This window comes from Saccharopolyspora indica, from assembly GCF_027853965.1.
Taxonomy (GTDB): Bacteria; Actinomycetota; Actinomycetes; order Mycobacteriales; family Pseudonocardiaceae; genus Saccharopolyspora; species Saccharopolyspora indica.
This window is the reverse complement of record NZ_JAQGLB010000009.1, coordinates 1-230,167: the sequence shown is the minus strand read 5'-3', so window position 1 is coordinate 230,167 and position 230,167 is coordinate 1. Positions and strand designations below refer to the sequence as shown.

The following is a 230,167-nucleotide window of genomic DNA, read 5'->3' as shown; positions in this document are numbered from 1 at the left end:
AGGCGCTGCACGGCTACGCCAACGGCAAGCCGCAGGGCTCGTTCAGCAACCGGCTCAACGACTCCAAGGGCTGCGGCGGCGTGATGCGGGCGGCCCCGGCCGCGCTGTGGTCGTCCGACCCCACCGAGGTGTTCCAGGTCGGGGCGATGACCGCGGTGCTCACGCACGGCAACCCGAGCGGCTACCTGCCCGCCGGTGCGCTGGCGGTGATCGTCCAGCAGCTGCTGGCCGGCCGCTCGCTGCCCGAAGCGGTCGACGGCGCGCTCACCCAGCTGTCCACTTGGGACGGTCACGAGGAGACCTCGGCGGCGCTGCGCGCGGCCGTCGAGCTCGCCGCAGGCGACCCGAGCCCGGAGCAGCTCCAGGAGGCCCTCGGCGACGGCTGGTTCGGAGAGCAGGCGCTGGCGATCGCGGTGTGCGCGGCGCTGGCCCACCCGAAGTCGTTCGCCGACGCGGTCGTGCTGGCCGCCAACCACTCCGGCGACAGCGACTCCACCGCCGCGATCTGCGGCAACATCATGGGCGCCGCGCTGACCGCGGAGGCGATCCCGCAGACCTGGCGGGACAAGCTGGAGCTGCGCGAGGTCATCGAGCAGCTGGCCACCGACGCGATCCGCGAGTTCGGCCCGAACCCGCCGAGCGACGCCGACTGGCTGGACCGCTACCCGATCGGGATCGCCGAACCGGCCGTCGCCGAGCCGGAGGTGGCCGAGCCGGTCGTCGCGGAGCAGGCCGTCGCCGAGCCGGTCGTCGCGGAGCAGGCCGTCGCCGACCCGGTCGTCGCGGAGCAGGCCGTCGCCGACCCGGAACCCGCCGAAGAACCGGCACCCGAACCCGTCGAGGAGCCCGTCGTCGCCGAATCCGAGCCCGAGGCCGTCGCCGAGCAGCCCGCGCCCGCCGAGCCCGCGCCCGAACCGGCTCCGGAACCGCCCGCGGCGGAACCGGTCGACGACGCCGACGACGGGCTCTCCGACGAGGAGCTGCGGCTGCTCATGGCCTGGCGGAAGTTCCGCGACAACGAGGACGGCACCTCCGCGGACCTCACCCAGGACCTGCACAAGCTGCTCGTCGAGGCCTTCGGCCCGGAACGCGCGGCGCAGCTGATCGGCGAGGCCACCGAGATCGGCGAGGAGCCCGAGCTGGTCGCCGAGACACAGGTCCAGCTCGGCCGGGACGAGCGGCTGGCCGGCTGCGTGCTGGGCACGGCGGTCGGCGACGCCCTCGGCGCACCGTGGATGTTCGCGGACCTGAGCACGATCCTGCGCGAGAACCCCGAAGGCGTCCGGGCCATGGCCGAAGCCTTCGGCACCCGGGCGGCGGCCACCGCGCACGGCCAGCAGACCGCGTTCGTCCTGGAAGGCCTCATCCGCAGCCGCATCCGCTCGGTGCAGCGCGGGGTCAGCGCGCACTGGCCGTCGATGGTGCGCGGAACCCTGCTGCACTGGATGCACACGCAGGGCGTGAAGCTGCGCAGCGGCGTCTTCCAGCTCGGCGTGCTCGCCGAGACCGAGGTCCTGCACGCGCAGCGCTTCCCGGACGAGGCGACGCTGACCGCGCTGGCCCGCTCCTCCGACCGCCGCGAGGTCCCGACGCCGAGCAACCCGCCGAACTCGGCGCGCACCGCCGCGGCCGCGGTGCGCGGCGCCGCGGTCGGCTTCGAGTTCACCTCGCCGCAGGACGCGATCATCCACGGCGCGGAGATCGCCGCGGTCACCCACGGCCACCCGGACGGCTACCTGTCCGCCGGTGCGCTGGCCGGGCTGGTGTGCTCGCTCAACAACGGGCAGACCCTGATCGACGCGGTGCACTCGGTGCTGGCCGAGCTGGACCAGATGGAGGTCGCGGAGGGCATCACGCAGGGGCTGCGCTCGGCGATCGAGATCGTCGGCAGCGGGCCGGTCTCGCCGACCCGCTTCGAGGAGCTGGGGCTGGGCTGGCACGCACCGGAGGCGCTGGCCATCGCCGTCGCCTCGGCGCTGGCGCACCCGAACTCCTTCGCCGACGCGGTCTCGCTGGCGGCCACCCACTCCGGCAACACCGCGGCCAGCGCGGCCATCTGCGGCAGCCTGCTCGGCGCCGCCCGCGGCACCGAGCAGATCCCCGCCGACTGGTTCGAGGAGCTCGAACTGCGGGAGGTCCTCACCCAGCTGATCACCGACGAGCAGCGGGCCCGCACCGAGATCTTCACCGACCAGCCGGTGCCCGACTGGGCGCAGCGGTACCTCGGATAGCCCGCGTGGACGAATCCCGGTTGGACGACTCGGAACGAGCACTGCTGGCCGCCTGGCGCGCGGCGCGCGCCGGTGAGCGGCACCGCGACCCGGTGGAGCAGCGGCTGCTGGAGACCTGGCGGCAGTGGCGGGAGCGGCCCGCCACCCGGCCGCTGTGGGCGGCCGCGCTGCAGCACCGGCTCGGCGACGGGTCACCACCGGTTCCGGCCACCGGGCTGGCCGACCGCGACGGCCCGCTGCCCGAAGCCCCCAGCCGCGTGCTCGGCATGCTGCTGGGCGGCGCGGTGGGCGAGTTCGCCGCCCTCGGCGAGGTCGGCCACCGCACGGGTGCGCTGCTCTTCGCGCTGGAAGGCCTGATCCGCGCGCACACGCAGGCGCGCGCGTCCGGCGACGGCGAACCGCTCGGCTTCGCGCTCAGCGGTCTGCGCCGCTGGATGCACACCCGCGGTGTCCCGTGGCAGGACTGCGGGACCGACATCGCGCACCCGAACGGCTGGCTGGTCCGGGAACGGCTGCTGCACTCCACGCGCACCGACGAGCCGACGATGCTCACCGCGCTGGCGCGCGTCGCCGCCGGGCACGCCCCCGGATCGCGGAAGCAGCCCATCAACAGCTCCGATTCGGCCACCGCCGTACCGCTGGGCGCGCTGGCGGCGCTGTGGTCGGGCGACCCGGGCACCGTGTTCGCCCTGGGCGGTGACCTCGCCGCGCTCACCCACGGACACGTCAGGGGGCACAGCCCGGCCAGCGTCCTCGCCACCGCGATGCTGTGGCTGCTGCGCGGCAATTCACTGGAAACCTCGCTGCGGCAAGGCATTTCGGGATGGCAGTCGGCCCGCACCGCGCTCTCGCACGCGCTTCGCCTCGGGCTCGTGAGCCCGGCGGGCTCCCACCCGAGCCCGGCGAACCTGGACGCCATGCAGCCCGGCCGCAGCGGCCTGGACGCCCTGGCGGTCGCGATGCGCGTGGCCCTGGCCTGCGAGGAGGACTTCGCCGCGGCCGTCCGCTCGGCCAGCGATCACAGCGGCGACACCGCCAGCTCGGCGATGCTGTGCGGGCAGCTGCTCGGCGCGCTGCGCGGCCCGACCGCGATCCCCGCCGAGCTGCTCGACGCGCTGCCGATCACCTCGCTGGTCGAGCGGATCGCCGGGGACGCGGCGGCGGAGTTCGGCCCCTACCCGGACGAGTCGGACGGCTGGGAGCTGCGCTACCCGACCACCGACACCGCCGAGCCCGCACCGTCCACAACGGACTACCGCACCGGGCTGACCGCGGTCCCCCGGCTGGCCGCGTCCCGCGACCGGTTCCTGGGCGCGGTGCTGGGCTGCGCGGTCGGCGAAGCCCTCGGCATCCCGGTCGCCGCGGACAACTGGGACGAGATCCGGTCCCGGCACGGCGCCGATGGCCTGACCGCCTACGTCCCCGCCGGACATCCCTCCGGCCGCCTCGGCAGCGACACCCAGCTGCTGCTGTTCTCGCTGGAAGGCACGATCCGCGCCAACATCAGCCGCCGCGCCACCGGCACCGCCGACCCGACCCGGCACATCCAGCACGCCTACCAGCGCTGGCTGCACACCCAGCACCTGAGCTGGCCGCGCGCGGCGGGCGAATTCCTGCGCGGCACGCCCGAACCGGACGGCTGGCTGGTCGAGCAGCGGGCGCTGTTCCAGACCCGCAACCCGGGCCGGACGATGATGCGCACGCTGATCGCCTTCGCCAAGGGCCAGCAGCCGATGGGCACCCCGGAGCAGCCGGCCAGCGACTCCTCGGGCAGCAGCGCGATCATGCGCGCGGTGCCCGCTGCGCTGTGGAGCAGCGATCCGGCCGAGGTGTTCGACGTCGGCATGCGCACCGCCGCGCTGACCCACGGCCACCCGACGGCCCGCCTCAGCGCGGGCGCGCTGGCCTTCCTGGTGTCGCGGCTGCTCGCGGGCGAACCGCTGGCGGCCGCCGTGGACGACGTGCTGGGCCAGCTCGCCCCGCACTCCGGGCACGACGAGGTGACCCGCCGGATCGGCACCGCGGTCCGCCTGGCGCGCGAGGGCCGGGTGCCGCCGGAGGACCTGGAGCGCAGCCTCGGAACCGGCTCCACTGCGGCGGAATCGCTGGCCATCGGCCTGTACGCGGCGCTGAGCAGCGACGGCGACTTCGACGCGGCGCTGCCGGTGGCGGTGAACCACTCCGGCAACAGCGCGACCACCGGAGCGGTCTGCGGGAGCCTGGTGGGCGCGGTGGCCGGAGCGCGGCGCATCCCGGAGCGCTGGACGGCGGAGCTGGAACTGCACGAGGTGATCGAACGCCTCGCGCACGACGCGGTCCTGGAGTTCGGCCCTCGCCCTCCGGCGTGGGCCGACCGCTACCCGCCGACCTGACCGGTGGGACGTGGATCACTGGCCCGATGGTGGTTAGCGCGGTTAACGTGCCTGTCATGGATGAACTCGTGCACCTGGCGGTGGCCGACGGCGTCGCCACGATCACCCTGGACTCGCCGCACAACCGCAACGCCCTCTCCGCCCAGCTGCGGCGGGAGCTGCGGGAGCACCTGACGACCGCGATCGCCGACGACGCGGTGCGCGTGATCGTCCTGGACCACACCGGGCCGGTGTTCTGCGCCGGGATGGACCTCAAGGAATCGCGCTCGGCCGACGCCGAGAACCAGGGCGTGCAGGAGTTCCCGGCGATCCTGCAGCAGATCTGGACCAGCCCGAAGCCGGTCGTGGCCAAGCTGGCCGGCCCGGCCCGCGCCGGTGGGGTGGGCATCATCGCGGCCTGCGACATCGCGGTCTCGGTGGACACCGCGACCTTCGCGTTCTCCGAGGTGCGCATCGGCGTGGTGCCCGCAGTGATCTCGGTGACCGTGCTGCCGCGGTTGACCACCCGCCAGGCGCACGAGCTGTTCCTCACCGGCGAGACCTTCGACGCCCGCCGCGCCGCCGACATCGGCCTGATCAACTCCGCGGTGCCCGCCGACGGCCTCGACGCGGAGGTCAAGCGCTACGCGGACATGCTCGCCCTCGGCGCCCCGAAGGCCCTGGCCGCGACCAAGGAGATGCTGATCGCCCAGCGCCCGGCGGCGATGAGCGAGGCGTTCGAGCAGATGCTGGAACTCTCGGCCGAGTACTTCGCGGGCGAAGAAGGACAGGAAGGCATGCGTGCCTTCGCCGAGAAGCGCAAGCCCTCCTGGGTCCCAGAAGCCCTGAGGTGACCTGAAGCCACCGACCGGTTCACGCCATCGGGCCGTCCTCGAACAAGCGGTTCGGAACGACCGCGACCGGGAACGGGAAGTCGGTGGCGAAGAGGTTCTCGCGGAGCGCCTGCCGTACGTGCTGGTACTTGCCGCTCTTCAGTCGAAGCTCGTCGACGACCAACCCCGGGTTGACCAACCAGTACGCTGGAATACCGAACTTCTCGTACTCCAGCACCTTCGTGTGGTAGTCGCGGGAGACGGTCTCGTCGCCCGCCACTTCGACCACGAGCAGCGGCGGACAGGTCAGCCACGGATCGCTCGACGTCGCCGAGTCGACCACCACGAGATCCGGTCGGCGGCAGTGGGTTCCCGCATCGTCGAGGATGATGACAGGGGCCAAGAGCACCTCGAAGCCTTCAGGGGCGTTCGCACTCAGCGACGCGGCAAGCCTCGTGGTTGCGCACGCATGCCGAGCCTCCTGCGGATAGGACACTTCCACGCGCCCACCGACGAGCTCGTACCTCTCGTCCTCGGACGAGAAGCTCTCAAGATCCGCAACGGTCATCGATTTCTCCTGCTTCACAGCAGGAAGTATTGCGACCGGTGCGTTTTCCCGATCGAGCGATCAGCGCTCGGTGAGCACCGAGGTGAAGGTGCGGCCGCAGATCGGGTGGTCCGCCGCGTCGCGCAGGACCGCCTTGATCCGGCCGAAGGCCTTCGGGTCGTGCGCGGCCAGGGTCTGGGCGCCCGACCAGATCAGCACGTGCTCGCCCTCGGACAGCCAGGACAGGTCGGTCAGGCAGTCGTAGAGGGCGTCGAGGTTGCGGCCGGTCCACTCCGGGAAGTTCAGCACCGCCGCGATGCCTTCCAGCGTGGTGCGCTTGCTGGTCAGGTCCGAACCGTCGAGAACGTGCGCGGTCGCCCCGCGCTCCTCGGCCTCTCGCGCGGCCTCGTGCGCCGTGATGTCGGCGGAGGGCATTTCCACCTCGCTCACCGGCTGCTCCTTCCGCACCCTGCTGGCCCATTTGGTCGCAAACATCGCACTCAACCCGTGACATCGACAACTACGAAAGACTCGTAGTGATCGCTGGTGTAGTAAAGCTCAGAACGGTCGCCGGTGACCAGCCGTCGGGCTCCGCGATCTCGGGAACCCGGCGTCGGCACGGTGTACTCGTGGTAGTAGCCCGCCTTCTCGTCGGGCAGGACGCCCTCCCGGTTGCCGAACACCGTGCCGTCCTTGTGCGGGTACGGGAACGGCCCGCCGCTCTGGATCAGCTTCCAGGTCTGGCCGGCTTCCGCCGGGAGCGTGGACAGCTCCTGGACCGGCAGGCCGGATTCGGCGCCGGGAACGGCCACCGCGGGCTGGCTGCCCGCGGGCGGGGCATCGGTGACGGCGTAGTCGCGGACGAACCACCCGATGACGACCAGGGCGATGAGCCCGATCAGCGCGGTCGAGATCCGCTTGCGCGAGCTCACGCCGTCTCCTTCCGGCCCCGGGCGGATTCGCCGTCGCGGCGGCCGACCGGGGGCTCGGCGTCGCGAACGCGGGTGAGCTTCGCGCCCAGACCGTCGATGCCGCGGTCGATCACGCGGGCGAGGCCCCAGCACAGCGGCAGCAGCACCGCGAAGACCAGCGTCACCTGCAGCGGGTAGGGCAACTGCACGAGCCACAGCTCGACGCCGTCGTACCACTCGACAAGCCACTCCAACACAAGGCGCCAGGGTACGCCCGGCCCGGCGGGTCGCTGCGGCACCCCGCCCGATCGGGACGAGCGGCACCCCGCACGAAATGTCCGACCCGAGCCATCTCGCGCCATCATGGCTTGATCTGGCATCAAAGTGGTGCCATCCTTATGCCATGCGGAGCCGGAGAGGGGTCCGGCCCCGCCCCGAACTTCCACCCAGCAGAGGGGAAATCCCATGACGACGACGCTCGCCGAACGGTGGGGCATCGACCAGAAGCACTTCTGGATGCACGGGGAGCAGCCGGCGCATCCGGTGCGGTTCGACGAGGCGAGGAAGCTGTGGACCGTCTCCGGCTACCAGGAGGCGGTGCAGGTCATCGGCGACCCGCAGCGGTTCTCCTCGAACCTGCTGCCGCTGATGCCGATCGACGTCGACCCGGCGCTCACCGACGGCAACCTGATCCAGATGGACCCGCCGGGCCACCGCGAGCTGCGCACCCTGGTCAGCCACGCCTTCACCAGGAAGGTGGTCGCCGACCTCGAACCGCGGATCGCGGCCGTCACCGGCGAACTGCTCGACGAAGTCGCCGGACAGGACCGGTTCGACCTGGTCACCGCGCTCGCCTACCCGCTGCCGGTGATCGTCATAGCCGAGCTGCTGGGTGTTCCCGCGAGCGACCAGCAGCTGTTCAAGCAGTGGGCGGACGCGCTGTTCGCCAGCCAGTCCGAGCTCTCGATGAACGAGGACGACCTGGCCGCGCAGGAAGCCGACATGACCGAGCAGAACCAGCCCGCGGCCGAGATGGGCGAATACCTGCTGGCGCACGCCGCCGAGCGGCGCCGCAAGCCCCGGGCGGACCTGCTCACCAAACTGGTCGAGGCGGAGGTCGACGGCAAGCAGCTCACCGACGCCCAGCTGACGAACTTCGCGAGCCTGCTGCTGCTCGCCGGGCACGTCACCACCACGATGGTGCTGGGCAACACCGTGCTCTGCCTGGACGCGCACCCGGACCAGCTGGCGCGGCTGCGAGCCGACCGCGCGCTGCTGCCCGCGGCGATCGAGGAATCGGTGCGCTTCATGACCCCGTTCACCGCGCTCTACCGGGCGACCACCACCGAGGCGGAGATCGCCGGGCGCCGGATCCCGGAGAAGCAGATCGTCACGGTGCAGCTCGCGGCGGCGAACCGGGACCCGCGCCAGTGGGCCGACCCGATGGCCTTCGACATCACCCGCGACCCGAACCCGCACCTGGGATTCGGCCGCGGCATCCACTTCTGCCTCGGCGCGCCGCTGGCCAGGCTGGAGGGCCGCGTCGCCCTGAACCTGCTGCTGGACCGCTTCCCCGCGCTGCGCACGGACCCGACGGCACCGCTGAAGTTCATGCCGTCCCCGGACGCGATGGGAGTCAGCGAGCTGACGCTGCTGACGTCGTGAGCCCCTCGGGCGGGTAGGTCCCGTTGGGCAGGTGGGTCCGTGAGCGGTTCGGGGCGCTATAGCACCCCGAACCGCTCACGGGCTCTAACTCAGCTGTCGGAGTGCTCCCGGACCGACTTGATGATCGCGGCGAAGTCCTGGTCGCCGCCGCCCTCCTCGTTGAACCGGCGGTAGAGCTCGGTGGCCAGCCGGCCGATCGCGATGTCGGTGCCGCTCTGCTCGGCCGCCGAGGTGGCCAGCCGGAGGTCCTTGAGCATCAGCGCGGCGGCGAAGCCGGGCTCGTAGTCGTGGTTGGCGCGGCTGGTCTCCACCAGGTCCGGCACCGGGCAGTTCGTGGTCAGCGCCCAGCACTGCCCGGTGGAGATCGAGGCCACGTCGTAGAGCGCCTGGTGCGACAGCCCGAGCCGCTCGCCGAGCACGAACGCTTCGCTCACCGCGACCATCGAGGCCCCGAGGATGAGGTTGTTGCACATCTTGGTGACCTGGCCGTTGCCCGGCCCACCGCAGTGGATCACCTTGCGCGCCATGGGCTCCAGCAGCGGTTCGGCGCGGTGGAAGTCGTCCTCGGAGCCGCCGACCATGAACGTCAGCGTGCCCGCCTCGGCCCCGGCGGTGCCGCCGGAGACCGGGGCATCGACGGAGCCGAAACCGGCCTCCACCGCCCGCTCGTGCGCCGCGCGCGCGTCCGCCACATCCACAGTGGACGAATCGATCAGCAGCGCGCCGGGCTTGGCCGCGGCCAGCACCTCGTCGTAGCACTCCAGCACGTGCTTGCCGCTGGGCAGCATGGTGATCACCGCATCGGCGCCGGCCACCGCGTCGGCCACCGACGCCACGGTGGTCACGCCGTGGCGGGTGGCGACCTCCAGCGCAGCCGGGATCAGGTCGTAGCCCTGCACGGTGTGCCCGGCCTCGACCAGGTTCGCCGACATCGGACCGCCCATGTGGCCCAGCCCGATGAAACCGATGACAGCCATTGTCACAACCTTTCTGCGCTGGAAATTCGGGTCAGCCGAACAGCTTCGGCTCGTCGGTGGCCGGGGCGAAGAACTCCGCCACCCGCGTGTCGTCCACTTCGGACAGGGTGGCGGGCGACCACCGCGGGTTGCGGTCCTTGTCGACCAGGGTCGCTCGCACGCCCTCGACGAAGTCGCCGATCCGCACGCAGGCCATGGCCAGCCGGTACTCCTGCGTGAGCGCGTCCTCCAGCGAGGCGTAACCGCTGCGCAGCGCCTTGAGCGTGACCTTGAGCGAGGTCGGCGACTTCTGCTCGATCACCTCGGCGGCTTCCCGGGCCGAGGCTTCCGGCCGCGCCCGCAGCCGCTCCAGGACCTCCTCGACGCTGTCGGCCGAGTAGGCCGCGTCGATCCACTCCCGCTGCTCGGCCAGCGGCGCGTCCGGGGTGGGCTCGGCGAACTTGCGCAGCACCTCGTCGACCTGGCCGCCGGCCAGCGCGTCGATGAGCTCGGGCAGGGTGCCGCTGTTCACGAAGTAGTCGGCGATGCCGCAGTGCACCGCGTCCGCGCCGCCGATCGGCGTGCCGGTCAGCGCCAGGTGCGTGCCGAGCTCGCCGGGCGCGCGGGAGAGCAGGTAGGTGCCGCCGACGTCCGGGATGAAGCCGATGCCGACCTCCGGCATGCCGACCTTGGAGCGCTCGGTGACCACCCGGTGCGAGCCGTGCGCGGAGATGCCGACGCCACCGCCCATGCAGATGCCGTCCATGATCCCCACGACCGGCTTCGGGTAGCCCGCCAGCGCCGAGTTGAGCCGGTACTCCTCGGTCCAGAACGCGGTGGGCAGCGACTCGTCACCGGCCTTGGCCGCGTCGTGCAGCGCCCGCACGTCACCGCCCGCGCACAGCCCGCGCTCGCCCGCCCCGTCGATCAGCACCGCCGCGATGTGCTCGGCGCTGCGCCACTGCTCGATGGCCTCGGTCATCGCCCGCACCATGCCCAAGGTCAACGAGTTGAGCGCCTTGGGCCGGTTGAGCGTGATCCGTCCGAGCGAACCCTGTTCGCGAACCAGGACCTCGGGCTCCGTCATGTTGCGACTCCTGTGTCTCCTCGTGCGCGCGGACCTGCTCGACGCGCCGCGACTTCCGCTGAAAGCAGACGTCCGGCTCCAGCGGAGATCGCGGATGACCTGACTCGCGTCGAGCACTGCGGGGACCTCCCGGCCCGCGCCGGTGCGCCGGTCGTTCCCGGGCTGCGGCGTCACTCCGCCAGCAGGCTCCGGGAGACGATCAGGCGCATGATCTCGTTGGTGCCTTCCAGGATCTGATGCACCCGCAGGTCGCGGACGATCTTCTCCAGGCCGTACTCGGCAAGGTAGCCGTAACCACCGTGGATCTGAAGTGCCTCGTTGGCCACCGCGAACCCGGTGTCGGTGGCCAGCCGCTTGGCCATCGCGCACAGCCGGGTCGCCGCCGGTTCCCTGGCGTCCAGCGCCGACGCCGCCCGCCACAGCAGCAGCCGGGCCGCTTCCAGCTCGGTGGCCATGTCGGCCAACTTGAACTGCAGCGCCTCGAACTCGCTGAGCTTGACGCCGAACGCGGTGCGCTCCCGCACGTAACCGAGGCTCTTGTCCAGCGCGGACTGCGCCCCGCCCAGCGAGCACGCGCCGATGCTGAGCCGGCCGCCGTCCAGCCCGGTCATCGCGATCCGGAAACCGATGCCCTCCTCGCCGAGCCGCTGGTCGGCGGGCACCCGGACGCCGTCGAAGATCACCTGCCTGGTGGGCTGGGCGTTCCAGCCCATCTTCTTCTCGTTCGCCCCGAACGACAGCCCCGGCGAACCGGCTTCGACGACGAAGGTCGAGATGCCCTTAGCGCCCTGCTCACCGGTGCGGGCCATCACCACGTAGACGTCCGAGCTGCCACCCCCGGAGATGAACTGCTTGACGCCGGTGAGCAGGTAGTCCTCGCCGTCGCGGACCGCGCGGGTCTGCAGCGCGGCGGCGTCCGAACCGGCTCCCGGCTCGGTGAGGCAGTAGCTGGCCAAGCGCTCCATCGAGCACAGCTGCGGCAACCAGCGGGCCCGCTGCGCGTCGGTGCCGAAGCGGTCGATCATGCCCGCGCACATGTTGTGGATGGAGATGTAGGCGGCGATCGACGGATCACCGGCGGCCAGCGCCTCGAAGATCAGCGCCGAGTCGAACCGGCTGAGACCGCTGCCGCCGACCGACTCGTCGACGTAGATCCCGCCCATGCCGAGCTGCCCGGCCAGCCGCAGCGTCTCGACCGGGAAGTGCTTGGCCTGATCCCACTCCACCGCGTGCGGGGCGAGCTGCTCGGCGGCGAACTCCCGCGCGGCATCGCGGATCGCGCGCTGGTCGTCGGTGAGCTCGAACGCCGACGCCGGGCCGGCTACCGCTGCAACGGACACGTCCACTCCTTCGCATTCGGCGGTCTCGGCGCGAAACCACCGGTTCCTGCGCGGCGGCACCGGCCGTCCGGTGCCGCCGCCCGGGTTCAGTGCATGGTCGGGATGGTGAAGCTGGCGCCTTCCTTCAGTCCGGAGGGCCAGCGCGAGGTGACCGTCTTGGTCTTGGTGTAGAAGCGGATCGAGTCCGGGCCGTGCTGGTTCAGGTCGCCGAATCCGGAGCGCTTCCAGCCGCCGAAGGTGTGGTAGGCGATGGGCACCGGGATGGGCACGTTCACCCCGACCATGCCGGTGTTGACCCGGGAGACGAACTCGCGGGCCGCGTCCCCGTCGCGGGTGAAGATGGCCACGCCGTTGCCGTACTCGTGCTCGCTGGGCAGCCGGAGCGCCTCGTCGTAGTCGGCGGCGCGGACCACCGACAGCACCGGGCCGAAGATCTCCTCGCGGTAGATCCGCATGTCCGGGGTGACGTGGTCGAACAGCGAGGCGCCGAGGAAGAACCCGTCCTCGTGCCCGGCGAGCGCGAAGTCGCGACCGTCGACCAGCAGCTGCGCGCCCTCCTCGACGCCCGCCCCGATCAGGTCCAGCACCCGCTGCCGGGCCTGCCCGGTGACCAGCGGGCCGAAGTCGGCGTCGTCGTCGAAGCTGGTGCCGATCTTGAGCTCGCCCACCCGCTCGACGAGCTTCTCCACCAGCGCGTTCGCGGTCGCCTCGCCGACCGGCACGGCCACCGAGATGGCCATGCAGCGCTCCCCCGCCGAGCCGTAGCCGGCGCCGATCAGCGCGTCGACGGCCTGGTCGAGATCCGCATCGGGCATCACGATCAGGTGGTTCTTGGCACCGCCGAAGCACTGCGCGCGCTTCCCGTGGGCCGCGGCGGTGGTGTAGATGTACTCGGCGATCGCCGACGAGCCGACGAACCCGACGGCCTGCACGCGCGGCTCGGTCAGGATCGCGTCGACCGCGGTCTTGTCACCGTTGACCACGTTGAAGATCCCCGGCGGCAGCCCGGCCTCGACGAACAGCTCGGCCAGCCGCAGCGGCACCGAGGGGTCCCGCTCGGAGGGCTTGAGCACGAAGGCGTTGCCGCAGGCGATGGCGGGCGCGGCCTTCCACAGCGGGATCATCGCCGGGAAGTTGAACGGCGTGATGCCCGCGACCACGCCCAGCGGCTGCCGCATCGAGTACACGTCGATGCCGGTGCCCGCGCTCTCGCTGTACTCGCCCTTGAGCAGGTGCGGGATGCCGACGGCGAACTCGACGACCTCCAGCCCGCGCTGGATGTCGCCCTTGGCGTCGGCGACGGTCTTGCCGTGCTCGGCGGCCAGCAGCCGGGCCAGCGAGTCCATCTCCTCGTTGACCAGCTGCAGGAAGCGCATCAGCACCCGCGCCCGCTTCTGCGGGTTCAGCGCGGCCCAGGCCGGCTGCGCCTCGGCGGCGTTGTCGACCGCCGCCACGACCTCCGCCTCCGACGCCAGCGGCACCCGGGCCTGCACGCGCCCGGTGTTGGGGTCGAACACGTCGCCGAAGGAACCCGAGGTCCCCGGGACGCGCTTGCCGCCGATGAAGTGCTCCAGCTCGTTGGTCATCTCGCAACGCACCTTCCGCCGTACCGGCCGGTAATTACTCGGAAGTCAAACTTTTGGTACCCCAATCATTCCCAGAAATCAGCCACCCGCAACAGGGTGTGCCGCATCACACCTTCGGCTCAACCCGACCTGACCAGCAGAGGGACTCCCACCAGACCAACGCCCGCCACCGCTCGGCGAACGCGGCTCGACACCCGCCCGGAGCGGCACCCCACCGGAAGCCGTAGCGCAGGATCGGCGCGGCGCGCGGATCAGAGTTCGGAGCCGAGGTGCTTCTCGAGGATTTCGGCGAGTTCGGGGCTGAGCGGGATCTCGTCGGGTTTGGCCACCCAGGCGTGGGCGTCGTGCTCGGTCAGGCGCACTTCGACCACCGGTTCGACCAGGACCGACCAGGTGTGCTGGCGGTTGAAGCGGCCCTTCTCGGTCGTGTAGTCGAAGGCTCCGAGGTATCCGGTGATCTCCTCGACCCGGAGGCCGGTTTCCTCGCGGACCTCGCGGTGCAGCGCGGTGGCCAGGTCCTCGCCGGGATCGACCTTGCCGCCGGGGAACTCCCACTCCCCGCCGCGGGAATCCTCCGCGCACCGGCGCACCAGCAGGACCTGTCCGTCGACGTCGATGAGCGCCGCGACGATCTGCTGCTCGACACCGTCAACGGCGTCCTGGCGAGTCAGGTCGGCCATGTCGGCCAAGTGCATGCGGGCCGTCCTCCCGGGCTTTCGGCCACGGTACCGCAGGGCGGATCCGGCTATTCGGCCGTGCAGAGCACGTCAGACATCCGGCGGACCACTTCCAACCCGTCCGGGGCCAACGAGTAGCAGATCTGGGTGCCATCGCGGCGGGTCCGCACGAGACCGGCGTCCCGGAGCGTGCGCAGGTGCCCGGAGATGGTCGGCTGGCTGACGCCGAAGTGATCGGTGAAGTCGCAGGCGCAGATCTCGCCCTCCCGGCGCAGGCGCTCGAGCATGCCGAGGCGGATGGGGTGGCCCATCGCCCGGAACAGCGCGGCGGCGTGCGTCAGATCGTCGTTGCCCACCCCCGCATTGTATCGGCATCTTCCTATACATTGAACATAGGAGAACACCTATATAGGAGAAGGACGATGACTACGGGCGTGAACGAGCTGGTCCTGGAGGTGGCAGACCTGGCTGCCGCCGAGCACTTCTACACCGAGGTGCTCGGTTTTCCCGTCATCGAGCGCTGGGAGGGCGATCACTGGCGGCACCGGGAGGCGGTCTGGGTGCTGGCCGGGGGAACCCGGATAGGACTGTGGAAGCCCGCCCTCGGCATCGCGCGCGCCCGCGGCGGCGTGCACGTGCACTACGCGCTGTCCGTGGACGACCGGGAGTACGACGCGGTGGTCGAGCGGATTCGCGGCCTCGGCGTGCAGGTGGACGAGGTCGAGTTCGGCCAGGGCAACGCGCGCTCGGCGTACGTGGCCGACCCCGACCACAACGTCGTCGAGTTCTGGACCTGGGACGTGGCGGCCGGAAGCCCCGGCGCTCCGCGAGCGATCAGCGAAGCCGTCCCGGGGCTCTGACCGGCTGGCCCGCTGTCAGCAGCCCTCGTACTCGGTGAGGACGGCGACCTTGGCGGCGGAAGCCGAGTCCGGGTCGAACCGGTACCCCAGCCACTCCCGGGCCAAGCGGCGGGCCAGCTCCAGACCGATCACGCGCTGCCCCACGCACAGCACCTGAGCGTTGTTGCTCAACACCGACCGCTCCACGGAGAAGCTGTCGTGCGCGGTGACCGCGCGGATGCCCGGCACCTTGTTCGCGCTGATCGCGACGCCCAGCCCGGTGCCGCACACCAGCAGCGCGCGATCGGCTTCGCCGCGCGCGACCTTCTCCGCGGCGGCGATGGCGATGCTCGGGTAGGCCGTCCGGTCGTCGTCGACCCCGACGTCCACAACCGACTCGACTCGCGGATCGGCGAGCAGGTCCGCCTTCAGGGCGTGCTTGTACTGCGAGCCGGCGTCGTCGGAACCGACCACGATGCGCAACAGCTCGTCCATCAGTCCACCTCCAGAACGTTGGCGATCGTCTCGGTGATCAGCGCGAACGAGATGGCACCCGCGTCGGGGGTGCCGATGCTGCGCTCGGCCAGCGGGCGAGCGCGGCCGACCTTCGGCGCCAGCTCAGCGGTGCCGGCGGCGGCCTTCCGGGCAACCGCAGCGGCTTCGCGCCAGGAACCGGTGAAGGACTCGGCGAAGGGAACGATCGCGTCGACCATCGTCTTGTCGCCGACCTCCGCCCCGCCGGTGCGCTGGATGGCTTCGGCGAAAGCCGCGACGCCTGCGGCGACGTCCGCGCTCGACGATCCGCGGTCGTCGCCGAGGCGTTCCGCGAAAGCGCGCAGCCCCGAACCCCACAGCACACCGGAGGTGCCACCGGCCTTCGCCGCCCAGGCATCACCGGCGGCGGCCAGCACCGACTGCGCCCCGGCTCCGGCGGCGAACGCGGACGCTGCCGCTTCAGCGGCGGCAGTCGCGCCCTTGACCATGCCCCGGCCGTGATCACCGTCGGCGGCCACCGCGTCGATGCGGCCGAGCTCCTGCTCGGCATCGAGCATCGCCCGCCGGACAGCGGCGAGCACTTCCACGATCGTTCCGGCGCACGCGATCGATTCCGGCACCGCCTGCGGGTATTCGGCGGCGGCTTCGACGACGTCGGGCTCGACCTCCTCGGCTGCCGCCGCCGCGGGTCGCGGGCGCTTCCGGTAAGCGGGGCTGTCGGCCGAGGCGCGCCAGCGGCGTTCGAGCTGCTCGTCCAACCACACCAGGGTCAGCGAGATCCCGGCCATGTCCAGGCTGGTGACCAGCTCCCCGACCTCCGGTTCCACGGCCTCCAGCCCGGCCGCGCGCAACCGCTCGGCCACCCGCGCCCACACCACGAACAGTTCCTCGTACTTGCTGGCGCCGAGGCCGTTGAGGATCACCCCGACCCGCTCGCCCGCGCCGTCCGGCACCTCGCCCAGCACTCCGTCGACCAAGGTGTCGGCCACCTCCGCCGCACTAGGCATGTCCACATCGGACACCCCGGGCTCGCCGTGGATGCCCAGGCCCAGCCCCATCTTCCCGGCTGGCACGGTGAACAGCTCGTGGTCCTGACCGGGCAGGGTGCAGCCGTCGAAGGCGATGCCGAGCGTCCGGGTGCGGTCGTTGGCGAGGCGGGCGACCCGCTCGACCTCGTCCAGCGAACAGCCCTCCTCGGCCGCGGCGGAAGCGATCTTGAAGACTGCGAAGTCACCGGCGATGCCGCGCCTCCGGTGCTCCTCGCCCTTCGGGGCTGAGGCCACGTCGTCGGTGACGACCACCGTGCGGCAGTCCACGCCCTCAGCGCGCAGCCGCTCCTGCGCGACGCCGAAGTTCATGTTGTCCCCGGCGTAGTTGCCGAAGCTGAACAGCACACCGCCGCCGCGGTTCGCCGCCTTCGCGACGGTGTAGGCCCGCTGCGCGGACGGCGAGGTGAAGATGTTGCCGACCACCGCACCGTCGCAGAAGCCCGGCCCGACCACACCGCAGAACGCCGGGTAGTGCCCGGATCCACCGCCGACGACCACGGCGACCTTGCCCGACGGGCCCGGTGCGGAGCGCACCACGCCACCGTCCACCGGCCGGACGTAGTGCGGGTAGAGGTCGCAGAACCCCTCCATCGCGTCCTCGGTGAAGCTGGCCGGGTCGTTGTACAGACGCGTCATGTTTCCTCGATGAGCCCTCAGGTCGGGGAAGCTCGCGACCCCGCTCAGACGACCACGCTCGCGCCGAGGACCAGCACCAGCGCGACGATCGACATGATCGACTGAGCGACGGTGTAGACCTGGAAGGCGCCGCGCGTGGACAGGCCGAGCAGGCCGCGGAACATCCAGAAGGTGTTGTCGTGCACGTGCCCGCCAAAGCTGGCACCGGCAGCGGCGGCGAGCACCACCAGCACCGGGTTCAGGCCCAGCGACCCGACCACCGGGAGCAGCAGGGTCGCGCTGGTGATGGCGGCCACCGATCCGGAGCCCTGCGCGAGCCGCAGCAGCGCTGCGACCACCCAGGCCAGGATCAGCGGGGAGAAGCTGCTGGCCTGGAACATCCCGGCCACGATGTCGCCGACGCCGTTGCGGCTGATGACCTCGCCCAGCGACCCGGCCACGCCGTTGAACAGCAGGATCGTGCCGCTGGTCGCCGCACCCCGGGCGAGCGCCTGCTCCACCGACTTCATCGACAGCGAGACGGCGCACACCACGCAGCCCAGCAGCAGCCCGATCAGCAGCGAGACCACCGGGTCGGACACCAGGTCGACCCAGCCGATCCGCACGCCCGCGATCTCGGTGACGGTGCCGGAGACGATCAGCAGCAGCGGCACGATCACCGGCACCAGCAGCACGATCAGCGGCAGGCGGCGCTTGGGCTCCTCCACCTCCTCGACCGCGAAGCCGACCGAGCTGTCCTCGACCGCCACCTCGTCCTTGGCCGGGTTCCAGGTGCGTCGCATCAGCACGCTGTGCAGGAAGATGCTGATGACGATCGCCAGGACGCCGACGACCCCGCCGACCAGCAGCATCGTGCCCAGCGACGCACCGAGCGCGCCGGAGACGGCCAGGGCCGCCGATCCCGGCAGGATCATCAGCAGCCCGACTTCCAGGCCGATGGCCAGCGCGCCGCCGACCGCCGCGACGCCGATCCCGGTGCGCTTGGCCACCGAGCGGGCGATCGGTGCCAGCATCACCAGCGCGACGTCGAAGTAGATCGCCGGGAAAACCACGCCGGAGGCCAGACCGAGCGCGTACGGCGATTTATTCCGGCCGAATGCCCGCAGGAACAGTTCCACAATTCTGTGCAGCGTTCCGGTGGCGGACAGCAATGATCCCAACAGCACGCCGAATCCGATGATCAGACCGACTTCGGCCATCAGGTCGCCGAATCCCTCGGCGACCGCCTCGGTGGTCTGCTCGATGCCGAGGCCGGTGGCCAGGCCCAGGTAGAGAGCCCCCAGGACCAGGACGATCACCGGGTTCAGCCGTGCCACCACGATCAGCGCGATAATTCCCACCAGCGCGATCGAGGTATGCAGAAGAATGATCGAATGGGACATTCCACTTGTCTTTCCGTGATCCTCATCGTTGAGGCCTGGCCGGGCAGGTGGCGCTGCTTCCTCGCCGACATCGGCACAGCTTCCCCGATGGATTTCGGGCGTGTTCGGGCGGGGCCGGAATCATCCGGCCCGGGATCTTTCGCGGAATTCCGGCAGCCGGTAGGGGCACGCCTACCGGGCCGCGGTCACTGGATGTGCGAGCCGCCGTTGATGTCGAAGGTGGCGCCGGTGATGTAGCCGACCTGCTCGCCGGCCAGGAAGGTGATGGTGGCTGCGACGTCGTCGGTGCGGCCGTTGCGGCCGACCGGGATGTCGGCGATCAGCGCCTGCTTGCGCTCACCGGTCAGCGCGCCGCCCGTGATGTCGGTGTCGATCAGGCCCGGTGCGACCGCGTTGACGACCACGCCGTGCTGGCCGACCTCGCGGGCCAGCGCACGGGTGAGCCCCAGCACCGCGGCCTTGGCCGCCGAGTAGTGCGAACCTCCGAACACCCCGCCGCCGCGCTCGGCGCTGACCGACGAGAGGTTCACGATCCGGCCGTAGCCGCGCTCGACCATGCCGGGCAGCACGCGGCGGGTGACCAGGTAGGTCCCGGTCACGTTGACCTTGAAGACGAGGTCCCACTCCTCCTGCTCGATGTCCAGGAACCGGGTGGGGCGGGTGATGCCGGCGTTGTTCACCAGCGCGCCGACCGCGGGCAGGTCGGAGGCCTCCAGCCGGCTGATGGCCCGGTCGACCGACTCGGCGTCGGTGACGTCCGCGGCCAGGCCCAGCGCCGGGCCGCCGTGGCGCTCGGCGACCACCGCGGCGGTGCTCTCGGCTGCGGCGCCGTCGATGTCCAGCACGGCGACGGCGAAACCGGCCGCGGCCAGGTGCAGCGCGGTTTCCCTGCCGATGCCGCGCTCGGAACCGGCTCCGGTGATCACGGCGGTGCGGGTGGCGGACATGGATCTCTCCTCGTTCTCCGGGGTTGCGGCTCAGGCGGCCAGGTGCGGGGTGATGAGGTCGACGGCCTGCGCGGCGACCGCCTCGCGGTCGGCTTCGGCCACGTCGTGGGTTTCCAGCTCGAGCACGTAGCGCCCGGAGTAGCCGTGCTCGCGGAGGGCGCGGATCACGCCGGCGAAGTCGGCCCGGCCGCGACCGAGGCTCAGGTTGATGTTGCCGGGCACGGCGTCGCGCAGGTGGACGTGCTCGATGCGGTCGGCGAAGTCGTGCGCGAAGGCGACCTCGTCGATCTCGCCCGCGACGATGTGGCTGACGTCGAAGACGAACCCCGCGGACTCGGCGGGCACCCGTTCCAGCAGCGCTTCGAGGCGTTCCCGGTCGTGGCAGAACCGGTAGTGGTGCAGGCCCTCCACCAGCAGCCGCACGCCTCTCGCCGACGCCAGATCCCCGAGCCTCCGCAGGCCGCGCCCCAACCGATCGAGATCGGTGCTCTCGTCGACGAACGGCTCCCGGGACTGGGCCCCGCAGGGCACGATGATCGCCGCGTCCAGGCGCGCGGCCAGCGCGATCAGCTCGCGGCCCGCGGCGTCGAGGGCGTCGTCGTCGAGCGCCGGGTCGTTCATCGCCCCGGCGTCCACGTTGATCGCCCAGGTGCGCAGGTCGTGCTGGTCGAGTTCGCGGACGACCTCGTCGGCACGGCCGCCGAGCGGATGCGGGATGTGGTCGCAGACGCCCGGCAGGCCGCCGAGGTCGATACCGGGCAGCCCGAGTCCGGCGATCGCCCGCAGCGCTTCCGACCGCGTTCGATGGCGGAACGTGATCGTTGAACAGCCGATCTCCGCGACTTGCCCCTTCAAGGTGACACCTCATCTCGCTCCTGGTTGGCGGACAGTTAACGCGGCCGCAATGCCGACTGTCAACAGTCGACCGTCGGTCGTCGTTCGTGAATGCACTAGAGTGAGGGCTCCGACGAAGCAGAAAGGCGTGACCCGGTGTCCCTCGACGTCCCAGCGCTGGCCGGAGTCGACCGGCAGACGCTCCGCGAGCAGAGCCTGCACAAGCTCCGCGAAGCCATCAGCAGCGGCCAGCTCGCGCCGGGCACTCGGCTGATCGAGACCGAACTCAGCGACGCCCTCTCGGTATCCCGGGGCACGCTGCGAGAAGCCCTGCGCCACCTGGTCCAGGAAGGCCTGGTGGTCGCCGATGAACGCGGTCGGCTGCTGGTCCGCGCGCTCAGCCCGGCCGAGATACGCGACATCTTCGCCGTCCGCGGCGCGCTGGAATCGCTGGCGGCGGAAACGCTGTGCGCGGCGCCGGATCGCTCTGGCGCCGTCGAGCAGCTCCGGACCGCCGTCGACCGGCTGCGCCTCCCCGATCAGCCCTTCTCAGATCTCGTCGAGGCCGACCTGGCGTTCCACCGGCGGCTCTGCGAGCTCACCGGCAACGAAACGCTGGTGCAGTCCTGGCAGCACCTGTCCGGGCTGACCCGGGCGACCATCGTGCGCTCCGGGACCGAACAGGCTCTGCGCAACATGGACTGGCAGCGGCACGCCCCGATCGTCGACGCGATCGAGGCCGGTGACGTCGACCGGGCGCGCGAGGTCATGCGCAGCCACATGCAGGAGAGCGCCGAGCGGATCATCGCGATCCTCGCCGACTGACCACCGGTGCCCACACCGGACCGCGGTGGCCGAGCGCCGGAGTCCACAAAGCACAGCCACGTCGCAGCGCGCTGATCGGCGGCCGCGGGCTTACCCTGCAACGCATGTCCTCCGAATCACCGGACATCTGGGCGATGGCCGACCTGGCCACGCCGTTCGCGGTTCGGACCGCGGCCACCCTGCGCGTGCCCGACGTGGTCAAGGACGGCCCGCTGCCGCTCGCCGAGATCGCACAGCGGTGCCGGGCCGTGGCCGACCCGCTGGGCCGGGTGCTGCGATTCCTGGTGCACCACGGCATGTTCACCGAACCGGAACCCGACGTCTTCGGCCCCAACGACGCCTCCAACGCGCTGCGCAGCGATCTGGTCGACGGGCCGCGCTCCTGGCTCGACCTCGACGGTGCGGTCGGCCGCGCCGATCTCGCGTTCGTCGAACTCATCGAGCAGGTGCGCGGGCACCACCCCGCGTACGCGGCCGCGTTCGGCAGGTCCTTCTGGGAGGACCTGGCGCACAACCCGCAGCTGTCGGAGTCCTTCGACACGTTGATGGAGACCAAGACCCACGGGATCGCGCCGCTGGTCACCACCGCGCACGACTGGACCCGCTACGCCCGGATCGCCGACGTCGGCGGCGGCAAGGGCGTGCTGCTCGCCGAAATCCTCCGCCGGCACCCGCAGCTGCGCGGCGTCCTGGTCGATCTGCCCGGCCCCGCCCACCACGCCACCACCTACCTGCGGGAACAGGAAGTCCTGGACCGAGCCGAGGTGGTGGCGGCGAGCTTCTTCGAACCACTGCCCGCCCGCGCCGACGCGGTGATCATCTGCGACGTCCTGGGCGACTGGGACGACGCGGACGCCGCCCAGATCCTGCGGCACTGCGGCCAGGCCCTGGAACCCGGCGGCCGGGTGCTGATCGTCGAACTGCTGCCCGACTCCGACCGGATGGCCACGTTCACCGAGATGGACTTGCGGATGATGGTCTACGTCGGCGGCCGGATGCGCGACCTCGACCGCACCCAGCAGGTCGCGGCCGCGGCCGGGCTGTCCGTCGAGGACTTCACCCCGCTGGACAACGGCTACGCCATCATCGAGTGCCGCTGCGCGCCCTAGCCACCTTGGCGGCGAGCGGCTCGCGCCACTCCTCCGGCAGGTCGGCCAGCCCGCGCGCGACGTGATCGACCAGCTCCGCGCCCCGGTTCATCGACACCGCGAACACCTCGGCCACCTGCACGCCGTGTTCCGGACGCGAGAGCACCTCGACGGTGTCGCCGGCGGTGATCTCGCCCGGTTGCTCCACCGCGAGGTAGGCACCGGTCCTGCCGTGCTCGGTGAACTGCTTCACCAGCGACCGGACGTCCCAGAACCCGGCGAAGACCCGGCACGGGGTGCGCGGCCCGGTCACCCGGAGCACCGCCCCGCCGATCCGCCACCGCTCACCGATCACCGCCGAGCTGCTGTCGACTCCGGCCAGCGTGAGGTTCTCCCCCGCGTTGCCCGGCACCAGCTCGCGCTCCAGCACCTGCGACCAGTGCGCGAGTTCCTCCCGGTCGAAGGCGTAGGCCGCCTGGTACCAGGCGCCGTGGTGCTTGCGGTCGCACACCGTGTCCCCGCGCACCCCGGTCGGCTCGAACAGAACCGGACGCTCCGCCGGCTGCTTGTCGATACCGCTGCGCCCGACGCGCCCGGTCCACTCCCCGGTCCGCACCACCGCGACGTTCACCGACTCGACGATCCCCATACCCAGAACCTACGTCGCGGCCCCTCGGCACCACCAACCGATACCCGCACGCGCCGGACACCTGCTCCGCGGTGCTCACGAGCCGGAACCGGCATCAGCGGGTGATCCGGCACTCTTTCAACGGCATTCCTCCTCCCTGTTCGGCATAACGGAATTGAGGCGCTGATCCGAAGGGCGACAACCATGCAGACCACCACGCGCGACGACCTCCTGCTCCGCACCGCCAGCGGTGAAGACACCGCGAGCCTCGTGGAGCTGCTCGGCACCGCTTACCTCGACGAGCCCCGCATGGCTGCGTTGCTGCCCGATCGGACGCACCGGGAATCCCGGCTGCGCAAGCTGTTTCCCCTCCTGCTCAACCACGACCACAGCACCGAGATCGCGGTGGCCGGTGGCCGACCGCAGGCCGCGGCGGTGTGGGAGCGACCCGGCGACCAGGTACCCGCGCTCGGCCGCCGCCTCGCCCACCTCCCCGCGCTGCTCTCCGTCTTCCGGTGGCACCTCCGGGACACCGCGCGGGCGATCCAGACCTTCAGCGCGACCGACAGCCACCGCCCGGACGAGCCGCACTGGCACCTGTTCGCCCTCGCGACCGCGCCGCAGGCGCGCGGCGGCGGAATCGCCCGCGCGCTGCTGGAATCCGGGCTCGCCCGCGCCGACGCCCACGACACGCCCGTGTACCTGGAAGCCACCGCGCACGCCGGGGTCGCCCACTTCGAGCGGCTCGGCTTCCGGGTGATCCACGAGTTCCCGATCGCCGGCGGTCTGACCGCGTACGGGATGTGGCGCCCGGCCCGGCCCTGACCCGATCGTGTCAGGGCCGCAGCCCGGCCACCAGGTCGGCGGGCGCGAACCGGACCGGGAATGGTCGCTCCGGCTCGAACAGCTCCTCGCCGACCACCCGCGCCACCCGCTGGTAGTCGCTGCCGCCGACCAGTTCCCACGCCGTCACCGACGGCACCTCCAGATCCGGGTCCACGAGCCAGAAGTGCTGACTCCCCAACCTGGCGTGGGCCGCCTTCCGCAGGCTGATGTCGTTCAGCCTGCTGCTCGGCGATGCGACCTCGACCGCCAGCACCGGCGCGGCCTGCAGGTTCTTCAACGTCAGCTCGGCGTAGCGCGCGACCACGAGGTCCGGCCGCAGCTCCGTGTAGAGGTCCTGCCGCACCGCGAACGGCGCGGCTAGGACCCGGTATTCGGGTGGACTCGCCCGGTGCAGGCGGACGAACAGCGCACCGAGCGCCTCCTGGTGCGGCCACCCGGCTGCCGCGCCCACCAGCAGCTCACCATCGACGAGCTCGTACCGGCGCCCGTCCTCCGGGAACGCCTCCAGGTCCTGGACCGTGAACCGACGGCCACCAAGATCGATCGACATCGCGTGCTCCCTCCACTCGTGCGGCCCCGGGTTTTCGAGGTCCCGCATATAAAGAGGAGCGAAGGTGCCGTACAGATACAGCCGACGCCGACGATCACCTGAACGGGGTCGAAAATCCGCACCACCAAAGAGAAGTGGGCGGGAACCCGACGCCTGGGTTCCCGCCCACTCGCACCATCGCGATATTTCCGACACCCCGCCACAGGGCCGCTGGTGCGTCTCGGGTGGCCGGCCGCGGGCCGACCACGGTTTCAACCGGTCAGTGGAACTGCGCGGCCTCGGTCGAACCGGCCAGCGCCGTGGTCGAGGAGTCCGGGCTCACCGCGGTGCTGATCAGGTCGAAGTAGCCGGTGCCCGCCTCGCGCTGGTGGCGGGTCGCGGTGTAGCCGTCGGCCTCGGCGGCGAACTCGCGCTCCTGCAGCTCCACGTAGGAGGTCATGCCGTCCGCCGCGTAGCCCTTGGCCAGGTCGTACATGCCGTAGTTCAGCGAGTGGAAGCCGGCCAGCGTGATGAACTGGAACTTGTAGCCCATGTGGCCCAGCTCCCGCTGGAACTTGGCGATCGTCGCGTCGTCCAGGTTCTTCTTCCAGTTGAACGACGGCGAGCAGTTGTAGGCCAGCATCTGGTCCGGGAACTTCGCCTTGACCGCCTCGGCGAACTTGCGCGCCACCTCCAGGTCCGGGGTGGAGGTCTCCATCCAGATCAGGTCCGAGTGCGGCGCGTAGGCCAGCGCGCGGGTGATGCACGGCTCGATGCCGTTGCGCACCTTGTAGAAGCCCTCCGGAGTGCGCTCACCGGTGGTGTACTGCTGGTCGCGCTCGTCGACGTCGCTGGTCAGCAGCGTCGCGGCCTGCGCGTCGGTGCGGGCGATGACCAGGCTGGGCACGCCGGCGACGTCCGCGGCCAGCCGCGCCGCGTTGAGCGTCTTGACGTGCTGGCTGGTGGGGATGAGCACCTTGCCGCCCAGGTGGCCGCACTTCTTCTCGGAGGCCAGCTGGTCCTCCCAGTGCACGCCCGCCGCACCAGCGGTGATCATGCCCTTCATCAGCTCGTAGGCGTTGAGCACGCCACCGAAGCCGGCCTCGGCGTCGGCGACGATCGGCGCCAGCCAGTGGATGTCCTCGCGCTCGCCGCCCGGCGTCTCCGGGTCCAGCGCCTCGGACCAGTTGATCTGGTCGGCGCGCTTGAGCGCGTTGTTGATCCGGCGGACCACCGAGGGGACCGAGTTCGCCGGGTAGAGGCTCTGGTCCGGGTAGGTCTCACCGGCCAGGTTGGCGTCCGCGGCGACCTGCCAGCCGGACAGGTAGATGGCCTGCAGACCGGCGCGGACCTGCTGGACCGCCTGGTTGCCGGTCAGCGCGCCGAGCGAGTTGACGTAGTCGGTCTCGTTCAGCAGCTTCCACAGCCGCTCAGCACCCTGCCGGGCGAGGGTGTGCTCCTCGCGCAGCGAGCCGCGGAGGCGGATCACGGTCTCGGCGGAGTGGGTGCGCTCGATGCCCTTCCACCGCGGGTTCGTGTCCCAGTCGCGCTGCAGCTCCTCAGCGGCCTGCTTCGCCTGCTCGCGGATGCTCATCTTGTTCCCCTTCCGGGCTCTCCTGCGGCCTGTTGGATCCCAGTTTTGCCCCCGGTCCAGCCAAACACGACCATATTTCCGCGATAATTTTTGAGATTTTTCTGCTAGCATCAACGCCATGACGGAGTTCGCCAGCGAAGAAGACCGCAATTTTTCGACGGAACACGACCTTCTGGTGTTCGGTCAGCGCCTGCGGCACTTGCGCCGCGCCGCCGGACTCACCCTCGTCGAGCTGGGTGAACGGGTCGGGCGCGCGCCGTCGCAGCTGTCGCTGCTGGAGAACGGCCACCGCGAGCCGAAGCTGTCGCTGCTGCGCGGGCTGGCCGATGCGCTGGGCACCTCCGTCGACGAACTGCTGTCCAAGAAGCCGCCGAACCGGCGCGCCGAGCTGGAGATCGCCGTGGAGAAGGCGCAGCTCGACCCGATCTACCAGCGACTCGGCGTGCCGCCGCTGAAGGTCGGCAAGCGCGTGCCCACCGAGGCGCTGGAGCACGTGCTCGCGCTCTACGAGGAGCTCAGGCGCCGGGAGACCAAGCAGGTCGCCACCCCGGAGGAAGCCCGCAAGGCCAACGCCGAGCTGCGCCAGATGATGCGCAAGCACGGCAACTACTTCCCGGAGATCGAGAAGGCGGCCGCGGGCATCCTGGACAAGGTCGGCTACCACGGCGGACCGCTGTCGGAGGGGCAGATCCAGGCGATCGCCACCCACCTCGGCTTCGGGCTGCGGTTCGTCACCGACCTGCCGCGCTCCGTCCGCTCGGTCACCGATCTGAAGAACCGCCGGATCTTCCTGCGCCGCGAATCGCTGGGCATGCACAGCCCCCGGACGATCCTGCTGCAGACGCTCGGCCACCTGACCCTCGGCCACAGCCAGCCCCGCGACTTCGCGGACTTCCTGCGGCAGCGCGTCGAGGCGAACTACTTCGCCGCCGCCGTCCTGGTGCCCGAGCAGACCGCGGTGCCGTTCCTGCAGGACGCGAAGGCCGAGCGCGACCTCGCGGTGGAGGACATGCGGGACGTCTTCTCGGTGTCCTACGAGATGGCGGCGCACCGCTTCACCAACCTGGCCACCCAGTACCTGGACCTGGTCTGCCACTTCGTGCGCAACGACGAGACCGGCATCATCTACAAGGCCTACGAGAACGACGGCCTGGTCTTCCCCAGCGACGCGACCGGCGCGATCGAGGGGCAGCGGATGTGCCGGTACTGGTCCGGCCGCCAGGTGTTCGCCTCCCAGGACCGCTACTCGACCTACTACCAGTACACCGACAAGCCGGGTGCGACCCACTGGTGCGTCGCGCACGTCGACCCGAGCCGCGGCCGCGACTTCGCGATCACCCTCGGCGTGCCCTACGCCGAGTCGCGCTGGTTCCGCGGGCGCGACACCAACAACCACTCCAAGTCCAAGTGCCCGAACGGCGAGTGCTGCCAGCGCCCGCCCGCGGACCTGGCCAGCCGCTGGGAGGGCATGGTGTGGCCCTCGGCGCGGGCGCACTCGCACGTGCTCGCCGCGCTCCCCGCGGACACCTTCCCCGGTGTGGACGAAGCCGACGTCTACGCCTTCGTGGAGGCCCACCAGAGCTGATCAGGACGCGGTTCGGCGATGACCTCGGCCATTCACCGAGCCCCGGCGCTGTCGCGACAGCGGCCCGGCCGCTGAAACGATCTTCGCGAAGCACCGCCGGAACAATGCCCGGACCTGCGAGAATCCCGCCATGCTCAACAAAGGTCCTCGGTCGTTCCGAGCTCTGGTGGACAGGCTGGTGGAGCTCGGTGCCGTGACCGACGCGCGAGCCGCAGCCGCGCTGGCAGAGCTCGACGCTCCGGCAGATCACGACGCGGAACGCAGCACGTCCGAACTGGTCCAGGTTCTCGGCGGTCTCGGCTTGGGCGTGCTGGTCCCGACCGACAAGGTCGACGATCCCGAGGACGAGTACGCGGAGCTCCTGCGAGCGGCGGCTGCCTGTTCCGGCGGTTCGGTGCTGATCGACGACATCGAGCTCGTTGAGGACGAGGACGGCGAAGAGAGCCTGCACTTCCGGCGCAACGGACGGTCGTTCTGGTGGGCGCTGGACCACGAGTCCACCGCGGGCTTGGACCTGACCACGGTCCTGGACTCCTTCGGCGACCTCGCGCCCGGGGAAAACGACCCCCGCGAGTTCTTCCCGGTGGCCGAGCAGGGCGACTTCGCAGGCATCTGGCACATCCTGGTCACGCCCGATCAAGCGCATGCGCTTCGCGAGGAGTTCGACCTCCCCGTGGACAGCTGGGGCAGGTCTGGCCCACTGGACGGTGAGCTCCCGGAAGCACCGGACACCCTCGCCTGGTACTTGGCCGACGATCTCCGGTACATGGACGAGGAGTCCCGGAGTTTCCTCGACCGGTGGCTGACCGGAATGGACACCGCGTTGGCGCGCTGGCGAGCTGAACACCTGCCCGCCGACTTCCCGTTCGACTTCTCCCTCGATTCGCTGTCCGCACTCGAGGACCTGATCCTGGACCGCTACGACAGCAGCGATGCCGTGAAGGCCGCTGCGGCGGACGGTTTCGTCGATGGCGCGGTCAGGTACCTGGGCGAAACCGCGATTCGCGCATGGCCCGCCCGCTGGAGCTACCAGCACTCGGACGTTCCCTCCCTCTACGCGAACGTCCCGCTGATCCGCTCCAACACCCCGCAGGGATTCGAGGAGGTCAACGCACCCCTCTGGGTCTTCCAGCTCCTCGCCGAAGAGCGCGAACCCGGCAGCACGGCCTTCAACATGGGCGTGGTGGAGGACGCCGCCGACCGCTACCGCAAGGCGCTCGAAGCACGCACCTGATCACAGCACCGTCGACCGCGAAGGACATCCGGCGGACATGCGGGGCATTTGCCACCAGACCTGCTTCGCAGAACAACGCGAACCTCGCACCTCGACACCGGGTTTGACGACACCGGTCCAACCTGCGCCGCGCGCGGCATGACCGGGGAGAACTGACCGCGGCCGAGCGTCCTCCTCGGCCCGTCATCCACTTCCCGCCGCAGGCCGTTCACCTGGCCGCACCCCGCAGGAATGCCTCAACCGCCCGCGAAAGCTGCTCCCGGCTGGCTTTACTGCCCGGCTCGGGCGCATCCAGTGATCGGCTGCCGATCACCCGGTCGAAGACCAATCCCTCGCACAGGCTGACCAGATCAGCGCCAGCTGCGGCCGGATCGGGCGCCTGCAGGGACTCCATCAGGCCCACCGCCAGCTGTTCGGAGAAGGCCGCCCGCGCCAACGGCTCGTGCAGTTCGGCCGTCGCAGTCACTTCCGCGACCAGCGCATACCTCGCGATGGTGTCGTTGCGCCGCTCCCCCAGCATGCGGTCCAGGTGCACCGCGATCCGGTCGGCCGCAGCACGAACGTCCGGGGATGGCGCGAAGTCCGAACCGGCGAAGGCGTCGAAGTCCTCCCGCGCCCGCACCGACAGCCGCTTCACCGCAGCTTCCAGCAGCGCCCGACGAGTGCGCACGTAGTACGACGTCGAGCCGCGCGGCAGCCCCAACCTCGTGTCGACGGCCAGGTGCGTCAGCGCCCGAGCGCCCTGCTCCGCGACGAGTTCGATCGCGGCGTCGGCGATGCGTGTGCGGCGGTCTTGCTCACACATGACTCGACCTCCCCCATCCCACCGATACTCTACATCGATAGAGGCTCTATGAACGTAGAGGTGAGCGATGCACAACCCCGATCTGCGCGAACGCTTCGACCTGGCCGCCGCGCGCGAGGGCTTCGAACTCGACGCCGCGCAGCAGCTGGTGGCCGACGAACTCGCCGGGTTGGGCACCGCCCTGCGGAAGCGCTTCCGCCGCCCGCGCGGCCTGTACCTGCACGGCCCGGTCGGGCGCGGCAAGAGCTTCCTGGTAAACACGTTCTTCGCCGAAGTGCCCGTCCCGGCCAAGCTGCGAGTGCACTTCCACGACTTCTTCGACCAGCTGCACCGGGTAATCGCGCGAACCCGGTCATCGCACCGGACGAACGCCGTGAACAGCGCGATCGCCGAACTCGTCGGCGGCACTGACCTGCTGTGCTTCGACGAGTTCCACGTGCACGATCCCGGTGATGCCGTGCTGGCCACCAAGCTGCTGCGCACCCTGCTCGCACGCCGCGTCACGCTCGTGACCACCTCGAACTACCGCCCCGCCGATCTGCTGCCCAACCCGCTGTTCCACCACCTGTTCCAGCCCGCGATCGAACTCCTCGAAGGGCATCTGAACGTGGTCGAGCTCGGCGGCGGCCCGGACTACCGGCGAGCAGGCGGACGCGGGAACCCGGGCTTCGCGAGCGGAACCTGGTCGACGTCGCCGCCCGAGCACCTCCGGATCCCCACAGCAGCCGGAGGAACGCTGCTCGACGTCGACGGACGCCCCCTGCGCGCTTCGGCTGTGCGCGACGGCGTGGTGTGGTTCGACTTCGACGACCTGTGCGCGACCGCCACCTCGACGAAGGACTACCTCGTGCTCGCCGCGCGGTTCAGCACGTGGGTGATCACCGGCGTCCCGAGGTTGACGCACCGCGATGCCGAGGCACAGCAGCGTTTCGCCAACCTCGTGGACGTGCTGTCCGAAAAGGACGCGACCCTGCACGTGGTGGCCCAGCAGGACATCGCGAGCACCCTGGCCCGCGGCCGCGACACCGACCGGACCGCCAGCCGCCTCGCGCTCCTCGGGTCCAGCAGCTGAGGCCCCGCACCTGCGATGCGGGGCCTCGCTGCTGATCGGCGCCGTCAACCGAGCACGGTGACTTCCAGCTTCCGAACCGGGTCGATGACCTTGTCAGCCGTGGCCACAGTGCCATCGATGGCATCGTGGACGCCGCCGGCGAAGGCCGGGCCGCCGCCCAGCAGGCCGAGTCCCGTTGCCGCCAGCATCACGAGCACGAACGAACGCAAACGCATTGCTCAGTCTCCATTCGGGGGTTGAGGTGTGCGCTTCGAAGTCTGGTTCGCGGTGTCACCGCGCGCCCGTGCACGCACCCTTCTGCCCCGAGGCCTCACTCGATCAGCGTGGTCGCCTCGCACGATCGGCGACCGCGGGCGGCGGAACGCCTTCCGCGAAAATCCCGCCAGAACGCCAAGTGCCGTCCTCCCCAGGCGGGAAGGACGGCACCGGTGGGAGATCGCGCTACTTCTTGCCCTTGGCCTTGTCGTCCTTGGACTCGTCGGTGGACAGCGCGGCGACGAAGGCCTCCTGCGGGACCTCGACCCGACCGATGGTCTTCATCCGCTTCTTGCCCTCCTTCTGCTTCTCCAGCAGCTTGCGCTTGCGGCTGATGTCACCGCCGTAGCACTTGGCGAGCACGTCCTTGCGGATCGCGCGGATCGTCTCGCGGGCGATGATCCGCGAGCCGATCGCCGCCTGGATCGGCACCTCGAACTGCTGGCGCGGGATCAGCTCGCGCAGCTTGGAGGCCATCTTCGTGCCGTAGGCGTAGGCCGCGTCGCGGTGCACGATCGCGCTGAAGGCGTCCACCGGCTCGCCCTGCAGCAGGATGTCGACCTTGACCAGGTTCGACGACTGCATCCCCGACTCCTCGTAGTCCATCGAGGCGTAGCCGCGGGTGCGGGACTTGAGCTGGTCGAAGAAGTCGAAGACGATCTCCGCCAGCGGCAGCGTGTAGCGCAGCTCGACGCGGGTCTCCGACAGGTAGTCCATCCCGGAGAGCTGGCCGCGGCGGCTCTGGCACAGCTCCATGATCGTGCCGACGAACTCCGACGGCGCGATGATGGTGCACTTCGCGACCGGCTCGAAGACGTCCTTGATCTTGCCCTCCGGCCAGTCCGACGGGTTGGTGACGACCAGCTCGGTGCCGTCCTCCATGCCCACCTCGTAGACCACGTTCGGCGCGGTGGAGATCAGGTTCAGCTTGAACTCGCGCTCCAGCCGGTCGCGGGTGATCTCCAGGTGCAGCAGCCCGAGGAACCCGCAGCGGAAGCCGAAGCCCAGCGCGCCGGAGGTCTCCGGCTCGTAGGTCAGCGCGGCGTCGTTGAGCTGCAGCTTGTCCAGCGCCTCGCGCAGCAGCGGGTAGTCGGTGCCGTCCACCGGGTAGAGCCCGGAGTACACCATCGGCTTGGGCTCGCGGTAGCCGCTCAGCGCTTCCTCGGCGCCCTTGCGCTCGGAGGTGATCGTGTCGCCGACCTTGGACTGGCGGACGTCCTTCACCCCGGTGATCAGGTAGCCGACCTCACCGACGCCGAGGCCCGCCGATGGCTTGGGTTCCGGCGAGATGATGCCGACTTCCAGCAGCTCGTGGGTGGCGTCGGTGGACATCATCCGGATCCGCTGCCGCGGGGTGATCTTGCCGTCCACCACCCGGATGTAGGTGACCACACCGCGGTAGGTGTCGTAGACCGAGTCGAAGATCATCGCGCGCGGCGGGGCCTCGGGATCGCCCTGCGGCGCCGGGATCTGCCGCACGACCTCGTCGAGCACCGCGTCGACGCCCTCACCGGTCTTGGCCGACACGCGCAGCACGTCCTCCGGCTCGCAGCCGATGATGTGCGCCAGCTCGGCGGCGTACTTGTCCGGCTCCGCGGCGGGCAGGTCGATCTTGTTGAGCACCGGGATGATCTGCAGCTCGTGCTCCATCGCCAGGTACAGGTTGGCGAGCGTCTGCGCCTCGATGCCCTGCGCGGCGTCGACCAGCAGGATCGCGCCCTCGCACGCGGCCAGCGACCGGCTGACCTCGTAGGTGAAGTCGACGTGACCGGGCGTGTCGATCATGTGCAGCACGTGGTCGACACCTTCGGAGGTCCACGGCAGGCGCACGTTCTGCGCCTTGATCGTGATGCCGCGCTCCCGCTCGATGTCCATCCGGTCGAGGTACTGGGCCCGGTACGCGCGTTCCTCCAGCACACCGGTCAGCTGCAGCATGCGGTCGGCCAGCGTCGACTTGCCGTGGTCGATGTGCGCGATGATGCAGAAGTTCCGGATCCGCTCCGGGGGCGTGAACGTGGTGTCGGCGAAACTGCTCACTCAGTGTTCCTCGCGGATGTCGGCTGGTGCGGGGGTTCACCCCATGGTCCCACGACACGCCAAGTGCCCGATGTCCAACTCCGGGTCATCCCCGATGCCACCGCCGCTCGCACGGTGCTGAGCTGGTCGTATGAGTGGTTTTCCGGAGTTCGCCCTGGACCGTGCTTTCGGTCACCCGCGCGGTTTGCTGGGCACCGTGGGCGGCTGGCTGATGGCCCACCACAACGCGGCCACCGAGCACCAGGTCGTCCGGCTGGCCCGGCTCTCCGGCGCCGAGCGGGTGCTGGTCATCGGGCCCGGCCCCGGTGTGGGACTGCGGGAGGCCGCCGGGCAGGCGGCCCAGGTGGTGGGCGTCGAGCCTTCCGAGCAGATGCGGCATGCCGCCGCGCACCGCTGCACCGGCCTGGCGAACGTGGCGCTGCAGGACGGCGACGCCGAGTCGACCGGCCAGCCGGACGCCGCGTTCGACGTGGCGCTGAGCGTCAACAACGTGCAGCTGTGGCCGGACCGGATCGCGGCGCTCGCCGAGCTGCGCCGAGTGCTGCGCCCCGGTGGCGCTCTGCTGCTGTCCACCCACGCCCAGTGGTTGCCCGGCGGTCGCGCCGGGCTCGACTCGGACGTGCGGGCGGCCGGGTTCACCGACGTGCAGGTGTGGGCCTGGCAACCGCCCGGCAGGGCGGGCGCGCAGGTGCAGGCCCGCGCCGTTCGCCCGGAGTGACCGGTCGTTACCGTTGACCGCCGGTAACCCGACCGAGCGAGCTTTTTGGAGGACCGCCAGATGTCGTTGGGCTTGACGCTGCCCAAGGCCGAGCTGCACCTGCACATCGAAGGAACCATCGAACCGGAGCTGGTGTTCGGCCTCGCCCGGCGCAACGGCGTGGAGCTGCCCTTCGCGACCGTGGACGACCTGCGCCGCCGGTACGTCTTCGACGACCTGCAGTCCTTCCTCGACCTCTACTACCTGTCGATGGCCGTGCTGCGCACCGCGCAGGACTTCACCGATCTCACCGACGCGTACCTGGCCAGGGCCCGCGAGCAGGGCGTCCGCCACGCCGAGATCTTCTTCGACCCGCAGGCCCACGTCTCCCGCGGCGTCCCGCTGGCGGAGGTGGTGACCGGGCTGACCGAGTCGCTGCGGACCAGCCGGGAGCGCTTCGGCATCTCCACCCGGCTGATCGCGTGCTTCCTGCGCGATCTCGGGCCCCAGGAGGCGCTGGCGACCTGGGAGACGTTGCAGCCGCACCTGGAGCAGATCGACGGCATCGGCCTGGATTCCGCCGAGGTGGGCCACCCGCCGCAGCTGTTCGAGCCGGTCTTCACCCGGGCCCGCGACGCGGGCCTGCACGTGGTCGCGCACGCGGGCGAGGAGGGGCCGCCGGAGTACGTCTGGCAGGCCATCGACGTGCTCGGCGTGGAGCGCGTGGACCACGGCATCCGGTCGGTGGAGGACGCCGCGCTGCTCAAGCGCCTCGCCGATGATCGCACTCCGCTGACGGTGTGCCCGCTGTCCAACGTCCGCCTGCGCTGCGTGCCGGAGCTGTCCCAGCACCCGCTGCCGCGACTGCTGGACGCCGGTGTGCTGGTGACGATCAACTCCGACGACCCGTCCTACTTCGGCGGCTACGTCGGTGAGAACTTCACCGCGCTGCAAGAAGCTCTGAAGCTCGACGACTCGGTGCTGCGGCAGTTCGCCGCCGACTCGTTCCGCGCCTCGTTCCTCCCCGAAGCGGAGCGCGACGCGCTGATCGCCGAGATCGAGTAGCGATCGTCAGGTCCGGGCGAGCGCGACCAGGTGATCGGCGAGCTTGCCCGGCCTGGTCAACGGCACCAGGTGGCTGGTGTCGAGATCGCGCACCGCGAACGGGTTCTCCGGGGTCGCGGCGTCCGCTTCGGCGATCATGCGGTCTTGCACGTCGAGCGGGATCACCTCGTCCCGCCGGGTCCGCAGGTACGCGCGCGGGACCGTGCCCCAGGTCGCCGGATTCGCCTGCGCCGCCCCGGCGAGCGCTTGGACCGATTCGTCCGGTTGCAGGGCGTAGGCGAGTGCGGCTGGGACCTTCTCCCGGTCGAGGTCGGCCATCAGCAGGGCGTGCTGCGCGTCGATGACCTCGCGATCGGCTGTGCGGGGGTTGGTGCGGGAAGCACCGGTCGACGCGGGATCGCCGATCCAGGCCAGCCGGCGGGCACGGGCCAGCGGGCTGTCGGGGTCGGGATCTCGCGGGGCGTAGGACAGCACGGTCGGAGCGTCGACGCAGCAGTAGGCGCAGACGTAGACCAGCATCGCCAGCTCGCCCGGCACCGCGTTGGCGACCCGGGTGACCACGTTTCCGCCGAGGCTGTGGCCGACCAGCACGACCGGGCCGTGCGCGGCGACCTTCTCGACGATGGCGCGGACGTGGTCGGTGTAGTCGTCGAGCGTGCGATCGGCGATCGGCGAAGGCGCACCGGCCAGCAGGTCCTGATCTTGCGATCCGGCGAAGCCGTCGGGGAAGCGCGTGTCGAACCCGTGCCCCGGCAGCTCGACCGGGCAAGCGCGGGCTCCGCGCTCGGCCAGCGCACCGACCACGGGTGACCAGACCGCGGCGGTGGAGGCCATCCCCGGCACCAGGACGAACGTCGGTTCAGCGAGCACTGCCATCACCCTCCGGAAATCCGAGTCGTCCGCCGCGCCGCCCAGACCAGCAGACAGATCACTGCCAGCAGGAACACGGCGTTGGACGCGTACTTGTCGACATCGCTGCCCGGCACCAGGGCGGGAACGGCGAACGCCATCCCGGCCGTGCACAGCAGCGGAGCGGCGGCGACGGCCAGCTCGTGTCGCGGTGTCCAGCCCTTCTGCCTCGACCAGTGCACGAGCAGGACACCAGCGACCGCCAGCACGACCACCGACACGGCGATGCTCGGCCACGCCCACGGGCCCGGTTCCGGGCCACGTGCGACGACGTGCACGGTGAACAGGAGCAGAGCGCCCGCCCCGAGCAGCCAAACCGGTGGCACCCGACCCGTTCCGGTGCGGCGCTCGGGAACTCGCGGCAGGCGCAGCGCGACGACCACCAGCACTACGACGATCGCCGCGACGGTGGCGAGCACTCCAGCAGGAGCGGGACCGGCGGTGAGGACGTCCGACAGGATCACCGCGGCACCACCGAGATAGGCCAGCACGATCACGACCATGCCGCCGGGACCGAGCCAGGGTTCACGCGCCCGCCTCCCGGAGCACGCCTCCACCACCGCGATCGGTGCGCCGAAGCTGAGCATCGCGTGGCCGCCGACGAACACCAGCAGCTGGCTGACGTCGATCCCGGCCCACGGCAGGTACGCGGGCAGCTCCTGCCAGTAGACCGAGCCGCTGAACGAGTCCCGGTCGACCAGGGCCTGGTCGATGAGGCCCGCTTGGACCAGCCCGAACGCCGCCGCCAGCAGCAAGATCGTCGGCCAGCCCCGCCCGGTCCGCCTGGCGACCTCGCGCAGCAAGACGGCGATGCCGCCGTAGAGCGGGCCGACGATGCCGATGGACAGCAGCAGCCCGGGCAGGTCCGACAGCCGCTGACCGTGGTAACCGCTCAGGTATTCGGCGGCGATCGGAGACAGGACGACGAGCCCCAGCACCGGTGCCCAGTGCGTGCGGCGCCGGGAGGCGTTGCGGGTGGGCGGTGGTGAGGTGGCGGTCACGATCACCTACATTAGCAGAATGCGCGTTCTACTAATGACCGGACGACCGACGGGAGCACGCCGGGCATGAGAACAGTCGATCCCGACCGGTACGCGGAGCGACGGCGACGAATCCTCGCCGGAGCGGCCGACGCGTTCGCCGCCTCCGGATACGCCAAGACGACCGTCGGCGACCTGCGGAAGGCCACCGGCGTCAGCTCGGGCGCGCTGTTCCACTACTTCGCCGACAAAGCGGCGATCTTCCGCGCGATCGTCGCGGACGACTGCGCCCGGGTCCGGGCCGAACTCGGGCGGATCGACAGCGCCGATCCGCGCCGCGCGTTCTTCACCGCCGTGCAGGTGATGGCGGGCGACCTCGTCCAGCCGAACGCCGCCGGGATGGCCGCCGCGGTGCTGGAACGCGCCTCCGCCGACCCGGAACTGGCCGCGATCCTCGCCGAGCTCGAACAGGTCGAGCGGGACGCGTTGACCGGACTCGCCGAACTGATGCGGCGGGACGGCCTCATGGATCCGGCGGTTTCGCCGAGCCAAGCGGCCCGGTGGACGATCACCGTTCTCGACGGCCTGTACCTGCACTGCGATGACGAGGACTTCGACGCGCAGGACGAGATCCGGTTCCTCGTCGAGTCGCTCGCGCGCACCTTCCGGATCACGCCGAGCGCCTCCGCGTAGGCGCGCCGGGCCACAGGAGATCGCTCAGCTCTCGCCGTCCGGCCAGACCACACCGGAGAGCGCCCGCAATCCCCGCGCCACTTCCGCCGCGCTCGGGGCGTCGTCGGGCGAGACCATCCACTGCAACATCACCCCGGACAGCAGCGCCATGTGCACCGAGCCCAGGCTGCGCACCTGCTCGTCCGGGAGGGAATCCTCGCTGGCGACCAGCAACGCCGCCGCCTGCCCCGCTCTGCCCTGCCGCATGCCGTCGGCCAGCCGGTCGCGCAGCTCCGGCGAGCGCGCAGCCTGCATGAACGCCTCGACGCTGGCCAACCACAGCGGGCGGTGGCTGGTGAACGAGTCGATCATCCGCGCCCACATCGCCTCGAACCGCTCCGCGGCCCCGCCCTCGCCTTCGGCGCCGAGGGTGCGCGCGACTTCGGCGCCCCACTCGTCCAACGCCTCGAAGAGCGCGGCGTTGAGCAGGTTCTCGCGCGATCCGAAGTGGTAGCCGATCGCGGCCATGCTGACCCCCGCCTCGGTCGCGATGTCGCGCACCGTCGAGCGCTCGTAGCCCTTGTCGAGCAAGCAGCGCTTCGCCCCGGCCAGCAGGTCCTCGCGATTTCCCATGGCCAGACCCTAGCAGCCGATGGCGCGAACGCCTCAGGCGATCGCCTTGCGCAAATGCCTTGCGCGTTTGCCCAAATACTGGATAGCGTTCCTCCGCACCGGCCGCCGACCCGGCGGTCCACGTACGGAGAGGAGCGGCCCATGCCCGGCCGCACGCGACATTCGAAGACGTTCGCCGTTCTGATCGCGGCCGGACTGACCGCGGGACTCGCCGCTTGCGGACCTCAGCAGCCGGACGACCCGGTGGTGCTGACCGATTCCGGCCCCGTGCGCGGCGCCGCGACCGAGCAGATCCGGTCCTTCAGCGGGATCCCGTACGCGGCACCGCCCACCGGTTCCCTCCGCTGGGCCCCGCCGCAGCCGGTGCAGCCGTGGGAAGCGCCCCGCGATGCGACGCGCAGGGGCAACGCGTGCCCGCAGGTCGGCGTGGAGATCGGCGAACCGAGCACGACGGAGGACTGCTTGTACCTCAACGTCACCGCACCGCGGCAGACCGCGGACCGGCCGCTACCGGTGATGGTCTACCTCCACGGCGGCAGCTTCGTCGACGGCGTCGCGCACCGCTACGACCCGACACCCCTGGTGACCAGGGGCGATGTCATCGTGGTGACCGTCAACTACCGGCTCGGCATCTTCGGCTTCCTCAGCCACCCCGCCCTCGACGCCGCCGGCCCGTCCGGCGACTACGGGCTCCAGGACCAGCAGGCCGCGCTGCGCTGGGTCCAGCGCAACGCGCGGGCATTCGGCGGGGACCCGGGCAACGTGACGCTGTTCGGCGAGTCCGGGGGCGGGTTCTCGGTGTGCGACAACCTGGTCTCCCCCGGCTCGGCCGGGCTCTTCCACCGAGCGATCGTCCAGAGCGCCCCGTGCGCTGCTCAGTGGTCGCCCGAAACCACCTCCGCGCCGCGCCCGAGGGCCATCGCCGCGCAGCAGGGCATCGGACTGGCAACTCGCGCGGGATGCGCCGACGAGGCGACGGCTGCGGACTGCCTGCGGCGCAAACCCGTGCCAGAGCTGCTGGAAGCCGCCTCGGGCGAGAACTTCAGCCCCGCGCTCGGCGGCACCGCGCTGCCGACGGATCCGGCGACGGCACTGGAAAGCGGCCGGTTCGCACGGGTTCCCGTGCTGCACGGCATCAACCGCGACGAAGAGCGCTTCATGACCATGGGTGCGGAGCTGATGAACGGCAGGCCGCTGAGCTTCGAGCAGTACCGCGCGGAAGTGGCGCAGCTGTTCCCGGACCACGCCGAGGCCGTGATCGGCGAATACGGTTGCTACGACGACAGTTGTGCGAGCCTGGCGAGATCGGCCGCGATCACCGACCACCGCTGGGCGAAGGCCTCGCTGGACACCGGCACCGCACTGGCCAGGTGGACACCCACCTACAGCTACGAATTCGCAGCGCAGGACGCACCGTGGCACGAAGGCGTGCCCAAGCCGCCGTACCCGGTGGGCGCCTACCACACCGCCGAGCTGCCGTACCTGTTCAACGCGGACTGGGCCGAGCCGCTGGACCAGGCGCAGCAGGAGCTCGCCGACCAGATGATCGGCTACTGGACGCGGTTCGCGGCCACCGGAGACCCCAACGGCGACGGCGCCGCGCGCTGGGACCGGAATGCGGTCTTAGCGCTGGAATCCGGGCGGCCGGGTGGCATCGCGGCTCGGGACTTCGCCGCCGAGCACCACTACGAGTTCTGGACCGCGATCAGCTGAACCGGGTGCGGCGGTTCCACCGGGGGCCGCCGCACCTTCGTCAGAGGTGGCGGACGTCGACGCGCAGCGGGTGGTCCGACGGGATCTCCACCAGCACGATCCGCATGCCGTCGGGGTCGGCGACCCAGGCCTCGTCCAGGCCCCACGGCTTGCGCTCGGGCTCGGCCAGCACGGTGACGCCGCGCTCGCGGAGCTGCTCGAACTCCGCCCGCACATCGCGCACCTGCACCCAGAGCACCTGGTCCGGGCTCGGCCCGGGGCCGCCGCTGCCGGAGATCTCCAGAAGTCCCTGCCCGAGGAAGAAGACCGCGCCACCGGGGAACTCCCGGGCGATCGCCAACCCGAGCACGTCCCGGTAGAAGCGCACCGACCGGTCCCACTCGCGCGGCCGGAGGATCAACCGGCTGGCCAAGACGTCCATGCGCCCATTCCTACCCGGCCGAACCCCGCAACGCCGGATCAGCTCGCCCGGCGAAGCGCCGGAACCGCCAAACGCTCCGCGCTAGCTGATCAGGCGATGCCGAGGAGGACCACTCCGGTGAGGACGACCAGGGCTCCCGCCATGCGGCGGCCGGGTTGGGACTCGCCGAGGAAGCGCCAGGCCAGCAGGCCCGCGATGACGATGCTCAGCTCGCGGGCCGGGGCCACCAGGCTCACCGGGGCCAGCTGCATCGCGAACAGGACGAGGATGTAGGCCAGCGGCGACAGCAGCGCCACCGCCAGCACCGCCGCGCGGTGCTCGGACCAGACCGCGGCGATCTGGGTTCGGCGGCGGGCCGCGTACGGGGCGAGCAGGCCCGCGCGGGCGAAGTTGTTCGCCCAGTCGTACAGCAGCGGGGACAGCGCCAGGCCGGTCACCGCGTAGGCGTCCCACACCGTGTAGATCGCGATCAGCGAGCCGGTCAGGACGCCGAACCCGACTCCGGCCAGGCTCGCGCCCGAGCGGGGCAAGCCGTCGGACAGCCCGATCACCAGCACTCCCGCGATCACCAGCAGCCCGCCGGCCACCCCGAGCCAGCCCGGCCGCTCGCCCAGCGCCAGCACCGCGATCAGCATCGCCAGCATCGGGCCGGTGCCCCTGGCCAGCGGGTAGACCACCGACATGTCACCGACCGCGTAACCGCGCTGCAGCAGCAGGAAGTAGGCCAGGTGCACGACCGCGCTGACGAGCACGCCCAGCACCCAGTCGCCCAGCGGCGGAACGCCGAACAGCAGCAGCGCCCCGAGGGCCACCGGCAGGTACAGCACGGCGGAGCAGGTCGCGGTCAGCCACACGAAACCGGCGCCCGCCGATCCGGCTCGCTTGGCGAAGAAGTTCCAGCCCGCGTGGGCGAACGCAGCTGCGACGACGAGGACGACGGCGACCAATCCCATGGAACCCTCTCCGCACCGCGCGGGCGCGCGGCATCCGGGTTCCTCCAGGCTTTTGTCCCGTCAGATGTACGACCGCGTCCGTTCGGCGGTCGCCGGTGCCGCTCGGACCGGTCCTCCGCGCTCCTGGTTGTGGCGATCTGCATCGGAGCGGGAGCGGAACCCTAGGCACAGCCAGCGGCGATGCTACGCCGCGCGGGCGCCCGGGCTGAAGGACGTTGTGAGCCGCGTCGCTACGCGCCGGCGGCCATCTTCCAGCCGAGGCTGACGACGAGGCCGACGACCACGGTCAGGAAGACCCGGCGCACGAAACCCGATCCGCGCCGGGCTGCCAGCATCGCGCCGAGCACGCTGCCCGCGATGTTGCTCAGCGCCATCAGGATGCCCAGGCCCCAGAGGACCTTGCCCGCCGGGATGAAGAAGATCAGCGCGCCGAGGTTGGTCGCGACGTTGACCACCTTCGCCGTGGCAGAGGCCGTGAGGAACGCGAAACCGACCAGGCCCACCAGCAGGAACACCAGGAACGATCCGGTTCCGGGACCGGCGATGCCGTCCCAGAAGCCGATCACCGCACCGCCCGCGAGCATCACGAGCAGCTGGACGCGGCGCTGGAAGCGCGGCGCGTCGACCGACCCGAGGTCGGGCTTGCGCCAGGTGTAGAGGCCCACGGCCACCAGCGCCACGAGCACGATGATGTTGAGCACGTGCGAGGGCAGCGCGTTGGCGAGCATCGCTCCGCCCAGCGATCCCAGCAGTGCGACCAGCGCCATCGACAGCGCGGCGCTCCAGTCGATCGGAGTGCGCTTGGCGTAGGTGCGGGCGGCCGCGGCGGTGCCCGCGATCGCCGCGACCTTGTTGGTGGCCAGCGAGTAGATCACCTCGCCGCCCGGCAGGAGCAGCAGCATGGCGGGCAGCTGGACCAGACCGCCGCCACCGACGATGGCGTCGACCGCCCCGGCGAGGAACGCCGCCGCGCAGAGGAAGAGCAGTCCGGCGAGCGAGAGGTCGGCGAAACCCGGCCAGTTCAGGGCGTCCAGCACGAGGATCGACCCTATGTTCTGCGCGGGCCGGTTCCGAGCCGATGTGATCGCTCTCGCGCCCGCTCGCCCGGCCGACATCCGCCCAGGTCGCGGCTGTTAACATGGTCGACCGTGCCGTGCGGCGTTCCGCCGTGGAGGAAACCTGCCCCCGGGCAGGGCCGAGTCAAGCGCGGCACGACCGATTCGACAGACGCGAAAGAGGCGAACCAGTGGCCAACATCAAGTCCCAGATGAAGCGGATCAAGACCAACGAGGCGGCCCGGCAGCGCAACAAGGCCGTGAAGTCCTCGCTGAAGACCGCGATCCGCAAGTTCCGCGAGGCCGCTGCCGCCGGTGAGAAGGACAAGGCCATCGAGCTGCAGCGCGCCGCCAGCCGCGAGCTGGACAAGGCCGCCAGCAAGGGCGTCATCCACCGCAACCAGGCCGCCAACAAGAAGTCGGCCCTGGCGCAGCGCGTCAACGAGCTCTGATCTCGGCCTGCCTTCGGCCCCTTCCCGGCGGGAAGGGGCCGTTTGCTTTTCAGGAGCGCTGGTTGCGGAGCTCGACCAGGCGCAGGACGGTGCGCTCCAGGGCGTAGGTGGCGTCCGCGGCCATGCCCTTGACCCCGGCGTTGACCTCGGCGACCGCCTGGAGCGCGGCCGCGAGGGTCTTGGGCGTCCAGCCCCTGGACTGCGCCAGCGCCTTCTTCACCTTCCACGCGGGCATGCCGAGCTCACCGGCCAGGCGGAACGGGTCGTTGCGGCCGCCCGCGGCGGCGACCCGGCCGATGGTCCGGACCGAATCCGCCAGCGCATCGGCGATCAGCACGTGCGGGACGCCGAGCTGCACCGCCCAGCGCAGCGCCTCCAGCGCGGCGGCCCGGTCGCCGGTCACGGCCTTCTCCGCGACCGCGAACCCGGTGACCTCGGCGCGTCCCCGGTGGTAGCGGCGCACCGCGGTCTCGTCGACCTTCCCGCCGGTGTCGGCGACCAGCTGGGTCGCCGCCGCGGAGAGCTCGCGCAGGTCCGAACCGACGGTCTCGATCAGCGCGGCCACCGCGGCCGCGTCCGCCTTGCCGCCCGCACGGCGGATCTCGTCGCGGACGAACGCCTCCCGCTCGGCGGCCTTGGTGATCTTGTTGCACTCCGTGACGCGCGCGCCGAGCTTGCGCAGCGCGTTGGGCAGTTCCTTCGCGTACTTCGACCGCCCGCCGCCGGTGTGCACGACGACGAGGGTGACGCCGTCGACCGGCTGCTTGGCCTGGGACAGCAGGGCCTCGGCGATCTCCTTGCCCGCGTCCTGCGCGGATTCCACCGCCAGCACCCGCCCCTCCGCGAACAGCGAAGGGCTGAGCATCTCGGCCAGCTCCGGTGGGGTGAGTTCGCTCACCTTCACCCGGCGCAGCTCGGCGTCCGGGTCCGCCGCGCGGGCCGCTCCGACCGCCGCCCACAGCGCGCGTTCCACCAGCAGTTCCTCGTCGCCGAGCACCAGGTGCAGCGGATCGGTGACCACGGACGGTGAGCTCATGCAGGCATCGTCCCACGCACCCGCGACGTTCCCGGCATCTGGATCGGCCTGGCCAGAACCGCGCGCGATCCATTAGCGTTGCGGGCACAACCGAATAGCTCATCCAGAGGGGCAGAGGGAACGGCCCGATGAAGCCCCGGCAACCGTTCGTCCGGCGAATCGTGTCTTCTTCCGCGAGGTCTCCGGCGAAAGCGGTGCCAATTCCGACCCGTCCGCGGGACAGATGAGGAGAGGACCTCGCGATGACCGCTGCTGCCCCTGCCCAGAAGACCTACGACCTGGGCAACGCCGTCGAACTGGTGTCCAAGGAAGAGGGGCACCGGCAGCCGCTGGCCCCCGAGTTCGTCTCCCTCGAAGACTTCTCCCCGCTGGAAGTGGCCTACGACTTCCCGCGGATCCGCCGCGAGGACATCGAAGCCGGCCCCCGGTCGATCTGGCGCTACAAGCAGCTGCTCCCGGTGCCCTCCAACGTCGAGGAGCACCCGAACACCGACCCCGGCTGTACGCGCTTGATCCGCGCCGACAACCTCGCGAAGGCGTTGGGGGTCAAGCGGATCTGGATCAAGGACGACACCGGCAACCCGACGCACTCGTTCAAGGACCGGGTGGTCGCCGTCGCGCTGGCCGCCGCCCGCGAGTTCGGCTTCAAGGTGCTGGCCTGCCCGTCGACCGGGAACCTGGCCAACGCGGTGGCCGCGGCCGCCGCCCGCGCCGGCTGGGATTCCGTGGTGCTGGTGCCGAAGACCCTGGAACGCGCCAAGATCCTGATGAGCGCGGTCTACGACGGCTCGCTGCTCGCCGTCGACGGCAACTACGACGACGTCAACCGCCTGGCCACCGAGCTGGCCGGCGAGCACGAGGACTGGGCGTTCGTCAACGTCAACGTCCGCCCCTACTACTCCGAGGGCTCCAAGACGCTGGCCTTCGAGGTCGCCGAGCAGCTCGGCTGGCGCATCCCCGAGCAGATCGTGGTGCCGATCGCCTCCGGCTCGCAGCTGACCAAGGTCTACAAGGGATTCAACGAGCTCGGCCAGGTCGGCCTGGTGGAGCCGAGCCCGGTGCGGATCTTCGGCGCGCAGGCCACCGGCTGCTCCCCGGTGTCCACCGCGTACAAGGGCGGGCACGACGTGGTGCAGCCGGTGCGTCCGGACACCATCGCACGCTCGCTGGCCATCGGCGCGCCCGCCGACGGCCCGTACGTCCTGGACATCGTGCGCAAGACGAACGGCGCCATCGAGGACGTCACCGACGACGAGGTGCGCGCCGGTATCCGGTTGCTGGCCCGCACCGAGGGCATCTTCGCCGAGACCGCCGGTGGGGTCACCGTGGCCACCGCGAAGAAGCTCATCGAGGCCGGCCAGATCGACCCGGATGCCGAGACCGTCCTGCTGATCACCGGTGACGGGCTGAAGACCCTGGACGCGGTCCAGGACCAGATCGGCCCGAAGGCCACCGTGGCGCCGACGACCGAGGCCGTCAACCAGGCCCTCGGCCTGTAACTCCGGCTGGACGGTGCGCGGCGCCACCGAGACGGCGCCGCGCACCGTCCACAACGGACATGGCTCAGCGGTCCACCGCGCGCAGCGGATCTCCTCGTGAGACGTGCCGGGGACCGTTCGGGCCCGGCAGGATCGCGATATCTCCTTCCTGATCGGTGCGCAGCACTTCCGCGCCCGCGCGGGTGAGCACGTCCACCACGAACGGGCTCGGGTGTCCGTAGCTGTTCCCGTCGCCGACGCTGATCAACGCCGTCCTCGGGCGGACCGCGTTCAGGAATCTCGGTGTGGTGTACCGAGATCCGTGGTGCGGGACCTTGAGCACATCGGCTCGCAGGTCCAGCCCGGAGGCCACGAGCCCGCCCTGGGCGGGCAGCTCGATGTCGCCGGTGAGCAGCAATCGCCCGGCCGGTGTGGTGGCCAGCAGCACGATCGATGCGTCGTTGGCGTCCTCCGCCGTTTGCGCCCGGGCCAGCTCCGGGTCCGGGGCGAGCACGTCGAGCACCAGGCCCGGCCAGCTCGCCCGCTGCCCGGCCTGCATCGGCACGACCGGAACCCGGTGCGTCCGGGCGTCTCGCACCACCTCCCGCATCGCCCACGCCGGTTCTCGCAGCGGCCCCACCGCCACCGCGCCGACCGAGAACCTGCCCAGCAGGCCGGTGAGCCCGCTGACGTGATCGGCGTGCAGGTGCGTCAGCACCGCCAGCGGGATCCGGCGCACTCCCAACCGCTCCAGGCACGCCGCGGACCGTTCGAGGTCCGGGCCGGTGTCGACCACCACGGCTTCTTCCGGCCGCCCGGTGGAGAGCACCAGCCCGTCGCCCTGGCCGACGTCGCAGGCGACCATGCTCCAGCCGGGCGCCGGCCAGCCGGACACGGCGCTGCGCACCGGCACCAGCACGAGCACCACCACCAGCACGGCCACCGCGGCCAGGACACGGAACCGCTTGCGCCGCAACACGATCAGGCCGACGACGACCGGGAGCGCCAGCAGCAGCCCACCGGCGGTGCCGGGCAACCACTCGAACGAGCCGCCGGGGACGGCAGCCGCGCAGTCGGCCACCAGCGCCAGCCACTCCAGCTCTGGCGCGGCCAGCCAGCAGAACGCCCCTGCCAGCCACCCGGAGAGCGGCGCGACCACCGTCGCGAGCACTCCGAACACGGTCGCCGGTGCGACGACCGGACCGGCCAGCAGGTTCGCCGGTACCGCGACCAGGCTGACCGTCCCGGACAGCGCCGCGACCAGCGGAGCCGTGACGACGTGCGCGGCCAGCGGAACCGCGATGGCCTCGGCAACGCCGATCGGAACACCGCGGTCCCGCAGCGCGGCCGTCCACGCCGGCGCCAGCACGACCAGCCCGGCCGTGGCCGCAACGGACAGGGCGAACCCGGCGCTCGTGGCCAGCTCCGGCAACAGCAGCAGCAAACCGATCACGCTCGCCGACAGGACGGGCAGCGCCGAGCGCCGCCTGCCCAGCACCAGCGCCAGCAGGGTGACCGCACCCATCGCCGCCGCGCGCAGCACGCTGGGCTCCGGACCGGCCAGGACCACGAAGCCGATCAGCGCCGCACCCGAGCCCAGCACCGACAGCACCGGTCCGGCGCCGATCAGGTGCAGCACCAGGAGCACGGTGCCGCACACGATCGCCAGGTTGGCTCCCGAAACAGCCATGAGATGCGTGAGGCCTGCGGTTTCGAAGTCCTGCGCCACTTCCGGCGGCAGTGCGCTGGTGTCCCCGACGACCAGGCCGGGCAGCAGCCCGGCGGCGGCCGGGCTCAGCTCGTCCGCCGTCGTTCGGCGCAGCCCCTCCCGCAGGTCCGCCGCAGCCCGCTGCCAACCCGGTGGCGCAGCGACGTCGGTGGGCGCCCCGAACACCTGCAGCGCGGCGATCGTGAGCTCACCCGACCGCGGTGGTGCGGCCTTGCCGCGGACCGTCACGCGCTGCCCGGCGATGAGGTCGCGCCACTGCTCGGTCGGCACCAGCAGCACCACTGCGCCACCGCTCCGCACGTGCCTGCCCGCTACCTCGGCCGTCTCCAGCACCGCCCGGACCAGAGCGCGGTCCTGCGCTCGCTGCGCTCCGAATGACGGGCCGCGCAACGGGATCGGCGCACTGGTCAAGGTCACCCGTGCCGTCACCCGCTCGCCGTGGTGGGCGGCCTGGCGCACCGGGTGGTGCTCGGCGTGCTGGCCGCGGACGGCCATGCCTGCTGCGGCGACGCCCGCCAGCAGCACGACCACCAGCGTCGCCCTGGCCCAGGCCCGACTCCGCGAAGCCCGCCACACCAGGGGCACCACCAGCAGCGCGAAGGCCGCCGCCACCACCGCCGCGAGCCACCCGGCCAGCAGACCGACCAGCGTCGCCGCCCAGACCGCGGCCGCGGTCGGCGCGAGCCGGAGGTCGAATCCGGTGCTCACACCCGCACCAACTCCCGCAGCCGGGCGAAGCGGGAACTGCCGATCCCGCCCACCTCCCGCAGCTGCTCCACCGACTCGAACCGGCCGTGCTCGGACCGCCACTGCACGATCCGCTTGGCGGTGACCTCGCCGACGCCTGGCAGTTCATCGAGTTCCTCCTCCGTCGCGGTGTTCAGATCGACCTTCCCGTCACCGGCCTGCCCCGCCTGGGCCTGCGGCGGGACCGGCACGGCGACGTAGAGCTGCTCGCCGTCGGTCAGGCGGCGGGCGAGGTTGAGCCCGGTCAGATCGGTGTCCGGCAGCGCACCGCCGGCGGCGGCGACCGCGTCGGCGACCCGGCTGCCGGGTTCGACCGTGACCAGACCCGGGCGGTCGACCTGGCCGACGACGCTGATCACGAGATCCGGTTCGGCCGCGGTGGTCACCGGCAGCGGCGGTGGCAGGACCGGCGGCGGTGCCGGTTCGGCGGCCGATCGCGATGTCCACGCCATCGCGGCCACCCCGAGCAGCACGACGACGGCCACCAGGGCGATCGCGAGCACACCAGCCCGGCCGGGGTCCACTCTGGACCGCAGCAGGGACTCGGGCAGCCATCGCTCGGCGAGCCTGCGCACGCGGGTGCGCGGCACCGGTTCCGGTGGTCCCACCGAATAATCGGGCCCGGCCCGGTCCGCCGCGTCGTCGCGGGCAGCGGACCGGCGCAGGGTCTGCAACCTGCTTCGCGGATCGAGGACTTCGTCGGGCTCACCAGCTGCGCGGAATGCTTGTACGTCGAACATGGCGACGAAGGTAGAGCAGACGAAAGACGTTGTGCAGCTCAATTTTTCATCAAACTGACCACTGTGGACATGAATTCAGCCCGATGGTGTGGAATCCGCCCACCGAAAGATTTTCAAGCGCCCGAACGCCACCCGTTCGGGAGATGCACGACGCCCACCACCTCGATCACGCAGCTTCGGCTCACCCCCGCGTACACGGCGGCCCTGCCTGCTCGCCACAACAGCGGAGAACTCGCCACTCCGCCCTTCCGCGCCGCCGATGATCACGCACAGACATTGCGATAGGCAGGCCCCGGTGGCACGTGCCGTTCCCAGAACTCAGACGTCAGGAATCCACCTACCTCGTCGCACACCACCCGCTGGAAATCGACCAGGTAGTCCACGTTCCACAACTGCGCGCCCACGTAGGGGTCGGCGGTGGCCAGGGTTCTGCCATCCGGGCTGAACGCCACCGAAACGAGAACGCTGTTGCCGACGGTAGGACCGATCTGACGACCGGTCGCAACATCCCACAACTGCACGCCGCCACCGTTGGTGGCGTCGGCGGTAGCGGCGAGAGTCTCGCCATCCGGGCTGAACGCCACCGAAACAAGACCACCACTTCCGAGGGTGGGGCCGATCCGTTGACCCGTCGCGACATCCCACAACTGCGCACCCCCGAGGAGGAGGCCGGTGGCAAGAGTCTCGCCGTCCGGACTGAACTGCACCGAGTTCACCGTTGCACTGCCGAGAGCAGCGCCGACCGGGCGACCGGTCGCAACATCCCACAGCTGCACACCCATGGCCGAGCCCATGGCAGCGGCGAGGGTCTTGCCATCGGGACTGAGGGCCACCGCGTCCACATCCATCGAGCCCGATTCGCCGAAGGTGGGACCGATCTGGCGACCTGTCGCAACATCCCACAGCCGCACACCTTCGTCGCCGAGACTGGTGGCGAGGGTGTCGCCGTCCTTGCTGAACGCCACCGAACTGACGGTGTTGGGACCGCCGAGGACGGGACCGATCTGCTGGCCGGTAGCGAGGTTCCACAACCGCGCGCCGCCGCCGGTTTCGGAATCAGCGCCGGTGACGAGCGTGTTGCCGTCCGGGCTGAAAGCCACCGAGAGGACGGTGCTGTCGCCGAGTACAGAGCGAACCTGGCTGCCGGTCGCAACATTCCACGACCGGGCACCACCGCGGAACATGCCGGCGGCGAGAGCCGTGCCGTCCCGGTTGAACGCCACCGAGCGGGCATAACTGCTGCCGTCGAGGGTGGGGCCGATCTGCCGGCTGGCGGCGAGGTTCCACAACCGCACACCGCCACCGGTTTCGGAACCAACGCCGGTGACGAGCGTGCTGCCGTCCGGGCTGAAAGCCGCCGAATAGACGGTGGTGGTGTCGTCCAAGGTCGGGCCGATCTGGCGTCCGGTCGCAACATCCCACAGCTGCGCACCTCCCCCGCTGGGGGGAGCGTTGAAGCTCGTCCTGACGGCGGTAGCAGTGGCGGTGACGACGGTTGTGCCATCGGGGCTGAACGCCACCTCTTCAACGTTGCCTGCGCTGCTGAGGGTGGGGCCGATCTGCTGGCCAGTGGCGCGGTCCCACAGCTGCGCGCCATCGCCGGTGGCCGTGACGAGGGTTTCGCCCCCACGGCTGAACGCCACCGACTCGACGGTGGTGTCGCCGAGCTGGGGGCCGATCTGCTGACCGGTCCCGACATCCCACAACCGGGCACCCGCACCTTGGGTGCCGGTCGCGAGGGTCTTGCCGTCCGGGCTGAACACCGCCGAATACACCTGGCTGTCGCTGTCGAAGGTGGGGCCGATCTGCCGACCGGTCCCGACATCCCACAATCGCGCCCCGGAAGAGTTGTTGGCGGCACCGGTGGCAAGAAGCTTGCCGTCCCGGCTGAAGGCCACCGAATACACCTGGCTGTCGCTGTCCAAGACGGGACCGATCTGGTGGCCGGTCGTAACATCCCACAACTGCGCGCCCCGGCCAGCGGAGCCGGTGGCGAGAATCGTCCCGTCCAGGTTGAAGGCCACCGAACCGACGGAGGTGCCCAAGGCGGGACCGACCTGGCGGCCGGTGGCGACATCCCACAGATACGCACTCCCGTCGACGACGGCGGCAATGGTCATTCCGTCCGGGCTGTACGCCACCGAACCGACCTGGCCGGCGAGGTCACTCAGAGCTGGTAGCGAGTACTCGGGATTGGCAGCGGCGACCTTGATGGCGTAGCGGACTTCATCGGACGACGGGTTGATTTCCCACGCCGCGAGGCTCTCCAGCTTCGAGAGCATCGGCTCCGTGGACGGGTTCAGGCTTTCGCTGACCAGCTGCCCGGCCGCGGCGACGTCACGTTCGCTGGCGGCCCTCTGGCCGAGGACGGCGACGACGGAGGCGATCAGCGCGAGCACGGTCAGCACGGACACCGCCGTCAGCTGCCGCCGGCGGCGTCGGCCGCCACGGCGTTCGTGCCGAATGGACGCGTCGAGGAATTCGCGGGCTCCTGGGCTGAGGTCATCGTGTCCCCGCCCGGTCCGGGACTGCTCCCGGGCCGTCTTCAGGCGGGTTCCGCGGTACAGCGCATCGGCGTCGCGGTCTTCGTTGCGCCATGCCGTGGCGGCTTCGTCGAGCTGCTGGCGGACCAGGTTGCCCGCACGGTCCTCGTCGATCCAGTCCCGCAGGCGCGGCCACGCCCGCAGCAGGACTTCGTGGGTGATCTCGACAGTGTTCCGCCCCTGGGTGAGCAGCCGGTCACGGGTGAACACGTCCAGCACGGTCTGCACCGTCTCGGGATCGGTGCCGCCGCTGCGCAGGTCCGCATGGGGTATGCGCCGTCGGGTGTCTTCGGTGCCGTCGCCGATCTTGACCAACCGGAGGAACAACATCCGGGTGGCGCGCTGCTGCGCGGGGTTCAACCCCGCGAAAGCACGTTCGGCGGTGGTGGACACGGCATCCCGGATACCGCCGGTCTGCCGGTAGCCGTCCACGGTCAACGCGGTGCCGTGCCGCGCCAGCCAGGTGGCTCGCAACGCGTGCGCCAGCAGCGGAAGGCGGCCGATCTCATAGCCTTCACCCGCGGTCGCGCCGAGATCGCGCAGCAGCACGTCGACCAGCCCCGCGTCGACTCGCAACCCGGCCCGCTCGGCCGGGTTCAGGATCGCCGCGCGAAGTTCCTCCGGCGACATCGGGCCGAGCACCAGCTGGCCGTCCTGCAGGGCTGCGCGGAGGTCGGGGAAGTCCGTGCAGTGCGTGTAGAAGTCCGAGCGCAGGCCGTACACGGCCACGGCCACCGGTTCTTCGCCGTTCGCACCGTTGCGCGTCAGGTGTGCGATCAGGTCCAGGAAGTCGTGCCGCTGCCGCTGTTCGCCGCACATCGTGAACAGTTCTTCGAGCTGGTCCACGATGACCACCAGGCGCAGTTTCCCGGTGCCGTTCTGCTTCGTCCGGGCTCGAAGCAGCGCACGCACGCTTTCGGCGCACTGTTCCGGGGCTTGCTCGATCTGCTCGGCCACCTCGTCGGGATCAGCGTCCGTCAAGGCCGCAATCTGGCTGGCCAGCGCCGTCACCGGTCGGGCGGTCGGGGTCAGCAGCAGCCCCGGCCAGTGCTGCGAGCCCGGCAGAGCGCCCTGGATCAGCTTGGGAATCAGACCGGCCTGCAGCAGTGAGGACTTCCCGGCACCCGAGGGCGCGACCACGATCAGCGGGCCGCCACCGGCGCGCACCCGGTGGTCCACACGTTCCACGAGTTGTGCGGTCAGCCGGTCCCGCCCGAAGAACCACTCGGCGTCCTCAGCGCGAAACGCCGCCATGTCCGTGGGATAGGGACACGTTTCCGCCGCCGTTGCCGGTTCCGCGCGGCGGACACCGTGCTCGTAGTGCTCGTGGTGCTCGAAGTACTGACTTCCGGCCGCTTGGTAGATCCGGGCCTCACCGGAGGCCGTCGCTTCCTGGTGAACCTGATTCCGGTCGGACTGCATTCCGGTCACCGCTCGGTGATGTGCTGGTCTCGCATCGCCTGGTACACCCTGCCTTGATCGGAGGCCTTCGCGCGCATGACCGCGTTCTCCCGCCGACGGTCGATGTGCTGGGTGCTGCCGTCGCCGATCTGAACTCCTTCGGCGTCCACGTCGAACCGGTGTCGCTCGCTCTGGTCGATGTTCCCGTGGACCGTGCCGGCCTGAACTGCGGAGTTGCTCCCGCCGATGTAGTTGCCGACGTTGAGGCCGGTTCCGGCGACCGGTCCGCTGCTGACCGAGCGCTCGCCGGAAGCGCTGTCCGGCGTGCGGGAGGACTCGCCCAGGGGCACCACGTCCGGTTCGCCGGTGAGCGGGATACCGCTGAGCTGACTCGGGTGGACTCCGGTGACCCGGACCCACGAATGCTCGGTGAACTCCTTGTTCGCGATCAGCAGCGGTGCGAACTGGTTTCGGGCGACCACGCGAAGCGCGCTGCGCTCCGGCATCAAGGCCAGGTCGGGCGTTCCGGACAAGGGTCGACTCCGTTCATGCCGTAGAGATGAGCGGATTTTCGGCGAACACGCGAGGCCGAGTCTCCCTCATCCAAGGGAATCAGGAATGTGACCGCGATCATAAAAGGCCTCGCCGGATCGCTACCCCCGAGGTGATCGAGCGCGACGCTCCGGGTTCGGCGGCAGCGCGGAACGCCCGCGCTCGAAAGATACCGACGAAGGTGGATCAGCCGACGAGCACGGCGCGACCCATCACCACTCAACAGTCTACTGTGGACATGAATTCAGCACGACGGTGTGGAATCCGCCCACCGAAAGATTTTCAAGCTCCCGAACGCCACCCGTTCGGGAGAACCACGACGCCCACCGCACCGGGCCCGATGTGCGCCCCGATCACCGCGCCCACCTCCGACACCACGCAGTCGGCGGCGGCGCCGAGATCGGCGCGGATCCGGCTCGCGAGCTGCTCGGCCCGATCCGGGGCCGCCAGGTGGTGGACCGCGATGGCCGCCGGCCCGGAACCCGCCGCGGACGAGGAGATCTCCAGCAGCCGGGACATCGCCCGCGTGGTGGTCCGCACCTTCTCCAGCGCGTCGATCCGCCCGTCGTGGACGTGCAGCAGCGGCTTGATCGCCAACGCGGTGCCCAGCACCGCGGCGGCGGTGCCGATCCGGCCACCGCGCCGCAGGTACTCCAGCGTCTGCACGGAGAACAGGGTCGTGGTGCGCTCCGCGGTGGCCGTCGCGGTGCGCACCACCTCGTCCAGGTCAGCGCCCGAATTCGCCGCCTCGGCAGCGGCCAGCACCGAGAACCCCAGCCCCATCGCCGCGGACCGCGAGTCGACGACCCGCACCCGGTGCGGGTCGACCTCGCGGGCGGCCAGCCGGGCCGCGTCCCACGTGCCCGACAGCTGCCGGGACAGGTGCACCGCCACCACCCCGTCGGCGCCGCCGTCGAGCGCCGCCCGGAAGGCGCGCGCCAGCTCCTGCGGTGTCGCGCCCGCGGTGGTCACGCGGTGCTTGCGGGCGAAGGCCCGCGCCAGGTCGTCCGGACCGAAGTCCGGCTCACCGACCGCCACCGCCCCGTCCACGCTGACGTGCAGGGGAACGGTCCGCACCGCGTACCGCTCGGCGTATCCCGCCGGCAAGTACGCCGTCGAATCGGTGACGACTGCAATGGGCACCCCGCAACCCTACGACGTCGTGCACGGGGTCCGATCAGCGCTCGCCCAGCGTGCTCAGCCCTCGCTCCGGCTGACGTTCGCGGCCCGCCCAGCCGCGTTGGCCTTGCCGGTTCCGATCAGCAGGAGGACGACCAGGGCGGCCAGGGCAACACCCGGCACCAGCAGCAGGAACGGCGTTCCGGTGCCCGCCACCAGCTGCCCGGTCGCGATGACGGCGGTCACCGCTGCGCCGGCGTAGCCGACCCGCGCTCCGGCCCGCGTCCAGGGCAACGCCGCCAGGTGCCCGGCCAGCCACGCCTCCTCGGAGGACATCGTGACCTTCGTCCTGATGCCGAGCATGCCGTTGCGGTGCAGCTGCCCGCTCGCGACGGACCGCTGGATCGACTGCACGACACCGGACACGAAGAGCAGGCTCAGCGCGAAGACGAGCGAACTTCCCGCAGCCTCCACCGACGACAACCCCCTCCGCTCCGAACCGCGATCACATGAAACCAGGCGGAACGGGCGCTCGTCGAGGATGGTCACCAGTCAGTTCTCGGCAGGAACCCCGGCGTTGTAGGCCATCAAGCGCCAGTGGGTGTCGCTGCGCCGCTTGAGCAGCACCCAGTGGCAGTTGCCGATGCCGCCCAGACCGGGCCACAGCTCCAGCGGGAGCCCGACCAGCTTCGCGGTCAGCGCGGTGATCAGTCCGCCGTGCGCGCACAGCAGCGCGGTGCCCCGGTGCTGGTGGTCGAGCTCCTCGACCACCTCCGCGGCGCGCTCGGCCACCTCGACGCGGGTCTCCCCGCCCGGTGGCGCCCAGGTCGGGCTCGACCGCCAGGTCTCCAGCGCTCCGGGCCAGCCGTGCTCGACCTCAGCTCCGCTGAGGCCCTGCCACTCGCCCAGGTGCGTCTCGCGCAGGCGCTTGTCCAACCGCACCGACGCCCCGCTGACCTCGACGAACGCTTCAGCGGTGGTGCGCGCCCGGTTCAGGTCCGAGCTGACCGCGGTGTCCGGCGCGAAGCGGGCGATCAGCGGCGCCGCGCGGCGGGCCTGCTGCCGACCGGTCTCGGTGAGCGCGCTGTCCAGGTGCCCTTGCAGGCGTCCGGACGCGTTGTAGTCGGTCTCCCCGTGCCGCCACAGCACTAACCGGTCGAGGCTCACGCCTCGTCCTCCGGCGCGTCGGGCGCGTTCTTGTCCTCGAACTCGATCCGCGGGCAGTCCTTCCACAGCTTCTCCAGCTGGTAGAAGGCGCGCTCGTCGGCGTGCTGGACGTGCACCACCAGGTCGACGAAGTCCAGCAGGACCCAGCGCCCCTCGCGCGCGCCCTCCCGGCGCACCGGCTTGGTGCCCGCCTCGCGGACCTTCTCCTCGATCTCGTCGACGATCGCCGAGACGAGTCGTTCGTTGGACGCCGAAGCGATCAGGAAGCAGTCGGTGATGACCAGCTGCTCGGAGACATCCAGCAGGACCACGTCGGTGGCCTTCTTGTCCGCCGCGGCCTGCGCCGCGATCAGAGCCAGTCGGCGAGCGTTCTCGGTGGCTGCCACGTCACTCCTCTCGAGGTGGGCCCGGTGTGCGACCCACACCGGTTAGAGGATAGGCCAGCCCGCAGCGCGCCAGGACGGACCACCTGGCGCGACCACCGGCCGCATCGTCCGTTGTGCCCGGTACTCGCGATCGTCTCCGACCTGCGGTCCCGAGCACCGGCCGCGAACCCGTCCGAACTGAGGCGAACGCCACGGGAGTTCGCCGCGGCCGGAGATCAGTCCTGTTCGGCGGGCAGGATCACGGCCTGCCCAGCGATCACGCCGTCGCCGTCGCACGTCAGCGTCGGCGGGCCGTGGAGCACGTAGCCCTCCTCGAGCAGCGCGCTGATCCGGCGGCAGAACTCGGCGTTGTCAGGGCCGGTGATGAGGCGGTAGCGCAGTCTTTCCACGACGACGAGGGTAAGGCCCGCCACCGACGAACCGGAGTCGTCCGACGTGCCGGGTCACCGCCGCTCGGCGACGAGCCGACTCGTGTAGCCCGCCTCGACCAGGCGGTGGAAGGCCGCGTCGACCTCGGCCGGGACCTCCTGCGGGATGGCGAAACCGCGCTCTGCGTAGGCGGTGATCCGCTGGGTGTCGCCGACGAGCATGGTGATGACGCGGTCGACGTCGCCGATCGACCGGACGTAGTCCTCCAGCGGCAACCGCTGCGCGCTGCAGACGATCTCGATCTCCGGCCAGATCTTCCTGGCCGTGGCGAAGGCGCGGCGCTGCTGGTAGGGCCGCGACACCAGCAGCGCGGAGCCGGCCCGGACACCGGACTCGGCGAGCAGCGCGCGGCTGAACCGGATGTTCTCCGCCGTGTTGGTCGCGCGGGGCTCCACCAGGATCGCCGAGTCCGGCATCCCGCGGTCGAGCGCGTGCTCGCGGTAGTGCACGGCCTCGCCGCGCGGGAACCGCTCGACGGTCGTCGCGGCGTTCGCCCCGGTGAACACCGCCAGCGGGAAGAACCCGGCCCGGTGCAGGTCGACGACGTGGTCGGCCACGCCGAGATCGTGCCCGCCCAGCCCGATCGCCACGTCGCAGGCGCGGAGCTCGTGCGGCATGAAGTGGTAGTCCCACAGCAGCTCCACGTCCGCGCGGAGCTGCGGCGGCACTTCGTCCATCACGACCTCCCGAAAGGCACTGCGGGAACCGGCTTCGAGATGAAGTGGACCACGACGGTCGGGTGATCAGCTGAGGTCGTCCCGCCACGCCGCGCCCCACTCCCACATGCTGCGCACCACCGACTCCAGCGCCCGGCCTTGGCCGGTGAGCACGTAGCGGACCCGGGGAGGCCAGCCGGGAGTGCGGTGGCGCGAGATGACGCCCGCGCTGGTCAGCTGGGTCAACCGCTCCGAGAGGACCTTGTCCGAGAGGGTGGGCAGGGCAGCGGACAGCTCGGAGTACGTGGCCTGACCACGGCGCAGGAACTCGCGGATCACCAGCGGCGTCCACCGGCCGCCCAGCGCGGCGAGGGTGATGTCGACCGGACACCGCGGCCCGTCGCCCGGCGGAACGAGGGCGCTCTCCGGGCAGTCCGCCAACGGGCCGTCCCGATCCGCCGTCCGCACGTGTCCAACCGTTTGGTGAGTCACGAAAGCCCCTCCTAACGTCCGTCCGGAACAGCCCACCCACGAGCCTCCAGGGGACATCGTGCGCATCCACCACCTCAACTGCGGTTCGCTCCGGAAGATTCCGCCGCTCGGCGAAGAGCTCGCGGAAGGCGTTGTGCACCGCGAACTGGCCGCTGTGTGCCACTGCCTGCTCATCGAGACCGACGCGGACGGGCTGGTGCTGGTCGATTCCGGCCTCGGCACCGCCGATCTCCAGCACCCCGACCGGTCGCTGGGGGCGGACTGGGTGGCCTACGCCCGGCCCGCGCTGGATCCCGAGGAGACCGCGCTGCGCCAGGTCGTCCGCCTCGGGTACGCGCCGCAGGACGTGCGGCACATCGTGCTCACCCACCTGCATCGCGACCACACCGGAGGACTGCCGGACTTCCCGCACGCAACTGTGCACCTGCACCCCGACGAATACCGGGCCGTCACGGATTCCGCGGCAGCGCACCACCAGACCAGCCTCGACCGCTTCATGCCCGCCCACCGGGCACACGCCCCGCTGCTCACCCCCGCTTCCGCGGACCAGCCTGCGGAATGGTTCGGCTTCCCCGGTGCGGCGCGCCCGCAGGGGCTCTCGTGCGAGCTGCTGGTGGTGCCGCTGCCCGGGCACTCGGCGGGACACGCGGGCGTCGCCGTCCGAGCCGACGACGGGCGGTGGCTGCTGCACGCGGGCGACGCGTACATGCATCACGGCGAGATCGAGCGCACTCCGCCTCTCGCCCATCCCGTCCTCGACCCGATCCAGCAGGGAGCGCAGACCGAAGCTTCGGCGCGCATCGCCACTCTCGACCGGCTGCGCGCCCTCCACCGCGACCACGCGGACGAGGTCACCGCCTTCAGCGCGCACGATCCGTGGGAGTTCGCCCGCCTCACCGCCTCGGAGACCGGTGCTACGGACCCCACTCCGGGGTGAGTTCGCGGTAGAGGCCGCGCTTGGAGATGTACTGGACGATCCCGTCCGGGACCAGGTACCAGACCGGCAGCCCGGCGCGGACGCGGTCGCGGCAGCCCGTCGAGGAGATCGCCATCGCCGGGATCTCCACCAGGGACACCGCTCCGGCGGGCAGGTGCGCTCCGTTGAGCGAGTAGCCCGGCCGCGTCACACCGATGAAGTGCGCGAGCTGGAACATCTCCTCCACCCGGTGCCAGGACAGGATCTGCTCCAGCGCGTCGGCGCCGGTGATGAAGTACAGATCGGCGTCCGGGTACTCGGCGTGCAGATCGGTGAGGGTGTCCGCGGTGTAGGTCGGGCCCGCGCGGTCGACGTCGACCCGGCTGACCAGGAAGCGCGGGTTGGACGCGGTGGCGATGACCGTCATCAGGTAGCGGTCCTCGGCCGGGCTGACCGCCTCGTGGCTCTTCTGCCACGGCTGGCCGGTCGGCACGAAGATCACCTGTTCCAGGCCGAACTGGGCCTGCACCTCGCTGGCGGCCACCAGGTGACCGTGATGAATGGGATCGAAGGTGCCACCCATGACCCCGATCCGGCGACGAGACATAGCTGCCAAGCCTAGGAAAGGATCCCCGCGGAGCGCTCGGTGGGGCATCGCGAAGTGTTGCGGATCGCACCGCGCGGCCCGGCTCAGCCCCCCGCCGAGCCGGGCCGCACGCCCCTCATCAACCGTGTGGTCCGGGTTGGGACTCCCCTCCCAACCCGGGCCGCACGGCCCCCGCCGACCGCGGAACCCGGCCCAAGCTCCCCCCTGGACCGGGCCCCGCGGCCCTGCGCGACCCTCGGCGGCTGGGGGCCCACCTCGAGTCGCGGGCGCTGCCGTTTCTCAGGCGCGCACGGGTGTGACCGCGCAGCTGAGGGGCTATGACGCGACCTCGAACGTGTCCTGCGTCACTCCTCCGGGGCGATCACCCGGCCCGACCCGACCTCCTTGACCAGGATCGCCTCGACCGGGCACGACTCGGCCGCGTCGACCACCTCGTCGGCCGGCTCCACCTGCGACCGCTTCGCGCTGGCGTACCCCTCGACCAGCTCGAACTGGTCCGGCGCCACTCCGGCGCACATGCCGCTGCCGATGCAGGTGTTCGCGTCGATCTCGATCGACCAGCTCATCTGCCACCTCTTCCAGTACTCGTCCTGACCGTTGATCGGTGCAGCTCGTGCCCCCGCAGAACGACAGCGCGGGCATGAGTTGGATCACTCGCCACCTTGCCACGCCAGCAGCATCTTCTGGGGTCCGCGGACCAGCATTCCGCGCTTCCACTCGACGTCCTCGGCGGACGTCGCGAAGCGCAGGCCCGGCAGCCGCGCCAGCAGCGCGCTCAGGGCGACCTGCAGCTCCATCCGCGCGAGCTGGGCACCGAGGCAGTGGTGCGGGCCGTGGCCGAAACCGATGTGCGAGGCCTCCTGGCGGGTCAGGTCGAGCAGCTCCGGGTCGCTGAACACCGACTCGTCGCGGTTGGCGGCGGCGGTGCTGACCATGACCGGTTCGCCCGCGCGCACCAGCACTCCGCCCAGTTCCACGTCCTCGGTGGCGTACCTGGGGAATCCCGCTCCGGTGCCGAGCGGCACGAAGCGCATCAGCTCCTCGACCGCGCTCGGCACCAGGCCGGGGTTCGCGCGGAGCTCGGCCAGCTGCTCGGGATGCGTGAGCAGCACGTAGAGGAAGTTCGGGATCTGGCTGGCGGTCGTCTCGTGCCCGGCCACCAGGATCCCGGCCGCCAGCCGGACCAGTTCCGCCTCGGACAGCCTGTCCTGCTCGTCGCGGGCCGCGATCAGCGCGCTGAGCAGGTCGTCGGCCGGTTCCGCGCGACGCTCGGCGACCAGCCCGGCCATGTAGTCGAGCATCCGGTCGATGTAGTCGGTGACCTGCTCGGCGGTGAGCTTCGTGGTGGACAGGAACGCGTCCGACCAGACCCGGAAGTCCGCGCGGTCGGCGTAGGGCACGCCGAGCATCTCGCAGATGACGGTGATCGGGAGCGGCAGCGCGAAGTCCTCGACGAGATCGGCCGGGGCACCGCGCTCCAGCATCCCGTCGATCAAGCCGTCGGCGATCTCCTCGACGTGCGTGCGCATCCGCTCCACCCGGCGCGCGGTGAAGGCCTTCGCGGCGAGCTTGCGCAGGCGCGTGTGCTCGGGCGGATCCATGGTCAGCAGTCCGCCGCTGGAGGTGTTGGGCCGCATCCTCGGTTCGTCGCGGTGCAGCACCGCAGCTCTGCTGAACCGCGGATCGCCCAGGACGATCTTGGCGTCCTCGTAGCGGGTCGCCAGCCACGCGGTCTCCCCGTAGGGGAGCTGGATGCGGCTCAGCGGTTCCTGCTTGCGCAGTTCGGCGTAGATGGGATCCAGGTTCAGTTCTTCGGCCTGGCTGAACGGATAGGTCCGCGGACCCGTGGTGGTCATGCACAGCTCCCGGTGGACTCGTTGTAAGCGATTGCTTACATCTTCACCGTACGGAGCCACCTGGTTACCCGCATCCGCCGCTCACCTTTCGTCCGGAAGATCCGTTCGTTCCAGCAGAACGGAAATCCCGTGTGTGACGTAGCGCGCCACCACGTCCGGATCCGCTTGCGCCAGCGGGTTCTTGCCCAGCACCGAGCGCACCATGCCGAGCCCGAACAACCACGCCAGGACGAGATCCGCGCGCAGCTCGGCGTCCTCGGCATCGGTCAGCTCCGCCAGCCCCGCGGTGTACCGGGCGCCCAGCTCCTCGCGCAGCACCTGCGCGGCGCGCTCATCGCTGTAGGAGCGCAGCATCGCGGCGATCGGATGCTCGTCACCGCTGAGCCCGTCGGCGGCCAGCAGGCTGTCGAGCATCCGCCGCGGCAACCCCTCGGGCGGCTGCGCGTCGAGCAACTGCGCGCTCTTGTGGCCGAGCACCGCCGCGAACAGCTCCTGCTTGGAGCCGAAGTACCGGAACAGCAGCGCCTGGTTGACCTCCGCCCGCGCCGCCACGTCGCGCACCGTGGTCGCGTTGAAGCCGCGCTCGGCGAACAGCTCCGACGCGGCTTGCAACAGCGCTTGCTTGGTGGCCGCCGAATCCCGCTTGCGGCGCGGCGGCTGAGTCACCTCAGCTCCCCGGGCAGGAACTCAGGTTCGCCGGGGCGCTGCCCGGCCGCACGTGCCCGTCGCCGAAGGCCAGCCACTTGGTCGAGGTCAGCTCCGGCAGCCCCATCGGGCCCCTGGCGTGCAGCTTCTGCGTCGAGATGCCGATCTCGGCGCCCATCCCGAACTCCCCGCCGTCGGTGAACGCGGTGGAGGCGTTGACCATCACCGCGGCGGCGTCGACCTGCGCGGTGAACTGCCGCGCGGCGCGGACGTCGCTGGTCACGATGGCCTCGGTGTGCCCGGAGCCGTGCTCGCGGATGTGCTCGACCGCGGCGGGCAGCGAATCGACCACGGCCGCGGCGATGTCCAGGGACAGGAACTCGGCGTCCCAGTCCTCGTCGGTCGCGGCCACCACGTTCGAGCCGCCGACGGCGACCACCCGCTCGTCGCCGTGCACCGTGACCCCCGCGCTGCTGAGCTCGGCGAGCGCGCGCGGCAGGAACTCCGGCGCGATGGCCTCGTGCACCAGGAAGGTCTCCGCGGCGTTGCACACGCTGGGGCGCCGCGCCTTGGCGTTGAGCAGGATGCGCAGCGCGGTGTCGATGTCCGCGCTCTCGTCGACGTAGACGTGGCAGTTGCCCACCCCGGTCTCGATCGCCGGAACCGTCGCGTTCTCCACCACCGCCGAGATCAGCCCGGCACCGCCTCGCGGGATCACCACGTCCACCAGGCCGCGCGCGGTGATCAGGTGCTGCACCGAGGCCCGGTCGTGGCACGGCAGCAGCTGCACGGAATCGGCGGGCAGGCCGTGCTCGACGACCACGTCGGTGAGGATCCCCACCAGCGCGGTGTTGGAGTTCTCCGCCGACGACGACCCGCGCAGCAGCACGGCGTTGCCGGCCTTGAGGGTGAGCCCGGCGGCGTCCACCGTGACGTTCGGGCGGCCTTCGTAGACGATCCCGACCACGCCCAGCGGCACCCTGACCTGCTGCAACTGCAAGCCGTTGGCCAGCACGCCGCCGCGCAGCACCTCGCCCACCGGATCCGGCAGCCCGGCGACCGTGCGCAGCCCGTCGGCCATCGCCTCGATGCGCTCGGTGCTCAAGCTCAACCGGTCGATCAAGCCCTCCGCCATGCCGGACTCGCGGCCGCCCGCGACGTCGAGCTCGTTGGCGGCGAGGATCTCCGGCGCGCGCCGCACCAGCGCATCGGCCATCGCGTGCAGCAGCGCGTCCTTGTCGCCCCGGGTGGCCTGCGCGAGTTCGGCGGCGGCCCGCTTCGCCCGCCGCGCCGCGTCGCGGACCTCGTCCCGCAACTGCTCGCCGGACGCCTTACCTGTGGTCGTGGTGGTGGTCACGGGCCCAGACTAGTCCGTTCGCCCACCGGTCCAGCACCCGATTTTCCGCGCGTCCCAGCCCCCGGACGACGCACGTCGGAGGCGTCCGGTAGGAATCGGGGCGTGGACGAACAGGCGCTTCGCGAACTCGCCGACGAACGACTCCGCGCGCTGGCCGGGCCCGAGGCCTCGTTGCGCGAGGACCAGTGGAGCGCGATCCGCGCCCTGGTGCTGGAGCGCCGCCGCGCGCTGGTCGTGCAGCGGACCGGCTGGGGCAAGTCGGCCGTGTACTTCATCGCCACCGCGCTGCTGCGCGAGCTCGGCGAGGGCCCGACCGTCATCGTCTCCCCGCTGCTCGCGCTGATGCGCAACCAGGTCGAGGCCGCCGCTGCGGCCGACGTGCACGCCGCGACGATCAACTCGGCCAACCCCGAGGAGTGGGCCGACATCGAGGAGCGGGTCGCCGCGGGCGAGGTCGACGTGCTGCTGGTCAGCCCGGAGCGGCTGAACAACCCCGACTTCCGGGACACGATCCTGCCCCAGCTCACCCAGGACGCCGGGCTGCTGGTGGTCGACGAAGCGCACTGCATCTCCGACTGGGGCCACGACTTCCGCCCGGACTACCGGCGGCTGCGCACCCTGCTGACCGAACTGCCGGAGGGCGTGCCGGTGCTGGCCACCACGGCCACCGCCAACGACCGCGTCGTGCAGGACGTCGCCGACCAGCTCGGAGTCGGCGGCGAGCACACCGACCCGCAGGAAACGCTGGTGCTGCGCGGCACCCTGGACCGCGAGAGCCTGCGGCTGGGCGTCGTGCGGCTGCCGTCCGCGGAGGCCCGGCTGGGCTGGCTGGCCAGCCACCTCGAGGAGCTGCCGGGCTCCGGCATCATCTACACGCTGACGGTGGCCGCCACCGAGGAGATCTCCGCCTACCTGCGCGACCAGGGCTACGAGGTCGCCTCCTACTCGGGCCGCACCGATCCGGCCGAGCGGCAGCAGGCGGAAGCGGACCTGCTGGCGAACAAGGTCAAGGCGCTGGTGGCGACCTCCGCGCTGGGCATGGGCTTCGACAAGCCCGACCTCGGGTTCGTCGTGCACCTCGGTGCGCCGTCCTCGCCGATCGCCTACTACCAGCAGATCGGTCGCGCCGGTCGCGGCGTGCAGCGCGCCGAGGTCCTGCTGCTTCCCGGACCGGAGGACCGCGACATCTGGAGCTACTTCGCGTCGCTGGCGTTCCCGCCGGAGCCCACCGTGCGCGCGGTGCTCGACGCGTTGGCGCAGCACGGGAAGATGTCGACGGCCGCGCTGGAACCGCACGTGGAGCTGGGCCGCAGCCGGCTGGAGATGGTGCTCAAGGTCCTCGACGTCGACGGCGCGGTGCAGCGGGTCAAGGGCGGCTGGGAGGCCACCGGCGAGCCGTGGAACTACGACGCCGAGCGCTACCGGCGCATCGCGGCCGAGCGCAAGGCCGAGCAGCAGGCGATGCTCGACTACCTCAGCACGTCCACGTGCCGCATGGAGTTCCTGCGCCGCCAGCTCGACGACGCGCAGGCCGCGCCGTGCGGGCGATGCGACAACTGCACCGGCTCCGGCTACTCCGGTGAGGTCGACGACCAGGCGGTGCAGCAGGCGGAGGAGCGGCTGCGCAGGCCCGGTGTCGAGGTGTCGCCGCGCAAGATGTGGCCCAGCGGCATGAGCGCGCTGGACGTTCCGCTGTCCGGCAAGCTGCCCGCCGACGAGCAGGGCGGGACCGGCCGGGCGGTCGGGCGGCTCACCGACATCGGGTGGGGCAACCGGCTCCGCGACCTGCTCGCCACCGGCGCCCCCGACCAGCAGCTGCCGGACGACCTGTTCCAGGCGGCGATCAAGGTGCTGGCCGCGTGGGACTGGAAGCAGCGCCCGGTCGGCGTGGTCGCGCTCGGCTCGCGGACGCGTCCGGTCCTGGTGCGGAGCCTGGCCGAGCGGATCGCGGGCATCGGACGGCTGCCGCTGCTGGGCGAGGTGCTGACCAACCCGAACACCACGCCGCGCAGCGGCACCAACAGCGCGCAGCGCGTCGCTTCGCTGTGGTCGCAGTTCAAGGTGCCGGAGGAGCTCGCCGCGAAGCTGTCCGCGCTGGACGGGCCGGTGCTGCTGATGGACGACTACGCCGACACCGGCTGGACCATCACGGTGGTCAGCCGCCTGCTCCGGCAGGCGGGCGCGCCCGCGGTGCTGCCGTTCACCCTCGCCACCACGAGCTAGCCGGTCCAGTCCGCGACGACGAGGTCCAGGACCGGCATCGGCAGCGGGCCGCTGCCCAGCACCAGGTCGTGGAACGCGCGCAGGTCGAAGGCCGCGCCCAGGGCTGTCCGGGCGCGGTCGCGCAGCCGCTCGATCTCCAGCCTGCCGACCATGTAGGACAGCGCCTGCCCCGGCTGCTCCAGGTAGCGGTCGGTCTCGGACTGGACCTCGACCTCGGGCATCAGCGTGTTCTCGCGCAGGTAGTCCACCGCCCGCTGCCTGCTCCAGCCGAAGGCGTGCAAACCGGTGTCCACCACCAACCGCGCCGCGCGGTTCGAGTCCATGGCGAGCATGCCCAGCCGGGCCACGTCGTCGGTGTACCAACCGGCCTCGTCGGCGAAGCGCTCCGAGTACAGGCCCCAGCCCTCCATGTAGGCGTTGACCCAGGCGAACTGCCGGATCTTCGGCACACCGGTCAGCTCCTGGGCAAGGGTGATCTGGAAGTGGTGCCCGGGCACGGCCTCGTGGAAGGCGGTCGCCTCGGCGAGGAAGCGCGGGCGCTGCTCGGCGAGGTGGGTGTTGGCGTAGTAGGCGCCGGGCCGGGAGCCGTCGACCGGACCGGGCATGTAGTACGCCGCGGAGGTGTTCGGCGCCCGGTCGGCCGGAACCGGTTCCACCTGGCAGCGCTGGGCGGGCAGCCGACCGAACCACTCCGGCGCGCCGCGCTCCGCCCGCTCGATCGCCGTCTTGGCCGCGGCGAGCAGTTCGCGCCCGTCCGACCAGCGCAGGTCGGGATCGGTGCGCATCCGCTGCTGCACCTCCGCGGCCGTGCGCAGCCCGAAGACCCGCGAACCGATCTCCGCGTACTCCTCGGCCAGTCCCGCGAGCAGCTCAGCACCGGTCCGGTGCAGCTCTTCCGGCGTGCGGCCGGTCGTCGTGTGCATCCGGACCAGCGCCGCGTAGGTCGCCTCGCCGTCGGGCAGCCAGCACAGCCCCGCGCGGTCGTCCGGCCGTCCGCGTTCCAGAGCTTCCGCGTGCAAGACCTCGCGGTAGGCGGCGAAGGCCGGGCGGACCTCCGCTGCGAGCAGCTCGTCGCGTTCGGCCGCGGCGTTCAGCGGCACCAGGTGCAGCGGGTCCGCGTCCGGTGCGGCCAGGTGCGCATCGAGGTAGTCGACGGCGGCCCGCACGCGGCCGGCGATCGGCAGCCGCCCGGTGGACAGGCCGTGCCGGAGGCGATCAGCGCCTTGGGCCAGGAACTCCGGTACCGCCGCGAGCCTGGTCAGGAAGTCCTGCTCCTGCTGCGCTCCGCTCGGGCGCGAGCTGGCGAGCAGGTCCAGCAGCTTGCCCAGCGGAGCGGTCTGGCCGTCGTGCACGGTGTGCTCGACGAGCCTGGCGTCGATCCGGGTGATGAGGGACTCGGTCTGCTCCACCAGCACGCCGAGCGTGATCCGGTCCTCCCCGGTCGCCTCGACCCGGTTCGCGGCGTCGAGGATACGGACCGCGCGGTCGCGAATCGATTGTTCGGCCGCTTCGGACAGATCGTTGAGGCGGTCTCCGGTGCCCGGAAATCCGACGAGCAGTTCGTTCAGCGGATCAGCGGCGGCGAGGAGTTCGAGGGCTTCATCGGCGAGTTCGCGCACTGTCGTCACGACAGCAGTCTCCCGTTGCGCGCAACGCCTTTTCACCCGATCGATCCGGAAACCGCACATTCCTTCACACATTCGCCTGCGCGCGGCCGGGTCGGCGGTGCCCCCTCCCCTCGGGGCACCGCGGGTCGTCAGCCGTCGAACCGGCCTGCTCGGATCCCGGCGACGAAGGATCGCCACTGCGCACCGGAAACGGCGAAGTACCCGCCCGCCCGGTGCTTGGAATCGCGAACCGCCGCACCATCACCGCAGCGACCGACCTCCACGCAGTCGGTCTCCTGCGCCGACCTGCTCGACTTACGCCAACCGACCGGCTGTGCCGTAATCACGCAATAGCCTCCATCTCGTTCGCACACTTCGTGATGAACGCGATCGACTCGACGTCGTCCATCGCGAACGAGAGCAGGGTAGTGATCGCTTCGAGGTATTCCTGCGCTAGTCCGGGGTTGTAGAGGAAGGCGGAGGAGCGGTAGTGCTCCAAATGCACGATCGGCTGCGCTTTGGGGAATTCGAACAGCACGAACGGGCCGACGTGACCGGGGTGCCAGGTGGTGCTGCCGCTGGGCAGCACCCGGACGTCGATGCTGGGCCACGACGCCAGTTCCGCCACCTTGTGCAGCTGCTCGGCCATCACCGCGTGCCCGCCGATCGGCTCGCGCAGCGCGTTCTCGCTGATGATCGCCGTCAACCGCGGCGCATCGCGGGCGGCCAGCACCTCCCGGCGGCCGAGGCGCATGAGCACCAGCTTCTCCACCTCGCCGACCGGTTTTCCGTGCATCACCGCCCGCGCGTAGTCGGAGGTCTGCAGCAGGCCGGGGATCAGCCCGGTGGCGACGTTGGTGATGCGGGTCGCGGTGCGCTCGAACTCGATCAGCGCGGTCAGCTCCTGCCGCACGCCCGCCCGGTCCGCGGTGAGCCAGTTCGGCGCGTCGGCGTCGCGCGCCATCTCGACGAGTCGATCACGTTCAGTAGCCGAAACGCCCAATGCCGTCACGAAAGCGGCAACCACTTCCGGCGGAGGCACGGACCGCCCGGTCTCGTACCGCATCAGCTTGACGTGGTTGGTGTCGAGCTCGTGTGCCAGCGCACGCAGGCTCCGACCGACCGCTTCCCTGGCTTCGCGCAGCTCAGCGCCGAGCGCGCGGGCCTTCGGCGTACCGCCAGTGGTACGGGTCATGAAACACAGCGAAACAGAATTCCGCGCCGGTAACTACTACCTGTTCAGGTAATTGGCCCCGCGTTTCAGTACCAGCAGAATGGTACGCGCGACGACGACCGGTCAGGAGCACCGGATGCGGACACCAGCGACCAGCTCCGTCGGCGTCTCGCCACCGAACCCGGCTGCCAGGACGCGCCCCGCTCCCGGTGGTCGTCTCCGGTCGATTTGGAACAGGCGGTGATCGCGCATGCCACACCCGTTTCGCTGGCAACCCGGTGAGGGTCAGCGGCACGCCACGCTGAAACCGCGCCCGAAGGGCGGCTTCCCGGACGACGCGCAGATCGAGGCGTTGTGCGGCTCGCGGATCACTGTGGACAACTCCGACGTGGCGTGGCTGTGGACGACCTGCCCCGAGTGCAACAAGGGCGCGCACGAGCTGGCCGGAACGCCGATAGTCCCCCGTTGAGCACCGCGGGCCGGGCGCAAGTCCTTCCCACTGGCTGAATTCGCACCTTCCGAACGGACGGTCCAGAACGTACTGTGTCGTCACCCGTTCGGGGGCCGGAGTGCGTCGACGCACCTCCAGGACCCGGGCGGGCTGCCACGACACGGAGGATGCGATGTCCCAAGGCACGGCGGCGACCGGCGAATCCCGGCTGCCCTTGCGCACCCTGATCGCTGCGAGCATCGGCAACGCCGTCGAGTGGTACGACTGGACGATCTACACCGCGTTCAGCGTCTACTTCGCGCACGCGTTCTTCCCCGGTGAGCTCGCGCTGATCAACACCCTGGCCACGTTCGCGCTGGCGTTCTTCTTCCGGCCGCTGGGCGGCTGGCTGCTCGGCAGGTTCGCCGACCTGCGCGGCCGCAAGACCGCGATGCTGGTGACCATCTCGCTGATGGCGGGCGGCTCGCTGGTCATCGGGTTGCTGCCGACGTACGAGACGATCGGCTGGGCCGCGGCGATCCTGCTCATCCTGGCCCGGGTCAGCCAGGGCCTCTCGCTGGGCGGCGAGGTCTCCAACGCCTCGGCGTACCTCGCGGAGATCGCGCCGTCCGCCAAGCGCGGCCGGTACTCGGCGTTCTTCTACATCTCCACCGGCACCGCGCTGCTCATCGCCTCGCTGCTGGGCTACCTGCTGACCGCGCTGCTGACCGAGGAGCAGCTCACCGACTTCGGCTGGCGGATCCCGTTCCTGATCGGCGGCGTGCTCGGCCTGCTGGGCATCTGGTTGCGCCGGACGCTGGAGGAGACCGAGCAGTTCGAGGAGAACCAGGAGAAGGCCAAGGCACTCCGGAATCCACTGTGGACAACGCTGACCCACCACCCGAAGGCGGTCGGGCAGCTGGTGGGCTTCAGCATGCTCTCGACGCTGTGCTACTACACGTTCTTCAGCGCGCTGACGCCGTTCGCGGTGAAGAACCGCGACGCCGACGCCACCGACGTGTTCCTGGCGCTGTCGATCGCCACCGCGCTGTTCATCGCGCTGCAGTACCCGATGGGCGCGCTGTCGGACCGCTTCGGCCGCAAGCCGCAGCTGCTGGTCTGGTCGGCGGCCACCGCGATCCTCATCGTTCCGCTGTCGACCCTGGTCCGGCCCGGTTTCGGCAACCTGCTGGTGGTCTTCTGCGTCGGGATCGCGCTCTACACCGCGATGACCTCGATCGCCCCGGCGATCATGTCCGAGCTGTTCCCCACCGAGCTGCGCGGCCTGGGCATCGGCGCCTGGTACAACCTCACCGTCGCGATCTTCGGCGGTACCGCACCCCTGGTCATCCAGGCGCTGGCGCAGTACGAGCTGTCGTCGCTGTTCTTCTGGTACATCGCGGTCGGCGCGGCGATCGCGTTCTTCGTGATCCGCACCCTCCCGGAAACCCGGGGCACCGAACTCCGCTGAGACGAACGAGCGAGGAGCGAAGGGCACCTTTCACCAACTAACTTGGCGAGAGGTGCCCTTCACCTCGTTGCTGAGGGTTCAGCGGAGGGGGACGAGGTCGTCGGCGTGGACCACTTCCCGGCGTTGTTCCGGGGGCAGCTGGTGGCTGGAGCGGCCGATGAGGTCCGGGAGCTCCGCCGCGTCGTAGGCGACCGCTCCCCTGGCCACCACCGCACCTGCGGGATCGACCAGTTCCACCACGTCACCGCCGTCGAAGGCGCCCTCCACCGCGGTGATGCCCGCGGCCAGCAGCGACCGGCGACGCTGGACCACCGCTGCCACGGCACCGTCGTCCAGCCACAGGCGGCCGCTGGCGTCAGCCGCGTGCGCCAGCCAGAAGCGGCGGGCCGACAACCGGCTCCCCGTCGCGGCGAAGGCCGTGCCCACGTCCGCCGGGCCCAGCGCGCGATCGGCCTGCGCGGCCGAGGTCAGCAGGACCGGGATGCCCGAGGAGCAGGCGACCCGGGCCGCGCCCACCTTCGACGCCATGCCGCCGGTGCCGAGCCCGGACGCGCCGGTGCTGCCCGCCTGCACGCCGACCATGTCCGCGTCGCCGTTGACCTCGCGGATCACCGAAGCTCCGCCGTGCCGCGGATCCCCGTCGTACAAGGCGTCCACATCGGACAGCAGGATCAGCGCGTCGGCGCCGACCAGGTGCGAGACGAGCGCGGCGAGCCGGTCGTTGTCGCCGAAGCGGATCTCGGTGGTGGCCACCGTGTCGTTCTCGTTGACCACCGGCACCGCGCCGAGCCCCAGCAACCGGTTCAGCGTGCGCTGGGCGTTGCGGTAGTGGCCGCGGCGCACCACGTCGTCCGCGGTCAGCAGGACCTGGCCGACGATCAGCTGGTAGCGCGAGAACGATTCGGCGTAAGCGTGCGCCAGGGCTTCCTGCCCGACGCTCGCCGCCGCCTGCTGGGTCGCCAGGTCGCGCGGCCTGCGGCTCAACCCCAGCGGGGCGAGACCAGCGGCGATCGCGCCCGAGGACACCATCACCACCTGGCAGCCGGACGCCACCCGCCGGGCCACCGAATCGACCAGCGCGGACAGCCGTGCGGTGTCCAGACCGCCTTCGGTGGTGGTCAGCGACGAAGAGCCGACCTTCACCACGACCCGCTGCGCGGTCGCGACCGCCTGCCGGGTCGCCGAGAGCTCAACGCTCACCGGACTTCCTCCTTCAGGTGAGCGCGAAGGGCGCAGCGCTCACTCGTCACCCTCGCGGAACTGGCCGAACTCGTCCAGCGAGCTGCGCCTGGCCTTCTTCGCCGCCTTGCGCTCGTGGGCGGAGACGCGGTCGTCCTGGTCCACGCGCAGATCGGTGCCGCGGCGGCCGAGCACACCGGCCACCCCGGCCGGGGTCGACGGCTCCCAGTCGAAGGTCATCGAACCGATGGTCACCTGGCTGCCGGGCTCCGCGCCCTGCTTCGCCAGCGCGTCCTCCACGCCCAGCTTGGCCAGCCGGTCCGCCAGGAAGCCGATCGCCTCGTTGTTGCCGAAGTCGGTCTGCCGCACCCAGCGCTCCGGCTTCTCGCCGCGCACCACGTAGGCGTCCTCGACCTCGGGGTCCGGCTCGACGGTGAAGCCGCCGTCGTCGACCGCGGTCGGGCGGACCACCACGCGCGCGGCCTCCGGTTCCGGCAGCTGCTCCCGGTAGCGCTCCACCTCGGCGGCCATCGCGAAGCTCAGCTCGCGCAGGCCCTCGCGGGAGGCGGTCGACACCTCGAACACCGGCCAGCCGCGCTCCTCGACGTCGGCGCGCACCAGGTCCGCCAGTTCGCGGGCTTCCGGCACGTCCATCTTGTTGAGCACCACCATGCGCGGGCGCTCGGCGAGGTCGACCCCGCCGTGCTCGGCCTTCAGCGCCGGCGTGTACTGCGCGAGCTCGTTCTCCAGCGCGTCCACATCGGACATCGGATCGCGGCCGGGCTCCAGCGTGGCGCAGTCCACGACGTGCACCAGCACCGCGCAGCGCTCGATGTGCCGCAGGAAGTCCAGGCCGAGGCCGCGGCCCTCGCTGGCACCCGGGATCAGCCCCGGCACGTCGGCCACGGTGAACACGGTGTCGCCCGCGGTGACCACGCCGAGGTTGGGCACCAGCGTGGTGAACGGGTAGTCGGCGATCTTCGGGCGCGCGGCGGAGAGCACCGAGATCAGCGACGACTTGCCCGCGGACGGGAAGCCGACCAGGCCCACGTCGGCGACCGACTTGAGCTCCAGGACGAGTTCGCCCTGGTCACCGGGCTCACCGAGCAGGGCGAAGCCCGGGGCCTTGCGCGCCTTGGACGCCAGCGCCGCGTTGCCCAGACCACCGCGGCCACCGGCGGCGGCGACGAACGTGCTGCCGATGCCCACCAGGTCGGCCAGCACCTCGCCGTCCGGGGTCATGACCACGGTGCCGTCCGGGACGGCCAGGACCAGGTCCTCGCCCTGGGCGCCGTTGCGCATGCCGCCCTGGCCCGGCTTGCCGTTGGAGGCGCGGGCGTTGGGCCGGTAGTGGAAGTCCAGCAGGGTGTGCGCGTTGGGGTCGACGACGAGCTGCACGTCGCCGCCCTTGCCGCCGTTGCCGCCGTCCGGCCCGCCCAGCGGCTTGAACTTCTCCCGGTGCACCGAGGCGCAGCCATTCCCGCCGTCGCCAGCAGCGACGTGGATGGTCACGCGGTCAACGAACCGCGACACGAATGCCTCCAGGAAGATCGAGCCGGGTGGGCCCGGCGGTAGAACACGGGCGGATCCGGTTCAACAACGGCGGGAGCGATTCGCATCCCGGCACCGGAACGGATCCGCGAACAGCAACGAGGGGCGGGCCGGACTAGCCGGACCCGCCCCTCGTCGGGAAGTACTCGCAGTCGAGAGCCGGATCAGGCCTCGACCGGCTTCACGCTGACGGCCTTGCGGCCCCGGTAACGTCCGAACTCGACGGTACCGGCCTCCAGCGCGAACAGGGTGTCGTCGTTGCCGCGACCCACGTTCAGACCCGGGTGGAACTTGGTCCCACGCTGACGGATCAGGATCTCACCGGCCTTGACGACCTGGCCGCCGTAGCGCTTCACCCCGAGGTACTTGGGGTTCGAGTCGCGGCCGTTCCGAGAGCTGGATGCGCCCTTCTTGTGTGCCATGACTACTCAGGTCCTCACTTGTTGATGCCGGTGACCTCGACGCGGGTCAGCTTCTGGCGGTGACCCTGTCGCTTGTGGTAGCCGGTCTTGTTCTTGAACTTGTGGATGCGGATCTTGGGGCCCTTGGTCTGCTCGACCAGCTTGCCGGTCACCGACACCTTGGCCAGCGCGTCGGCGTCGGTCGTGACATCGGTGCCATCGACGACCAGAAGTGCCGGGAGACTGACCTCGGAGCCCAGCTCGCCTTCGAGCTTCTCGACCTCGACGACGTCTCCGACAGCCACCTTGTACTGCTTGCCGCCGGTCTTGACGATCGCGTACATGAGTCGGAAGTCTCCTGCTGCTCGGTTTCGCTACTTTCACCAGGTCTGCGGCGGACGTCCACCTCGACCCGAAGAGGATCGAGGATTCCTACCACGCCGCTGGTGCAGCGCCTCGGTGGGGTTCCCGTCCCGGCAGCGCGGAGCACCACTCGAAACAGGCGTTTTCTCTCTCCGCCCGTCCGGCGGCGAGAAGTTCTCACCCATCATACAGACCGCGTTCCGGACCCCGATCGGGCGGGGCCGCTCCACGCGGGGCGCACGGCTGCGGGAGCCGGGCGACAGGTGAGCCGCGTCAGCGTAAGTCGGCCCGTTGGACGCGGTCAAATCGACCCCTGCCGAAAGAAGGTGCCAGGCCTGCCCGAGCCCTTGCTACGGTAGGTCGCCGTTCTACTTGATCTGGGGAAACAGCTCGTGACTGACATCGCACCGGAGGCCGAGCGGGACGAGCGCGCCGGCACCGGCACCGCTCCGCGCCCGAACCCGCTGCACCGGTTCGGCCCGCTGCTGCTCGGCCTGTCGGCGATCGTTCCGCCGCTGCTGATGCTGCGGGAAGTGCTGCGCTACTCGCAGATGCACTTCTACGACTACTGGTGGGTCCTGCTCGACCTCACCAACGACGACGGGACGCTGCGCCCGGAGGCCCTCCTGGGCTTCCGCAACGAGCACCCGTTCGTGCTGCCCAGCCTGCTGTTCTGGCTCAGCGCCCGGTACGGCAACGGGCTCAACCAGCCGCTGGGCCTGGCGATCCTCGCCTTCGGCGTGATCAGCGTGCTGCTGGTGTGGGCGATGCTGCCGAAGGAGCTGAACGGCTGGCAGCGGGCCGGGCTGGTGGCGGCCACCTCGACGCTGGTGTTCAACCCGCACGGCATCCACAACTACGTGCGCTCGATGAGCGGCGCGTCCTGGATCCTCGCGCTGATGCTGGTGCTCGCGGCGCTGCTGGCGATGCAGCGCGAGCACCGGCTCTGGGCGATCGTCTTCGGCCTGCTGGCGTCGATCAGCTACGGCACGTCGTTCGCGGTGTGGCCGGCGCTGGCCCTGATCGCGTGGCTGCGCGGCGACCGGCGCCGGTGGGTGGCGGCTCCGATGGTGGTCGGGGTGGTCGTGGTGCTCTCCTGGCTGGTGCTGCGCGGCCCGCAGGGCGGCGGGGGCGCTTCGCCCACCGACGATCCGGCGCAGGCGCTGCTGGCCGGGCTGAGCATGCTCGGCATGGTGTGGACCGGCACCGAACCGGCGATCGCGCTGATCGCCGGTGTGGCCGGGCTCGCGGCGCTGGTGGTACACGCCCAGCAGACGCCGGAGCAGCGGCGCAGCGCCGCACCCTGGTGGGGTCTGGCGGTCTACGCCGTCGGCTGCGCGGTGATGATCTCCGGCTCGCGGGCCGCGTTCGGCGAATCGGCCGGGCTGCAGAGCCGGTACAACAGCATGACCGCCGCGCTGTGGATCGCGCTGCTGGTGATCGTGGTGGCCTGGCCCAAGCTGCCGAAGCTGCGCACCGTCACCGTCGCGGGCACCGTGCTGGCCACCGTGGCGCTGGGCGCGCCGATGGCGCAGAGCGTCCGGGCCGACTCGGCGAACCAGGACCTGCTGGCCATCTCCGCGCGCATCGGGCACCCGGAGCACTTCGCCGACCGGTTCCCGGAACCGGACCGGCTGCTGCCGCGGCTGCAGGCGCTGGGCCACTACCCGTTCTCCCCGGAGTTCACCCTGAACTGCCCCGACGGCCTGGAGATCGGCGACCGGGTCAGCACCGCGAACTGGCGCACGCCCAGCGAGGGCGCGTTCCGGGAGCCCCGCCCGGACGGCAGGGACGTGGTCCTCAACGTCGAGACCGACCAGGTCGAGGGCGGCGCGCGGATGCTCAAGGGCTGGGCGATCTCCGGCATCGAGCGGGCCGGCTGCGTCGCGGTGCTCGACCAGAGCGGCACCGTGGTCGGCGGCGGCGTCGTGGACATCCCGCGCTCCGACGCCGAAGCGCAGACGCCGGGCATCGAGATCGGGCTCGGGTTCGAAGCGGCCGCGCCCGCCCAGCCGGGCCTGCTGCGCGTCGCCTTCCACTTCCCCGACGGCTGGTGGATCCGGCCCCTCACCGAAAGCCCGCAGGTCGCGTCATGACGCAAACCCCGTTACCGCAGGTGTCGCTGCTCGCTCCGGCGAAGAACGAGCAGGAGAACCTGCCCGCGCTGTTCGCCGAGATCAGCGAGGCGATGCAGCAGCAGGACCGCAGCTGGGAGCTGGTGGTCGTCGACGACGGCAGCACCGACGGCAGCTGGCAGGTGATCAGCGAGCACGCGGCGCGGGATCCGCGGATCCGCGGCATCCGGCTGCGCCGCAACTTCGGCAAGGCGGCCGCGCTGGCCGCCGGTGTCGCCGAGGTGCGCGGTGAGCTGCTGGTCACGCTCGACGCCGACCTGCAGGACGACCCGGCCGAGATCCCCCGGCTGCTGGCCGAGCTCGACGCGGGCGCCGACCTGGTCAGCGGGCACAAGGCGAACCGGCAGGACCCGCTGGGCAAGCGGCTGCCGTCGAAGGTGTTCAACTGGTTCACCGGGCTGATCACCGGCCTGAAGCTGTCCGACCACAACTGCGGGCTCAAGGCCGCCCGCACCGAGGTCTACCGGCGGGTGCCGCTGTACGGGGAGCTGCACCGCTACATCCCGGCGCTGGCGCACCAGCTCGGCTACCGGGTCGCCGAACTGCCGGTGCACCACCGGCCGCGGCTGCACGGCAAGTCCAAGTACGGCCTGGAGCGCTACCTGCGCGGCGCGCTGGACCTGCTCACGGTGGTCGCCCTGACCCGCTACGGGCGGCGGCCCGCGCACCTGTTCGGCGGGCTGGGGATGCTGGCGGGCACGATCGGCACGCTGATCCTGCTGTACCTGACGGGCGTGTGGCTGTTCACCGACGACCCGATCGGCACCCGGCCGCTGCTGACGCTGGGCATCCTGCTGGAGATCTTCGCGGTGCAGATGATCTCGGTGGGGCTGCTCGCAGAGCTCGTCCTGCACCACCGCACCGGCCGCGACCGCGACGTCGACGTCCTGGTCGCCGATCAGACACCGGCCACCTCGCCCGCCGCCTGATCGGTGGTGCGGAACACGTTCGGCGGAAGATCAACTACCGCGCGGTAACGACGTGAGGACCAGGCGGTAACGGCGCGCTCACCGCTGGGGGTGCACTCGTACCCGCTCCGTCACAGCCCCGTAAGGTGCTGCGCGTGCACTCGGCGAAGCGACTTCGGCTGTCTGCCGCAATCCTCGGAATCTTCGGGACGGTGCTCGCGCTCCTGATCCCGTTCCTCCCGGTCAAACACGACGTCACCACGCTCAAGTGGCCGACGGCGGAGGGCACCAGATCGGTGTCCGCCCCGCTGGTCGCCTACTCACCGCTGTGGTTGGACGCGGAGGTGCCCTGCGCCGCCGTGCGGAGCCTCGACGAGCGCACCGCCGGGCCCGGCATGTTGTTGAGCACGAACCCGCCGTCCTCGGACTTCGGCAAGCTGACCGGTCTGGTGCTGCAGGTCGACGACGGCCAGGTGGCGCTGTTCTCCAAGGGACGGCAGGTCAGCACGACCCAGCTGCCGCCCGGTGACTGCACCATCGCGTTGCGCGCGGACGCCTCGGGCACCACCGCCACCGTCGGCGGCAAGCAGTGGGCGCACGTGCTCGGCGACCAGCGACCCCAGCTGACCGGCGTCTACTCCGCGCTCGACAACGCGGTCGACGACGTCCGGGGCCTGTCGTTCGAGGCCCGCGTGGACAACCGGTTCAGCACCGAACCAACGGTGCTGAAGGTGGTCATGATGGCGCTGACCGTCGCGGCGTTCATCGGCTCCGTGCTGTGCCTGCGGCGGCTGGACGTGCGGGCCGGGCGGCGCGCACCGCGGCTGGCCCCGACCGGCTGGTGGAAGCCGACGCTGCGCGACGCGGCGGTGTTCGTCGCACTGGGCGTGTGGTGGCTGATCGGGGCGATGACCTCCGACGACGGCTACGTGCTCAGCATGGTGCGCTCGGAGGAGAGCGCCGGGTACGTCAGCAACTACTACCGCTGGTTCGCCAACCCCGAATCGCCGTTCGGCTGGTTCTACGAGGTCTACGCGCTGTGGGTGCAGGTGTCCACGGCGACGCCGTGGGTGCGGCTGCCCGCGCTGCTGATGGGCATCGTGTCCTGGCTGCTGATCAGCCGCGAGGTGCTCCCGAGGCTCGGCCAGCAGGTGCGGCGCTCCAACGCCGCGGGCTGGGCCGCCGCCGCGGTGTTCCTGGCGTTCTGGCTGCCCTACAACAACGGCCTCCGCGCCGAGCCGGTCGTGGTGCTGTTCTCGCTGCTGGCGCTGTGCGCCGTCGAGCGCGCGGTGGCCACCGGGCGGCTGGTGCCCGCGGCCCTGGGCCTGGTGGCCGCGGCCCTGTCGGTGGGCGTCAACCCGCACGGCTTGGTCGCCGTGCTGCCCTACGTCGCCGCGATCAAGCCGCTGTACCGGCTGGTGCGCAAGCGGGCGCAGGAGTTCGGCTGGCTGCCGGTGCTGGCGCCGATCGCCGCCTCCGGCTTCGTGATCCTGACGCTGGTCTTCTACGACCAGACCTTCCGCTCCGTGCTGGACTCGATGGAGCTCAAGACCACCTTCGGGCCCAACGGCCGGTGGTACGAGGAGCTCAGCCGCTACAGCCTGCTGTTCAGCCAGAGCCCGGACGGTTCGCTGACGCGCCGCTTCCCGGTGCTGCTGGTGATCCTGTGCCTGGTGACCTGCGCCGTGGTGCTGCTGCGCCGCAACCGGGTCCGGGGCGCTGCGCTGGGCCCGAGCCGGCGGCTGCTGGCGATCGTCGCGATGTGCTTCGTCGTGCTGGCCCTGACCCCGACCAAGCACACCCACCACTTCGGCATCTTCGCCGCCTTCGGCGGCGCGCTGGCCGCGCTCACCGCGCTGGCCACCAGCACCACGGTGCTGCGCTCGCGGCGCAACCGGGCGGCGTTCGTGGCCGGGCTGATGGTGATCCTGGCGTTCGCGGCCACCGGGCCGAACGCCTGGTGGTACGTCTCCGGCTGGGGCATCCCGTGGTTCGACAAGCCGCCGTCGATCGGCGGCTACAACTTCAGCACGCTGTTCCTGGTCTTCGCCGCGGTCGCGGGCGTCATCGCGCTGATCGAGCACCTGCGCATCGACGAGAACAACCCGAAGGTCGTCGACGAGAGCTGGGACAGCCCGGAGAAGCGCAGCCGGGCGCTGCGGCTGGGCACCGCGCCGCTGTCGGTGCTGTGCGCTCTGCTGGTGCTCGGCGAGCTGGCGGCCTTCGGCAAGGCCATCCAGAAGCAGGACGACACCTACAACCTGGGTGTGGACAACATCAAGCAGCTCACCGGCTCCAGCTGCGGGTTGTCCGACTACATCGACGTGGAGACCGATCCGCGGGCCGGTGTGCTGCCGGTGTCGCCCGAGCAGCCCGCGGTGGCCGCCAAGGCCACCGACAAGGCCGTGCCGGTTCCGCCGCGGCGGCTGGTCGGCCACGAGACCGCTGCGGAGTACCTGCGGTCGAAGGAGACCGGCTTCGCCCGGCCCGGCGTGCCGGTCAGCAGCGGCGGCGACGCGGAGGAGCCGAGCTGGCGGCCGCCGCACCAGTTCGGCGACGACGCCGCCCCGGCCTGGGGCAGCTACGACGAGGCCGGGCTCGGCACCGGTGAGCTGCGCACGCCCTGGTACGACCTGCCGGAGGAGGCGCTCAGCGGCAAGACCCCGGTGGTGCTCAGCCTGGCGGGCTCGGAGACCGGCGCGAACTCGCTGATGCTGGAGTTCGGCCGGGACACCGAGCGCGGCTTCGAGATCACCGGGCGCTACGAGGTGGAGCAGGGCCCGCCGCCGGGCTGGCGCGACCACCGCTACACGCTGGGCGCCGAGGCCGAGGGCGCCACGAAGATGCGGGTCGTCGCGGTCGACCAGGCGCTCGGCGCGGAGGGCTGGCTGGCGGTGACCGCCCCGCGCGTGCCGAAGCTGACCAGCATGACCGAGCTCGTCGGCGACTCCCCGACGTTCGTGGAGTGGCCCGCCGCGCTGGTGCACCCGTGCCTGCGGATCTCCGGTCTGTACAACGGTGTCGCCGAGATGCCGCACTTCCGGGTGTCGGCCGGTGAGCTGGTGCGCGACGTCGGCGAGGGCTGGTCGTCGCCGGACGCCGGCGGGCCGTTCGGCTGGCTCAACGTGGCGTCGAGCGTGCGGGAGCTGCCGACCTACCTGCGCGGCGACCCGCAGCAGGACTGGGGCTCCCTCTACGTCGTGCACCCCTACGACGCGGACGCGCTGCCCGCGCAGGCGGCGTTGGACATCCGGCCGGAAACCCACTGGGGCACCTGGTCGCCGGGACCGCTGACGGAGGCGGTGGAGCTGCCGGGCGACGTGCCCAGCTCCGACGACCGGACCGACATCCCGACCTTCGACACGCCTGAGCAGAACTGATCTCCCGGTGAAGGGCACCTTCAGGCAACTTACTTGCTAAAAGGTGCCCTTCACCGCACACCGGATCAGGTGAGGCGGGTCCAGAAGTCCAGGCGGTGGTCGGCGGCGAAGTCGGCGGGACCGATGCGCTCCGGGTGCAGCGACTGGACGTGCTGGTCGGGCGTGAAGCGCGGCCAGGTGACCAGGCCTGGCCCGTTGGGGTCGCCGCTGCGCGCGAAGTTGGCCCAGTAGCGGTGCATCGTCGCGGCCAGCCGCCACTGCTGCGCCGACAGCGGTGCGATCCCGCCCACGTCGAACTGGTACGGGAGTTCGGCCGCGTGGTAGGCGCCGGGCGGGAAGCCCTCCGGGAACGGCACCACCGGCGGCGCGTCCCGGTCCGCGAACTCGTAGACGTAGGTGGGGGTGTGCTCGTGCAGGGCCTGCGCGAGGTCCCAGAGCGAGCGCGCCCACGCGGCGTCGTTGATCACCGTCGACCAGGCGAGGCTGGGTGTCGCGTAGGCCTCGAGCGGGTACTCGCGCGCGATGTCGTCGGCCGCGGCGTCGAAGCCCTCCGCCAGCAGCTTGCCGTAGCCGTCCGGGGTGACCGGCTGACCGGTGCCGTCGAAGAACATCGCGACGAACAACCTGGCTTCGTCCCGGGTGTTGCCCGCGAGCACCGGCACCCGGTGGAAGCGGCCTTCCGCCAGCGCCCGCGCCGGTGACTCCGGCAGCACCTCGTTGCCGAATCCGGTCCGGGTGAACACCGGGCTCAGCTGGAGCAGCTGCTCGACGGGCAGCGCGCGCAGCTGGTCGATCGCGCTCCCCCGGCCCGGCCGCACCCATCCGGCCTCGCCGATCACGTGCTCGGCCAGCCCTTCGAGCTCGGCCGCCGACAGCCACAGCGACGGCATCTCCGGCGAGCCGGGCACGTAGGTGTTCGCCGGAGCGCGCATCAGCGGGAAGCCGCTCTGCACGATCGCCCGGTGGAACAGGCCCGCCGAGCCCGGGGCCACCAGGTGCGCGCCGATCGAGAGCCCGCCGTAGGACTCGCCGAACAGCGTCACGTTGTCCGGGTCACCGCCGAAGGCCCCGATGTTGCGCTGCACCCAGCGGAGCACCTCCTGCTGGTCGGCGAGGCCGAACGCGCCGCCGGGCAGTCCGGGGTAGCCGAAGTTGCCGAAGATGCCCAGCCGGTAGTTCGCGGTCACCACCACGACGTCCTCGGCGACCGACAGCCGCCGCGCGTCGAAGACCGACCCCTCGCCGTTGGTCCCGCCGCCACCGTGCAGCCACACCATGACCGGCTTGCGGCCACCGGTGCGCGGGGCGGTCACGTTCAGGAACAGGCAGTCCTCGTCCACGCTGCCCACGTCGGCGAAGGACTGCGGGAGCTGCGGGCACGGGCTGCCCGGCTCGGTCGCGTCCCGCACCCCGGCCCACGGCTCGACCGGCCGAGGCAGGCTCCAGCGCAGCTCGCCGACGGGCGGCGCGGCGTAGGGGATTCCCTGGAAGAGCAGGTGCTCGTCGAAGCTCAGCCCTCTCACGCGGCCCGAGTCCAGCTCTACCGCAGTCCCGCCTCCCCGCGATTCACAGCGGTGGTCGCGTTCAGGGTTGATCTCGCGTTTCGAGATTTCTTGTGACTGGGTTGCGTCACGGTCCCCTGAGGTGCGGTTGGGCTCGCCCCTCCTCGGCACGGAGTTGGTCATGAGTTCTCCTGGTCGGCTCGGGTCGCGAGGTCGAAGGTGGTGGCGAGTTCGCGGGCGTAGAGCTGCGCGTCGGTGTCGGCTTCCGTGCCGAGGCGCAGCGCGACGCCGTCCAGCGCGTGGCGCACCGTCACCGCCATGACGTGCGGGTCGAAGTCCCGGAACTCGCCGGCCCGCTGACCGGCGCGGAAGAGCTCGGCGAGGCCCTCGATCTCGCGGCGGTGCGGCAGCACCGGATCGCCGCCGCGCTCGTTGATGAGGATCTCCGTGAGCGCGCGGAGCTGGCGGTGGTGCGTGCGGTAGAAGTCCGCGCTCGACTCGATGAACGCGCGGAGCTGCGCCCGCGCCGTGTCGGCTGCGTCGACGCGGGCTCCCACCAGCTCCTCGGCCGTCCGGTAGACGTCGGCGACGACCTGCCGCATCAGCTCGGCCTTGTTCTTGAAGTGGTAGGAGATCATCCCGGTGCTGCTCAGCCCGGCGCGCTGGGCGATCTGGCCGAAGGAAGCGCGCGGATAGCCGAGATCGACGATCGCATCGATGGCCGCCGCGACGATCTGCGCCCGCCTGCCCTGCTCGGTGAACGACCTTCCTTGCTCATCCGAGCTGAAATTTGCTCGCATGAGCAAAAAATAGCACAGCCGAGCAAAACAGCGAGCGGATTCGTCCCAGCCACGGAGTCCGCGCAGATCAGCGCGTCCTTACCCGGAGAAGCGAAATGGCCGACCCGTTCGAGAACGGATCGGCCATCCCAGCGCGTTGACTCAGCCCTCGACGGGCGGACCAGCGGGCCGCGACGCGGACCGGCGGCGAGCCCGGCGGACCGGCGCGGCCGGAGCCACCTCGGCCAGGCCGTTGTCAGCAGGCCCCACCGGCTCCGCCGGCTTGCTGACCACCAGCGGCGCCACCGCCGCGCCGGCGCTGCCGGCCGCTCGCGTCGCCTTCCGCCGTCGGCCGTTGGCCTCCGGCGCGGCCGTCGGCTTCGCCTCCGCGACGGCCGGCTCCGCGGCCTTGACGGCTGCCGCCGGCTGCTCGACCGGCTTCGCGGCCTCAGCGGGCTTCGCCGCTTCGACCGGCTTCGCCTCGACGGCCTCCGCCTTCGGCTCGACCTCCGCTGCCGCGGGCTCGACCTCCGCTGCCGCTTCGGCCTGCACCTCCGCAGGCTTCGCCTGCTCGACCTTCGCAGCCTCGGGCTTCGCGGTCTCGACCTTCGGGGCCTCGGCCTTCGCAACCTCGGCCTTCGCAACCTCGGGCTTCGCGGCCTCGGCCTTCTCCGGCTCGGCCGCCTTCACGGGCTCCGGCTGCTTCGGCTCCGGCTGCTCGGCCTCGTGCTGCTTGCCGCGGTTGCGGTTGCGGCGCGAGCCGTTGTTGCCGCTGCTGTTCCCGCCGCCGCCGTGGCCGTGGCCGTTCGGGTGGTTGGCGGGCTCGGTGGAGACCAGCAGGCCGCGGCCGCGGCAGTGCTCGCAGGTGCTGCTGTAGGCCTCCAGCAGGCCGGTGCCGACCCGCTTGCGGGTCATCTGCACCAGGCCCAGCGAGGTCACCTCGGCGACCTGGTGGCGGGTGCGGTCCCGGCCCAGGCACTCGGTGAGGCGGCGCAGCACCAGGTCGCGGTTGGACTCCAGCACCATGTCGATGAAGTCGATGACGATGATGCCGCCGATGTCGCGCAACCGGAGCTGGCGGACGATCTCCTCGGCCGCTTCCAGGTTGTTGCGGGTGACGGTCTCCTCGAGGTTGCCGCCGGAACCGGTGAACTTGCCGGTGTTGACGTCGATCACCGTCATGGCCTCGGTGCGGTCGATCACCAGGTAACCGCCGGAGGGCAGCCAGACCTTGCGGTCCAGGGCCTTGGCGATCTGCTCGGTGATCCGCTGCTCGGTGAACACGTCGTTCTTGCCGACGTGCTTGACCAGCCGCTGCGCCAGGTCGGGCGCGACGTGCTGGACGTAGGCCTCGATGGTGTCCCAGGCGTCGGAGCCCTGGACGGTCATCTGCGAGAAGTCCTCGGTGAACAGGTCGCGGACGACCTTGATCAGCAGGTCCGGCTCCTCGTAGAGCAGCTGCGGGGCCTGGGCGCCGGGGATCTCGGCCTTCTCCTTGATGACCTCCCACTGCGCCTGCAGGCGCCGCACGTCGCGGTCCAGCGCCTCTTCGCTGGTGCCCTCCGACGCGGTGCGGATGATCACCCCGGCGTTGTCCGGGACGATCCGCTTCAGGATCTCCTTGAGCCGCTTGCGCTCGGTGTCCGGCAGCTTGCGGCTGATGCCGGTGGCGCCACCGCCCGGCACGTACACCAGGAACCGGCCCGGCAGGCTGATCTGGGTGGTCAGCCGGGCGCCCTTGTGGCCGACCGGGTCCTTGGTGACCTGCACCAGGACGCTGTCACCGGTGGACAGCGCCTGCTCGATGCGGCGCGCCTTGCCCGCCAACCCGGCTGCGTCCCAGTCGACCTCACCGGCGTAGAGCACCGCGTTGCGGCCGCGGCCGATGTCGACGAAGGCGGCTTCCATGCTGGGCAGCACGTTCTGCACGCGGCCCAGGTAGACGTTGCCGACCAGCGAGCCGGTGCCCGAGGAGGTCACGAAGTTCTCGACGAGGACGTTGTCCTCCAGCACCGCGATCTGCGTCTGGTCGCCGTTCTGCCGGACGACCATCTTGCGGTCCACCGACTCGCGACGGGCCAGGAACTCGGCCTCGGAGAGCACCGGCGCACGGCGGCGACCGGCCTCGCGGCCGTCCCGGCGGCGCTGCCGCTTGGCCTCCAGGCGGGTCGAGCCCTTGACCGCGCGGACCTCGTCGTCGCTGCTGTCCTGGCGGGGCTCGGCGGACGGCTCGCGGACGTGCACGACGGTGTTCGGCGGGTCGTCCTCGCGGGCACCGGTCTCGTCGTCGGACGAACCCTTGCGGCGACGACGGCGACGGCGGCGGCGGTTCGACTCCCCCGCGCCCTCGGACTCGGCGGCGGGCTGCTCCTCGGCGGGTTCTTCCGCCGCGGGCTGCTCAGCGGTCTCGGCCTCCTCGGAGGCCTCCGAGTCGCCTTCGCCACCGGTCTCGGAGTCGGCACCGCGGCCACGACCGCGACCGCGGCGGCCACGGCGGCGGCGCCGCCGACCGGTGCCCTCGCCGTCCTCGTCGCCGTCGGCGGAGTCCTCCGGGGCTTCGGCCTTGGCCTCGGCGGGCTCCTCGACCTCGGCAGCGGGGGCGGGCTCCGGCTCGGCCTTCGGCTCGGGCCGCGACTCCTGCGGCGCCGCGGACGGCGCCAGGAACATGGCCTCCGGCGCCGCGAAGACCGGCGTCAGCCCGGCCAGCGCGTTGCTCTCCGGAGCGGGCTCGTTCGCGGCCGCCGCGAAGTGCGCGGCCGGGATCGCGGGCTCGACGGCCGCCGGTTCCTCGGCAGCCGGCTGCTCGGGCTGAGCGGCCTCGGCCTGCTCCGGCTGGGCGGGCGACTCCGGCTCGGCCGGGGTCTCCGACTCGGCCACCAGCTCCGGGTTCAGCGCCTCGACGACCTGCAGCGCCACCTCGCGGGTGATGTTCGACTGCGCGCTGCGGACCGATTCGCCGATCGACTCCAGCGTGTTGATGATCTCCCGGCTGCTGGAACCCAGCAGCTTGGCCAGTGCGTGCACGCGGAGCTTGGCGGGCAGCTCGATCGTGCCCTGCTCCGCTCCGGTGGGTGTGGGCGATTGCCCGCTGGCGCTTCCAGCGGGGTTGTCCGTGTTCAACATCCAGCTCCTCCGCCCCCGGGCGCGTCCGGGTGGACGCGGCCGCACAGAGGCATGTGCGTTCTTCGGTCTCCGCCGCCCGCGGGCGACGGCAATTCTGGTGTTCCCTCCGCCCCGGGCCTTCAGGCCGGGAAGTCACACGGCGGGTCGGCGACGTCCACGCCGTCCGTCATCCGGCCGTGGGCTCCCCTGCCGGAATCCGCTCGGCGCCTGAGTCCTGGGCCAACGGGTCGGCGATGCCGCCTCCGTCGTCGAGCCGACCCTGTTCCAGCCGGGTCGCGCTCGCGGCGGCCGACGGTTCCAGACCGGCGACGACACGCAGGGCGCTCAGTACGTCGTCGGGTCGTACGACGGGTGTTGTCTGCCGAACGACCGTTACAAGTATCCCATACGGTTCCGATGCCTTCGGCCAATCGTCCACCTGGGCGGTCGCGGCGGAAATTTGATCACTCTGCGCGACTGCCGAGTGGGTGGTCTGGACCTCCGCGCTGAGCAGCGCCGCACGAGCGTCGATGGTGCGGCGACCGTCCTTGGTCATCCGCTCCACCAGCGCCGTGTCGGCGGCCATCAGCGCGGTGACGGCGTCGCGCAGCTCGGCGACGTCCGTGCCGGGCAGGTCGATCCGCCACCGGCTCACCTCCAGCCGGTCCGCCAGCGCGCCCGGCCGGGCCTCCGCGGCTTCGAGCACGTCGATGCCGTCGGGCAGCGCGGCGTTGAGCTCGGCGCGCAGGGCCGCGGGCTCCACCCGCTCCACGAGCTGAAGCTCCACGTACTCGGCCACGCTGGACACGCCGGTGGGCACCGCGCCCGCCCACGACACCTTCGGGTGCGGGCTGAAGCCCTGGGAATACGCCATCGGTACCCCGGCCCGTCGCAGCGCGCGCTCGAAGGTGCGCGCCACGTCCCGGTGCGAGGTGAACCGCAGCCGCCCCCGTTTGGCGTAGCGGAGCCGCAGCTTCTGCACCGGTGGAGCCGAGGGATTCGGATGATCTCGCCGACTCAGGATGCCCTCCCGACCATGATCGTCATCGGGCGGTCCTGCCGACCGCCTTCGATGCCGATGCTTGCTTGCTCAACCGCAGTGTGACAACACCTGCGGGCCAGTTTTCGAAGGAACGTACAACGCCGGACGCCTCCGCACCGAGCTCCGGCCCGGCGGGCGGGACCGGCGAGCGACCTGGCCAGAAGACTCTGACCAGGGCTCGCCGACCGCTTTCAGCCCTGGGTGAAGGCCGGGTTGCGGACCGGGGAGCCCTGCCCGACCGGCGAGATCGGCAGCAGCTTCCGCCCCGTCGGCCCGACCTCGATGTCGGTGCCCATGGTCGGGCACACCCCGCAGTCGAAGCACGGCGTCCACCGGCAGTCGTCCTGCTCGCGGGCCTCCAGCGCGTCCTGCCAGTCGGCCCACAGCCATTCCTTGTCCAGGCCGGAGTCGAGGTGGTCCCACGGCAGGACCTCGCCCTCGGTCCGCTCCCGGGTGGTGAACCAGTCCAGGTCCACGCCCAGCGGCTCGAGCTCGGCTGCGGCGCAGTCGACCCAGCGCTCGTAGGAGAAGTGCTCGTTCCAGCCGTCGAACCGGCCGCCCTCGCGCCACACCCGTTCGATGACCCGCCCGAGCCGCCGGTCCCCGCGGGAGAGCAGGCCTTCGATCATCGACGGCTTGCCGTCGTGGTAGCGCATGCCGATGTTGCGGCCGATCCGGCGATCGGAGTTGATCGCCTCGCGGAGCTTGCGCAACCGCGCGTCGACGGTGTCCGGGTCGGTCTGCGCGGCCCACTGGAACGGGGTGTGCGGCTTGGGCACGAACCCGCCGATGGAGATCGTGCAGCGGATGTCCTTGCGCCCGGAAGCCTCCCGGCCCGCGCGGATGACCTCCTTGGCCATCTCGGCGATCTGCAGCACGTCCTCGTCGGTCTCGGTGGGCAGACCGCACATGAAGTACAGCTTGACCTGCCGCCAGCCGTTGGCGAAGGCCGCCGAGACGGTGCGGATCAGGTCCTCCTCCGACACCATCTTGTTGATCACGCGGCGGATCCGCTCGCTGCCGCCCTCCGGGGCGAAGGTCAGCCCGGAGCGGCGGCCGTTGCGGGAGAGTTCGTTGGCCAGGTCGATGTTGAACGCGTCCACCCGGGTGGACGGCAGCGACAGGCCGGTGTTGGTGCCCTCGTAGCGGTCGGCCAGGCCCTTGGTGATGTCGGCGATCTCGGAGTGGTCGGCCGAGCTCAGCGACAGCAGCCCGACCTCCTCGAACCCGGTGGCCGCCAGGCCGCGCTGCACCATCTCGCCGATGCCCTCGATGGAGCGCTCCCGCACCGGCCGGGTGATCATCCCGGCCTGGCAGAACCGGCAGCCGCGGGTGCAGCCGCGGAAGATCTCCACGCTCATCCGCTCGTGCACGCTCTCGGCCAGCGGCACCAGCGGTTGCTTCGGGTAGGGCCAGTCGTCGAGCTCCATGGTGGTGCGCTTGAAGACCCGGTACGGAGCGCGCTCGTCGTTCGGCACGACCTGGTCGATCGCACCGTCGGCGCGGTAGGAGACGTCGTAGAACTTCGGCACGTACACGCCGCCGGACTCCGCCAGCCGCAGCAGCAGCTCGTCGCGGCCGCCCGGCTGCCCCTCCGCCTTCCAGCGGCGGATCGCCTCGGTGATCTCCAGAACGGCTTCCTCGCCGTCGCCCAGCACCGCCGCGTCCAGGAAGTCCGCGATCGGCTCCGGGTTGAACGCCGCGTGCCCACCGGCCAGCACGATGGGGTGATCATCGGTGCGGTCGGCGGCGTGCAGCGGGATCCCCGCCAGGTCCAGCGCACCGAGCAGGTTCGTGTAGCCCAGCTCGGTGGCGAAGCTGACGCCGAGCACGTCGAAGGCGCCGACCGGCCGGTGCGCGTCCACGGTGAACTGCGGGATGCCGTGCTCGCGCATCAGCGCTTCGAGGTCCGGCCACACCGCGTAGGTGCGCTCGGCCAGCACGTCCGGCTGCTCGTTGAGGATCTCGTAGAGGATCTGGACGCCTTGGTTGGGCAGGCCGACTTCGTAGGCGTCGGGGTACATCAGGCACCACCGGATGGCGGTGTCGTCCCACGCCTTCAGCGTCGCGTTGAGCTCCCCACCCACGTACTGCACGGGTTTGGAGACGCGCGGCAGCAGCGGTTCCAACCTGTCGAAAACGGACTCCACACGCACCCAACCAGGGTAAAGGCCCCGGCCCCGCCAAGGGGCCCGGGGCGAATTCCGATGAGGTCTTTCTTCTTGCGCTGGCGGCCGCGCGCCGGGCTCACCGCGCGCGGGATCCGACTTCCCGGGTGAACCAGATCTCGTCCCGGTCGTCACCAGGGGCGACGCGGACCGCACCTGGCCAGCGGCCCCGCTCGACCCAGCCGAGGCGCGCGTAGTAGCGCTCCAGGCCGTGCCCGCTGCGGGTGACCAGGTCCAGCATCTCCAGGCCGATCGCCTGCGCGTGCACCAGCGCCGCGTCGTGCAGCTGCCCGCCCCAGCCCCTGCCCTGCAGCGCCGGGTCGACCGCCAGCCAGACGAGCTCGCCGGTGTGCGTCCGGACCGGCAGCTGCCGCGGCCGCAGCACCGCGATTCCGACCAGCACGTGCTGCTGGCCGATGGTGATCAGGTGCGCCTTCTTGGTCCGCACTTCGTCGACCAGCTTGGTCGCTGCGGCGCGCAGCTCGTCCAGCGGGTCCGTCGGGCTGAACCCGGCCGCGCCGCCGGCCGCGGTGACCCGCGCCCACAACCCGGCCAGCGCCTCCACCAGGTCCGGGTGGACGGCATCCACCCGGTGCGGCCCGGTGACGAAGCCGTCCGGGTCGATGCCGGTCACGGGTCTCAGACCTCCGGGAACCAGAGCTTGAGCTCGCGCGCGGCGGACTCGGGCGAGTCCGAACCGTGCACGAGGTTGAACTGGACCTCCAGGCCGAAGTCGCCGCGGATGCTGCCCGGCGCCGCCTTCTCCACCGGGTCGGTGCCACCGGCCAGCTGGCGGAACGCGGCGATGGCGCGCGGGCCCTCGACGCACGCGGCCACGACCGGCCCGGAGGTGATGAACTCGATCAGCGAGCCGAAGAACGGCTTGCCGTCGTGCTCGGCGTAGTGCTGCTCGGCGAGCTCGCGGTCGACGTTCTTCAGCTCCAGCGCGACCAGCTTCAGGCCCTTGCGCTCGATCCGGCTGATCACCTCGCCGACCAGGCCGCGCTCGACTCCGTCCGGCTTGACCAGGACCAGGGTGCGCTCGCTCACGGTTGTCCTCCTTCGTCGCCTTGGGCGCCAGGTGCCGTCACGCACCGCGCCCGTTTTGCCCGCCAGCGTATCGATGCAGGTGACACGCCCGACGGCGGGGCGGCATCACTCGCCGCGCGTCAGCTCCATGATCTCGTCGGTCGTCATCTCGCCGCGTCCGCTGCCCCGCAGCAGCTCGACGATGCGCTTCCCGCGGGCCGATGCCGGGCGAGCATGCGTGAGGATCAGCGCGTCGCCCGCCAACGTGATCTCGATCCGGCTCCCTGGCCGCAGTCCCAGTTCCTGGCGCTGATCGGCCGGGATGGTGACCTGCTCTTCTTCGTTCATCTCCACGAGGGTGGGAAGTACCGCACTTCCCACCCAACCTCCACCGAATAACTCGATCGTGGCTGGTCAGCGCTGCGGGTCGAGGGTCTTGGCCCACAGCGAGCGGCCGCCCTGGTCGCGGAGGTCGACGCGCAGCTGGCCGGTGCGGGCGTCGATGTTGACCTCGCCGAAGTGCTGGAAGCCCTCCAGCGGCGAGGCGCCCTGCCTGCTCGGCGCGCTGACGAACACCTGCTCAGGACCGAAGGTCGGGTCCAGCTTGTTCGGGCCGAACGCGCCTGCGTGCAGCGGGCCGGAGACGAATTCCCAGAACGGGTCGAAGCCCTCGAAGGCGGCGCGCTCCGGGGAGTACTCGATCGCCGCCGAGTAGTGCACGTCCGCGGTCAGCCAGATCGTGTTGCGCACCCGCCGGCGGCTGATCTCCTGCAGCACCCATGCCAGCTCGGCCTCGCGACCGTTGGGCGCACCGGGCAGGCCGTTGGCGACGCCTTCGATCGCGTCGCCGTCGGGCACCACGATGCCGATCGGCATGTCGGAAGCGATCACCTTCCAGGTCGCCCGCGACCGGCTGAGCTCCTCGACCAGCCACCGCGCCTGGCGCGCGCCGAGGATCCGCTCCGGGCTGGTGCCCGCCGAGTTCGGGTCCCGGTAGCTGCGCATGTCGAGCACGAACACGTCGAGCAGCGGGCCGTGCGAGACCTTGCGGTACACCCGGCCGTCCACCGCGTCCTGGCGGCGGGCGGGCTGCCACTCGTGGAACGCCTGGAAAGCCCGCTGGGCGAGCACGTCGACGCGCTTCTCGGTGTACTTGTCGGAGTCCAGGACCTCGCCCGGGTACCAGTTGTTGGTGACCTCGTGGTCGTCCCACTGCACCAGCTGCGGCACCTGCGCGGCGAAGCGGCGGAAGTTCTCGTCGAGCAGGTTGTAGGCGAACTGCCCGCGGTACTCGGCCAGCGTTTCGGCCACCTTGGACTTCTCCGGGGTGACGATGTTGCGCCACACCCGCCCGTCCGGGAGCACCACCGACTCCTGCAGCGGGCCGTCGGCGTACACGGTGTCGCCGCTGTGCAGGAAGAAGTCCGGGTTGCGGGCGGCCATCGCGTTGTAGATCGTCATGCCGCCGACGTCCGGGTTGATGCCCCAGCCCTGCCCGACGACGTCGCCCGACCACAGGAACCGCACGTCGCGGCGAGCGCGCGGCACGGTGCGGAAGGTGCCGGTCAGCGGCTCGCTGTCGACCCGGCCGTCCAGGTCCTGGGCGACGACGCGGTAGTGCAGCTGCTGCCCGGGCGGCAGGTGCGGCAGCAGGAGTTCGCCGGTGCCGTCGGTCTCCGGGGTCAGCAGCGGGCCGGGGATCCGCCGCGAACCGCGGAAGTCGGCGTGGCGGGAGATCTCGACGAACATCCGCGACGGCCGGTCGGCGCGGGTCCACACCACGGCGCCGTCCGGACGCGGGTCGCCGAGCTGCACGCCGTGGGTCAGCACGGGGCGTCCGGAGCGGGCGAAGGCCGGGGCACCGGCCAGCAGGCCGGAGGCGGCGAGTCCGGTGGCGGCACCCCGCAGCAGGGTGCGCCGGTTCAGCGCGGGATCGGTGCTCATGCGCCCGGTTCTATCCGCACCAGGCGGCTGGTGGCTCACCTCGGATCGACGCCCAGGTGAAGAGTTCGTGCCGATCGCGGGCCTGGTGCGCGGCGGTGCGGCGCGATAGCTTCACCGGCGAACCGACTGGCCGGTCTGTCTGACGAGGAGACCTGGATGCGCGCTGCTGTGCACACCGCCGCCAACCAGCCGATGCGGATCGAGGAGCTCGCCGATCCGGTGCCGAGGGCGGGCGAGGTCGCCATCGACGTGCGGTCCTGCGGCGCCTGCCACTCCGATCTGCACGTGCTCAAGGGCGAGCTGCCGTTCCCGGTCCCGGCGGTGCTGGGGCACGAGGTCGCGGGCGTGATCTCCGAGGTCGGCCCCGGCGTCACCGGGCTCGCGGTGGGCGACCCGGTGGTCACCAGCTTCATCATGCCGTGCGGCCAGTGCGCGCAGTGCGCGCGCGGCAACGAGGAGATCTGCCTGCGGTTCTTCGAGTTCAACCGGGGCAAGGGGCGGCTCTACGACGACGAGACCCGGCTGTTCCGGCCGGACGGCGACGCGGTGTGGATGTACTCCCAGGGCGGGCTGGCAGAGCGGTGCGTCACCCCGGCGACCTCGGTGTACCGGGTGCCCGACGGCGTGGAGCTGACCGACGTGGCCTCGGTGGGCTGCTCGACCATGACCGCCTACGGCGCGCTGCGGCACGCGGCCGACCTGCGCGTCGGCGACACCGTCGCGGTGGTCGCGGCGGGCGGCGTCGGGTCGGCGCTGATCCAGCTCGCGGCGGTGTTCGGCGCGTCGATGATCATCGCGGTGGACATCAGCGAGGAGAAGCTGGCAGGCGCACGCGAGCTGGGTGCCACGCACGTGGTCAACTCGGCGGAGGTGGACGCCCCGGCCGCCATCCGCGAGCTCACCGGTGGCCGCGGGGTCGACGTCGCCTTCGAGGCGCTCGGCGCGGTGCCGACGTTCAACGTGGCGCGCGACTCGGTGGTCGAGGGCGGGCAGGTCGTGGTGGTCGGCATCGCCGCCCGCGGCACCACGGGCGAGTTCGACCTGGCGACCATGGCGCGGCGGAAGCTGCAGATCAAGGGCTCCTACGGCGCCAAGCCACGCCGCGACATGCCGGTCCTGCTCGACCTGGTCGCCAGGAGCCTCCTGCGCCCGCAGGACGCGATCAGCCGCCGCTACCCCTTCGACCAGGCCCAAGAGGCCTACGACGCGCTCAACCGCGGCGAGATCATCGGCCGAGCCGTCATCGACATCGGCTGACCGTCAGTCGTCAGCACGAACCTGCAGGCGATCACTCGTCGTGCTCCATGAATTCGAGCAGTGCGGCGTTGTCATTGAGGTCAACACCAGGTTGGGGCACCACGAGGTCGAATGTCGGTAGGTGAAACCGCCCCGTTCTCGACGTCGCCCGTTGTGTCCTCCGCAGTTCACCCATGCGGAGCGCATCCTCGATCAGCGCACTAATCGTCGTGCGTTCGCGCGCCGCACGTAGCTCCAACTGGTCAAGTATCTGGTCGTCGATCGTGATAGTGATCCGCATGCATCTGAGCATGCGGATCACGCATCATGATGCACCAGCCTCGACCAGGTGAAACTCAGTCGGCCTTGTCCTCCGGCGGGTAGCCGGGCGGGTGGCCGAGCTGGTCGTAGAGCTGGCCCTCGCGCATCCGGCGGGCGACGTCGTTGCGCAGGTAGAGGATGTAGCCCCAGATAGCGGCGAAGATCGCGCCCATGATGCCGACCGACGGGTGCACGAAGAAGCACAGCACCATCGCGCCCTGCAGCGCGAGCGCCACGGCGAGTCCCCACGGGCGGCGCTGCACGAACGCCGCCGCCAGCATCAGCACCGACAGCACCGCGACGATGACGAACCCGGCGCTGGACACCCCGCCGCCGAACCGCCAGACCACCGGCAGCGCCAGCATGAAGGTGATGAACTCCAGCACCAGCGTGCCCGCCATGATCCCGCGCAGACCCTTCCACGGGTCGCGCACACCGGGCGGCGCCTCGGGCAGGCCGTGGCCCGGCTCGGGCTTCTGCTCGTCGGTCAAAGTCTCTCCACCACTCATGCCGGTTCCTTGCCGAAGAGGGCTCGGGCCTCGCCCGCGGTCACCACCGAGCCGGTGATCACCACGCCGCCGCCGGACACCGATTCGCCCGGGTCGTCGGTCTCCTCGGCGAGCTGGATCGCGGTTTCGACCGCGTCGTCCAGCCGCGGTTCGACGACGATGCGGTCCGGGCCGAAGATGTCCTTGGCCACGCCCGCCAGCTCGTCGGGATCCATCGCCCGCGGCGAGGAGTTGCGGGTCAGCACGATCTCCTCGACCACCGGCTCCAGCTCGGTCAGGATGCCGCGCGCGTCCTTGTCGCCGAGCACGCCGACCACCGCGACCAGGCGGCGGAAGGAGAACTCCGAGCTGAGCGCGTCGGCCAGCGCCCGAGCGCCGTGCGGGTTGTGCGCGGCGTCGACCAGCACGGTCGGCGCGGAGCGCACCCGCTCCAGGCGGCCCGGGGTCACGACGCTCGCGAAGCCCTCGCGGACCCGCTCCACGTCGAGCTGGCGATCGGCGCCTGCTCCGAAGAACGCTTCCGTCGCGGCGAGCGCGAGCGCCGCGTTGCGGGCCTGGTGCTCGCCGTGCAGCGGCAGGAACACCTCGTCGTAGACGCCGCCCAGCCCCTGCAGGCTCAGCATCTGGCCGCCGACCGCGACGGTCCGCGACAGCACGCCGAACTCCTGGCCCTCGCGGGCGACCGTGGCGTCGACCTCCGCGACGCGATCCATGATCACCTGCTGGGCCGCCGCGGGCTGCGCCGCGACCACCGCGATCGAACCGGGTTTGATGATCCCGGCCTTCTCGGCGGCGATCCCGGCGATGTCGTCGCCCAGGTACTCGGCGTGATCCAGCGCGACCGGGCAGACCACCGCGATCTTGGCGTCGGCGACGTTGGTGGCGTCCCAGCTGCCGCCCAGCCCGACCTCGACCACCGCCGCCTCGACCGGCGCGTCGGCGAAGGCCGCGAAGGCCATGCCGGTGAGCACCTCGAACTTACTCATCCGCACATCGCTGCGGGAGTCCACGATGGACACGTACGGCGCGACGTCGCGGTAGGCCTCGACGTAGGCCTCCGGGCTGATCGGCTTGCCGTCGATGCTGATCCGCTCGGTGGCGACCTGCAGGTGCGGGCTGGTGTAGCGGCCGGTGCGCAGGCCGAGCCCGGACAGCAGGGCGTCGGTCAGCCGGGAGGTCGACGACTTCCCGTTGGTCCCGGCGATGTGCACCACCGGGTAGCTGCGCTGCGGCTCGGCGAGCAGATCGGTGAGCGCCCGGATCCGGTCCAGCGACGGTTCGATCTTGGTCTCCGGCCAGCGTTCGTTGAGCTCGGCCTCCACGGCGCGCAGCTCCTGCAGCGCGGCGGGATCGGTGCCGGACAAGTGCCCACTCCCCTGCGAACGACGAAATGTCGAGGTCAGTCTACGTCTCCACCCCCGGCCGCGGCGGCGGCCCCGATCCGGCGGGCCGGACAAAGCGCCCGGCGACCGATTCGTCGAGCACCCGCTGGAAGTGCGGGCAGGTGGCGATGTCGGCGTGGTCGCAGTCCAGCGCGCACTCGATGAGGTCCAGCGAGGACTGGAGCTCGTCGATGCGCCGCCGGAGCTCGTCGCGGTGCCGCTGCATGATCCGCCGGCGCGCGCCGGGCTCCGCGGTCGCCAGCACCTCGCGGATCGCCTCGAGGCCGAGGCCCGCCTGCTTGGCTCGGAGGATGATCGCCACCCGGTAGAGGTCGTCCTGGCCGTACCGGCGGCGCCCCGAGACCCGGCGGGGCGCCAGCAGCCCCATCGACTCCCAGTGCCGCAGTACGTGCGCGGCGAGCCCGAAGTGCGCGGCGAGGTCGCCGATGGCGAACTCGGGTGTTGACTTCACGTCGACATGAAGTCGCAGGCTCGGCGACATGTCAACCGAGAACCTGATCGAGATCCTCGACCGCTTCGACTCGCTGCCCGAAGCGGTGCGCCTCCGCGAGCGGTCCTACCAGCTGCTGCCCACCGCCGGAGTGGTCGCCGACATCGGCTGCGGAGCCGGCCGGGCCGTTGGTGAGCTGCGCGAACGCGGTGTGGCGGCGATCGGGCTGGACGTCGACCGGGACATGGTCGCGACAGCGCGCGAGCGGCTGCCCGGCGTCGACGTCCGGCTGGCCGACGCCGGTGCCCTGCCCTTCGCCGACGGCGAGCTCGCGGGCTACCGAGCGGAGAAGGTCTTCCACGCGATCGCCGATCCGGCGGCGGCGCTGGCCGAGGCCAGGCGGGTGCTGGCGCCGGGTGGCCGCATCGTGCTGCTCGGCCAGGACTGGGAAGGAATTCTGATCGACTCCGACGACGCGACGACCACTCGCGCGGCGGTGCTTGCCCGGCTCGGCACGGTCCCCCGGCCGCACGCCGCGCGCCAGTACCGGAACCTGCTGCTGGACAACGACTTTCGCGACGTCACCGTCGAGATCCACACCGGGTTCTTCACCGGCACCATCGTCCTGCCGGTCCTGCTGGGCCTCGCCGAAGCCGCCCGCGCAGCCGGAGCCCTCACCAACGCGCAGGCGGATTCCTGGATCGCCGACCAACAGCGCCGAGCCGAGACCGACCGCCTCAGCTGCGCCATCCCGATCTTCCTCGCCGCCGCCACCAACCCATGACCGAGGTGAAGGGCACCTTTCGCCAACTTAGTTGGTGAAAGGTGCCCTTCACCCAGCCTCGCTCAGGGGGAGGCGAAGGGCGCCCGCGGAGTTCGGGGTGCCCTTCGGGATGGGGGTCGATCAGCCCTGCGGGAGACCGTCGAGGCGGGCCTTGATGCGGTCGATCTCGATCTGCGCCGCTTCGCGGCGGGCCTTGATCTTGTCCACCACCTCGGCCGGGGCCTTGTCCAGGAACGCCGGGTTGGTCAGCTTCTTGTCCGTGCCGGTCAGCTCCTTCTCGGCCGCCGCCAGGTCCTTCTCCAGGCGCTTGCGCTCGGCGGCGATGTCCACCGCCCCGGAGAGGTCCAGCTCCACCGCCACGTTGCCGCCGGTCAGGCCGACCTCGATGGAGGCCGAGGAGGTGAAGCCGTCGGCGGGCTCGGTGATCCGGGCCAGCGACCGCACCGCGGGCACGTGCTCGGCCAGGCCGAGCTCGACGGCGCCACCGAGCTTGGCCGCCACCCGCTGCCCCGGCTTGAGGCCCTGGTCGGACCGGAACCGGCGGATCTCGGTGATCAGCTTCTGCACCGCGGCGATCCGCTGCGCGGCGGCCTCGTCGGCCACCGCACCGGACGGCTTCGGCCATTCCGCGACGACCACCGACTCGCGACCGGTCAGCGCGGTCCACAGCGTCTCGGTGATGAACGGGATCGTCGGGTGCAGCAGGCGCAGCAGCACGTCCAGGACGTGCCCGAGGACCTCGCGGGTCCGCTCCGCCCGGTCACCGCCCGCGTCCAGCTGGACCTTGGTCAGCTCCAGGTACCAGTCGCAGAACTCGTCCCACGTGAAGTGGTAGAGCGCCTCGGTGGCCTTGGCGAACTGGAAGTCCTCCAGCAGGGCGTCCACATCGGACACCAGCTGGTCGGCGCGGTCCAGGATCCACCGGTCGGCGTCGGTGAGCTCGGCGCGGTCGGCCAGCCGCTCCGGCACCTTCGCGCCGTTCATCATGGCGAACTTGGTGGCGTTGAACAGCTTCGTGCAGAAGCTGCGGGAGGCCGCCACCCACTCCTCGCTGATCGGCGAGTCGGTGCCCGGGTTGGCGCCGCGGGCCAGCGTGAAGCGCAGCGCGTCGGTGCCGTAGGTGTCCATCCACTCCAGCGGATCCACGGTGTTGCCCGCGGACTTGGACATCTTCTTGCCGTGCGCGTCGCGGACCATGCCGTGCAGCACGATCTCCTTGAACGGCTCGACGCCGTCCATCGCGTACAGGCCCATCATCATCATCCGGGCGACCCAGAAGAAGAGGATGTCGTAGCCGGTGACCAGCACGCTGGTCGGGTAGAACTTGCGCAGGTCCGGGGTGTCCTCCGGCCAGCCGAGCGTGGAGAACGGCCACAGGCCCGAGGAGAACCAGGTGTCGAGCACGTCCTCGTCCTGGTGCCAGCCCTCGCCCGACGGCGGCTCCTCGTCCGGTCCGACGCAGACGACCTCGCCGCCGGGGCCGTACCAGATCGGGATCCGGTGGCCCCACCACAGCTGGCGCGAGATGGCCCAGTCGTGCAGGTTGTCGACCCAGTCGAAGTAGCGCTTGGACATCTCCGGCGGGTGGATCGCGACCCGGCCGTCGCGCACCGCGTCACCCGCAGCCTTGGCCAGCGGACCAACCTTGACGAACCACTGCAGCGACAGCCGCGGCTCGATCGGCTCCTTGGACCGCGAGCTGTGCCCGACGCTGTGCCGGTACGGCCGCTTCTCCTCGACGATGCGGCCCTGCTCGCGCAGCGCCTCGCGGACGGCGACCCGCGCTTCGAAGCGGTCCATGCCGTCGAACCGCGTGCCGGTGTGGGCGATGCGGCCCTGCTCGTCCATGATCGTCAGCATCGGCAGGTCGTGCCGCTTGCCGATCTCGAAGTCGTTCGGGTCGTGCGCCGGGGTGACCTTGACGGCGCCGGTGCCGAACTCCGGGTCGACGTGCTCGTCGTTGACGACCGGGATCTTGCGGCCGGTCAGCGGCAGCTCGACCTCGGTGCCGACCAGGTGCCGGTAGCGCTCGTCGTCGGGGTGCACCGCGATGGCGGTGTCGCCGAGCATGGTCTCGATCCGGGTGGTGGCCACCACGATCGAGTTCTCCCCGTCGCCGTAGCGCATGGAGACCAGCTCGCCGTCGACCTCCTTGTGCTCCACCTCGATGTCGCTGATCGTCGAGCGCAGCGTGGGCGACCAGTTCACCAGCCGCTCGGCCCGGTAGATCAGGCCGTCGTCGTAGAGCTTCTTGAAGATCGTCTGCACCGCGCGGGACAGCCCGGCGTCCATGGTGAAGCGCTCGCGCGACCAGTCGACGCTCTCGCCGAGGCGCTTCATCTGCCCCAGGATCGCGCCGCCGTACTGCTCCTTCCACTGCCACACCCGCTCCACGAACGCTTCGCGGCCGAGTTCGCGGTGGTCGATGCCCTGGTCGCGCAGCTGCCGCTCGACCAGCGTCTGCACCGCGATGCTGGCGTGGTCCATGCCCGGCAGCCACAGCGCCTCGTAGCCCTGCATCCGGCGGCGCCGGGTGATGATGTCGATCTGGGTGTGCTCGTAGGCGTGCCCGATGTGCAGGTTGCCGGTGACGTTCGGCGGCGGGATGACGACGGAGAACGGCGGCTTGTCGCTGCCCGCGTCCGCGGTGAAGTACTCGGCGTCTACCCAGCGCTGGTACAGCTCGGCCTCTACGTCGGCTGGATTCCAGGTCGACGGAAGTTCACGGTGCTGAGCGGCATGGGTCTGTGTCACGGGGTGGATTCTACGAGCCCCGGTCCAGCGGCTTTTCCGGGCATCACCCCGGCCGCGACCAGCGCTGACGTGACGCTGGACACCCCCGTCGTGCCGCCCCGCGCGCGGTGTCGCAGGCTAGGCCCATGTCGCGTGGAGCCCCTGAGCAGGACATCGACGAGAACGCCCTCCGAGTCGGCGAGCCCGGCCGCGCCGCGGCCGGGGTCAAGGGCGTGCTGGTCTCGCTGCAGCGCGGCTGGGAGCAGATGGGCGTGACGCGCACCGCGCGCACGTTGCCGCTGCTCAACCAGCGCGAGGGCTTCGACTGCCCGGGCTGCGCGTGGCCCGATCCGCGCGAGGCCGAAGGCGACAAGCGCAAGATCGCCGAGTTCTGCGAGAACGGGGCCAAGGCGGTCGCCGAGGAGGCCACCACCCGCCGGGTCGGGCCGGAGTTCTTCGCCCGGCACAGCGTGGCCGAGCTGGCCGAGCGCACCGACTACTGGCTGGGCCAGCAGGGGCGGCTCACGCACCCGGTGGTCCTGCGCGACGGTGACACCCACTACCGCCCGATCGAGTGGTCCGAGGCGTTCGAGGTGATCGCGGAGCGGCTGCGCGCGCTCGGCTCGCCGGACGAGGCCGCGTTCTACACCTCGGGCCGCACCAGCAACGAGGCCGCGTTCCTGTACCAGCTGCTGGTGCGCAGCTTCGGCACGAACAACCTGCCGGACTGCTCGAACATGTGCCACGAGTCGTCCGGTTCGGCGCTGACCGAGACCATCGGCATCGGCAAGGGTTCGGTGTCGCTGTCCGATGTGGAGCACGCCGACCTGGTGCTGGTGGTGGGCCAGAACCCGGGCACCAACCACCCGCGGATGCTGTCCTCGCTGGAGAAGGTCAAGCAGCGCGGCGGGCGGATCATCGCGGTGAACCCGCTGCCCGAGACCGGGCTGATGCGGTTCAAGAACCCGCAGAACGCGCGCGGCGTGGTCGGCGAGGGCACCCAGCTGGCCGACGAGTTCGCGCAGATCCGCATCGGTGGCGACCTGGCGCTGTTCAAGGCGCTCAACGCGCTGGTGCTCAAGGCGGGCGCGGTGGACCAGGACTTCGTCGACGGCTGGACGCACGGGTTCCCGGAGTTCGCCGCGCAGGCCGCCGACGTCGACTGGGAGGCCACCGCGGAGGCCACCGGGCTGCCGCGGGAGCAGATCGAGCGGATCGCCGAGATGGTGATGTCCTCGCAGCGCACCGTGGCCTGCTGGGCGATGGGGCTCACCCAGCACAAGCAGGGCGTGGCGACGATCCGCGAGGTGGTCAACCTCCTGCTGCTGCGCGGCATGATCGGCAAGCCCGGCGCCGGGGTGTGCCCGGTGCGCGGCCACTCCAACGTGCAAGGCGACCGCACGATGGGCATCTGGGAGAAGATGCCGGAGAAGTTCCTGGCCGCGCTGGAGGACGAGTTCGGCGTGCCGGTGCCCCGCGAGCACGGTCTGGACACGGTGGACACCATCCGCGCGATGCGCTCCGGCCGGGTCAAGGCGTTCCTCGGGATGGGCGGCAACTTCGTCTCGGCCACGCCGGACACCGAAGCCACCATCCGCGCCCTGCGCGACTGCGAGCTGACCGTGCAGGTGTCGACCAAGCTCAACCGCTCGCACGCGACGCCGGGCCGCACCGCGCTGATCCTGCCGACGCTCGGCCGCACCGAACGCGACGTGCAGGCCGGCGGCGAGCAGTTCGTGACCGTCGAGGACTCGATGTCGGTGGTGCACCGCTCGCGCGGCCGCCTCAAGCCGGCCTCGGACCGCCTGCTGTCGGAGGTCGCGATCGTCTGCCGCCTGGCCCGGGAACTGCTCGGCCCGCAGCACCCGGTGCGCTGGGAGTCCTTCGAGCGCGATTACGACGTGATCCGCGACCACATCGCGAACGTGGTGCCGGGCTGCGCGGACTACAACCGCAAGGTCCGCGAACCGGACGGCTTCGTCCTGCCGCACCCGCCGCGCGACAGCCGGACGTTCCCGACCGCGACCGGCAAGGCGAACTTCACGGTGAACGTCCCGGAACCCATCAGGATCCCGGCCGGCCGCCTGCTGTTGCAGACCCTGCGCAGCCACGACCAGTACAACACCACGATCTACGGCCTCTCCGACCGCTACCGCGGCATCGAGGACGGCCGCCGAGTGGTCCTGGTCCACCCGGACGACATCGCCGAACTCGGCTTCGCAGCGGGAGATCTGGTCGACGTGGTCTCCGAGTGGACGGGCGGCGAAGGCCCGGAGGAGCGCCGAGCGGAGCGCTTCCGCATCGTCGCCTACCCGACGGCCCGGGGCTGCGCGGCGGCCTACTACCCGGAGGCCAACCCCCTGATCCCGCTGAACTCGGTGGCGGAGAAGTCCAACACCCCGGTCTCCAAGGCGATCACCATCCGCCTGGAACGAATCTGAGGTGCCAGTTCCGTGAGTGCTTCGGGGTGCTATGGCGCCCCGAAGCACTCACGGCTCGATGGTCAGCCGCACTGCCAGAGGAAGCGGCCTTGGCCGGTCTTCTCGTCGAGGAAGGCGTAGGCGACTCCTCCGTCGCCCAGGTTCATGCCGAACGGTTCTTCCTCGCTGTCGATCTGCGCCACGAAGCGCCAGGTGCCGGGTTCCTCCGGCCACTCCTCCTGCTGCATCCAGCTCGGTTCGCCCCACAGGCGGCTGCGGAGGAAGCCCTCGTCGTCGTCATCGTCGTCCGCCTCGTCGGGTTCGTGCGGGGTCAGCTCCGCGTGGTGGTCCGGGCCGAAGGTCGGGCCCCGGCGGATGCTGGCCACCTGGTAGAAGTCCGGCAGCTGGCCGGGCTGGGCGAAGCAGGCGTTCTCGCCCGCGGTCGGCGAGTAGGTCGTGTCGACCCAGTCGTCGCCGCCCTCCTCGGTCATGAACAGGTAGGCGAGGCGGACTTCGTCGCCGGGCAGCCGGATCTGGCCGATGAACCGCATCGGCCTGCCCGTCTCCGCCGACAGCGGCCAGGTCGGGTCGTCGAGCCAGACCGGCTGACCGCCGAACTTGGTGATCGGTTCGGTGATCGGTTCCGGTGCCTCCACGAAGGCCAGGTCCTGCCGGTCGGGAGTGCTGCTGCTGGTCATCCGTGTCCTCACTCTGGGGTTGCGCGACCGACCGTAGCGCGACCGCCCGACCGCGGAGGGCTACTTCGACCCAACGGGTGCTCGCCGCTCAGAGCTCGCGGAGGGCTCCGCCGTCGACCGACCACTCCGCTCCGGTGACCTGGGCGGCCAGCGGGGACAGCAGGTAGGTGATCACGCGGGCCACGTCCTCCGGGGTGCCCAGCCGGCCCGAGGGGAGGCGGCGGACTTCGCGGACGAAGTGGTCGATCGCCTCGTCCACCGGGCGGTCGTACTGGGCCGCGAGCTGCTCGGCGAAGCCGCCGGGGGCGTCCCAGAGCCAGGTTCTCGTCGGGCCGGGCGCGACCACGTTGGACCGCACGCCGCGGGGCCCGAACTCGGCCGCCAGGGACTTCGACACCGCCAGCAGCGCCGTCTTCGACGCCGCGTAGTCGACCAGCGGGAAGTCCGGCAGGCGCGCTGCTTCGCTGGTCACGTGCACCAGGCTGCCCTCGCCGGTCGCCAGCAGCGCGGGCAGTGCGGCGCGGGTCGTGCGGACCGCCGAGTGGAAGTTCAGGTCGAAGGTCCGCTGCCAGTCCTCGTCGGTCACGTCCAGGAATCCCGTGCGGGAGCGCACGCCCCCGACGTTGTTCACCAGGCCGTCCAGCCGGCCGTGCCGCTTGAGCGCGGTCGCCACGACGTGCTCCGCGGCGTCCGGATCGGTGAGGTCGGCCGCGACTGCGCTCACCCCGCTGCCGAGTTCGCAGATCGAGTGCGGGTTGCGCGCCACGCCAACGACTTTCGCCCCTTCGGCCGCCAGCAGTCGCACCGTCGCCTCGCCGATTCCGGCGGACGCTCCGGTCACCAGGAAGACCTTGTCGGTCAGTTGCAGATCCATCTCGGTTCCTCTCAGGGGATGATGCGGCGCGTGCGCAGGTCGTCGAAGATCTCCCGGAACATCTCCCCGGTGTCGACGAACTCGTGGAAGCCGAAGCGGCGGGCCTTGGAGCCGTCGGCGAACATGTCGTAGTCCCAGGAGAAGACGAAGTCGCCGAAGCCCCAGGACGAGACCTCTTGGTAGGACAGCGGTGCCAGGTCGTGCTCGGCGACCATGCGCTGCCACAGCTCGGCCTTGTCGGCCATCACCTCGGTCAGCGACATCGGCAGCGGATCGCCCACCGGCAGGCCGAAGTGCGCCGCGATCTCCGGCCACATCTCCCGCCAGCGGAACAGATCGCCGTTGTTGATGTTGAACGCCTGGTTCCGCGCCTGCTCGGCCGTCGCCGCCCAGACGGTGGCCTTGGCCAGCAGGCGCGCGTCGGTCATCTCCAGCAGCGAGTCGTACGCTCCTGGCTTGCCCGGGAACCGCAGCGGCAGGCCGAGCTCCTTCGAGATCGCCGCGTAGACCGCGATCACCAGCGCCAGGTTCATCGGGTTGCCGAGCGCGAAACCGGCCACCACCGACGGGCGCAGCGCGGTCCAGGTCCACGACTTGCCCCGCTGGCGCTGCTCCAGGAACTCCTGCTGGGCGGCCATGAACTCGGGCGGCATCGGGCGGGCGTCGGTCTCCCGCGCCGGGGTCTTGAACGGCCCGAGGTGCGCGCCGTAGACCTTGTAGCCCTGCATGAGGCTGACGTGGCTCAGGCCGGGTGCGGCGGCTTCGACCGCGTCGACGACGTTGGTCAGCATCGCCATGTTCGGCGGCACCAGCTCGGCCCAGGTCGGCCGGTCCTGGTAGGCCGCGTAGAAGAGGTGCGTGACACCGGCCAGCCCGCTCAGCTTCTCCCGGGCGTCCTGCGCGTCCAGCAGGTCGACGGCGAGGTACCGGACCCGGTCGGTGTCCTCGCCACCGCGCCGCGACACCCCGATCACCTCCCAATCCGGGAGGGTGACGAGGTGATCGACCAGGTTGCGGCCGATGACCCCGTTCGCCCCGACCACCAGGGCTGTTCCGCCTCTCCGCGATTCACAGTGGTGGTCGCGTTTCGGAGTGCTCTCACGTTTCGCGGTTTCCTGTGGCTGGCTTGCATCACGGTCCCCTGAGGTGCGGTTGAGCGGGGCTCGGGACTGTGACATCGGGTTGCTCATGCCAACAACACTCGTCGAGGCGGTGCGATAAGTCCAAGGCTTGTTGTTTCTGTAAGTGATAACTTCTGCTCATGGCTACGCTGCGGCAGTTCGAGTACCTGGTCACCGTGGTCGACACCGGGTCGTTCACCCGGGCCGCCGAGCTGCTGCACGTCACCCAGCCCGCGCTGTCGCACCAGGTGCGCGCGTTGGAGCGGGACGCGGGCGGGCCGCTGCTGGAGCGGCTGCCCCGCGCGGTCCGGCTCACGCCGATGGGCCGCGCGATGCTGCCGCACGCGCGAGCCGCGCTCGCCGACGCGGAGCGGGCGCGATCAGCCGCTCGGCAGGCATCCGGTCTGGAGAGCGGTGAATTGCAGCTCGCCACGGTGTACTCGGCGAGCCTCGGCGTGCTGCCACCGGTTCTGCGCGCGTGGCGGCGGGAGCACGGCGGCGTGCGCATCCGGCTCTTCGAGCACCGCCACGGCGACGAGCTCAAGGCCTCGATGGCCGCCGGGCAAGCCGACGTCGCGGTCGGACCGGCACCGTCCGATTGGGACGGTCCGGTGCACGCGCTCGGCGTGGAGGAGTTCGTCGTGGTGCTGCCGCCGGACGATCCGGTGGCCGTCGGCTCGACGCGCGTCGAGCTGGCGATGCTCGCCGACCGCGGCTGGGTGCACTACAGCCCGGAGAACGGCCTCTCCGAGGTGCTGGACGGGGCTTGCGCCAGTGCCGGGTTCCAGGCCCGCGCCGCGGTCCGCTCCGAGCAGACAGCGGCGGCACCGATGCTCGCCGCGGCCGGGCTCGGCCCGGCGCTGGTACCGGCGAACATCATCCCGAAGCAGTTCGACGGCGAGCTGCTGCGACCCGACCCGCCGGTCCACCGCACCCTGACCGCCTACACCCGGAGCAGGCCCGACCCGCTCACGGCGGCGTTCGTCGACACCCTGGCCCGCAGAGCGGCCGTCCTCCCCGACCACGTCCGCCGCCGCCTCGCCCCCGGCTGAAGCCCTGCGATCAGCCGGTGAACAGCTGCGAGACCTTCTGGACCAGCTCGTACACGCCGTAGGCGAAGGGCAGGCCCACCCACGCCCAGGAGACCACCAGGACGGTTCGGCGGTTCATCGCGCCTCCGGTTCGTGGAACTTCGGGTCGACCGGGCGGACCAGCTCGTTGGCCGCGAAGCCGACCACCAGCAGCCCGATCATGATCACCAGCGAGGTCGTGTAGAGGTCCGGGCCGGTGGCACCGGCCGCCTCGCGCGCGTCGGCCACCGCGTTGACGATCAGCGGCCCCAGCACACCGGCCGCCGACCACGCGGTGAGCAGCCGACCGTGGATCGCGCCCACCTGCGCGGTGCCGAACAGGTCCTTCAGGTAGGCCGGGATGGTCGAGAACCCGCCACCGTAGAAGGACAGGATGAGCATCGCGCACAGCACGAACACCGGGATCCCGGACGAACCCGCCAGCAGGATGCCCAGGTACAGCAGCACCCCGCCGCCCAGGTAGACGCGGTAGATGTTCTTGCGCCCCACCAGGTCCGATGTGGACGACCAGATGAACCGGCCCGCCATGTTGGTCAGCGACAGCAGTGCGACGAACCCGGCCGCCGCGCCCGCCGCCACCGGCGTCGCGCTGGTCGCGAAGAACCCGGTGATCATCGGCGCCGCCTTCTCCAGGATGCCGATGCCTGCGGTGACGTTGCAGCACAGGACCACCCACAGCAGCCAGAACTGCGGGGTGCGCACCGCGTTGCGGGCCGTCACGTTCGCGGTGGTGATCATCGGCCGGGCCACCGGCCGCACCGCCGGAGCCGGGTTCCAGCCCGGTGGCGGCGTCCGGATCAGCAGCACGCCCAGCGACATGAACACCGCGTAGACCACGCCGTGCACCAGGAAGGTCAGCGCGATGCCGGACTGGTCGTCGCCGAAGGACGCCAGCATCTGCGTCGACCACGGCGAGGCGATCAGCGCACCACCGCCGAAGCCCATGATGGCGATCCCGGTGGCCATGCCCGGCCGGTCCGGGAACCACTTGATCAGCGTCGACACCGGTGAGATGTAGCCGATGCCGAGCCCGATGCCGCCGACGAAGCCGTAGCCGAGCACCACCAGCCAGTACTGGCCGAGCGCGATGCCCAGCGCGGAGATCAGGAATCCCAGCGAGAAGCAGGTGGTCGCGACGGCCATCGCCCACCGCGGTCCGCGGCGCTCCACCAGCGTCCCGCCCAGGGCCGCGGACAGCCCGAGCATCACGATCCCGAGCTGGAACGGCAGCGCGCTGAGCGTGCCGCTCAGGCCGAGCGCGCCCTCCAGCGGAGGTTTGAACACGCTCCACGCGTAGACCTGGCCGATCGCCAGGTGCACGGCCAGCGCGGCCGGCGGCACCAGCCAGCGGTTCCAGCCCTCCGGCGCGACGATGCGGGCGGGGGAGAGCAGATCTGCGGCCATCAGGCCTCCCGGCCAAGTGCTGTCGATCAAGGCGCGCTGAGCATACTTGTGCGCGGGCGGCCGATCGAGGGTCGTCTTCCGCCGAGCGAACGCGCGAGGAGGGGCCGATGGGACGCGTCACGGTACGACGACCGGTGCTGAGGATCGCCGCCGACGGGACCAGGAGCAGGCCGGACGTGCTCGCGGCCGAGGAGCCGATGGAGATCCGCGTCGACGGCAGGCCGCTGTCGGTGACCATGCGAACACCCGGGCACGACGTCGAACTCGCCCACGGGTTCCTGCTGACCGAGGGCGTCATCCACGACCGCGAGCAGCTGTCGACGGCGCGCTACTGCGACAGCCCGGGCCCGGACGGGCGCAACACCTACAACGTGCTCGACGTCGTGCTGGCCCCCGGCGTGCAGCCGCCCGACGCCTCGGTGGCCCGGAACTTCTACACCACCTCCTCGTGCGGTGTGTGCGGCAAGGCCGCGCTGGACTCCGTCCGGCTGACCACCCGCCACTCCCCCGCCGCCGATCCGCTCACCGTCACCGCGGAGACCCTCATCGGCATCCCCGACCGGTTGCGCGCCGCCCAGCGCGTCTTCGACACGACCGGCGGCCTGCACGCGGCCGGGCTGTTCAGCGGCGACGGCGAGCTGCTGGTGGTGCGGGAGGACGTGGGGCGGCACAACGCCGTCGACAAGGTGCTCGGCTGGGCCTTGCTGGCGCAGCGCGTGCCGCTGGCCGGGTGCGTGCTGATGGTGTCCGGGCGGGCGTCGTTCGAACTGGTGCAGAAGGCCGCGATGGCGGGCGTGCCGATGCTCGCCGCGGTCTCCGCGCCGTCCTCGCTGGCGGTCGACCTCGCCGCGGAGCAGGGCATCACGCTGGTCGGGTTCCTGCGCGGGCGGTCCATGAACGTCTACACCGGCGCCGAGCGCATCGTGACCAAGAACATCGCGGGTTAGCGGCAAATCCGGCGCCGCGTTGGCACGATGGAGGGCAGGAGATGCCACGGGGGAGGAAGTGCATGCGCGATTCGCAGGGTCGTCACCTGCTGCCGCGCCGCAGCGTCCTCGCCGCCGGCATCACCGGCGCCGCCGCTCTCGGGCTGGGGCTGGGCGGCCGGCTCGGGTCGGCGCCGTCCGGCACCCCGGTGCCGCTGGCGAACCAGTCGAACGTGTCCGTGGAACGGCTCTACTCGCACGCCCGCAACTGCTTCATCAACTTCGTGCTGATGTTCCCGAAAGGCGTTCCGCGCCAAGGCCTCCCGGTCTGCTTGATGCTGCACGGCAGGTTCGGCGACGCGCGCAAGTCGGTGGGCGGGCTGCCGGACTGGCTGACGGAATCGGTGTCGTCGGGCCGCATCCCGCCGTTCGCGTTCCTGGCCGTGGACGGCGGCGGGAACAACTACTGGCACCGGCGCCCGAACGACGATCCGCTGTGGATGCTGCTCGGCGAGGTGCCGCGCTGGCTGGCCGAGCGCAACCTCGGCGGCCCGGAGCACCGGCCCTTCGCCGCATCGGGCATCTCGATGGGCGGGTTCGGCGCGCTGCTCTACGCGCGGCGCAGGCGTGAGATGGGGCACCCGCTGTCCGCGGCGGCGGTGGTGTCCCCGGCGCTGATCACCAGCTGGCCGGAGATGCGCAAGCGCAAGGCCTTCGCCACCGAGGCGGAGTGGGCGGAGATCGACCCGCTGCGCCACATCGGTTCGCTCGGCAACCTGCCGCTGGGCGTGTGGTGCGGCACCGAGGACCGCTTCATCGAGGGCACCCGCCGGTTCATCCGCATGGCCGAACCCGATTACGCGTCCACGACCTCCGGCGGCCACAACAGCCGCTACTACCGCAAGGCGCTGCCCGAACTGGTGAACTTCATCGGTGGCGAGCTGCCCGCGGCGACCAGGTGAGCGCTCACGCCAGCCGGAGGCGGGCCTGGGACTGCCCGGCGGTGTAGGGATCGGCGTCGAAGCGGTCGTTGAGCGGCACCGTGCCGTAGAGGGCCCAGCTCAGCACCGCGGGCCACGGGCCGTAGCCCGCGTCGGTGTTCAGGTGCTCGCCGTCGAGGATCACGTCCATCTCGACCTGGAGCGATTCGGCCAGGGCGTGCGCCCGGTACATCGACAGGTACGGATCGCCGGTGCCGACCACGAGCCGCGTGATGCCCGCCGCGCGGCGCAGCGCCGCCGCGTCCGTCGGGTACGAGGTGATGTCCCGGGCGTCCGGGTGCTGCCAGTCCGGCGGTGGCGGGGCCACCAGCAGCACCCGGTCCGCACGCCTGTCGCCGCCCCCGACGGTCGCCGCGTGGTGCAGCCACAGCGCCACCCCGCAGGAGTGGGCGGCCACCACGAGCTCGGCCTCCTTCGGCACCGCGGCCAGCCGCTCGCGCAGCACCGGCAGCCAGTCCGCCAGCACCGGCCGGTCCGGGGCGGGCAGCGACGGCAGGTCCACCTCGACGCCCTGTTCGCGGAGCTGACCGGCGAGCCACTGCTGCCAGTGCCAGGGTCCGGAACCGGTCATCCCGTGAACCAGCAGGACGTGCATCTCGCTCATGGCAGGCGCTCCCCGGGAAGATGATCTGGTCAGTACCCAGGATCATCTAACCGGGCCGGGTTCGCAGCGTGCGCGGCCGGGCCTCAAGAGTGAACCGGCCCGCGATGCGAGAGGCATCGCGGGCCGGGATGTTTCAGCTCGCCGAACTCGAAAACCGCTGGTGCTGAAGCCAGTTCCGCATCAGTTCAGCGGAACGGGCGCATCACGCGGACTTCTCGCGGCGTTCGCGGCGCGTCGCCTGGCGCGCCACGATCGTCGGATTCACGTTCTCCCGGACGGTCTGCTCGGTGATCACGACCTTCGCGACGTCCGACCGGCTCGGGATGTCGTACATCACCGGCAGCAGGACCTCTTCGAGGATCGCGCGCAGACCGCGGGCGCCCGTGCCGCGCAGGATCGCCTGGTCGGCGATCGCCTCCAGCGCGGTCTTGGTGAACTCCAGCTCCACGTTGTCCATCTCGAACAAGCGCTTGTACTGCTTCACCAGGGCGTTGCGCGGCTCGGTGAGGATCTGCACCAGCGAGGGCTTGTCCAGGTTCGTCACGCTGGCCACCGTGGGCAGCCGGCCGATGAACTCCGGGATCAGCCCGTACTTGATCAGGTCCTCGGGCATCACGTCGGCGAAGTGGTCGGCGGTGTCGATCTGCGCCTTGGAGCGCAGCTCCGCACCGAAGCCGACGCTGTGCTTGCCGACCCGCTCCTCGACGATCTTCTCCAGCCCGGCGAACGCGCCCGCCACGATGAACAGCACGTTCGTGGTGTCGATCTGGATGAACTCCTGGTGCGGGTGCTTGCGGCCGCCCTGCGGGGGCACGCTGGCCGTGGTGCCCTCCAGGATCTTCAGCAGCGCCTGCTGCACGCCCTCGCCGGAGACGTCGCGGGTGATCGACGGGTTCTCGCTCTTGCGGGCGATCTTGTCGACCTCGTCGATGTAGATGATGCCGGTCTCGGCGCGCTTGACGTCGTAGTCGGCCGCCTGGATCAGCTTGAGCAGGATGTTCTCGACGTCCTCGCCCACGTACCCGGCCTCGGTCAGCGCGGTGGCGTCGGCGATCGCGAACGGCACGTTCAGCATCTTCGCCAGCGTCTGCGCGAGGTAGGTCTTGCCGCAGCCCGTCGGGCCGAGCATCAGGATGTTGGACTTGGCCAGCTCGACGGCCTCTTCACCACGGCTCTGGCGCTCTCCGGCCTGGATGCGCTTGTAGTGGTTGTAGACCGCGACCGACAGGTTCCGCTTCGCCGGGTCCTGCCCGATGACGTACTGGTCGAGGAACTCGTGGATCTCCGCGGGCTTGGGCAGCTCGTCGAGCTTGACCTCGCCGGCCTCGGCCAGCTCCTCCTCGATGATCTCGTTGCAGAGATCGATGCACTCATCGCAGATGTACACGCCGGGGCCGGCGATGAGTTTCTTCACCTGCTTCTGGCTCTTCCCGCAGAAGGAGCACTTCAGCAGGTCGCCGCCGTCACCGATACGTGCCATGACCGCTGACCCCGTCCCCTCCGGCGCGCCGTCCGGTAGCGCGCCTGACCGTATGTGCCTTCGACGGTACCTGGCGTTCCCCGAGTTCGGGGAGACTCACAGTGTCCGCCATGGCCGAGCGTGATGTGACCAGCAGCGCGCTCGGCGTGTCGTGACCCCGCACCCGGGCGCGCCGCCCCGACCACATGGCCGGGAGGTTACGCGTTCCCGCAGCTCGCAGCAGCTGCTTTCGCCGAGAGCCGATCGCGTTGCCGCCTGCGAGAACGAGAGGTGACTCACCAATCGAACCGCCGCGGATCCTCGGGCGGCCGCCTGGCCGGGACAGCCCGTTCGCGGTGAGAACGGGATCCCGCGGCCAGGCGGCCGCTGAGGTTCCGCCATCGGCACCACCGCGCGAGAAGCGCGAGGTCAGGCCTTCTGCTCGGAGAGCTTGCGGTAGGGCACGACCTCGTCGATGATCCCGTACTCCACGGACTGCTCCGCGGTCAGGATCTTGTCGCGGTCGACGTCCTGGCGGACCTGCTCCTGCGAGCGGCTGGTGTGCTTGGCCAGCGTCGACTCCATCAGGTCGCGCATCCGCTGGACCTCGGCGGCCTGGATCTCCAGGTCCGACACCTGGCCGTAGATGCCCTCCACCGACGGCTGGTGGATCAGCACCCGCGAGTTCGGCAGCGCCTGGCGCTTGCCCTTGGTGCCCGCGGCCAGCAGCACCGCCGCCGCCGACGCCGCCTGTCCGAGGCAGATGGTGCGCACGTCCGGGCGGACGTACTGGATCGTGTCGTAGATGGCCATCATCGCGGTGAACGAGCCACCGGGGGAGTTGATGTACATCTGGATCTCGCGGTCCGGGTCGTCGGACTCCAGGAAGAGCAGCTGCGCCATCACGTCGTTGGCGGAGGCGTCGTCGACCTGGACGCCGAGGAACACGATGCGCTCCTCGAACAGCTTGTTGTACGGGTTGGACTCCTTGACCCCGTACGCGGTGCGCTCGACGAACGAGGGCAGCACGTACCGGGACTGCAGAGACTGGTAAGGGTTCACGGCGGGTGACTCCTCAGTTGCTAGGTCTGGGACGAGATGATCAGCTGCGCGGCAGGTTCGCGGCGCTGGCCACGTGATCCACGAACCCGTACTCGCGGGCCTCCTCCGCGCTGAACCAGCGGTCCCGGTCCGAGTCCGCGGTGATCTTGTCCACCGTCTGGCCGGTCTGCTCGGCGATCAGCTCGGCCATCTCCCGCTTGTGCCGGATGAACATGTCGGCCTGGATCTTGATGTCGGACGCCGTGCCTCCGAGACCCGCCGACGGCTGGTGCATCATGATCCGCGCGTGCGGCAGCGCGAACCGCTTGCCCTTGGCGCCCGCGGACAGCAGGAACTGCCCCATCGAGGCGGCCATGCCCATCGCCACGGTGGCCACGTCCGGCTTGATCAGCTGCATGGCGTCGTAGATCGCCATGCCCGCCGTCACCGAGCCGCCCGGCGAGTTGATGTAGAGCGAGATGTCGCGGTCCGGGTCCTCGGCCGCCAGCAGCAGCAGCTGCGAGCAGATCTGGTTCGCGATCGAATCCTCGACCTGGGAGCCGAGGACGATGATGCGCTCCCGCAGCAGCCGCTCGTAAACCGAGTCGTTGAGCGAGAGTCCGTTGGTACCCGTCCGCATGGACGGCGCCTGCGCGTCGGACGCCGGAGTCAGGTGCTGCGTCACGTCTCCCTGCCTTCTCCCACATTGGGCTCTTTCACGTGGGCCACTCCGGTCACTCGCGCCGCTCCCGATCCGCTTCCAAAGTGGACCGAGCGGGTCCGCGGGCGACTTCGACGGCCCTGCTTCCCTCTCGGGTGATCCGCTACAACCGACCCTAACGAAAGTGGGCGGCACCAGCTTCCCAGTACCGCCCACTTTCGCTTAGAGCATGTTTATCGAGTTGTCGAGCGCGAGCCCGGATCACTCCGACTTCGCGGTCTCGGCCTCCTCCTCGCCCTGCTGCGGGCCGAACAGCTCGTCCAGGTCCAGCTCGTTGCCCGCGGCGTCGGTGACCGTCGCCTGGCGGACCACCGAGAACAGCGCCTTGCTGCGGCGGACGTCGGCGTACAGCGCGCCGAGCTGGCCCGACTGCTGGGCCTGCTGGACGAACTGGTCCGGGCTCACGCCGAAGCGCTGCGCCTGGTAGATGATCCGCTGGGTGAGCTCGTCGTCGGAGACCGAGACGTCCTCGGCGTCGGCGATGGTGTCCAGGACCAGCTGGGTCCGGACCGCCTTCTCCGCCTCCTCGCGGGTCTCCGCGTCGAACTGCTCGCGGGTCTTCTCCTGCTGCTCAAGCCACTCTTCGAAGCGCTTCTCGTCGTGGTCGAACGGGTGCACCGCGTCGTGCTGGCGCACCTCGACCTCGGACTCGACGACCTTCTCCGGCAGCGGGACCTCGACGGTCTCCAGCAGCGCGTCCAGGACCTTGTCCCGGGCCTGCATGCCCTGCTGCATCTTCTTGACCTTGCCCAGCCGCTCGCGCAGGTCGGCGATCAGCTCGTCGACGGTGTCGAACTCGCTGGCCAGCTGCGCGAACTCGTCGTCGGCCTCGGGCAGCTGGCGCTCCTTGACGGAGTTCAGCTTGACCGTCACCTCGGCGTCCTTGCCGGCGTGCTCACCGGCCACCAGGTTGGTGGTGAAGGTCTTGGTGTCGCCCTCGCTCGCGCCGATCAGCGCTTCGTCGATGCCCTCGATCAGCTGGCCGGAGCCGATCTCGTAGGACAGACCGCTGGTCTGGGCGTCCTCGACCTCTTCGCCGTCGACGGTGGCCGACAGGTCGATGCTGACGAAGTCGCCGTCCTGCGCGGCCCGGTCCACCCCGGCGAGGGTGCCGAAGCGGGCGCGCAGCGAGTCCAGCTGCTCGGTCACCTCGTCCTCGGTGACCTCGACGTCGTCCACGCTCACCGACAGCTCGCCGAAGGCGGGCACGGTGATCTCCGGGCGGACGTCGACCTCGGCGGTGAACGCGATCTCGGCGCCGTCCTCGATCTTGGTCACCTCGATGTCCGGGCGACCGAGGGTGCGCACCTCGCTGCTGTTGACCGCTTCCAGGTACTTGGCCGGAACCGCCTCGTTGACGACCTCGTCGAGCACGGGGCCCCGACCGATGCGGCTCTCCAGCACCCGCGCCGGAACCTTGCCCGGCCGGAAGCCGGGGATGCGAACCTGCTGGGCCAGTGCCTTGTACGCGCGGTCGAAGTTCGGCTTGAGCTCGTCGAACGGCACCTCGACGTTGATCCGGACGCGCGTCGGGCTCAGGTGCTCGACGGTGCTCTTCACGTGGTCTCCTAGTGCGAACGTGCTTTGATTCCCGGCGCTGCCAGCGGGCGCGGCGCAACACCACCCCCAATGCCGGGCTGACCACCGAGTCTATTGCTTCCCACCGGCGACCACGGGCCGGGGTTGCGGGAAGCCGCACCGGCGGCCGTCCGGCCAACTCGTTTCGCGGCGGTGAGCAGCCCCGTGCTTGGGTGGGATCGTGCAGCACACCGCACCCGATCCCGCCGCTTGTGCCGCGCTGTCCACCGCGCACGCCGAGCCGCTGACCGGCACCGCTGCGACCGCGCGCGGCTGGCTCTGCCTGGAGCAGCGCGGGCCGTGGGGGCGCAACGCGCTGGTCCAGAGCCACCTCGACCCCGAGCTGGGCCGAGCGCTGGACGCGAAGGCGAGCGAGCACGGCGTGCGGGTGCAGCTGATCCGGCGCCCGGGACGCCACGCCGACACGCCGGAGGCGACCGCGCGCCGAGTGCTGCTCGCCAGCACCGCGCCCGGCTCCTGCTGGCTGCGCGAGCTGACCACCACCGACCCGGCCGAACTGCTCGACCTCGACTTCGAGCGCATCGCCGCCGGGCACCACGACGGCTGGGGGCGGCCGGTCGCCGAACCGGTCCTGCTGGTGTGCACCAACGGCCGCCGCGACCGGTGCTGCGCGCTGCTCGGCCGCGAGCTGGTCGGCGACCTGGCCGGCAACGACGCGATCTGGGAGACCTCGCACACCGGCGGCCACCGCTTCGCCCCCGCCGCGGTCCTGCTGCCCAGCGGGTACACCTACGGGCGCCTCACCGCCGGAGCCGTCGGGACGATCCTGTCCGCGGCCGCGGACGGCGAAGTCGCGCTCGAGCTGTGCCGCGGCCGGTCGACGTGGGACCGCGCGGGCCAAGCCGCCGAACTGGCCGTCCGCGAACACCTCGGCGAACACCGCACCGACGCGCTGCACGTCACCGGCGGCACCGGCGACGTGGTCGACGTCGCCCACCAGGACGGACGCCGCTGGCAGGTGACCGTGCGAACCCGCGAACTCGACCCTCCCCGGCCCAACAGCTGCGGCAGAGCAGCGGTCCGCCCCACCACGACCACCGCGGTCGCCATCACTGACCGTTCAACACCGAACCGACCGCCGCGCTCAGCTTCGTCGGGGTGACCGCCGTCACGATCCCGTCGGCCGGGGCCAGCTCGGCCACCCCGACCGGCCCGGGAACGACGAACGACACCACGACCAGCAGCACCAACGCGGCGCCCAGCACCGCGCACACCACCGCTGCGGGAAGGTGAGCGCGCAACTCCGGAATCCCATCGCGCACGAACGGGAAATCGGCACCCCGCGCCCGACCGTTACCAACCGTCACGCCCGGGTGCGAGCCAGATCACCGATCGGGAGACGAAAAAACCGGCCGCCCGCGAGAAGCGGGCGACCGGCCGCGGACGTCGGGGTGGCGGGATTTGAACCCACGACCCCTCGCACCCAAAGCGAGTGCGCTACCAAACTGCGCCACACCCCGTCCGACGTGCGACGCACCCGAGAACCCCGGGTGCGTTGCGAAGAGCCTATCGCGACCCGCTAAGCTGTGGCACGCAAGGTCGCCGAACCCCACGGGGAACGAGCGAAACCAGCACGCGGGCGTAGCTCAATGGTAGAGCCCCAGTCTTCCAAACTGGCTACGCGGGTTCGATTCCCGTCGCCCGCTCCGGGTGTGGGTGGACTGTGTCGGTGGAAAGCACCGACCTTCACCCTCCGCCATTGCATCTGGGGGGCCGAGCCCCCCAGGCCCCCACGGGGCGGGGGTTGCTTTCTGGACGGCTCCCCGACTTGGCGAGGGTTCCCGGCCTGGTTTCTCACCAGCGGATCGGAGTGGGGCTTCTACGGGGTTCCGCACCTCAGCGCGTAGTGGTGGACCTTCGCGATTTCGATTGAAATTGGATCCTCGTCACCGTGAGTTCCGTCTAGAACGAGGCGAATCCAATTTCAATTGAAATCGCTACACCACTCAGGGTGACCACCCACCGCTTTGAACCCCGCTCGACCCCGGGCTCAACCGCACCGCGCCTCGCCACGTCTCCCCTGTATCACCGGGTAGCGCACGGTGACGGCGTCGCGTTCGGAGCTGATCGCACACCGGCACGCCAGCCTCGTGGGCTCTCGCCGCTCCGGCGCTCGGGGTGGGTGTTGTTGATCTCCTGGGGTTGGTGGGACCGCTGAAATCGGTTGGGTTTTGTCGGGGGTTTGGGTCATTCTGGGGGTGGTTCGCCTTTTCGGGGGCGGGCGGATTGTTCTTCTTTCGGTCTTCTTGGGGGTTCTGTGCGGCGGCTCGAGTACAAGTGGATCGTCGGGATCACGTTCGTGCTGGCGCTGATCATGCAGATCCTCGACGTCACCATCCTGAACGTGGCGCTCGCCACGCTCGGGCGGGAGTTCGGCGTCGGACCCGGGGAGCTGCAGTGGGTGCTGACCGGGTACATGATCAGCCTCGCCGTGTTCATCCCGTCCTCCGGCTGGATCGCCGACCGGTTCGGCAGCAAGCGGACCTTCCAGGCCGCCGTGATCATCTTCACCCTCGCCTCCGTGCTCTGCGGGGTGTCCACCGAGCTGTGGATGCTCATCGCCGCGCGGGTGCTGCAAGGCGTCGGCGGCGGCATGCTCGTGCCCGTCGGGCAGGCCATGCTCTTCCGGGCCTTCCCCGCCAACGAACGGGCCAAGGCCGGGGCGGTGCTGGCCATCCCGATCACCGTCGCGCCGATGCTCGGCCCGGTCCTCGGCGGCGTGCTCGTCGAGTACGCCGACTGGCGCTGGATCTTCTTCATCAACGTGCCCGTCGGGGCGCTCGCACTGCTGTGCGCCGTGCTGTACCTCCGCGAGGAGGAGCGCACCGACCCCGGGCGCTTCGACCTGCCCGGCTTCCTGCTCGCCGGCATCGGACTGGCCTCCCTGCTCTACGGCCTCGAACAGGGCGCGCAGCTCGGCTGGGGCACCGCCCAGGTGTGGGTGAGCCTGCTCGTCGCCGGACTGCTCATCGCCGGGCTGATCTGGCGGGAGCTGACCGTCCGCCACCCGATGCTGGACCTGCGGCTGCTGGCCGACCGGATGTTCGGCACCGGCAACCTGCTGCTGCTGTGCCAGACCGGGTCGATGTTCGGCGTCCTCTTCCTGCTGCCGCTCTACCTGCAGAACCTGCGCGGGGTCTCGCCGATGGGGACCGGGCTGGTGCTCATGCCGCAGGCGGTGGTCATGCTGCTGACCACCCAGGTGGTCAGCCGGGTCTACGGCCGGATCGGCCCGAAGCGGCTGATCCTGGCCGGGTTCGCGGTGCAGGCGGCGATCTGCGCCGGGCTGCAGCTGCAGGGCCTGACCACCTCGCTGGGCTTCCTGGTCGCGCTGCTCGTGGTGCAGGGCGCGGCCATGGGCCTGCTGATGACCCCGCTGCAGACCGCCACCTTCGCGGGCGTCTCCGGCCCGAAGATGGGGCAGGCCAGCTCGCTGTTCAACGTCAGCAGGCAGGTCGCCACCGCGCTCGGCACCGCCGTCGTGGCCACCGTGCTGGTGGTGCTCACCGAGCACGGTACGTCCACAATGGACCCCGGAACTCCGTTGGCCGAGGTCCAGCTCGGGGCTTACCACGGAGCGTTCCTGGTCTCGGTGGCGTTCGCGGTGCTGGGTATCCTGCTGGCGCTGCGAGTGCGCGACGCCGACGCCGCGGCCAGCCTCGACCGCCCGAGCGGGCGGGGCGACCGCGAACCGGCCGAGACCGTGAGATAGGTCAAGCGCACCCCGCCACCGGAAAGCTCCGGGCAGTATGTGAGGGGTGACCGATATGCCGCACGTCGACCAGGTCCGCAACCACGCCCGCTGGCGCCCGGGCTGGCGCGCCGGGCGCACCGGCTACGCCTGGTTGCTGCCGCTCTCCGACCAGCCCGGGCTGCGCAAGCTGGTCAACGACTACCAGTACGCGCTGCGCGATCTGCCCGGTTTCGACCTGGTCCCGCTGGAGTGGATGCACATCCTGGTCCAGGAGATCGGCTTCACCGACGAGATCGACGAGGCGCGGATCGAACCGCTGGTCGCGGCCACCCGCAAGCGGCTCGAAGCGGTGCTGCCGCTCACCCTGGCCTTCCACCACGCCGTGGTGCAGCCGGAATCGCTGTCGCTGCCCGCCGAACCGCAGTCGACGATCATCGAGCTGCGGACCGCGGTGCGCGAGGCGCTGGCGGACGTGCTCGGCGAAGCGGCCGTGCCGCCGGAGCCCGAGGACGTCGACAAGCACGTCAGCCTCGCCCACTCCACCACCGACGGCCCGGCGATCTTCGCCGTGGCCACGCTCAGCGGCACCCAGGTGGAGCCGACCACGGCCAAGCTCCCGACGCTGTCGCTGGTGAAGCTCAACCGCGACCACTCGTGCTCGGAGTGGGAGAAGGTCACCGAAGTCCCCCTCGGCTCCTGACCACGGGGCCCGCGTCAATTTCGTACGAAATTGACCACCACCTGGCTCGCTCGGCCTTGACTCGGTCGGTATCAAGGCGGCATGGGTGAGCTCTCCGCGCGCGGCCTCCGGGCCGATGAGTCCGAAGCGTTCTTCGGCGTCTTCTCCGACGCGTTCCTCAACGACTCGCTGAGGTCCGCAGCCGCGGGCGGGTTGTACGGCCCCACGTTCCGGCTCGAACGCGCGCACGGCGTGTTCGACGGCGACGTGATGATCGGCGGGACCGGGCGGATCGAGCAGGAGATCACCGTGCCGGGCCCGGCGCAGTGCCCGCTCGCGGCGGTGACCGCCGTGGGCGTGGCGCCGGGGAACCGGCGGCGCGGCGTGCTGACCGCGCTGATGCGGGCCCAGCTGGACGCGCTGCACGGGAACGGCACGCCGATCGCGGCGCTGTTCGCGTCGGAAGCCGGGATCTACGGCCGGTTCGGGTACGGCATCGCCAGCTACGAGAGCCACCTGGTGGTGCCGCGCGGCGCAGCCTTCCTGCCCACCGTGGAGGTCGACGACCGGCGGATCCGCGAGGTCGACCGGGAGCAGGGGGTCGAGATCGCGCGGGCCCGCTATTCCGCGGTCGCGGCGGACCGCATCGGCTGGCTGTCGCGCAGCGACGGCTCGTGGGAGGCCCGCGTGCTGGACTGGCCCACCGTGCGCAGCGATCTCGGCGCGCCCCGGTTCGCGGTGCATCCCGACGGGTACGCGATCTACCGGGCCAAGCGGGAGTGGACTCCGCGCGGCCCCGCCTACCAGCTGCACATCGCGGAGCTGGTGGCCACGACTCCGCAGGCCTACGCCGCGCTGTGGCGGTACCTGCTGGACTTCGACCTGGTGGCCGAGGTGCACTGGCGCAAGGCTGCGCTCGACGAGCCGGTGCTGGGCATGCTCGCCAACCCGCGCGCCGTCGACCGCCGGGTGCTCGACGCGCTGTGGGTGCGGCTGGTCGACCTGGACCGGGCGCTGATGACCCGCCGCTACGCCGCCCCGCTCGACGTGGTCCTCGACGTCACCGACCGCTTCTGCCCGTGGAACGAAGGCCGTTGGCGGTTGCGCGCCGACGCTTCGGGATCCGCCACCGCGACCCGGACCGAAGACGCCGGGCACGTCTCGCTGGACATCACCGATCTCGCGGCCGCGTACCTGGGCGGCAGCACGCTGGCCGCGCTGGCGCGCTCCGGACGGGTCGTCGAGCACGAACCGGGGACGCTGGTCGCGACGTCCCGGGCGTTCGCGACCGACTGCGCACCGCACTGCCAGGAAGGCTTCTGATCACCCGTTCGCGTGAAGTCCAGGTACTGTCGACGTGGACGGATTCGTCCGGTTTCGGGAGGTCCTCCGGTGAACACCGCCGTCCTCATCATCGTCGTCGCGCTCGTGGTGATCGGCGCCGCCATCTGGTGGTCCCGCAAGAAGGCCGTGGAGCACCAGCAGAAGCAGCTGGCGGACGCGCAGGCCGAAGCGCGCCGCTGGGTCGAGCGGCTGGGTGGCCAGGTGCTCAACCTGATCGGCACCAACGAGGCCGCCAAGCAGGCGCTGGCCGACGCCGCGGAGCGGCACGGCGCCGCCGTCTCCCAGCTGGAGCAGGCCACCACCGAGCAGCAGGCCCGGCTGACCAGCCAATCCGCGCTGGAAGGGCTCTACTACGCGCGGGCGGCGCGGATCGCCATGGACATGGACCCCGGCCCCGAGCTGCCCGACCTGTCCGGTCAGCGCGGCGCGGGCAAGGTCACCGAGGTCCGCGAGGTCGAGGTGGAGGGCCGCCAGCAGGTGGCCTCGCCGAACCCGAGCGAGCAGACGCCGCACTTCTACCCCGGCGGCACGGTGGCGGGCCGCCCGGTGCCGCAGGGCTGGTACAGCGAGCCGTGGTGGAAGCCGGCCCTGGTCGCGGGAGCCTGGGGCGTGGGCTCGTTCGTGCTGATGAGCGCCCTGTTCAGCGGGATGTCGGGAGTCCCTGCGGAAGCGGCGTACGCGGAGGGCTACCAGGACGGCATGGCCGCCGACGACCCGGGCGCGGACCTGGGCGACCCGGGAGCCGACACCGGCGGCGACTTCGGGGACTTCGGCTTCTGACGGGATTTCAATGGAAATAAGACGTCTGATTTCAATGGAAATCGCGGAAGGACTCCACCGGACGGGCCCGGTGTCCACCGCCGTCGGCGCGTCGGGCGGACGACGCACCGGCAGCGCGTCGGGTCAGCCCGGCTGGCAGGTGGGGCACCAGTAGAGCTTGCGGCCGGAGAGGTCCGCGGTGGCGACCGGGGTGCCGCAGATCAGGCAGGGCATCGCCGCTCGGCGGTAGACGTAGACCTCACCGCCGTGCCGGTCCTGGCGCGGGGCGCGGCCGGTGGCCTCGGGCATGTGCTCCGGTCGCACCGTGTCGATGCGCCCCACCCGGACGCCGTCGGTCATCAGCTCGACCAGGTCCGCCCAGATCAGCTCCCACTGCTCGCGGGTGAGCGCACGTCCTGGCGTGTAGGGCGGGATGCCGTGGCGGAACAGCACTTCCGCCCGGTAGACGTTGCCGACCCCGGCCAGCACCTTCTGGTCCAGCAGCAGCGCCGCGATGCTCGTGCGGGAGCGGGAGATCCGCGTCCAGGCCCGCTCCGGGTCGGCGTCGGCGCGCAGCGGGTCCGGGCCCAGCCGCGCCCGCAAGACCTCGACCTCGTCGCCGGTCAGCAGTTCGCAGGCCGTCGGGCCCCGCAGATCCGTCCAGTGCGTCTCGCCGATGATCCGCATCCGCACCTGGCCGCGCGGCTCCAGCACCGGGAGCTCGGATTCGCTGAAGGTGCCGTAGAGCCCGAGGTGGACGTGGACGATCCGGTCCGGGCCGTAGTGGTGGAACAGGTGCTTGCCGTGCGCCTCGGCGCGCTCCAGCACCGAGCCGTCGAGCAGCGAAGCGCTGGTGGCGAAGCGCCCCTGCGGGCTGCCCACCCGGACTCGGGTGCCCGCGAACAGCTCGTCGTGCACCCCGGCGAGCCGGTGCAGGGTGTGGCCTTCGGGCATGTCAGCGCTTGTTCCTGGTCAGACGATGATCCACAGCACGACCGACTCGGCGAGGTAGGCCGCCACGCACCACAGCGCGATGTGCAGGCCGCGGCGGACCGGCCGGTCGCTGCGCCGGAGGAGGAGTCCGGCGATCAGGGAGATGAGCGGCGCCAGGACCGCTCCGGCGATCAGCCACAGGCCGACGCCGAGCACGCAGTCCGGCGCGGGGCACAGCGCCTCCACCAGAGCCGGCGAGAGCGCTCGCTGCCCGAAGAAGAGCACCAGCACGCCGACCACCGTCGCCGCCACCGCCACGAGCGGTGTCAGCACAGCGGGACGTGCTGGTGCCATCGGTCAGTTCCCGGGCAGCGCCGGGGGCTGGCCGGTCTTCTCGTAGTCGGTGAGCAGGTCGATGCGCCGCTGGTGGCGGCCGCCCTCGAACTCGGTGGTCAGGAACGCCTCGACGATCGCCTCGGCCTCCTCGACGGTGTGCATCCGCGCACCGACGCCGGCCAGCAGCGCGTTGTTGTGCTGACGGGCCAGCTTGGCGGTCTCGACGCTCCAGGTCAGCGCGGCGCGAGCGCCGGGGACCTTGTTCGCGGCGATCTGCTCACCGTTGCCGGAGCCACCGAGGACCAGCCCGAGGCTGCCCTCGTCGGCGACGACGCGGCGAGCGGTCTCGACGCAGAACGGCGGGTAGTCGTCCTGGGCGTCGTATTCCGCGGGGCCGATGTCGGTCACTTCGTGACCCTTGTCGGTCAGCCACTTGACGAGGTGGTTCTTGAGTTCGTATCCGGCGTGGTCGGAGCCGATGTAGACGCGCACGGGGGCAGTCTTGCAGACCCCGCCGGACCACTGCGCACCCTGGTTCTTGTTCCCACCATGACCAGCGCTGTTCCACCTCACAGTCCCGCCTCTCCGCGATTCACAGTGGTGGTCGCGCTCGGTGTTGATCTTGCGTTCTGGGGGTTTCTCGTGGCCGGGTTGCGTCACGGTCCCCTGAGGTGCGGTTGGGCAGGGCTGGGGTTGCCACACTGGTCAGCCTTCCAGGCATGACCAGCGCTGTTCCGCCTCTCCGCGATTCACAGCGGTGGTTGCGCTCGGGGGTGATCTTGCGTTTTGGAGGTTTCTTGTGGCCGGGTTGCGTCACGGCCCCCTGAGGTGCGGCTGATCAGGGCTGGGGTTGCGATGCTGGTTAGCCTTCCCACCATGACCAGCGTCGATGTGCACGTGGACTGGGGTTTGCCGGGGCTGCGTGCTATGTCGGAGTTCTCGGTTCTGGTGGTCGTCGACGTGCTCTCGTTCTCCACCGCCGTTGACGTCGCGACCAGCCACGGGGCGCGGGTGCTGCCCATGCGCTCGCGGTACGACGCGATTCCGGAGGACGTCGTGCTGGCTTGGGCGCGCAGCCACGAGCGCTGGTCGCTGAGCCCGTCTTCTTTGCAGACCCTCCCTTCGGACGTCCGGCTGGGCCTGCCGTCACCGAACGGTGCGACGCTGTGCGCCTCTGCCGGGAACGCGACCGTTTTCGCTGGTTGTCTGCGCAATGCCGACGCCGTGGCCGCAGCCGCTGCGCGCGTCGGCGGGCCGGTCGGCGTGGTCGCGGGCGGCGAGCGCCGGGACGGCGAGCTGCGGCCCGCGATCGAGGACCTGCTCGGCGCGGGTGCGATCACCGCCGCGCTGCCCGGACGCCGCTCCCCCGAAGCCGAACTCGCGGCCGCCGCGTTCCTCGCCGTGCGGGACGACATCGCCGATCTTCTCGCCGAGTGCGACTCCGGGCGCGAACTCGCCGAGATGGGGTTCCCGCACGACGTGGAGCTGGCCGCGGCCGTCAACGCCAGCCGGACCGCACCGGTGCTGCGCGAGGGCTTCCTGGAGGCCGCGTGAACTGGCACGAGGTCGGCCCGGAGGTGTTCGTCCGGCGGTACGACGAGCTCGACCTGTCCGTCGGGTTGGTCGTCGGCGGCGAGTTCGCGCTGGTCATCGACACCCGGGGTGATCACGTGCAGGGAGCCGAGCTGGCCGCTGCGGTCCGCCGGGTCACCGCGCTGCCCTGGCAGGTGGTGATCACGCACGGCCACTTCGACCACTGCTTCGGCACCAGCGCTTTCCTGCCCGCGCCGGTCTGGGCGCACGAGCGCTGCCCCGGCTTCCTGGCCTCGACCGCCGACCAGCAGCGCGCCGAATGGGTCGCGCACTACCGCCGCGAAGGCGCCGACGGCATCGCCGACGCGCTCGCCGGGTCCGCCCCGGACCGGCCGGATCGCCTGGTGTCGGACCGGGCCGCCGTCGACCTGGGCGGTCGCACCGTCCAGCTGCTCCACCCCGGTCCCGGCCACACCGATCACGACCTGGTCATCGCGGTTCCCGATGCCGGGGCGGTGTTCGCGGGCGATCTCGTCGAGCAGGGCGCCCCACCGGACTTCGGCGACGCCCACCCCGAGTCCTGGCCCGCCGCGGTGGACGGCGTTCTCGCGCTCGAGCCCGCCGTCGTCGTGCCGGGCCACGGCGAGCCCGTCGGCCCGGACTTCGTGCGCGCCCAGCGCGCCGAGCTCGCCGCGGTCGCCGAGCTCTGCCGCGACCACCGGCTCGGCCTCCTTTCGGCGGAACAGGCACTCCACCGTTCCCCCTACCCAGCGGAGACCACCCGCACCGCGCTGAACCGGTCCTGACCAGCCTGAAACCGGGCACAACGCGCAGAGGACCCAAAAACGCTGGTCCGATCGCATCTTCGGCTAGGCCGTTCAGAGTCATTTGCGCCACCTGTGGCACCGATCCGATAACGCGAACGTCATCCTTCTCTAAACGCGCCCGCAAAGAGGGGTGCCCGCATCCGCGGTCGCGGCTTCGACGGCGAAGGACAGGTGGAAGGCGAACATGTCCGGACGTGACGACTTCGAGGCAGGTCGCCAGGACCTGGCCGCGCGCAATGCCGCACTGCGGGACCAGATCGACAACATGCTCTCCGACCTGCGCCGACGCACCGCCGGGATCCAGGAGAAGCAAGATGCGGCCGCGCGCCAGACCTTCGAAGTCGCCTCGGACGACGGCATGGTGACCGTCCGGGTCGACGCGACCGGCACCGTGCAGGAGCTGGCCCTGTCGTCCAAGGCGTTCGAGCGCACCACTCCCGAGAAGCTGGCGCGCAGCATCACCAGCGTGATCCGCGAGGCATCGGGCACCGCCCAGCGGCAGCTTCAGTCCGACTTCGCGCCGCTGGCCGACACCTCGGACGTCCCGGAGATCCCCGGCGTCCCGTCGCTGGCCGGTCTGCTGAACCGGGGTCCGCTGGTCCAGCCGCCCGACCCCGACCTCGAGCGCAGGCAGCGCCGCGAGGAGGACACCGCCGCCGCGGGGAGCAACCGGGCGGCGGAACCGCCGCAGGTGCGCACCAAGCCGGAAGACGACTGGGACGACGACTGGAACTGGGACGACAACCGGCGAGGGGGCCGCCGATGAGCGACCAGATGCGGATGCAGCCCGAGGAGATCCGCACCGGTGGCAAGAAGATCGGCGACTCCGGTGACGACCTCGACCAGGTGCTGACCACGCTGAAGTCCGCGCTCGACGGCGAGGGCGAGTGCTGGGGCGACGACGAGGCCGGGCAGACCTTCGCCAAGGACTACACCCAGGGCCGCGACAGCGTTTTCGAGAGCCTGAAGAAGGTCGTCGAAGCCCTGGGCAACATCGACGACAACCTCAAGGCCACCGCCGACGACACCGAGTCCAGCGATGCCGGATCGGCATCGGACATCGGGCGGTCCGGCTCGGACATGCCCTCGTAGGGAGTGGATGTTTCGTGAGCATCGAGATGCCCGACGAGGTCAAGTGGCTGCTGCCGATCGTGGTCGGTCAGTCCTGGCCGGAGGGCGACGAGGACGCCATGCGCCGCATGGCCGACGCGTGGCGCGCGGCCGCGGACGGGATCGGCGGCGTCAACGACGCCGCGAACCGCGGTGCCGAGCAGGCGAAGGGCGCGATGGAGGGACAGACCTCCGACGCGTTCGCCAAGCTGTGGAAGGACATCGGCGACGGCGGCGAAGCCGCGCTGCCGAAGCTGAAGGAGGCCTGCGAGAAGCTCGCGAAGGCCTGCGACGACGCGGCGCTGGACGTCGAGCACACCAAGCTGACCATCATCGCCTCGCTGATCGCGCTGGCCATCCAGATCGCGGCGATGATCGCGGCCGCACCGGTCACCTTCGGCGCCTCGACCGCGGGCGTCGCCGCCGCGCAGGCGGTCACCCGCACCGTGGTGATGCAGATCTTCCGGCAGCTCGTCATGAGCATCCTGAAGAACGTCGCCATCGAGATCGCCACCTCGGTCGCGATCGAGTTCGCGGTGCAGGGCGTGCAGATCGCCGCCGGTGAGCGCGACGGCTTCGACGGCGGCAAGTTCAAGGACGCGGCGATCTCCGGCGCCATCGGCGGAGCCGTGGGCGGCGTGTTCGAGGGCGCGGGCAAGGCCTTCGGCAAGCAGGCCGGCGAAGCCGTGGGCGACGCCGCAGGCGGAGCGGCCACCACCGCGGGCCGCGCAGCGGGCGACGCGGCGGGCGAAGCCGCCGGCGAAGCGGCGGAGAACGCCGCGGCGGCGCTCGGCAAGACGGCGCTGAAGGAAGGCGCGCTCGGCGCCGCCGAAGGCGCGGTGGGCAGCGTCGCGGAGCAGCTGATCACCGAGGGCAAGGTCGACTGGGGCGAGGTCGGCACGGGTGCGCTGTCCGGAGGTGTCACCGGCGCCGGGATGGGCGCGGGCGGCGAAGCCCTCGGCCGCGCGGGCAACGTGGACGTCCCCGACACCAGCACCGGGGGGACCGGCTCCGGCGGCGACGGCTCGGGCGGCGGACCCACCTCGGGAGGGAACGGCTCCGGCGGCGACGGCGGCACGGGCTCCGGCGGCGACGGCTCGGGCTCGGGCAGCACCGGCTCCGGCGGGGACGGCTCGGGTGGCGGTAGCACGAGTTCCAGCGGGAACGGTTCCGGTGGCACGGGCTCCGGCGCCGACGGCAGCGGCACGAACCCGTCCGGGACGAGTTCCGGTGGCTCCGGTTCCGGGACCGACGGCGGGCCCACCGGCCGGTCCGGCGACGGCAGCGGCGGTTCCGGCGGCGATTCCACCACGGGCTCCGGCGGTGGGGTGTCGTCGACGAGCCACGGTGGCGGCGACGGCGGCACCGGCTCCACCGGTTCCGGTGGTTCGCCCGGCGACAGTTCTCCGGGCGGCGGCTCCAGCTCATCGCAGGGCGGGTCCCCCAGCGGCGGTGATGGATCCCCGGCAGGCGGTTCCGGCTCTTCGCACAGCAGCGGCGACGGATCCTCCGGGAGCGGATCAGGTTCCGCTTCCTCGCACGGTGATTCACCGCGTTCGGACACCGGCTCGACGAGCTCCTCGGATTCTCCGCGCGCGTCCGGCGGCTCCGGCCAGTCCCATGTGGACTCCGGCAGCTCGGCGCACGGCTCCGGCGACGGCGGCTCGACGCCGCGCAGCTCCGCCCCGGACACCAGCAACGTGAGCCACTCGTCCGGCGCCGACGCACCGAGCAGCAGCAACCCGACGCCTGGCCCGCAGGCCGACCACACCGCCGGATCGTCCCCCAGCGGAGGCGGCACGTCCCACGCGACCGCGGGCGACTCCCCGGCCGGAGGCAGCGGAAACCAGGGATCCGGCGGCACCAACCCGGGCGGCGGCGCAGGTGGCGCGAGCCCGCAAGGCGGAGGCGCTGGCGGCGGAGGCGTCCCGCACGGCGGCGGTGGAACTTCGCACGGTGGCGGCGGTGCCGGTGGCGGAGTTCCGCACGGCGGCGGCGGTGCCGGTGGCGGGATTCCGCACGGCGGCGGAAGCACCGGCGGCGGAGGCGGAGGCGTCCCGCACGGCGGTGGCGCGAGCGGCGGAGCGCCGCCCGGCGGTGCTGGCGCCGGGGCACAGCCCGACACCAGCACCTCCCCGAACACCCCGGCCAGCACGACATCGTCCAACGTGGACGCCCCGATGGCGGCGGGCCCGACCGCTGCCGGGCCGATGCCGACCTCCAGCGCACCTCGCGGTGACCAAGCCGGTTCCACCGGCGGCGCAGCGGGCGGCGGAGCGATGGGCGGCATGGCCGGAGGCCCGGGAGGCGCCGCGGGCGGCGCACCGGCGGCCGGTGGCGGCGGCCGCCCGGGATCGGGCGGCGGCTGGACCGGAACCTCGGGCACTCCCGGCGCGGCAGCCCGCCCGGTCGGCGGCGACCCGGGTCCGCGACCGGACACCGGACGACCCGGCCCATCGCGCCAGGACGGCGGCCGCCCGGGCGACGCGGCACCGCGCGGATCGGCAGCACCGCCTGCCCCGCCCCGCCCGCACACCGCGCCCCCGGGAGGCCCGGGCGCCCCACCCCACCGCGGTCCGGACGGCGGACCACCACGACCGCAGCAGAACGCGCCGACCCCGGCCGGTCAGCGCCCCGACGGCGCCGCTCCCCGACCGGACGGCCCACCGCGCCCCGACGGGGCCGGACCACGACCGAACGGCACCCCTCCGGGACCGCGGCCAGACGGTTCAGCACCGCGACCGGACGGCGGCCAGCCACGGCCGGACGCAGCCCCGCGGCCCAACGGCCCGACACGCCCCGATGCGAGCGCTCCGCCGCGCCCGGACAGCAGCGGACCACGACCGGACGGGACGACCAGCCCCACCGGCGCAGGACCGCGACCCGACACGGCGCCGCGCCCGGACGGAAGCGGACCGCGACCCGACAGCGCGACACCGCGCCCGGACACGGCTTCACCGCGTCCCGACGGCGCACGCCCGGACACGACAACCCCGCGCCCGGACGGAACTCGTCCGGACCCGGCACCGCGCCCGGACGGCAGGGCGCCGAAACCGGACGGCCCCACCCGCGACGGTTCGACGCCGGACCAGCGCCAAGACGCCAAACCGGATGCAGGCACCCGCGATCCGAAGGACTCCGGCCAGGACCCGTCGCGCCCGAAGGACTCCGGCGCGGACGGCCCGGAGAACCGCCCGGACACCGATCCGCACCGCGACGGCGACGCGGACCCGGGCACCCCGGAACGCCAGCAGCAGATCGACGAAGCCGAGGCCAACCGCGACTCCACCCCGGCGGGCTCGTCGTTCCACACCGACCCGAACATGCGCGACCTCGCGCAGCGGGTGCCCGACGACGGCGTCCACCACACGGTCGACGTGCACGCCCTGCCGGACGGCCGCGTCCGCGTCGGCGACCGCACGTTCAGCGCGCAGGAGTTCGCGGACATGCTCCGCCGCGACCCGAACTGGGACGGCAAGCCGATCCGCCTGCTCTCCTGCGACGCGGGAACCAGCGGCCTGGCCCGAGACCTCTCCCGAGAGCTCGGCGTCCCGGTGACGGCACCCCGCGGCCTGGCCTGGACCGACGGCAACGGCCGCGTCTTCGCCTCCGACATGGGCCCCGACGGCCGCCCGGGCTGGCCCCCGAACGGGGGCTGGGACACCCACAACCCGGACGGCACCCAGACCCCGGCCAGCAACGACGGCTTCCACCCCACCCGAGACGGCGAAGACCCGGGCACCCAACCCGACGACGCCGAGGCGCGGGGCGACGAATCGAGCTCCGATCCGCATGACAAGGTCGGGCGGCCCAATCCGGATGCCGGCACCGATGTCGAGCGCCGGAACGCACCGCTCGGCGAGAAGATCAACGATCCGGAGTACTTGCGCAGGTATTACACGGCGACCCACGACGCACAGGGCAATCCCTACTACCGGCGGAACAGCATCTCGGGCGAGGACGAGAACGGTCTGCCCACGCCTCAGGTCAACGGCAGCAGGCCCGGCGAGATCACCATCAGCGACAACGACTTCGAGGCACACACGCCGAAGAGCAAGGACTCCGGCACGTTCCCGGAGGACACCCGTGCGCGCATCGAGGACGACGTGCGCCAGCAGATGGAGCAATACCGCCGGGATGGCGATGAACGAGATCTCGGCTTCAGCAATCGCGAAAAGATCAACAAGGACGCCACCGACTCCCAAGAAGCGCACGACAAGGCGCGGGAGGACGCGAAGAAGGAACACGGACTTCCGGACAACACTCCGAAGAAGGAGATCGACAAGCACGTCGACGAGGACGTCATCGAGGAACGGCGGTACCACTCCGAAGTCCGCACCAAGCTCGGCGAGGAAACCGGCGAAGCCGTCGCGACGGAGCGGAGCGAGGACTTCATCCGGGAGAACTGGGGTGAAGACGCCGATATGGAGCTGAAATCGTCCAGCTCCAACGACGCGGACGCGGACGCGGACGACGGCACCCGAAGCGGCTCGGGCGAGTTCGACCAGATCCGGGAACCAGTCCCGGACGAGTTCCTGATCAGCGAGGCGAAGGGGCCGAACGCCGATTACGAGCCACGGTGGAACAGCGACCGGACGCAGCGGATCCAGCAGGGCCACCCCGAATACCTCCGGACGATCCTCAACGAAATGCGGCAACGAGGTGAGCACGAACTCGCGGATCGAATCGAGGACGCGCACGAACGCGACCTCGAAGACGGCCGCGTGCCACCGCGCGTTCGCTACATCGGAGTCCAGGCCACGGTCGAAACAGGACCGAACGGTGATATCGTGCTGGGGCACAAGACCATCGAGTTCGACCTCAACCCGAAGAATAATCAGCAGCAGTCGAACGATTCGGATGAGTGATGACAGTCGTTGAGCGCCACCCCATCGACACCGCGTTCGCCGCGGAGAACGCGCCCGGGCTCGCGGCGAGCTTCGAGCGCAACCTTCCCAAAGTCGAACGCAACGCCTCGCGACTGACGAGCCTGCTCGACATCGCACTCATGCGGCTCGGCAACCAGTGCGCCATCGACCCGACAGCCGACAAGCTGGACACCTGGGTCAGCTTCACACACGCCACACAGGTGTCTTCAGCGATCTTCGCCGCGGCTACGGCGGAAGCCGACCAGGTTGAATGCCTGATCGACCAGCGGGAGATCGGAGTTCCCGCCACGGGCCCCAGCACTGCCAGCGATCCGGCTCGCTGGCAGACCGCGCTTTGGCTTGCCACGACCTGTCGGGACCACGATCGGATCCGTTCCCTGTGCGGTGTCGGAGAGAGCACGCTCCGCACCAATTCTGACAACTTCGACGACTACATCTATTCGTGGGTCGCAACCCTTCAAGCATATTTCCGGGGAGACCAGGAGAACGTTCCCCGACTCCTCCAGGAAACCACTCGCCTGCTGTCCCCGGAAAACGCGACGAAAACCCACCCGGATTTGCTCAACAAGGTCGTTCGGCCACAACTGCTGCTCTTCCTGCAGTTGGCGAGCAATGACGAATCCGGGTTCAACGACGTGCTTCGCGAAACGCTGGAAGCACACCGGGAATTCTGGACAGCCGACTCCAGAGCCCGAACGAACCCTGTCGGGTACATCGCGCCAGGACCGCTGGCCATGGTCTCCGTCGCCCGCGATCTGGGCTTCACGCTCGACGTCGAATCCGACTACCTCCCGATCAACCTCATCCGCGGAAGCTGGATCACGGAATTCCGGTTCTGAGCTCGCGGAACCGATGCGGAGCAGTCGAGGCGAAGACCGAAGGAAGTCCGATTGATCCGCGTGAACGAGGACGATCTCGACGGCGAACCCTGTGGCCCTGTGCTCTACGAGGGGAAGCGATTCACCGGGGAGTCCGTGGACGAATTGCCGGACGGAACCCTGATTTCGCTGACCAGCTATGCGAATGGCCTTCAGGACGGCCCCGACCAGGAGTGGTACACGGACGGCAGCAAGCGCGCCGAGGGCCTGTTCCGGCAGGGCGTCCCGATCGGAGTGCACCGCACATGGGATCCGGACGGACGACTGGTGCGCGAGATCGAGTTCAGCGACGGTGGCCGAATCCTCCGCCGTCGTGGCTTCGACACCGCCGGCAACGTGACCCGGGAAGACGCGGGGTGATCAGCCCCTGAAGACGAGCCGCAGCGCTCGGAGCTCGGCCGAGCATCACCGCGTGGTTCCAGCGTCAGGCCGGCGAAGCCCTGTGCTGCGCGAGCCCCTGACAGCTCGCGCAGCACAGGTACGAACGATTCCGCACCGGTTGACCAAAAATCGAGTTCAAGCTCGAGGGCCGGTCAACGCCGACGCTTCGATCTTCGGCCGAGGTAAGGACAAGCAATGACTGAAATCAAGCGCCCCCCGCAGAACCTCGACGGCCTTGAGACGAGGATCGAAGCCCTGTCCCGGAACGTGGACAGATTCTACGAAAACCTCACGAAGGCCCCGGCGCTGGCGCTGAACATCGCACAGCAGTCCCTGCAGATCACCCAATGGCAGCTGCAGCTCGACCCGAACGCCGAGCGGTTCGAAACCTATTCGAGCCTTCTCGTCGCCGCGCGTGCCGGCGGAGCTCTGTTCGAAGGTGCGAACAACACCGGTGAGCAGTTCGACTACATCATCCGAACGAACATCACCCTCACCCCGATCGGCCCCACGCACAATCACACACCGGCAGCATGGCTGCAGGCACTGTGGACCGCGACGATCTGCAGAGCTCGCAACCTCGTGTCCGACCTCTGCCGGACCCCTGATGAAACGCTCCGGGCGGCCGGACAGTACGACGAATACATCTACGCCTGGATCGATGCGCTCAAGGCCTTTTTCACCAACGGCGAAGATCTGTACGAGAAGATCAACCGAAGCATCGAACTGACAGATCCCGCGCGGCTGACCAACTCCACTCCGGAAATCGCACTGCTGCGCTACTACCCGTCGATGAAGCTGCTGTTCAGCCTGGCCCGGAGGGAATCCGGGCAGTTCAACGCGGATCTCGCCGAAGCGGTCGAGCTGCACCAGCGCTTCTGGACCGCGAACAACGAGCGGTTGAACTCCCCTGATGGGTTCTTCGCACCAGGCCCGACGGCTCTCGCAGCCGTCGCCCGCGACTTGGGGATCCCCATCGATGTGGAATCCGAATACCTGCCGCGGAACTTCGTCAACGATTTCTGGGTGCAGACCGCCGACGAATCCAGCTGAATACCACCACAAAGGGAGCAGCGCATTCCGCGACCGCGGCATGCGCTGCCATGCTTTGCGGGAAAATTTTTCCCACTGGCTTCTCGCGCTTCTCGGCAAGGTGGCTGGAGCGGGATGTCGACGGCAACCTCGTAGTCAATGTCAGGAGCTTCAACGATGAACGCAACGTCAGCCTCTGGCCCACCGGATTCCGGCAGCCCGGATCCTCGGGAGCTGCTGAATGACCTCTGCAACGAGATGGTGGACCTCGCACCGGAAGAGGGCTGGCTGCGCATCGACCTGATGAGCAAGATGACCGTGCCGGTCCAGGACCTGTCGTTCACCGTGATCATGGAGGACGGTTCCAGCCCGGAGGTCACTCCCACCGACGAGTTCAACGTCATCCTCGCGAAGCTGCGCACCGCCATGTACCAGCCGGATCCCGGCGCGTGGTTCTCCGCGCGGGTGATGATCAGCCCGCCTGCCAAGGTCAACTACCACTTCAACTACGAGTTCGAGCCGGAGTGGGACCCGCCGATCGAAGCTGGCTGCTACGTCGAAGACCTGGAGATGTTCCCGCGCGATCCGCTGGCGATGCCGGTCTGGCTGAAGGATCGGGTCCACGAGGCCGGCAAGGAGAAGCACTGATGTCCGTTCCCGGGCAAGTTCCGCTGAACCCCGCTCAGGTCGACGAGCTGATCAAGGGGATCACCACCCGTCTGGTGCACAGCCTTCCCGCCAGCTGGGATCAGCTGTTCGTCGACTTCCGCTCGGTGGGCACCTACGTCGAGGTCTCCGCGCAACTCATCAACGTCTTCGGGCAGGCCCACGAGTGGGACGCCCCGGCGTGGCTCGTGCAGGAGTTCGCCGACCTCCGCCAGGGCATGTACCGCGAGGGCAGCGGAACCTGGTTCGCGGTGAAGTACCACCTGGCGCACTTCGCCAAGATCGGTGTCAACTACGAATGGCAGGCCGAACCGCGGTGGACGCAACCACCACCGCCCGACAGCTTCCGCCAGGAGCTGGAGCTGTTCCCGCGAGACCCGGAGAACACCCCGGCATGGCTCGCGGAGCGCACGTCGAACTGACCGGGTCTCAGAGCTGGGTTCGGCCCAGGTGGTGACCCACCGAGACGAAATTGGCTTGCCCTCGCTTCGAAACCAGGGGTCATGAAAGGAGATCCCGTGCCAACCTCCCAGGCGTCCCCGAGGCTCCTCGAACAGCGGCTCGGTCCTGTGCAGCAGGTCGAATCCGCGAAGTCCGACATGGAAACCGCGGCTACGACCCGGCGTCGTTCTACCGCTCACCGAGTTGTTCGCAGTGCCCAGTCAGACGAACCCGGTTGAGCCGGTCGAGGAAGTCCGGGCGATCTTCGATCGCACGATCTCCCGAGGCTGGAGGCCCGAGACCACCAAGGGCGCCACAGCTGCACAGATTGCGGAGTTCGTGGCGGAGCAAGGTGTCACTTCGATTCCGATCGCTCTGCATGAGGTCTACAGCCTCGTAGGCCAGGCCCCCGGTTTGTGGGTGAGCGGAAGCATGTTCGGCGTCGTCGGCACCGGCAGGAGGTTGAAGGCCGAGGCCGCTTCCCTGCTTGAAGAAACGGAGCTGGGAGCAAGCGGAGCTCTGGTGCTCACCGGGCACGGAGGCTACGAGTACCAGTTCATCCCCGGTTCCTCGACCGCTGAACCGAACCCCTCGGTGTGGCTGGTTCGCGAATCGGATGACGAGGACGAGAGCGACGAGCCGACCGTGATCGAGACCTGGCCGAGCATCACCGCATGGCTCCAGTACCAAGCGGACGAAGTTCTGCGCTGGCGCGAGACCTTTGCAGCTCGCCCGGGAGCAGGCGACGAACTCGTGACCCGGTATTTCACCGTTTGACCGGATGCACTGGTGCGGGGAGTCGAGTTCGCGCGCTGTTCAGGGCTGCGTCCGGCCCAGGTGATCAGCTGTTCGGGTGGTTTCCGGGAGGCGGTGCTCCGGGGTCAGGCGGAGGACCAGGTCGCAGGCCGCGTCGAGGGTGCAGCGGTGGCCCACCGAGACGAAGACCGGCTTCACGCCGTCCTGGGTGCGGAGGGCCCTGCCGACGACTTCGTCGTCCAGGCGCAGCGGTGACCACTCACCTCGGCCCTCGCCCGGCGGCTCGTAGCGGCCCATCGCCGTCTTGCCCACGCCGATCGCGGGGAGGTCCGTCAGGACACCGAGGTGGCAGGCCAGGCCGAAGCGGCGCGGGTGGGCCAAGCCCTGGCCGTCGCAGACCAGGACGTCCGGCCGCACCGACAGCTCGGCCATCGCCGCCAGCAGCGGCGGCGCCTCGCGGAAGGCGAACAGGCCTGGGACGTAGGGGAACTCCGCCGTCCCCCGCACGATCGCACTGTCCACAACGGACAACGTCGCCACGTCCAGCACGGTGACCACGGCGACGATCTCGTCCTCGTCGCGGTAGGCCACGTCCAGGCCCGCCGCCGTGCGGACCGGCGGTGGCTCCTCGATGCGGACCAGCGGGCGCAGGCGCTCCTGGACCGCGACGGCTTCGGACTCCGTCTTCGGCCACTCGTGCGGGATCACGCCGCAGAGCGTAGTCCCGACCGCGGAAACCGCTTCAGACCGGTTTCCGCGCTCACCTAAGGACTTCTGGGAACACCGGGAAAAACTCGTTCCCGGAGGTTTCAGTCGAAGCGGGGCGACTCGGTGCGGGTGCGCTTCAGCTCGAAGAAGTACGGGTAGGAGGCCAGCGCCCGCGCGCCGTCGAACAGCTTCGCGGCGTCCTCACCTCGCGGGATGCGGGTGATCACCGGGCCGAAGAAGGCCACTCCGTCGACGTGGATGGTCGGGGTGCCGACCTCGTCGCCGACCGGGTCCATGCCGGCGTGGTGGCTGGCGCGCAGCTCCTCGTCGTACTCGGTGCTGGTGGCCGCGTCGGCCAGCGACTCCGGGAGCCCGGCCTCGGCCAGCGAGTCGCGGATGACCTGCGCGTAGTCCTTCTCGCCCCGGTCGTGCAGGCGGGTTCCCAGCGCCGTGTACAGCGGCGCCAGCACCTCGTCGCCGTGGTGCTTGGCCGCGGCGATGGCCACCCGGACCGGGCCCCACGCGTTGTCCAGCAGCTCGCGGTAGTCCGCGGGCAGATCGCGGCCTTCGTTGAGCACCGACAGGCTCATCACCCGGAAGTGCAGGTCGATGTCGCGGACCTTCTCGACTTCGAGGATCCAGCGCGACGACACCCAGGCGAACGGGCACACCGGGTCGAAGTAGAAGTCGACGCGGGGGCGGGCGGTGGACGTCATGCGGCCTCCAGGATCTCGGGGGATCGTCGGCGGGCACGTTCGGATGCGACCCGCCGAGGGTATGAACCCCGGAGAGGGCGATTATCTTCCCGACACGCCGGGCTTCCGCGCGCACCACGCCGGGGCGCGGGCCCGCGCGCGGTCGTGATTTGATTCCAGCGCCAGGTCGCCGCCGGGCGTGCCTGGACCAACCAGTCCCGACGAGCAACGAGGTGATCCGTGGCCCCGCCGAACCTCACCCGCGAACAGGCCGAGCAGCGCGCGGCGCTGCTGGAGGTCCAGTCCTACGACATCGAACTGGACCTGTCCGCGGGCGCGGGTGGGCCGGACGTGGAGACGTTCGGTTCCACCACCACGGTGCGGTTCCGCAGCGCGCAGGCGGGGGTCGACAGCTGGATCGACCTGGTCGCCGACCGGGTGCGCGGTGCCGTGCTCAACGGCGTCGAGCTCGACGTCTCCGACTACGACGAGTCCACCGGCATCCGGCTGCCGAACCTGGCCGCCGAGAACGAGCTCGTGGTGCGCGCCGACTGCGCCTACACCAACACCGGCGAGGGCCTGCACCGGTTCATCGACCCGGTCGACGGCGGCGTCTACCTCTACAGCCAGTTCGAAACCGCCGACGCCAAGCGGATGTTCACCTGCTTCGACCAGCCGGACCTCAAGGCCGTCTACCGGATCACGGTGGACGCCCCGGCCTCGTGGAAGGTGATCTCCAACGCCACCGCCGAGGTCGCCGACGCGGCCGACGGCGTCAAGCGGCACACCTTCGCCACCACCGAGACGATGTCGACCTACCTGGTCGCGCTGGTGGCCGGGCCCTACGCGGAGTGGCGCGACGTCTTCCCCGGCGAGGACGGCCAGGCCGAGATCCCGCTGGGCATCTACTGCCGCGCCTCGCTGGCCGAGCACCTCGACGCGGAGCGGCTGTTCACCGAGACCAAGCAGGGTTTCGGCTTCTACCACAAGGCCTTCGGGGTGCCCTACCCGTTCGGCAAGTACGACCAGTGCTTCGTGCCGGAGTTCAACGCGGGCGCGATGGAGAACGCCGGCTGCGTCACCTTCCTGGAGGACTACGTCTTCCGGTCGAAGGTCACCGGCTACCTCTACGAGCGGCGCTGCGAAACGGTGCTGCACGAGATGGCGCACATGTGGTTCGGCGACCTGGTGACCATGCGCTGGTGGAACGACCTGTGGCTCAACGAGTCCTTCGCCACCTGGGCCAGCGTGCTCGCGCAGGTCGGCGCCACCGAGTACGGCAGCGCGTGGACGACCTTCGCCAGCGTGGAGAAGTCCTGGGCGTACCGGCAGGACCAGCTGCCCTCCACCCACCCGGTGGCCGCCGACATCCCGGACCTGCAGGCCGTGGAGGTCAACTTCGACGGCATCACCTACGCCAAGGGTGCCTCGGTGCTCAAGCAGCTGGTGGCCTACGTGGGGCTGGAGAACTTCCTGGCCGGGCTGCGGGTCTACTTCGACCGGCACGCCTGGGGCAACGCGACCCTGGACGACCTGCTGAAGGCGCTGGAGGAGGCCTCCGGCCGCGACCTGTCGTGGTGGAGCGCGCAGTGGCTGGAGACCACCGGCCTGAACATGCTGCGGCCGCGGTTCAGCACCGACGACGAGGGCCGGTTCACCTCGTTCTCGGTGGTGCAGAACGGCGCCCGGCCCGGGGCGGGCGAGCTGCGCACGCACCGGCTGGCGATCGGCATCTACGACGACGAGGGCGGCAAGCTGGTGCGCAAGCACCGCGTCGAGCTCGACGTCACCGGTGAGGTCACCGAGGTGCCGGACCTCATCGGCGTGCACCGCGGCAAGCTGGTGCTGGTCAACGACGACGACCTGACCTACTGCTCGCTGCGCTTCGACCCCGACTCGCTGGCGACGCTGATCGACCGGATCGGCGACATCGACGAGTCGCTGCCGCGGGCGCTGTGCTGGTCCACGGCGTGGGAGATGACCCGCGAGGCCGAGCTCAAGGCGCGCGACTTCGTCACCCTGGTCCTCGGCGCCTCCGCCGAGGGCGGTATCGGCGCGGAGAGCCAGATCGGCGTGGTGCAGCGGGTCCTGCTGCAGACCCAGACCGCGCTCGCGTCCTATGTGGATCCGTCGTGGCAGGCGGAGGGCTGGCGCCGGTTCAGCGCCCGGCTCTTCGAGCTGGCCCGCGCCGCCGAGCCGGGCTCGGACCACCAGCTGGCGTTCGTCAACTCGCTGGCCGGTTCGGTGCTGTCCGCCGAGCAGGTCGCCGAGCTGCGCGGCTGGCTGGACGGGTCCGCCCCGCTGCCCGGCCTGACCGTCGACACCGACCTGCGCTGGGCGCTGCTGCAGGCGCTGGTGGCGCACGGTGCGGCCGGTGAGGCCGAGATCGACGCGGAGCTGGAGCAGGACCAGACCGCGACCGGCCGCCGCCGCGCGGAGCGGGCGCGGGCGCTGATCCCGACGCCGGCGTCCAAGGAGAAGGCGTGGCAGCGCGCGGTGCACGACGACCAGCTGCCGAACGCGGTCAGCGACGCGATCATCGCGGGCTTCCAGCACCCGTCCCAGCGGGAGCTGCTGACCTCCTACGTGCAGCGCTACTTCGCGGAGATCGACGAGGTCTGGCAGCGCCGCTCCAGCGAGCGCGCGCAGCCGACGGTGATCGGTCTGTTCCCGTCGTGGGCCGTGACCGACGAGACGGTCTCGGCCGCGGACGCCTGGCTGGCCGATGAGCACGCTCCGGCGCTGCGCCGCCTGGTCTCGGAAGGTCGCGCGGGCATCGTCCGCGCCCTGGCGGCTCGGGAGTTCGACCGCTCCTGACCCGATCCGGTGATGTGCGGAGGGCGTCTCCAGTCGGAGGCGCCCTTCGCTTCGTCCTGGACGCGATGGCGTGTCGGGGCCGACATCGTTCACCACGTGCGGCCTCGGCGGGCGCTCCTCGGCGACCACCCGGGTGGGCGAGGTTCGGGGCGCTGGTCTTTGCAAGTCACCGCTCGGGCACGCATGGTGATCGGGCAAGGTGCCGTGTTCCTGGTGCGTGAGGGGTGGGAGCGGCGATGCCCGAGTTGATCACCGCGGTCGCCCAGCTGATGTGGCCGCTGATCGCGCTGCTGGCGATCGTCGTGTTCCGGCGCGCCATCGGACGCGTGCTGCGCACGGCCGAGAAGCGCGAGCTGGAGTTCGAGATCGGTGGCCAGAAGCTCACCATGCACCAGGTCAACGACCAGCAGAACGAGATGATCCAGGACCTGCAGCGCCAGCTCAGCACGCTCAGCAAGGAGCTGGCCGAGCGCGACCGCACCGACGTCGCGGAGCCGTCGATGAAGACGGTCGTCCCGGTCCCCGCGCTGCCCGACGGCCCGGACTTCCCCGTCGCGGGCAACGGCGAGCCGCCCGACCGGGAGCTCTCCGGCAACGGCGACGGTCACGGCGAGGTGCCCGCGGTGCGGGAACCGGTGGGCTCGGAGCCGTTCGCCGTGCTCTGGGTCGCCGAGAAGCCCCAGGCGCACGCGATCCTGGCCGAGCAGCTCCGCGACAACGGGGTGCGCGTCACCATGGTCACGACCACCGACGCGGCGCTGGCCGAGCTCTCACAGCGCCCCTACCGGCTGATCGTGGAGGACATGGGCAGGCAGGAGAACGGCAGGTGGCGGCCGGACGCCGGGCTCGCGCTGCTGCGCGAGCTCCGCGACCTCGGCGTGGACACCCCGGTGATCGTGTTCAGCAGCCAGCAGCTCCAGCAGCAGTACGGCGAGCAGGCGCGGCGCTCCGGCGCGGTCGGCACCACGTCGTCGACCTACGAGATGTTCCAGAACTTCCAGAGCTTCGACCTGCTCTGACGCGAACGGCCCGCGCACCTCGCCGCACGAGGTGAACGGGCCGTTCGCGGCAGAACGCGGGTTGTCAGTGGTGGACTCGGGACTCCTGGTACGAGGTGCCCGCCGCGTCGGCGAGCATGCGCAGGGCGCCGATCAGCCCCTCGATCAGCTCGCCCTCCTTGAACGACGCCACCATGCTCATCGCGGCCAGCTGGCAGCTGCGGTCCGGGATGCGCCGGTGCGCCTCGTCACCGGTGACGATCTCGAACTTGCGCTGCCCCGGCGAGACCGCGATCAGCACGCCCTCGGCCGCGCGCGGACCCATGTCGGCGTGCAGCTCCTCGGCCTGCTTGCGGGTCTCCTCGCCGAGGTCGCCGAGGTAGATGCCGAACTCCAGGCCGGTGCTGCGGCTGGACAGGGTCAGCGCCTCGTCGAGCCGCGCGAGCTGGCCGGGGTTGAACGGCAGCGCGGGGCGATCGGGCTCCACGCGGCGCGCGACCGACAGCCGACCGGTGGCCGTGAGGGCCTCCCCGGTGCCGAGCTCCCGCGCGTCCGCGGTCCGCCCCGCGACCTCACCAGTTGCCACGTGCGCCTCCCCGAGCAGTGCTGGGCCGCGCGTCCTCCGCCGCGGCCTCGGATTCCACGTCCGCCATCGGAACGGCGTTGTTCACGCCCGCCGGATTGGCCACCCACAACACCGGCGCGAAGTCCCACTTCTGCCCCGCTCGATAACGCGGGCGGGTGAGCTTCGGCCACATCGCGATGAGCACGATCAGGCCGTAGATGGCCGCTGGGATCACCGCCAGAGCGAGCACAGTCTCCACGACAGTCACGCCAGTACGGTAGCCGATGACCACCGCCTCATGCGCCACGACCTCGCACGGTGCATGATCGGCGTGGTCGATCACCGCTCGGATCCGCCCCGCGTCGCCGCGGGCCGGCCGACGCGATGCCGGGGCTCCGCACGTCCCCGGTTCGGGTTTCCACTGGTCGAGCCAACGACGAGACCCGAAGAACTACGTACGGTTACTAGTCAAGAGTGTTATACATCACTTAAAGTAACTCGTTCAGGCTAATCGCTGCCACCGAATGGAGTCCAACCAGACGGTTGCAATGCGCGGCGACTTGGCGGCTTGTTCCTGAGGGCCTCTGCTCCTAGTTTTTCACCTGTATGGGTCTTGCATATTTGATCACACGCGCTCAAAACGTCATTTGAATGCGGGAGGCACACAATGTCGATCACCGGAACCGCCACTCAGACCAGCGCCCTCACTCGTCTGACCGCAGGCCGACCACTGCGCGAACACAGCGTCGCCCACCGCGGTGTGCGCATCAGCGGCCTCGCCGGAGGTGTGCGGATCAGCGATCGACAGCAGGGCGTCCGCATCAGCGGCGAGCACGGCGTGCGCATCAGTGCTGAGCGCGGAGTTCGCATCAGCGGGCGCCAGGGCGTTCGCATCAGCGGACGGAGCGGTGTGCGGATCAGCGGTGAAAGCGGCGTCCGGATCAGCGGAGAGCGCGGTGTGCGCATAAGCGGACGCAGCGGCGTGCGCATCAGCGGTGAGCACGGAGTTCGCATCAGCGGACGACAGGAAGGCGTCCGCATCAGCGGACGGAATGGCGTGCGCATCAGCGGGCAGCACGGTGTGCGGATCAGCGGACAGCGCGGAGTTCGCATCAGCGGACAGCAAGGTGTTCGCATCAGCGGGCGGAGCGGAGTGCGCATCAGCGCACGAGAAGGTGTCCGGATCAGCGCCCAGCACGGCGTGCGCATCAGCGGCCGGAGCGGCGTGCGGATCAGCGGGCAGCAGGGTGTGCGGATCAGCTGACCGGGCGTGGCGCAGTTCGCACCGCGTCACCACCCGGTCCGCCGCTTCGCCTTCAGGCCGCCGGTTCGCCCAGGTAGGGCAACCAGAGCGGGTCCGTCTCGGACAGGCCCGCCAGCAGTCGCCAGTGCCGCCCTCGCGGCGCGCGCGGCGCCACCGGCAGGCGCCAGCCCAGTTCGCTCAGCGTCTTGTCCGCCTTCCGGTGGTTGCACTTGGTGCAGCAGGCGACGCAGTTCTCCCACGTGTGGGGGCCGCCTCGGCTGCGCGGCACGACGTGATCTATCGTTTCCGCGCGAGCACCGCAGTACACGCACCGGTGGTTGTCCCGCAGCATCAAGGCCGCGCGGGTCAACGGCGTCCGGCCGCGGTACGGGACTCGCACGAAGTTGCTCAACCGGATGACCGATGGGACCTCGACGGCGGAAGTCGCCGAGTGCAGCACCATGCCCGCCGAGTCGCCGTGCACCACTTCGGCCTTGCCGCAGACGAGCAGCACGATCGCGCGGCGCAGCGGGAGCGCCGTCAGCGGCTCGAACGTGGTGTTGAGCAGCAGGACCCGCCGCTTGCGCCAGGACGGCGCGTGACCGGGAGGCCGGTCGAGCTGCGGCAGGGAGCCACGGCTCGGCGGGCACAGCGAGGCCCGCGACGCGAGGCTCGTGGCCTTCAGCGCCGGTTGTCGGGTCGGTTGTCGGTCGGGCACGCGACCACCTCCACCGGTGTCGGGCAAAGTTCAGCACAGAACCCCGTCCGAACGCACGTGTGATTCGACACCCGCGGCGCCGAACCTGCGTCGATTCTTCTGGATCAAGGCCTCTTCCGGCAACGACGCGCGCCGGTGGCGATGCTCGTTTCCGGTGAAACCGGCGCGTCGAGATCAACTGGCCGGCGCCCCGGGCACGTATCGTCGCGGGCGTGACCGACGCTCAAGCCCAGCTGCGCTACCCCACCGCCGACCGCGACGACGTCGTCGACGACCTGCACGGCCACCAGGTGGCCGATCCCTACCGGTGGCTGGAGGACCCGGCCGACGCGCGCACCGAGGCGTGGTCGGCGACGCAGGACCAGCTCGCCCGCACCTGGCTGGACGCGCTTCCGGGGCGGGAAGCCGTCGCCGAGCGGATGCGCTCGCTGCTGGCGGCCGGTTCGGTCTCCGCACCCGCGTGGCGCGCCGGGCGCGCGTTCTTCACCCGCCGCGAACCCGACCAGGAGTTCCCGGTGCTCTACGTGCGCGAGCGCGACGGCAGCGAACGGGTGCTGCTGGACGTCGCGGCGCTGGACCCGTCCGGGCTGACCACGCTGGACAGCTGGTCGCCGAGCCTGGAGGGCGACCGGCTGGCGTACCAGATCTCGGTCGGCGGCGACGAGGAGTCGCTGCTGCACGTGCTCGACGTGGCCACCGGCGAGCTGGTCGAGGGCCCGATCGACCGCTGCCGCTACTCGACGATCGCCTGGATGCCGGGCGGCGCGGAGTACTTCTACGTCCGGCGGCTGGCCCCGGAGCTGGTGCCCGACGGCGAGGAGCAGTTCCACCGGCGGGTGTGGCGGCACCGCGTCGGCACCGACCCGGACTCCGACGACCTGCTGGTGCACGGCGAGGGCCTGGACCACACCTTCTACTACGGCACCCGGGTGTCGCGGGACGGCCGCTGGCTGGTGATCGAGGGCAGCCCCGGCACCGCCCGCCGGGACTCGGTGTGGATCGCCGATCTGACCGCGGGCGGCGACGTGCCCGCGATGCGGCAGGTCGTGGACACCTCGGACGGCTACCGGGCGGGCGCGTGGGTGGAGCGCGACGGCCGGTTGTACGTGATGACGACGCTGGACGCGCCGCGCTGGCGGCTGTGCGTGGCCGATCCCGAGCGGCCCGAGCCGGAGCACTGGACGGAGCTGATCGCCGAGCAGCCGGATTCGGTGCTGGAGGCGGTGCGCTGGTTCGACACCGGTGACGGCGACCCGCAGCTGGTCGTGCTCCGCACCCGGCACGCGGTGTCGGAGGTGACGCTGCACGACCCGGCCACCGGCGACCGGACCGGCGACGTGCCGCTGCCCGGCACCGGTCAGGTCACCGCGCTGACCTCGGTCGACGAGGACACCGACCACGACAGGGACCGGCTGTGGATCGGCTGGACCGACTTCGCCACCCCGCCCTGCGTGCACGCCTACGCGCACCGCACCGGCCAGGTCGCGCTGGACCAGCGCGCGCCGGGCGCCGTCGAGCTGCCCGCGGTGCACACCCAGCAGGTCACCTACCGGTCGCTGGACGGCACGCCGGTGCGGATGTTCCTGCTGAGCCCGGCCGCCGAACCGGACCGCCCGCGGCCGGTGTTCATGACCGGCTACGGCGGGTTCTCGCTGTCCCGCGAACCCGGCTACACGCCGTCCGCGCTGGCCTGGGTGGCCGCCGGTGGCGTGTGGGCGCTGCCGTCGCTGCGCGGTGGCGGCGAGGAGGGCGAGCAGTGGCACGAGGCCGGCATGCGCGAGCAGAAGCAGCACACCTTCGACGACTTCCACGCCGCCGCGCAGCACCTGATCGACGAGGGCTGGACCACCGCCGATCAGCTGGCGATCTCCGGCGGCTCCAACGGCGGCCTGCTGGTCGGCGCGGCCCTCACCCAGCGCCCGGACCTCTACCGGGCGGTGGTGTGCTCGGCGCCGCTGCTGGACATGGTCCGCTACGAGCGGTTCCTGCTCGGCCGCACCTGGAACGACGAGTACGGCACCGCCGACGACCCGGAGGAATTGGTCTGGTTGCTGTCCTACTCGCCCTACCACAACGTCTCCGAGCAGACCGACTACCCCTCGGTGCTGTTCACCGTGTTCGAGTCGGACACCCGGGTTGACCCGAATCACGCCCGCAAGATGTGCGCGGCGTTGCAGCACGCCACGAGCTCTGACCCGGCGAAACGTCCGATTCTGCTGCGCCGCGAGACCGAGGTGGGGCATTCCGCGCGCTCGGTTTCCCGTACTGTGGGGCTCGCGACCGACCAGCTCGCCTTCCTCGCGGAGGCCACCGGGCTGATCTTGGACTGAGCCCCCGAACTCGGTCCGGGCAGCCGATTGGTCGAGTTTCGTGCGCGGCGGGGCGCGCACGACGCTCGGGGCGGTGCGGTTCGCGAGCGAGTCGGTGCGGACACCGACCTCGCGGGATCTGAACGACAGCATGGAGACCCCCGAACCCATGGAACTGCCGCTTTTGACCGAACCGCAGTGCGCGAACGAACCGGGCTGGTGCCGCACCGTCTACACCTGGACGGGCAACAACTGGCTGGCCTCCTACTCCGACCTGCTCATCGCGAAACCGCTGAACATCCTGATCATCCTGATCATCGCGTTCATCGTGCGCTGGCTGGTGCACCGCACGATCAACCGGCTGACCCGAGGAAACGGCAAGCCCCCGAAGCTGCTGACCCCGCTTCGGGAACGCCGGGCGGACGCGCTGACCGCCGAGCTGCTCTCGGAGCGCCGGATCCAGCGGGCCCGCACCATCGGCTCGGTGCTCAAGTCGATCGCATCGCTGCTGATCTACGGGATGGCCGCGATCTACGTGCTGCAGGAGCTGAGCATCCAGGTGATGCCGGTGCTGGCCTCGGCCAGTGTGCTCGGTGTCGCGGTCGCCTTCGGCGCCCAGAACCTGGTGCGCGACTTCCTGTCCGGCATGTTCATGCTGGTCGAGGACCAGTACGGGGTCGGTGACGTGGTCGACCTCGGCGAGGCCAGCGGGACCGTGGAGGCCGTCGGCATGCGCGTGACCACGCTGCGCGACATCAACGGCACCGTCTGGTACGTCCGCAACGGCGAGATCCTGCGGGTCGGCAACTCCAGCCAGGGCTTCGCCTTCGCGGTGGTGGACTTCCCGATCTCGCACACCAGCGACGTGGAGAAGGCCATCACGGTCGCCACCAAGGTGGCCACCGACGCCACCTCGCGGGAGCCGCTGTCCAAGGACGTCCTGGACCCGCCGGAGATGCTGGGCGTGGACAAGATCACCGCCGACACGATCACGCTGCGGCTGACCGTCAAGGTCCGGCCCGGCCGCCAGTGGTCGGTGCAGCGCCGGCTGCGGGCGGAGATCAAGCGCGCCTACGACGAGGAGGACATCGAGCCGCCGTACCCGTACGGCCGCCCGATTCCGCCCACCAGTCCGGTGCAGCCGTGACAGCGGGCGGGCCGCCCCTGAGAGGATGTGCCTCGTGACTTCCGTGACGAGCTTTTACGAGCAGGTCGGCGGCGAGGCGACCTTCCACCGCATCGTGGCGAAGTTCTACGAGGAGGTGGCCAAGGACGAGCTGCTGCGCCCGCTCTACCCCGAGGAGGACCTGGGCCCGGCCGAGGACCGCCTCCGGCTCTTCCTGATGCAGTACTGGGGCGGCCCGCACACCTACTCCGAGCAGCGCGGGCACCCGCGGTTGCGGATGCGGCACGCGCCGTTCAAGATCGGCCCGGCCGAGCGCGACGCGTGGCTGCGCTGCATGCGGATCGCGGTGGACGAGGTCCAGCTCTCGCAGCAGCACCGCGACCAGCTCTGGCAGTACCTGGAAATGGCCGCCGAGAGCATGGTCAACTCCTGGTTCTGACGGGACCAGTCGGTGGTGGAGAACTTCGAGTGAAGGATCCGGTGATGCTGGCGGCGGACGCACGGGCCCACGGCGATCGGCCGTGGTGGTGGGACGCGGTGTGCTACCAGGTCGACGTCGGCGCGTTCGCCGACGGCGACGGTGACGGGGTCGGCGACCTCGACGGGCTGCGCGGCCGGTTCGGCTACCTGGAGCTGCTCGGGGTGGACGCGATCCTGCTGGCGGGCACCGCGGGGCTGGACCCGGCGGCGGCGGACTTCGCCGAGCTGCTGGCCGAGGCGCACGACGCCGAGATGCGGGTGATGCTCGCGCTCGACGTCGACCCGGCTCGCGGCGACCCGCGCGCGGTGCTCGAACCCTGGCTGGCGCACGGCGTGGACGGGTTCCACCTGGCGCCGCGCGAGGACCCGGCCGGGGCGATCCGGTCGGTGCTGGCCGGTTACCCGGACCGCGTGGTGATCGGGGCGGGCGACTGGCACCTGTCGTTCAACCTCGACCTGACGATCGCCGGGTTCGCCGCCGAGTCGCTGCGCAAGGTCATCACCGGCGCGCTGGGCGGCCCTGGGCCGCGCACGGCGTGGGCGATGGCCACCCGGGACACCCGGCGCAGCCGGGACGACGCCGCGCTGACCCCGGTCCGCGCGATGGCGCTGGTGCAGCTGGCGCTGCCCGGGGCGGTGTGCCTGCGGCACGGCGAGGAGCTGGGGCTGCCGGGCACCGAGCGGATCCCGATGCCGTGGGAGGGCGACGTGCCGCCGTTCGGGTTCTCCCGGGCCGCGGGCGACTGGTCGGCGATCCCGGCGGAGTGGGCGGCCTTCACCGTCGAATCGCAGCTGGAGGACGAGCAGTCCACGCTGTCGCTCTACCGGCACGCGCTGGAGGTGCGGAGCAACCACCCGGCGTTCACCGGCGACGAGGTGGAGTGGTTCGGCGCACCGGAGGACTGCTTCGCGTTCCGGCGCGTCGGCAGCAGCCTGATCTGCGCGCTGAACACCTCGCAGGCACCGGTGCCGCTGCCGCCCGGCGAGCTGCTGCTGTCCTCGCGCCCGGTGGACGGCGAGGACCTGCCGCCCGGTACCGCCGCCTGGCTGGTGTGAGCCGCAACTCCTCGCCGCAACAGGCGGTGCGGGGGCTCGTTCTAACCTGGGTACCGTTGTCCGTCGGAAGACGCCCCTAGACCCCGCTGGATGCCATGACTGCTATTGCGCCCGAAAAGAGCGCGGCTCGGACGCAACCACGCACCGGCCGACTGGTCGGGGTCGACGTCGCCCGCTTCCTCGCCGTCTTCGGCATGTTCTGCATCCACTTCGGGGTGCCGTTCCTGACCGGCGACGCGGAAGTGCTGGTCGCCCAGTTCTCCAGCGGCCGGTCCACCGCGCTGTTCACGCTGCTGGCCGGGGTGTCGCTAGCACTGCTGTCCGGGCGCACCACTCCCCCGACCGGCGAGGCGCTACGCCAGGCCCGGCTGCGGATCGCGCTGCGCGCGGGACTGCTGCTGGTGCTCGGCCTCGCGCTGGCCAAGGCCACCGAATCGACCGGCTTCCTGCTCACCGTGATCATCCCGTTCTACGGGCTGTACTTCCTGCTCGCGGTGCCGTTCATCCGGTTGCGGACCCGCGGCCTGCTGATCGCCGCGGCGGTCGCGGCCGCGGTGGGGCCGCAGCTGTCGTTCGTGCTGCGCAGCTGGATGATCGGGGACACGCCGATGGCGTGGCTGGTCAGCGCCGTCAACGCGGTCGATCCCGGCCACCTGATCGCCAACGCCGGGGTCTTCGACCTGCTGCTGCTCGGCTTCTACCCGGCCGCCTCCTACTTGCCGCTGGTGCTGCTCGGGATGGCCGTCGGGCGCATGGACCTGCGGTCGACGAAGGTCCGGTGCTGGCTGGCGGTGGCCGGTCTGGCCGTGTCGCTGGCCGCCTGGCGGGTGTCGGAGTGGCTGCTGGAAGCGGTGGGCGGCAGGCCGCCGGAGCCCACCGAGGGCACCGTGCCGGTCGAGCACCCGAACTGGCTGCTGGCCACCACCTCGCACAGCGGCACGACCTTCGAGGTGCTCAACTCCGGCGGCATCTCGCTGGTGATCCTGGCGCTGTGCCTGGTGCTGGCCGACCGGGCCGGCCGGTTCCTCAAGCCGCTGGCGGTCTCCGGATCGATGGCGCTGACCCTCTACGCCTTCCACGCGGTGGCGATGGCCTGGCTGATCGTCGTCGGCGGCTACGCGCTCAGCGGGGTGCCGGAGCCGTTGGCGCAGCTGTCGGCGATGGGTCCGGACCTGCCCGATCTGCCGGGCATGCCCGCGTTCCCGCGCGACGGTCACGTGCCCGAGGGCCTGGTGGCGCTCATCTGCACCTTCATGCCCGAGGTGTTCCTGATCTTCGCCATCCTGTTCCCGCTGGCCTGGCGCCGCTTCTTCCGCCGCGGACCGCTGGAGGCTGCCGTCAGCGAGTCGGTCGGCTGGCTCGCCGACCGCTTCTCCCGACGCTCCTGATCAGGCGTTTCTCCCCCGGTAGGACTTTCGCCTCTGTACCGGCGGGGCCATTCTGAGGTCGCGTGGACGACGGACGTGCACGTGCCTCTGGGGGGTGGCTTCATGAACTTCCGGCATCGGACCGGTGGCGCCGGGGCGGTCGACATACCGCCGGCGCTGGGCAAGGCAATGGCCGACTACCGGGCTCTGCTCGACGAGCTGGAGAGCGGGGCCATCGACGAATCGACGTTCCGGCACCGCGCGCTGCGCGTCGGACTGGTCCTGCGGGAGCAGGACGCCTGGATCCTGGACCTGTCGACCGAGCGGTGGTGGCGCTACGACGGCGTGGCGCTGTCCAGCCTCCGCTTCGGCGACGCCGAGGGGTGAGGCCATGCCCGCCCCGACCGACCCGGTGCTCCTCCAGGAACGCCTCAGCAGCATCGTCCGCGACGTTGAAGACGCCGAGTCCGGCTGGGTGCGTTCACCGCTGTCGGCGCACCCGCTGCCGATCGGGACTCTGCGCAGCCGCCTGCACAACGCCACGACGTGGCTCGGCCAGGTGTGGTCGTCGCACGCGCGCGGTGGGCCCGCGGTGCAGCGCTGGCTGACCGACGAGCCGCTCGGTTCCCCGGTGCCGCCGTCCAACCCGCGGCTCCCGCTGCGCAAGCAGTTCCGCGTCGCGCTGGCCACCGCGTTCCTGGGTGCGTCCGTGGCGGCGGGCTCCTACGTGCTGACCGCACCGCTGGCGGACCCGTTCTTCGGGCTGATCCCGCCGGACATCTTCAGCAGGCTGCCGCCGTTCACCGAGCGCCCGGTCGACAGCGGCCCGGACGGCCTGCAGGACCCGCTCACCTGGACGGCGCCGGGCTCGCCGGTGGTGGCGCGAGTCCCGGCGCCACCTGCGCCCGAGCCGGCACCACCGCCGGATTCGGGGTCGAGCGAGGCGGTGACGCGATCGGGTCCGCAGAGCGGTGAGCCCGCCGGGGAGCCTTCGCCGCAGCCGCCGGTGCAGGCGCCACCGCCTCAGGCCCCACCGCCTCAGGCGCCGCCGACGAGCGCGACGCCCACTGCTCCGCCGACGACCGCGGACCCGACGACCACACCGCCGCCGACCAGCGAGCCGACGACCACGGTGCCTCCCACGACGACTGATCCGCCCACCACCACGCAACCGCCTGCGACGACCACGACCGAGGTGCCGACCGAAACCGCGCCGACGACCGCACCGGAACCCACCACGACGGATCCCACCACGACGAACCCGCCGACCGGGACCTCGTGATCGCGGCCCGTCGTAGGCTGCTGGGATCCGGCCGGAGAAGTTCGCGGGGCGTGTCGATCCGCCGCCCTCCCGTTCGACCTGGGAGTGCGGGTCCGGAGCGGGCCCGGAGGAGTCCAGGGAGGCTGAACCGTGAAGTACATGCTGATCATGCGCGCCACCGAGGAGTCGCACGCGGCGTTCAAGAACGTCGACTTCTACGAGGTCCTCGAAGCGATGGGCCGGTTCAACGAGGAGATGATCCAGGCGGGCGTGCTCGTCGCCGCCGAGGGGCTGGACGACGCCGCGGAGGGCGTGATCGTCGACTACTCGTCCCAGCCGCCGGTGGTCACCGACGGCCCGTACGGCGAGACCAAGGAGCTCTTCGGCGGGTACTGGATCGTCGACGTCGCCTCCAAGGAGGAGGCCGTGGCGTGGGCGAAGCGGGCACCGATGGCCGGGCCCGGCAGCAAGTGCGAGATCCGCCGGATCTCCAGCATCGACGAGTTCCCGCAGGACAACGAGTGGGTCCGGAAGGAGCGGGCTTGGCGCGAGACGACCGGCCAGCTCTGAGCCGGGATGCCGTCGCGGCGGTGTGGCGGATCGAGTCCGCGCGGATCGTCGGCGCGCTGGCCCGCTACACCGGTGATTTCGCGCTCGCCGAGGACCTCGCGCAGGAGGCGTTCGCGGAGGCCCTCGTGACGTGGCCGCGCAGCGGTGTGCCGGCCAGCCCTTCGGGGTGGCTGCTCACCGTGGGCCGGCGCCGCGCGATCGACGCGTTCCGGCGCCGCGCCGCCCTCGACGAGCGGTACGCCGTCCTCGCCCGCGACCGGGGCGAGGACGGCGCCGGGGACGTGCTGTGGGACCCGGACCGGATCGACGACGACGTGCTCGCGCTGATGTTCACCGCCTGCCACCCGGTGCTGTCGGCGGAGGCGCGGATCGCACTGACGCTGCGCGTGATCGGCGGCCTGACCAGCGACGAGATCGCCAAGGCGTTCCTGGTCCCGACCGCCACCGTGCAGGCCCGCATCACCCGGGCGAAGAAGACGCTCGCCGCGGCCCGGGTGCCGTTCGCCGTGCCCGCGGCCGCGGAGCGGACCGAGCGGCTCGGCTCGGTGCTCAGCGCGATCTACGTGATCTTCACCGAGGGCTCGTCGGCGAGCTCCGGCACCGAGCTGATCAGGGTCGACCTCGCGCACGAAGCGCAGCGCCTGGCACGGGTGCTGAGCCGTCTGGTGCCGGAGGAACCCGAGGTCCACGGCTTGCTCGCGCTGCTGGAGCTGACCGCGGCGCGCTTTCCCGCGCGCACCGGCCCGGACGGCGAGCCGGTGCTGCTGGAGCACCAGGACCGCCGCCGCTGGGACCGCACCGCGATCCGCCGCGGCCGAGCCGCGCTGGCTCGCGCCGAACAGGCCGGCCGAGGCCTGGGCGCCTACGGCCTGCAGGGCGCGATCGCCGAGTGCCACGCCGTCGCGGCGTCGGTCGACGCGACGGACTGGGACCGCATCGTGCTCTGCTACGAGGCGCTCGGCAGGCTCGCGCCGTCACCGGTGGTGGAGCTGAACCGGGCGGTCGCGGTCTGCATGGCCGACGGACCGGCCGCCGCGCTGGTGATCGCGGACGAGCTGACGGCTGCCGGAGCGATGCCGAACTCGCACCTGCTGCCCAGCGTTCGCGGCGAGCTGCTCGGCCGGCTCGGCCGCACCGAGCAGGCGCGCGCCGAGCTGGAGAGCGCCGTCCAGCGGTGCGGCAACGAGCGCGAGCGGGCGGTGCTCGAACGCAAGCTCGCCGACCTCGGCTGACCGCTCAGGCCAGGTTCTCGGCGCAAGCGGTCAGCAGCTCGGCCAGCCGGCGCACGTCGGCGTGGGCGAGCCCGGCCGTCATGCGGGAGTCGGTGTCGAGCACGATGCCGTCCGCCTCGTCGAGCAGCGCGCGGCCCCGCTCGGTGAGGGTCACGGGCCGGGCCCGGCCGGTGGTCGGCTGATCCGCGACGCTGGCCAGCCCGGCGGCCTGGAGCCCGTTGAGCACGTCGCGCAGGGACTGCCGCGTGACGAAGGTGCGGCGGGCGAGCTCGGCCGCCGGGGCGCCTGGTGCGTCGGCCAGCGCGCGCAGGACCGCGTACTGGGACATCGACAGTCCCAGCGGGCGGAGGCGTTCCTCGCACGTGCGGTGGAACGACTGCTGCACCTGCTTGACCAGGTATCCGACCCGTTCGCGCAAGTCCCCTTGACTCATGACAGGAACCTTACACATAATTCCGATGTAAGGATCCTGACACAGGAGGAAGCCATGACCCGGATCTCGACCGAAGCCCCGATCGCAACGCTGATCAACGTGTTCACCGTTCAGCCGGACCAGCAGCGCGCACTGGCCGACCTGCTGGCGCAGGCCACCGAGGAGGTCATGCAGCACCTGCCCGGCTTCATCTCGGCCAACATCCACACCAGCACGGACGGCACCAAGGTGACCAACTACGCCCAGTGGCGCTCCGCCGAGGACTTCCACGCCATGCTCGGCAACCCGGTCGCGCGGGAGCACATGCAGCGGGCCGCCGAGCTGGCGGAGCGCTACGAGCCGCACCTGTACACCGTGGAATCGGTGCACCAGCGATAATCTCCGTACCCAATACAGTGTACGTGCTACGGTGTTTATCGGAGCCGCTCGCTGCATCGGGAAAACGCGGAGGTGCGTCATCGGAGAAGAGCAGGAGATCCCCGCCGTCATCGCCCGGATGTGGGGCCTGGAACCCACCTCCCGGCGGGGGCCGCGGCGAGGCTTGAACCTCGACCAGATCACCGCCGCGGCCATCGGGATCGCCGACGCCGACGGGCTGGCCGGGGTGCGGATGAGCAGCGTCGCCACCCGGCTCGGCGTCTCGACGATGGCCCTGTACGGCTACGTCGGCAGCAAGGAGGACCTGCTCACCGCGATGGCCGACGCGGCAGTGCCGGAACCGCCGGAGCCGGACGGCGTGCCGTGGCGCGAGTACCTCACGACCTGGACCCGCGCCAACCGCGACTTCCTCACCGGCCACCCGTGGCTGCTCAGCGGCGCACCGGCGGTCCCGCCGACCGGGCCGCGCGCGCTTCGCTGGCTGGACCGGGCGCTGGCCGCGCTGAACGGCACCGGGCTGGACGCCGGAGAAGCGATCAACATCGCCACCGCCCTGTCCGGCTACGCCCGCAGCAGCGCCACCCTCGCCATCGGCCTGCACGGCCCGGTCGGCGAAGCCCCGCCCGGGCCCGTCGGCTACGCCGGAGTCCTCGCCCGCGTCCTCGACGAGCAAGGGCATCCCGCGCTGCACGCGGCCGTGCACGCGGGCGCCTTCGGCCCGGCGGAGCAGTGGGTCGAGGACGCCGACTTCACCTTCGGGCTCGACCTGCTGCTGGACGGCGTGCAGGCACTCATCACCCGCCGATCCGGGGAGAACGCATGACGCCCATGTGTCAACCGGCGTCCTGCTCAACCGCACCTCAGGGGACCGTGATGCAACCCAGCCACAAGAAGCCGCGAAACGCGAGAACAACGCCAAACGCAACCACCACTGAAAATCGCGGAGAGGCGGGACTGGCATGATGATCGACGTCAGACCGGCCGCGGAGCTGGGCGAGGACTACCGGCGCCGGATCGCCGAGGTCTTCATCGACGGCTTCGGCCCCGATTTCGCCTTCTTCTCCAAAGATCCGCGCAAGCTCGCCGACGCATTCGCCCACATGCTGGTGCTCGACGTCTTCCACGTGGCCCTGGTCGACGGAGAACCCGCGGCCATCGCCGCCTGCACCGACGGACGGCAGCGGTCGACGCGCAGCGACCCGGCGGAGCTGCGCAAGCACCTGGGTCCGGTCAAGGGAACCTTCGCGGGCGTCATGTTCCAGCGCATGTTCACCGAAGCCCTCGCCGAGCCCCGGGAAGGAACGGCTTCGATCGAATTCGTCGCGTCCGCGACGAAGTTCCGCGGCAAGGGCGCCGCGAAGGCCCTCCTGACCCACCTGCTCGCCCTGCCGCAGTACCGCGAGTACCTGCTGGAGGAGGTCTCCGACATCAACGAACCCGCGCTGGGCCTGTACGAGAAGCTCGGATTCCGCGAGTACAAGCGCAAGAAGGTGCACCACACCCGCTGGACCGGCATCAACCACTACATCTCGCTGCGCCTCGTGCAGAGCTGAGCCGTGCTCAGCTCATCGGTCACGTCTTCCCGTCGCCGGGGGTCAGCAGAGGGGAGACCGCAGCACAGCCGACGCAGCAGGAGCACTGATGACGTCTCGCAATCGGAGAGCGACACCGTTCGACCGGGTCGGAGGCGGCTGCCGGTGAACGTCTACGACGCAGTAGCGAGCCGCCGAGCGGTGCGCCGGTTCACCGATGCACCAGTACCGCGGGAGACGCTCGAACGCGTGCTCACCGCTGCCTCTCGTGCTCCGTCCGGAGGCAACCTGCAGCCGTGGCACTGCTACGTGCTGACCGGTGCATCGCTGGCCGAGGTGAAGAAGCGCACAGCTGAACGCGTGGCCGCCGGTGATCCCGGGGATCCGCGGGAGTTCGAGATGTACCCGCCGACGTTGAAGTCGCCGTACCGCGAACGTCGCGTGGCCGCTGCCGAACAGCGGTACGCCGCGCTCGGGATTCCGCGAGCGGACGAGCGGGCCCGCCGGCAGGCCGTCGCCGCCAACTGGGACTGCTTCGGCGCTCCGGCCGCCCTGTTCTGCTACATCCCGCGTGAGATGGGTTCGGCCCAATGGGTCGACATCGGCATCTACCTGCAGACGCTCATGCTCCTGCTCCGCGCCGAAGGGCTGCACAGCTGCCCGCAGATGGCGTGGTCGGTGTACCGGAGAACCGTCGCGGAAGTCGTCTCCCCACCGGACGACCTCGTGCTGTTCTGCGGGGTGTCGATCGGATTCGAGGACGCGACGGCACCCCCCGTCCGCACAGCCCGCGCGGAAACCGTCGTGTTCCTCGAGTGAGATCCGGCGGCTGAGCCCGTGAGCGTTTTGCGGGGCTATGAGACCAGAAAGCGCTCACGGCGCTCGACCGCTCAGATCAGCAGCGGGAGGAGGGCGTGGCGGCGGCGGACGACCGCGCCGTAGCGGGAGTCCAGGCGGAGCCAGGCGTCCGTCGCGCTGACCCGGACGATCTCCGACTCCGGCGGCTCGGCGACCAGGAAGCCCATGCCGGACAGCACGAACAGGCAGCGCAGCGGGACCTTCACCTCGTAGCCCGCGCCGGAGACCGTGAAGACCTCCTGGTCCAGCAGCGACGCAGGCGGTGTCCCCTTCGGGCCGACGTTGTCCTTGGCCACGTCGATGCCGCGCTCGGCGACCTCGCCGACGACCCGCGCCGGGAGGTCGTCCACGCGCTGCCAGCCCGTGGTCGGGGGCAGCTCCGAGCGCCACATCAGGTCGCGGGGCGGGCCCGGGTCCATCACCGGACCGCCCGCGACCGTCAGCGTCGCCAGCAGTTCGTTGCCGGAGACCGTCAGGTCCGCCGGATCCACCTCTGCCGCAACGGATCTCGTGCACAACGCGTCGAAGGGCGTTGCCGCCCAGACGTCCGCGCGACCGGTGTCCGCGCGGTTGCGCAGCCGCACCAGCGCCTGCCCGTCCAGGCGCACCGCTCGCGCGACGAACGCACCTAAGTCCTCGCGTTCGACCGCATCGGGCATTCGCAGTTCAGGCACGGGTCTTCTCCGACTTCGCCGGTTCCAGCTGCCACTCGGCCAGGAAGTCGCGTTCCTCCGCGGTCAGCCGCCGCGGCCGCCCGGCCCGCAGGTCGTAGGGCACCATCAGGGTTTCCGCGGTGGCCACCGCCTCCTGCGCGTAGGCGGTGTAGTCGACGATGAACGACGCCGCCTTCAGGTCCCGCACCGACATCTGGACCTGCAGCGACTTCGACCGGTACAGCAGCGGGCTGTGGTAGTCGATCATGACCCGCGCCACCACCATGCCCTCGGCCATGCCGAGCAGGCCCTGCCGCTCGGCCTCGGTGAACAGCAGCTCGGCGCGGGCCTCCTCCAGCAGCGTGATCGTCCGGGCGTGGTTGACGTGCCCGAACGCGTCCATGTCGGACCAGCGCAGGGCCACCTCTGCTACGAACGCGCCCACTGGGGAGCTCCCTTCCTGCCGTGCGGGTGGCCCGCGGTCGCCCGCGAGCCACCCGGCAACTCACCGGACCATGCTGCGCAGCTGGCGCGCGGCCACCGACAGCGTGGCCAGGTCCAGTCGACCGGAGCTCTTGATCTGCTCCAGCGACGAGTTGGCCCGCGCCAGTCGCGACTCGTTGGCCGACTCCCAGTGAGCGATCTTCTGCTCGGAGTCGTCCCCCGGATCGCTGGTCCGCAGGACGTCGATGGTGATCGCGCGCAGCGATGCGTAGAAATCATCCCGCAACGCCAACCGGGCCAGCGAGTGCCACCGGTTCCCGCGCTCCAGCTCGTTGACGGCCAGCAGCATCCGCTCCACGTCGAGGTGCTCGGCGAGCGTGTAGTACAGGTCCGCGCTCTCCCGCGGACTGCGCTCGGCGCTCACCCCGGCATCGCGCTCGGCCAGCTCGGCGACCTCCCGGACGTCCAGCAGCGCGAAGGAGTCCAGCAGGGTGCCGACCCGTTCGGCCAGCTCCACCGGCACTCCCGCCGCCGTCCACCGCTCGATCATCTCGCTGGCGCCCTCGGCCGCCCGGCCGCGCAGCAGCCCGCGCACCGAGCTCGACAGCTCCGCGACCACCGGCCGGAAGCGCGCGATCTCGGCGCCGATGGCCAGCGGCTGCGGCCGGTTGTTCAGCATCCAGCGCGCCGCCCGGTCCAGCAGCCTGCGGCTCTCCAGGACCAGTTCGTCGGCCACCGAGCTGGGCACCGAACCGCCCAGCGCGTCGATCTGCCGCCACAGCGAGTGCAGGTCGTAGACGTTGGTGACCACCGCGAAGGCGCGCACCGCGTCCGTGGTCGAGGCGCTGATCTCCTCGGCCAGCCGGTAGGCGAAGGAGATGCCGCCGCCGTCGACCATCTCGTTGACCAGCAGGGTCGTGATGATCTCGCGGCGCAGCGGGTGCGCGGTGATCGCGTCGCCGTAGCGCTCCTGCAGCGGCTTCGGGAAGTACTCCGGCAGCCGGCTGCCGAACGCCTCGGTGTCCGGCAGGCCGCTGGCCAGCACGTCCCGCTTCAGCGAGAGCTTGACGTGCGCCATCAGCGTTGCCAGCTCGGGCGAGCTCAGGCCCTCGCCGTTCTTCTCCCGCTCGCGGAACTCCTTGACGGTGGGCAGCGCCTCCAGCTTGCGGTCCAGCCCGGCGCTCTTCTCCAGCGCGGTGACCTGGCGGGCGTGCACCGACACCATCGGCCCGGCGTGCGACCGGGAGATGCCCAGCACCGCGTTCTGCCGGTGGTTGTCGGTGAGCACCAGCTCGCCGACCTCGTCGGTCATGTCCGCCAGCAGCTCGTTGCGCTGCTCGCCGGTCAGCCTGCCGTCGGCCACCAGGTGGTCCAGCAGGATCTTGATGTTGACCTCGTGGTCGGAGCAGTCCACGCCCGCCGAGTTGTCCAGCGCGTCGGTGTTGACCTTGCCGCCGGCCCGGGCGAACTCGATCCTGCCCAGCTGGGTCAGGCCCAGGTTGCCGCCCTCGCCGACGACCTTGACCCGCAGGTCCGCGCCGTTGACCCGGACCGCGTCGTTGGCCTTGTCGCCGACCTCGGCGTGCGTTTCGCCGCTGGCCTTGACGTAGGTGCCGATGCCGCCGTTCCACAGCAGGTCGGCCGGGGCCAGCAGGATCTTCTTGATCAGCTCGGCCGGGGCCAGCTGGCGCACCGACTCGTCGATGCCCAGCGCCTGCCGGATCTGCGGGTTCAGCGGGATCGACTTCAGCGAGCGCGACCACACGCCACCGCCCGCGCTGATCTTGCTGCGGTCGTAGTCGTCCCAGGTCGAGCGCGGCAGCTCGAACAGCCTGCGGCGCTCGGCGAAGGACACCGCGGCGTCCGGATCGGGGTCAATGAACACGTGCATGTGGTTGAACGCGGCGACCAGCCGGATGTGCTCGGAGAGCAGCATCCCGTTGCCGAACACGTCACCGGCCATGTCGCCGACGCCGACCACGGTGAAGTCCTGGCTCTGGGTGTCCACGTCCAGTTCGAGGAAGTGCCGCTTGACGCTCTCCCACGCGCCCTTGGCGGTGATGCCCATCGCCTTGTGGTCGTAGCCGACCGAACCGCCCGAGGCGAAGGCGTCGCCGAGCCAGAAGCCGTAGGACTTGGCCACGTCGTTGGCGATGTCGGAGAACGTCGCGGTGCCCTTGTCCGCGGCCACCACCAGGTAGCTGTCGTCGCCGTCGTGGCGCACCACGTCCTGCGGCGGGGCGACCGCACCGCCGACCAGGTTGTCGGTCAGGTCCAGCAGCCCGGAGATGAACATCCGGTAGCAGGCGATGCCCTCGTCCAGCGTCGCCTTGCGGTCGGCGGCCGGGTCACCGGTGGGCGACGGCGGCCGCTTGACCACGAACCCGCCCTTCGCGCCGACCGGCACGATCACCGCGTTCTTCACCGCCTGCGCCTTGACCAGGCCCAGGATCTCGGTGCGGAAGTCCTCCCGGCGGTCCGACCAGCGCAGCCCGCCGCGGGCCACCGAGCCGTAGCGCAGGTGCACGCCTTCCACCCACGGCGAGTACACGAAGATCTCGAACTGCGGGCGCGGCTCGGGCAGCCCGGGGATCTCCTTGGGCTCCAGCTTGAACGCCAGGTAGGGGCGCTGCTGGTCCGGATCGGCGGAGAAGAAGTTGGTGCGCAGCGTGGCCCGGATCAGGCTCAGGTAGCTGCGCAGGATCTTGTCCGCGTCGAGGCTGGTCACCTCGTCGATCAGCTTGCCGACCTCGTCCACCAGGTCGGCTTCGCGGGCCGCCCGGTCCGCGGCCTCCAGCGCCGGGTCGAAGCGCGCCTCGAACAGCCGGACCAGCGTGGTCGTGGTGGTGCGGTGCGCGAGGATCGCGTCCTCGATGTAGTCCTGGCTGTAGGCGATGCCGACCTGCCGCAGGTACTTGGCGTAGGCGCGCAGCACCGACGCCTGGCGCCAGTTCAGCCCGGCGCGCAGCACCAGCGCGTTGAACCGGTCGACCTCGGCGGCGCCGAGCCAGGTGGCGCGGAAGGCCTCCTCGAAGCGCTCGCGCAGCGTGTCCAGCAGGCTCGAATCCACCCTGTCCAGCAGCTCGGAGTCCAGCCGCAGGCCGAAGTCGTAGATCCAGTGCTGCTGGTCGGCGCCGTCCAGCGAGATCTCGTACGGGCGCTCGTCGACGACCTCGACGCCCATGCTCTGCAGCACCGGCAGCACGCGGGACAGGGTGACCCGGCCGCCGACGTAGATCTTGAACCGGCGCTGCCCGCCGCTGGAGTCGCGCGGCGCGTAGAACGACATCTTCAGGTCGTCGGGGCCGGACAGCGACTCCAGTCGCCGCAGGTCGGCAAGGCCCTCGGCGGCGGTGAAGTCCTCCTTGTAGGCCTCCGGGAAGCTCGCCGCGTAGCGCTGGCCGAGCTGGCTCATGGCCTCCGACAGGCTGCGGGCCACGTGCCCGTCGCGGCTGGGGCCGGACTGCTCGGCGTCGACCTCCTCCACCATCTGGTCGTCCCAGGTGTGGATGGCCTCGTCCAGCCGCCGCTGGATGCGCCCCAGGTCCGGCTCGACCTGGTTCTCCGGGTCGGTGTGCACCACGAAGGCGACCCGGGCCAGCGCGGACTCACCGACCCGCGTGCTGTACTCCAGGCCGGTGCCGCCCAGCTCGGCCAGCAGCACCTCCTGCATGGCCAGCCGCGAGCTCGTCGTGTAGCGGTCGCGCGGCAGGTACACCAGGACCGAGTAGAAGCGGCCGTAGGGGTCGCGGCGCAGGAACGGCTTGAGCTTGCGGCGCTCGGCCAGCGCCAGCACGCCGGTGATGGTCTCCTGCAGCGTCTCCGGGTCGGTGGAGAACAGCTCGGCGCGCGGGTAGTTCTGGATCTCCTCCAGCATCCGCTGGCCGGAGTAGGACTCCATCGGGAATCCCGCGCTGTGGATGACATCGCGCACCCGGCGCTCGATGAACGGGATGTCCAGCACGTTCTCGTGCAGCGCCGTGGTGGTGAACAGGCCCAGGAAGCGGTGCTCGCCGGTCACCGCTCCCGATTCGTCGAAGGTCTTGACCCCGACGTAGAACGGGTGCACCGGACGGTGCACTGTGGACGGTTCGCTGGCCTGGGTCAGCACCAGCAGCTCCGGCGACATCGCGCTGGTGCGCGCATCCGGCCAAGTCGCGAGGCTGCGGGCCGCGACGCTGTCGCCGCGCAGCACGCCGAGGCCGGAGGCCAGCACGGCCTGCAGCGCCGGTTCGGAGCCGTCGTCGACCAGCTCGTAGTGGCGGTATCCGAGGAAGGTGAAGTGCCCGTCGGCCAGCCAGCGCAGCAGCCCGGCGCCGTCGTGGACCTCCGCTGCCGACAGCGGCGGCGGGTTCTGCTCCAGCTCACCGGCCAGCGCGCGGGCCGCGGCGTGCATCCGCTCGGTGTCCTCGACGACCTCGCGCACGTCGTTGAGCACGTCGGTCAAGCCGTGGCTGATGGCCTCCAGCCGCTCCGCGTCGGTGACCCGGTCCACCTCGACGAACATCCAGCTCTCGACCAGCGCGTCGGCGGGCGGCGCGGCCGGGTCGGCCCCGGGCAGCACCTCCAGCAGCTCGCCCGCGACGTCGCGGCGCACCGCGATGATCGGGTGGATGATGCGCTGCACCGCAGCACCGTCGCGGCCGAGCTCGGCGATCACCGAATCGACCAGGTAGGGCGAATCGTCGGTCACGATCTGCACCACCGTGGCCGGGCTCTGCCAGCCGTCGGTGGCCCGCTCCGGGTTGAAGATCTGCACCAGCGGCCGGCCGGCGACCCGCGTGGCGGCCAGCTCGTGGTGCGAGCGCAGCGCTCCGACCAGGTCGGCGGGCTCGTCGTCGACGAACTCCTCGGCGGGGACGTGCCGGTAGTAGGCGCGCAACAGCTCAGCCAGCTCCGGCGCGTTCTCCGCCGCTCTGTCGAGCAGGCGGCTCTTGACGATTTCGGGGTTCCCGGATCGCTCCCCAGCCGAGTCTTCCCCATCGGTCTGCGGTCGTCCGGTCTTCAACTGTCCGGGATTCGAGGTCATCTTCAGGCAGCTCCACGCTTGACGGCACCTCTTTGTGCCCACAGGTTCCACCATAAGACTGCCAGTTCCCGCCACGGCTGGAGGGCAGCACGGCGGTCTTGCGCGTGAAAAGCGGCACAATGATCGATGACCTGGACGTTTCAGAACAGCGGATCCGTCGCCGCAGCGTCGAATCCAGGCCGCCGGTGCCGCGCCACCGCACCCGCTCCACGATCGTCCGATGTGGACTGGAACGAGCTCCGGGAGACTCTGGAGGGCTCGGTGATCCCGGACACATGCGGTTCGCTGTGCCGACCGGCGCGGGCCGTCCCGGCCTCCGCCTCGTCGCGGCGGCCGCTCTCGTAGGCCAGCAGCGCCTCGGTGAGCAGCTCGGCGAGGCCGGCCTTCTCCGGCACCCCGGAATCCACCGGAGGCTCCGGCTCGGCCACCGGCAGGTTCGGATGGGTGTCCTCGGCCGGGAGCTCCGCCAGCGGGGGCTCCGGGGCAGCGGTGGGCAGCTCCGGGTGGGTGGCTTCGGCGGCCTGCTCCGGCTGGCGGTGCCGGGCGACCGCCTCCGCGGCGGGCGCCGGTTCGTCCGGCTCGGCGTGGCGGGCCCGGCGACGGCCGCCGCGGGGCTGCTCGGGCAGCTGGAGGCTCGCCCTGATCTCGGCCAGCGACCGGCCGCGCGACCGCCGCCCACCGCGGCTCGACTCCTCGTCCGCGCTGCTCCCGGCCGGTTCGGCCTCGCCGCGCTGGTCGTCTTCCGGCGCTTCGGCGGCGGCCGGTTCCGGTGCACCGTGGCGCGGCACCGCTGGCCGCTGCTCCGGGGCGATCACCGGCAGGATCGTGGTGGTCTCGGCGGGCAGGTCCGCGCCGAGCGGTTCCGGGAGCAGGGCGGCCGCCGCGTTCGGGGGTTCCGGGTCGACCGCGTTGTCCGGTTCGGCATCGATCTGCCAGTCGAGCGACGGCTCCGGCGGCGTGGCGGGCAGGTCGGGAAAGGTGTCCTCCGCGCTGGAGGGCTGGTCCAAGAGCTCCGTGGGCCACCAGTCCGATCGCCCGTTGCCCTCAGCCTGCTCGTGGTGCTGGTCGGGGGCGTCGGCGGTGACCGGCTGCTGCTCCGCGCGGCGGCGGTGCGCGCTGGCCATCAGATCCTCGAACAGCGCCGGGTCGAGCAGCATCGTCGGCTCGTCCGGTGTTCGCGGTCCGCTCGCCTCCTCCTGCCGGTGGCGGCGCTCTTCGCGCAGCTCAGCGGCCCGGTTGGTGAGCGATTCCATCAACAGGCGAGCTGCGTCCGCGGCGTCATCGGACTCCGGCCGGGGCCGGGGCAGCAGCTCCGTCTCCTGGTCCACCGCGCCGGACGGCGTGCTCGGGACGGGGTCGGCCGCCTCCTGGTCTGCGGAGTCCTCGCTGCTCCGAACCTCGGCCGAAGCACCTCCGGCACCTGTGGCCGCGACCACGGAGGTTTCAGCGCTCGGAACGCGGGAAGCACCGGGCTCGGCGCTCCGGGCCTCGACCGCGCTGGGTTCAGCGTTGCCGACCTCGCCGGTCTTCGCATCGCCGCTCGGCACCTCGATGGGGCCGAACTCGGCGCCCGGAACCTCCGCAACGGCGGGTTCGGGGCTGGAGATCTCGTCGGATCGGACTTCGAGCCGTTCGGTCTCGGGGAAGCTGATCCGCAGTTCGGATTCGAACGGCCCTGGCTCGGCAGGCCGTGCTTCGAGCGGCTGCGCCAGCACAGGCGGAGCTCCGCTCGCCTGCTCGTCCGCCTCCGGGAACTGCTCCGCCGGGTTCCCGGGCCGCGGGCCCGGCCGGGGAGCGTTCGACGGGCCGGATTCGGCTGACCCGGTTCCCCTCGACTGCCGGGGCACGTCCACGCACTTGCTGAGCTCCGGGTACTCGGCGAGCAACCGGACTCGCGCGTGGTGCACCGCAGCGCGCCAGCGCCGGTCCGCCGCGTACGCACCGCGCAGCGCCCGCAGCGCATCGGGGAACTCCGAGCCGCGTTCGTGCACCTGGGACAGGGTGTTGAGCGCTTCGGCGAGCAGGCCGTCGAGCTTGTGCCGCTCGGAGATGGCCGCCGTGTCGCCGAGCACCCGCAGCGCCGCCGCGTGGTCGCCGTTGGGCAGGTGCACCCGGGTGGCCAGGGCTAACCCGAGCCAACCGACCGGACCGGCCGCAGCAGCGCGCACCGGCTCGGCGAGCACCTTCTCGGCGGCCGTGACCGCCTCCGGCCGGTGACCGAGCTCGAGCAGCGACTGCACCCGTTCCAGCACCAGCCGGGTCCGGATCTCACCGCTGTCGGCCGCCGGGTCGCCGAGCTGGTGGAGCTGGTCCAGCCCCGCGTCGGCGGCCTCCGTCGCCTCGGCGAACTCGCCCAGCCGGCGGTGGTGCCCAGCGCGGGCCGCGCAGACGCGGGCTTGCAGCAGCCGGGCGATGTCCCGGTTGCCCTCCCCCGCGCCGTACAGCCGCTCCGCCTCGTCCAGCGCCTCGGTCCGCGAACCGTCCTGCTGGTGCACGGGCATCGAGGCGGCCAGCGCCAGCAGCGCGTGCGCGCGCAGCGACGGTTCGATCCGCTCCTGCTCCAGCACCGGCCGCAGGATCCGGGCCGCGACCTCCGGGCTGCCCGCGGCGCACGCGCACCACGCCAGCTCGACCCGCAGCTCGGCCGTCACCTCGGCGTCACCCGCCGACTCCGCGTCGCGGACCGCGGCGAGGGCCCGGCCGGTGGCCGGGACACCTCGCCCCAACCGGTTCGAGGCGAACAGGGCGAGCGCTTCAGCGCGCAGCCTCGCCGCCTGGTCACCGGCGCGCCTGGCGAGCGCGACAGCGCGATCACTGAGCACCAACGCGAGCTCGGGGACCCTCCACCGCATCTGGTGCGCGGGTTCGAGGAGTCCTTGCGCCGAGCCTGAGTTGGGTGGTCCGGACACGCTCGCCAAGGCGCCTCCGTTCTAGCCCCGGGTCAGTTTGCGGTGCGTCACTCGGTGCGGACGGGCCGCTTCCGCGCCCAGCCTATCGATCTTGTTCTGCTCGTAGCCCTCGAAGTTGCCCTCGAACCAGAACCACTTCGCCGGATTCTCGTCGTCGCCCTCCCAGGCGAGGATGTGCGTGGCGACGCGGTCCAGGAACCACCGGTCGTGGGAGATGACCACCGCGCAGCCGGGGAACTGCTCGAGGGCGTTCTCCAGCGAGCTCAGGGTCTCCACGTCCAGGTCGTTGGTCGGCTCGTCCAGCAGGATCAGGTTGCCGCCGCTCTTGAGCGTCAACGCCAGGTTGAGCCGGTTGCGCTCACCACCGGAGAGCACGCCCGCCGGCTTCTGCTGGTCCGGGCCCTTGAAGCCGAACGCGCTGACGTAGGCGCGCGAGGGCATCTCGACCTGGCCGACCTGGATGTAGTCCAGCCCGTCGGAGACGACCTGCCAGACGTTCTTCTCCGGGTCGATGTTCGCCCGGTTCTGGTCCACGTAGGACAGCTTGACGGTGTCGCCGACCTTGACCACGCCGGAGTCCGGTTCTTCCAGACCCACGATGGTCTTGAACAGCGTCGTCTTGCCGACGCCGTTCGGGCCGATGACGCCCACGATGCCGTTGCGCGGCAGGCTGAACGACAGGTTGTCGATCAGCAGCTCGTCGAAGCCCTTCTTGAGGTTCTCCACCTCGACCACGACGTTGCCCAGCCGCGGGCCCGGCGGGATCTGGATCTCCTCGAAGTCGAGCTTGCGGGTCTTCTCCGCCTCCGCGGCCATCTCCTCGTAGCGGTTCAGACGCGACCGCGACTTGGTCTGGCGGGCCTTGGCGTTGGAGCGGACCCAGTCCAGCTCGTCCTTCAGGCGCTTGGCCAGCTTGGCGTCCCGCTTGCCCTGGACCGCCAGGCGCTCGCCCTTCTTCTCCAGGTAGGTCGAGTAGTTGCCCTCGTACGGGTAGGTGCGGCCGCGGTCCAGCTCCAGGATCCAGCCGGCCACGTTGTCCAGGAAGTACCGGTCGTGGGTCACGGCGAGCACGGCGCCCGCGTAGTTGGCCAGGTACTGCTCCAGCCACAGCACGCTCTCGGCGTCCAGGTGGTTGGTCGGCTCGTCGAGCAGCAGCAGGTCGGGCTTGCTCAGCAGCAGCTTGCACAGGGCCACCCGGCGGCGCTCACCACCGGAGAGGTTCTTGACCTCGGCGTCCGGCGGCGGGCACCGCAGCGCGTCCATCGCCTGCTCCAGCTGGGAGTCCAGTTCCCACGCGTCGGCGTGGTCCAAGTCCTCCTGGAGCTTGCCCATCTCCTCCATCAGCTCGTCGGAGTAGTCGGTCGCGAGCAGCTCGGCGATCTCGTTGAAGCGGTTGAGCTTCTGCTTGATCTCGCCGACGCCCTCCTCGACGTTGCCGAGGACCGTCTTCTCCTCGTTGAGCGGAGGCTCCTGCTGCATGATGCCGACCGTGTAGCCGGGCGACAGGAACGCTTCACCGTTGTTCGGCTGGTCGAGTCCCGCCATGATGCGCAGCACGGTCGACTTACCAGCGCCGTTCGGCCCGACGACACCGATCTTGGCGCCCGGGTAGAACTGGATCGTCGCGTTGTCGAGGATGACCTTGTCACCATGCGACTTGCGCACGTTTTTCATGGTGTAAATGAACTCGGCCATACCCCGAATCGTAGTTGCGCCCCGTGTCAGCCCGCGCACGCGGTCCCTGTCCCGCCTCGCTGTCCCGCCTCTCCGCGATTCACACAGGTGGTCGCGTGCCGTGATCGTCTGCCGTTTCGAGGTTTCTTGTGGCTGAGTTGCGTCACGGTCCCCTGAGGTGCGGTTGAGATGCGACCCGTCGCTCCCGAAGTCGCTCATCACCTCCTCCTCGTCGTCATCCCTGCTGGACAACAGCGGTCAACCGCCAGGTGGTGCAGCGCCCGCGGGTGCCAGCGCCCACCCTTCGGCGCGAGCGGGCGGTGAGGCGCGTGCCAGGTCGACGCCGGCTGCGGTCGCGTCCATCTCGACCACCGTGCGCCACTGCCCGCCGGACTCGTACTCACGGGTGCGCAACCGGCCGGTCACCACCACCGGATCGCCCTTGGCCAGCCCGCCCGCCACTCCGTCGGCGAGCCGCTTCCAGCAGTTCACCGTGGTGAGGAAGCGGTCGCCGTCGACCCACTGGCCGGTCGCCTGGTCGAACCGGCGCGAGGTGGCCACCACCCGGAAGCTGACCAGCCGGTGGCCGCCCGCGATCTCGCGCTCCACCGGTTCCGTGATGACGTAGCCCACCACGGTCACCTGGGTCTCGTACATCTCCGTCGCCCCTTTCCGCGCAGCGCTCGTCCGGCACTGCTGCCTCGGGAATTCGCGGCCGATCCGCGGCCACGTCCCAAGACTGCCGGACGATCACCACTCAGCGCGACGGAATTAGCACCCTCCGTGCAGATTCCGGCCGATCGGCCAGGTCAGCTACTCCGCTGGTTGTCCTTGTCGGCGAGTTGCTTGAGCATCTCGTTGTACGCGTTCAGATCCGCGTCCCCGTCCGCATCGGCCTTCCGGTCGATCCTGCGCGCCGCGCGGTTGTCCGCCCGCGACCACTGGATCAGCAGCGCGAGCATCACCACCACCAGCGGAACCTCGCCGGAAGCCCACGCCAGACCGCCGCCCAGCCGCTGGTCGGCGAGCAGGTCGGTGCTCCACGGCAGGTCGAGGCCGCGGTAGAAGTCGCCGCCGATCACCGTCGAGGACATCATCAGCGCGATGCCGAAGAAGGCGTGGAACGGCATGGACGCGAAGACCAGCCCGACCTTGCCCATCGGCGGCAGCTGCCGCGGCGCCGGGTCGACGCCGATCACCGGCCAGTAGAAGATGTAGCCGACCAGCAGGAAGTGCGCGTTCATCGCCAGGTGCGCCCAGTGCTGCGTCAGCGCCGCTTCGAACAGGCCGGTGAAGTACAGCGCGTAGAACGAGCCCACGAACAGCACCAGCGCGACGATCGGGTTGGTCAGCACGCGCGTCACCGGCGAGTGCACGAAGGCCAGCAGCCACTCGCGCGGTCCCGGCGGCTGCTCCTTGCCCGCGGGCTTGAACACCCGCAGCGCCAGCGACGTCGGGCCCGCCAGCACCAGGAACACCGGGGCCAGCATGGACAGCAGCATGTGCTGGCCCATGTGCACGCTGAACACCGCGGGCGCGTACTTGCCGATGCCGGAGGAGGTGGCCACCAGCAGCGTCGCGCAGCCGCACAGCCAGGCGATGGTGCGCCCGACCGGCCAGCTGTCGCCGCGCTTGCGCAACCTGCGCACGCCGACCAGGTAGAGCGCGGCCATGGCGAGCGCGAGGGTGCCGTAGACCAGGTCGAACCGCCAGTCGAACATCAACCGGAACGCGGTCGGCGGTTCCGGCAGCGGGTAGCCGATCAGCAGCTCGGTCCGGTCCGGCACGCCCCGCACGACGCCGTCCGGCGGCGGGGTGCGCCCGAGCGCGACACCGATGCCGATCGTGGCGAACATGACCAGGGCCTCGACCGCGCCGAGCCGCAGCAGCGCGGCCACGCCGGTCTTCTCCTCGATGTGCTGCACCGCGCTGCGCCGCTGGAAGAAGCCGAACACGCCGAGCACCACCAGCGCGGCGATCTTGAGCAGCATCAGCAGGCCGTAGTCGGTGGTGAACAGCTGCTCCGGAGTCATCCGCACGAACGCGTTGATCACCCCGGACAGCGCCATCGCCACCCAGCACACCAGCGCGATCAGCGAGTAGCGCCGCGCGACCACCGGCAGGTGCGCACCGCGGCGGGCGGCGTGCGCCACCAGCGCCACCAGGCCGCCGACCCACAGCGCCGCGCCGAAGAGGTGGAGCAGCAGGCTGTTGGTGGCGACGTCGTGCGAACCACCGCTGGCGGAGTGGCCGGTGGCGATCACCGGGAACAGGGCCAGCAGGCTCAGCCCGAAGGTGACGACCGTCCAGCCCCAGGACAGCACGACCCGGCAGGCCAGCACGACCGCGAACGCGATCACCGCGGTCAGCAGCCACGCCTTGGCCTGCTCCAGCGCGTCGATCAGCCCGAACAGGACCTCGGTGTCGAGCACGTCCCCCACCGGGCGGCCGGTGGCGTCCGCGGCGATGAACGGCACCATCAGGACCGCGCCCACGCACCACACGGCGGCCGCCCAGCCCGCCGTGCGGACCGCGGCGTAGCCGTCCGCGGCCAGCGCGCGCGAGGGCTGCGCGGGGATGCCGAAGGCGGCCAGCAGCAGCGCCCCGATGCACACGACCGCGCCGGATTCGGTGATCACCCGGATCACCGGCAGCCCGTACTGCGTGACCGGCCCCGGATCCGGCAGGCCCAGCAAGGCGTAAGAAGCTCCTGCGGAGAGGGCGGTGAGCGCGGCGGCGACGACGGCCGCGAGCACGACGGCGGTGACGATCAGCACGCCCACTGAGCTCGACGAACCGCGCCGTTCCGGTTCTTTTTCCAGAGCGGTCTCGGATGGCACAAACCGAGCGTAACCGCCTATTTGAAACGCCCGGCCCGCAGGCCGCCGGGCGACGGATGATCTCCGGTCGCGGCGGGCGCTACGGTTACGCCGTGACCGTAGTCCGTCGCTGTGCGCTCATGGTGCCGATGCTGCTGCTGTTCACCGCCTGCGCCGAACCGGTGACGGGCGAGCCGGTGCCGGCCGCCGGGTTCCGCGACGAGCCGACGACCTCCGGAAGCGCTCCGCCCGGGATCGACCCGTGCGCCCTGCTGGCGCCCGAGGACCTGGCGGCGTTCGGCGGCCCGGCGGGACCTCCGCACCTGGACCAGCCGGTTCCTGGCGCGTGCACCCACCCGCTGACCAGCGGTCCGGCCAACGCCGCGGCGGCGGGCTTCTACGACCCGGTGGAGGCGGTGACCGCGCGCCAGCCGGGAGGTGCGGCGGTGGACGTCGAGGGCCGCCCGGCCTGGCTGCACTGCGAGCTGGTCGACGCGCACCAGACCTGCACGGCGGCCACCTCGCTCGGACCGGACCGCTCGCTGCTGACCGCGCTGACCCTGCGGGATGCCTCCGCCGCGGACACCGCCGACCACCTGTTCGGTCTCACCACCGCGGCGCTGCGCCGGTTACCACCAGCCTGACCAGCGACGACGCTGGTCGTTACGAGCTCGGCTGTCGATCAGCTTGCCGTTCGGCCACGGCTCGGCAACGGTGCGGCGTCGATGCCACAGCGGCATCCGGGTACCGCTATCCTCCATGCTTGCCGCTCACCGAGCATGCCCCCATAGCTCAGCTGGATAGAGCAAAGGACTTCTAATCCTTAGGTCGCAGGTTCGAGTCCTGCTGGGGGCGCGTACCGCATTCACACGCGAGCTGCCTTCGACGTTCGACCAGGCAGCCGGTGCGTGGATGGCGCAATTTCACCAGTCCTTTCTGCCGCATGGGTGCTCTGGGATCGATCGTCGGTCAGCACACCCCTCATCGCTGCGCCGTGCAGCTGGGTGGCCTCGGACAGTCGCCGCAGGTGCCCATCGGCGCATGCCCGTCGCATGTGCACTGCCAGATCTGTCTGCGGCTGTGCAGCGGCCAACCCGTGGCCGAAATCGCTGCCGACACGGACATCTTGCCGCGGCAAGGCTTGACGCTCGCTACTCCTCCCAATAGCGTTCCGTTCCAGAACGGAACATTATTGGGAGGGGTCGCCGTGAAAGCCGTGGTTGTCAGGTCGTCCGAGGAACTCGCCGTGGTCGACGCGCCGGAACCAGCTCCCGGGTCCGGCCACGTGCTCGTCGAGGTCGACGCGATCGGCGTCGGCTACGTGGACGTCATGGCCCGCCGAGGCGAGTACCCATACTTTCCCGGAGCGGGTTCGGTGCCTGGCCTGGAAGTCGTCGGCTGCGTGACGGCGGTTGGGCCGGACGTGCCCGAAGGACTGGTCGGGCAGCGCGTTCTGGCCTTGCCCGCCTTCGGCGGCTACGCCGAGAAGGTCGTCGCCGAGGCCGATCGGGTGTTTCCGGCGCCGCCGGGCACCGACGCAGGCGACGTGGTCGCGGTGGGCGTGAACGCGATGGTTGCCGAGCTCGCGCTCCATCGGGCGCGGGTGGCATCGGGAGAACGTGTGCTCGTCCGCGGCGCCAGCGGCGGGATCGGCGTACTCGCCACACAGATCGCACACGCTCGCGGGGCCGAGGTGATCGTCATTACCTCGTCCGCGGCACGCGGCGAACGTCTGCGAGCCCTGGGTGCCGCACAGGTCGCCGACCGGACCGACTCCGCCCTTCCTGGCGGGGCCTACGACGTCGTCGTGGACACCGTCGCCGGCCCCGATCTGGGGAGGCATCTGGAACTCCTGCGGCCCAACGGCCGTTACGTCCTCTGCGGTGCCGCCGGTGGCGTTCCCGGGCCGGAATCCTTCGAACCGCTGCTGCGCGATTTCCACAGGTCACCAACACTGTTCGCGTTCAGCCTGAATTCGGTGGCCCCGGGAGACCTTCGACGGTCCTGGACGAGGATTGGCACGCTGCTGGAGGAAGGTCGGCTCTCGGCCGTGGTCGATCAGCGTTTCCCGCTCGCCGAGGCGGACACCGCGCTTCGACGGGTGGAGAGCGGAAAGCCGTTCGGCAAGGTCGTCCTGTTCCCTCGGTAGGGTGGCTGGACTACAGGACTTCGGTGCGGTTCCAGGAGAGTTCGATGGCACGCCAGCGCGACGAACGGATCGACAACGCCGTGCTGGCGGCGGTGACCGCACTCCTGCGAAAAGTCGGTTACTCGGCCCTGACCATGGAAGCCATCGCGAAGCGGGCGGGCACCAGCAAGCCCGCCATCCGCCGGCGATGGAAGAGCCAGAAACACCTGGTGGTCGCGGCCATGGCACACGACCGGATCGGCGTCGTGGAGATCGACACCGGGTGCACGCACTGCGACATCGTCGGGCATCTCGAAGCGCTCCAGGTCGCGATGGACGACCCGACCCTCGGCCACGTCCTCCCGGCACTCGTGGCCGACCTCGCCGATGATCCGGAACTGCGTGAAAGCTTCCTCGCCGCCGTCTGGGGACCTCGCCGGGAAGCGTGCATCGTCTCCCTGCAGAAGGCAAAGACACGCGGCGACATCCGTCCCGGCCTCGACATCGATCTCGTGGTCGACCTGTTCGCAGCCCCTGTCGTCTTCCGGGCGCTCTTCGGCCATCGCGAACTCGGGCCGGAATTCGCGGAGGACGTCGCGCGCGCCGTGCTTGTCGGCGTGGGAACCGGTGACCGGCCCTGCTGCGCGAAAACCTGATCAAACTCGCCCGAACCTCAGCAGGTCAACCTCGCTACTCGACGCGGTCTGAGCTCAACTCCCGTTCTCGTCCCGGCTCGCCGAAAAATCTCGGCACGGCTCGTCGAAATGCCCGCCCGCCGTTCGACGCGTTGACGACGCAAGTTGACGACGAAGGAGACGAGATGGGCAAGGTCACCACCGGCAGCACGACGATGTCGCTCGACGGGTACATCGCCGGGCCGGGTGAAAGCGGCTTCGACCTGCTGTTCCAGTGGTACGGCAACGGCGACGTCGAGCTCCCCTCGGCCAGCCCCGACGTGCCCGCCTTCCGCATCTCCGCGGCGAGCGCGGAGCTGGTCGGGCCGGAGTGGGCGAACACCGGCGCGCTGATCGTCGGCCGGTACCTCTACGACATGACGAAGGCCTGGGGCGGGCGTCACCCGATGGACGTGACCACGGTCGTGCTCACCCACCAGCGCCCCGACGACCGGCCCGCGGACGACGAGAACTTCGTCTTCGTCACCGCGGGCATCGAGGCGGCGGTGGCGCGGGCGAAGGAGCTCGCCGGGGAGAAGGACGTCGTCGTCAACGGCGGGCAGATGGCCCGGCAGTGCCTGGAGGCCGGGCTGCTCGACGAGGTCGGAGTCGAGCTGGTGCCGGTCGTCCTCGGCGGCGGCAAGACGCTCTTCGGCGAACTCGGCACCGCACCGGTGGAGCTCGAGGGCCCGGTCGTGGTGGCCGAGGGCACCGGCGTCACGCACCTGCGCTACCGGGTGAAGAAGGCCTGACCGGGAGCAGCGCGCCCCGGGCACGGGGCGCGCTGCTCCCGCCAGTCCGCCGGGCTGCGGAACATCTCGCCCGCGGGGCGGGTTCAGGTCATCGGCACCTACGAGCTCGAGCGAGCGCAGCGGCGACCGCTGGGCGATGGTCGAGCTGTTCCGCACGCTTCCAGGAGGGCGATCATGACCACTTCCCCGTTCAACCCGCACGAACTGCTCGCGGCGAGCCGGCTCGGCGTGCTGGCCACCATCAAGTCGAACGGCATGCCGCAGCTCTCCCCCGTCCAGCCCTCCTACGACCAGCGGACCGGGGTCCTGCGCATCTCGACGTCCGAGGGGCTGGCCAAGACCGCGAACCTGCGGCGGGATCCGCGGGCCGCGCTGGAGGTCACCAGTTCCGACGGCTGCTCGTGGGCCACCGCCGAAGGTCCGGTGACGCTCACCGGCCCGGGCACCGATCCGAACGGCCCCGAGGTCGAGGCGCTGGTGGACTACTACCGGGCCGCGGCGGGCGAGCACCCGGACTGGGCGGAGTACCGGTCGGTGATGGTGGCCGATCGCCGGGTCCTCATCACCATGGCGGTCGAGCGCGTCTACGGAGCCACGATCCGCTGACGGCTACCGGACGGCGTAGGTGAGCTGGACCATGCCGTTGTCGAAGCGGCGTTCGCGCTCCAGGGAGAGGTCGAGCCGCAGGCCGCCGGGCAGGACCGGCGCGCCCGCGCCGACGATGGCGGGGCAGATCAGGATCTCGACCACGTCGACCGCGCCCAGGCGGAGCGCGCTGTGCGCCAGGGTCGGCCCCTCCACCGTCAGGTCACCGGCCGCTTCTTCCCTGGCCCGCTGCACCACCTCGGCCGTCAGCTCCCGCTCCAGCCTGGTGCGCTTCGTCCAGACCTCGGTCAGGGTCTTCGAGAAGACGATCTTCTCCGCGGCCTGCCACGCGGTCGCCCACCGCGCCGATTCCGGTGTCTGGGCGGCGAGAGCGGGATCGGTCTCCCAGCCCGCCATCGTCTCGTACATCCGGCGCCCGTAGAGGTAGGTGCTCACCTCGCCGATGTCGGCGGTGAGCGCCGCGATGACCTCCTCGCCCGGGTACGCCCAGGAGAAGTCGCCCTGGGCGTCGGTGTGGTAGCCGTCCAGCGAGGACGCGGTCGAGTAGATGACGCGGGACATGGCGGGCCCTTCCTGCCGAGGTTCTCCTGGGTGGACCGCGGGGACGGGTGGAACTAATCGGTCAGAGCGAGTCCAGCGCGGCGTCGAGCTCGTGGAAGCGGGTGACCGCGGGGCGTTCGACGATCGTGCCGCGCGCGATCACCAGTTCCGGGGTCGTGAACGCGCGGAAGTCGTCGAGCGGGTTCGCGCCGAGAACGACGATGTCGGCGTGCTTGCCCGCCTCGATCGAGCCGGTGATGCCGTCGAGTCCGAGGATTCGCGCGTTCTCCCGCGTCGCGGCGTGCAGTGCCTGCTGCGGGGTGAGGCCGCCGTAGCGGACGACGTAGTCCAGTTCGCGCCACGTGTTGTAGTGCGTGACGTGGGTGAGCGCGGAGTCGGTGCCCATGCCGATGGTGATGTCGTTGGCGAGCGCGTCGCGGATGCCCTGGAGCATCTCCTCGAAGACGAGTTCGGCGTTGGCCCGCACGATCTCGTCGGCGCCGGTGATCTCCGGGGCGAGCTTCACCAGCGGCAGGGCGGGCTGCAGGGTCGGGATCAGCGCGGACGTACCGCGCAGCGATCTGGGGTTGTCCTTGAACAGGTCGATCATCTCGGCGTTCATCGCGGCGCCGTGCTCGATGGTGTCGACTCCGGCGCGCAGAGCTGCGGTGATGCCTTCCTCGCTCTGCGCGTGCGCCGCGACCAGGACCCCGGCCCGGTGCGCTTCCTCGCAGATGGCGGTCATGTCCGCCTCGGTCATCTGCGGGCGCCCGGCCTCGCCGATCGCCCGGGCGTCGGTGACCCCACCGGTCGCCGCGATCTTGATCGCGGTGACGCCCTTGGCCAGGTTCTTGCGCGTGTTCTTCCGCGCCCCCTCGGGAGAATCGCTGGTCAGGGCGATCTGAGGAGCGCCGTGTCCACCGGGCACGGCGAGCAGCGGGCCCGAGGCCAGCACGCGCGGACCGGCGTAGTCGCCGCGCTCGATCTCCTCCCGGACCTCGACGACCTCGTAACCGACGTCACCGAGGCTGCGGAGGGTGGTCACGCCGGAGTGCAGCTGGGTGCGGACGTTCGCCTTCGTCCGCCGCTTGGCGATCACCCTGCCGATGGGGCTGTGCATGAACGCGGCGACCAGCGATTCCACCGATTCCTTGAGCAGGATCGGAGGAAGCGGCTTGCCGTCGGAGAACAGGTGCGCGTGCGCGTTGATCAGCCCGGGGAGCACGAAGCGCCCGGTCGCGTCGATGCGGCGGTATCCGCGCGGCACGACCACCTCCGCGGCCGGGCCGACCTGCTCGATGACGCCCTGCGCGTCGACGACGACCGTCGCGCCGGGCAACTCCGCTCCCCCGCCGTCGCAGGTGAGAACCGTCGCGTTCGTCAGCGCGAACGGTGCGCTCATGACCTCGCTCCTCAGTGGACGGACGCGCTGACCGGTTTCCCGCCCGGGAAACGGCGTTCCGGCCGGACCAGCGCATGTTACCGAACGGTAGCATCGCTCCGTTTCCGCTGATCAGGGCCCGTGAGCGTTTTGGGGTGCCATAGCCCCACAAAGCACTCACGGGACCTGGCCTGTGAAAACGGAGCCGCATCGGGCGGTTTCGCGCATATCCCGTCCGGCAGATGTGCGCCGTGGCGACTTCGGCGATGCTGGCGGGATGCGTGGTGTTGTGCGCTGGTGGCGGCGGTTGACCGATCGCACCCAGGACGCTCTGCTCGCGGCGCTGGCCGCGGTGGTCTCGCTGTGCCTTCCGGTGCTCGACCCCTCGGCCGCCGGTGAGCTCGGGCCGGTGTGGGCCCTGCTCGTGCTCGGCGCGTGCGCGCCGCTGGCCCTCCGCCGGCGACTGCCGTTGACCACTGCGGCTGTTTCCGCAGGTGTGGTGAGTCTCGGCGTGGTGCTGGGCCAGCCGCAGGCGGGAGTCGTGGTGGCGCTGGTGGTGATCGGTTCGGCGGCCTACCACCGGGAGGACCGCTGGCTGGTGCTCGCCATCGGCGCGACGAGCTGGATGCTGTTCAACATCGTGCTGGCCTACGAACCGCTGCATCCGCTGGACTTGGTCGCGATATCGGGCACCGCGGTCGCGCCCGTCGCGCTCGGATACGCGCTGCGGTTGCAGAAGAGCCGCGCCGAGCAGCTCGCGCGCCTGCGGGAAGCCCAGGTCAGGCAGCTGTGGGCGGAGGAACGCGCGCAGCTGGCCCGCGATGTGCACGACGTCGTCGGGCACCACCTGAGCGCGATCCGGATGCAGGCCGTCGGGTCGCGGAAGGCCCTCGCAGGCACCGGGGCGGACGGCGTGCTGACCACCATCGCGACGCTGTCCGGCGAAGCGCTGCGGGAGATCCGCCAACTGCTGGACGACAACGAGGAACCGCCCGACCTGGACGCGCTCGTGGCCAGGTTGCCCGGCCGGATCGACGTGCGCGGCACACTCCCCGCAGACCTGCCCCGCGACGTGCGGCACTGCGCTTACCGCGTCGTGCAGGAGGCTTTGACGAACGTGACCAGGCATTCCAGCGCCAACGAGGCCGAGGTGCGGATCGCGGATGACGACGATCATCTGGTGATCACAGTGGACGATCACGGCGACGGCGCGCCGAGCCCCGACGGGCGCGGGTTGCGCGGCATGCGGGAACGTGTGGAGTCACTCGGCGGCAGCTTCGCGGCAGGCCCGCGCGAACCGCGCGGCTGGCGGGTGCGCGCTCGGATCCCGACGCGTGGAGGAACAGCATGACCAGGGTGCTGATCGCGGACGACCAGGCACCGACCCGCGACGGGCTCCGGATGCTGCTGACCGGCGAACCCGGCATCGAGGTGATCGGAGCGGCGGTGGACGGCGCCGATCTCGTCGCGCTGGCCGGGCGGCGCAAACCCGACGTGGTGCTCACCGACATCCGGATGCCGCGCATGGACGGGCTGGCCGCGATCCGGCACCTGACGTCGCTCGCGCCACCTCCGGCCGTCATCGCGCTGACCACGTTCGACCTGGACGAGTACCTGTTCGGCGCGTTGCAGGCGGGCGCGGTCGGGTTCCTGCTCAAGGACAGCGATCCAGCGCTGTTCGTCGATGCGATCCGGGCCGCGGAGCGCGGTCAGGGCCTGATCGACCCGCAGGTGACCCGGCGCCTGGTGCACCGCTTCGCCGCCACCTCGCCGCGACCGGCGACCGCGGAGCTCGACGAGCTGACCGCCCGGGAGCGCGAAGTGCTGGTGCAGCTGGCCCGCGGCCTCAGCAACGCGGAGATCGCCGGTGCCCTCCACATCGCGCCGGGCACGGTCAAGATCCACGTGGCCCGCATTCTCGCCAAGCTCGGTCTGGCGACCCGCGTGCAGGCGGTGATCTACGCGCACCGGCACGGCCTGGTCACGTGGGACGACGCGTGAAGATATGCCCCGCGGCAGATGTCCGCGCCACCCGCCGCGCCTTAACTTCGTTCCCGAGGACGAAACCACTTGGGAGCAGAGGAAATGAAGAGAGCGATCACCGTCGCATCGGCAGCTCTCTGCCTGACCGGCTGCGCCACGGCGACGGCGGAACGGCAACTGGCGTGGCAACCGTGCGCAGGTGCGGACGACCCGGTCGGCTACGAGTGCGCGGAGGTGGAGGTCCCGGTCGACTGGGACGCCCCGCACGGCGCGAAGCTGCCGCTGCGGATAGCACGCCTGCCCAGCACCGACCCGGCGCAGCGCATCGGATCGGTGGTGTTCAACCCCGGCGGCCCGGGGGCGTCCGGCATCGAGGACCTCAAGGCCAGCGCCGACAACGTGACCGAGCTGCGGACCCGGTTCGACGTGGTGACCTGGGAGCCCCGCGGCTCCTGGCCGACCTGGAGCCAGGCGCAGGAGGAGGCCTGCGTCATGACCGGCCCGGAGTTCACCTTCCCCCGCAACCAAGCCGAATTCGACGCCAAGGCAGCGGAGAACGCGGCGCAGGCCGACCGATGTCGCGAACTCGCACCCGAGCTCTACGACAACATGGACTCGGCCTCGCACGCCCGAGACCTCGACGCGATCCGCGAGGCCCTCGGCGAGGAGAAGCTGAACTACTTCGGACAGTCCTACGGCGGCGTGATCGGCGTGTCCTACGCACGGCTGTTCCCGCAGCAGGTGCGCACGATGTTCCTGGACAGCATCGTCAACCACACGGCCTCCGACGAGCGCGCGGACGAACTCCGAGCTCTAGAGCGCACTGATCTGTTCAACCGCTTCGTGGCCTGGTGCGGCGAAACGGAGAGCTGCACCATGCGCGGTGAGGACGTGCGCGCGGTATGGCGCGACTTGCTCGCCGAGGCCGAGCGCGCGCCCATCCCGGTTGCGGGTACCGAACTCGCCTACAGCGCCTTCGACCTGGAGAACGCGATGCAGCCGTTCCTCGGGGTGAGCCGCTACGCCGAGCTCGACCAGGCGATCGCGGCGGCCCGCAACGGCGACGCGACCGTCTTCACGATGCCGTCCCAGGGCCGGAAACCGTGGCACCCCAGCGCAATGCTGGCAACCCAGTGCGCGGACGGCTTCACCTACCGCACGTACGAGGACTTCGAAGCCGCCGCAGAACGCGCCCGCCGCCTGACCCCGGACTTCCCCCACGCCCTGCCGGGCCTCCAGACGACGTGCCTCGGCTGGGAGGTCACCAACCCGCGAGGCCCGCTCAACGGCGAGAACCTGCCGCCGATCCTGGGCGCGGCCGGGGCGAACGAGCTCCTGACGACCCGCGAGGTGGCATCCCACGTGCCCGGTTCGACGGTGATCGAGTTCCCCGGCGTCTACCACGGCCTCTACATGGCGGCGGGCAACCGCTGCGTGATCGACCACGCGAACCGCTACTTCACCGACACGACCCTCCCACCAGAAGGCACCGTCTGCGAAGCCTGATCGAGGGCGAGCAAAACGGCCCGGATGCCGAGGCATCCGGGCCGCTCGTGTTCAGGTCAGGGGCGTGGGGTGCTGTAGATGATTCGCTTGTTCACGTGCTCCGTGACGGTCCAGAGCTCGTTCTTGCCCGGCCAGAAGGACAGGTCTTCCACGCCGATCGCCACTTCTTGTTCCGTGCTGTCCGAGACCAGGACTCCGATGCCCTTGGCCGCTTCGAGGTAGCCCGGGCCGGTGTCGCCGTTTCCGGTGCTGCTCAGGTACCAGCGGCCGACGTAGGGGACCGCTCCCTGGACTCGGGGCTTGGGGAGGCGGTGGGCCGCCGTTGCTCGCCACTTGCCGTCGGCGGCCAGCTTGGGCTTGCCCGTGCTGCCGTCCATCGGCCATTCCGCGACTCGGCCGTGGGTGTTCGGGTCGGTCTGCTTCGCGCAGTACTCGCCCGTCACCAGGGTGTCCGGGGTCGGGCTGCGGTCCAGGGCCAGGTAGGAGAACTTCTGCGGACCGCTCGGGTTGCACTTGTGCTCCGCCGGGAAGGTCGCCAGGCCGCCCGGGTTGGAGTAACCCGCGACCTGGGGCATCACGTAGCGGTAGCCGTGGCTGTAGTACTTGCCGCTCTGGCGGCCCATCTGCTTGCTGTCGGTGACGTCGCCGTTGGTGGCCGACTTGATGTCGAAGATGTAGCGCATGTCGAACACGCGGATGCCGCGGCGGGTGTCCGCCAGGTACAGGTAGTTGCCGTACCAGGCGATTCCGCCCGCGTGGACGGCGCTTCCGTCACCGGCCTGCGGCGTCGTCAGCGCCTCGTAGCTCGGGTTGCCGTAGGTGTTGGTGTACGGGTAGGCCAGCAGGACGTGCTGGTAGTTGCCCGTGGCCGGGTCGAGGAACGACACCCGGGCGCCCTTGACCGGGGCGTCCTGCTTGTCGTACCAGCTGACCAGGATCGCCTGCTTGGTGCCCCACTGCTGGTCTTCCTGGGCGTCGGCGACCGTGGTGATGCCCTGCGGCATCCACTCCGCGGTCGCGTTGTCGCCCGCGTTGAAGCAGAACTTGCGCGCCAACGGCCACTTCATGGTGTCCAGCGCCGGGGACGTGCAGTCGGCGCCCTTCGGGGCGTCGGTGCGGTTGGCCTGCTCCAGGATGTTCTGCACGCCGAGCTTGGGCAGTTCCGCGTCGAGCTGGTCGACGATGCCCTGGAGGTTGCCGTTGGTGGGCTCCAGCACGAAGTCCGAGAGCGCTGGTGGCGTGGCGGCCGCTGCCGGTGCGGGCGCTGCCGATGCCGGCACCACGGCCGTCAACGTCGCCGCGGCCACGGCCAGGGCGGTCATCAGATGTCGTTTCTCCACCTGTGTCTCCTCACTCCAGGAACATCGAGATCAAACCTGGGTATTTTGCCCTGTTCTCCCGGAAAATGCACATCCGTGAAACGTCGGGCTCAGCGCGATGTGCTGGGCCGTTCGCGGGAACTTTCCCATCAACAGCCGCATCCAAGCAGTAGGCTCTGCGGGCGGTGGGAAGGGACGGGATGGCGGGCGAACTCGACGAGGAGATCGCGCAGCGCTACGCCCAGCTCGGCGAGGAGCTGGACGACGAGACCGCCTACCAGCTGCTGGTGGAACTCGCGGATCTGCTGCTCCAGCGGGCGCAGACGACCGGCACCGACGTGGACGAAGTGCTCACGGTCGCGGGTAACCTCCTCGACGCCCTGGCCGACGACTCCCCTGCCCGCGCAGCACCGCTGTACCAGCTCGGGCTCGCGCACACCCTGCGCGCCGAACGTGGTGACACAGCCGAATTCCGCGCTGCGGTGGGCTATTTGCAGCAGTTGCGGCCGCTGGTCGACGACCCGGAGATCATCGCGCGGATCGGCATCATCACCGCGCAGATGGTGCTCCACCTGACGGCGTTCGAGCACGCCGATCCCGCGATCGCCGACCTGAGCACCGCGTTCGAGCAGCTGCCGGAATCGCTGCTGCGGTCCCAGGTCCGGTTCCTGCGCGGGTCCATGCACCTGACCCGGTTCATGTCCGCAGGCGGCGACCACGCCGAACACCGGGTCGCGACCGAGGATCTGACGGCTTCGCTCCAGGACCTCGAAGATCCGCAGGCCATCGACAGCTGCCACGTCGGGCTCGCCTACCTGCTGCTGACCAGGAACATCCCGGCCGAGCTCCGGCACGGTCAGGTCGACGCGAGCATGGTCAACGGGCTCGCGCTGGAGGTTTCACCGGAGGAACTGGCCGAAGCGCGCCATCACCTGGAGGCGATCTCCGATCCCTCGGACAGTTCGATCACGATGCTGCGGACGCTGATCAACGCCGCTGGAAAGGTGGAGAGCTCCACCGCATCGGACTGGGAAGGCGCGATCGACGACCTCGACCAGGTGGCCCGCACCTGGGACGACGACATGCCGGGCAGGCCGGAGATCGCAGCGTTCCAGGCTGCGCTGGCCGCGAAGCTCGCCGAGACCACCGGCGACGCCGAGGTCACCGACGCCGCCACCGCGCAGATCGCCGAGGTCGCCGCGGCGCTCCCCACCGATCACCCGATGCGGTCGCTGCTGATCAGCGGCCTGCGCGCCACCGCGCGGATGCCCGGCACCAATCCCGAGGACCTCACGCCCGACGAGCACGCCGCCATCGTTCGGCGGCTCGAACAGGCGCTGGAGCACTTCGCCGACGACGATCCCGCGCGGGCCGAGGTGATCACCCCGCTGGCCAGCACGCTGCTGGTCTCGGCCGCCTTCGACCGGGATCAGCAGCCGCTGAGCCGGGTCCGGGAGCTCGTCCAGCAGGCGTTGCGGCGCGGCGAGAACGATCCGGTCAACGCGGGGATCAACCACTTCCTGCTCGCGAGCGCCGAGAGCTTCCACTCGATCAACACCCGCGACACCGATGCCACCGAGACCGCGCTGCACCACCTGCGCCGCGCCGACGAGCTGCTTCCCGCCGAGCACGATCTCCGGCCGCTGCTCTCGCCGTGGCTCAGCTCCCTGCTCATCCAGCGGTACATGGCGTTCGGGAGCCAGGAAGACCTCGAAGCCGCTCAGTTCTTCTCCTCCGGTTCCGAGGACAAGCAGCACGCGGTCGCGCGGTTCGCCGAGGCCGTGCGGCACCTCTCGCCGCACTCGATGGACGCCGAGAAGATCGGGCGCATGGAGGCCGAGCTGACGGCGCTGCTCGACGACCTGCCGGCGGACGACTGGTTGCGGCCCCGGGTGTCGAGCATGCTCGGGTCGATCCAGCTCATGAAGCACGTCGTCACCGGAACGGAGCCGGATCCCGGTGCCGCCGAGGCCGTGATGGCAGCCGTCGGCCAGGTTCCCGAGCATCACCTCGACCACACCAGCGAGGTGATCGGCGCCGCGATGACGTGCATCGGGCAGGGCACCGCCATGCGCGATGTTCCCATGCTGAACCGGGGAATCGGGATGATGAGCGAGGTGTCCGCCAAGCCCGACCTGCACCCGAGGGAACGGCGGGCGGCGCTGGAGGGCATCGCGATCGCGCTGCGGTCGCGCTTCGAGCTCACCCGCTCGCCGCGCGATCTGAACAACTCCATCGACCGGTTCGAGCAGATCCTCCGCGAGTTCGATCCGACACCGGGCGCTTTCGAGACCGCGAACCTGCTGAATTCGCTGGCCGACGGCTACTTCACGCGCGGCGACCACGCGCGGCGGGATCAGCAGCGCGCGGTGTCCAACGGGCTGGCGTCGCTGCGGGAGCGGGCGCGGAACGTGCTGCTGCAGAACAGTCCCCGGCGGGCGTTGCAGACCGCGAGCACCGCGACCGGCGAGGCGACGGAGGTCAGCCACTGGTGCTTGGCCGTCGGGCAGCCGGAGGCCGCGGTGCAGGCGCTGGAGCTGGGGCGGGGCATGGTCCTGCACGCTTCGACGGTGGAGGCGGGCATCCCGACGCTGCTCCGGGAGCACGGGCACGGCGAGCTGGCCGAGCGGTGGGAGGCCGAAGCCTCGGAGGAGCGGCCCTGGGACGCCGGGAGTGCCGGTGCGGTGCGGGTTTCCGATGCCGATCTGCCCAGCGATCTCCGCTACCGGGTGCTGCGCGCGCTCGAACCCGTTGAGGCGCAGCTGCTTTCACCACCTCCGGTCGACGAGATCGCTGCCGGGTTGCGCGCTTCGAAGACCCGGGCGCTGGTCTACCTGCTGCCCGGCGTCGCGGTGCTCGTCACCGCTGACGGCGAGGTTCGCCAGGTGATGTCTCCGCAGCTCAGCGAGGACGGACCGGTCGCGCGCTTCGACCAGGCGCAGCGGGAGCGCGCTCGCGGGAAGGACGTCGAGGAGGAGTGGCAGGCAGCGCTGGGAGCCGTGTGCGACTGGGCCTGGTCCGCGGTGCTGAACCCGGTGCTGGACCTGCTGGCCGGTGCCGGACCGCTGCGGATCGTGCTGGTGCCGGTGGGCAAGTTCGGCGTCGTGCCGTGGCACGCCGCGCGGCGGCGGGTGCCGGGCGGGAAGGTCCGGTACGCCTGCCAGGACGCCGTGATCTGCTACGCCGCTTCGGCGCGGCAGTTCCTCGAAGCCGGGAGGCGGGAAGCCCGGTCCTGGGACAGCGAGCCCGTGCTGGTGCGGATGCCGGAGCTGCACTGGACCCAGCACGAGATGGGCCACATCCACCGCACGCACTACTCGCACGGCCCCTACCTGGGCAAACCGCGCGATCCTCGGCGCAGGGACCGGCAGCCGCCGCCGAAGCCCGACGACGTGCTGGCGCTGCTGCCCACCGCGTCGATGCTGCACCTGGCCTGCCACGCCGAGCCCGGCGAGCTGCCGGTGGAATCGGCGCTGCTGCTGGGCGCGCGGGAAGTGCTGCCGGTGCAGGACGTCCTGCGGCAGTCGCGGGACAAGCCCGCTGGGGCGCTGGTGGTGCTCGCCGCCTGCGCGAGCGATCTGACCGACCGGCAGCACGACGAGGTGCTGACGCTGTCCACCGCGTTCCTCGCCGCCGGGGCCGTCGGCGTGGTCGGGACCCGGTGGGAGGTGGTGGACCTGCCCACCGCCATGTTCATGATCGTGTTCCACCACTACCTCAACGCCGGCTACCCCGATCCGGCGAGCGCGCTGCGGGCCGCGCAGCTGTGGATGCTCGACCCGCGGCGGCGCCCGCTGGACGGGATTCCCGATGAGCTGGGGGCGTTCTTCGCCGAAGTCGACCCCAGCGCGCCGCAGCACTGGGCAGCATTCACCTATCAGGGCCGATGAAGAAGGGAACCCGATGGCGACGTTCGGCATCGACCTGGGCACGACGCACTCCTGCATCTCCTACGTCGACGAGACCACCCGCCCGGTGATCGCCAAGAGCGCGATCGGCGAGGACACCACGCCGTCGGTGGTGTACTTCGAGCGGCCGGGCAGCGCGCTGGTCGGCACCGCGGCGAAGAACTCCGCGCTGCTCGCGCCGCACCTGGTGGCGCAGCTGGTCAAGCGGGACATGGGGCGCGAGGGCGTCGAGTTCACCTACCACCGCGAGCGGTACACGCCGGAGAAGATCTCCGCGCTCGTCCTGCGCGAACTCGCCCGCGCCGCCGAGGAGAACACCGGGCTCGAAGTCCGGGACGTGGTGATCACCGTGCCCGCCCACTTCGGCATCGCCGAGCGCGAGGCCACCCGCCGGGCCGGGGACATCGCCGGGCTGACCGTGCTGGACGTGCTGGCCGAGCCGGTCGCCGCCGCACTGCACCACCACGTGCTCGACGACGCTCCCGGGACGCGGCACGTGCTGGTCTACGACCTGGGCGGCGGCACCTTCGACACCACGGTGATCCGGGTGTCCGGCGATGACGTCCAGGTGGTGTGCACCGACGGCGACGGCGAGCTGGGCGGCGCGGACTGGGACCAGCGGATCGTGGACCACCTGCTCGGCACCTTCCGCGAGGCGCACCCGAAGCTGGACCCCAGCGCCGACGAACTGGCCATGCAGGAGTTCGCCGACCGGGCCGAAGAGGTCAAGAAGGCGTTGAGCGCCACGATGTCCCGCAACGTCGCGCTGCGCGCCTCGGGCGCGGCGGTGAACGTGAAGTTCACCAGGGAGCTGCTGGAGGAGCTGACCGCCGACCTGCTCGACCGGACGATGACGATCACCGGGCGGATCATCGACACCGCCCGCCGCAAGGGCGTCGAGCGGTTCGACGAGGTGCTGCTGGCCGGTGGCATGACCCGGATGCCCGCCGTCTCGGCCGCGCTGGAGAAGCGGTTCGGGCTGACCGCGCGGTTGTCCGAGCCCGACCTCGCGGTCGCCAAGGGCGCCGCGCTGTTCGCGCTGATCAAGCAGGCCAAGAGCGGGTCGGCCCGGCAGCTGGGCATCACCGAGGCCGATGCCGCGGCGATGGCCAGGAAGCGGGTGGCGACCGTGGTGCCCCGGGCGTTCGGGGTCAAGGCCGTCGATCCGCGCGATCCGCTGGCGCTGACCGACCCGATCCGGGCCCGGCAGATGGTGGCGCACCTGCTGCAGCCCAACACCCAGCTGCCCGCCGACACCGGCCCGTTCCCGTTCCAGACCGCCATCGACAACCAGCGGATGGCCGAGATCGAGGTCTGGGAGCAGGCCGGCCCGGATCCGTCCGACGAACTGGCCGACAACACCAAGGTCGGCCACGGCATGCTCACCGGCATCCCGGCGCGACCGGCGGGCTGCCGGATCGAGATCACCTTCGCCATGTCCGAGACCGGCGAGCTCACCGTGCACGCCAAGGAACTGGAGACCGGCAACGACGTGCGCTTCGAGCTCAACATCGGCGGCGCGGACCGCAAGTCCGTGGCCAGGGCGCGCACCGACATCGCCGGTCACTCCGTCAGCGGTTAGGAGAGCGATTCCAGTGGAAGCAGGGAGGTCGCGGTGAGCCAGCAGAAGATGTTGGACGCGCTCACCGCCGAGTGGGACGACGTGGTGGACCGGCTGGACCCGGAGACGTTCACCAGGCTGGTCTCGCTGATCGCCGAGTTGCAGGACGCCGATGCCGACACCGCCGCGATGGTCACCGAGGACATCGCGTCGCTGCTCGGCGGCGTGCTGCCCGTGGAGCACCCGGTGCGGCGGGCGCTGGCCGAGCCGGTGTCCCGGTTCCGCCGCTCCGAGGTGGACTGGACCGAGGTGAGCACCGGACTGCGCGACCGGCTGACCGGTTCGGCGCCGAGCCCGCGGCTGGACCAGCTGCTCGCGGCGGAATCGCTCGACGCGCAACAGCTCTCGGCCGTCGGGGTGGATCCGGCCGATCCGGATCTGATCCGGCTGCCCGCCGAGGGCGGTGACCGGTTCCCGGCGTTCCAGTTCGACGCGGACGGCACACCGCGCGCGCTGGTGCGCACCGTGAACCGGCACCTGCGGGCCGCCGAGGACCCGTGGGGCGCGGCGGACTGGTGGCTCGGCCCGAACGACTGGCTGGGCGGGATCCCGGCGCGGCTGATCGGCCGGGTCGACGACGCCGCGCTGATCGACGCCGCCCGCGACGAGTCGGCGGAGGTGTGAGCATGCCGCAGGCCACTCCGCCTCAGCAGTACGAGGCCACGCCCAACCGCTACGTCCTGCGCACCGACACCGCGCTGTTCCGGCTCCACGAGCGCAAGCGGCACGCCGCCGAGTTCAAGCCCGCGCACGTGAGCTTCGGCTCGCCGGGCGGCCGGTTCGACGGCACTCCGGAAGACCCGTTCGCCAGCTACTACGCCGGATTGCACGTGACGACGGCGTTGGCCGAGGTGCTGCTGCGCAACCTCGGTTTCGGCGCCGACGGGCAGCGGTTGATCCGCCGCGCGCAGATCGCCGGGCGGCGGTTCAGCGCGGTGCGCGCGAACCGGGAGCTGACGCTGGTCAGCCTGCTGGACGCACCGGATCTCGCGGCGGTGGCGCAGGATTCCTGGCTGGTCGACGCCGAGGGCCGCGACGCCTACCCGCACACGCGGCGGTGGGCGGTGTGGATCCGCTCGCAGGCGCCCTGGGCGGACGGGCTGATCTGGCCGTCCAAGCGGGACACCGGCAAACCCGCCGTGGTGCTCTTCGGCGACCGCTGCGCCGATGCGCTGGCGGACGCCGAACCGGAGCTGCAGATCGACCTGGACACGCCGATCGGCGAGGCCTGGCTGACCAAGATGCTCGCCCCGTACCGCGCCGGAGTCGCGCCGAGCCCGAACTAGTCGAGCACGAAGGGGCTTCGCGCTCGCGCCCTGCTCCGGATGTCCTCGGGCAGCTCCGGGACGTCCACCAGCCGCGGCAGCAGTTCGGGCTGCGCGGTCACCGCCCGGAACACCATCCCGACGGTCACGTCGTGATCGGGCCGGTGCTCGACCTCGATGGTGTCCCCGGTGCTGATGCTCCCCGGCGTCACCACGCTCAGGTAGGTGCCGGGAACGGCGCGCTGGACGAAGGTCTTCACCCAGCCGCGGCGGCCCAGCCACACGGCGAACGTGCGGCACGGGATGCGGGGCACCGTCACCTGGAGCACGACGTCGCGGCCGATCCGCCACCGCTCCCCGATCACCGCGCCCGTGACGTCCACGCCGCTCGTGGTGAGGTTCTCGCCGAACGCACCGCACCGCAGCGCACCCAGCTCGGGCTCCCACCGGTCGAGGTCTTCCCGCGCGTAGGCGTGGACGGCCTGGTCCCGGCCGCCGTGGTTGGCCGTGTCGCAGATCGTGTCACCGGCCAGCCCGCTGCCGCCGGCTCCCGGCTCCCGCACCGCGACCGGGGTGCGCACCGGGCGCTTGTCGATCCCGCTCCGCCCGGACTTCGCGGCGATCGGACGGGCGATTCCGACGTTGACCGAGAGCACGAACATGCCCGAACGCTAGGCGCGCGGCCGGTACCCGATCAAACGGTTTTCCGGGCGGAAGTTCAGCGCTGGGACCAGGTTCCGCCGTGTTGGAGGTGCAGCCACTCGCGCGCCCAGGCGCGGGCGCTGATCCGGCGGGCGAAGCCCTGGGTCGCCCTGATCAGGGCGAAGCAGGACAGCTCCGCCACCAGGAGGACCAGCAGGGCGGCGAAGATCGCCGAGGTGGTGATCGAGCCCGAGCTGGGCGGTTGCGGGACGCGGTCGCCCGCTTGGTCGACCCACACCGTCACCGTCTCACCGGCCGTGGCGTTGGCCGGGACCTGGACGTTCGCGGTGTGCGTGCGCAGGCCGATGCGCCACTCCGCGACGGCGGTGGAGCTCAGGGAGTCGTGGCTGTAGACCTCGGAGACCGGGATGTTCATCTCCGGCCCGGTGGCCAGCACCGCCTCCACGGGCCGGGTGGTCTCCGCGGATTCCGCCGCGCGCCGGGTGAGATCGGTGTGCAGCGAGGCGCCGAACATGCCCGCCACCGGGACCATGATCAGCGCTGCCATCAGCAGCAGGACCGTGATCCCCGCCGCGAGCCGGTCGATCGGCCTGCGCAACGGGTTCCGCTTCACACCCAGCGCGTTCACCAACCAAGCTGCGTGCGCTTGCAGCGCCGCGACCATGCCAACCTCCAGACGGTGCACCGTTGCGCCGCGGACCACCCTCGCGTGGTCGTGCTCCGATGGTTGTGCGCGGCAACCTCCACCTGAAGTATCCCCGCCCAGGGCTTCATTGTTATCGCAACGTGACCACCCATACACCAACGGTGCAGCGGATCACGTCGTCACCATCGGGCATTCCGGGAATCCAGCGGCATTCCCGACGCCCGGTCAGGAGAAGAACGCCGTGAAGAACCCGCTGAGCGCCGAGTAACCGCTGAGCAGCAGCGCGATCGCGAAGGCGCCCACCAGGGCCCAGCGGAACGCCAGGTAGCCGGTCGGTGGCCGATCGTTCATGCGGTTCCGCCTCTCCGCGAATCACAGTGGTGGTAACGGCTGGGATCGATCTCACGTCTCCAGGGTTCCCGTGGCTGGGTCACGTCACGGTCCCCTGAGGCGCGGTTGATCAGGACTGGCTGCTCATGCGGTTCCGCCTCTCCGCGAATCACAGTGGTGGTAACGGCTGGGATCGATCTCACGTCTCCAGGGTTCCCGTGGCTGGGTCACGTCACGGTCCCCTGAGGTGCGGTTGATCAGGACTGGCTGCTCATACCGCTTCCGCCTTCTTCTCGTCGCCCAAGGGGAATCCGCCGCGGCCGAGCAGCCACCGGAACGGCGCGGCCGGGGTCATCCGGTGCCCGGGCCGGGTGCCGAGGACCGAGGACACCACGAAGAAGCGGACCTCGGCGAAGTCCCGCTCCGCCGCGAGCACCAGGTTGTCCAGGCCCGCGGTGACCAGCCACTCCCGGACCGCGCCCGCGCACAGGTCCGCCGCCCACGGCACGTCGGTCAGCAGGTCGGCCTTGACCACCGCGATCGCCAGCGCGCGCTTGCCGGTCTCCACGCCGTAGTCGCGCAACCGCCGCGCCGTGACGTGGTAGACCTGCTCGGGATCGCCGCTGGCCGGGTGGGCTTCGGCGAGCCGCGATTCCAGGTGGCCGCCGAGCTGGTCGCGCACCCGGCCGATGGCGAACGGGTCGATCACGAACACCAGCCCGCCCGCGTGGTCGAGGAACTCCAGCTCGCTGTTGTCCTCGCGGTCCAGGAAGAACTCGCCCGCCGCGTCGAACAGGTGCAGCAGCGCCTGCCCGCGGGGCTTGACCAGCTGCACGGTGATCGCCGCCGGCAGCTGCCCGGCCGGGGTCTTGGTGGTGTCGGCGCCGCTGCTGATCAGCTGTTCGCCGTGCTCGAAGGCCTGCCTGCTGGTGTCGTCGACGAAGTCCGTCCGGACGCCCTCGGCCGCCGCCAGGTCCCGCAGGGTCACCAGGCCCGCGTGCACCAGCCGCGTCTTGCCCGCCGACACCGGGCCGAACACCGGCACCCGGATGTCGGTGACCGCGCCGGAGCCGCCGCGCAGCGGCCGGTCGCAGCGCTGGCAGCGCCCTTCCAGGTGCTTGGACGCCCGCAGCACCGTCGTCGGCAGCCGCTGGCCGCAGCCGCACCTGCGCCGGACCGCGCCCAGCAGGCCGGGCCGGATGTCGTGGTGGACCGCCTGGCAGCCGTCGCACCGGTAGGCGGGCACGGCCATCACGTGGTAGCAGGTCGGGCAGCTGGCGCTGGCCCGGCGCAGTCCTCGCACGGTGTTGTCGTAGCCGCGCATGATCCCGATCGCGGTGCCCCAGCCGATCCAGCCCAGCAGCAGCACCACGGCGCCGAAGAGCAGGCCCTGGAGCGCGCCCAGCGCCCCGCCGAACAGGACCGGCGGCCCGAAGAAGACCATCAGCCCGACGCGGAACCACCGCTGCGCGCCGAGCTGTCCGCGCCCGAACGCCCACCGCCAGCCGCGGGCGACCAGCCCGCCCCAGCCGCGGAGGATCGCCATCAGGTCGCGGCGCCACTGCGCGACCAGGTAACCCGGCCAGGCCCGGTCCCGCGGGAACGGCCCGTGCTGCGCGCGCATGCCCGCCGTTCCGCCGACCACGTGGTCCGGGGTGACCAGGACCGGTCGCTCGGGGCCGCGGCCGAACAGCGTCAGCGCCGCGGTGACCAGGGCCGTGCCGGCACCGGCGAGCGCCAGCAGCGGCGACAGCGCGGTGACCACCGCCGACATCAGCATGAGGGCGAACATGCCGCCGAACAGCACCGCGGCGGCCAGGACCAGGTACGGCACGGTCAGCGCTCCCGTCTGCCGAAGAACCGCCGTGCGACCTGACGGGTGCGCGCCGGTTTCGGCTTGCGCTGGGCGGTGTCCCGCAGCCATTCGTGCCAGCCCGAGGCGTAGTCGGCCCCGACACCGCGCAGGAGCTTGCTGATGCGCCGGAAATCGGCCTGCTTGTGCGCGTGCATCCAGGCTTCCAGCTCGCGCCCGAAGGCCGCGCGGACCGTGCCGGTGGTGTCGTCCGACCAGCAGATCACGAACGCCAGCATCACGGCGCGATCCCGCTGGTCGGGTTCGGTGCTCTCGTCGTTCCACACCGCGGGCAGCTCGCGGACCAGGGTCTGCTGGAGCTGGTCGCCGCTGCTGACCACCAGTGCCGGCGAGTCCGGCGGCGGGCCGGCGAGCAGCGCTTCGACGACCTGCCCCGCGCGCGCGGCCAGCACCTGCTCCGCGATGTCGCCGGGGCTGCCCGCTTCCGCGCCCTTCCGGCGGAGGGTGGCCAGCCAGGCGCGCAGGCGGCCGTCGTCCTCCCACAGCTTGCGCAGGTCCTGCCGGTCGCCGAGGTGGTGGCTGAGCACCCGCAGCACGTCGAGGTAGCGGCCGGAGACCTTGGCCTTGCCCAGCACGCCGAAAGCCCGCTGCGCCAAGGCGTCCGACACCGCCGTGGAGGGCAGCTCCGCGAGGAAGGCGGACAGCTCCACCAGCGTGGGCGCGGAATCGCCGAACAGCGCGTCGTACACCGCTTCCCCGGTGCCGGGTTGTTCGGGCTTGCGCAGCCGCTCGCGGAACATCTCGACGGTCTTCTGCCGCACCGGGCCGCCTGCGGCCACCGCGGCGGAGGCGACCAGGGCGTCCAGCGGCATGAACGGATCGCTGATGGTGGGAGCGAGCAGTCGCCACCAGCGCTCCTTGACCGCCGCGGCGACCTCGTCGCGCCACGGCCCCTCCAGCCGCAGCGACAGCACATCGCGCAGCAGGTCGACGAACTCCGCTCCGCACGTCCAGCTCGACGGGTCGACCTCGGCGTGCGGGTGCCGCGCCCACCAGTCCACGAATCGCGCGGCCGGCTCGGCGAAGTTGCCGAGCCGCGGCTGCACGTCGAAGCGGGCCGCCGTGCGCAGCAGCAGGTCCATCCGCTCCGGCAGCACCGCGCCCGCCGCGCCCTCCACCAGCCGCGCGGCCCGCTCCGCTTCGTCCGAGCGCCACCGGCGCGCCGCCAGCGGGGCCCGGTTCTCGGCGGACGTACCGCGGACGATCTCGCCGATCTCCGCGCGCAGCAACGCGAACCGCACCTTCCCGGCCTGCTCCAGGTCGGTCGCGGCGAGCCGCGCCAGCACGGGCACTCCCGGTTCGGCGGCCAGCACGGCGGCCAGCACCGGTTCCAGCACGTCCGCGGGGGACACCGGGGGCGGCGCGGCCAGCCACTCGGCCAGGGCCATCGCGGATTCCTGGCCGGACACCGGCTCCTCCAGCGCCAGCACGCCGGCGGCCAGCCGGTCACCGGTGCTCGGGCGGTCCGCGCCGCGGCCGCGGGCGAACTGGTGGGACAGCTCGATCGCGTCCACCACGTCGTAGGGATCGGCGCGCAGGAAGCGCGAAACCCAGTGCAGCGCGGAATCGCTGGCCTCGGCCTCCCGGTGCTTGCCGGTGACCAGGTTGAAGACCGTGAAGTCGGTGTGCCGCTCCGGTTCGGCCAGCGAGCCCGCCCAGTCCGGGTGCAGCGCCAGCACCTCCTGCTCGCTGAACTGCGGGTTGGTGGCGAACACCCGGAACCCGACCCGCAGCGCCCGCTCCTGCGGCAGCAGCAGCGTCGCGGCGGCGATCCAGCGCATCACCGCGGCCGGGTCCTCGCTGATGAACACCACGCGCGGTGCGCCGTCGTCGTGCACCCTGTCCACCGCGGAATGCACTGCGAGCAGCCATAATTCGCCGTTCTGCTGGCCCAGCACCCACTCCCGCAGCGCTTCCACGCCGAACGGCCCGGCCTCCGGTTCGGCGGGCACGGCGGGGCATTCGGTGCTCGGCGCAGGCTCGGTCACCCACCACGGCGCCTCCCACAGCTGCGCAGGCCGGATCGGCCCGTAGAGCTGGGCGTCGGTGGCGACCAGCGCGTGGGTGAACTGGTTCCCCTCCCGCACGCCGCCCGTCTCCGCGCCCAGGTACACGCCGCGAGCGGTCGCGTAGACGCCGTTGTGCACGTGGACCAGCGACGGCGGGTACTCCTCGACCGGGCGCTTCTCCCGCATCCAGCCGACCGGTGCCTCGTACAACGTCGAGCGCTGCACGACGGTCATCATCTCGTCGGTGGTGTCCGGCGACACCGCCTGGAACTGGAACCCGGCGCCGCCGCGCAAGCCCTGACCGGGACCGCAGTCGGTGTAGTACAGCGAGTGGAACTCCCGCGCGCTCATGCCCGGCTCCGTTCGATGACCTTGAAGTTGCTGAGCAGCCACAGCAGTGGTTCGTCCACGCGGAACGGTCGCACACCGGCCGGATCGATCTGCTTGCTGCCGTAGTCGGGTTCCGCGCCGAGCGCGGACACCGCGAAGTAGCGGAACGTCCGGTAGTGCGCCCGCAGGTGGGCGTCGATGTCGTCGGCCCCCAGCTCGGCCAGCAGCGCCCGCAGGTGCTCGTCGGCGTCCTGACCGGCTGCTTCGTCGTACTCCGGGCCGGTGCGCGGCGGGCGCAGCAGCGGGTGGTTCGCGCCGAGCATCCCGAAGAAGGCGTCGATCTTGGAGAAGACCACCGCGATCGGCGTGCGCACCTGCTTGCCGTCGCCGAGACCGGTGCTGGAGCGCAGCATCTCGGTCACGCGGTTGAGCACGTTGATCGGCGGTTCGGTGTCGCGACGGCCCACGTCGGGCACCGCGATCCGGTCCGCCGCGCCGGGCAGCTGGAACGGGTCGAGCAGCACCACCAGCCCGTCCGAGGCGGTCAGGTAGGCCTGGCTGTTGACGAACTCCTGGGTCGTCATGTCCTCGCCCGCCGCGTCGTAGAACGACAGCGTGGTGGTCTTGTACACCCGCTTGCCCAACTGGGTGCGCGGCTGCCGCCACTGCATCACCAGCGGCGTCCGGATGCCGTCGGCCGAGCTGGTGGTGGACTCGAACAGCGACTGGTCGCCGAACAGCGCCTGCTCGTAGCGCTCCAGCCACTGCGCGGTGCCGACCCCGGCCTGCTCACCGGTGAAGGCGATGTCGGCGTCGAAGCGGCGGCGGACGGTGTTGCGGAGCTCGTGCACCAGCACGGTGGTGTAGACGGTCTTGCCCGCGTTCTTGCCGCCGACCACGCCGATCAGCGGGCTGCCGCCGTCGGCGAAGTTGGCGGGCAGCGGCGTGTGGCAGACCGGGCAGGCGCGGATCCCGCTGCTGGTGCCGCAGTCCGGGCAGTCGGCCTTGCGCGGGCTGCGGCCGAAGCGGCCCGGTGCGGTGAAGGTGGGCCAGGTGGTGGCGGCGTAGCCGGTCAGCCGCTGGCGCTCCGGGTCGACGGCCTTGCGGCACTTCTCGCGGCCCGGCGCCGGGCGACCGGTGCACTGGAACCGCAGGTTGCCCACCGGGAACCGGTGGTAGCAGTACGGGCACGCGACCTTGGCCATCTAGTCTTCCCTGCGCTCGTTGCGTTGTGCGGTACGCGATTTCAATGGAAATTCGATGTCAAATTTCCATTGAAATCGCGGAAGTCGGTTGCCGGTGCGGCTGGCGCACCGGGCCGCTGCCGGGGACACTAGGTCACCTTCAGCTGGGTGACGGGTGGATCGACCAAGTCGATACCGGGTGTTGACACGAAGCAGCGCAGCCAGAACGGTTTCCGCCGCGGGAGCTCCACGGTGATCTCGACCGGGTCGTCGATCCGGTGCACCGCCCGGTGCGCGACGTTGCCGTCGTCCGGCTGCTGCGGCATGACGCGTCCCGGCGCGATGACCACCACCACCTCGCACTCCGGCACCGGGAGATCGCTGGTGAGCAGGATGCGCGCGCTGCTCGGCCCGAACAGCCGGTTGCGCCGTTCCACCTGGTAGCCGACCTGCGCGGGCGGTCCGCTGACGACCAGTTCGCCGGGGTTGGAGCGGTTCTCCCCGTCATCGGCGGTGGCGATCGAGACGACTCGCACGCGCGTCTCGCCCGGCCCTGCGTCGATCCGGCAGCCGCCGTCGTCGGTGTACTGCTGCCGCGTCAGCCGACGCGACCCGCCTTCCCAGGTCACCTCGGCCATCCGCACGCCGTCGGGCCACACCCAGGACAGCACGAGCTCCCGCCCGAAGTGCCGCCCCTCCAACGAGGTCACCGGCGGCAGCGTCGGCACGACCCGCGCGCGGTGCCGCACCGCGACGGCCTCCGCGCGCAGCTCGGTGCCGTCCGCGCGCCGGTAGCGCGCCGTCAGCAGGTACGCGCAATCCACCTTTGTGTCCACAGTGGAATCGCGAAACGCGTTCCGGCCGCTGGTCGCGACCGGGACCTCGCCGGAGTCGTCCCGCCGCACCACGTCCACGCCGACGGCGTCGCGGTGCAACTTCCAACTGCCCTCGACCGCACCCGAGCGGACCGAGATCTGCACCGCGTGCACCGGCGGCAGCACCTCGACGAGCACCGCGGCCGGCCGCGACCACGCCCCGTCGGGCTCCGCCGCGAACACCGCGTACCCCGCGGCCGTCCCGGCCGCCGCGGCGGTGTCCACCACCGCGGTCTCCGCCCCCTCCGCGACCACGTCGCCGTCGGCGGCGTCGCCGGGCGTCCGCCCGCTCCGCCGCACCACCCGGTACCGGGTGCTCACGCCGTGGTCGGGCTGCGCCCGCCACGACAGCCGCACCCCGAGCCCTTCCGGCTGCGCCGTCAGCTCCGCCACCGGGCTCACCGGGATGCGCCGCACCTCCGCCGCTATCGCGTCGTCGTCGGCGGCCAGCCGCGATGCTTCGGTCAGCTGCCTGCGCGCTTCGCCTTCGGCTCCGCGCTCCAGCGCGCGATGCGCCGCTTCGCGCAGCGAGCGCACCTGCTCGGCGTGCCGGTCGACGGCCGCTTTCGCGGCTGCCGCCTCCTCGGCGTCGGCGATGCCGGCCAGCGCTTGCTGGGCGGCCACCAGGTGCCCGGCGGCGAGCAGTTCTGCGACCTTGGCCAGGCCGCTGACCTCGATCTTCGTCGCTCCGGTTTCGCTGAGCACGCTCACCACGGCTTGCCGGGCTTCGCCTTCCTCCAGCCCGGACTGGCGCAGCACGCGCAGCAGCGCACTGGCGGGCGCGCCGTTCTCGCGGAGCCTGCGCACGTCGTCGAGCAGGTGGTACAGCGCCAGGAGCCGCAGGTCGGTGCGCCCGGCCGCGGTGTTGACCAGTCCGAGGGCTTCGCGCGCGGCGCGGTTGCCGGAACGCCGGTTCTCCCGGTCGACGGCCGCCTGCACGGCTTTCGCGCTCAGGCCGTCGGGACGTGCCGGGGTGCTGCGGAATTCGGTGAGCAGCGCGAAGCCGGTGAGCTTGCCGTGCAGCAGCTCGGGAAGTCCGGTGACCTCGGCGTCGGCCAGCAGTTCCTTCAGCCTGCGGAACAGGGTGTCGGGCAGCCCGGAGGTCTTCGGCAGGTCCAGCGGGACCGCCGTCCGCACCTTGGCCTTGGCCAGCGCCTCGTCCACCTCGGGCGGTGCGAGCTGGCCGAAGGCTTCGCGCATCGCCTCCAGCTGGCCCGGCGTGATGAGGCCGAGTTCGCCGAAGTTCGACTTGAGCATCTGGGCGAGCTCGTCGATCTGGGCCTGCCCGGCGGCCGCCCGGTCGTCGTGCCGCGCGCGCCACCACGACATCCGCGACATCTTGTCGCCGTGCTCGCGGCGCAGTTCCTCGTCCTCGCGCAGGAACGCCTTGTAGACGCTGGTGGTGAAGCTGGACTTCGCGGTGGACTGGGCGCTCTTGTTCCAGTGCGAGCGCACCTGCGACAACCGCTGCGCCACGTCGGCGTCGGAGAAGTCCGGCCCGATCGCGTACCGGGTCAGCAGGTCGTCCGGTAATCGACCGCTGCGCCCCCGCAGCGGTCGGACCACGTCGCGCTCGTAGGCCTTCGGATCGAAGGGTTGCACAGTCCCGCCTCTCCGCAGTTCCGCCTCTCCGCGATTCACAGTGGTGGTTGCGTTCTGCGGTTGATCTTGCGTTGGGCGGTTTCTTGTGGCTGGTTTGCGTCACGGTCCCCTGAGGTGCGGTTGATCAGCACTTGGGTTGACATGGCTATCCGTCAGCCGGAGACGGTGATGCCTGCGATCTTTCGCTTGGCGTCCCTGACCTCTTCGTCGCTGCGGACGCTGACCCGCACCTTGATGTCCAGCGAATTGCCGGTCGACGGTTCGGTGGCGGTCAGCTCCAGCAGGCCCTCGTCGTCCACGGTCATGCGGATGTCCACCGGGGATCCGGCGGGCATCGGCGGCAGTCCGTCGATGACGCCCTTGCCCTCGCTGATCTCCTTGTTCTCCGACAGGTCCGGGCCGGCGACCACACCGGACTGCTCGTAGAGCTCGATGTTCACGCCGGTCTGGCCCTCCTCGACGGTGAACGCCTCCAGCCTGCGCTCCTCGGTGGGCAGCGAGTCGTTGGCGTGCACCAGGTGCCGGACCAGGAACCGCTCGGGCTTGTTGCGCCAGTCCGGGTCGGAGGTGTCGACCAGCTTCACGCCGAAGGCCTTGGGCAGCACGTTGCGGGTCTGCTTGGCGGCCAGGTTCTCCAGCGCGCGCTCGGAGATGCCGGTCTGCCTCGCGACCGTGCGCACCGCCTCGGACACGCCCGCGGCGCCCTCTTCGGCGGCCTCCCGGTGCACCACGCGGCCCAGCGCGTAGAGCGCGGCGCCCTTGGCCACGGCCAGGTCCGGGTCGTGCAGCTTCGGGTCCCAGCCGAACTCGGCGCGCAGCCGCTCGGCGACCGCGGGCATCTTGGTGGCACCGCCGACCAGCAGCACCTCGTCGATCTTCGCGCCGGGCTGCTTGGACTCCAGGGTGCCCAGCGTGCGCCGGACGATGTCGACCGTCTTGTCCAGCAGGTCCCCGGTCTCGGTCTCGAACTGCGCGCGGGTCACCTCCACCCGCGCGCTGACCCCGGCGCCGCGCAGCGCGACCGCGCGGGATTCCGCCTTGGACAGCTGCTTCTTGGTGTCCTCGGCGGTGGTGGCCAGCGACTGCAGGAACTCCTCGTCGTCCTCCACCTCGGTGCCCTCGGGCGCCTGCTCCTGGAACTTCGCCAGCAGGTGGTTGCGCAGCCGCAGGTCCCAGTCCGCACCGCCGAGGTGGTCGTCGCCGTCGGTGCACACCACCACGATCTCGTCGGTGGACACCCGGATCACCGTGGTGTCGAAGGTGCCGCCGCCCAGGTCGTAGACCAGGATCGTCTTGTCCTCGGCCCCGGTGGTCGCCTCGTAGTGCAGCGCGGCGGCCACCGGCTCGGGCACGATGCCGATCACGTCGAGCCCGGCGATGGTGCCCGCCTGCTTGGTGGCGCTGCGCTCCTGCATGCCGAAGTAGGCGGGCACGGTGATCACCGCGCGCGTCACCTCGCCACCGGTGTGCGCGGCGGCGTCCTGCGCGAGCTGCTTGAGGATCAGCGCCGAGATGGACTCCGGGGTGTAGGTGCTGCCGTCGAACTCGAACTCGGCGTCGCCGCCCATCTGCCGCTTGATCAGCGACACCACCCGGTCCGGGTCGATGATCGCGGAGTTCTTCGCCACCGAGCCGACCACCACGTTGGACTCGTTCTCGAAGAACACCACCGACGGCGTCGTCTCGCTGCTGTCGGTGTTGCGGCACACCGAGGGCCTGCCCGTCTCGTCGACGTAGGCGATGGCCGAATAGGTGGTGCCCAGGTCGATGCCGAACACCTGCAGATCGCCGTCAGACATCAGCGTTCATCCCCTCAGCTCGCGGGCTGTCCCCGGTGGTCGCGCTCCAGCGGTACACGTGCACGCGCGCGGGGACGGACACGCGGTCGGTCGTGGTGTCGAGGTAGCCGTCGGAGACCACCAGCGCGATCCGCTCGTGCTGGTCGGGTTCCTCGGCGGGCAGGATCTTGACGGCCCGGTGCTCGCGGGCGGAGAACTCGGCGCCGATCTCGGGCCGGATCGGAGCGCTGCCGCAGCGCTCCAGCGCCTGCTCCGCGCTCAACGCGAAGGACTCCAGCAGGTCGGCGACCTGCTCCCGGGTCGGTTCGGGCGGCAGGGCGCGGGCCTGGTGCAGCAGGTCCTTGCGGAGGTTCTGCAGGTCGGTGGTGATCGGGCGCAGCAGCAGGTTCTGCTCCCCGGCGCGCAACCGCTCCACCTCGGCGTGCAGCTTGTCGATGACGCGCTCCCGCGCGGCGGCCCGGTCGTGGTGCTCGCGGATCTGCTCGGCGAGCGCGGAAACCGCCCCGGTCAGCTCGGCGACCGGATCGGCCTCGGGTAACTCCTCGGCGGGCTCGTCCGGCGCTTCCGGATCAGCGGTTTCCGGCACCGCGGTTTCGGATTCCGCGGTGTCCGGCACCGCGGTTTCCGGCGCGTCGGCAGGCGCGAGGACCGCAGCCCCCTCGCGCTGATCGTCCTGCTCTGGCTCGTCGCGCATCGCTTCGCCCGCCTCGCTGCTCACCGTCGTCGCACGGGTGACCGGCCGGTTCGGTGACCGGATGATGATCACCAAGCCTAGCCCCGTCCCACCCGGACCGGAGTGGGATTTCGGCGAGTTCGACGGCGCGGCGGCGCGAACGGTTCCGCAGCCGCACGTTCAGAAAAAACCCGTGAGCGCTTTGGGGCGCCATAGCACCCCGAAACGCTCACGGGTCCTGACCTGCGAAAGCGAGTGGGCTGCGGCGATCGGGGCGATGACCGCCGCAGCCCGCGTGCTCACCGCAGGGCGAGCACGTCTTCGGTGTAGACCCGCCGCTCCAGGATCACGCCCTGCGCGAAGTTGCGCTCGACCTCGGCGATCTCCTCGGCGTTCGGGTTCGGGTTCTTGCAGGTCGGCCCGGCGCTGGCGCCCGACATCAGGTCCTCGCACACCCCGGTGCGGTTGTCCGGCAGGCCCAGGATGTGGCCGAGCTCGTGGGCCGCGATGCGCAGCGTGTCGTGCCCCTCGTTGACCGCCTGGCGGCCCATCCAGACCCGGCCCTTGCCGAGGCCGATGACCTCGGCGCGCGGCCAGCCGTTGTCAGCGAGCACCACGACGTCGGCGGCACCGCCGGTGGCCGGTTCGAAGCGCACGTTCTGCACGTGGTTGTTCCACACCTCCGCGCCCGCGGCCACCACGTCCTGGAACTCGGCGGCCTGGCTCGCGTCGTAGGTGACCACCCGCACGTTCGCCTCCGGGGCGGCCGAGGCCACCACCGGAACGCCCAGCGCGAGCAGGAATGCGATGAGCAGACCGACAACGGGCCGCAGCGTTCTGGGCAGGTTCATCTGCACCGACCTCCTTAGCCGTCCGGATCACGGTGCACCAGAACGTATTGCGGCCGGTCATCGCCGAGGCCGCGGTGGCGTAGAAATGCCACTGCGCGAATTTGCCGGATAGCCACCGGGGAAAAGGTGGGGAAAGCAATTCCGACACACCAGCGGCATGTCGTGCGGACCGGTTTCCGCTGGTGCGGACCGCATTTCCCAACCGCGCCGGAAAACCGGTGGCAGCAGCCGCGCGAACCGCTCCCGCTGCGCGACACTCGAACCGACCGAAGGAGGCAACCGGATGACCGACGAGCTCGAACCCGTGCCGACGGACTGGCAGCAGGCGCTGGCCATCGTCGCGCACCCCGACGACCTGGAGTACGGCTGCTCCGGCGCGGTCGCCGCCTGGACCGCCTCCGGCCGCGACGTCGCCTACCTGCTGGTGACCCGCGGGGAGGCGGGCATCGACGGCGTGGCACCGGCGGAGGCCGCACCGCTGCGCGAGCTGGAGCAGCACGCGAGCGCCGCCAAGGTCGGCGTGCACTCGGTGGAGTTCCTGGACCACCGGGACGGTGTCGTCGAGTACGGCCCGGAGCTGCGCCGGGACCTCTGCCGCGCGATCCGGGAGCACCGGCCCGGCCTGGTGATCACGCTCAACCACCACGACTCCTGGGGGCCGGGCAGCTGGAACAGCGCGGACCACCGCGCGGTCGGCCGGGCCGCGCTGGACGCGGTCGCCGACGCCGGCAACCGCTGGATCTTCCCGGAGCTCGTCGAGCAGGGCTACGAACCGTGGCAGGGCGTCCGCTGGGTCGCCGTCGCGGCCTCACCGCACCCGACGCACGCGGTGGACATCACCGACGTCCTGGAGCACGGGGTGGCCTCGCTGGCCGCGCACCAGACCTACCTGGAGGCCCTCAGCGACGAACCGTTCGAGGAGCACGCCCGCCGCATCGTGGTGGAATCGGCCCAGCAGCACGCGGACCGCTTCGGCGGCCGACCGTGCGTGACCTTCGAACTGATCGGAGCGGGATGATCGTCGACGCGCTGGACCAGGCCTGGCAGGCGTGGGCCGCCCTCGGCCGGGTGCTGGCCGGTGACCAGTGGCAGCGGCCGACCCGGCTGCCCGACTGGACCGTCCGGGACGTCTACGCCCACCACTGCGACTTCCCCGCGGGCACCGCGGCCGGGCTCGCGGCCCCGGAGCCGACCGCGCCGGTGAGCCACGCCGACGCCGCCGAGCTGCTCGCCTTCATGCAGCAGCCGGGCGGCATCGCCGACCAGACCTGCGAGGAGGTGCGCACCACGGCGATCCAGCGGGCCGGAGCGGGTGAGCTGGTCGAGCAGTTCACCGACCGCGCACCGGCGGTGATCGCCGCGCTGCGCGAGACGGACCTGGACCGCAAGGTCGACTACACGGGCTTCGCGGTGGTGACCGCCGGGGAGGCGCTGCGGATCTTCCTCATGGAGGCCGTCGTGCACTACTTCGACATCGCGACCGCGCTCGACCTGCCGGTGCCCGGTCCGATGGCCGGTTCCCCGCTGCGCGAGACGGTGCGGCTGCTGGCGGAGACGGCCGACCCGGTCGCGCTCGTCGACGCCGCCACCGGCCGCAGCACCCCGCAGGTCTTCCCGGTCCTGCACTGAGCCGCCCCGCACAGGTATGACATCGGGTAGTAACGCCGGTAGCATCGCGGTATGAAGGTGAGTGTGAGCTTGAGCGACGAGGACGTCACCTTCGTCGACTCCTACGCCGAGCAGACCGGGGCGCGCTCCCGGTCTGCGGTGATCCACCAGGCGATCAACATGCTGCGCACCGCCGAGCTGGAAGAGGCGTACGAGAGCGCTTGGGACGAGTGGGACGGCAGCGACGACGCGCGGCTGTGGGACGTGACGACGGCGGACGGCGTGGCCGATGCGCCGAGGTGACCTCTACTGGGTCGACTTCGAGCCGATCCGCGGGTCCGAGGCGAACAAGACCCGCCCCGCGGTGGTGGTGAGCAACGACGCGGCGAACCGCAGCGCCCAGCGCGCGAAGCGCGGAGTGATCACCGTGGTCCCGGTGACCACGAACATCGACCGCGTCCACCCGTTCCAGGTGCTCCTCCGGGCGGCCGACTGCGGATTGCCCAACGACTCCAAGGCCCAGGCCGAACAGGTCAGAGCGGTAGCGGTGAACCGGATCGGCAACCGGATCGGCACCCTCCCCCGGAACGCCCTCGCGGCCCTCGACAACGCCCTCCGGCTCCACCTCCACCTCTGACCAGCACGACGCAGGTCAGCACCGCGCAAAGCGAACGGGCCGCTCACCTCGAGCGAGGTGAGCGGCCCGTCGATCCGCCGTGGTGGGGCTCAGCCCAGCACCGGGAGGCCGATCGCGGCGTCCACCGCGATGGCCACGAACAGCAGTGCCAGGTACGAGTTGGAGAGGTGGAACAGCTTCATCGGGTTGACCGCGGCACCGTTGCGCACCGCGGTGTGCAGCCGCTGCGCGACTATCAGGAACGCCGCCCCGGCGAGCACCGCGAAGGCCACGTAGACCCAGCTGGTCACCGGCACCAGCAGCAGCGTGCAGGCCACCGTCGCCCAGCTGTAGGCCAGGATCCGCGCCGACACCTGGCGGGTGGTGGCCACCACCGGCAGCATCGGCACTCCGGCGCGCGCGTAGTCGTCCTTGTACTTCATGGCCAGCGACCAGAAGTGCGGGGGCGTCCACAGGAACACCACGCCGAACATCACCAGCGCCGGCCACTCCACGGTGCCGGTGACCGCGGCCCAGCCGACCACCACCGGCATGCAGCCCGCGGCGCCGCCCCACACGATGTTCTGCGAGGTCCGGCGCTTGAGCACCAGCGTGTAGACGAAGACGTAGAACAGGATCGCGCTGGTGGCCAGCACCGCGGCCAGCAGGTTCGCCCCGGCCCAGAGCACGCCGAAGGAGGCGATGCCGAGCACGATGCCGAAGATCAGCGCGTTGCGGCGCGGCACCTCGTAGCGCACCAGCGGGCGCTTCTTGGTCCGGTGCATCACCGCGTCGATGTCGGAGTCCGCGACGCAGTTGAGCGCGTTGGCGCTGCCCGCCGACATGGCGCCGCCGATCAGCGTCACGGCCACCAGCCACAGCGACGGAACACCGCGCTGCGCGAGGAACATCGCCGGGATCGTGGTGACCAGCAGCAGCTCGATGACGCGCGGCTTGGTCAGCGCGAAGTACGCGGCGATGACGCCGCGGCTGCGCCCGGTGGACGGCGCGGCTTCGGCGGGTGCGGACTCGTGGGTTGCTGTCATGAGGCCGGCGTTTCCTCCGCGCTCCGGGTGTGCGACTCGGTCAGCGGCTTGCCCGCCAACCGCAGCTCGTGCCACTGCGTCACCTTGCGCTCGGCGAAGAAGGCGCCGAACGGGATGGTGCCCGCGAGCAGCACCAGCAGCATGCGGCCGATCGCAACGCGCAGCTGGGTCGTGGCGACCACGGCGACGAGCAGGTAGACCATGTACAGCCAGCCGTGCGCGACACCGATCCGGAAGGTCCAGTCGGTGCCGAGCTGCTGGGTCGAGCTGCCCTCGTCCCACAACCCGGCGAAGTGGCCGTACTTGAGCACCATCGCGGCGCACAGGAGGATCAACAGCACCGCGGTGACGTACGCCATGATCCGGTAGAAGATCAGCACACCAGGCTTCACGCCAATCCCTCAATCCCGCCTCGTGCCTAGAAACACCGGTGTCAATAGACCGTACGCCACGCGAAACCGACACCCGCGCCGGACCTCGGCCAAGAGTGGCCCCGCCCACCATGCGCGGCCCTGGTTCGCACGGTGAAGGGCACCTTTAAGCAAGTAAGTTGCTAAAAGGTGCCCTTCACCGGGTCGGCTTCTCAGATCATCCGGTAGGACTTGGCGACCAGTTCGAAGGAGTGCAGCTTGGTGTCGCGGTCCGGGATGTTGGCCGTCAGCATGAGCTCCTGGACGCCGGTGCGCTCGCGCAGCTCGTCCAGGCCCGCGCGGACGGTCTCCGGCGAGCCGTAGACCGCGTCGTCCAGCCAGCTGTCGACGAAGCTCTGCTCCAGCTCCGTGTACGGGTGCTCGCGCGCCTCCTGGCGGGTGGGCTGCTTGCCGGGCATGCCGCGGCGCAGCCGGAGCATGCTCAGCGCGACCGGGCGCACGATGTCGAGCGCTTCCTCGTCGGTGTCGGCGGCGACCGCCTGCACGCCGATCAGCGCGTAGGGCTCGTCCAGCACCGCGGAGGGCTTGAAGGACTGCCGGTACAGGTCGAGGGCGGGCAGGGTGTTCTGCGCGCTGAAGTGGTGCGCGAAGGCGAACGGCAGGCCCAGCGCTCCGGCCAGCTGCGCGCTGAAGCCGCTGGAGCCGAGCAGCCAGATCGGCGGCACCTGCCCGTTGGGCACGGACTGGATCGCCGCGTACGGGTGGTCGATCGGGAAGTCGTCGCCGAGGAAGGCCATCAGCTCGCCGAGCTGCTGCGGGAAGTCGTCGGCCGACAGCGGGCCGGTGGTGCGGCGCAGGGCGCGGGCGGTCGCCTGGTCGGTGCCGGGCGCGCGGCCGATGCCGAGGTCGATGCGCCCGGGGTGCAGCGCCTCCAGGGTGCCGAACTGCTCGGCGACGACCAGCGGCGCGTGGTTGGGCAGCATCACGCCGCCGGAACCCAGCCGCAGCGTGCTGGTGTGGGCGGCGAGGTGCGCGATCACCACCGCGGGAGCGGAGCTGGCGATGCCGGGCATGCCGTGGTGCTCGGCCAGCCACATCCGCTGGTAGCCCCAGGCCTCGGCGCTGCGGGCCAGCTCGGTGGTGGTGCTCAGCGCGTCGGACGCGGTGTGCTGCACGCCGACGGTGGACAGGTCGAGCACCGACAGCGGTACCGGCGAGTCCCCGCGCGCAACGCCCTTGATCTGATCGGCGGTCGCGCTGCCGGCCTCGGCGCGCTCCGGAGTCGCATTGGTGTCCATCGAACGCTTGCAACCACCGCGCCCGCGGCGTTGTTCCCGCCTGTGCCCGTGATTACAAGCCGGGATCAGGCGAAGCTGACCGCCCGGTCGGGTTCGGCCGCCCGCGCGCGGCTGCGGCGGGTGAGGATCGAGTCGCGGATCTCGCCCGCGCGGACCGCGCCGTTGGACAGCAGCGACGAGGTCAGGCCGTGGGTGTGCTCGGTGCCGCCCTGCAGGTAGATCCCGCCCGGCAGCTCCGCGCTGGTGCGCATGCGGTAGTCGCGCTCCACCTGCAGGCGGCCCTGCTCGTCGCGCTCGCAGTCCTGCGCGGTGTCCCCGAGCAGCGGGAACGGGTCGCGGGGACGGCATCCGGTGGCGTACACCAGCAGGTCGGCGGCCAGCTCCGCGCGCTCGCCCGACGGCAGGAACTCGACGGTCACCGCCATGCCGCCGTCGCGGGTCGCGACGTCGCGGACCCGGGAGGCGTTGAGGATCCGCAGCCGCTGCTCGCCGCGCACCTTCTCCTGGTAGGCGCGGGCGTAGAGCTCCTCGATGAGGTCGAGGTCGACCACCGAGTAGTTGGTGTTGCGGTGGTAGTCCAGCAGTTCGCGGCGGACCTCGGGCGAGGCGTCGTGGAAGTCGTCGACCGCCTTCGGGTCGAAGATCCGGTTGGCGAACGGGCTGTCGTCGGCCGGGCTGTAGCCGTACCGGCTGAACACCGCGCACACCTCGGCGGCCGGGAACGTGCGGTGCAGGTACTCGGTGACCTCGGCGGCGCTCTGCCCGGCCCCGACGACCACGCAGCGGCGCGGCGCCTCGGTCAGCTCGCCGACGCGGTGCAGCAGGTCGAGGTTGTGCCACACCCGCTCGCCGAGCTCGGCCCCGGCGGGCAGGCTCGCCTCCAGCCCGACCGCGAGCACGACGTTGCGCGCCCGGTGCACCTCCAGCCGCCCGCCGTGGCGGACGACGACCTCGAAGTGCTCACCGGCCCGCTGCAGCTCGACGACCTCGGTGTCGTAGCGCACCAGTCCGGACACCCGCTCGGCCGCCCACTCCAGGTAGTCGTGGTACTCGACGCGGGTCGGGAACATCGTCTTGTGGTTGATGAAGTCGGCCAGCCGCTGCTTGGCGTGCAGGTAGCTCAGGAAGGAGAAGTCGCTGGCCGGGTTGCGCATGGTGACCAGGTCCTTGAGGAAGGACACCTGCATGGTGGTGCCCTCGATCAGCATCCCGCGGTGCCAGCCGAAGGCGGGTTTGCGCTCGAAGAACAGCCCGGAGAGCCGGTCGGCCCCCGGCGCGGTCCGGTTGTGCTCCTCCAGCGCGATGGCCAGCGCCAGGTTGGACGGCCCGAAACCGATCCCCAGGACGTCGTGGACTTCCTCGCTCGCAGACACGTTGTCCCCTCGCCTCGCTGGTGCCCCGTTTCCGGGCACGCGGATACGCCGGCGCAAACCGCTGGGTTCGCGCCGGTCCCGTCCACTTCCGTCAGTCCCGGTCGTGGTTGTGCTTGTCGTGGTACTCGGTTTCGGCCAGGCCGTACTTCCAGTAACCGATGGCGAGCACGGACTTCGCGTCCATGCCGCGGTCGTTGCGCAGGTGGCGGCGGATGCCGCGGACGATGCCGGATTCCCCGGCCACCCAGGCCGAGACGTCGACGTCGGCGGGCACGTCGAGCTGCTGGACGGCGTCGACCAGCAGCTGCGAGCGGCCGGCCGCGACGCCCTCGCGGTGCAGCCAGGTCCAGCGCAGGTCCGGCGGGCACTGGACGTGCTGCTGCTCGGCGGCCTCGCCGATCTCGACGAGCACCTGGCCGCGCGCGGTGGGCGGCAGGCCCTCGACGATGCTGGAGATCGCCGGCAGCGCGGTCTCGTCGCCGACCAGCAGGTAGTAGTCGGCGGCCCGGCAGATCTTGCCGCCGGGGCCCATCACGCCGAGGTGGTCGCCGGGCCGGGCGTTGCGCGCCCAGTTGGAGGCCACCCCGTGGGCTCCGTGCATCACGAAGTCCACGTCGAGCTCGCCGCGGGCCTCGTCGTAGCGGCGGACGGTGTAGGTGCGCATGGTCGGGCGCTCGTGCAGCTCGGGCCAGCGGTAGCGGCCGGTCTCGTCGTCCAGCTCCGGCAGCACCGGTCGCTGCTGGCCCTGCTGCGGCACGAACACCTTGATGTTCGGGCCGGTGTGCTGGTCCAGGAAGCCTTCGAGCTCCTCGCCGCCCAGGGTGATCCGCCGCATCGACGGGCTCAGCTCAGCGGTGCGCAGCACCTGGAGATCGCGTGCTGGGGGCCGGCTGTGCCGGAGTCGGTCCGCGGTACCCATCGGCCATGCGTTCCTTCCTGTCCACCAACGATCATGTCAGTTAAGGCAAGCCTAACCATAGAGCAAGCGCGTTGTCTGCCCCGCGGTGGCTCAGATCTCTCAGCGAGCCGCGGCGACTGGTTGTCGGGCGGGCTCGATCTCCTTGATGCGCAAGGCGAGGAACATCCCGATCAGCGCGAATCCGGCCGAAACCAGCATCGCCAGCTGGTATCCGCCCAGGCCCGGTGCAGCGGCCAGCACGCACGCGGTGAGCGCGACGCCGAGCGCCGAGCCGACCTGCCGCTGCACGTTGAACAGCGTCGACGCCCCGCCGGTGGCGGACTTGCCGATCGTGCTGAAGGCGATGACCTGCAGCTCCGCGGATGCCGCACCCACGAAGAAGCCCGTCAGCAGCTGCACGAACGCGGCGAACCACAGGTCCCCGGCGCTGACCGCGTTGAGCATCGCGAAGGAGACGGCGGCGCCGAGCATCGCGGTCGCGATCACCCGGCGCGGCCCGAATCTGCGGTGCGCCCAGCCGACGAGCTGGGAGGCGATCATCAGCCCGATCGCCTTCGGCAGCGTCACCAGCCCGGTCTCCCACGCCGATGCGCCCAGCCCCTGCTGGAACATCAGCGTGAACCCGTAGAGCGTGCCGAGGAATCCGGCCACGCAGGCGAACAGGATCAGGCTCGCGCGGCGGAACGACGCATCGCCGAACAACCGCAGGTCCAGCATCGGTTCGCGGGCCCTGAGCTGGTTCCTGACCAGCAGTCCCAGGCAGATCAGCCCGGTCAGCCCGGCGGCCCAGAAGTGCGGTGAGCCCGGTCCGGCGGGCGCCACCGATTCCAGCGCGTACATCACCAGCCCGAGACCCGGTGCGGCCAGCGCGAAACCGAGCACGTCGAAGCGCTTCTCCCGGGCCTCGACGTGCTCGACCAGCAGCAGCGCGCCGAACAGCAGCGCCAGCCCGCCGACGGGCAGGTTGACGTAGAAACCCCACCGCCAGGTGAAGTTCTCGACGAAGAACCCGCCCAGCACGGGCCCGAGCGCCGGCGCCACCGCGGTCGGCAGCAGCAGCACGCGGGACAATCGGATCCGCTGTTCGGGCGGATAGGCGCGGAAGAGCATCGTCAGCGCGACCGGGCTCATCACGCCGCCGCCCGCGCCTTGCAGCACCCGCGCGAGGATCAGCTGCGGCAGATCGGCCGCCAGCCCGCACAGCGCCGAGGCCAGCACGAACATCCCGAAAGCGCCCAGGAACACGCGTTTGGTGCCGAACCGGTCGCCGAGCCAGCCGGACACCGGGATGCACACCGCGAGGCTGACCAGGTACCCGACGTTGATCGCCGAGGTCGCGCTCGCGGGCACCGCGAACTCCGCGGCGATGGCGGGCAGCGCCACGTTGACGATGGTCGCGTCCATGCCGTTCATGAACATCGCCGCGACGTAGCAGACACAGACCGCTACCTGAGGACTCACCTGGCGGAGCATCGCGATCAGCGCGCCGGCCGCATGTCGGTCCAGTTGACCTCGATGTGGTCCACGCAGGACGCCCGGTCGGCCGGGCCGTGCGCGACGGCCCACCCGGCGGGCACCGCGATCGCCCGCGGCCACAGCGAGTACTGGTCCTGGTCGTTGATCAGGGCGTAGTACTCCGCGGCCGGATCCTCGAACGGGTTGGTCATCGTCGTGCTCCTTCGGTGCTCACCCGGTCCACCTCGCCGAGTTCCCGGTCCACCACCGCGGCAATCTCGGCCAGCGGCCCGGGCTGCGTCATGTCCTTGTGCTCGCAGGCGATGTCGTGGTCGCGGACCGCGCCGCCGACGTAGGGCTGCCACATCTGCGCGGTCAGCGATTCCTTGGCCGGGTTGACGGTCGCGGTGAAGAACAGGACGTCGCCGTCGAACTCGGCGTGGTCGGCCTCGTTCTCCAGCACCGCGCAGTTGGCGAAGTTGTCGATGATCGCGGTGATGCTGTGCGGTTCGAGGTTGGCCAGCGCGCTGCCCTCGGCGGACAGGATCGCCATGACGTCCGCCCTGGTCAGCGGCTGCTCGCCGAGCTCGGCGAGGTCGTAGCCGGCCATGTAGAGCAGCGCCTTGAGGGCTTCTTCCTCGGTCGGCAGCTCGTCCCAGACGTCCTTCGGGTAGGAGTCGAGCATGCCCAGGAACCGCACTTCCTCGCCCTGCTGCTGCAGGTGGGTGCTCATCTCGTGGGCGACCACGCCGCCGAAGGACCAGCCGAGGAAGTAGTACGGCCCGTGCGGCTGGACCTGCCGGACGTGTTCGAGGTACTCGGCGGCCATCTCGTGCAGGCTGGCCGCGACCGGTTTCGGCTCGGCGAGCCCGCGCGACTGGATGCCGTAGATCGGCCGCTCGTCGTCGATGTGCTTGAGCAGCCCGGAGAACGGCCAGGCCAGCCCGGCGGCGGGGTGCACGCAGAACAGCGGCGGCTTGCTGCCCGAGGTGCGCAGCGGCAGCAGGATCTCCAGCGCGTCCCGGCCGCCGCCGTCGTGCAGCCGCTCGGCCAGGCCGACGACGGTCGGTGCGGCGAACAGGCTTCCGACGTTGACCCGCACGCCCAGCGCGTCGCGGATGCGGCCGATGAGCTTGGCGGCCAGCAGCGAGTGCCCGCCGAGGTCGAAGAAGCTGTCCTCGGTGCCGACCCGCGGCAGCCCGAGCACCTCGGCGAACAGCCCGCAGAGGATCTCCTCGGTGGGGTTGCGCGGCATCGCGTTGCCGACCGCTTCGCCCAGGTCGGGCGCGGGCAGCGCGCTGCGGTCGAGCTTGCCGTTGGGCATCAGCGGCAGCGCGTCGACGAACACGACCGCGGCCGGGACCATGTAGTCCGGCAGCGCGTCGGCCACGTGGCGGCGCAGCCCGGCGGTGTCACCGCCGCCCACCACGTAGGCCACCAGCCGCTTGTCACCGGGGGTGTCCTCGCGGACCACCGCCGCGACCTGCGCGACGTCCGGGTGCTGCGCGAGCACCGCCTCGACCTCGCCGAGCTCGATGCGGAAGCCGCGGATCTTGACCTGGTCGTCGGCGCGGCCCGCGAAGTCCAGCGTCCCGTCGGAGCGCCAGCGCACCAGGTCGCCGGTGCGGTACATGCGGGAGCCGGGCGGCCCGAACGGGTCGGCGACGAAGCGCTCGGCGGTCAGGCCCGGCCGGTGGAGGTAGCCGCGCGCCAGCCCGAGCCCGGAGACGTAGAGCTCGCCGACGACGCCGGGCGGGGTCGGCTGGAGCTGCGCGTCGAGCACGTAGAGCCGGGCGCCGGGGTCGGGCACGCCGATGGGCACCGAACTGCCCACCGCGTCGGGATCGCAGTCCCACAGCGTGGAGTTCACCGTCGCCTCGGTGGGGCCGTAGCAGTTGAGCATCCGGTGCTCGCGCGCCCAGCGCAGCACCAGGTCGGAGGGCACCTTCTCGGCCCCGCACAGCAGGGTCGCGTCCGGCGGGAGCTCGGTGTCGGCCGGGAACATGCCCATCATCGACGGCCCGATGGCCAGGTGCGTGACCCGGTGGCGGCGGGCGTACTCGGCGAGCGGCTCGCCGGGCACCCGCCGGTCGGCGGGCACCACGACCAGCGTCCCGCCGCTGAGCAGGCCCATGCACATCTCCCAGAACGCCACGTCGAAGCTCGGCGAGGCGAACTGCAGCACCCGGCTGTCCGCGGTGATGCCGACCCGCTCGGTCTGGGTGGCCAGCAGCTTGGCGATGCCCCGGTGCGGCACGACCACGCCCTTCGGCGTGCCGGTGGAGCCGGAGGTGTAGATGACGTAGGCGGCGTCGTCCAGCCGCGGGGTCGGCAGCTGCCAGCTGCCCTGCGGGCGATCGTCACAGCTCAACAGGGCTGTTGGCAGGTCGGCCGCGAGGTCGTCGGTGAGCACCAGGCGCGGCGCGGCGTCGTCGACCATGTGCCGCAGCCGCTCCAGCGGGTACTCCGGGTCCAGCGCCAGGTAGGCGGCTCCGGCGCGCATCGCCGCCAGCAGCCCGATGATCAGCTCGGGCGAGCGGGGCAGCAGCACGCCGACGATGTCGCCGGGCCCGACGCCGTGCTCGACCAGCAGCTGCGCCTGCTCGGTGACCCGCCGGTCGAGTTCGCGGTAGCTGAGCTCGACGTCGGCGAAGATCAGCGCGGTCTTGTCCGGGTCCGCTTCGGCGCTGCGCGCGAACAGCTCGGGGAACGTCCCGGCCGGTTCGACCGATCCGACCGCATCGCCCCAGGCCAGCACCCGCTGCCGCGCGTCCTCGCCGAGCACGTCCAGTCGGCTGATCGGCGTCGCGGGGTCGGCCACCGCCGAGGTGAGCAGCTGGACGAACCGCGCGGCCAGGTCGTCGACGGTCTGCCGGGTGAACAGGTCGGTGCTGTACTGCACCAGCCCGTCGACGCCGCCGTCGGCGCGTTCGCTGAGGCTGAGCGCCAGGTCGAACTTCGCCGCCCCGGCCGCTGCGGTGTCCACAGTGGTCTCCAACCCGGGCAGTTCCGCGGTGACCGCATCGGTGGCGCCCCAGTAGGCGAGCATCACCTGGAACAGCGGGTGCCGGGCCAGCGAACGCGCCGGGTTGAGCGCCTCGGCGAGCCGCTCGAAGGGCAGCTCGGCGTTGTCGAAGGCGGCCAGGTCGGCCTGCCGGACCCGGTCGACCAGCTCGGCGAAACCGGGCTCGCCCGAGGTGTCGGTGCGCAGCACCAGGCTGTTGACGAAGAACCCGACGAGCTCGTCGAGCGCGTCGTCGCCGCGACCGGCCACCGGCGATCCGATGGGGATGTCGGTGCCCGCGCCCAGCCTGGTCAGCAGCGCGGCGAGCCCGGCCTGCAGCACCATGAACACGCTGGCCTGGTGCTCCGCGGCGAGCTGCCGCAGCCGCTGGTGCAGCTGCGCGTCGAGCCCGAACCGGACCGCGTCGCCGCGGTGGCTGGCCACCGCCGGGCGCGGGAAGTCGGTCGGCAGCTCCAGCTGGTCGGGCAGCCCGGCCAGCGCGCCGCGCCAGAATTCCAGCTGCCTGCCCGCCAGCCCGTCCGGATCGGACTCGTCGCCGAGCAGTTCCCGCTGCCACAGCGCGTAATCCACGTACTGCACCGGAAGTCCGGCCCACTCCGGTTCCGCGCCGAGCAGCCGGGCCGCGTAGGCGGTGGACAGGTCGCGCACCAGCGGCCGGATCGACCACTCGTCGACGGCCACGTGGTGCAGCAGCACCAACAGCGCGTGCTCCGACCCGTTCTCGAAGAGCACCGTCCGAACCGGCGGCTCCACCGCCAGGTCGAACCCTTCCCGAGCGGCCTCCTCGAGCGCGGAGTCCACATCGGACGCCTGGACCACGGTCAGCTCAGGAACGGTGTCGAGCACCTCTTGGCGCGGTTCGCCCAGCTCGTCCGGGAAGACCGTGCGCAGGCTCTCGTGCCGCCGCACGACATCGCCGAGCGCGGCGCGCAACGCCGCCACGTCCAGCTCACCGGACATGCGCAGCACCAGCGGCAAGTTGTAGGTGGCGCTGGGTCCCTCCAGCCGGTTGAGGAACCAAAGCCGCTGCTGCGCGAAGGAAAGCGGGATCCGCTCAGGCCGCTCGACGCGCCGCAGCTCCGGTCGCCGATCCACCGCGCCCAGCTGCTCGGCGAGACCGGCGACCGTCGGGTGGTCGAAGAGGCCGCGGATGGTCAGCTCGGCGCCGAGCTCGCTGCGCACCCGCGCCAGCAACCGCGCTGCCAGCAGCGAATGCCCGCCTAGCTCGAAGAACCCGTCGTCGATGCCGACCTCGCGCACCCCGAGCACCTCGGCGAACAACCGGCACAACCCGGCCTCGACGTCGTTGCGCGGTTCGCGGCCCCCGGCCTCGCCGCCGAACTCCGGCGCGGGCAGCGCCCGCACGTCGAGCTTGCCGTTGGCCGTCAGCGGAATCTCGTCCACCGGCACGAACGCGGCGGGCACCATGTACCCGGGCAGCCGCGCGGCCAGGTGCGACCGCAGCTCCGCCGCCTCCGCGGTGCCCGCGGTGTAGCCGACCAGCCGCTGATCGCCCGGCTGGTCCTCGCGCACCACCACCGCGGCCTGCCGGACCCGCGGGTGCGCGGCCAGGTGCGCCTCGATCTCGCCGAGCTCGATGCGGAAACCGCGCACCTTGACCTGGTGGTCGGCGCGGCCGAGGAACTCGATGCTGCCGTCCGGCCGCCACTTGCCCAGGTCGCCGGAGCGGTACATGCGGGTGCCCGGCGCCCCGTGCGGATCGGCGACGAAGCGCTGCGCGGTCAGGCCGCGCTGCCCGAGATAACCGCGCGCCAGGCCCTCCCCCGCCACGTACAGCTCACCCACCACACCGGGCGGCACCGGCTGCAACGACGAGTCCAGCAGGTAGACCCGCAGGTCCGGGATGCCGCGGCCGATCACGCTGCCGTCCCGCCGGGCCACCAGCTCGCGGTCCAGCTCGACGTAGGACACGTGCACGGTGGTCTCGGTGATCCCGTACATGTTGACCAGCTTGGGCAGCTGCGGGTGCCGCTGGTACCAGTCGTCCAACCTGGACAGTTCCAGCGCCTCGCCGCCGAAGATCACCACGCGCAGCGCCAGCTCGCCCGCCGGGTCCTCCCGGTCGGCCTGGCTGAGCTGGTAGAACGCCGACGGCGTCTGGTTGAGCACGGTCACCCGCTCGTCGGCCAGCAGCCGCCGGAACTCGCGCGGCGAGCGGCTGATCTCGTGCGGGACCACCACCAGCCTGCCGCCGTGCAGCAGCGCGCCCCACAGCTCCCACACCGAGAAGTCGAATGCGTAGGAGTGGAACAGCGTCCAGACGTCGTCGCCGCCGAAGGAGAACCACGGCTCGGTGGCGCGGAACAACCGGACCACGTTGTGGTGCGGGATCGACACGCCCTTCGGCTGTCCCGTCGAGCCGGAGGTGTAGATGACGTAGGCGGCGTGCTCGGGGGTCAGCGGGCCGCGCTCACCGGCCTTGGGATCGCGCTGCGAGTGGCGGGCGATCTCGGCCCGCGCCGTCGGATCGTCCAGCAGGACCCGGGTGATCCCGGCGGGCAGGTTGGCCGAGTGCTCGGCGTCGCTGATCAGCACGCTCGGCCGGGCGTCGCCGACGATGTGGGCGATGCGCTCGGCCGGGTGCCCGGGATCCAGCGGCAGGTACGCCGCACCGGACTTGAGCACCGCGAGCAGCGCCACGACCAGCTCCGCCGTGCGCGGCAGCGCCAGCGCCACCAGCTGCTCGGGCCCCACGCCGAGGTCGATCAGGTGGTGCGCGAGCTGGTTGGCGCGCGAGTTGAGCTCTTCGTAGGTCAGCTGCTGCGCGCCGAAGGTGACGGCGACCGAGTCCGGCGTCCGCCCGGCCTGCTCCTCGAACAGCTGCGGCAGCGTCGCGGCGGGCAGCTCGGGGACGTCGGCGATCGGCGCGTTCCACTCCTCCAGGATCCGGGTGCGCTCCTCCGGTGCGAGCAGGTCGATCCCGCCGACCGGGGTGTCACCGGGGCACTCCGCGAAGCGCCCGAGGAATCGCAGGAACCGCTCGCGGTGCGCGGCGAGCTCGGCCTCGTCGTAGCGGTCCGGGTTGGCGTCGAACTCGAACCGCAGCTGCCCGTCGTCGTGGTAGGCCGCGACGGTCAGGTCCTCGACCGGCCCGGCGGCGAGGTTGTGCACGGTGGCCGGGCTGTCGCCGAACCGCAGGTCGTAGTCGAAGGCCTTGATGTTGAGCATCGGCCCGAACAGCGGCCGGTCCGAGCCCAGCAGCCCGAGGTCGCGGCGCAGCTCCTCGCCGCGCGTGCGCTGGTGCTTGCGCAGCTCTCGCACGGCCTTGCCGACCTGCGAGATCAGCTCCGCGCGGGTGGTCGCGGCGGTGATCCGCAGCCGCAGCGGCAGCACGTTGACGACCATGCCCGGCACCCGCAGCGCGACCGAGCCGAGCCGGCCCATCACCGGCAGCCCCAGCACCACGTCGGCGGCACCGGTCATCCGGTGCAGGTAGGCGCCGAAGGCGGCGATGAGCGCGTCCGACCAGATCGTGCGGCTCTCCTCGGCCGCCGCGGCCAGCGCGGTCCCGGCGGGCGACTCGGCGGGCAGCCTGCGGAAGTCGTGCGCGGTGGGCCGGGTGCTGCCGGTCAGCGACACCACGTCCGGCCGGTCGGCGAACCGCTCCTGCCAGAACCGGGTGTCGCGCTCGGCCTTCGCCGACTCCCGGTACTCCTGCTCGTCGGCCAGCAGCGCGGTCAGCGAACCGAACGGCGACGGGCCCGGGTCCTGCTCGCCGTAGAGCTCGGCGACCCGGCGGACGAGGATCGAGAAGCCGTAGCCGTCGATGGCCACGTGGTGGATCCGCTGGTACCACCACCAGCGCCGCTCACCGAGCTTGAACAGCGCGGCGCTCCACAACCGGCCGGCCTGGCCGCGCGCGAGGTCGACCGGTTCGCGCAGGTCAGCTCGCATCCACGCCATCGCCCGGGCCTCCGGGTCGGCGGCGGTGGTGCAGTCGACGACCGGCAGCTCGAACTCGGCGGGCTCCTCGACGACCTGGCCCAGCTCGGCGCCGTCCTCGCGGATCCGGATGCGCAGCGCCTCGGTCTCGGCGACCGCCTGCCGCAGCGCGGCGGCGAACCGCTCGGGATCCACGCAGCCGTCGATCGCCACGCGTTCGGCGGTGTTGTAGATCGGGTTCGCCTGGTCGAGTTGCTGTGCGAACCAGATCCCCGCCTGCGCGGCCGACAGCGGCAACAACTGGTCAGCTCGGCCCGGCATCGCTCTCCCCACGATCAACAAAGCAAGTAAGGCTTACCTTAGTTCTCTGTGGATCGGGAGTACAGGGACTCCGCACCGACGAAGAAGTGGGCCTACTCACCGCGCTCGAAGATCATGAGCGCCGAGTTCTTGTTCGGCAGTCCGACCTCGGCGGCCCGGCCGAACCCGGCCTTGCCGAAAGCGCCCACGGAAGCCCCGTTGTGCACGTTCGGCTCGGCCACCACGCGCGCGCACTCCCGGTCGGCCGCCAGCAACCCGCCGGCCACCGCCCGCAGCAGCGACGAACCGACGCCGCGCCCGATCGCATCCGGCTCGCCGATGGCGATGTGCACGCCGAGGTCGTGCGGATCGTGCGAGTAGCAGCGCGCCAGCTTGTCCCGCTGCACCCGGTAGAGCTCCAGGTAGCCGACGTCGCGCCCGTCGAGCCCGACGATGCACGGCACCGAGTGCTGCCCGCCGAGCTGCCCGGCCAGCTCCTCGCGCCACTGCGCCAGCGGCCACGCCTGGTCCCAGTTCACCGCGACGTGCTCGGCGTTCATCCAGCGCTGCACCAGCGCGACGTCCGGCCCGCCGTCGTCGCCGACGACCTCCACCGGCCGCAGCGACCAGCCCTCGCCCAGCACCGGAACCGGCACTCCGGGCGCCGGCGCCGCGCCCGACCACAGCGGGTTCGGCACCTCGAAGGGCACCGGCCGCACCTCGACCCGGCCCGAATCCGCCCGGTAGCGCAGACCGGAGCCGTTGAGCGCGGCGAGATCGGTCAGCGTCGGGCTCGTCAGCCAGCGCTCGACCAGCCACGCGGACACCGGATGCGCCTCGGCGACGCCGCCCAGCCACGTCCGCAGCTCCGCGATCAGCTCCGCCTCGTCGACGACACCGCGCCGCCCCAGCAACCCGATGACCGCCAGCGGCCCGCGCGTCAGCAGCTGCACCGTCGCGGCGGCGACGTCGCCTTCCCACCCCAGCACAGCGGGCAGCAGCCGCCCCTCCACGTGCGCCGCGAGCCAGCGCCGCGCCTCCGCCGCGCCGGACACCGAGCGGGCCACCGCGATCAGGTCGTCCGGCAGCGCGATCGGGTCGAACTCGCGCCTCGGCAGCGCGTGCAGGAGCCAGTCGACCACCGAACCGGCGTCGGCGGAGTTGATCGGCGCGTCGGGCAGGGCGCGAGCGCGCGCGTCGGCGGAGCAGGCCGCGGCGATCAGCGCGGCATCGGCGATCGCGACCGGATCACCGGTGTCGTCGAGCACCTGGATCGGCCCGAAACCGTGCGCACCGGTCACCGAGCTGTGCACGACGTCGGTGCCCAGCGGCACCGATCCGATGGTCAGCCGCAACGGCCCCTCGGCGACCGGGGTGTGCGTCTCGGCCAGCCACCGCCGCAACAACGCCGATGCGCGCTCGTGCGACTGCCCGGGAAGGTCGACTCCACTCGTCACGCAATGCTCCTCGAACCGCGGATCCGTGAGCGGAGCCTAACCTAACCACGGGCCTTCCCGGCAGTGCCGTGGAACACCCTGGTCCGGGGATGTGCACTGTGGACGAATCGGACCGTCGTCACGGAGCGCAAGCGGGGCGCGCGGCCACCCGATCATCACTACCTGATCCGGTGATGATCGTTGTGTTTCGCTGGGCGAACGCCGACCATCACCCCTACTCTCCGACCTATCGAATCGGCTGACCGCCCGGAGAGGAGTTCACCCATGGATGACACCGACTCCGTCGTTCCGCTCCGGCCGGGATTCGACATCCAGGTCCGCGGCTTCAACCGCAGCCAGGTCATCGACCACATCGAGCTGCTGGAGGACCAGCTGCGGCTGGTCACCATCGACCGCAACGAGGCCGCGCAGCTCAACAGCGACCTGCGCGAGCTCTGCGACACCACCCGCCGCAGCCTGGACTCGGCCGAGCAGCGCCTCCGCCGCATCGAGTCCTCCGACACCGGCCTGCCCGCCGCCTCGCAGCGCGTGCAGAACATGCTCTCGATCGCCGAGGAGGAGGTGCAGAACCTCCGCGACCAGGCCCGGCGGCAGGCCGAGATCATCCGCGGCACCGCCGAGACCGAGGCCCGCGAGCTGATCGAGGAGGCCGAGCGCAACGCCGGCGAGCTGCGCGAGGAGTGCAGCCGCCTGATCTCCGACGTCGAGGAGCGCCGGGCCCGGCTGCACCGCGAGCACGACCAGAAGGTCAGCGAGCTGCGCACCCGGGAGCACCGGATGCGGCAGAGCATCCGCGACGAGTACAAGCGGACGATCACCGCCGCCCAGGAGGAGTCCGACGAGCTGATCGCCCAGACCAGGCGGCAGTGCGGGCAGTGGGACGCCGAGACCGAGCAGCTCCGCCTGGACGCGCTGGAGGAGATCCACGCCCAGCAGCGCCGCCTGGAAGAACTGCGCGCCGCGGTGCTGTCCTCGATGGACCAGACGCAACGCGCGCTCAGCGCCTCCATCGACGAGCTCAGCGCGCACCCGCCGGCCACGACTCCGGAGCCCGAGGCCGAGCTACCGCTCCAGCTGCCCTCGCAGCGCGAGGACAACGTGCAGACGTTCCTCATCCCCATCGACGGTCAGCACCCCAGCACCAACGGTGCGACCCCGCAGCCAGGACCCGCCCGGCAGAACTGATCGGAGCACCACGTGGAACTGCTCGTGCTGATGTTCGTCTCCGGTTTCGCATTGGCGACCCTGATCTTCTGGCCGCTGCTGCACCGCGCGAACCGCCAACTCGGCGAGCAGGAATCCGCCCCGCGCGGCAGGCACGCGTTGCGCACCCCGGCACCAGCACCGCCGACGGTCACCCGCCGGACCACCGCACCGCAGTCCGCTCAACCCGAGCAGCCCGCCGCCGAGGCGAAGCCGAGCGAGCCCGTCGCGCCGGTGCAGCGCACGGCGGAGCCCGCCGAGCTCCCCGAGCTGCCGACCGACCTCTACGAGAAGCACTTCGAGGCCAAGTTCAACCGGTCCCGCCAGCGCCTCGCCCGGCTCCGCACCGAGATCAGCAAGGAATAGCGGCACCCCGCACGGCAACCGGAGCCACCGGTTCCAACGGCTGTTAATACTCAGTCGTCGGAGCCGGTGGTTTCCGCTTCCAGCACGCGCTCCCGGCGCTCCAGCTCCTGCTGCTCGCGGCGGCGGTCGGCGAGGTAGAACGGCGCGGCGGCGAGCACGGGCACGAGCATGCCGAGAAGGACGATCACAAGCGAAGTGCCCACGACGCTGAAACCCCGTTCGACCTGGGTGGATTCCATGCCCGAGCGGGCGTGTCGCTGAGCACATCGCTCCGGATCCTGATGTTCGTTAGCAGCTCCGACTGTGCCCCGGATCACATTTCCGGACCACGCTTTCCGTTGCCCCGCAACGGGTTTCGATTCCTACCGGAGGAACTCGGCGGTCGGCCAGGCCTCCTTGGTCCACGCGCTGTTCCAGAACAGCCACTCGTACTCGGTGGCCCGGGTGAACGCGGCCAGCATCCGCCGCCGCATCGCGTCGTCGGCGCTCGCGGCAACGCGGTCGACCAGCTCGCGGGCGGTCAGCACGGCGGCGGCGAACTCGTCGTCGGCGTAGGTCTGGATCCACGCCCGGTACGGGTGCTCGCCGAGCTCGCCGGTGGCCTCCAGGATCGTGGTGCCCACGTGCTGGTACACCCAGAAGCACGGCAGGATCGCCGCCAGCAGCACCGGGTACGGCTCGGTCAGCGCGCAAGCCCGCAGGTACGAGGTGTAGGCGAGGCAGGACGGCGAGGTGCCGATGCCGTCGATCTCGGCCTCGGTCAACCCGAACTCGGTGACGTACCCGGCGTGCAGCCTGCGCTCCTCGACCAGCGCGCCGTTGGCCGAGCCGGACAGGAACGCGGCGTCCTCGGCGTTGTCCGCCCTGGTCGACGCGGCCGCCAGCGCCTGCGCGAACCCGACCAGGTAGCGGGCGTCCTGCACGATGTAGAAGGCGAAGACGTCGCGGTCCAGGCTGCCGTCGGCGAGCCCGGTGTTGAACGGGTGCTCGACGATCGCCTGCTGCAACCCGGCGGTGCGCTCCCACGCCTGCGCGCAGAAGCCGTCGGCGGGCGGTGCGGGCAACTTGCTCATCGGACTCCTCATCTCTCGGGGCGTGCGATTTCAATGGAAATCAGACGTCTGATTTCCATTGAAATCGCGGAAGTCGTCCGCAGACCCCGGCGCGTCACGTCACGACACGCCGGTGGTCAGCAACTTCCATTGAAATCGCGGGGAGGCCCGCCCGGCGGATCGCCAGGGCGGCGGGCTGGTCACCACCAGTGGTGGAAGTGGTGGACCGGGCCGTGGCCGTGGCCGACGTCCAGCCGCTCCGACGCGCGGAGGGCCTCGGTCAGGTAGTCCTTGCTCTCGCGCACCGCCGTCAGCCAGTCCGGGCGCTGCGGGCGCAGTGCGGCGATCGCCGCCGACAGGGTGCAGCCGGTGCCGTGGTCGTTGGTGGTCACGACCCGCTCGCTGGTCAGGAACTCGGCGATCCCGTCGCCGTAGAGCAGGTCCACACTGGACTCGCCGGAGAGGTGGCCGCCCTTGAGCAGCACCTGCTTGGCCCCGAGCCCGGCCAGCCGTTCGGCCTGCGCGGGCATGCCGTCGACGTCGGCGAGCTCCGGTTCGCCCAGCAGGTCCGCCGCCTCCGGCAGGTTCGGGGTGATCAGGTCGACCCGCGGCAGCAGTTCGTCGCGCAGCGCGCCGACCGCTTCCGGCGCGAGCAGCCGGTCACCGCTCTTGGCGACCATGACCGGGTCCAGCACCACGTGCGGCGGCGCGTAGCGGTCCAGCACCTCGACCACCGCGCGGATCACCTCGGCGTTGGCCAGCATGCCGATCTTGACCGAGTCCACCCGCACGTCGTCGAGCAGCGTGACCAGCTGCGCGGTGATGAACTCCGGCGGCACCTCGTGCACCTCGGCCACCCCGGTGGTGGTCTGCGCGACGAGCGCGGTGATCACGGACATGCCGTAGGCGCCGTGCGCCGAGAACGCCTTCAGATCAGCCTGGACTCCGGCGCCACCGCTGGGGTCGGTACCCGCGATGGTCAGCACGTTCGGAACCATGACGTCCCTCCGCTAGTACGAGCTAGGTCAGGTTCAACGGGTCTGTTCTCAGCCCGGCAAGCCGGGCACCCCGCGTCACTCGCACCAACCTAACCCGGACACCACCGGTCAGTCGATGAGCCCCACGACCGCACCGGCGCAGAGCACCTCACCGGCTCGCACCTGGTGCCAGAGCGTCCCGGTGGCCAGCGCCGGAACCCAGCCGACGAGATCCCCCGCCGACCGGACCTCCGCCAGCCGGTCCCCGACGTGCACGGTGCTCCCGTCCGCCACCAGCCACCGCACCAGCACCCCGCGCACCGGAGACCGCCCCGCCGGACGACGCCCCAGCGCGGGGAACAACAACTCGGTCATCCCCGCCCCCCTCCGAGAACAACCCAGCATCACTCCGGCCGCCCGCACCAACAAGACCGCCGGACCGCCGCCCCACCGATGGACCAGCAGAAACCGGGACGAACACGCCAATCGGGACCTATGCGGCGAGGTGGCGCCGGAACCACGCGGTCAATCCGGCGTCGACCTCCGCGGCCAGCGGCAGCTGCGGCGCGGGTTCGATGCCGGGTTCCTCGGCCAGCGGATGCGCCAGCCCGGGGATCGGCAGCAGCTCGGCCCCGTCGCCCAGCGCGGCGACGAGAGCGGCCGCGTCGTCGCGGAACGCGGGGTGATCCAGCTCCCCGCTGACCGCCAGCAGCGGCGCGCGACCGGCGATCCGGCCCGCACCGGCGACGAAGTCCAGCTCGTCGGCGATCTTCGCCGACTCCGCGTCGTAGGGGTACTCGCCAGGGAACAGGTCGATGACCGACCGCATCCGGATCGCGCCGTTCACCAGCGCGGCTGCGAAGACCGGGACCTCGGTCCTGGCCAGGACGTTGAGCACGACCGCGCCGCCCAGCGAGCCGCCGAGCACGCCGATCGGACCGTCGTCGACCGGCAGCTGCTCGCGGATCGACGCCAGCGCGGCCGGGAACTCCTCGGTCGCCTGCCGGACGAACGGGTGCATCCCCGCCATCAGGACGTCCTCCTGCAGCAGCGCGATGGCGGCGTCCATGCTGCCGTCGACCATGCGCGCACCGAACATCGGCATGCCGAGGTGCACCCGCCACGCGGGCACGTCGCGCATCGGCAGCGCGGCGGCGAAGGCGGCGTCCGACCGCGGCGCGTCCAGCATGTGCCAGGTGACGATCAGCGGGGCAGGCCCGTCCTCGGCTGGCGGCAACGCGGTGAACGGCACGCCAGCGGCGGTGCCGGTAATCGGTGTCATGGGCATCACCGTAGGTCGGCGCCCTGGGTTCCGGAATTGGTTTTGCGACCGGCTAAAACCGGCTCCGCAGCCCGACCGCTCGGCGAAAGCGATCGATTTCACAGCGTGAAGGGGCCCACCGGCAGGCAAGGCGACCCTTGCCCGCGGACTAAACTCGGTGACGATGGAAACCACGACCGATGCTCCGAGCTTCGCCCGTTCCCGGCGGCCCCGCCGACCGGAGGATCCCGCACGGATCTGGGCACCGCTGGCGGACCTGACCGACGCCGCCGTCGACGCGGCCGGCTCCGGGACCGTGGCGATCACCCGCGGCTTCGACCGCAACAGCCGACAGCGCGCCAAGGCGCTGCGCGAGCTGCTGGACCAGCGCGGCGTCCCCGCGATCGAGGTCACCCCGGCCCTGGGCAGCGACCGGCTGCTGGCCGGCGTCGACGTCACCGCGGTGGTCAACCTGATCGGCGCCGGATCGTGGCAGCCCTACCGCGTGGCCGCGCAGCTGCGCGCCCCGGTGCTCACCCCGAAGCCGGGCGAGACCGCGGCCGAGCCGGTCACCCGCGACGTGATCGCGCTGGTCGGCGACTCGGGCCGCCGCGACGTGGCCATCTCGCACATCGCGGTGCGCTCCGAAGACCCCGCCACCAGCCGGCTGACCATCACCCACGGCGGCGAGCAGCTGACCGTCGCCGGTGGCTGGCTGACCGTCGCGGTGCAGGGGCACGAGCTGCAGGTGCAGGTCGGCGGCGCGGACGTGGCCGAGCAGACGATCACCGCAGGCGAGATCCGGGTGGAGACCTTCGACGCGCCGCACCGGCTGGTGCGCGACGAGCTCCCCATCGCCGACTTCGAAGGTGCGGTCACCTTCACCGCCGAGCCCGAAGGACTCGTGGTCCGGCCGGTCTGATCCTCCAGATCACCAGGTGGCGCCGGGCGATCGCCCGGCGCCTTTTCGGTTCCTGAGCTGGGGCTTTGGAATATTCCGGAGAAAAGTTCCGAACCGACGTCACGTTCGGTGCACGGCGACGTCCCTCGATCAACTCGCGCGGGGGACGCGCGAACTGCATCAGGGAGGCTGGGGACCGTGGAGCCCACCAAGGAGTGGTACGTGAGCTGCCGCGATGTCGCCGGGCGGCGACGCGACCTGTCGGTGTTCATCAACCAGGGCGACATCGTGCTGGTGGCGCCGCCCGGCGAGACGGCGGTGCTCTCCCCGCTGGAGGTGGGACGGCTGCGGGCCGTGCTGCGCGATGCGGTGGTGTCGGCGGCCGACCTGGACTGACCCGGTCCGGCCCTTTCCAGTTCCGATCAGTTCGAGTAAGTATCTACTCTCGGGTAGCCCGCCGACCGAGAGGTGGATGCGTGAGCGTGTCGAGGCAGCGGATCATGGCCGTGGTCAATCGCGTGACACCGGGCATGCACACGTTGTTCGTCCTGGCCAAGCGAGGCGTGCTCCGCCCGTTGCGCCCGGACAAGGTGCTGCGGATCGTCCGCGCCTGGCGGCACTGGGGCATCACCCCGCCGCTGGGCTTCGCGGTCGGCGCCGTGCGCCACCCGGACCGCCCGGCGGTGATCGACGAGCGCGGCGCGCTCAGCTACGCCGAGCTCGAACAGCGCACCTCCAGACTGGCCAACGGCCTGCGCAAGCGGGTCAAGCGCGGCACCCGCGTCGGAGTGCTGTGCCGCAACCACCACGGACCGGTCGAGACGATCGTCGCCGCGGCCAAGCTCGGCGTGGACGTGGTGCTGCTCAACACCGGGCTGACCGGCCGCCAGCTCGCCGACGTGATCACCGAGCAGCAGGTCGGCGTCCTGGTCCTGGACGCCGAGTTCCGCGCCCAGCTCGCCGAGCTCCCGGCCGAGGTCGACCAGATCCTGGCCTGGACCGACGGCACCACCCGGCGCGACACGCTGGAGCACCTGATCGCCACGTCCTCGCCGCGGCGCCCGGCCCGGCCGCGCAGGCACGCCCGGATGATCGTGCTGACCTCCGGCACCACCGGCACGCCCAAGGGCGCCCGCCGGCCGGACCCGCCCAGCCTGTCCCCGGCCGCCTCGATCCTGTCCCGGCTCCCGCTGGACAGCGGCGAGCGGATGCTGGTCAGCGCGCCGCTGTTCCACACCTGGGGGCTCGCGGCCTTCCAGCTGGGCGCCGTGCTCGGCGCGACGCTGGTCCTGCGCCGCAAGTTCGAGCCCGAGGAAGCGCTCGCCTCCGTGCAGCGCAACCGGTGCACAGCGGTGTTCGCCGTGCCGGTGATGCTCCAGCGCCTCCTGGACCTGCCCGAGCAGGTGCGCGACCGCTACGACCACAGCACGCTGCGGATCGTGGCGAGCAGCGGTTCGGCGCTGCCCGCCGACCTGGCCACCCGCTTCCAGCGCGCCTTCGGCAACGTGCTCTACAACCTCTACGGCTCGACCGAGGTGTCGTGGGTGAGCATCGCCACCCCGCAGGACCTGCGCGCGGCACCGAGCTCGGCGGGACGCCCGCCGCGGGGCACGACGGTGCGGATCCTCGCCGAGGACGGCAGCCCGGTGGAGCGCGGCAGCACCGGGCGGATCTTCGCGGGCAACGACATGCTCTTCGAGGGCTACACCAACGGCAGCGGCCGGGAGATCCACGACGGCCTGATGTCCACCGGTGATCTCGGGCACTTCGACGCCTCCGGCCGGCTGTTCGTGGTCGGCCGCGAGGACGACATGATCATCTCCGGCGGCGAGAACGTCTACCCCAAGGAGACCGAGGACGTCATCGCGCGCCTGCCGGAGGTCTCCGAGACCGCGGTGATCGGCGTCGAGGACCCGGACTTCGGCCAGCGGCTCGCCGCGTTCGTCGTGCTGCGCCCGGAGCAGGAGCTCGAAGCCGAGCAGCTGCGCGAGCGGATCCGCGACCGGCTGCCGAAGTTCGCCCTGCCGCGCGACGTGGTGTTCCTCGCCGAGCTGCCCCGCAACGCCACCGGCAAGGTCGTGCCCCGCGAACTGCGCGATCGGCTGGGCGGATGAGCCGGACGGATGCACGATCACACCTCGTGGCGAGTTAGGCTGCCTCGGGTGAATGACCGTCTAGTGTGGATCGACTGCGAAATGACCGGTCTCGATCTCGGCAAGGATGCGCTGATCGAGATCGCCGCCCTGGTCACCGATGCCGACCTGAACATCCTCGGGGAGGGCGTGGACATCGTCATCCACGCCGATGACGAGGCCCTGGCCGGGATGCCCGACGTCGTCCGCGAGATGCACGACCGCTCCGGGCTCACCGACGAGGTGCGCCGCTCCGCGGTGACCATGGCCGAAGCCGAGCAGCAGGTGCTGGACTACATCCGCCAGCACGTCCCGGACGGGCGGTCGGCGCCGCTGGCGGGCAACTCCATCGCCACCGACCGCGGCTTCATCGCCCGCGACATGCCGCGGCTGGACGCCCACCTGCACTACCGGATGGTCGACGTGTCGTCCATCAAGGAGCTGTGCCGGCGCTGGTACCCGCGGATCTACTACGCGCAGCCGGAGAAGGGCCTGGCGCACCGCGCGCTGGCCGACATCCGGGAGTCGATCCGCGAGCTCGCCTACTACCGGCGCACCGCGTTCGTCCCGCAGCCCGGCCCGACCAGCGAGCAGGCGCACGCGGTGGCGGCCGAGCTGCTCGCCGCCGACGGCATCCGGAAGTCGTCCGACCAGCCGGAAAACGGCCGCTGACCAGCAGCGGTGCCGCTAACCGGAGCCCGCGGAAAACGGCGTGACACCGCACGCTAGTATATTGGCGTTGCTCCGGAAGGCGGACCGCTGAGGCCCGTTTCCGAGCGGCCGAGGTGGGTGTAGCTCAGTCGGTAGAGCACTGGGTTGTGGTCCCAGGTGTCGCGGGTTCGATTCCCGTCACTCACCCCAAAGCCGAATGAGGCCTGATTCCCGAGGGAATCAGGCCTCATTCTCGTTTCCGGCCCGGCATGCCGAAGAGGGCCCCGTTCCGGCTGGAACGGGGCCCTCTCGATCGCTCAGCCGGTCAGCGGTTGCCCGCCACCCACTGGTCCCACGGGATCTGCCAGTCCCCGAAGCCGTCCCAGGACCGCAGGTCCGGGCCGCCGGAGTTGGTGATCTCCACGATGTCGCCCTTCTTGAGCAGGTCGTAGACCCACTTGGCGTTGTCCATGCTCATGTTGATGCAGCCGTGGCTGACGTTGCTGTTGCCCTGCTGACCCACCGACCAGGGCGCGGCGTGCAGGAACTCGCCGCCGTTGGAGATCCGGACCGCCCACTTCACCTCGGTGCGGTAACCGCCCGCCTCCAGCGGCAGGCCGTAGGTCGTGGAGTCCATCACCTTGGTCGCGTGGTGCTCGGTGACCACGTGCACGCCGTTGTTCGACGGGAAGGACGGCTTGCCCAGCGACACCGGCATGGTCCGGATCACCTCGCCGTTCTTCTCGATCGACATCTGGTGCGAGGCACCGTCGGCCCGCAGGACCACCGCGTCGCCGATGGTGATGGTCGCCTTGCGGTCCTCCTGGCCCCAGACACCGTTGCCGAGGTCCCGCCCGAAGACGTCGACGTCGATGGTCACCTTGGTGCCCGGCTTCCAGTACTCCTTCGGCCGCCAGTGCACCTCGCGGCTGTTGAACCAGTAGAACGCGCCCTCCACCGCGGGCTCGGTCTGGATCTTGATCGCCGCTTCGGCCTTCGCCTTGTCCGGCTCCGGCGCGTTCTTGCTGAAGTAGAACGCCAGCGGCTGCCCGACGCCGACCGTCTGCCCGTCGAGCGGGTTCATCGACACGTAGCTCTGCTTGCCCGGCGAGGCCGTGGTGAACGTCGACTGCTGGGTGATCGCCGGCCCGCTGGCACCCTGCGCCGTCACCTCCAGCGTGTAGGTCTTGCCGTAGCCGAGCTTCTCCCCCGCGGTCCAGCTCGCCCCGTCCGGCGCGATGGTGCCGCCCACCTGCTTGTTCTCGGTGCTGGTCAGCACCGCGTTCACGATCCGGCCGTTGGCCACCTTCGCGGTGATCGGCTCGGCCGGGGGCACGTCCTTCGCCCCGTTCAGCGGCGCCAGCTCCAACGTCGGCGCCGGCGGCACCTCGTCGGAGGCCGAGCCGGTCTCCGACCCACCGGATCCACTACACCCCGCGACCAACAGCGCCACCACGCCGAAGATCAACATCGTCAACAGCCGCGAAACCCTCACGGGACCCCCGACCGGATTACGCCACTCCCTCATGAGCAACAGTCCGTCCGCTTAGAAGCACTACTAACCCCTGTGAACAGTGTGCCGCAAGGTCCCGACGGGGGACGAAGAGACCAGGCGTACACGCTGTGTGATCCGCGCAGGCCGACCACCTTCCCGACAGACGCACGACGCACGCTGCGGGTTGCTCGACCAGTCCGACCAACCCGAGGAACCCTCAGATCCACCCCCCGGTTCGAGCCCTCCGCGAGCCGTGCTAATGTTTTCCGTGTCGCGAGGGAGACCGGAGCGACAGGCCAGCGCCAATAGCTCAACTGGCAGAGCAGCTGACTCTTAATCAGCGGGTTCGGGGTTCGAGTCCCTGTTGGCGCACTCCACGCAGTCGAATGCCCCGTTTAGGCGGGGCGTTTAGCTGTGACCGGGACGGGACGAACTCGATCAGGGTTCGGAGCGGAAAACCGGAACAACAAGCCAGCGCCAATAGCTCAACTGGCAGAGCAGCTGACTCTTAATCAGCGGGTTCGGGGTTCGAGTCCCTGTTGGCGCACTCGATATGCGAAACGCCCTGCTCACGCGGGGCGTTTCGCATTTCTGCATATCTCACTCCTCGGGCGCCAGGCCTGAGGTTCTCAGGGTGATGTTGAGGCGGCCCGTCTTCATGCCGATGTCCGGGGCCGTTCCCGGGGTTGTCCGCAGGATTCCGTGGTAGGCGAAGCGGGCCGGGCCGCCGAAGACGAAGAGATCCCCTGAGAACAGCGTGAGATCCCGGTACGGCTTCGTCCTGGTTCGCGGGTTGCCGAAGCGGAAGGTCGCTTCGTCGCCGAGGCTCAGGGAGATCACCGGAGCTTCGCTGCGCTCGTCCTTGTCCTGGTGCATGCCCATCTTGGCGTTCTCGTCGTAGAAGTTGACCAACGCCACGTCCGGGGAGTAGTCGTCCGCCGGGCGCTGGAAGGCGGCAGTCAGCGCTCTCCTGCCGAGCTCCGCCAACCAGTCCGGGAAGGGCGTCACCGGGGTGCCGTCTTCGAGGGTTTTCGAGTAGCGGTACGGGATCCAGTGCCAACCAAGGCAGACCGAGCGGACCGACATCACACCTCCGCTGGGCAGCTTCGGGGAACGCATTCCCGCTCTCGCCCACTCCCGGCAGGCTCGCACCAGTTCGCGCTGCTCCTCCAGGCCCAGCCAGCCCGGGACGTGGACCGCGCCCGGGGCGATCTCCTCGCGGCTGCGCGGGATCAGCGAATCCATGCCCATCACCTGATCATCTTCGCAGGTAGCAGCGACAGTGAGCACCACCTCAGTGCTGGATCGAACTCGATCGTCAGGTTAGGCTCACCAAACTTCAGTACCGAGTGAACAGGCAGGAAGCACCCATGTTCCGTCCTCGTCGACTGCTCGCCGCGGTCACCGCCGCGCTCGCCCTGGGCAGCGCCGCCGCGTGCGGCACGCCGGCCCCCGAACAGCCCGCCGCGCCGGAAGCCGGGGCGCGAGTCATCACGCACGCGAAGGGCCAGACGACGATCACCGGCACGCCGCAGCGCGTCGTCGTGCTCGACACCGGTGAGCTCGACGCGGTGCTGGCCCTGGGCATCAAGCCGGTCGGCACCGTGCTGCCCGACGCCAACAAGACCCTCCAGCCCTACCTGGCCGAGAAGGCGGGCGACATCGAGATCGTCGGCACCATCGGCTCCCCCAACCTGGAGAAGATCACCGCGCTGCAGCCCGACCTGATCCTGTCCAGCAAGGTCCGCGACGACGAGAACTACGAGGCGCTGAGCAAGATCGCGCCGACCGTGTTCGCCGAGACCGTCGGCAAGACCTGGAAGGACAACTTCCTGCTCGACGCCGACGCCCTGGGCAAGAAGGCCGAGGCGCAGCAGATCCTGGACGCCTACCAGCAGCGCGCCGCCGAGATCGGCAAGCAGACCGGCGACCCCGGCGCGCAGCGGATCAGCATGCTGCGGTTCATCCCCGGCGACATCCGGCTCTACAACCAGGGCTCGTTCATCGGCACGATCCTCGCCGACGCCGGCTTCAGCCGTCCGGCCAACCAGGAAGCCGACACGACGCACACCAAGATCAGCCGCGAGCAGATCTCCCAGGCCGATGGCGACCAGCTGTTCTACGCGGCCTACGGTGACAGCGCGCGGCAGCAGATGAACGACGTCGTCGGCTCGGTGCAGTGGACGACCCTCGGCGCGGTGCGCGCGGGCAAGGCCGTCGAGGTGTCCGACGACACCTGGTTCCTCGGCCTCGGCCCGATCGCGGCGAACCTGGTCCTCGACGACCTCCAGAAGCACCTCGCCCAGCGCTGATCCCGCTCCCGGCCGTCGGCCCGACACCGGCGGCCGGGAGCGCAACACGCCGATATCTGCCCGTTCACATCAGCCCCAAACCCAACATGTAGTGTGTCGCTCGCTGGTGGTTCACCGGAGCGATCCGGTGAGGCAAGAGGGAACCCGGTGCGAATCCGGGACTGCCCCGCAGCGGTGAACGGGAACGACCGTCGTGACCCGGCCGCCCACTCCGGGTGGCGGGTAAGAGCACTGGGCCAACGCCTGGGAAGCCACGACCAGTAGGCCGCCCGTGAGTCCGAAGACCTGCCACCGGTGCACGCGAACGTGGCGTGCTGTCCGGGACCTCGAGGGCGGGTCCGAGCGGATGATCGGCGGCCGGTGGCCGCCGAGGTCTGCCTGCGCGCGCTCCGTGGTCTACCGAGCTCGCGAGGGAGAAGACCAGTGACGGCGACACTCAACGACTGGACCGAGGTGTCCACCGCGGTCCACCAGGCCTGCGCCGGATTGCCCGGCGTGTCCGCCGAAGCCGTGCTCGACGAGGTGCGGCGCACCGGTTATGCGGGGATCAGCGACGACGAGCTCTCGCTGGCCCAGATCATGGCGGCCCGCACCCTGATCGAGACCGAACCGAACTACTCGCAGGTCACCGCCCGCCTGCTGCTCAACCGGATGCGCCGCGAAGCGCTGGAATTCCTCGGCGTGGACGCGGATTCGGACTACGCCGAGCACTTCGCCACCTACGTGCGGCGCGGCATCGAGCTGGAGCAGCTGGACCCGGAGCTGGCCGCCTTCGACCTCGACCGGCTGGGCCGCGCGCTGTCGACCGAGCGCGACCTGGAGTTCGGCTTCCTCGGCCTGCAGACCCTCTACGACCGCTACTTCCTGCACGAACGCGGTGCGCGCTACGAGCTGCCGCAGGCGTTCTTCATGCGCGTGGCGATGGGCCTGGCGCTGCGCGAGGACGACCGCGAGGCCCGCGCGATCGAGTTCTACCGGCTGCTGTCGTCGTTCGACTTCATGTGCTCGACGCCCACGCTGTTCAACGCGGGCACCACCCGCCCGCAGCTGTCGTCCTGCTTCCTGACCACTGTGGACGACGACCTGTCCGGCATCTTCCACTCGATCAGCAACAACGCCCTGCTGTCGAAGTACGCCGGCGGCCTGGGCAACGACTGGACGCCGGTGCGGGGCATCGGCGCGCACATCAAGGGCACCAACGGCAAGTCGCAGGGCGTGGTGCCGTTCCTGAAGATCGCCAACGACACGGCGGTGGCGGTCAACCAGGGCGGCAAGCGCAAGGGCGCGGTCTGCGCCTACCTGGAGACCTGGCACATCGACGTCGAGGAGTTCCTCGACCTGCGCAAGAACACCGGCGACGACCGGCGCCGCACCCACGACATGAACACCGCGAACTGGGTGCCCGACGAGTTCCTGCGCCGCGTCGAGGCCGACGAGCAGTGGACGCTGTTCTCCCCCGACGAGACCCCGGACCTGCACGACCTCTACGGCGCGGCGTTCGCCGAGCGCTACCGCGCCTACGAGCAGGCCGCCGACCGCGGTGAGATCGCGGTGTTCAAGCGGGTCCGCGCCGTCGAGCTGTGGCGGCGGATGCTGACCATGCTCTTCGAGACCGGCCACCCGTGGATCACCTTCAAGGACCCGTGCAACCTGCGGTCCCCGCAGCAGCACACCGGCGTGGTGCACTCCTCGAACCTGTGCACCGAGATCACCCTGAACACCAGCGCCGACGAGGTCGCGGTGTGCAACCTCGGCTCGATCAACCTGGCCCACCACGTCACGGCCGACGGCATCGACACCGAGCGCCTGGAGCGCACCACCCGCACCGCGGTGCGGATGCTGGACAACGTCATCGACATCAACTTCTACACGATCCCCGAGGCCCGCCGGTCCAACCTGCGGCACCGGCCGGTCGGCCTGGGCCTGATGGGCTTCGCCGACGCGCTGTTCGTGCAGCGCATCGCGCCGTCCTCGCAGGCGGCGGTGGAGTTCGCCGACCGCAGCATGGAGCTGATCAGCTACCACGCGATCAGCGCGTCCAGCGGGCTGGCGGCCGAGCGCGGCCGGTACGAGACCTTCGACGGATCGCTGTGGAGCAAGGGCGTGCTGCCCATCGACTCGCTGGAGCTGCTGGCCGAGGCCCGCGGTGGCGACGTCGACCTGGACCGCTCGTCCACTCTGGACTGGGCGGCGCTGCGGGAGCGCGTCGTCCGCGACGGGATGCGCAACTCCAACGTGATGGCCATCGCGCCGACCGCGACGATCGCCAACATCTGCGGCGTCAACCAGTCCATCGAGCCCGTCTACCGGAACCTGTACGTCAAGGCGAACATGTCCGGCGACTTCACCGTGGTCAACCCGCACCTGGTCGCCGACCTCAAGCGCGCCGGGCTGTGGGACGAGGCCATGGTCGCCGACCTGAAGTTCCACGACGGCAGCCTGCTGCCGATCGAGCGGATCCCGCAGGAGCTCAAGGAGCTCTACGCCACCGCGTTCGAGATCGAACCGCACTGGCTGGTGGCGGCCGCGGCACGGCGGCAGAAGTGGATCGACCAGGCCCAGTCGCTGAACCTCTACGTCGCCTCGCCCAGCGGCCGCAAGCTCGACGAGCTCTACCGGCTGGCCTGGCGCAAGGGCCTCAAGACCACGTACTACCTGCGCTCCACCAGCGCCACCCACGTGGAGAAGAGCACCCTGCGAGGCACCGACGGCAAGCTCAACGCCGTCCCCACCGCGGTCCCCGCGGCCTCGACCGGAGCCGCC

Annotated in this window: 207 protein-coding genes, 6 tRNA genes and 3 riboswitches (1 of these 216 cut by a window edge); of the genes, 90 read left to right on the top strand and 123 right to left on the bottom strand. The window is 70.9% G+C overall.

Features of this window, described 5'->3' with window-relative positions; all coding sequences use genetic code 11:
• The 3 genes in view from OU416_RS21230 to OU416_RS21220 are tightly spaced (at most 56 nt apart) and all read left to right on the top strand, a layout consistent with a single transcriptional unit that may run on beyond the window.
• On the top strand, positions 1-2,231 hold the end of the coding sequence (locus OU416_RS21230; RefSeq protein ID WP_270928746.1) for a type VII secretion system-associated protein. Its footprint begins 2,584 nt before the window's first position; 2,231 of the gene's 4,815 nt are visible here — the last part of the coding sequence; the start codon falls outside the window, past its left edge; the stop codon is at positions 2,229-2,231.
• Positions 2,232-2,236: 5 nt separating this feature from the next.
• Positions 2,237-4,603 carry an ADP-ribosylglycohydrolase family protein gene (locus OU416_RS21225; RefSeq protein ID WP_270928745.1) on the top strand — a complete coding sequence of 789 codons (2,367 nt, stop codon included), beginning with the start codon at positions 2,237-2,239 and terminating at the stop codon, positions 4,601-4,603.
• 56 nt (positions 4,604-4,659) lie between these two features.
• Complete coding sequence (locus tag OU416_RS21220) at positions 4,660-5,436, top strand: enoyl-CoA hydratase-related protein (protein ID WP_270928744.1); 777 nt, start codon at positions 4,660-4,662, stop codon at positions 5,434-5,436.
• A gap of 19 nt (positions 5,437-5,455) precedes the next feature.
• Here the strand turns inward: OU416_RS21220 and OU416_RS21215 are convergent, their stop codons facing one another.
• Genes OU416_RS21215 through OU416_RS21200 form a run of 4 tightly spaced genes read right to left on the bottom strand, consistent with a single transcriptional unit; the run spans position 5,456 to position 7,130 of the window.
• On the bottom strand, positions 5,456-5,983 hold the full coding sequence (locus OU416_RS21215; protein WP_270928743.1) for a Uma2 family endonuclease: 528 nt from the start codon (positions 5,981-5,983) through the stop codon (positions 5,456-5,458).
• A gap of 60 nt (positions 5,984-6,043) precedes the next feature.
• Positions 6,044-6,412 (bottom strand): barstar family protein, encoded by a 369-nt coding sequence (locus tag OU416_RS21210; RefSeq protein WP_270928742.1) that lies wholly within the window; start codon positions 6,410-6,412, stop codon positions 6,044-6,046.
• Between the two features lie 50 nt (positions 6,413-6,462).
• Complete coding sequence (locus tag OU416_RS21205) at positions 6,463-6,894, bottom strand: ribonuclease domain-containing protein (RefSeq protein WP_270928741.1); 432 nt, start codon at positions 6,892-6,894, stop codon at positions 6,463-6,465.
• Positions 6,891-7,130 carry a hypothetical protein gene (locus tag OU416_RS21200; RefSeq protein ID WP_270928740.1) on the bottom strand — a complete coding sequence of 80 codons (240 nt, stop codon included), beginning with the start codon at positions 7,128-7,130 and terminating at the stop codon, positions 6,891-6,893. The genes OU416_RS21205 and OU416_RS21200 overlap by 4 nt, the downstream gene beginning before the upstream one ends.
• Positions 7,131-7,338: 208 nt before the next feature.
• Between OU416_RS21200 and OU416_RS21195 the strand changes: the two genes are divergently transcribed.
• On the top strand, positions 7,339-8,538 hold the full coding sequence (locus tag OU416_RS21195) for a cytochrome P450 (protein WP_270928739.1): 1,200 nt from the start codon (positions 7,339-7,341) through the stop codon (positions 8,536-8,538).
• Between the two features lie 89 nt (positions 8,539-8,627).
• Here the strand turns inward: OU416_RS21195 and mmsB are convergent, their stop codons facing one another.
• The 6 genes from mmsB to OU416_RS21165 form a co-directional block, all read right to left on the bottom strand.
• Positions 8,628-9,515 carry a 3-hydroxyisobutyrate dehydrogenase gene (gene mmsB / locus OU416_RS21190; protein ID WP_270928738.1) on the bottom strand — a complete coding sequence of 296 codons (888 nt, stop codon included), beginning with the start codon at positions 9,513-9,515 and terminating at the stop codon, positions 8,628-8,630.
• Positions 9,516-9,546: 31 nt separating this feature from the next.
• A complete protein-coding gene (locus tag OU416_RS21185) occupies positions 9,547-10,581 on the bottom strand; it encodes an enoyl-CoA hydratase/isomerase family protein (RefSeq protein WP_270928737.1) in 1,035 nt (344 codons plus the stop codon).
• A gap of 170 nt (positions 10,582-10,751) precedes the next feature.
• The gene (locus OU416_RS21180) at positions 10,752-11,921 is read right to left on the bottom strand and encodes an isobutyryl-CoA dehydrogenase (protein ID WP_270928736.1); all 1,170 of its coding nucleotides are present in this window, start codon (positions 11,919-11,921) and stop codon (positions 10,752-10,754) included.
• An 86-nt stretch (positions 11,922-12,007) separates the two neighbouring features.
• Positions 12,008-13,507 carry a CoA-acylating methylmalonate-semialdehyde dehydrogenase gene (locus OU416_RS21175; protein ID WP_270928735.1) on the bottom strand — a complete coding sequence of 500 codons (1,500 nt, stop codon included), beginning with the start codon at positions 13,505-13,507 and terminating at the stop codon, positions 12,008-12,010.
• A gap of 251 nt (positions 13,508-13,758) precedes the next feature.
• Positions 13,759-14,202 carry an NUDIX hydrolase gene (locus OU416_RS21170; RefSeq protein ID WP_270928734.1) on the bottom strand — a complete coding sequence of 148 codons (444 nt, stop codon included), beginning with the start codon at positions 14,200-14,202 and terminating at the stop codon, positions 13,759-13,761.
• Between the two features lie 50 nt (positions 14,203-14,252).
• Positions 14,253-14,540, bottom strand: coding sequence for an ArsR/SmtB family transcription factor (locus tag OU416_RS21165; protein WP_270928733.1), 288 nt, complete (start codon positions 14,538-14,540; stop codon positions 14,253-14,255).
• Between the two features lie 66 nt (positions 14,541-14,606).
• Here OU416_RS21165 and OU416_RS21160 point away from each other — a divergent pair, with 66 nt between their 5' ends.
• Positions 14,607-15,044, top strand: a complete 438-nt coding sequence (locus tag OU416_RS21160) for a VOC family protein (protein ID WP_270928732.1) — start codon at positions 14,607-14,609, stop codon at positions 15,042-15,044.
• A gap of 15 nt (positions 15,045-15,059) precedes the next feature.
• Here OU416_RS21160 and OU416_RS21155 read toward each other — a convergent pair whose 3' ends face one another.
• The 5 genes from OU416_RS21155 to OU416_RS21135 form a co-directional block, all read right to left on the bottom strand.
• A complete protein-coding gene (locus OU416_RS21155) occupies positions 15,060-15,518 on the bottom strand; it encodes a ribose-5-phosphate isomerase (RefSeq protein WP_270928731.1) in 459 nt (152 codons plus the stop codon).
• On the bottom strand, positions 15,518-17,203 hold the full coding sequence (locus tag OU416_RS21150; RefSeq protein WP_270928730.1) for a dihydroxyacetone kinase family protein: 1,686 nt from the start codon (positions 17,201-17,203) through the stop codon (positions 15,518-15,520). The genes OU416_RS21155 and OU416_RS21150 overlap by 1 nt, the downstream gene beginning before the upstream one ends.
• 44 nt (positions 17,204-17,247) lie before the next feature.
• Positions 17,248-18,585 (bottom strand): GntP family permease, encoded by a 1,338-nt coding sequence (locus OU416_RS21145; RefSeq protein WP_270928729.1) that lies wholly within the window; start codon positions 18,583-18,585, stop codon positions 17,248-17,250.
• A 185-nt stretch (positions 18,586-18,770) separates the two neighbouring features.
• Positions 18,771-19,532, bottom strand: coding sequence for an SDR family NAD(P)-dependent oxidoreductase (locus tag OU416_RS21140; RefSeq protein ID WP_270928728.1), 762 nt, complete (start codon positions 19,530-19,532; stop codon positions 18,771-18,773).
• Between the two features lie 30 nt (positions 19,533-19,562).
• Positions 19,563-20,387: a sugar phosphate isomerase/epimerase family protein gene (locus OU416_RS21135; protein ID WP_270928727.1), complete on the bottom strand. Its 825-nt coding sequence runs from the start codon at positions 20,385-20,387 to the stop codon at positions 19,563-19,565.
• 135 nt (positions 20,388-20,522) lie between these two features.
• Here OU416_RS21135 and OU416_RS21130 point away from each other — a divergent pair, with 135 nt between their 5' ends.
• Positions 20,523-21,191 (top strand): GntR family transcriptional regulator, encoded by a 669-nt coding sequence (locus tag OU416_RS21130; RefSeq protein WP_270928726.1) that lies wholly within the window; start codon positions 20,523-20,525, stop codon positions 21,189-21,191.
• A gap of 104 nt (positions 21,192-21,295) precedes the next feature.
• The gene (locus tag OU416_RS21125) at positions 21,296-22,300 is read left to right on the top strand and encodes a methyltransferase (protein WP_270928725.1); all 1,005 of its coding nucleotides are present in this window, start codon (positions 21,296-21,298) and stop codon (positions 22,298-22,300) included.
• Here OU416_RS21125 and OU416_RS21120 read toward each other — a convergent pair.
• Entirely contained in the window at positions 22,275-22,928 is a 654-nt protein-coding gene (locus tag OU416_RS21120) for an MOSC domain-containing protein (protein ID WP_270928724.1), read from the bottom strand. The genes OU416_RS21125 and OU416_RS21120 overlap by 26 nt on opposite strands.
• Positions 22,929-23,111: 183 nt before the next feature.
• Between OU416_RS21120 and OU416_RS21115 the strand changes: the two genes are divergently transcribed.
• Positions 23,112-23,732 (top strand): GNAT family N-acetyltransferase, encoded by a 621-nt coding sequence (locus tag OU416_RS21115; protein WP_270928723.1) that lies wholly within the window; start codon positions 23,112-23,114, stop codon positions 23,730-23,732.
• Positions 23,733-23,742: 10 nt separating this feature from the next.
• Here the strand turns inward: OU416_RS21115 and OU416_RS21110 are convergent, their stop codons facing one another.
• A complete protein-coding gene (locus tag OU416_RS21110) occupies positions 23,743-24,303 on the bottom strand; it encodes a Uma2 family endonuclease (protein WP_270928722.1) in 561 nt (186 codons plus the stop codon).
• A 259-nt stretch (positions 24,304-24,562) separates the two neighbouring features.
• Positions 24,563-25,876, bottom strand: a complete 1,314-nt coding sequence (gene aceA, locus OU416_RS21105) for an isocitrate lyase (protein ID WP_270928721.1) — start codon at positions 25,874-25,876, stop codon at positions 24,563-24,565.
• A 118-nt stretch (positions 25,877-25,994) separates the two neighbouring features.
• Between aceA and OU416_RS21100 the strand changes: the two genes are divergently transcribed.
• Positions 25,995-27,461 carry an XRE family transcriptional regulator gene (locus tag OU416_RS21100; protein WP_270928720.1) on the top strand — a complete coding sequence of 489 codons (1,467 nt, stop codon included), beginning with the start codon at positions 25,995-25,997 and terminating at the stop codon, positions 27,459-27,461.
• Between the two features lie 166 nt (positions 27,462-27,627).
• Positions 27,628-28,695, top strand: coding sequence for a hypothetical protein (locus OU416_RS21095; RefSeq protein WP_270928719.1), 1,068 nt, complete (start codon positions 27,628-27,630; stop codon positions 28,693-28,695).
• Between the two features lie 208 nt (positions 28,696-28,903).
• On the opposite strand, the gene OU416_RS21090 is transcribed toward OU416_RS21095, so the two are convergent.
• On the bottom strand, positions 28,904-29,500 hold the full coding sequence (locus OU416_RS21090; RefSeq protein ID WP_270928718.1) for a TetR/AcrR family transcriptional regulator: 597 nt from the start codon (positions 29,498-29,500) through the stop codon (positions 28,904-28,906).
• Positions 29,501-29,567: 67 nt separating this feature from the next.
• On the opposite strand from OU416_RS21090, the gene zapE reads away from it, so the two are divergent.
• Positions 29,568-30,572, top strand: a complete 1,005-nt coding sequence (gene zapE, locus OU416_RS21085) for a cell division protein ZapE (protein WP_270928717.1) — start codon at positions 29,568-29,570, stop codon at positions 30,570-30,572.
• A gap of 44 nt (positions 30,573-30,616) precedes the next feature.
• Here the strand turns inward: zapE and OU416_RS21080 are convergent, their stop codons facing one another.
• Both OU416_RS21080 and lepA read right to left on the bottom strand, forming a co-directional pair.
• A complete protein-coding gene (locus OU416_RS21080) occupies positions 30,617-30,787 on the bottom strand; it encodes a hypothetical protein (protein WP_270928716.1) in 171 nt (56 codons plus the stop codon).
• 226 nt (positions 30,788-31,013) lie between these two features.
• Positions 31,014-32,864 (bottom strand): translation elongation factor 4, encoded by a 1,851-nt coding sequence (gene lepA, locus OU416_RS21075; RefSeq protein ID WP_270928715.1) that lies wholly within the window; start codon positions 32,862-32,864, stop codon positions 31,014-31,016.
• A 130-nt stretch (positions 32,865-32,994) separates the two neighbouring features.
• On the opposite strand from lepA, the gene OU416_RS21070 reads away from it, so the two are divergent.
• Together OU416_RS21070 and OU416_RS21065 are read left to right on the top strand one after the other, a co-directional pair.
• Positions 32,995-33,582, top strand: a complete 588-nt coding sequence (locus tag OU416_RS21070; protein WP_270928714.1) for a class I SAM-dependent methyltransferase — start codon at positions 32,995-32,997, stop codon at positions 33,580-33,582.
• 60 nt (positions 33,583-33,642) lie between these two features.
• Positions 33,643-34,626: an adenosine deaminase gene (locus OU416_RS21065; protein WP_270928713.1), complete on the top strand. Its 984-nt coding sequence runs from the start codon at positions 33,643-33,645 to the stop codon at positions 34,624-34,626.
• Between the two features lie 6 nt (positions 34,627-34,632).
• On the opposite strand, the gene OU416_RS21060 is transcribed toward OU416_RS21065, so the two are convergent.
• Positions 34,633-35,502: an alpha/beta fold hydrolase gene (locus tag OU416_RS21060; protein ID WP_270928712.1), complete on the bottom strand. Its 870-nt coding sequence runs from the start codon at positions 35,500-35,502 to the stop codon at positions 34,633-34,635.
• Positions 35,502-36,536, bottom strand: coding sequence for a hypothetical protein (locus OU416_RS21055; RefSeq protein WP_270928711.1), 1,035 nt, complete (start codon positions 36,534-36,536; stop codon positions 35,502-35,504). Before OU416_RS21055 ends, OU416_RS21060 begins: the two co-directional genes overlap by 1 nt.
• A gap of 66 nt (positions 36,537-36,602) precedes the next feature.
• Between OU416_RS21055 and OU416_RS21050 the strand changes: the two genes are divergently transcribed.
• Positions 36,603-37,208 (top strand): TetR/AcrR family transcriptional regulator, encoded by a 606-nt coding sequence (locus OU416_RS21050; RefSeq protein WP_270928710.1) that lies wholly within the window; start codon positions 36,603-36,605, stop codon positions 37,206-37,208.
• Positions 37,209-37,232: 24 nt separating this feature from the next.
• Here the strand turns inward: OU416_RS21050 and OU416_RS21045 are convergent, their stop codons facing one another.
• Positions 37,233-37,820, bottom strand: coding sequence for a TetR/AcrR family transcriptional regulator (locus OU416_RS21045; RefSeq protein WP_270928709.1), 588 nt, complete (start codon positions 37,818-37,820; stop codon positions 37,233-37,235).
• 141 nt (positions 37,821-37,961) lie between these two features.
• Here OU416_RS21045 and OU416_RS21040 point away from each other — a divergent pair, with 141 nt between their 5' ends.
• The gene (locus OU416_RS21040; RefSeq protein WP_270928708.1) at positions 37,962-39,533 is read left to right on the top strand and encodes a carboxylesterase/lipase family protein; all 1,572 of its coding nucleotides are present in this window, start codon (positions 37,962-37,964) and stop codon (positions 39,531-39,533) included.
• A 40-nt stretch (positions 39,534-39,573) separates the two neighbouring features.
• Here OU416_RS21040 and OU416_RS21035 read toward each other — a convergent pair whose 3' ends face one another.
• From OU416_RS21035 to OU416_RS21025, 3 genes are all read right to left on the bottom strand, one after another.
• Positions 39,574-39,954 (bottom strand): VOC family protein, encoded by a 381-nt coding sequence (locus OU416_RS21035; RefSeq protein WP_270928707.1) that lies wholly within the window; start codon positions 39,952-39,954, stop codon positions 39,574-39,576.
• An 89-nt stretch (positions 39,955-40,043) separates the two neighbouring features.
• Positions 40,044-40,907, bottom strand: coding sequence for an EamA family transporter (locus OU416_RS21030; protein WP_270928706.1), 864 nt, complete (start codon positions 40,905-40,907; stop codon positions 40,044-40,046).
• A 230-nt stretch (positions 40,908-41,137) separates the two neighbouring features.
• A complete protein-coding gene (locus OU416_RS21025; RefSeq protein ID WP_270928705.1) occupies positions 41,138-41,944 on the bottom strand; it encodes a TSUP family transporter in 807 nt (268 codons plus the stop codon).
• A gap of 209 nt (positions 41,945-42,153) precedes the next feature.
• On the opposite strand from OU416_RS21025, the gene rpsT reads away from it, so the two are divergent.
• On the top strand, positions 42,154-42,414 hold the full coding sequence (gene rpsT, locus OU416_RS21020; RefSeq protein ID WP_270928704.1) for a 30S ribosomal protein S20: 261 nt from the start codon (positions 42,154-42,156) through the stop codon (positions 42,412-42,414).
• 49 nt (positions 42,415-42,463) lie between these two features.
• Here rpsT and holA read toward each other — a convergent pair whose 3' ends face one another.
• On the bottom strand, positions 42,464-43,450 hold the full coding sequence (gene holA / locus OU416_RS21015; RefSeq protein WP_270928703.1) for a DNA polymerase III subunit delta: 987 nt from the start codon (positions 43,448-43,450) through the stop codon (positions 42,464-42,466).
• A gap of 96 nt (positions 43,451-43,546) precedes the next feature.
• Positions 43,547-43,680, top strand: a riboswitch (SAM riboswitch).
• A 12-nt stretch (positions 43,681-43,692) separates the two neighbouring features.
• On the opposite strand from holA, the gene thrC reads away from it, so the two are divergent.
• Positions 43,693-44,949 (top strand): threonine synthase, encoded by a 1,257-nt coding sequence (gene thrC / locus OU416_RS21010; protein WP_270928702.1) that lies wholly within the window; start codon positions 43,693-43,695, stop codon positions 44,947-44,949.
• A gap of 64 nt (positions 44,950-45,013) precedes the next feature.
• Here thrC and OU416_RS21005 read toward each other — a convergent pair whose 3' ends face one another.
• The 11 genes from OU416_RS21005 to OU416_RS20955 form a co-directional block, all read right to left on the bottom strand.
• Positions 45,014-47,365: a DNA internalization-related competence protein ComEC/Rec2 gene (locus OU416_RS21005; RefSeq protein ID WP_270928701.1), complete on the bottom strand. Its 2,352-nt coding sequence runs from the start codon at positions 47,363-47,365 to the stop codon at positions 45,014-45,016.
• Positions 47,362-48,144 carry a ComEA family DNA-binding protein gene (locus OU416_RS21000; RefSeq protein ID WP_270928700.1) on the bottom strand — a complete coding sequence of 261 codons (783 nt, stop codon included), beginning with the start codon at positions 48,142-48,144 and terminating at the stop codon, positions 47,362-47,364. The genes OU416_RS21005 and OU416_RS21000 overlap by 4 nt, the downstream gene beginning before the upstream one ends.
• Before the next feature lie 263 nt (positions 48,145-48,407).
• On the bottom strand, positions 48,408-52,109 hold the full coding sequence (locus OU416_RS20995) for an NACHT and WD repeat domain-containing protein (RefSeq protein ID WP_270928836.1): 3,702 nt from the start codon (positions 52,107-52,109) through the stop codon (positions 48,408-48,410).
• 5 nt (positions 52,110-52,114) lie between these two features.
• On the bottom strand, positions 52,115-52,621 hold the full coding sequence (locus OU416_RS20990) for a hypothetical protein (RefSeq protein ID WP_270928699.1): 507 nt from the start codon (positions 52,619-52,621) through the stop codon (positions 52,115-52,117).
• A gap of 301 nt (positions 52,622-52,922) precedes the next feature.
• Entirely contained in the window at positions 52,923-53,783 is an 861-nt protein-coding gene (locus OU416_RS20985; RefSeq protein WP_270928698.1) for a DegV family protein, read from the bottom strand.
• A gap of 54 nt (positions 53,784-53,837) precedes the next feature.
• Positions 53,838-54,233: an SdpI family protein gene (locus OU416_RS20980; protein WP_270928697.1), complete on the bottom strand. Its 396-nt coding sequence runs from the start codon at positions 54,231-54,233 to the stop codon at positions 53,838-53,840.
• Between the two features lie 78 nt (positions 54,234-54,311).
• A complete protein-coding gene (locus tag OU416_RS20975) occupies positions 54,312-54,926 on the bottom strand; it encodes a histidine phosphatase family protein (RefSeq protein WP_270928696.1) in 615 nt (204 codons plus the stop codon).
• Positions 54,923-55,312 (bottom strand): ribosome silencing factor, encoded by a 390-nt coding sequence (rsfS, locus tag OU416_RS20970; RefSeq protein ID WP_270928695.1) that lies wholly within the window; start codon positions 55,310-55,312, stop codon positions 54,923-54,925. Before rsfS ends, OU416_RS20975 begins: the two co-directional genes overlap by 4 nt.
• Positions 55,313-55,527: 215 nt before the next feature.
• Complete coding sequence (locus tag OU416_RS20965) at positions 55,528-55,701, bottom strand: DUF1737 domain-containing protein (protein WP_270928694.1); 174 nt, start codon at positions 55,699-55,701, stop codon at positions 55,528-55,530.
• Between the two features lie 54 nt (positions 55,702-55,755).
• On the bottom strand, positions 55,756-56,418 hold the full coding sequence (locus tag OU416_RS20960; protein WP_270928693.1) for a YdcF family protein: 663 nt from the start codon (positions 56,416-56,418) through the stop codon (positions 55,756-55,758).
• Between the two features lie 66 nt (positions 56,419-56,484).
• Complete coding sequence (locus OU416_RS20955; RefSeq protein ID WP_270928692.1) at positions 56,485-56,865, bottom strand: winged helix-turn-helix transcriptional regulator; 381 nt, start codon at positions 56,863-56,865, stop codon at positions 56,485-56,487.
• A gap of 82 nt (positions 56,866-56,947) precedes the next feature.
• Here OU416_RS20955 and OU416_RS20950 point away from each other — a divergent pair, with 82 nt between their 5' ends.
• Positions 56,948-57,826: an MBL fold metallo-hydrolase gene (locus tag OU416_RS20950; protein WP_270928691.1), complete on the top strand. Its 879-nt coding sequence runs from the start codon at positions 56,948-56,950 to the stop codon at positions 57,824-57,826.
• On the opposite strand, the gene nadD is transcribed toward OU416_RS20950, so the two are convergent.
• The 5 genes from nadD to OU416_RS20925 all read right to left on the bottom strand — a co-directional run bounded on the left by nadD (position 57,804) and on the right by OU416_RS20925 (position 62,270).
• The gene (nadD, locus tag OU416_RS20945) at positions 57,804-58,412 is read right to left on the bottom strand and encodes a nicotinate-nucleotide adenylyltransferase (protein ID WP_270928690.1); all 609 of its coding nucleotides are present in this window, start codon (positions 58,410-58,412) and stop codon (positions 57,804-57,806) included. The genes OU416_RS20950 and nadD overlap by 23 nt on opposite strands.
• A gap of 344 nt (positions 58,413-58,756) precedes the next feature.
• Entirely contained in the window at positions 58,757-58,978 is a 222-nt protein-coding gene (locus OU416_RS20940; protein WP_270928689.1) for a ferredoxin, read from the bottom strand.
• Between the two features lie 84 nt (positions 58,979-59,062).
• The gene (locus tag OU416_RS20935; protein WP_270928688.1) at positions 59,063-60,268 is read right to left on the bottom strand and encodes a cytochrome P450; all 1,206 of its coding nucleotides are present in this window, start codon (positions 60,266-60,268) and stop codon (positions 59,063-59,065) included.
• Positions 60,269-60,349: 81 nt separating this feature from the next.
• The gene (locus OU416_RS20930) at positions 60,350-60,934 is read right to left on the bottom strand and encodes a TetR/AcrR family transcriptional regulator (RefSeq protein WP_270928687.1); all 585 of its coding nucleotides are present in this window, start codon (positions 60,932-60,934) and stop codon (positions 60,350-60,352) included.
• A gap of 1 nt (position 60,935) precedes the next feature.
• Positions 60,936-62,270, bottom strand: a complete 1,335-nt coding sequence (locus OU416_RS20925; protein WP_270928686.1) for a glutamate-5-semialdehyde dehydrogenase — start codon at positions 62,268-62,270, stop codon at positions 60,936-60,938.
• A gap of 102 nt (positions 62,271-62,372) precedes the next feature.
• Here OU416_RS20925 and OU416_RS20920 point away from each other — a divergent pair, with 102 nt between their 5' ends.
• The gene (locus OU416_RS20920) at positions 62,373-64,493 is read left to right on the top strand and encodes a RecQ family ATP-dependent DNA helicase (RefSeq protein WP_270928685.1); all 2,121 of its coding nucleotides are present in this window, start codon (positions 62,373-62,375) and stop codon (positions 64,491-64,493) included.
• Here the strand turns inward: OU416_RS20920 and OU416_RS20915 are convergent.
• From OU416_RS20915 to OU416_RS20905, 3 genes are all read right to left on the bottom strand, one after another.
• Positions 64,490-66,121, bottom strand: coding sequence for a DUF885 domain-containing protein (locus OU416_RS20915; RefSeq protein ID WP_270928684.1), 1,632 nt, complete (start codon positions 66,119-66,121; stop codon positions 64,490-64,492). The two genes, OU416_RS20920 and OU416_RS20915, sit on opposite strands and share 4 nt — an antisense overlap.
• A 128-nt stretch (positions 66,122-66,249) precedes the next feature.
• Positions 66,250-66,447, bottom strand: a complete 198-nt coding sequence (locus tag OU416_RS20910) for a DUF397 domain-containing protein (RefSeq protein WP_372907232.1) — start codon at positions 66,445-66,447, stop codon at positions 66,250-66,252.
• Positions 66,444-67,295, bottom strand: coding sequence for a helix-turn-helix domain-containing protein (locus tag OU416_RS20905; RefSeq protein WP_270928683.1), 852 nt, complete (start codon positions 67,293-67,295; stop codon positions 66,444-66,446). The genes OU416_RS20910 and OU416_RS20905 overlap by 4 nt, the downstream gene beginning before the upstream one ends.
• Before the next feature lie 229 nt (positions 67,296-67,524).
• Between OU416_RS20905 and OU416_RS20900 the strand changes: the two genes are divergently transcribed.
• Both OU416_RS20900 and OU416_RS20895 read left to right on the top strand, forming a co-directional pair.
• Positions 67,525-67,743, top strand: coding sequence for a zinc finger protein (locus OU416_RS20900; protein ID WP_270928682.1), 219 nt, complete (start codon positions 67,525-67,527; stop codon positions 67,741-67,743).
• A gap of 154 nt (positions 67,744-67,897) precedes the next feature.
• A complete protein-coding gene (locus OU416_RS20895) occupies positions 67,898-69,175 on the top strand; it encodes an MFS transporter (RefSeq protein WP_270928681.1) in 1,278 nt (425 codons plus the stop codon).
• A gap of 78 nt (positions 69,176-69,253) precedes the next feature.
• On the opposite strand, the gene proB is transcribed toward OU416_RS20895, so the two are convergent.
• From proB to rplU, 4 genes are all read right to left on the bottom strand, one after another.
• Positions 69,254-70,375, bottom strand: a complete 1,122-nt coding sequence (proB, locus tag OU416_RS20890; RefSeq protein ID WP_270928680.1) for a glutamate 5-kinase — start codon at positions 70,373-70,375, stop codon at positions 69,254-69,256.
• Between the two features lie 39 nt (positions 70,376-70,414).
• The gene (gene obgE, locus OU416_RS20885) at positions 70,415-71,899 is read right to left on the bottom strand and encodes a GTPase ObgE (protein ID WP_270928834.1); all 1,485 of its coding nucleotides are present in this window, start codon (positions 71,897-71,899) and stop codon (positions 70,415-70,417) included.
• Between the two features lie 170 nt (positions 71,900-72,069).
• Positions 72,070-72,327 carry a 50S ribosomal protein L27 gene (rpmA, locus tag OU416_RS20880; protein WP_093152311.1) on the bottom strand — a complete coding sequence of 86 codons (258 nt, stop codon included), beginning with the start codon at positions 72,325-72,327 and terminating at the stop codon, positions 72,070-72,072.
• Between the two features lie 14 nt (positions 72,328-72,341).
• Positions 72,342-72,650, bottom strand: coding sequence for a 50S ribosomal protein L21 (rplU, locus tag OU416_RS20875; RefSeq protein WP_270928679.1), 309 nt, complete (start codon positions 72,648-72,650; stop codon positions 72,342-72,344).
• 411 nt (positions 72,651-73,061) lie between these two features.
• Here rplU and OU416_RS20870 point away from each other — a divergent pair, with 411 nt between their 5' ends.
• The 3 genes from OU416_RS20870 (at position 73,062) to OU416_RS20860 (ending at position 79,092) form a co-directional block, all read left to right on the top strand.
• Entirely contained in the window at positions 73,062-74,765 is a 1,704-nt protein-coding gene (locus OU416_RS20870) for a hypothetical protein (protein WP_270928678.1), read from the top strand.
• Positions 74,762-75,733 carry a glycosyltransferase family 2 protein gene (locus tag OU416_RS20865; protein ID WP_270928677.1) on the top strand — a complete coding sequence of 324 codons (972 nt, stop codon included), beginning with the start codon at positions 74,762-74,764 and terminating at the stop codon, positions 75,731-75,733. The genes OU416_RS20870 and OU416_RS20865 overlap by 4 nt, the downstream gene beginning before the upstream one ends.
• Before the next feature lie 191 nt (positions 75,734-75,924).
• Positions 75,925-79,092, top strand: a complete 3,168-nt coding sequence (locus OU416_RS20860; protein WP_333779647.1) for an arabinosyltransferase domain-containing protein — start codon at positions 75,925-75,927, stop codon at positions 79,090-79,092.
• A 65-nt stretch (positions 79,093-79,157) separates the two neighbouring features.
• Here the strand turns inward: OU416_RS20860 and OU416_RS20855 are convergent, their stop codons facing one another.
• From OU416_RS20855 to OU416_RS20815, 9 genes are all read right to left on the bottom strand, one after another.
• Positions 79,158-80,630 carry a carboxylesterase/lipase family protein gene (locus OU416_RS20855; RefSeq protein WP_270928833.1) on the bottom strand — a complete coding sequence of 491 codons (1,473 nt, stop codon included), beginning with the start codon at positions 80,628-80,630 and terminating at the stop codon, positions 79,158-79,160.
• Between the two features lie 143 nt (positions 80,631-80,773).
• Entirely contained in the window at positions 80,774-81,394 is a 621-nt protein-coding gene (locus OU416_RS20850) for a TetR/AcrR family transcriptional regulator (RefSeq protein WP_270928675.1), read from the bottom strand.
• Positions 81,395-81,535: 141 nt separating this feature from the next.
• Positions 81,536-84,496 (bottom strand): translation initiation factor IF-2 N-terminal domain-containing protein, encoded by a 2,961-nt coding sequence (locus tag OU416_RS20845; protein ID WP_270928674.1) that lies wholly within the window; start codon positions 84,494-84,496, stop codon positions 81,536-81,538.
• Between the two features lie 166 nt (positions 84,497-84,662).
• Entirely contained in the window at positions 84,663-85,457 is a 795-nt protein-coding gene (locus OU416_RS20840; RefSeq protein ID WP_270928673.1) for a TIGR03936 family radical SAM-associated protein, read from the bottom strand.
• A gap of 251 nt (positions 85,458-85,708) precedes the next feature.
• Positions 85,709-87,673, bottom strand: a complete 1,965-nt coding sequence (locus OU416_RS20835; RefSeq protein WP_270928672.1) for a TIGR03960 family B12-binding radical SAM protein — start codon at positions 87,671-87,673, stop codon at positions 85,709-85,711.
• A 91-nt stretch (positions 87,674-87,764) separates the two neighbouring features.
• Positions 87,765-88,319, bottom strand: a complete 555-nt coding sequence (locus OU416_RS20830) for a GNAT family N-acetyltransferase (RefSeq protein WP_270928671.1) — start codon at positions 88,317-88,319, stop codon at positions 87,765-87,767.
• A gap of 5 nt (positions 88,320-88,324) precedes the next feature.
• On the bottom strand, positions 88,325-88,735 hold the full coding sequence (gene ndk, locus OU416_RS20825; RefSeq protein ID WP_093152336.1) for a nucleoside-diphosphate kinase: 411 nt from the start codon (positions 88,733-88,735) through the stop codon (positions 88,325-88,327).
• A 105-nt stretch (positions 88,736-88,840) separates the two neighbouring features.
• The gene (locus OU416_RS20820; RefSeq protein WP_270928670.1) at positions 88,841-89,062 is read right to left on the bottom strand and encodes an AbrB/MazE/SpoVT family DNA-binding domain-containing protein; all 222 of its coding nucleotides are present in this window, start codon (positions 89,060-89,062) and stop codon (positions 88,841-88,843) included.
• Positions 89,063-89,128: 66 nt separating this feature from the next.
• Positions 89,129-90,658: an alkaline phosphatase D family protein gene (locus OU416_RS20815; RefSeq protein ID WP_270928669.1), complete on the bottom strand. Its 1,530-nt coding sequence runs from the start codon at positions 90,656-90,658 to the stop codon at positions 89,129-89,131.
• 156 nt (positions 90,659-90,814) lie between these two features.
• Here OU416_RS20815 and OU416_RS20810 point away from each other — a divergent pair, with 156 nt between their 5' ends.
• Positions 90,815-91,915, top strand: coding sequence for a zinc-binding dehydrogenase (locus OU416_RS20810; protein ID WP_270928668.1), 1,101 nt, complete (start codon positions 90,815-90,817; stop codon positions 91,913-91,915).
• A gap of 31 nt (positions 91,916-91,946) precedes the next feature.
• Here OU416_RS20810 and OU416_RS20805 read toward each other — a convergent pair whose 3' ends face one another.
• Genes OU416_RS20805 through OU416_RS20790 form a run of 4 tightly spaced genes read right to left on the bottom strand, consistent with a single transcriptional unit; the run spans position 91,947 to position 94,578 of the window.
• Positions 91,947-92,195 (bottom strand): ribbon-helix-helix domain-containing protein, encoded by a 249-nt coding sequence (locus OU416_RS20805; protein WP_270928667.1) that lies wholly within the window; start codon positions 92,193-92,195, stop codon positions 91,947-91,949.
• Positions 92,196-92,250: 55 nt separating this feature from the next.
• A complete protein-coding gene (locus tag OU416_RS20800) occupies positions 92,251-92,724 on the bottom strand; it encodes a DUF4233 domain-containing protein (protein ID WP_270928666.1) in 474 nt (157 codons plus the stop codon).
• The gene (folC, locus tag OU416_RS20795) at positions 92,721-94,088 is read right to left on the bottom strand and encodes a bifunctional tetrahydrofolate synthase/dihydrofolate synthase (protein ID WP_270928665.1); all 1,368 of its coding nucleotides are present in this window, start codon (positions 94,086-94,088) and stop codon (positions 92,721-92,723) included. The genes OU416_RS20800 and folC overlap by 4 nt, the downstream gene beginning before the upstream one ends.
• A gap of 40 nt (positions 94,089-94,128) precedes the next feature.
• A complete protein-coding gene (locus OU416_RS20790) occupies positions 94,129-94,578 on the bottom strand; it encodes a helix-turn-helix domain-containing protein (protein WP_270928664.1) in 450 nt (149 codons plus the stop codon).
• A gap of 28 nt (positions 94,579-94,606) precedes the next feature.
• On the opposite strand from OU416_RS20790, the gene OU416_RS20785 reads away from it, so the two are divergent.
• On the top strand, positions 94,607-95,341 hold the full coding sequence (locus tag OU416_RS20785; RefSeq protein ID WP_270928663.1) for a methyltransferase domain-containing protein: 735 nt from the start codon (positions 94,607-94,609) through the stop codon (positions 95,339-95,341).
• 120 nt (positions 95,342-95,461) lie between these two features.
• Here the strand turns inward: OU416_RS20785 and OU416_RS20780 are convergent, their stop codons facing one another.
• A complete protein-coding gene (locus OU416_RS20780) occupies positions 95,462-98,095 on the bottom strand; it encodes a valine--tRNA ligase (protein ID WP_270928662.1) in 2,634 nt (877 codons plus the stop codon).
• A gap of 125 nt (positions 98,096-98,220) precedes the next feature.
• Here OU416_RS20780 and OU416_RS20775 point away from each other — a divergent pair, with 125 nt between their 5' ends.
• Positions 98,221-100,515: an FdhF/YdeP family oxidoreductase gene (locus tag OU416_RS20775; RefSeq protein WP_270928661.1), complete on the top strand. Its 2,295-nt coding sequence runs from the start codon at positions 98,221-98,223 to the stop codon at positions 100,513-100,515.
• Between the two features lie 62 nt (positions 100,516-100,577).
• On the opposite strand, the gene OU416_RS20770 is transcribed toward OU416_RS20775, so the two are convergent.
• The 3 genes from OU416_RS20770 to OU416_RS20760 form a co-directional block, all read right to left on the bottom strand.
• Entirely contained in the window at positions 100,578-101,192 is a 615-nt protein-coding gene (locus OU416_RS20770) for a YwqG family protein (RefSeq protein WP_270928660.1), read from the bottom strand.
• Between the two features lie 88 nt (positions 101,193-101,280).
• On the bottom strand, positions 101,281-102,066 hold the full coding sequence (locus OU416_RS20765; RefSeq protein WP_270928659.1) for an SDR family NAD(P)-dependent oxidoreductase: 786 nt from the start codon (positions 102,064-102,066) through the stop codon (positions 101,281-101,283).
• An 11-nt stretch (positions 102,067-102,077) separates the two neighbouring features.
• Complete coding sequence (locus OU416_RS20760) at positions 102,078-103,109, bottom strand: SDR family oxidoreductase (protein ID WP_270928658.1); 1,032 nt, start codon at positions 103,107-103,109, stop codon at positions 102,078-102,080.
• Positions 103,110-103,327: 218 nt separating this feature from the next.
• On the opposite strand from OU416_RS20760, the gene OU416_RS20755 reads away from it, so the two are divergent.
• Complete coding sequence (locus OU416_RS20755; RefSeq protein WP_270928657.1) at positions 103,328-104,239, top strand: LysR family transcriptional regulator; 912 nt, start codon at positions 103,328-103,330, stop codon at positions 104,237-104,239.
• 10 nt (positions 104,240-104,249) lie between these two features.
• On the opposite strand, the gene OU416_RS40370 is transcribed toward OU416_RS20755, so the two are convergent.
• A complete protein-coding gene (locus OU416_RS40370; RefSeq protein ID WP_444420556.1) occupies positions 104,250-104,357 on the bottom strand; it encodes an MFS transporter small subunit in 108 nt (35 codons plus the stop codon).
• Entirely contained in the window at positions 104,354-105,682 is a 1,329-nt protein-coding gene (locus OU416_RS20750) for an OFA family MFS transporter (RefSeq protein ID WP_270928656.1), read from the bottom strand. The genes OU416_RS40370 and OU416_RS20750 overlap by 4 nt, the downstream gene beginning before the upstream one ends.
• A gap of 107 nt (positions 105,683-105,789) precedes the next feature.
• Here OU416_RS20750 and fdhD point away from each other — a divergent pair, with 107 nt between their 5' ends.
• Positions 105,790-106,629 carry a formate dehydrogenase accessory sulfurtransferase FdhD gene (fdhD, locus tag OU416_RS20745; RefSeq protein WP_270928655.1) on the top strand — a complete coding sequence of 280 codons (840 nt, stop codon included), beginning with the start codon at positions 105,790-105,792 and terminating at the stop codon, positions 106,627-106,629.
• 62 nt (positions 106,630-106,691) lie between these two features.
• Positions 106,692-107,570, top strand: a complete 879-nt coding sequence (locus tag OU416_RS20740) for an alpha/beta hydrolase (protein ID WP_270928654.1) — start codon at positions 106,692-106,694, stop codon at positions 107,568-107,570.
• Positions 107,571-107,574: 4 nt separating this feature from the next.
• Here OU416_RS20740 and OU416_RS20735 read toward each other — a convergent pair whose 3' ends face one another.
• The 5 genes from OU416_RS20735 to tig form a co-directional block, all read right to left on the bottom strand.
• Positions 107,575-108,213, bottom strand: a complete 639-nt coding sequence (locus OU416_RS20735; RefSeq protein ID WP_270928653.1) for an RBBP9/YdeN family alpha/beta hydrolase — start codon at positions 108,211-108,213, stop codon at positions 107,575-107,577.
• 202 nt (positions 108,214-108,415) lie between these two features.
• On the bottom strand, positions 108,416-109,693 hold the full coding sequence (gene clpX / locus OU416_RS20730; RefSeq protein ID WP_093152377.1) for an ATP-dependent Clp protease ATP-binding subunit ClpX: 1,278 nt from the start codon (positions 109,691-109,693) through the stop codon (positions 108,416-108,418).
• 408 nt (positions 109,694-110,101) lie between these two features.
• On the bottom strand, positions 110,102-110,734 hold the full coding sequence (locus tag OU416_RS20725; protein ID WP_093152379.1) for an ATP-dependent Clp protease proteolytic subunit: 633 nt from the start codon (positions 110,732-110,734) through the stop codon (positions 110,102-110,104).
• Positions 110,735-110,774: 40 nt separating this feature from the next.
• Positions 110,775-111,398 carry an ATP-dependent Clp protease proteolytic subunit gene (locus tag OU416_RS20720; protein WP_270928652.1) on the bottom strand — a complete coding sequence of 208 codons (624 nt, stop codon included), beginning with the start codon at positions 111,396-111,398 and terminating at the stop codon, positions 110,775-110,777.
• Positions 111,399-111,635: 237 nt separating this feature from the next.
• A complete protein-coding gene (gene tig, locus OU416_RS20715) occupies positions 111,636-112,994 on the bottom strand; it encodes a trigger factor (protein WP_270928651.1) in 1,359 nt (452 codons plus the stop codon).
• 199 nt (positions 112,995-113,193) lie between these two features.
• On the opposite strand from tig, the gene OU416_RS20710 reads away from it, so the two are divergent.
• Positions 113,194-114,135: a sucrase ferredoxin gene (locus tag OU416_RS20710; protein ID WP_270928650.1), complete on the top strand. Its 942-nt coding sequence runs from the start codon at positions 113,194-113,196 to the stop codon at positions 114,133-114,135.
• Here OU416_RS20710 and OU416_RS20705 read toward each other — a convergent pair.
• Positions 114,083-114,274, bottom strand: coding sequence for a hypothetical protein (locus OU416_RS20705; protein WP_143121633.1), 192 nt, complete (start codon positions 114,272-114,274; stop codon positions 114,083-114,085). The genes OU416_RS20710 and OU416_RS20705 overlap by 53 nt on opposite strands.
• 145 nt (positions 114,275-114,419) lie before the next feature.
• Positions 114,420-114,493 (bottom strand) — tRNA-Pro (locus OU416_RS20700).
• Positions 114,494-114,608: 115 nt separating this feature from the next.
• Between OU416_RS20700 and OU416_RS20695 the strand changes: the two genes are divergently transcribed.
• The 5 genes from OU416_RS20695 to OU416_RS20675 all read left to right on the top strand — a co-directional run bounded on the left by OU416_RS20695 (position 114,609) and on the right by OU416_RS20675 (position 119,530).
• Positions 114,609-114,679 (top strand) — tRNA-Gly (locus tag OU416_RS20695).
• Positions 114,680-115,290: 611 nt separating this feature from the next.
• Positions 115,291-116,745 (top strand): MDR family MFS transporter, encoded by a 1,455-nt coding sequence (locus tag OU416_RS20690; RefSeq protein ID WP_270928649.1) that lies wholly within the window; start codon positions 115,291-115,293, stop codon positions 116,743-116,745.
• A 55-nt stretch (positions 116,746-116,800) separates the two neighbouring features.
• A complete protein-coding gene (locus OU416_RS20685) occupies positions 116,801-117,427 on the top strand; it encodes a 2'-5' RNA ligase family protein (protein ID WP_270928832.1) in 627 nt (208 codons plus the stop codon).
• 81 nt (positions 117,428-117,508) lie between these two features.
• Positions 117,509-118,729: a GNAT family N-acetyltransferase gene (locus tag OU416_RS20680; RefSeq protein WP_270928648.1), complete on the top strand. Its 1,221-nt coding sequence runs from the start codon at positions 117,509-117,511 to the stop codon at positions 118,727-118,729.
• 69 nt (positions 118,730-118,798) lie between these two features.
• Entirely contained in the window at positions 118,799-119,530 is a 732-nt protein-coding gene (locus OU416_RS20675) for a hypothetical protein (RefSeq protein WP_270928647.1), read from the top strand.
• A gap of 123 nt (positions 119,531-119,653) precedes the next feature.
• Here the strand turns inward: OU416_RS20675 and OU416_RS20670 are convergent, their stop codons facing one another.
• Genes OU416_RS20670 through OU416_RS20660 form a run of 3 tightly spaced genes read right to left on the bottom strand, consistent with a single transcriptional unit; the run spans position 119,654 to position 121,270 of the window.
• On the bottom strand, positions 119,654-120,463 hold the full coding sequence (locus OU416_RS20670; RefSeq protein WP_270928646.1) for an Fpg/Nei family DNA glycosylase: 810 nt from the start codon (positions 120,461-120,463) through the stop codon (positions 119,654-119,656).
• A gap of 18 nt (positions 120,464-120,481) precedes the next feature.
• On the bottom strand, positions 120,482-120,796 hold the full coding sequence (locus OU416_RS20665) for a hypothetical protein (protein WP_270928645.1): 315 nt from the start codon (positions 120,794-120,796) through the stop codon (positions 120,482-120,484).
• Between the two features lie 3 nt (positions 120,797-120,799).
• Positions 120,800-121,270: a ribose-5-phosphate isomerase gene (locus OU416_RS20660; protein WP_093351482.1), complete on the bottom strand. Its 471-nt coding sequence runs from the start codon at positions 121,268-121,270 to the stop codon at positions 120,800-120,802.
• 384 nt (positions 121,271-121,654) lie between these two features.
• Here OU416_RS20660 and OU416_RS20655 point away from each other — a divergent pair, with 384 nt between their 5' ends.
• The 11 genes from OU416_RS20655 (at position 121,655) to OU416_RS20605 (ending at position 133,312) form a co-directional block, all read left to right on the top strand.
• Complete coding sequence (locus tag OU416_RS20655; protein WP_270928644.1) at positions 121,655-122,332, top strand: 2-phosphosulfolactate phosphatase; 678 nt, start codon at positions 121,655-121,657, stop codon at positions 122,330-122,332.
• Positions 122,329-123,117 carry an MBL fold metallo-hydrolase gene (locus OU416_RS20650; RefSeq protein ID WP_270928643.1) on the top strand — a complete coding sequence of 263 codons (789 nt, stop codon included), beginning with the start codon at positions 122,329-122,331 and terminating at the stop codon, positions 123,115-123,117. The genes OU416_RS20655 and OU416_RS20650 overlap by 4 nt, the downstream gene beginning before the upstream one ends.
• A 205-nt stretch (positions 123,118-123,322) precedes the next feature.
• Positions 123,323-123,904, top strand: coding sequence for a YbaB/EbfC family nucleoid-associated protein (locus OU416_RS20645; protein WP_270928642.1), 582 nt, complete (start codon positions 123,323-123,325; stop codon positions 123,902-123,904).
• Positions 123,901-124,230 (top strand): WXG100 family type VII secretion target, encoded by a 330-nt coding sequence (locus OU416_RS20640; protein WP_270928641.1) that lies wholly within the window; start codon positions 123,901-123,903, stop codon positions 124,228-124,230. Before OU416_RS20645 ends, OU416_RS20640 begins: the two co-directional genes overlap by 4 nt.
• 14 nt (positions 124,231-124,244) lie before the next feature.
• The gene (locus tag OU416_RS20635; RefSeq protein ID WP_270928640.1) at positions 124,245-129,116 is read left to right on the top strand and encodes a WXG100-like domain-containing protein; all 4,872 of its coding nucleotides are present in this window, start codon (positions 124,245-124,247) and stop codon (positions 129,114-129,116) included.
• Positions 129,116-129,976, top strand: coding sequence for an immunity 49 family protein (locus OU416_RS20630; RefSeq protein WP_270928639.1), 861 nt, complete (start codon positions 129,116-129,118; stop codon positions 129,974-129,976). Before OU416_RS20635 ends, OU416_RS20630 begins: the two co-directional genes overlap by 1 nt.
• Positions 129,977-130,036: 60 nt before the next feature.
• Positions 130,037-130,375, top strand: coding sequence for a toxin-antitoxin system YwqK family antitoxin (locus OU416_RS20625; protein ID WP_270928638.1), 339 nt, complete (start codon positions 130,037-130,039; stop codon positions 130,373-130,375).
• 216 nt (positions 130,376-130,591) lie between these two features.
• Positions 130,592-131,449 carry an immunity 49 family protein gene (locus OU416_RS20620; protein WP_270928637.1) on the top strand — a complete coding sequence of 286 codons (858 nt, stop codon included), beginning with the start codon at positions 130,592-130,594 and terminating at the stop codon, positions 131,447-131,449.
• Positions 131,450-131,605: 156 nt separating this feature from the next.
• Entirely contained in the window at positions 131,606-132,076 is a 471-nt protein-coding gene (locus OU416_RS20615) for a hypothetical protein (RefSeq protein ID WP_270928636.1), read from the top strand.
• Complete coding sequence (locus tag OU416_RS20610; protein WP_270928635.1) at positions 132,076-132,516, top strand: hypothetical protein; 441 nt, start codon at positions 132,076-132,078, stop codon at positions 132,514-132,516. Before OU416_RS20615 ends, OU416_RS20610 begins: the two co-directional genes overlap by 1 nt.
• Positions 132,517-132,748: 232 nt before the next feature.
• Positions 132,749-133,312, top strand: a complete 564-nt coding sequence (locus tag OU416_RS20605) for a hypothetical protein (RefSeq protein ID WP_270928634.1) — start codon at positions 132,749-132,751, stop codon at positions 133,310-133,312.
• Positions 133,313-133,351: 39 nt separating this feature from the next.
• Here OU416_RS20605 and OU416_RS20600 read toward each other — a convergent pair whose 3' ends face one another.
• Together OU416_RS20600 and OU416_RS20595 are read right to left on the bottom strand one after the other, a co-directional pair.
• On the bottom strand, positions 133,352-133,999 hold the full coding sequence (locus OU416_RS20600; RefSeq protein WP_270928633.1) for an endonuclease V: 648 nt from the start codon (positions 133,997-133,999) through the stop codon (positions 133,352-133,354).
• 101 nt (positions 134,000-134,100) lie between these two features.
• Positions 134,101-134,715 (bottom strand): mycothiol-dependent nitroreductase Rv2466c family protein, encoded by a 615-nt coding sequence (locus OU416_RS20595; protein WP_270928632.1) that lies wholly within the window; start codon positions 134,713-134,715, stop codon positions 134,101-134,103.
• A gap of 219 nt (positions 134,716-134,934) precedes the next feature.
• Here OU416_RS20595 and pepN point away from each other — a divergent pair, with 219 nt between their 5' ends.
• Both pepN and OU416_RS20585 read left to right on the top strand, forming a co-directional pair.
• The gene (pepN, locus tag OU416_RS20590) at positions 134,935-137,511 is read left to right on the top strand and encodes an aminopeptidase N (protein WP_270928631.1); all 2,577 of its coding nucleotides are present in this window, start codon (positions 134,935-134,937) and stop codon (positions 137,509-137,511) included.
• Positions 137,512-137,747: 236 nt separating this feature from the next.
• On the top strand, positions 137,748-138,530 hold the full coding sequence (locus tag OU416_RS20585) for a DNA-binding transcriptional response regulator (protein WP_270928630.1): 783 nt from the start codon (positions 137,748-137,750) through the stop codon (positions 138,528-138,530).
• A gap of 64 nt (positions 138,531-138,594) precedes the next feature.
• On the opposite strand, the gene OU416_RS20580 is transcribed toward OU416_RS20585, so the two are convergent.
• From OU416_RS20580 to OU416_RS20565, 4 genes are all read right to left on the bottom strand, one after another.
• Entirely contained in the window at positions 138,595-139,095 is a 501-nt protein-coding gene (locus OU416_RS20580; RefSeq protein ID WP_270928629.1) for a DUF5130 family protein, read from the bottom strand.
• Positions 139,082-139,417 carry an aa3-type cytochrome oxidase subunit CtaJ gene (gene ctaJ / locus OU416_RS20575; RefSeq protein ID WP_258958370.1) on the bottom strand — a complete coding sequence of 112 codons (336 nt, stop codon included), beginning with the start codon at positions 139,415-139,417 and terminating at the stop codon, positions 139,082-139,084. The genes OU416_RS20580 and ctaJ overlap by 14 nt, the downstream gene beginning before the upstream one ends.
• A 300-nt stretch (positions 139,418-139,717) precedes the next feature.
• Positions 139,718-140,368: a hypothetical protein gene (locus OU416_RS20570; protein WP_270928628.1), complete on the bottom strand. Its 651-nt coding sequence runs from the start codon at positions 140,366-140,368 to the stop codon at positions 139,718-139,720.
• A gap of 22 nt (positions 140,369-140,390) precedes the next feature.
• Positions 140,391-141,035, bottom strand: a complete 645-nt coding sequence (locus OU416_RS20565; protein ID WP_270928627.1) for an HNH endonuclease — start codon at positions 141,033-141,035, stop codon at positions 140,391-140,393.
• A gap of 212 nt (positions 141,036-141,247) precedes the next feature.
• On the opposite strand from OU416_RS20565, the gene OU416_RS20560 reads away from it, so the two are divergent.
• The 9 genes from OU416_RS20560 to OU416_RS20520 all read left to right on the top strand — a co-directional run bounded on the left by OU416_RS20560 (position 141,248) and on the right by OU416_RS20520 (position 150,436).
• Positions 141,248-143,365 (top strand): prolyl oligopeptidase family serine peptidase, encoded by a 2,118-nt coding sequence (locus OU416_RS20560; protein ID WP_270928626.1) that lies wholly within the window; start codon positions 141,248-141,250, stop codon positions 143,363-143,365.
• 148 nt (positions 143,366-143,513) lie between these two features.
• Positions 143,514-144,491: a mechanosensitive ion channel family protein gene (locus tag OU416_RS20555; protein WP_270928831.1), complete on the top strand. Its 978-nt coding sequence runs from the start codon at positions 143,514-143,516 to the stop codon at positions 144,489-144,491.
• Positions 144,492-144,516: 25 nt separating this feature from the next.
• Complete coding sequence (locus OU416_RS20550; RefSeq protein ID WP_270928625.1) at positions 144,517-144,909, top strand: globin; 393 nt, start codon at positions 144,517-144,519, stop codon at positions 144,907-144,909.
• 29 nt (positions 144,910-144,938) lie between these two features.
• A complete protein-coding gene (locus OU416_RS20545; protein ID WP_270928624.1) occupies positions 144,939-146,006 on the top strand; it encodes a DUF3459 domain-containing protein in 1,068 nt (355 codons plus the stop codon).
• Between the two features lie 95 nt (positions 146,007-146,101).
• A complete protein-coding gene (locus OU416_RS20540) occupies positions 146,102-147,394 on the top strand; it encodes a heparan-alpha-glucosaminide N-acetyltransferase domain-containing protein (RefSeq protein WP_270928623.1) in 1,293 nt (430 codons plus the stop codon).
• Positions 147,395-147,496: 102 nt separating this feature from the next.
• Positions 147,497-147,760: a hypothetical protein gene (locus tag OU416_RS20535; protein ID WP_093152439.1), complete on the top strand. Its 264-nt coding sequence runs from the start codon at positions 147,497-147,499 to the stop codon at positions 147,758-147,760.
• Between the two features lie 4 nt (positions 147,761-147,764).
• Entirely contained in the window at positions 147,765-148,655 is an 891-nt protein-coding gene (locus tag OU416_RS20530; protein WP_270928622.1) for a hypothetical protein, read from the top strand.
• A gap of 129 nt (positions 148,656-148,784) precedes the next feature.
• Complete coding sequence (locus tag OU416_RS20525; RefSeq protein WP_270928621.1) at positions 148,785-149,204, top strand: YciI family protein; 420 nt, start codon at positions 148,785-148,787, stop codon at positions 149,202-149,204.
• Positions 149,177-150,436 (top strand): RNA polymerase sigma factor, encoded by a 1,260-nt coding sequence (locus tag OU416_RS20520; RefSeq protein ID WP_270928620.1) that lies wholly within the window; start codon positions 149,177-149,179, stop codon positions 150,434-150,436. The genes OU416_RS20525 and OU416_RS20520 overlap by 28 nt, the downstream gene beginning before the upstream one ends.
• Before the next feature lie 4 nt (positions 150,437-150,440).
• Here OU416_RS20520 and OU416_RS20515 read toward each other — a convergent pair whose 3' ends face one another.
• Positions 150,441-150,869, bottom strand: coding sequence for a MarR family winged helix-turn-helix transcriptional regulator (locus OU416_RS20515; RefSeq protein ID WP_270928619.1), 429 nt, complete (start codon positions 150,867-150,869; stop codon positions 150,441-150,443).
• Positions 150,870-150,923: 54 nt separating this feature from the next.
• Between OU416_RS20515 and OU416_RS20510 the strand changes: the two genes are divergently transcribed.
• From OU416_RS20510 to OU416_RS20495, 4 genes are all read left to right on the top strand, one after another.
• Positions 150,924-151,247 carry an antibiotic biosynthesis monooxygenase family protein gene (locus tag OU416_RS20510; RefSeq protein WP_270928618.1) on the top strand — a complete coding sequence of 108 codons (324 nt, stop codon included), beginning with the start codon at positions 150,924-150,926 and terminating at the stop codon, positions 151,245-151,247.
• 163 nt (positions 151,248-151,410) lie between these two features.
• Complete coding sequence (locus OU416_RS20505; protein ID WP_270928617.1) at positions 151,411-152,070, top strand: TetR/AcrR family transcriptional regulator; 660 nt, start codon at positions 151,411-151,413, stop codon at positions 152,068-152,070.
• 136 nt (positions 152,071-152,206) lie between these two features.
• Positions 152,207-152,800 carry a GNAT family N-acetyltransferase gene (locus OU416_RS20500; RefSeq protein WP_270928616.1) on the top strand — a complete coding sequence of 198 codons (594 nt, stop codon included), beginning with the start codon at positions 152,207-152,209 and terminating at the stop codon, positions 152,798-152,800.
• A gap of 144 nt (positions 152,801-152,944) precedes the next feature.
• On the top strand, positions 152,945-153,598 hold the full coding sequence (locus tag OU416_RS20495; protein ID WP_270928615.1) for a nitroreductase: 654 nt from the start codon (positions 152,945-152,947) through the stop codon (positions 153,596-153,598).
• Between the two features lie 71 nt (positions 153,599-153,669).
• Here OU416_RS20495 and OU416_RS20490 read toward each other — a convergent pair whose 3' ends face one another.
• The 7 genes from OU416_RS20490 to OU416_RS20460 all read right to left on the bottom strand — a co-directional run bounded on the left by OU416_RS20490 (position 153,670) and on the right by OU416_RS20460 (position 167,186).
• On the bottom strand, positions 153,670-154,311 hold the full coding sequence (locus tag OU416_RS20490; RefSeq protein ID WP_270928614.1) for a hypothetical protein: 642 nt from the start codon (positions 154,309-154,311) through the stop codon (positions 153,670-153,672).
• Complete coding sequence (locus OU416_RS20485) at positions 154,304-154,735, bottom strand: acyl-CoA thioesterase (RefSeq protein ID WP_270928613.1); 432 nt, start codon at positions 154,733-154,735, stop codon at positions 154,304-154,306. Before OU416_RS20485 ends, OU416_RS20490 begins: the two co-directional genes overlap by 8 nt.
• Positions 154,736-154,795: 60 nt before the next feature.
• On the bottom strand, positions 154,796-159,763 hold the full coding sequence (locus tag OU416_RS20480; RefSeq protein WP_270928612.1) for an NAD-glutamate dehydrogenase: 4,968 nt from the start codon (positions 159,761-159,763) through the stop codon (positions 154,796-154,798).
• A 140-nt stretch (positions 159,764-159,903) separates the two neighbouring features.
• Entirely contained in the window at positions 159,904-162,585 is a 2,682-nt protein-coding gene (locus OU416_RS20475; RefSeq protein WP_270928611.1) for a hypothetical protein, read from the bottom strand.
• A 108-nt stretch (positions 162,586-162,693) separates the two neighbouring features.
• Positions 162,694-164,367, bottom strand: a complete 1,674-nt coding sequence (ettA, locus tag OU416_RS20470) for an energy-dependent translational throttle protein EttA (protein ID WP_270928610.1) — start codon at positions 164,365-164,367, stop codon at positions 162,694-162,696.
• Positions 164,368-164,604: 237 nt separating this feature from the next.
• Positions 164,605-165,003 (bottom strand): single-stranded DNA-binding protein, encoded by a 399-nt coding sequence (locus tag OU416_RS20465; RefSeq protein WP_270928609.1) that lies wholly within the window; start codon positions 165,001-165,003, stop codon positions 164,605-164,607.
• A 152-nt stretch (positions 165,004-165,155) separates the two neighbouring features.
• Complete coding sequence (locus tag OU416_RS20460; RefSeq protein ID WP_372907120.1) at positions 165,156-167,186, bottom strand: cytochrome c oxidase assembly protein; 2,031 nt, start codon at positions 167,184-167,186, stop codon at positions 165,156-165,158.
• A gap of 92 nt (positions 167,187-167,278) precedes the next feature.
• Here OU416_RS20460 and OU416_RS20455 point away from each other — a divergent pair, with 92 nt between their 5' ends.
• The 6 genes from OU416_RS20455 (at position 167,279) to OU416_RS20430 (ending at position 171,325) form a co-directional block, all read left to right on the top strand.
• On the top strand, positions 167,279-167,809 hold the full coding sequence (locus OU416_RS20455; protein WP_270928608.1) for a DUF3558 domain-containing protein: 531 nt from the start codon (positions 167,279-167,281) through the stop codon (positions 167,807-167,809).
• 137 nt (positions 167,810-167,946) lie between these two features.
• Positions 167,947-168,020: transfer RNA gene (locus OU416_RS20450), tRNA-Arg, on the top strand.
• An 88-nt stretch (positions 168,021-168,108) separates the two neighbouring features.
• Positions 168,109-169,314 carry a quinone oxidoreductase family protein gene (locus OU416_RS20445; protein WP_270928607.1) on the top strand — a complete coding sequence of 402 codons (1,206 nt, stop codon included), beginning with the start codon at positions 168,109-168,111 and terminating at the stop codon, positions 169,312-169,314.
• 44 nt (positions 169,315-169,358) lie between these two features.
• Positions 169,359-169,949, top strand: coding sequence for a TetR/AcrR family transcriptional regulator (locus tag OU416_RS20440; protein WP_270928606.1), 591 nt, complete (start codon positions 169,359-169,361; stop codon positions 169,947-169,949).
• A 164-nt stretch (positions 169,950-170,113) separates the two neighbouring features.
• Positions 170,114-170,719 carry a dihydrofolate reductase family protein gene (locus OU416_RS20435; RefSeq protein WP_270928605.1) on the top strand — a complete coding sequence of 202 codons (606 nt, stop codon included), beginning with the start codon at positions 170,114-170,116 and terminating at the stop codon, positions 170,717-170,719.
• A gap of 174 nt (positions 170,720-170,893) precedes the next feature.
• A complete protein-coding gene (locus OU416_RS20430) occupies positions 170,894-171,325 on the top strand; it encodes a PPOX class F420-dependent oxidoreductase (RefSeq protein ID WP_270928604.1) in 432 nt (143 codons plus the stop codon).
• A 3-nt stretch (positions 171,326-171,328) separates the two neighbouring features.
• On the opposite strand, the gene OU416_RS20425 is transcribed toward OU416_RS20430, so the two are convergent.
• Entirely contained in the window at positions 171,329-171,886 is a 558-nt protein-coding gene (locus tag OU416_RS20425) for a dihydrofolate reductase family protein (RefSeq protein WP_270928603.1), read from the bottom strand.
• A 61-nt stretch (positions 171,887-171,947) separates the two neighbouring features.
• Positions 171,948-173,267: an amidohydrolase family protein gene (locus OU416_RS20420; RefSeq protein ID WP_270928602.1), complete on the bottom strand. Its 1,320-nt coding sequence runs from the start codon at positions 173,265-173,267 to the stop codon at positions 171,948-171,950.
• Between the two features lie 256 nt (positions 173,268-173,523).
• Here OU416_RS20420 and OU416_RS20415 point away from each other — a divergent pair, with 256 nt between their 5' ends.
• The 3 genes from OU416_RS20415 (at position 173,524) to OU416_RS20405 (ending at position 176,735) form a co-directional block, all read left to right on the top strand.
• Positions 173,524-174,597 carry a sensor histidine kinase gene (locus OU416_RS20415; RefSeq protein ID WP_270928601.1) on the top strand — a complete coding sequence of 358 codons (1,074 nt, stop codon included), beginning with the start codon at positions 173,524-173,526 and terminating at the stop codon, positions 174,595-174,597.
• Positions 174,594-175,247, top strand: coding sequence for a response regulator (locus tag OU416_RS20410; protein ID WP_270928600.1), 654 nt, complete (start codon positions 174,594-174,596; stop codon positions 175,245-175,247). The genes OU416_RS20415 and OU416_RS20410 overlap by 4 nt, the downstream gene beginning before the upstream one ends.
• A gap of 84 nt (positions 175,248-175,331) precedes the next feature.
• Positions 175,332-176,735, top strand: a complete 1,404-nt coding sequence (locus tag OU416_RS20405; protein WP_270928599.1) for an alpha/beta fold hydrolase — start codon at positions 175,332-175,334, stop codon at positions 176,733-176,735.
• Positions 176,736-176,791: 56 nt separating this feature from the next.
• Here OU416_RS20405 and OU416_RS20400 read toward each other — a convergent pair whose 3' ends face one another.
• Entirely contained in the window at positions 176,792-178,075 is a 1,284-nt protein-coding gene (locus tag OU416_RS20400) for a hypothetical protein (protein WP_270928598.1), read from the bottom strand.
• A 179-nt stretch (positions 178,076-178,254) separates the two neighbouring features.
• On the opposite strand from OU416_RS20400, the gene OU416_RS20395 reads away from it, so the two are divergent.
• The 4 genes from OU416_RS20395 to OU416_RS20380 are packed head-to-tail and all read left to right on the top strand — an operon-like array spanning position 178,255 to position 184,869.
• Positions 178,255-181,944 (top strand): CHAT domain-containing protein, encoded by a 3,690-nt coding sequence (locus tag OU416_RS20395; protein WP_270928597.1) that lies wholly within the window; start codon positions 178,255-178,257, stop codon positions 181,942-181,944.
• Positions 181,945-181,957: 13 nt separating this feature from the next.
• On the top strand, positions 181,958-183,544 hold the full coding sequence (locus OU416_RS20390) for an Hsp70 family protein (protein ID WP_270928596.1): 1,587 nt from the start codon (positions 181,958-181,960) through the stop codon (positions 183,542-183,544).
• Between the two features lie 33 nt (positions 183,545-183,577).
• Entirely contained in the window at positions 183,578-184,207 is a 630-nt protein-coding gene (locus OU416_RS20385) for a hypothetical protein (protein ID WP_270928595.1), read from the top strand.
• 2 nt (positions 184,208-184,209) lie between these two features.
• A complete protein-coding gene (locus OU416_RS20380) occupies positions 184,210-184,869 on the top strand; it encodes an RES family NAD+ phosphorylase (RefSeq protein WP_270928594.1) in 660 nt (219 codons plus the stop codon).
• Here OU416_RS20380 and OU416_RS20375 read toward each other — a convergent pair.
• The 10 genes from OU416_RS20375 to OU416_RS20330 all read right to left on the bottom strand — a co-directional run bounded on the left by OU416_RS20375 (position 184,866) and on the right by OU416_RS20330 (position 197,683).
• Complete coding sequence (locus OU416_RS20375; protein ID WP_270928593.1) at positions 184,866-185,510, bottom strand: MOSC domain-containing protein; 645 nt, start codon at positions 185,508-185,510, stop codon at positions 184,866-184,868. The genes OU416_RS20380 and OU416_RS20375 overlap by 4 nt on opposite strands.
• Before the next feature lie 56 nt (positions 185,511-185,566).
• Positions 185,567-186,175: an Rv1733c family protein gene (locus OU416_RS20370; RefSeq protein ID WP_270928592.1), complete on the bottom strand. Its 609-nt coding sequence runs from the start codon at positions 186,173-186,175 to the stop codon at positions 185,567-185,569.
• Positions 186,176-186,382: 207 nt separating this feature from the next.
• Positions 186,383-186,508, bottom strand: a complete 126-nt coding sequence (locus OU416_RS20365; protein WP_270928591.1) for a hypothetical protein — start codon at positions 186,506-186,508, stop codon at positions 186,383-186,385.
• Between the two features lie 250 nt (positions 186,509-186,758).
• Entirely contained in the window at positions 186,759-188,321 is a 1,563-nt protein-coding gene (locus OU416_RS20360) for a TRAFAC clade GTPase domain-containing protein (RefSeq protein ID WP_270928590.1), read from the bottom strand.
• 2 nt (positions 188,322-188,323) lie between these two features.
• Positions 188,324-190,720, bottom strand: a complete 2,397-nt coding sequence (locus tag OU416_RS20355; RefSeq protein WP_270928589.1) for a GTPase-associated protein 1-related protein — start codon at positions 190,718-190,720, stop codon at positions 188,324-188,326.
• Positions 190,717-191,904, bottom strand: a complete 1,188-nt coding sequence (locus OU416_RS20350) for a TRAFAC clade GTPase domain-containing protein (RefSeq protein WP_270928588.1) — start codon at positions 191,902-191,904, stop codon at positions 190,717-190,719. The genes OU416_RS20355 and OU416_RS20350 overlap by 4 nt, the downstream gene beginning before the upstream one ends.
• 128 nt (positions 191,905-192,032) lie before the next feature.
• Entirely contained in the window at positions 192,033-194,360 is a 2,328-nt protein-coding gene (locus OU416_RS20345) for a hypothetical protein (protein ID WP_270928587.1), read from the bottom strand.
• Between the two features lie 152 nt (positions 194,361-194,512).
• Complete coding sequence (locus OU416_RS20340; RefSeq protein ID WP_270928586.1) at positions 194,513-196,159, bottom strand: Hsp70 family protein; 1,647 nt, start codon at positions 196,157-196,159, stop codon at positions 194,513-194,515.
• Entirely contained in the window at positions 196,152-196,853 is a 702-nt protein-coding gene (gene grpE / locus OU416_RS20335; protein ID WP_270928585.1) for a nucleotide exchange factor GrpE, read from the bottom strand. The genes OU416_RS20340 and grpE overlap by 8 nt, the downstream gene beginning before the upstream one ends.
• A gap of 278 nt (positions 196,854-197,131) precedes the next feature.
• Complete coding sequence (locus OU416_RS20330; RefSeq protein WP_270928584.1) at positions 197,132-197,683, bottom strand: snapalysin family zinc-dependent metalloprotease; 552 nt, start codon at positions 197,681-197,683, stop codon at positions 197,132-197,134.
• 283 nt (positions 197,684-197,966) lie between these two features.
• Here OU416_RS20330 and OU416_RS20325 point away from each other — a divergent pair, with 283 nt between their 5' ends.
• From OU416_RS20325 to OU416_RS20310, 4 genes are read left to right on the top strand one after another with little or no spacing between them, the layout of a single operon-like run.
• Positions 197,967-198,701, top strand: coding sequence for a PIG-L deacetylase family protein (locus OU416_RS20325; protein ID WP_270928583.1), 735 nt, complete (start codon positions 197,967-197,969; stop codon positions 198,699-198,701).
• Positions 198,698-199,312 (top strand): maleylpyruvate isomerase N-terminal domain-containing protein, encoded by a 615-nt coding sequence (locus OU416_RS20320; protein ID WP_270928582.1) that lies wholly within the window; start codon positions 198,698-198,700, stop codon positions 199,310-199,312. Before OU416_RS20325 ends, OU416_RS20320 begins: the two co-directional genes overlap by 4 nt.
• A gap of 51 nt (positions 199,313-199,363) precedes the next feature.
• The gene (locus tag OU416_RS20315) at positions 199,364-199,594 is read left to right on the top strand and encodes a ribbon-helix-helix domain-containing protein (RefSeq protein ID WP_270928581.1); all 231 of its coding nucleotides are present in this window, start codon (positions 199,364-199,366) and stop codon (positions 199,592-199,594) included.
• Positions 199,581-199,928: a type II toxin-antitoxin system PemK/MazF family toxin gene (locus tag OU416_RS20310; RefSeq protein ID WP_270928580.1), complete on the top strand. Its 348-nt coding sequence runs from the start codon at positions 199,581-199,583 to the stop codon at positions 199,926-199,928. The genes OU416_RS20315 and OU416_RS20310 overlap by 14 nt, the downstream gene beginning before the upstream one ends.
• Before the next feature lie 89 nt (positions 199,929-200,017).
• Here OU416_RS20310 and OU416_RS20305 read toward each other — a convergent pair whose 3' ends face one another.
• From OU416_RS20305 to OU416_RS20265, 9 genes are all read right to left on the bottom strand, one after another.
• Positions 200,018-200,953 carry a heme o synthase gene (locus OU416_RS20305; protein ID WP_270928579.1) on the bottom strand — a complete coding sequence of 312 codons (936 nt, stop codon included), beginning with the start codon at positions 200,951-200,953 and terminating at the stop codon, positions 200,018-200,020.
• Entirely contained in the window at positions 200,950-201,345 is a 396-nt protein-coding gene (locus OU416_RS20300) for a DUF3817 domain-containing protein (protein ID WP_270928578.1), read from the bottom strand. Before OU416_RS20300 ends, OU416_RS20305 begins: the two co-directional genes overlap by 4 nt.
• Positions 201,346-201,536: 191 nt before the next feature.
• Positions 201,537-202,622 carry an LLM class flavin-dependent oxidoreductase gene (locus tag OU416_RS20295; protein ID WP_270928577.1) on the bottom strand — a complete coding sequence of 362 codons (1,086 nt, stop codon included), beginning with the start codon at positions 202,620-202,622 and terminating at the stop codon, positions 201,537-201,539.
• 65 nt (positions 202,623-202,687) lie between these two features.
• Positions 202,688-203,995: a lysine N(6)-hydroxylase/L-ornithine N(5)-oxygenase family protein gene (locus OU416_RS20290; RefSeq protein WP_270928576.1), complete on the bottom strand. Its 1,308-nt coding sequence runs from the start codon at positions 203,993-203,995 to the stop codon at positions 202,688-202,690.
• Positions 203,996-204,086: 91 nt separating this feature from the next.
• Complete coding sequence (locus tag OU416_RS20285) at positions 204,087-204,914, bottom strand: siderophore-interacting protein (RefSeq protein WP_270928575.1); 828 nt, start codon at positions 204,912-204,914, stop codon at positions 204,087-204,089.
• Between the two features lie 99 nt (positions 204,915-205,013).
• Complete coding sequence (locus tag OU416_RS20280; protein WP_270928574.1) at positions 205,014-206,375, bottom strand: MDR family MFS transporter; 1,362 nt, start codon at positions 206,373-206,375, stop codon at positions 205,014-205,016.
• A gap of 17 nt (positions 206,376-206,392) precedes the next feature.
• Entirely contained in the window at positions 206,393-206,581 is a 189-nt protein-coding gene (locus OU416_RS20275; protein ID WP_270928573.1) for an MbtH family protein, read from the bottom strand.
• The gene (locus OU416_RS20270; protein WP_270928572.1) at positions 206,578-213,618 is read right to left on the bottom strand and encodes an amino acid adenylation domain-containing protein; all 7,041 of its coding nucleotides are present in this window, start codon (positions 213,616-213,618) and stop codon (positions 206,578-206,580) included. Before OU416_RS20270 ends, OU416_RS20275 begins: the two co-directional genes overlap by 4 nt.
• A 92-nt stretch (positions 213,619-213,710) precedes the next feature.
• Positions 213,711-215,054 (bottom strand): GNAT family N-acetyltransferase, encoded by a 1,344-nt coding sequence (locus tag OU416_RS20265; protein ID WP_270928571.1) that lies wholly within the window; start codon positions 215,052-215,054, stop codon positions 213,711-213,713.
• A gap of 264 nt (positions 215,055-215,318) precedes the next feature.
• Here OU416_RS20265 and OU416_RS20260 point away from each other — a divergent pair, with 264 nt between their 5' ends.
• Both OU416_RS20260 and OU416_RS20255 read left to right on the top strand, forming a co-directional pair.
• Positions 215,319-216,239, top strand: a complete 921-nt coding sequence (locus OU416_RS20260) for a hypothetical protein (RefSeq protein WP_270928570.1) — start codon at positions 215,319-215,321, stop codon at positions 216,237-216,239.
• Positions 216,240-216,251: 12 nt separating this feature from the next.
• Positions 216,252-216,623: a hypothetical protein gene (locus tag OU416_RS20255; RefSeq protein ID WP_270928569.1), complete on the top strand. Its 372-nt coding sequence runs from the start codon at positions 216,252-216,254 to the stop codon at positions 216,621-216,623.
• 50 nt (positions 216,624-216,673) lie between these two features.
• Here OU416_RS20255 and OU416_RS20250 read toward each other — a convergent pair whose 3' ends face one another.
• The 5 genes from OU416_RS20250 to OU416_RS20230 all read right to left on the bottom strand — a co-directional run bounded on the left by OU416_RS20250 (position 216,674) and on the right by OU416_RS20230 (position 219,934).
• Positions 216,674-216,826: a hypothetical protein gene (locus OU416_RS20250; RefSeq protein WP_270928568.1), complete on the bottom strand. Its 153-nt coding sequence runs from the start codon at positions 216,824-216,826 to the stop codon at positions 216,674-216,676.
• Positions 216,827-216,985: 159 nt separating this feature from the next.
• Positions 216,986-217,696, bottom strand: a complete 711-nt coding sequence (gene tenA, locus OU416_RS20245; protein WP_270928567.1) for a thiaminase II — start codon at positions 217,694-217,696, stop codon at positions 216,986-216,988.
• A 179-nt stretch (positions 217,697-217,875) separates the two neighbouring features.
• Complete coding sequence (gene thiD / locus OU416_RS20240) at positions 217,876-218,673, bottom strand: bifunctional hydroxymethylpyrimidine kinase/phosphomethylpyrimidine kinase (protein WP_270928566.1); 798 nt, start codon at positions 218,671-218,673, stop codon at positions 217,876-217,878.
• A riboswitch (TPP riboswitch) is annotated at positions 218,661-218,756 on the bottom strand. Its footprint overlaps the gene before it by 13 nt.
• A 25-nt stretch (positions 218,757-218,781) precedes the next feature.
• Complete coding sequence (locus OU416_RS20235) at positions 218,782-219,027, bottom strand: biotin attachment protein (protein WP_270928565.1); 246 nt, start codon at positions 219,025-219,027, stop codon at positions 218,782-218,784.
• A 118-nt stretch (positions 219,028-219,145) separates the two neighbouring features.
• Entirely contained in the window at positions 219,146-219,934 is a 789-nt protein-coding gene (locus OU416_RS20230) for an alpha/beta fold hydrolase (RefSeq protein WP_270928564.1), read from the bottom strand.
• Between the two features lie 163 nt (positions 219,935-220,097).
• Here OU416_RS20230 and OU416_RS20225 point away from each other — a divergent pair, with 163 nt between their 5' ends.
• The 5 genes from OU416_RS20225 to OU416_RS20205 all read left to right on the top strand — a co-directional run bounded on the left by OU416_RS20225 (position 220,098) and on the right by OU416_RS20205 (position 223,807).
• Complete coding sequence (locus OU416_RS20225; protein WP_270928563.1) at positions 220,098-220,835, top strand: hypothetical protein; 738 nt, start codon at positions 220,098-220,100, stop codon at positions 220,833-220,835.
• 177 nt (positions 220,836-221,012) lie between these two features.
• A complete protein-coding gene (locus OU416_RS20220) occupies positions 221,013-221,210 on the top strand; it encodes a hypothetical protein (protein ID WP_270928562.1) in 198 nt (65 codons plus the stop codon).
• A gap of 80 nt (positions 221,211-221,290) precedes the next feature.
• Entirely contained in the window at positions 221,291-222,928 is a 1,638-nt protein-coding gene (locus OU416_RS20215) for an AMP-binding protein (RefSeq protein WP_270928561.1), read from the top strand.
• Between the two features lie 48 nt (positions 222,929-222,976).
• Positions 222,977-223,618 (top strand): oligoribonuclease, encoded by a 642-nt coding sequence (gene orn / locus OU416_RS20210; RefSeq protein WP_270928560.1) that lies wholly within the window; start codon positions 222,977-222,979, stop codon positions 223,616-223,618.
• A 113-nt stretch (positions 223,619-223,731) separates the two neighbouring features.
• A tRNA-His gene (locus OU416_RS20205) sits at positions 223,732-223,807 on the top strand.
• 115 nt (positions 223,808-223,922) lie between these two features.
• Here the strand turns inward: OU416_RS20205 and OU416_RS20200 are convergent.
• Positions 223,923-225,068, bottom strand: a complete 1,146-nt coding sequence (locus OU416_RS20200) for a L,D-transpeptidase (RefSeq protein WP_270928829.1) — start codon at positions 225,066-225,068, stop codon at positions 223,923-223,925.
• Between the two features lie 323 nt (positions 225,069-225,391).
• On the opposite strand from OU416_RS20200, the gene OU416_RS20195 reads away from it, so the two are divergent.
• Positions 225,392-225,464 (top strand) — tRNA-Lys (locus tag OU416_RS20195).
• Positions 225,465-225,566: 102 nt separating this feature from the next.
• Positions 225,567-225,639, top strand: a tRNA-Lys gene (locus tag OU416_RS20190).
• Positions 225,640-225,692: 53 nt separating this feature from the next.
• Here the strand turns inward: OU416_RS20190 and OU416_RS20185 are convergent.
• Complete coding sequence (locus OU416_RS20185) at positions 225,693-226,337, bottom strand: alpha-ketoglutarate-dependent dioxygenase AlkB family protein (RefSeq protein ID WP_270928559.1); 645 nt, start codon at positions 226,335-226,337, stop codon at positions 225,693-225,695.
• A 125-nt stretch (positions 226,338-226,462) separates the two neighbouring features.
• On the opposite strand from OU416_RS20185, the gene OU416_RS20180 reads away from it, so the two are divergent.
• Together OU416_RS20180 and OU416_RS20175 are read left to right on the top strand one after the other, a co-directional pair.
• Complete coding sequence (locus OU416_RS20180; protein ID WP_270928558.1) at positions 226,463-227,404, top strand: ABC transporter substrate-binding protein; 942 nt, start codon at positions 226,463-226,465, stop codon at positions 227,402-227,404.
• Between the two features lie 90 nt (positions 227,405-227,494).
• Positions 227,495-227,711: riboswitch (cobalamin riboswitch) on the top strand.
• A 116-nt stretch (positions 227,712-227,827) separates the two neighbouring features.
• Positions 227,828-230,167 (top strand): ribonucleoside-diphosphate reductase subunit alpha (locus OU416_RS20175; RefSeq protein ID WP_270928557.1); only part of this gene is annotated, 2,340 nt, incomplete at its 3' end.

Coding starts and splice junctions, on each gene's coding strand:
- OU416_RS20815 (WP_270928669.1), bottom strand. CDS start 90,658: ATGAGCACCGATCCCGCGCTGAACCGGCGCACCCTGCTGCGGGGTGCC.
- OU416_RS20390 (WP_270928596.1), top strand. CDS start 181,958: ATGGCGACGTTCGGCATCGACCTGGGCACGACGCACTCCTGCATCTCC.
- OU416_RS20530 (WP_270928622.1), top strand. CDS start 147,765: ATGCCCGCCCCGACCGACCCGGTGCTCCTCCAGGAACGCCTCAGCAGC.
- aceA (WP_270928721.1), bottom strand. CDS start 25,876: ATGAGCATCCGCGAGCAGGCGAAGCAGGCCGCTGAGGAGCTGCAGCGC.
- OU416_RS21140 (WP_270928728.1), bottom strand. CDS start 19,532: ATGTCCGCCACCCGCACCGCCGTGATCACCGGAGCCGGTTCCGAGCGC.
- rpmA (WP_093152311.1), bottom strand. CDS start 72,327: ATGGCACACAAGAAGGGCGCATCCAGCTCTCGGAACGGCCGCGACTCG.
- OU416_RS20405 (WP_270928599.1), top strand. CDS start 175,332: ATGAAGAGAGCGATCACCGTCGCATCGGCAGCTCTCTGCCTGACCGGC.
- OU416_RS20665 (WP_270928645.1), bottom strand. CDS start 120,796: ATGGCACCAGCACGTCCCGCTGTGCTGACACCGCTCGTGGCGGTGGCG.
- OU416_RS20375 (WP_270928593.1), bottom strand. CDS start 185,510: ATGTTCGTGCTCTCGGTCAACGTCGGAATCGCCCGTCCGATCGCCGCG.
- OU416_RS20630 (WP_270928639.1), top strand. CDS start 129,116: ATGACAGTCGTTGAGCGCCACCCCATCGACACCGCGTTCGCCGCGGAG.
- OU416_RS21070 (WP_270928714.1), top strand. CDS start 32,995: ATGAGTGGTTTTCCGGAGTTCGCCCTGGACCGTGCTTTCGGTCACCCG.
- thrC (WP_270928702.1), top strand. CDS start 43,693: ATGACCGCTGCTGCCCCTGCCCAGAAGACCTACGACCTGGGCAACGCC.
- OU416_RS20320 (WP_270928582.1), top strand. CDS start 198,698: ATGATCGTCGACGCGCTGGACCAGGCCTGGCAGGCGTGGGCCGCCCTC.
- OU416_RS21035 (WP_270928707.1), bottom strand. CDS start 39,954: ATGGACGTCTTGGCCAGCCGGTTGATCCTCCGGCCGCGCGAGTGGGAC.
- rplU (WP_270928679.1), bottom strand. CDS start 72,650: ATGTACGCGATCGTCAAGACCGGCGGCAAGCAGTACAAGGTGGCTGTC.
- OU416_RS20465 (WP_270928609.1), bottom strand. CDS start 165,003: ATGTACGAGACCCAGGTGACCGTGGTGGGCTACGTCATCACGGAACCG.
- OU416_RS20800 (WP_270928666.1), bottom strand. CDS start 92,724: ATGAGTGGTGGAGAGACTTTGACCGACGAGCAGAAGCCCGAGCCGGGC.
- OU416_RS21000 (WP_270928700.1), bottom strand. CDS start 48,144: ATGTTCGACGTACAAGCATTCCGCGCAGCTGGTGAGCCCGACGAAGTC.
- OU416_RS20445 (WP_270928607.1), top strand. CDS start 168,109: ATGGGTGCTCTGGGATCGATCGTCGGTCAGCACACCCCTCATCGCTGC.
- OU416_RS20310 (WP_270928580.1), top strand. CDS start 199,581: ATGCGCCGAGGTGACCTCTACTGGGTCGACTTCGAGCCGATCCGCGGG.
- OU416_RS21100 (WP_270928720.1), top strand. CDS start 25,995: ATGACGGAGTTCGCCAGCGAAGAAGACCGCAATTTTTCGACGGAACAC.
- OU416_RS20750 (WP_270928656.1), bottom strand. CDS start 105,682: ATGGCCGCAGATCTGCTCTCCCCCGCCCGCATCGTCGCGCCGGAGGGC.
- OU416_RS20810 (WP_270928668.1), top strand. CDS start 90,815: ATGCGCGCTGCTGTGCACACCGCCGCCAACCAGCCGATGCGGATCGAG.
- OU416_RS20480 (WP_270928612.1), bottom strand. CDS start 159,763: ATGACCTCGAATCCCGGACAGTTGAAGACCGGACGACCGCAGACCGAT.
- OU416_RS20680 (WP_270928648.1), top strand. CDS start 117,509: ATGGGTGAGCTCTCCGCGCGCGGCCTCCGGGCCGATGAGTCCGAAGCG.
- OU416_RS40370 (WP_444420556.1), bottom strand. CDS start 104,357: ATGAACCGCCGAACCGTCCTGGTGGTCTCCTGGGCGTGGGTGGGCCTG.
- mmsB (WP_270928738.1), bottom strand. CDS start 9,515: ATGGCTGTCATCGGTTTCATCGGGCTGGGCCACATGGGCGGTCCGATG.
- OU416_RS21125 (WP_270928725.1), top strand. CDS start 21,296: ATGTCCTCCGAATCACCGGACATCTGGGCGATGGCCGACCTGGCCACG.
- OU416_RS20765 (WP_270928659.1), bottom strand. CDS start 102,066: ATGGATCTGCAACTGACCGACAAGGTCTTCCTGGTGACCGGAGCGTCC.
- OU416_RS20500 (WP_270928616.1), top strand. CDS start 152,207: ATGATGATCGACGTCAGACCGGCCGCGGAGCTGGGCGAGGACTACCGG.
- OU416_RS20260 (WP_270928570.1), top strand. CDS start 215,319: ATGGATGACACCGACTCCGTCGTTCCGCTCCGGCCGGGATTCGACATC.
- OU416_RS20615 (WP_270928636.1), top strand. CDS start 131,606: ATGAACGCAACGTCAGCCTCTGGCCCACCGGATTCCGGCAGCCCGGAT.
- OU416_RS20325 (WP_270928583.1), top strand. CDS start 197,967: ATGACCGACGAGCTCGAACCCGTGCCGACGGACTGGCAGCAGGCGCTG.
- OU416_RS20420 (WP_270928602.1), bottom strand. CDS start 173,267: ATGAGCGCACCGTTCGCGCTGACGAACGCGACGGTTCTCACCTGCGAC.
- OU416_RS20200 (WP_270928829.1), bottom strand. CDS start 225,068: ATGTTGATCTTCGGCGTGGTGGCGCTGTTGGTCGCGGGGTGTAGTGGA.
- OU416_RS20440 (WP_270928606.1), top strand. CDS start 169,359: ATGGCACGCCAGCGCGACGAACGGATCGACAACGCCGTGCTGGCGGCG.
- OU416_RS21090 (WP_270928718.1), bottom strand. CDS start 29,500: ATGTGTGAGCAAGACCGCCGCACACGCATCGCCGACGCCGCGATCGAA.
- OU416_RS21215 (WP_270928743.1), bottom strand. CDS start 5,983: ATGACCGTTGCGGATCTTGAGAGCTTCTCGTCCGAGGACGAGAGGTAC.
- OU416_RS20940 (WP_270928689.1), bottom strand. CDS start 58,978: ATGAGCTGGTCGATCGAGATCGACGCGAACACCTGCATCGGCAGCGGC.
- fdhD (WP_270928655.1), top strand. CDS start 105,790: ATGGGACGCGTCACGGTACGACGACCGGTGCTGAGGATCGCCGCCGAC.
- OU416_RS21175 (WP_270928735.1), bottom strand. CDS start 13,507: ATGACCAACGAGCTGGAGCACTTCATCGGCGGCAAGCGCGTCCCGGGG.
- OU416_RS20820 (WP_270928670.1), bottom strand. CDS start 89,062: ATGAACGAAGAAGAGCAGGTCACCATCCCGGCCGATCAGCGCCAGGAA.
- OU416_RS20640 (WP_270928641.1), top strand. CDS start 123,901: ATGAGCGACCAGATGCGGATGCAGCCCGAGGAGATCCGCACCGGTGGC.
- OU416_RS20515 (WP_270928619.1), bottom strand. CDS start 150,869: ATGAGTCAAGGGGACTTGCGCGAACGGGTCGGATACCTGGTCAAGCAG.
- OU416_RS20355 (WP_270928589.1), bottom strand. CDS start 190,720: ATGAGCGCGCGGGAGTTCCACTCGCTGTACTACACCGACTGCGGTCCC.
- OU416_RS20935 (WP_270928688.1), bottom strand. CDS start 60,268: ATGACCACCACGGGTCCGCGGACCTATCCGTTCAGCCAGGCCGAAGAA.
- OU416_RS20230 (WP_270928564.1), bottom strand. CDS start 219,934: ATGACACCGATTACCGGCACCGCCGCTGGCGTGCCGTTCACCGCGTTG.
- ettA (WP_270928610.1), bottom strand. CDS start 164,367: ATGGCCGAGTTCATTTACACCATGAAAAACGTGCGCAAGTCGCATGGT.
- OU416_RS20845 (WP_270928674.1), bottom strand. CDS start 84,496: ATGTTGAACACGGACAACCCCGCTGGAAGCGCCAGCGGGCAATCGCCC.
- OU416_RS20610 (WP_270928635.1), top strand. CDS start 132,076: ATGTCCGTTCCCGGGCAAGTTCCGCTGAACCCCGCTCAGGTCGACGAG.
- OU416_RS20365 (WP_270928591.1), bottom strand. CDS start 186,508: ATGAACGATCGGCCACCGACCGGCTACCTGGCGTTCCGCTGGGCCCTG.
- OU416_RS20540 (WP_270928623.1), top strand. CDS start 146,102: ATGACTGCTATTGCGCCCGAAAAGAGCGCGGCTCGGACGCAACCACGC.
- OU416_RS20755 (WP_270928657.1), top strand. CDS start 103,328: ATGGCTACGCTGCGGCAGTTCGAGTACCTGGTCACCGTGGTCGACACC.
- OU416_RS20285 (WP_270928575.1), bottom strand. CDS start 204,914: ATGGGTACCGCGGACCGACTCCGGCACAGCCGGCCCCCAGCACGCGAT.
- OU416_RS20350 (WP_270928588.1), bottom strand. CDS start 191,904: ATGGCCAAGGTCGCGTGCCCGTACTGCTACCACCGGTTCCCGGTGGGC.
- OU416_RS20740 (WP_270928654.1), top strand. CDS start 106,692: ATGCGCGATTCGCAGGGTCGTCACCTGCTGCCGCGCCGCAGCGTCCTC.
- OU416_RS20235 (WP_270928565.1), bottom strand. CDS start 219,027: ATGACCGAGTTGTTGTTCCCCGCGCTGGGGCGTCGTCCGGCGGGGCGG.
- OU416_RS20340 (WP_270928586.1), bottom strand. CDS start 196,159: ATGTCTGACGGCGATCTGCAGGTGTTCGGCATCGACCTGGGCACCACC.
- OU416_RS21030 (WP_270928706.1), bottom strand. CDS start 40,907: ATGGGATTGGTCGCCGTCGTCCTCGTCGTCGCAGCTGCGTTCGCCCAC.
- OU416_RS21185 (WP_270928737.1), bottom strand. CDS start 10,581: ATGACGGAGCCCGAGGTCCTGGTTCGCGAACAGGGTTCGCTCGGACGG.
- OU416_RS20305 (WP_270928579.1), bottom strand. CDS start 200,953: ATGACAGCAACCCACGAGTCCGCACCCGCCGAAGCCGCGCCGTCCACC.
- OU416_RS20185 (WP_270928559.1), bottom strand. CDS start 226,337: ATGGATTCGCTGATCCCGCGCAGCCGCGAGGAGATCGCCCCGGGCGCG.
- OU416_RS20430 (WP_270928604.1), top strand. CDS start 170,894: ATGACCACTTCCCCGTTCAACCCGCACGAACTGCTCGCGGCGAGCCGG.
- OU416_RS21050 (WP_270928710.1), top strand. CDS start 36,603: ATGAGAACAGTCGATCCCGACCGGTACGCGGAGCGACGGCGACGAATC.
- OU416_RS20585 (WP_270928630.1), top strand. CDS start 137,748: ATGCCCGAGTTGATCACCGCGGTCGCCCAGCTGATGTGGCCGCTGATC.
- OU416_RS20770 (WP_270928660.1), bottom strand. CDS start 101,192: ATGACCAGCAGCAGCACTCCCGACCGGCAGGACCTGGCCTTCGTGGAG.
- OU416_RS20395 (WP_270928597.1), top strand. CDS start 178,255: ATGGCGGGCGAACTCGACGAGGAGATCGCGCAGCGCTACGCCCAGCTC.
- OU416_RS21110 (WP_270928722.1), bottom strand. CDS start 24,303: ATGTCGATCGATCTTGGTGGCCGTCGGTTCACGGTCCAGGACCTGGAG.
- OU416_RS20550 (WP_270928625.1), top strand. CDS start 144,517: ATGTGCCTCGTGACTTCCGTGACGAGCTTTTACGAGCAGGTCGGCGGC.
- OU416_RS20225 (WP_270928563.1), top strand. CDS start 220,098: ATGGAAACCACGACCGATGCTCCGAGCTTCGCCCGTTCCCGGCGGCCC.
- thiD (WP_270928566.1), bottom strand. CDS start 218,673: ATGGTTCCGAACGTGCTGACCATCGCGGGTACCGACCCCAGCGGTGGC.
- zapE (WP_270928717.1), top strand. CDS start 29,568: ATGCACAACCCCGATCTGCGCGAACGCTTCGACCTGGCCGCCGCGCGC.
- OU416_RS20425 (WP_270928603.1), bottom strand. CDS start 171,886: ATGTCCCGCGTCATCTACTCGACCGCGTCCTCGCTGGACGGCTACCAC.
- OU416_RS20850 (WP_270928675.1), bottom strand. CDS start 81,394: ATGCGAGCAAATTTCAGCTCGGATGAGCAAGGAAGGTCGTTCACCGAG.
- OU416_RS20670 (WP_270928646.1), bottom strand. CDS start 120,463: ATGCCCGAAGGCCACACCCTGCACCGGCTCGCCGGGGTGCACGACGAG.
- OU416_RS20270 (WP_270928572.1), bottom strand. CDS start 213,618: ATGCCGGGCCGAGCTGACCAGTTGTTGCCGCTGTCGGCCGCGCAGGCG.
- OU416_RS20555 (WP_270928831.1), top strand. CDS start 143,514: ATGGAACTGCCGCTTTTGACCGAACCGCAGTGCGCGAACGAACCGGGC.
- OU416_RS21150 (WP_270928730.1), bottom strand. CDS start 17,203: ATGACGCGTCTGTACAACGACCCGGCCAGCTTCACCGAGGACGCGATG.
- OU416_RS21080 (WP_270928716.1), bottom strand. CDS start 30,787: ATGCGTTTGCGTTCGTTCGTGCTCGTGATGCTGGCGGCAACGGGACTC.
- OU416_RS21120 (WP_270928724.1), bottom strand. CDS start 22,928: ATGGGGATCGTCGAGTCGGTGAACGTCGCGGTGGTGCGGACCGGGGAG.
- grpE (WP_270928585.1), bottom strand. CDS start 196,853: ATGCGCGACGAGCCAGAGCAGGACGATCAGCGCGAGGGGGCTGCGGTC.
- OU416_RS20275 (WP_270928573.1), bottom strand. CDS start 206,581: ATGACCAACCCGTTCGAGGATCCGGCCGCGGAGTACTACGCCCTGATC.
- nadD (WP_270928690.1), bottom strand. CDS start 58,412: ATGTCTCGTCGCCGGATCGGGGTCATGGGTGGCACCTTCGATCCCATT.
- OU416_RS21160 (WP_270928732.1), top strand. CDS start 14,607: ATGACTACGGGCGTGAACGAGCTGGTCCTGGAGGTGGCAGACCTGGCT.
- holA (WP_270928703.1), bottom strand. CDS start 43,450: ATGAGCTCACCGTCCGTGGTCACCGATCCGCTGCACCTGGTGCTCGGC.
- OU416_RS20435 (WP_270928605.1), top strand. CDS start 170,114: ATGGGCAAGGTCACCACCGGCAGCACGACGATGTCGCTCGACGGGTAC.
- OU416_RS21115 (WP_270928723.1), top strand. CDS start 23,112: ATGCAGACCACCACGCGCGACGACCTCCTGCTCCGCACCGCCAGCGGT.
- OU416_RS20655 (WP_270928644.1), top strand. CDS start 121,655: ATGACCAGCGTCGATGTGCACGTGGACTGGGGTTTGCCGGGGCTGCGT.
- OU416_RS21195 (WP_270928739.1), top strand. CDS start 7,339: ATGACGACGACGCTCGCCGAACGGTGGGGCATCGACCAGAAGCACTTC.
- clpX (WP_093152377.1), bottom strand. CDS start 109,693: ATGGCACGTATCGGTGACGGCGGCGACCTGCTGAAGTGCTCCTTCTGC.
- OU416_RS20775 (WP_270928661.1), top strand. CDS start 98,221: ATGTCGCGTGGAGCCCCTGAGCAGGACATCGACGAGAACGCCCTCCGA.
- OU416_RS21145 (WP_270928729.1), bottom strand. CDS start 18,585: ATGTCCCATTCGATCATTCTTCTGCATACCTCGATCGCGCTGGTGGGA.
- tenA (WP_270928567.1), bottom strand. CDS start 217,696: ATGAGCAAGTTGCCCGCACCGCCCGCCGACGGCTTCTGCGCGCAGGCG.
- OU416_RS20370 (WP_270928592.1), bottom strand. CDS start 186,175: ATGGTCGCGGCGCTGCAAGCGCACGCAGCTTGGTTGGTGAACGCGCTG.
- OU416_RS20535 (WP_093152439.1), top strand. CDS start 147,497: ATGAACTTCCGGCATCGGACCGGTGGCGCCGGGGCGGTCGACATACCG.
- OU416_RS20595 (WP_270928632.1), bottom strand. CDS start 134,715: ATGACGTCCACCGCCCGCCCCCGCGTCGACTTCTACTTCGACCCGGTG.
- OU416_RS20380 (WP_270928594.1), top strand. CDS start 184,210: ATGCCGCAGGCCACTCCGCCTCAGCAGTACGAGGCCACGCCCAACCGC.
- OU416_RS20315 (WP_270928581.1), top strand. CDS start 199,364: ATGAAGGTGAGTGTGAGCTTGAGCGACGAGGACGTCACCTTCGTCGAC.
- OU416_RS20735 (WP_270928653.1), bottom strand. CDS start 108,213: ATGAGCGAGATGCACGTCCTGCTGGTTCACGGGATGACCGGTTCCGGA.
- OU416_RS20645 (WP_270928642.1), top strand. CDS start 123,323: ATGTCCGGACGTGACGACTTCGAGGCAGGTCGCCAGGACCTGGCCGCG.
- OU416_RS20685 (WP_270928832.1), top strand. CDS start 116,801: ATGCCGCACGTCGACCAGGTCCGCAACCACGCCCGCTGGCGCCCGGGC.
- OU416_RS20895 (WP_270928681.1), top strand. CDS start 67,898: ATGTCCCAAGGCACGGCGGCGACCGGCGAATCCCGGCTGCCCTTGCGC.
- OU416_RS20865 (WP_270928677.1), top strand. CDS start 74,762: ATGACGCAAACCCCGTTACCGCAGGTGTCGCTGCTCGCTCCGGCGAAG.
- OU416_RS20415 (WP_270928601.1), top strand. CDS start 173,524: ATGCGTGGTGTTGTGCGCTGGTGGCGGCGGTTGACCGATCGCACCCAG.
- OU416_RS20905 (WP_270928683.1), bottom strand. CDS start 67,295: ATGACCCGTACCACTGGCGGTACGCCGAAGGCCCGCGCGCTCGGCGCT.
- OU416_RS20960 (WP_270928693.1), bottom strand. CDS start 56,418: ATGGACGAAGTGCCGCCGCAGCTCCGCGCGGACGTGGAGCTGCTGTGG.
- OU416_RS21065 (WP_270928713.1), top strand. CDS start 33,643: ATGTCGTTGGGCTTGACGCTGCCCAAGGCCGAGCTGCACCTGCACATC.
- OU416_RS21040 (WP_270928708.1), top strand. CDS start 37,962: ATGCCCGGCCGCACGCGACATTCGAAGACGTTCGCCGTTCTGATCGCG.
- OU416_RS21060 (WP_270928712.1), bottom strand. CDS start 35,502: ATGGCAGTGCTCGCTGAACCGACGTTCGTCCTGGTGCCGGGGATGGCC.
- OU416_RS20295 (WP_270928577.1), bottom strand. CDS start 202,622: ATGGACACCAATGCGACTCCGGAGCGCGCCGAGGCCGGCAGCGCGACC.
- OU416_RS20785 (WP_270928663.1), top strand. CDS start 94,607: ATGTCAACCGAGAACCTGATCGAGATCCTCGACCGCTTCGACTCGCTG.
- OU416_RS21045 (WP_270928709.1), bottom strand. CDS start 37,820: ATGGGAAATCGCGAGGACCTGCTGGCCGGGGCGAAGCGCTGCTTGCTC.
- OU416_RS20410 (WP_270928600.1), top strand. CDS start 174,594: ATGACCAGGGTGCTGATCGCGGACGACCAGGCACCGACCCGCGACGGG.
- OU416_RS20900 (WP_270928682.1), top strand. CDS start 67,525: ATGCCACACCCGTTTCGCTGGCAACCCGGTGAGGGTCAGCGGCACGCC.
- OU416_RS20620 (WP_270928637.1), top strand. CDS start 130,592: ATGACTGAAATCAAGCGCCCCCCGCAGAACCTCGACGGCCTTGAGACG.
- OU416_RS20995 (WP_270928836.1), bottom strand. CDS start 52,109: ATGCAGTCCGACCGGAATCAGGTTCACCAGGAAGCGACGGCCTCCGGT.
- OU416_RS20180 (WP_270928558.1), top strand. CDS start 226,463: ATGTTCCGTCCTCGTCGACTGCTCGCCGCGGTCACCGCCGCGCTCGCC.
- OU416_RS21220 (WP_270928744.1), top strand. CDS start 4,660: ATGGATGAACTCGTGCACCTGGCGGTGGCCGACGGCGTCGCCACGATC.
- OU416_RS21170 (WP_270928734.1), bottom strand. CDS start 14,202: ATGCACTTGGCCGACATGGCCGACCTGACTCGCCAGGACGCCGTTGAC.
- OU416_RS20805 (WP_270928667.1), bottom strand. CDS start 92,195: ATGCGGATCACTATCACGATCGACGACCAGATACTTGACCAGTTGGAG.
- OU416_RS20330 (WP_270928584.1), bottom strand. CDS start 197,683: ATGAACCTGCCCAGAACGCTGCGGCCCGTTGTCGGTCTGCTCATCGCA.
- OU416_RS20510 (WP_270928618.1), top strand. CDS start 150,924: ATGACCCGGATCTCGACCGAAGCCCCGATCGCAACGCTGATCAACGTG.
- OU416_RS21155 (WP_270928731.1), bottom strand. CDS start 15,518: ATGGACGAGCTGTTGCGCATCGTGGTCGGTTCCGACGACGCCGGCTCG.